Origin of the sequence: Mammaliicoccus sp. A-M4, assembly GCF_022386955.1 — a bacterium.
In the GTDB taxonomy this organism is placed as follows: Bacteria; Bacillota; Bacilli; order Staphylococcales; family Staphylococcaceae; genus Mammaliicoccus; species Mammaliicoccus lentus.
On record NZ_JAJNHH010000004.1, the window covers coordinates 1 to 181,389 of the forward strand.

Annotated in this window: 172 protein-coding genes and 1 riboswitch; of the genes, 46 read left to right on the forward strand and 126 right to left on the reverse strand. The window is 31.4% G+C overall.

Annotated elements, in window-relative coordinates; all coding sequences use genetic code 11:
• The 5 genes from LQ682_RS04860 to LQ682_RS04880 form a co-directional block, all read right to left on the reverse strand.
• On the reverse strand, positions 1 to 218 hold a 218-nt coding region (locus LQ682_RS04860), incomplete at its 3' end, for an IS3 family transposase (RefSeq protein ID WP_239723951.1).
• A 113-nt stretch (positions 219 to 331) separates the two neighbouring features.
• The gene (locus tag LQ682_RS04865) at positions 332 to 1,063 is read right to left on the reverse strand and encodes a helix-turn-helix domain-containing protein (RefSeq protein WP_239723954.1); all 732 of its coding nucleotides are present in this window, start codon (positions 1,061 to 1,063) and stop codon (positions 332 to 334) included.
• Positions 1,064 to 1,148: 85 nt separating this feature from the next.
• Complete coding sequence (locus LQ682_RS04870; protein ID WP_064205147.1) at positions 1,149 to 2,351, reverse strand: toxic anion resistance protein; 1,203 nt, start codon at positions 2,349 to 2,351, stop codon at positions 1,149 to 1,151.
• Positions 2,338 to 3,057, reverse strand: a complete 720-nt coding sequence (locus LQ682_RS04875; RefSeq protein WP_103269466.1) for a 5-bromo-4-chloroindolyl phosphate hydrolysis family protein — start codon at positions 3,055 to 3,057, stop codon at positions 2,338 to 2,340. The genes LQ682_RS04870 and LQ682_RS04875 overlap by 14 nt, the downstream gene beginning before the upstream one ends.
• Before the next feature lie 15 nt (positions 3,058 to 3,072).
• The gene (locus LQ682_RS04880; protein WP_016999782.1) at positions 3,073 to 3,342 is read right to left on the reverse strand and encodes an acylphosphatase; all 270 of its coding nucleotides are present in this window, start codon (positions 3,340 to 3,342) and stop codon (positions 3,073 to 3,075) included.
• Between the two features lie 146 nt (positions 3,343 to 3,488).
• Between LQ682_RS04880 and LQ682_RS04885 the strand changes: the two genes are divergently transcribed.
• Together LQ682_RS04885 and cspA are read left to right on the forward strand one after the other, a co-directional pair.
• Positions 3,489 to 3,791 (forward strand): DUF1033 family protein, encoded by a 303-nt coding sequence (locus LQ682_RS04885; RefSeq protein ID WP_064205146.1) that lies wholly within the window; start codon positions 3,489 to 3,491, stop codon positions 3,789 to 3,791.
• 166 nt (positions 3,792 to 3,957) lie between these two features.
• On the forward strand, positions 3,958 to 4,158 hold the full coding sequence (cspA, locus tag LQ682_RS04890) for a cold shock protein CspA (RefSeq protein ID WP_016912585.1): 201 nt from the start codon (positions 3,958 to 3,960) through the stop codon (positions 4,156 to 4,158).
• 190 nt (positions 4,159 to 4,348) lie between these two features.
• Here the strand turns inward: cspA and lysA are convergent, their stop codons facing one another.
• The 9 genes from lysA to LQ682_RS04935 all read right to left on the reverse strand — a co-directional run bounded on the left by lysA (position 4,349) and on the right by LQ682_RS04935 (position 14,913).
• Complete coding sequence (gene lysA, locus LQ682_RS04895; protein ID WP_016999780.1) at positions 4,349 to 5,614, reverse strand: diaminopimelate decarboxylase; 1,266 nt, start codon at positions 5,612 to 5,614, stop codon at positions 4,349 to 4,351.
• Positions 5,611 to 6,684, reverse strand: a complete 1,074-nt coding sequence (locus LQ682_RS04900; RefSeq protein ID WP_239723956.1) for an alanine racemase — start codon at positions 6,682 to 6,684, stop codon at positions 5,611 to 5,613. Before LQ682_RS04900 ends, lysA begins: the two co-directional genes overlap by 4 nt.
• Positions 6,684 to 7,832: a M20 metallopeptidase family protein gene (locus LQ682_RS04905; protein WP_103269468.1), complete on the reverse strand. Its 1,149-nt coding sequence runs from the start codon at positions 7,830 to 7,832 to the stop codon at positions 6,684 to 6,686. Before LQ682_RS04905 ends, LQ682_RS04900 begins: the two co-directional genes overlap by 1 nt.
• A 209-nt stretch (positions 7,833 to 8,041) precedes the next feature.
• A complete protein-coding gene (dapD, locus tag LQ682_RS04910) occupies positions 8,042 to 8,761 on the reverse strand; it encodes a 2,3,4,5-tetrahydropyridine-2,6-dicarboxylate N-acetyltransferase (RefSeq protein ID WP_064205142.1) in 720 nt (239 codons plus the stop codon).
• A gap of 1 nt (position 8,762) precedes the next feature.
• Positions 8,763 to 9,500, reverse strand: coding sequence for a 4-hydroxy-tetrahydrodipicolinate reductase (gene dapB / locus LQ682_RS04915; protein WP_016999776.1), 738 nt, complete (start codon positions 9,498 to 9,500; stop codon positions 8,763 to 8,765).
• The gene (dapA, locus tag LQ682_RS04920) at positions 9,497 to 10,387 is read right to left on the reverse strand and encodes a 4-hydroxy-tetrahydrodipicolinate synthase (protein WP_103269469.1); all 891 of its coding nucleotides are present in this window, start codon (positions 10,385 to 10,387) and stop codon (positions 9,497 to 9,499) included. Before dapA ends, dapB begins: the two co-directional genes overlap by 4 nt.
• Positions 10,388 to 10,408: 21 nt before the next feature.
• Positions 10,409 to 11,392 carry an aspartate-semialdehyde dehydrogenase gene (locus LQ682_RS04925; protein WP_016999774.1) on the reverse strand — a complete coding sequence of 328 codons (984 nt, stop codon included), beginning with the start codon at positions 11,390 to 11,392 and terminating at the stop codon, positions 10,409 to 10,411.
• A gap of 20 nt (positions 11,393 to 11,412) precedes the next feature.
• Positions 11,413 to 12,615, reverse strand: coding sequence for an aspartate kinase (locus LQ682_RS04930; RefSeq protein WP_239723958.1), 1,203 nt, complete (start codon positions 12,613 to 12,615; stop codon positions 11,413 to 11,415).
• An 89-nt stretch (positions 12,616 to 12,704) separates the two neighbouring features.
• A riboswitch (Lysine riboswitch) is annotated at positions 12,705 to 12,881 on the reverse strand.
• Positions 12,882 to 13,311: 430 nt separating this feature from the next.
• Positions 13,312 to 14,913: an ABC-F family ATP-binding cassette domain-containing protein gene (locus tag LQ682_RS04935; protein ID WP_103269470.1), complete on the reverse strand. Its 1,602-nt coding sequence runs from the start codon at positions 14,911 to 14,913 to the stop codon at positions 13,312 to 13,314.
• A 143-nt stretch (positions 14,914 to 15,056) separates the two neighbouring features.
• Between LQ682_RS04935 and LQ682_RS04940 the strand changes: the two genes are divergently transcribed.
• Positions 15,057 to 15,962 (forward strand): CvfB family protein, encoded by a 906-nt coding sequence (locus LQ682_RS04940; RefSeq protein ID WP_064205259.1) that lies wholly within the window; start codon positions 15,057 to 15,059, stop codon positions 15,960 to 15,962.
• A 316-nt stretch (positions 15,963 to 16,278) separates the two neighbouring features.
• Here LQ682_RS04940 and pepF read toward each other — a convergent pair whose 3' ends face one another.
• Complete coding sequence (gene pepF / locus LQ682_RS04945) at positions 16,279 to 18,075, reverse strand: oligoendopeptidase F (RefSeq protein ID WP_239723960.1); 1,797 nt, start codon at positions 18,073 to 18,075, stop codon at positions 16,279 to 16,281.
• Between the two features lie 203 nt (positions 18,076 to 18,278).
• Between pepF and LQ682_RS04950 the strand changes: the two genes are divergently transcribed.
• A complete protein-coding gene (locus LQ682_RS04950; RefSeq protein ID WP_017000590.1) occupies positions 18,279 to 18,620 on the forward strand; it encodes a hypothetical protein in 342 nt (113 codons plus the stop codon).
• A gap of 68 nt (positions 18,621 to 18,688) precedes the next feature.
• Here LQ682_RS04950 and LQ682_RS04955 read toward each other — a convergent pair whose 3' ends face one another.
• Positions 18,689 to 19,267: a GNAT family N-acetyltransferase gene (locus tag LQ682_RS04955; protein ID WP_017000591.1), complete on the reverse strand. Its 579-nt coding sequence runs from the start codon at positions 19,265 to 19,267 to the stop codon at positions 18,689 to 18,691.
• A 153-nt stretch (positions 19,268 to 19,420) separates the two neighbouring features.
• On the opposite strand from LQ682_RS04955, the gene LQ682_RS04960 reads away from it, so the two are divergent.
• Together LQ682_RS04960 and LQ682_RS04965 are read left to right on the forward strand one after the other, a co-directional pair.
• Entirely contained in the window at positions 19,421 to 20,176 is a 756-nt protein-coding gene (locus tag LQ682_RS04960) for a MerR family transcriptional regulator (protein WP_103269472.1), read from the forward strand.
• A gap of 107 nt (positions 20,177 to 20,283) precedes the next feature.
• Positions 20,284 to 20,814, forward strand: a complete 531-nt coding sequence (locus LQ682_RS04965) for a histidine phosphatase family protein (RefSeq protein ID WP_017000593.1) — start codon at positions 20,284 to 20,286, stop codon at positions 20,812 to 20,814.
• 304 nt (positions 20,815 to 21,118) lie between these two features.
• On the opposite strand, the gene LQ682_RS04970 is transcribed toward LQ682_RS04965, so the two are convergent.
• The gene (locus LQ682_RS04970) at positions 21,119 to 21,313 is read right to left on the reverse strand and encodes a hypothetical protein (RefSeq protein ID WP_017000594.1); all 195 of its coding nucleotides are present in this window, start codon (positions 21,311 to 21,313) and stop codon (positions 21,119 to 21,121) included.
• Positions 21,314 to 21,440: 127 nt separating this feature from the next.
• On the opposite strand from LQ682_RS04970, the gene LQ682_RS04975 reads away from it, so the two are divergent.
• The 3 genes from LQ682_RS04975 to LQ682_RS04985 are packed head-to-tail and all read left to right on the forward strand — an operon-like array spanning position 21,441 to position 24,384.
• Positions 21,441 to 22,535: a permuted SH3 domain-containing protein gene (locus LQ682_RS04975; protein WP_017000595.1), complete on the forward strand. Its 1,095-nt coding sequence runs from the start codon at positions 21,441 to 21,443 to the stop codon at positions 22,533 to 22,535.
• On the forward strand, positions 22,532 to 23,212 hold the full coding sequence (locus LQ682_RS04980) for an ABC transporter ATP-binding protein (protein WP_017000596.1): 681 nt from the start codon (positions 22,532 to 22,534) through the stop codon (positions 23,210 to 23,212). The genes LQ682_RS04975 and LQ682_RS04980 overlap by 4 nt, the downstream gene beginning before the upstream one ends.
• Entirely contained in the window at positions 23,209 to 24,384 is a 1,176-nt protein-coding gene (locus LQ682_RS04985; protein ID WP_239723962.1) for an ABC transporter permease, read from the forward strand. Before LQ682_RS04980 ends, LQ682_RS04985 begins: the two co-directional genes overlap by 4 nt.
• Before the next feature lie 306 nt (positions 24,385 to 24,690).
• Here the strand turns inward: LQ682_RS04985 and LQ682_RS04990 are convergent, their stop codons facing one another.
• The 11 genes from LQ682_RS04990 to LQ682_RS05040 form a co-directional block, all read right to left on the reverse strand.
• Entirely contained in the window at positions 24,691 to 25,950 is a 1,260-nt protein-coding gene (locus LQ682_RS04990) for an aminoacyltransferase (RefSeq protein ID WP_016999559.1), read from the reverse strand.
• Positions 25,951 to 25,982: 32 nt separating this feature from the next.
• Entirely contained in the window at positions 25,983 to 27,236 is a 1,254-nt protein-coding gene (locus LQ682_RS04995) for an aminoacyltransferase (RefSeq protein WP_070045220.1), read from the reverse strand.
• A gap of 255 nt (positions 27,237 to 27,491) precedes the next feature.
• Complete coding sequence (locus tag LQ682_RS05000) at positions 27,492 to 28,154, reverse strand: type 1 glutamine amidotransferase domain-containing protein (RefSeq protein ID WP_182093930.1); 663 nt, start codon at positions 28,152 to 28,154, stop codon at positions 27,492 to 27,494.
• A gap of 80 nt (positions 28,155 to 28,234) precedes the next feature.
• The gene (gene trpA, locus LQ682_RS05005) at positions 28,235 to 28,966 is read right to left on the reverse strand and encodes a tryptophan synthase subunit alpha (protein ID WP_064205251.1); all 732 of its coding nucleotides are present in this window, start codon (positions 28,964 to 28,966) and stop codon (positions 28,235 to 28,237) included.
• Entirely contained in the window at positions 28,959 to 30,179 is a 1,221-nt protein-coding gene (gene trpB, locus LQ682_RS05010; protein ID WP_016999556.1) for a tryptophan synthase subunit beta, read from the reverse strand. Before trpB ends, trpA begins: the two co-directional genes overlap by 8 nt.
• Before the next feature lie 5 nt (positions 30,180 to 30,184).
• Complete coding sequence (locus tag LQ682_RS05015) at positions 30,185 to 30,802, reverse strand: phosphoribosylanthranilate isomerase (protein ID WP_016999555.1); 618 nt, start codon at positions 30,800 to 30,802, stop codon at positions 30,185 to 30,187.
• Complete coding sequence (trpC, locus tag LQ682_RS05020) at positions 30,792 to 31,586, reverse strand: indole-3-glycerol phosphate synthase TrpC (protein ID WP_016999554.1); 795 nt, start codon at positions 31,584 to 31,586, stop codon at positions 30,792 to 30,794. Before trpC ends, LQ682_RS05015 begins: the two co-directional genes overlap by 11 nt.
• Positions 31,570 to 32,586 (reverse strand): anthranilate phosphoribosyltransferase, encoded by a 1,017-nt coding sequence (gene trpD / locus LQ682_RS05025; RefSeq protein WP_016999553.1) that lies wholly within the window; start codon positions 32,584 to 32,586, stop codon positions 31,570 to 31,572. The genes trpC and trpD overlap by 17 nt, the downstream gene beginning before the upstream one ends.
• The gene (locus tag LQ682_RS05030; RefSeq protein WP_016999552.1) at positions 32,552 to 33,148 is read right to left on the reverse strand and encodes an anthranilate synthase component II; all 597 of its coding nucleotides are present in this window, start codon (positions 33,146 to 33,148) and stop codon (positions 32,552 to 32,554) included. Before LQ682_RS05030 ends, trpD begins: the two co-directional genes overlap by 35 nt.
• Positions 33,145 to 34,548, reverse strand: a complete 1,404-nt coding sequence (locus LQ682_RS05035) for an anthranilate synthase component I (protein WP_016999551.1) — start codon at positions 34,546 to 34,548, stop codon at positions 33,145 to 33,147. Before LQ682_RS05035 ends, LQ682_RS05030 begins: the two co-directional genes overlap by 4 nt.
• Positions 34,549 to 35,060: 512 nt before the next feature.
• On the reverse strand, positions 35,061 to 36,107 hold the full coding sequence (locus LQ682_RS05040) for a M42 family metallopeptidase (RefSeq protein ID WP_016999550.1): 1,047 nt from the start codon (positions 36,105 to 36,107) through the stop codon (positions 35,061 to 35,063).
• Positions 36,108 to 36,228: 121 nt separating this feature from the next.
• On the opposite strand from LQ682_RS05040, the gene LQ682_RS05045 reads away from it, so the two are divergent.
• Both LQ682_RS05045 and LQ682_RS05050 read left to right on the forward strand, forming a co-directional pair.
• Complete coding sequence (locus LQ682_RS05045; RefSeq protein WP_239723964.1) at positions 36,229 to 37,320, forward strand: prephenate dehydrogenase; 1,092 nt, start codon at positions 36,229 to 36,231, stop codon at positions 37,318 to 37,320.
• A 53-nt stretch (positions 37,321 to 37,373) separates the two neighbouring features.
• Positions 37,374 to 38,105, forward strand: a complete 732-nt coding sequence (locus LQ682_RS05050) for an MBL fold metallo-hydrolase (protein WP_237714341.1) — start codon at positions 37,374 to 37,376, stop codon at positions 38,103 to 38,105.
• Between the two features lie 299 nt (positions 38,106 to 38,404).
• Here LQ682_RS05050 and LQ682_RS05055 read toward each other — a convergent pair whose 3' ends face one another.
• The 4 genes from LQ682_RS05055 to LQ682_RS05070 form a co-directional block, all read right to left on the reverse strand.
• Positions 38,405 to 39,130: a DUF3169 family protein gene (locus LQ682_RS05055; protein ID WP_016999560.1), complete on the reverse strand. Its 726-nt coding sequence runs from the start codon at positions 39,128 to 39,130 to the stop codon at positions 38,405 to 38,407.
• A complete protein-coding gene (locus LQ682_RS05060) occupies positions 39,127 to 39,330 on the reverse strand; it encodes a helix-turn-helix transcriptional regulator (protein ID WP_016999561.1) in 204 nt (67 codons plus the stop codon). Before LQ682_RS05060 ends, LQ682_RS05055 begins: the two co-directional genes overlap by 4 nt.
• Positions 39,331 to 39,574: 244 nt before the next feature.
• Positions 39,575 to 40,711, reverse strand: a complete 1,137-nt coding sequence (locus LQ682_RS05065) for a glycerate kinase family protein (protein ID WP_016999562.1) — start codon at positions 40,709 to 40,711, stop codon at positions 39,575 to 39,577.
• A 67-nt stretch (positions 40,712 to 40,778) separates the two neighbouring features.
• Positions 40,779 to 42,050: an SLC13 family permease gene (locus LQ682_RS05070; RefSeq protein WP_016999563.1), complete on the reverse strand. Its 1,272-nt coding sequence runs from the start codon at positions 42,048 to 42,050 to the stop codon at positions 40,779 to 40,781.
• 173 nt (positions 42,051 to 42,223) lie between these two features.
• Here LQ682_RS05070 and LQ682_RS05075 point away from each other — a divergent pair, with 173 nt between their 5' ends.
• Both LQ682_RS05075 and LQ682_RS05080 read left to right on the forward strand, forming a co-directional pair.
• Entirely contained in the window at positions 42,224 to 43,318 is a 1,095-nt protein-coding gene (locus LQ682_RS05075) for a tartrate dehydrogenase (protein ID WP_016999564.1), read from the forward strand.
• A 115-nt stretch (positions 43,319 to 43,433) separates the two neighbouring features.
• Positions 43,434 to 44,141: a GntR family transcriptional regulator gene (locus LQ682_RS05080; protein WP_135020192.1), complete on the forward strand. Its 708-nt coding sequence runs from the start codon at positions 43,434 to 43,436 to the stop codon at positions 44,139 to 44,141.
• 46 nt (positions 44,142 to 44,187) lie between these two features.
• Here the strand turns inward: LQ682_RS05080 and LQ682_RS05085 are convergent, their stop codons facing one another.
• The 4 genes from LQ682_RS05085 to mqo all read right to left on the reverse strand — a co-directional run bounded on the left by LQ682_RS05085 (position 44,188) and on the right by mqo (position 48,436).
• Complete coding sequence (locus tag LQ682_RS05085; RefSeq protein WP_016999566.1) at positions 44,188 to 44,598, reverse strand: VOC family protein; 411 nt, start codon at positions 44,596 to 44,598, stop codon at positions 44,188 to 44,190.
• Positions 44,599 to 44,717: 119 nt separating this feature from the next.
• Positions 44,718 to 45,980, reverse strand: a complete 1,263-nt coding sequence (locus LQ682_RS05090) for a Y-family DNA polymerase (protein WP_016999567.1) — start codon at positions 45,978 to 45,980, stop codon at positions 44,718 to 44,720.
• A gap of 293 nt (positions 45,981 to 46,273) precedes the next feature.
• A complete protein-coding gene (locus LQ682_RS05095; protein ID WP_016999568.1) occupies positions 46,274 to 46,678 on the reverse strand; it encodes a sporulation protein in 405 nt (134 codons plus the stop codon).
• Between the two features lie 273 nt (positions 46,679 to 46,951).
• Entirely contained in the window at positions 46,952 to 48,436 is a 1,485-nt protein-coding gene (mqo, locus tag LQ682_RS05100; protein WP_218729309.1) for a malate dehydrogenase (quinone), read from the reverse strand.
• A gap of 398 nt (positions 48,437 to 48,834) precedes the next feature.
• On the opposite strand from mqo, the gene LQ682_RS05105 reads away from it, so the two are divergent.
• Both LQ682_RS05105 and LQ682_RS05110 read left to right on the forward strand, forming a co-directional pair.
• Positions 48,835 to 49,848: a cation diffusion facilitator family transporter gene (locus tag LQ682_RS05105; RefSeq protein ID WP_218729308.1), complete on the forward strand. Its 1,014-nt coding sequence runs from the start codon at positions 48,835 to 48,837 to the stop codon at positions 49,846 to 49,848.
• Entirely contained in the window at positions 49,848 to 50,033 is a 186-nt protein-coding gene (locus tag LQ682_RS05110; protein WP_016999571.1) for a 2-hydroxymuconate tautomerase, read from the forward strand. The genes LQ682_RS05105 and LQ682_RS05110 overlap by 1 nt, the downstream gene beginning before the upstream one ends.
• Before the next feature lie 108 nt (positions 50,034 to 50,141).
• Here LQ682_RS05110 and LQ682_RS05115 read toward each other — a convergent pair whose 3' ends face one another.
• Positions 50,142 to 51,119, reverse strand: coding sequence for an LCP family protein (locus tag LQ682_RS05115; protein ID WP_016999572.1), 978 nt, complete (start codon positions 51,117 to 51,119; stop codon positions 50,142 to 50,144).
• 154 nt (positions 51,120 to 51,273) lie between these two features.
• On the opposite strand from LQ682_RS05115, the gene msrA reads away from it, so the two are divergent.
• On the forward strand, positions 51,274 to 51,777 hold the full coding sequence (msrA, locus tag LQ682_RS05120; protein ID WP_026023649.1) for a peptide-methionine (S)-S-oxide reductase MsrA: 504 nt from the start codon (positions 51,274 to 51,276) through the stop codon (positions 51,775 to 51,777).
• A gap of 113 nt (positions 51,778 to 51,890) precedes the next feature.
• Positions 51,891 to 52,508, forward strand: coding sequence for a DedA family protein (locus tag LQ682_RS05125; protein WP_239723966.1), 618 nt, complete (start codon positions 51,891 to 51,893; stop codon positions 52,506 to 52,508).
• Between the two features lie 20 nt (positions 52,509 to 52,528).
• On the opposite strand, the gene mprF is transcribed toward LQ682_RS05125, so the two are convergent.
• The 5 genes from mprF to glcT all read right to left on the reverse strand — a co-directional run bounded on the left by mprF (position 52,529) and on the right by glcT (position 61,933).
• Positions 52,529 to 55,078, reverse strand: coding sequence for a bifunctional lysylphosphatidylglycerol flippase/synthetase MprF (gene mprF, locus LQ682_RS05130; RefSeq protein ID WP_070045232.1), 2,550 nt, complete (start codon positions 55,076 to 55,078; stop codon positions 52,529 to 52,531).
• 175 nt (positions 55,079 to 55,253) lie between these two features.
• The gene (locus tag LQ682_RS05135) at positions 55,254 to 56,405 is read right to left on the reverse strand and encodes an AI-2E family transporter (RefSeq protein ID WP_082892512.1); all 1,152 of its coding nucleotides are present in this window, start codon (positions 56,403 to 56,405) and stop codon (positions 55,254 to 55,256) included.
• A gap of 209 nt (positions 56,406 to 56,614) precedes the next feature.
• On the reverse strand, positions 56,615 to 58,642 hold the full coding sequence (ptsG, locus tag LQ682_RS05140) for a glucose-specific PTS transporter subunit IIBC (RefSeq protein ID WP_016999576.1): 2,028 nt from the start codon (positions 58,640 to 58,642) through the stop codon (positions 56,615 to 56,617).
• A 269-nt stretch (positions 58,643 to 58,911) separates the two neighbouring features.
• A complete protein-coding gene (ptsG, locus tag LQ682_RS05145) occupies positions 58,912 to 60,978 on the reverse strand; it encodes a glucose-specific PTS transporter subunit IIBC (protein ID WP_218729306.1) in 2,067 nt (688 codons plus the stop codon).
• 118 nt (positions 60,979 to 61,096) lie between these two features.
• Positions 61,097 to 61,933, reverse strand: coding sequence for a glucose PTS transporter transcription antiterminator GlcT (glcT, locus tag LQ682_RS05150; RefSeq protein WP_239723967.1), 837 nt, complete (start codon positions 61,931 to 61,933; stop codon positions 61,097 to 61,099).
• A 98-nt stretch (positions 61,934 to 62,031) separates the two neighbouring features.
• On the opposite strand from glcT, the gene LQ682_RS05155 reads away from it, so the two are divergent.
• A complete protein-coding gene (locus LQ682_RS05155) occupies positions 62,032 to 63,015 on the forward strand; it encodes a DUF1002 domain-containing protein (RefSeq protein WP_070045235.1) in 984 nt (327 codons plus the stop codon).
• A 140-nt stretch (positions 63,016 to 63,155) separates the two neighbouring features.
• Here the strand turns inward: LQ682_RS05155 and alsT are convergent, their stop codons facing one another.
• The 3 genes from alsT to parE form a co-directional block, all read right to left on the reverse strand.
• Positions 63,156 to 64,715 carry a glutamine transporter AlsT gene (alsT, locus tag LQ682_RS05160; protein ID WP_239723969.1) on the reverse strand — a complete coding sequence of 520 codons (1,560 nt, stop codon included), beginning with the start codon at positions 64,713 to 64,715 and terminating at the stop codon, positions 63,156 to 63,158.
• An 85-nt stretch (positions 64,716 to 64,800) separates the two neighbouring features.
• Complete coding sequence (gene parC, locus LQ682_RS05165; RefSeq protein ID WP_239723971.1) at positions 64,801 to 67,215, reverse strand: DNA topoisomerase IV subunit A; 2,415 nt, start codon at positions 67,213 to 67,215, stop codon at positions 64,801 to 64,803.
• Positions 67,215 to 69,215 carry a DNA topoisomerase IV subunit B gene (parE, locus tag LQ682_RS05170; protein WP_064204987.1) on the reverse strand — a complete coding sequence of 667 codons (2,001 nt, stop codon included), beginning with the start codon at positions 69,213 to 69,215 and terminating at the stop codon, positions 67,215 to 67,217. The genes parC and parE overlap by 1 nt, the downstream gene beginning before the upstream one ends.
• Before the next feature lie 200 nt (positions 69,216 to 69,415).
• Between parE and plsY the strand changes: the two genes are divergently transcribed.
• Both plsY and LQ682_RS05180 read left to right on the forward strand, forming a co-directional pair.
• Positions 69,416 to 69,994, forward strand: coding sequence for a glycerol-3-phosphate 1-O-acyltransferase PlsY (gene plsY, locus LQ682_RS05175; protein WP_016999584.1), 579 nt, complete (start codon positions 69,416 to 69,418; stop codon positions 69,992 to 69,994).
• Positions 69,995 to 70,007: 13 nt separating this feature from the next.
• Complete coding sequence (locus LQ682_RS05180; protein WP_016999585.1) at positions 70,008 to 70,307, forward strand: HesB/YadR/YfhF family protein; 300 nt, start codon at positions 70,008 to 70,010, stop codon at positions 70,305 to 70,307.
• Between the two features lie 55 nt (positions 70,308 to 70,362).
• Here LQ682_RS05180 and menI read toward each other — a convergent pair whose 3' ends face one another.
• From menI to LQ682_RS05195, 3 genes are all read right to left on the reverse strand, one after another.
• Positions 70,363 to 70,809, reverse strand: coding sequence for a 1,4-dihydroxy-2-naphthoyl-CoA hydrolase MenI (menI, locus tag LQ682_RS05185; protein ID WP_016999586.1), 447 nt, complete (start codon positions 70,807 to 70,809; stop codon positions 70,363 to 70,365).
• Positions 70,810 to 70,909: 100 nt separating this feature from the next.
• A complete protein-coding gene (acnA, locus tag LQ682_RS05190) occupies positions 70,910 to 73,615 on the reverse strand; it encodes an aconitate hydratase AcnA (protein ID WP_070045238.1) in 2,706 nt (901 codons plus the stop codon).
• 294 nt (positions 73,616 to 73,909) lie between these two features.
• Positions 73,910 to 75,535, reverse strand: coding sequence for a BCCT family transporter (locus LQ682_RS05195; protein WP_070045240.1), 1,626 nt, complete (start codon positions 75,533 to 75,535; stop codon positions 73,910 to 73,912).
• A gap of 195 nt (positions 75,536 to 75,730) precedes the next feature.
• On the opposite strand from LQ682_RS05195, the gene mscL reads away from it, so the two are divergent.
• Positions 75,731 to 76,090, forward strand: coding sequence for a large conductance mechanosensitive channel protein MscL (mscL, locus tag LQ682_RS05200; RefSeq protein WP_016999589.1), 360 nt, complete (start codon positions 75,731 to 75,733; stop codon positions 76,088 to 76,090).
• Positions 76,091 to 76,346: 256 nt separating this feature from the next.
• Here mscL and LQ682_RS05205 read toward each other — a convergent pair whose 3' ends face one another.
• The 3 genes from LQ682_RS05205 to sbcD all read right to left on the reverse strand — a co-directional run bounded on the left by LQ682_RS05205 (position 76,347) and on the right by sbcD (position 81,215).
• Positions 76,347 to 76,967, reverse strand: coding sequence for an SCO family protein (locus LQ682_RS05205; RefSeq protein WP_016999590.1), 621 nt, complete (start codon positions 76,965 to 76,967; stop codon positions 76,347 to 76,349).
• 97 nt (positions 76,968 to 77,064) lie between these two features.
• A complete protein-coding gene (gene sbcC / locus LQ682_RS05210) occupies positions 77,065 to 80,088 on the reverse strand; it encodes an exonuclease subunit SbcC (RefSeq protein ID WP_218729304.1) in 3,024 nt (1,007 codons plus the stop codon).
• On the reverse strand, positions 80,088 to 81,215 hold the full coding sequence (sbcD, locus tag LQ682_RS05215) for an exonuclease subunit SbcD (RefSeq protein ID WP_070045245.1): 1,128 nt from the start codon (positions 81,213 to 81,215) through the stop codon (positions 80,088 to 80,090). The genes sbcC and sbcD overlap by 1 nt, the downstream gene beginning before the upstream one ends.
• 69 nt (positions 81,216 to 81,284) lie before the next feature.
• Here sbcD and LQ682_RS05220 point away from each other — a divergent pair, with 69 nt between their 5' ends.
• Entirely contained in the window at positions 81,285 to 81,797 is a 513-nt protein-coding gene (locus tag LQ682_RS05220; RefSeq protein WP_276325830.1) for a DUF2621 domain-containing protein, read from the forward strand.
• Between the two features lie 18 nt (positions 81,798 to 81,815).
• Here the strand turns inward: LQ682_RS05220 and LQ682_RS05225 are convergent, their stop codons facing one another.
• The 6 genes from LQ682_RS05225 to sosA form a co-directional block, all read right to left on the reverse strand.
• Positions 81,816 to 82,289: a CcdC family protein gene (locus tag LQ682_RS05225; protein ID WP_026023651.1), complete on the reverse strand. Its 474-nt coding sequence runs from the start codon at positions 82,287 to 82,289 to the stop codon at positions 81,816 to 81,818.
• A gap of 34 nt (positions 82,290 to 82,323) precedes the next feature.
• Positions 82,324 to 83,010 carry a cytochrome c biogenesis CcdA family protein gene (locus LQ682_RS05230; RefSeq protein WP_016999595.1) on the reverse strand — a complete coding sequence of 229 codons (687 nt, stop codon included), beginning with the start codon at positions 83,008 to 83,010 and terminating at the stop codon, positions 82,324 to 82,326.
• A gap of 182 nt (positions 83,011 to 83,192) precedes the next feature.
• A complete protein-coding gene (locus tag LQ682_RS05235; RefSeq protein ID WP_016999596.1) occupies positions 83,193 to 83,423 on the reverse strand; it encodes a YneF family protein in 231 nt (76 codons plus the stop codon).
• A gap of 204 nt (positions 83,424 to 83,627) precedes the next feature.
• A complete protein-coding gene (gene tkt, locus LQ682_RS05240; protein ID WP_239723972.1) occupies positions 83,628 to 85,616 on the reverse strand; it encodes a transketolase in 1,989 nt (662 codons plus the stop codon).
• Between the two features lie 83 nt (positions 85,617 to 85,699).
• The gene (locus LQ682_RS05245) at positions 85,700 to 85,936 is read right to left on the reverse strand and encodes a DUF896 domain-containing protein (protein ID WP_016999598.1); all 237 of its coding nucleotides are present in this window, start codon (positions 85,934 to 85,936) and stop codon (positions 85,700 to 85,702) included.
• A gap of 79 nt (positions 85,937 to 86,015) precedes the next feature.
• Positions 86,016 to 86,246: a DNA damage-induced cell division inhibitor SosA gene (gene sosA, locus LQ682_RS05250; RefSeq protein ID WP_016999599.1), complete on the reverse strand. Its 231-nt coding sequence runs from the start codon at positions 86,244 to 86,246 to the stop codon at positions 86,016 to 86,018.
• A gap of 143 nt (positions 86,247 to 86,389) precedes the next feature.
• Here sosA and lexA point away from each other — a divergent pair, with 143 nt between their 5' ends.
• A complete protein-coding gene (gene lexA, locus LQ682_RS05255; protein WP_016999600.1) occupies positions 86,390 to 87,010 on the forward strand; it encodes a transcriptional repressor LexA in 621 nt (206 codons plus the stop codon).
• A 320-nt stretch (positions 87,011 to 87,330) separates the two neighbouring features.
• Here lexA and LQ682_RS05260 read toward each other — a convergent pair whose 3' ends face one another.
• From LQ682_RS05260 to LQ682_RS05270, 3 genes are all read right to left on the reverse strand, one after another.
• Positions 87,331 to 88,356, reverse strand: coding sequence for a CAP domain-containing protein (locus tag LQ682_RS05260; RefSeq protein WP_239723973.1), 1,026 nt, complete (start codon positions 88,354 to 88,356; stop codon positions 87,331 to 87,333).
• 11 nt (positions 88,357 to 88,367) lie between these two features.
• Positions 88,368 to 89,345: a GMP reductase gene (gene guaC / locus LQ682_RS05265; protein WP_064204995.1), complete on the reverse strand. Its 978-nt coding sequence runs from the start codon at positions 89,343 to 89,345 to the stop codon at positions 88,368 to 88,370.
• Between the two features lie 91 nt (positions 89,346 to 89,436).
• The gene (locus LQ682_RS05270; protein WP_239723974.1) at positions 89,437 to 90,387 is read right to left on the reverse strand and encodes a metal ABC transporter solute-binding protein, Zn/Mn family; all 951 of its coding nucleotides are present in this window, start codon (positions 90,385 to 90,387) and stop codon (positions 89,437 to 89,439) included.
• A 137-nt stretch (positions 90,388 to 90,524) separates the two neighbouring features.
• On the opposite strand from LQ682_RS05270, the gene rpmG reads away from it, so the two are divergent.
• The 4 genes from rpmG (at position 90,525) to LQ682_RS05290 (ending at position 94,178) form a co-directional block, all read left to right on the forward strand.
• Positions 90,525 to 90,674, forward strand: coding sequence for a 50S ribosomal protein L33 (rpmG, locus tag LQ682_RS05275; RefSeq protein WP_026023653.1), 150 nt, complete (start codon positions 90,525 to 90,527; stop codon positions 90,672 to 90,674).
• Between the two features lie 196 nt (positions 90,675 to 90,870).
• The gene (locus LQ682_RS05280) at positions 90,871 to 92,313 is read left to right on the forward strand and encodes an amino acid permease (RefSeq protein ID WP_016999603.1); all 1,443 of its coding nucleotides are present in this window, start codon (positions 90,871 to 90,873) and stop codon (positions 92,311 to 92,313) included.
• A gap of 137 nt (positions 92,314 to 92,450) precedes the next feature.
• Positions 92,451 to 92,765 carry a hypothetical protein gene (locus LQ682_RS05285; protein WP_016999604.1) on the forward strand — a complete coding sequence of 105 codons (315 nt, stop codon included), beginning with the start codon at positions 92,451 to 92,453 and terminating at the stop codon, positions 92,763 to 92,765.
• A 12-nt stretch (positions 92,766 to 92,777) separates the two neighbouring features.
• Positions 92,778 to 94,178 (forward strand): phosphoribosyltransferase domain-containing protein, encoded by a 1,401-nt coding sequence (locus LQ682_RS05290; protein WP_064204998.1) that lies wholly within the window; start codon positions 92,778 to 92,780, stop codon positions 94,176 to 94,178.
• A 58-nt stretch (positions 94,179 to 94,236) separates the two neighbouring features.
• On the opposite strand, the gene LQ682_RS05295 is transcribed toward LQ682_RS05290, so the two are convergent.
• The 4 genes from LQ682_RS05295 to LQ682_RS05310 all read right to left on the reverse strand — a co-directional run bounded on the left by LQ682_RS05295 (position 94,237) and on the right by LQ682_RS05310 (position 98,362).
• Entirely contained in the window at positions 94,237 to 95,043 is an 807-nt protein-coding gene (locus tag LQ682_RS05295; protein ID WP_103269161.1) for a Cof-type HAD-IIB family hydrolase, read from the reverse strand.
• Between the two features lie 67 nt (positions 95,044 to 95,110).
• The gene (gene thrB, locus LQ682_RS05300; protein ID WP_016999608.1) at positions 95,111 to 96,022 is read right to left on the reverse strand and encodes a homoserine kinase; all 912 of its coding nucleotides are present in this window, start codon (positions 96,020 to 96,022) and stop codon (positions 95,111 to 95,113) included.
• A complete protein-coding gene (thrC, locus tag LQ682_RS05305) occupies positions 96,019 to 97,083 on the reverse strand; it encodes a threonine synthase (RefSeq protein WP_016999609.1) in 1,065 nt (354 codons plus the stop codon). Before thrC ends, thrB begins: the two co-directional genes overlap by 4 nt.
• Before the next feature lies 1 nt (position 97,084).
• Positions 97,085 to 98,362 carry a homoserine dehydrogenase gene (locus LQ682_RS05310; RefSeq protein WP_026023654.1) on the reverse strand — a complete coding sequence of 426 codons (1,278 nt, stop codon included), beginning with the start codon at positions 98,360 to 98,362 and terminating at the stop codon, positions 97,085 to 97,087.
• A gap of 196 nt (positions 98,363 to 98,558) precedes the next feature.
• Here LQ682_RS05310 and LQ682_RS05315 point away from each other — a divergent pair, with 196 nt between their 5' ends.
• Positions 98,559 to 99,932, forward strand: coding sequence for an aspartate kinase (locus LQ682_RS05315; RefSeq protein WP_016999611.1), 1,374 nt, complete (start codon positions 98,559 to 98,561; stop codon positions 99,930 to 99,932).
• Between the two features lie 461 nt (positions 99,933 to 100,393).
• On the opposite strand, the gene LQ682_RS05320 is transcribed toward LQ682_RS05315, so the two are convergent.
• From LQ682_RS05320 to LQ682_RS05330, 3 genes are all read right to left on the reverse strand, one after another.
• Complete coding sequence (locus tag LQ682_RS05320) at positions 100,394 to 100,987, reverse strand: hypothetical protein (RefSeq protein WP_064205385.1); 594 nt, start codon at positions 100,985 to 100,987, stop codon at positions 100,394 to 100,396.
• A gap of 80 nt (positions 100,988 to 101,067) precedes the next feature.
• Positions 101,068 to 101,397 carry a nucleoside triphosphate pyrophosphohydrolase family protein gene (locus tag LQ682_RS05325; protein WP_218729299.1) on the reverse strand — a complete coding sequence of 110 codons (330 nt, stop codon included), beginning with the start codon at positions 101,395 to 101,397 and terminating at the stop codon, positions 101,068 to 101,070.
• Positions 101,398 to 101,402: 5 nt separating this feature from the next.
• A complete protein-coding gene (locus tag LQ682_RS05330) occupies positions 101,403 to 102,287 on the reverse strand; it encodes an NAD(P)-dependent oxidoreductase (protein WP_239723975.1) in 885 nt (294 codons plus the stop codon).
• Between the two features lie 256 nt (positions 102,288 to 102,543).
• Between LQ682_RS05330 and LQ682_RS05335 the strand changes: the two genes are divergently transcribed.
• Positions 102,544 to 103,287: a hypothetical protein gene (locus LQ682_RS05335; protein ID WP_070045258.1), complete on the forward strand. Its 744-nt coding sequence runs from the start codon at positions 102,544 to 102,546 to the stop codon at positions 103,285 to 103,287.
• A gap of 62 nt (positions 103,288 to 103,349) precedes the next feature.
• Here the strand turns inward: LQ682_RS05335 and LQ682_RS05340 are convergent, their stop codons facing one another.
• Complete coding sequence (locus tag LQ682_RS05340; protein WP_239723977.1) at positions 103,350 to 103,889, reverse strand: peptidoglycan recognition protein family protein; 540 nt, start codon at positions 103,887 to 103,889, stop codon at positions 103,350 to 103,352.
• 123 nt (positions 103,890 to 104,012) lie between these two features.
• On the opposite strand from LQ682_RS05340, the gene LQ682_RS05345 reads away from it, so the two are divergent.
• Positions 104,013 to 104,933 (forward strand): diacylglycerol/lipid kinase family protein, encoded by a 921-nt coding sequence (locus LQ682_RS05345; protein WP_016999616.1) that lies wholly within the window; start codon positions 104,013 to 104,015, stop codon positions 104,931 to 104,933.
• 88 nt (positions 104,934 to 105,021) lie between these two features.
• On the opposite strand, the gene LQ682_RS05350 is transcribed toward LQ682_RS05345, so the two are convergent.
• From LQ682_RS05350 to LQ682_RS05360, 3 genes are all read right to left on the reverse strand, one after another.
• Positions 105,022 to 105,225: a TM2 domain-containing protein gene (locus LQ682_RS05350; RefSeq protein WP_017001237.1), complete on the reverse strand. Its 204-nt coding sequence runs from the start codon at positions 105,223 to 105,225 to the stop codon at positions 105,022 to 105,024.
• Between the two features lie 324 nt (positions 105,226 to 105,549).
• Positions 105,550 to 105,759 (reverse strand): hypothetical protein, encoded by a 210-nt coding sequence (locus LQ682_RS05355; RefSeq protein WP_017000444.1) that lies wholly within the window; start codon positions 105,757 to 105,759, stop codon positions 105,550 to 105,552.
• A gap of 178 nt (positions 105,760 to 105,937) precedes the next feature.
• Complete coding sequence (locus LQ682_RS05360) at positions 105,938 to 106,099, reverse strand: hypothetical protein (protein WP_017000445.1); 162 nt, start codon at positions 106,097 to 106,099, stop codon at positions 105,938 to 105,940.
• Positions 106,100 to 106,226: 127 nt separating this feature from the next.
• Between LQ682_RS05360 and LQ682_RS05365 the strand changes: the two genes are divergently transcribed.
• Entirely contained in the window at positions 106,227 to 106,418 is a 192-nt protein-coding gene (locus LQ682_RS05365) for a hypothetical protein (RefSeq protein WP_017000446.1), read from the forward strand.
• 148 nt (positions 106,419 to 106,566) lie between these two features.
• Positions 106,567 to 106,896 (forward strand): hypothetical protein, encoded by a 330-nt coding sequence (locus LQ682_RS05370; protein ID WP_017000447.1) that lies wholly within the window; start codon positions 106,567 to 106,569, stop codon positions 106,894 to 106,896.
• Between the two features lie 5 nt (positions 106,897 to 106,901).
• Here the strand turns inward: LQ682_RS05370 and LQ682_RS05375 are convergent, their stop codons facing one another.
• Together LQ682_RS05375 and LQ682_RS05380 are read right to left on the reverse strand one after the other, a co-directional pair.
• Positions 106,902 to 107,642, reverse strand: coding sequence for a sulfite exporter TauE/SafE family protein (locus tag LQ682_RS05375; protein WP_017000448.1), 741 nt, complete (start codon positions 107,640 to 107,642; stop codon positions 106,902 to 106,904).
• 142 nt (positions 107,643 to 107,784) lie between these two features.
• Positions 107,785 to 108,273 carry a GNAT family N-acetyltransferase gene (locus tag LQ682_RS05380; RefSeq protein ID WP_017000449.1) on the reverse strand — a complete coding sequence of 163 codons (489 nt, stop codon included), beginning with the start codon at positions 108,271 to 108,273 and terminating at the stop codon, positions 107,785 to 107,787.
• Between the two features lie 232 nt (positions 108,274 to 108,505).
• Between LQ682_RS05380 and LQ682_RS05385 the strand changes: the two genes are divergently transcribed.
• Both LQ682_RS05385 and LQ682_RS05390 read left to right on the forward strand, forming a co-directional pair.
• Positions 108,506 to 108,940, forward strand: a complete 435-nt coding sequence (locus tag LQ682_RS05385) for a hypothetical protein (RefSeq protein WP_103269164.1) — start codon at positions 108,506 to 108,508, stop codon at positions 108,938 to 108,940.
• A 363-nt stretch (positions 108,941 to 109,303) separates the two neighbouring features.
• Complete coding sequence (locus LQ682_RS05390) at positions 109,304 to 109,879, forward strand: Ltp family lipoprotein (RefSeq protein WP_017000451.1); 576 nt, start codon at positions 109,304 to 109,306, stop codon at positions 109,877 to 109,879.
• A 66-nt stretch (positions 109,880 to 109,945) separates the two neighbouring features.
• On the opposite strand, the gene LQ682_RS05395 is transcribed toward LQ682_RS05390, so the two are convergent.
• Positions 109,946 to 110,269, reverse strand: coding sequence for a nuclear transport factor 2 family protein (locus LQ682_RS05395; protein ID WP_017000452.1), 324 nt, complete (start codon positions 110,267 to 110,269; stop codon positions 109,946 to 109,948).
• 158 nt (positions 110,270 to 110,427) lie between these two features.
• Here LQ682_RS05395 and LQ682_RS05400 point away from each other — a divergent pair, with 158 nt between their 5' ends.
• Positions 110,428 to 110,697: a YrhK family protein gene (locus tag LQ682_RS05400; protein WP_017000453.1), complete on the forward strand. Its 270-nt coding sequence runs from the start codon at positions 110,428 to 110,430 to the stop codon at positions 110,695 to 110,697.
• A gap of 610 nt (positions 110,698 to 111,307) precedes the next feature.
• On the opposite strand, the gene glnA is transcribed toward LQ682_RS05400, so the two are convergent.
• From glnA to hflX, 4 genes are all read right to left on the reverse strand, one after another.
• Positions 111,308 to 112,648: a type I glutamate--ammonia ligase gene (gene glnA / locus LQ682_RS05405; RefSeq protein WP_017000454.1), complete on the reverse strand. Its 1,341-nt coding sequence runs from the start codon at positions 112,646 to 112,648 to the stop codon at positions 111,308 to 111,310.
• A 19-nt stretch (positions 112,649 to 112,667) separates the two neighbouring features.
• A complete protein-coding gene (locus LQ682_RS05410; protein WP_017000455.1) occupies positions 112,668 to 113,024 on the reverse strand; it encodes a MerR family transcriptional regulator in 357 nt (118 codons plus the stop codon).
• 87 nt (positions 113,025 to 113,111) lie between these two features.
• Positions 113,112 to 114,359 carry a methionine gamma-lyase family protein gene (locus LQ682_RS05415; RefSeq protein ID WP_103269393.1) on the reverse strand — a complete coding sequence of 416 codons (1,248 nt, stop codon included), beginning with the start codon at positions 114,357 to 114,359 and terminating at the stop codon, positions 113,112 to 113,114.
• Positions 114,360 to 114,370: 11 nt separating this feature from the next.
• Positions 114,371 to 115,609: a GTPase HflX gene (gene hflX / locus LQ682_RS05420; RefSeq protein ID WP_017000457.1), complete on the reverse strand. Its 1,239-nt coding sequence runs from the start codon at positions 115,607 to 115,609 to the stop codon at positions 114,371 to 114,373.
• A gap of 108 nt (positions 115,610 to 115,717) precedes the next feature.
• Between hflX and LQ682_RS05425 the strand changes: the two genes are divergently transcribed.
• On the forward strand, positions 115,718 to 116,191 hold the full coding sequence (locus tag LQ682_RS05425) for a glutathione peroxidase (protein WP_017000458.1): 474 nt from the start codon (positions 115,718 to 115,720) through the stop codon (positions 116,189 to 116,191).
• A 350-nt stretch (positions 116,192 to 116,541) separates the two neighbouring features.
• Here LQ682_RS05425 and hfq read toward each other — a convergent pair whose 3' ends face one another.
• From hfq to LQ682_RS05515, 18 genes are all read right to left on the reverse strand, one after another.
• Complete coding sequence (gene hfq / locus LQ682_RS05430; RefSeq protein ID WP_017000459.1) at positions 116,542 to 116,769, reverse strand: RNA chaperone Hfq; 228 nt, start codon at positions 116,767 to 116,769, stop codon at positions 116,542 to 116,544.
• 13 nt (positions 116,770 to 116,782) lie between these two features.
• Entirely contained in the window at positions 116,783 to 117,712 is a 930-nt protein-coding gene (gene miaA / locus LQ682_RS05435; protein ID WP_218729297.1) for a tRNA (adenosine(37)-N6)-dimethylallyltransferase MiaA, read from the reverse strand.
• A 1-nt stretch (position 117,713) separates the two neighbouring features.
• Complete coding sequence (locus LQ682_RS05440; RefSeq protein WP_239723979.1) at positions 117,714 to 118,724, reverse strand: alpha/beta fold hydrolase; 1,011 nt, start codon at positions 118,722 to 118,724, stop codon at positions 117,714 to 117,716.
• 63 nt (positions 118,725 to 118,787) lie between these two features.
• Positions 118,788 to 120,464: a glycerol-3-phosphate dehydrogenase/oxidase gene (locus tag LQ682_RS05445; RefSeq protein ID WP_017000461.1), complete on the reverse strand. Its 1,677-nt coding sequence runs from the start codon at positions 120,462 to 120,464 to the stop codon at positions 118,788 to 118,790.
• 117 nt (positions 120,465 to 120,581) lie between these two features.
• A complete protein-coding gene (gene glpK, locus LQ682_RS05450) occupies positions 120,582 to 122,075 on the reverse strand; it encodes a glycerol kinase GlpK (RefSeq protein ID WP_017000462.1) in 1,494 nt (497 codons plus the stop codon).
• Positions 122,076 to 122,101: 26 nt separating this feature from the next.
• On the reverse strand, positions 122,102 to 122,920 hold the full coding sequence (locus LQ682_RS05455) for an MIP/aquaporin family protein (RefSeq protein ID WP_017000463.1): 819 nt from the start codon (positions 122,918 to 122,920) through the stop codon (positions 122,102 to 122,104).
• A gap of 162 nt (positions 122,921 to 123,082) precedes the next feature.
• Entirely contained in the window at positions 123,083 to 123,616 is a 534-nt protein-coding gene (locus tag LQ682_RS05460) for a glycerol-3-phosphate responsive antiterminator (protein ID WP_017000464.1), read from the reverse strand.
• Between the two features lie 9 nt (positions 123,617 to 123,625).
• Positions 123,626 to 125,614: a DNA mismatch repair endonuclease MutL gene (mutL, locus tag LQ682_RS05465; protein WP_239723980.1), complete on the reverse strand. Its 1,989-nt coding sequence runs from the start codon at positions 125,612 to 125,614 to the stop codon at positions 123,626 to 123,628.
• Positions 125,615 to 125,628: 14 nt separating this feature from the next.
• Positions 125,629 to 128,154, reverse strand: coding sequence for a DNA mismatch repair protein MutS (gene mutS / locus LQ682_RS05470; RefSeq protein WP_218729295.1), 2,526 nt, complete (start codon positions 128,152 to 128,154; stop codon positions 125,629 to 125,631).
• A gap of 654 nt (positions 128,155 to 128,808) precedes the next feature.
• A complete protein-coding gene (locus LQ682_RS05475) occupies positions 128,809 to 129,240 on the reverse strand; it encodes a YlbF/YmcA family competence regulator (RefSeq protein WP_017000467.1) in 432 nt (143 codons plus the stop codon).
• Entirely contained in the window at positions 129,241 to 130,776 is a 1,536-nt protein-coding gene (gene miaB / locus LQ682_RS05480; RefSeq protein ID WP_017000468.1) for a tRNA (N6-isopentenyl adenosine(37)-C2)-methylthiotransferase MiaB, read from the reverse strand.
• A gap of 106 nt (positions 130,777 to 130,882) precedes the next feature.
• Complete coding sequence (locus tag LQ682_RS05485) at positions 130,883 to 131,392, reverse strand: GNAT family N-acetyltransferase (RefSeq protein WP_017000469.1); 510 nt, start codon at positions 131,390 to 131,392, stop codon at positions 130,883 to 130,885.
• Between the two features lie 12 nt (positions 131,393 to 131,404).
• The gene (locus LQ682_RS05490; RefSeq protein WP_017000470.1) at positions 131,405 to 133,249 is read right to left on the reverse strand and encodes an ABC transporter ATP-binding protein; all 1,845 of its coding nucleotides are present in this window, start codon (positions 133,247 to 133,249) and stop codon (positions 131,405 to 131,407) included.
• Positions 133,249 to 134,970: an ABC transporter ATP-binding protein gene (locus LQ682_RS05495; RefSeq protein WP_064210911.1), complete on the reverse strand. Its 1,722-nt coding sequence runs from the start codon at positions 134,968 to 134,970 to the stop codon at positions 133,249 to 133,251. The genes LQ682_RS05490 and LQ682_RS05495 overlap by 1 nt, the downstream gene beginning before the upstream one ends.
• 95 nt (positions 134,971 to 135,065) lie before the next feature.
• Positions 135,066 to 135,356, reverse strand: coding sequence for a thiamine-binding protein (locus tag LQ682_RS05500; protein ID WP_017000472.1), 291 nt, complete (start codon positions 135,354 to 135,356; stop codon positions 135,066 to 135,068).
• A gap of 71 nt (positions 135,357 to 135,427) precedes the next feature.
• Positions 135,428 to 136,294, reverse strand: coding sequence for a 2-oxoacid:ferredoxin oxidoreductase subunit beta (locus LQ682_RS05505; RefSeq protein WP_017000473.1), 867 nt, complete (start codon positions 136,292 to 136,294; stop codon positions 135,428 to 135,430).
• Complete coding sequence (locus tag LQ682_RS05510) at positions 136,295 to 138,052, reverse strand: 2-oxoacid:acceptor oxidoreductase subunit alpha (RefSeq protein WP_218729291.1); 1,758 nt, start codon at positions 138,050 to 138,052, stop codon at positions 136,295 to 136,297.
• A 106-nt stretch (positions 138,053 to 138,158) separates the two neighbouring features.
• Positions 138,159 to 138,950, reverse strand: a complete 792-nt coding sequence (locus LQ682_RS05515) for a TIGR00282 family metallophosphoesterase (protein ID WP_026023702.1) — start codon at positions 138,948 to 138,950, stop codon at positions 138,159 to 138,161.
• Positions 138,951 to 139,102: 152 nt separating this feature from the next.
• Here LQ682_RS05515 and LQ682_RS05520 point away from each other — a divergent pair, with 152 nt between their 5' ends.
• On the forward strand, positions 139,103 to 139,321 hold the full coding sequence (locus LQ682_RS05520; RefSeq protein ID WP_017000476.1) for a hypothetical protein: 219 nt from the start codon (positions 139,103 to 139,105) through the stop codon (positions 139,319 to 139,321).
• A 125-nt stretch (positions 139,322 to 139,446) separates the two neighbouring features.
• Here the strand turns inward: LQ682_RS05520 and LQ682_RS05525 are convergent, their stop codons facing one another.
• Entirely contained in the window at positions 139,447 to 140,952 is a 1,506-nt protein-coding gene (locus LQ682_RS05525) for a glycosyltransferase (protein ID WP_017000477.1), read from the reverse strand.
• 503 nt (positions 140,953 to 141,455) lie between these two features.
• Here LQ682_RS05525 and LQ682_RS14140 point away from each other — a divergent pair.
• On the forward strand, positions 141,456 to 142,346 hold the full coding sequence (locus LQ682_RS14140; protein WP_275583982.1) for a staphylokinase domain-containing protein: 891 nt from the start codon (positions 141,456 to 141,458) through the stop codon (positions 142,344 to 142,346).
• Positions 142,347 to 142,407: 61 nt separating this feature from the next.
• Here LQ682_RS14140 and LQ682_RS05535 read toward each other — a convergent pair whose 3' ends face one another.
• On the reverse strand, positions 142,408 to 143,013 hold the full coding sequence (locus tag LQ682_RS05535; protein WP_239723982.1) for an FMN-binding negative transcriptional regulator: 606 nt from the start codon (positions 143,011 to 143,013) through the stop codon (positions 142,408 to 142,410).
• A 167-nt stretch (positions 143,014 to 143,180) separates the two neighbouring features.
• Between LQ682_RS05535 and LQ682_RS05540 the strand changes: the two genes are divergently transcribed.
• Positions 143,181 to 143,687: a P-loop nucleotide/nucleoside kinase family protein gene (locus LQ682_RS05540; protein WP_064204827.1), complete on the forward strand. Its 507-nt coding sequence runs from the start codon at positions 143,181 to 143,183 to the stop codon at positions 143,685 to 143,687.
• Positions 143,688 to 143,811: 124 nt separating this feature from the next.
• On the opposite strand, the gene LQ682_RS05545 is transcribed toward LQ682_RS05540, so the two are convergent.
• Positions 143,812 to 144,126 carry a hypothetical protein gene (locus LQ682_RS05545; protein ID WP_239723983.1) on the reverse strand — a complete coding sequence of 105 codons (315 nt, stop codon included), beginning with the start codon at positions 144,124 to 144,126 and terminating at the stop codon, positions 143,812 to 143,814.
• A gap of 243 nt (positions 144,127 to 144,369) precedes the next feature.
• Between LQ682_RS05545 and LQ682_RS05550 the strand changes: the two genes are divergently transcribed.
• The 4 genes from LQ682_RS05550 to LQ682_RS05565 all read left to right on the forward strand — a co-directional run bounded on the left by LQ682_RS05550 (position 144,370) and on the right by LQ682_RS05565 (position 147,552).
• On the forward strand, positions 144,370 to 144,609 hold the full coding sequence (locus LQ682_RS05550) for a hypothetical protein (RefSeq protein ID WP_147640647.1): 240 nt from the start codon (positions 144,370 to 144,372) through the stop codon (positions 144,607 to 144,609).
• 62 nt (positions 144,610 to 144,671) lie between these two features.
• Entirely contained in the window at positions 144,672 to 144,890 is a 219-nt protein-coding gene (locus tag LQ682_RS05555) for a hypothetical protein (RefSeq protein ID WP_239723985.1), read from the forward strand.
• A 667-nt stretch (positions 144,891 to 145,557) separates the two neighbouring features.
• Positions 145,558 to 146,571, forward strand: a complete 1,014-nt coding sequence (locus tag LQ682_RS05560; RefSeq protein WP_135032271.1) for an ornithine cyclodeaminase family protein — start codon at positions 145,558 to 145,560, stop codon at positions 146,569 to 146,571.
• A gap of 18 nt (positions 146,572 to 146,589) precedes the next feature.
• Complete coding sequence (locus tag LQ682_RS05565) at positions 146,590 to 147,552, forward strand: threonine/serine dehydratase family protein (protein WP_239723987.1); 963 nt, start codon at positions 146,590 to 146,592, stop codon at positions 147,550 to 147,552.
• 86 nt (positions 147,553 to 147,638) lie between these two features.
• On the opposite strand, the gene rny is transcribed toward LQ682_RS05565, so the two are convergent.
• The 27 genes from rny to LQ682_RS05700 all read right to left on the reverse strand — a co-directional run bounded on the left by rny (position 147,639) and on the right by LQ682_RS05700 (position 178,565).
• A complete protein-coding gene (rny, locus tag LQ682_RS05570) occupies positions 147,639 to 149,198 on the reverse strand; it encodes a ribonuclease Y (protein WP_016998658.1) in 1,560 nt (519 codons plus the stop codon).
• A gap of 203 nt (positions 149,199 to 149,401) precedes the next feature.
• The gene (gene recA / locus LQ682_RS05575; protein WP_239723989.1) at positions 149,402 to 150,472 is read right to left on the reverse strand and encodes a recombinase RecA; all 1,071 of its coding nucleotides are present in this window, start codon (positions 150,470 to 150,472) and stop codon (positions 149,402 to 149,404) included.
• A 161-nt stretch (positions 150,473 to 150,633) separates the two neighbouring features.
• Positions 150,634 to 151,791 (reverse strand): CinA family nicotinamide mononucleotide deamidase-related protein, encoded by a 1,158-nt coding sequence (locus tag LQ682_RS05580; RefSeq protein WP_239706451.1) that lies wholly within the window; start codon positions 151,789 to 151,791, stop codon positions 150,634 to 150,636.
• A 191-nt stretch (positions 151,792 to 151,982) separates the two neighbouring features.
• Positions 151,983 to 152,564, reverse strand: a complete 582-nt coding sequence (gene pgsA, locus LQ682_RS05585; protein WP_064204821.1) for a CDP-diacylglycerol--glycerol-3-phosphate 3-phosphatidyltransferase — start codon at positions 152,562 to 152,564, stop codon at positions 151,983 to 151,985.
• A 64-nt stretch (positions 152,565 to 152,628) separates the two neighbouring features.
• Positions 152,629 to 153,024 carry a helix-turn-helix domain-containing protein gene (locus LQ682_RS05590; protein ID WP_016998654.1) on the reverse strand — a complete coding sequence of 132 codons (396 nt, stop codon included), beginning with the start codon at positions 153,022 to 153,024 and terminating at the stop codon, positions 152,629 to 152,631.
• 21 nt (positions 153,025 to 153,045) lie between these two features.
• Positions 153,046 to 153,861 carry a YmfK family protein gene (locus LQ682_RS05595; RefSeq protein WP_016998653.1) on the reverse strand — a complete coding sequence of 272 codons (816 nt, stop codon included), beginning with the start codon at positions 153,859 to 153,861 and terminating at the stop codon, positions 153,046 to 153,048.
• Positions 153,862 to 153,877: 16 nt separating this feature from the next.
• Positions 153,878 to 154,582 carry an elongation factor P 5-aminopentanone reductase gene (gene ymfI, locus LQ682_RS05600; protein ID WP_147640643.1) on the reverse strand — a complete coding sequence of 235 codons (705 nt, stop codon included), beginning with the start codon at positions 154,580 to 154,582 and terminating at the stop codon, positions 153,878 to 153,880.
• Positions 154,575 to 155,864, reverse strand: a complete 1,290-nt coding sequence (yfmH, locus tag LQ682_RS05605; RefSeq protein WP_064204819.1) for an EF-P 5-aminopentanol modification-associated protein YfmH — start codon at positions 155,862 to 155,864, stop codon at positions 154,575 to 154,577. Before yfmH ends, ymfI begins: the two co-directional genes overlap by 8 nt.
• Positions 155,854 to 157,131, reverse strand: a complete 1,278-nt coding sequence (yfmF, locus tag LQ682_RS05610; protein WP_239723991.1) for an EF-P 5-aminopentanol modification-associated protein YfmF — start codon at positions 157,129 to 157,131, stop codon at positions 155,854 to 155,856. The genes yfmH and yfmF overlap by 11 nt, the downstream gene beginning before the upstream one ends.
• A gap of 81 nt (positions 157,132 to 157,212) precedes the next feature.
• Complete coding sequence (locus tag LQ682_RS05615; protein WP_210618340.1) at positions 157,213 to 157,926, reverse strand: GntR family transcriptional regulator; 714 nt, start codon at positions 157,924 to 157,926, stop codon at positions 157,213 to 157,215.
• A gap of 9 nt (positions 157,927 to 157,935) precedes the next feature.
• On the reverse strand, positions 157,936 to 160,236 hold the full coding sequence (locus tag LQ682_RS05620) for a DNA translocase FtsK (RefSeq protein WP_016998648.1): 2,301 nt from the start codon (positions 160,234 to 160,236) through the stop codon (positions 157,936 to 157,938).
• An 83-nt stretch (positions 160,237 to 160,319) separates the two neighbouring features.
• Positions 160,320 to 161,993, reverse strand: coding sequence for a ribonuclease J2 (gene rnjB, locus LQ682_RS05625; RefSeq protein ID WP_016998647.1), 1,674 nt, complete (start codon positions 161,991 to 161,993; stop codon positions 160,320 to 160,322).
• Between the two features lie 156 nt (positions 161,994 to 162,149).
• Complete coding sequence (locus LQ682_RS05630; protein WP_135020964.1) at positions 162,150 to 163,367, reverse strand: M16 family metallopeptidase; 1,218 nt, start codon at positions 163,365 to 163,367, stop codon at positions 162,150 to 162,152.
• A gap of 60 nt (positions 163,368 to 163,427) precedes the next feature.
• On the reverse strand, positions 163,428 to 165,542 hold the full coding sequence (gene pnp, locus LQ682_RS05635) for a polyribonucleotide nucleotidyltransferase (protein WP_135031917.1): 2,115 nt from the start codon (positions 165,540 to 165,542) through the stop codon (positions 163,428 to 163,430).
• Between the two features lie 122 nt (positions 165,543 to 165,664).
• Complete coding sequence (gene rpsO, locus LQ682_RS05640) at positions 165,665 to 165,934, reverse strand: 30S ribosomal protein S15 (RefSeq protein ID WP_016998644.1); 270 nt, start codon at positions 165,932 to 165,934, stop codon at positions 165,665 to 165,667.
• Positions 165,935 to 166,036: 102 nt separating this feature from the next.
• The gene (locus LQ682_RS05645; protein ID WP_239723993.1) at positions 166,037 to 166,993 is read right to left on the reverse strand and encodes a bifunctional riboflavin kinase/FAD synthetase; all 957 of its coding nucleotides are present in this window, start codon (positions 166,991 to 166,993) and stop codon (positions 166,037 to 166,039) included.
• A 12-nt stretch (positions 166,994 to 167,005) separates the two neighbouring features.
• Entirely contained in the window at positions 167,006 to 167,914 is a 909-nt protein-coding gene (truB, locus tag LQ682_RS05650; RefSeq protein ID WP_082892509.1) for a tRNA pseudouridine(55) synthase TruB, read from the reverse strand.
• Positions 167,915 to 167,999: 85 nt separating this feature from the next.
• Entirely contained in the window at positions 168,000 to 168,641 is a 642-nt protein-coding gene (locus LQ682_RS05655) for a hypothetical protein (protein ID WP_070045102.1), read from the reverse strand.
• 4 nt (positions 168,642 to 168,645) lie between these two features.
• A complete protein-coding gene (locus LQ682_RS05660) occupies positions 168,646 to 169,998 on the reverse strand; it encodes a HAMP domain-containing sensor histidine kinase (protein WP_239723995.1) in 1,353 nt (450 codons plus the stop codon).
• Positions 169,999 to 170,002: 4 nt separating this feature from the next.
• On the reverse strand, positions 170,003 to 170,680 hold the full coding sequence (locus LQ682_RS05665; protein ID WP_135031924.1) for a response regulator transcription factor: 678 nt from the start codon (positions 170,678 to 170,680) through the stop codon (positions 170,003 to 170,005).
• 11 nt (positions 170,681 to 170,691) lie between these two features.
• Positions 170,692 to 172,071, reverse strand: coding sequence for an SLC13 family permease (locus tag LQ682_RS05670; RefSeq protein ID WP_016998637.1), 1,380 nt, complete (start codon positions 172,069 to 172,071; stop codon positions 170,692 to 170,694).
• Positions 172,068 to 173,252 (reverse strand): glycerate kinase family protein, encoded by a 1,185-nt coding sequence (locus LQ682_RS05675; RefSeq protein WP_239723997.1) that lies wholly within the window; start codon positions 173,250 to 173,252, stop codon positions 172,068 to 172,070. Before LQ682_RS05675 ends, LQ682_RS05670 begins: the two co-directional genes overlap by 4 nt.
• A 175-nt stretch (positions 173,253 to 173,427) precedes the next feature.
• Complete coding sequence (gene rbfA, locus LQ682_RS05680; RefSeq protein ID WP_016998635.1) at positions 173,428 to 173,772, reverse strand: 30S ribosome-binding factor RbfA; 345 nt, start codon at positions 173,770 to 173,772, stop codon at positions 173,428 to 173,430.
• A 106-nt stretch (positions 173,773 to 173,878) separates the two neighbouring features.
• Positions 173,879 to 174,853, reverse strand: coding sequence for an alpha/beta hydrolase fold domain-containing protein (locus LQ682_RS05685; RefSeq protein WP_064210929.1), 975 nt, complete (start codon positions 174,851 to 174,853; stop codon positions 173,879 to 173,881).
• 82 nt (positions 174,854 to 174,935) lie between these two features.
• The gene (locus tag LQ682_RS05690) at positions 174,936 to 175,589 is read right to left on the reverse strand and encodes a LysE/ArgO family amino acid transporter (protein WP_239723999.1); all 654 of its coding nucleotides are present in this window, start codon (positions 175,587 to 175,589) and stop codon (positions 174,936 to 174,938) included.
• Between the two features lie 19 nt (positions 175,590 to 175,608).
• Entirely contained in the window at positions 175,609 to 178,140 is a 2,532-nt protein-coding gene (locus LQ682_RS05695) for a glycosyltransferase (RefSeq protein WP_239724000.1), read from the reverse strand.
• 26 nt (positions 178,141 to 178,166) lie between these two features.
• Entirely contained in the window at positions 178,167 to 178,565 is a 399-nt protein-coding gene (locus LQ682_RS05700; protein ID WP_218705303.1) for a hypothetical protein, read from the reverse strand.
• Positions 178,566 to 178,887: 322 nt separating this feature from the next.
• Between LQ682_RS05700 and LQ682_RS05705 the strand changes: the two genes are divergently transcribed.
• The 3 genes from LQ682_RS05705 (at position 178,888) to arsB (ending at position 180,833) form a co-directional block, all read left to right on the forward strand.
• A complete protein-coding gene (locus LQ682_RS05705) occupies positions 178,888 to 179,031 on the forward strand; it encodes a putative metal homeostasis protein (protein WP_016998626.1) in 144 nt (47 codons plus the stop codon).
• 195 nt (positions 179,032 to 179,226) lie between these two features.
• Positions 179,227 to 179,547 carry an ArsR/SmtB family transcription factor gene (locus LQ682_RS05710; protein WP_064204024.1) on the forward strand — a complete coding sequence of 107 codons (321 nt, stop codon included), beginning with the start codon at positions 179,227 to 179,229 and terminating at the stop codon, positions 179,545 to 179,547.
• Positions 179,544 to 180,833, forward strand: coding sequence for an arsenite efflux transporter membrane subunit ArsB (gene arsB, locus LQ682_RS05715; protein WP_135020952.1), 1,290 nt, complete (start codon positions 179,544 to 179,546; stop codon positions 180,831 to 180,833). The genes LQ682_RS05710 and arsB overlap by 4 nt, the downstream gene beginning before the upstream one ends.
• Positions 180,834 to 181,389: the final 556 nt, after the last annotated feature.

Sequence of the window (181,389 nt, forward strand, 5' to 3'; positions counted from 1 at the left end):
GATCTATTTAAAATGTTTTGTGCAGTAACTTCAGGAGTAAAAGGCTTATAACGTTTGGTTTTACGACGTATAATTGCTTTTAATTTTAATTGTTTCATTAATCTATAAACACGCTTATGATTTACACGTTTATTTAATTTAAGACGGATATAGATATAAATACGTCTATAACCATAAATACCTTGATATTGGTGATAGATATCGTTGATATCTTCCATTAATGTATTATTTTCAATCTCTCTCTTAGAGGGTTTTCTATTTGTCCATTTATAATAACTTGATCTATTTATTCCTAAAACACTACATAACCATTTAATTGGATATTTATTTTTTAGCGCTTTAATCGTTTTGTATGACGCGATTTGTTTACTTTTTGATTCATCATCTCTCTTTCGAATTCTCTCCGCTTTTTTAAAACCTCATTCTCCATTTCTAAATATTTATTTCGTTCTTTTAATGCTTTAATTTCTGCATCTTTCATTTCATCTTCTGTCATTATAGATTGAGGTTTCCCTTTGCCTCGTCCATCTTCTAAACCAGCATTACCATGATTTTTATATTTTTTCACCCAATTATAAACTTGACCATAAGTCACTGAATATTTATCAGCGATTGTTTTATAATCACTATTACTTTCTATGTAATCTTTAACTATTTCAATGCGTTCTTCTAAATTTGTTTTTCTTGCTTTCATCGTATACACCTCGGGTTTTGGAGAATATGTTTTGTTCTCTTTACCCATAGTATAACGTTTTATCCAGTTTCGAACAGTGCGATCTGATGGGATATTGTATTTAATAGCCAACTGTACAGGTGATATTCCCTTTTCAAAATACTCATTAATAATTTGTAATTTAAAAGATGACGGATACGAGTTATTTTTTGTTTTAGGTAACAATCCATTAACTCCATATAATTTATACCTCTGGTATTTTTCACTTAATAATCTACGATTTGTATTCAATGACAACATTTTTATAACGTTTAAGAAGCTATAGCCTTGTTCATATAAATCAAAAGCTTCTAATAAAGTATTGATATCTATTTTAATATTTCTAGTCATAATAAAACTCCCTGCTAAGTTTTCACTATTTAAGTGTTTACTTAACAGGGAGCATATCATTAAAATAGGGGATAGTGCTTTTTATTTATGATTTAAATGTATTTCTAAGTTGTTGTTGTTCATCTTTAAGTTGTAATAGTTTAGTTTTTAAATCTTGTTCTAAAGATTGTAGTTCTTGTTCAGCTTGTTGACGTTTACGTGTACCGTCTTCTTGTATTCTTAATGTTTCTTGAATTGTATCCACGATATTTGTTTGTGTCGTCTTAAGTGTCTCAATATCAACAATACCACGTTCATTTTCTTCTGCTGTTCTTATCGCATTTTGTTTCAACATTTCTGAGTTTTTAAGCAACAGTTCATTTGTCGTATCTGTAACTTTCTTCTGTGCTTCTGAAGCACCTTGTTGCCTCAATAAAGTTAACGCGATAGCCATTTGGTTCTTCCATAATGGAATACTCGTTAAAATCGAGCTTTGAATCTTTTCAGCCAATGTTTGGTTAATATTTTGTATCATTCTAATTTGTGGTGCTGATTGTAAAGTAATTTGGCGAGATAATTGTAAATCATAGATTCGCTTTTCTAATCTGTTTATATATTGTTGTAAATCAGCCAAATCTTGTACATCCATTTGGTTATTAGATGCTTTAACTTTTTTCTCAAGCTCCACTAAATCATTTTGTTTAAGTTCATCACGCTTTTGTTCAGCTGCTGCGATATAAATATTTAAAGCATCAAAATACGCTTTATTTTCTTCATACAATTGATCTAATAGACCAACATCTTTCATCAGCATATTTTGTGATTTTTGCAGCTCTACAGATATGCGGTCGACTTGCGCACCAACTGATTGGTATTTGCTAAACATTTCATTAACTGAGCGCTCAGCACGCTTAAAAATACGTTTTAAACGCGATTGATTTTGTTTTTGTAATTCATCAGGATTTACTTCTTTTAATTTGTTCATCAAGTTTCTAAGTGAAGAACCGATTGGCCCGACATCTTTAGATTGAACTTGGTTGAGCATTTGATGAGAAAACTGTGATAATTTGTTTTGAGCTTGTTGACCATACAGTAACAGACCATCATTATCTAATGGTTTAATCTGTTTAGCTATTTCGTTTATTTTTTGTTGATCTTCATCTGAGAAATTCTTTTCATAAGTTGAAGTTACATCTGATTGACCAGATTGCTCATTTTCTTGAGCTTCCTGTGGTGCAATTTCATTCGATGAATCCTTAAACGGATCATCAATTAAGTCATCAAATAAATTTTTATTAGTTTCTGTCATAATTACGCTCCGTTTCATATTCGTATTTTTCTTGATTAGTCTTCAAATTTACTTTTTCTTTAGTTGTTTCAGGTATTTCTTTAGTAAAATCTTTTCTGTTTTTAGCCATGTCAGCTAATTCCATCTCAATATCCAATTGATTATAATTCGATACATTCAACTGCTTTAAATCAGCAACTAAAGTCCTTTTATTCTCATCAATCGTAAGTTTAGTTTGTTTCAATTTAGCTTTTTCTTCTTTAGTTTTATTCGGCATGCGTTGTAATAGAGTGTAGTTATCAATTAAATTAACTGTATTATCTAAATGCGAATAGAAAAAGCTTTCGACTGTATAAAACTTTTCTGGAGATTGTTTAACAGTGTTGTAAATTGTTCTTGTTAATTTAGCAACTTCATTTAAATTTTTAAATTCATTATATGAACGTACACGCATATAATTTTTATATAACCGTTTAAGTTTTGGGCTCGCATCATTTAATTGTTTTCTAATGAAATGATATTCTCTACGAGTTAATCCCATTTCCTTTAAAAAACGTCTAGAGCTATACCATTGAATAGGAATAAAACTCAATATATATGATCCGATAAACATACCAGTATCTAACATGAAATGTAAATCCAATTGAAATACACTAAATAAAAAAACAACAGACGATATTGGTACAGCTAATAGTGCACCTAATATATACGATAAATTATATTTCATTTTCATCTTCCTAAATTATAACGTTTTGAAATGCTTTGTATTTTCATCTAATGTTACATCTTCTATGTTGTAATCATCTACTTGAGAAGCAGGTGCAACGCCTTCAATTACTCCTTTAGTAAAACTTTCTAAGTCATCTGTTTTCCCGCTAGCATAAACTTCAACATAATCGTTAACATTTTCAACTGAGCCAACTATATTATATTTCTTAGCCAGTTGTGCTGTGAAAAATCTAAAACCAACGCCTTGTACGCGTCCATAAACTTTAATGTGTTTTCCGTTCATATTAATCACCTCATATATCCATTATAAAGGGTTTCTTACAAAAAAACTAATAATTAGAAACATAAATACTAAGCGCTTTTCTTGATTTCATCTTCAAATAGATTTAAATTTGTTTTAAGGTAATATTCTGAATAGGGGCGTTATAAATGTGGAAAGTTGTTACTATGCGGGCAGATTATGAGGGCTGGTGGCTATTCGATGATTGGACAGATCATATTATTCATGAAATCATTTGCAATGATTTTGATGAGATGCTAATAACTTATAATGACTTACTGAAATCGTACCAAGAAAAATATGCAAATGAGATAGTTGGTAAATATAATATTCATGCTTTTTATAATAATTGCGATATTGCTTTTTGTGAAGATTGTGAAGAAGATTTACAAATTTTTTATAGTATTCTTATATTAAATGACAATTCTATTTATACACCTTTACCAAATTAATAAATTCTGAAAATATCTGAATTGGTATTGCATTTGAATATTTAGTGACGTATAATAAGTAATAGCAATATCGTTATTCCATATTGCAAATGACATTATATATTTGGTGTTTTTTGTAATATGCGAATATCGCATATTGAATTTTAGTCTTGGAGGTTTCTCAATTATGAAACAAGGTACAGTAAAATGGTTTAATGCAGAAAAAGGATTTGGTTTTATCGAAATCGAAGGAGAAAATGACGTATTCGTACATTTCTCAGCAATTAACCAAGAAGGTTACAAATCTTTAGAAGAAGGTCAAGCAGTAGAATTCGAAGTAGTTGAAGGCGACCGCGGCCCACAAGCTGCAAACGTTGTAAAACTATAAAATATATGAATTTGAAAGACTAGAAAGAAACCCTAACAATGTTAGGGTTTCTTTCTGCAAAACTATAATACTATTAAATAATAATAAAGTTTAAGTTTATATAACGATATCTTTAATTATTTAAAAGCGCTACCCGCAGATTTCTATCTGATTGGGTAGCGCTTTTTTATTCAAAAAAATAAATAATTATTTATTTCACATCGTTCAAAATGAGTTGTTTTAATGTTTGCCTCTTAATAACTTCTCTTGCTTTTCCATCTCTGACAAATAACACTGCCGGTTTTGGCATTTGGTTATAGTTAGAACTCATAGAGTAGTGATACGCTCCTGTCGATAATACAGCTATATAATCACCAATTTTTGTTGATTTAGGTAATTTCATATCTTTACCGATTAAATCACCTGATTCACATAATTTACCTGCTATTGTTACTTCTTGTAAATCATCTTCTTGTCTATCTACTAATAGTGCCTCATATTTCGCATTATATAAAGCTGTTCTAATATGATCACTCATACCACCATCAATTGAAACGTAAGTATTAACATTAGGTATTTCTTTAATAGTGCCAACTCTATATAAAGTTACACCCGCTTCTCCTACGATAGAGCGTCCTGGCTCTATAGATATCTCAGGTATATCCATGCTATATTTTTCACTATTTTCTTTAATAGCATCAGTAATGCGCTTAATACTTTCTTCAATTGGATAGCTCTTATCTTCGTTTGTATATTTAATACTGAAACCGCCACCCAAATTGAGAATTTCAATATCGATATTATTTTCTTTTAACCATTCAAATACAATTTGTATCGTATTAATCGTACCATCCGCTTCAAAAATTTGTGACCCAATATGGAAGTGGATACCTTTAAAGTCTATTTTGTCTGATGCTTGTAGTGCTCGTACACCTTCTAAAGCAGTACCATGTTTTATCGATAATCCAAACTTACTATCTTCTTGTCCTGTTTGTATAAATTCATGTGTATGTGCTTCAACACCTGGATTAACTCTTAAAACTGCTTTGATTGGTTTAGATGCAATTCGGTTAATACGTGTAATTTCATCTAATGAATCAATAACGAAATACTCAACGCCACTTTCAATTGCATATTCTATTTCATCATTCGTCTTGTTGTTACCGTGAAAGTGTATTTTACTCGGATCAAAATCACTCGCTAAAGCTGTAAATAGTTCTCCTTCAGATACTACGTCTAAGCCCATATTTTCCTCTGCCATTAGTTTAAATAATTGAATGCTACTAAAGGCTTTAGATGCGTATGAAATATTATATTTTAGACCACTGTTACTAAATGCTTCATGAAATCTTCTACACTGTGATCTGATTTGTTCTTCATCATAAACAATAGTAGGGGTACCATAACTAGCTGCAATTGTCTTTAATGAGATATTCCCCATCGTTAATACGCCTTGATCATTATATTTAACAGTCATGATTTAATCTCCTTTATTAATGAATGATGGTTTAGTGCACTAATTTGTTCTGAATTAGCACCTACACCTTTAAATGTAAATTCGTCTATTCTTATGTCATTGCTATACATTGTTACCATATCTCCACGTTTTACTGATTCATCCACTTCTACAAACATATGACTCATCATTAATCCACGTATAGGATACCTTTTACCATTGATTAGCGCATCATGTTTAGCACGTGTTTTAAGTATACCGTCTCCATAACCGATATCAACTACTGCAAGGTTACAATCTTTATCTGCTGTATATTGGAAACTATAACCACAAGTTTCGCCTTGTTTAATAGGGCGTACTTGAATCACATTCGCAGTAACAGTAAAATTTTGATGAGTAGTTGAAGTAGCGAGACTACTATAAGGTCTTGAACCATATAGAATAATACCTAATCGCGCATGTGTATGTTGATCAAGCAAGCCATCTTCTCTTACAAAACTCGCACTATTCTGAGCATGAATAAATTTAAACGTATAACCTAAACTTAAGATTTCGTCTAAACAACTTAACCAAGCTGCTCGTTCTATTTCATACTCATCTCCACCAAATTCATCTGCGTATCCGAAATGCGTCCATATTCCTTCTATTTTAGCTTGTTCATCATGGGGTAGGTTAGTATTGAATTTTAATACTTCTTGCATTTCTTGAGCATTTTTCAATCCTGAACGGTGTAGCAAGTTTTCTAATTCTAAATGTAACTTAATACCACTTAAATCGTCTTTAAATTCATAATAAAATTCTAAAGAGGGTAAAGTCATTGCGATATTATATTGTTTTAAAGTTTCAAACTCTGTAGATGGATTCATTAAAAAGATATTTACATCACTGTTTAAATTTCTAATTCTCACAGCTTCATGTAAAGATGTCGTACTAAATGTCTGTATAGCAGCAGCGATAAATGATTGCACTGCAAATTCTAAACCAAAATGATAAGCATCATTTTTCACAACAGCCATAACTTCTTGTCCATCTGTAAACTGTTTAGCGTTATTTATAAAGTCTTGTTCATATATTGTGATACGTGCAACCATTATTTATCCCTTCCTTGATTTAACAATGCCATATAATAATCAGCTATTAAAATAAGCACTTCTTCATCAAAATTTAATTTGTTTGTATGTAGACCATACACAAAGTCTTTTTCAATATTTTTAGTTCCGAAAAATACAAAATAACTTGGCGCCAATTGTCCATAGAAACTAAAATCTTCGCCGAATAAATATGGTTTTTCTAGTTCATGTAATTCGACACCAGTTGTATTTAATGCTGACTTTACATTTTCGTATAGTGTCGAATCATTTGTAGTAGGTGGGTATCCCTCAGCAAAATCAACACGACATTCAACATCAAATAACAATTCAACACTTTGAGCAATTTTTATCATTTGTTGTTTCACGGTTTCTAAATCTTGTACATCATAAGTTCGAATTGTACCTTCTAAATAGCCATTTTGTGGGACCGTGTTAATTGCTTCTCCAACATTAAATTGACCTATGTGTACAATGTTTCTATTAAGACCATTTAAATGAAATTGTTGAATTTGACTCACTTGGCTTAATACATGCATTAATGCTTCTGATGCAGCTTTTCCTTCTTCTTTACTCGCTACATGACTAGATAAGCCATTTAAATAGAAACGATACTCTGTAGCACTTGCAGTTATTTCATCATTTTTAAATGCTACTGTACCTAAATCTTCAAAAGGCATGATATGTACGCCATAAATTTCTTCTATTTGAAATTGATCAAATACTTTAGATTTTATAAGTTGATTTGCGCCCGCTTCCGTTTCTTCTGAAGGTTGAAAAATGAATACAACGTTATGTGGTAATTCGCCTTTGTCGTATAATGCTTTACACCTTTTTGTAAATAACATTAGCGCTGTCGTATGACCATCGTGTCCACAAGCATGCATCACATTGTCATTTTTACTTTTATAAGGTACTTCATTTTCTTCATGAATAGGTAAGGCATCAATATCTGCTCTATAAGCAATTGTCCTATTTGAATTGCCTTCTAAATAACCAATAATCCCTGTAGTAATAGGGCGTTCATATGGTATTTCCAATGATTTAAGAAAATTTTCAATATATGTTGTTGTTTCAAATTCTTGCATGCTTAATTCTGGATGTTGATGCAAATATCTTCTTGTTTCTTTAACAAAATTTAATTCAGACATTTAAAAATCAGTCCCTTTATAGTATGTATAGAAAGAGAGTGGGACATCATTCCAATTTTTTTAATAAGATTTCATTGTCCCACCCAAGCAAATATAAATAGCATTGAAAATTTTAATATAATCTATTTCAAACTAGATATATATTGCCAATCTAATAATTTAGGCTGAGGCATTTATTTATGTCTCAGCCTAATCTTTTATATGATGAGTTATTGGTTTAAGTTACGTAAAGCAGATACGATTTCTTTTTTACCATCTTGTACATCTGCTGATTGTTTAATAACTTTAGCAGGGGTACCAGCAACAACTGCTCCTTCTGGAACATCTTTCGTTACAATTGCACCAGCAGCAACGATAGCACCTTTACCAATGCGAACACCTTCAAGTATTACTGCATTAGCTCCGATTAGTACATCGTCTTCAACAACTACTGGAGAAGCACTAGGTGGCTCAATAACGCCCGCTAATACTGCACCTGCGCCAACGTGCACATTTTTACCTGTAGTAGCACGACCTCCAAGTGAAGCGTTCATATCAACCATTGTACCTTCGCCAACTACAGCGCCAATGTTAATTGTAGCGCCCATCATTACAACAGCGCCATCTTCAATAACTGCATGTTCTCTAATGAAAGCACCAGGCTCAATACGAGCGTTTGTATTTGTTAAATCTTTTAATGGTATCGCTGAATTGCGACGATCCATTTCTATTTCGACATCTGTAAATTGATCTGCATATTTTTCATTAAATGCTTTCCAATCTTTAGCATCACAGAAAATTGTTTTAGATGTTTCTGAACCAAAAACTTTAAATGACTCAGGGAACTCAACATTTTCAAATTGACCATTAACGTAGACTTTTAAAGGTGTTACCTTCTCAGCCTCACTAATATATTGTATAATCTCTTCTGCAGTAAAATCTTTAACCATGTTAAATTCTCTCCTCATTTAAATTATTGTATGTGTAATATCCGTTTTCTTTATTTACTAATATATTTGCCACACTTAGAGCACCGTTGGCAAATATATCCTTAGACTGTGCACGATGCGTAATTTCAATCGTTTCATCATGTCCTGCAAACAATACTTGGTGCTCTCCAACTATTGTACCACCACGTTGAGAACTAATTCCAATTTCAGAAGGTTCACGCTTCGTGTTAGTTTCATGTCTATTGTAAACCGGAACAGTTTCTTCACGCTTTTCTTTAATAGCATCATATAGTTGTACTAACGTACCACTTGGTGCATCTACTTTTTTATTATGATGTTTTTCCAACATCTCAATATCAAAGTCTTCAAGTAATGGTACAGCATATTGAATAATTTCTTTTAGAATATGCACGCCATAACTCATGTTTGCACTGAAGAATACCGGCATATCTTTAGATTTTTCTTTTAACTTTTCAATGATTATTTCTTTTTCACCTGTAGTCGCAATAACTAATGGTAGTTTAAAGTCTTCTTCTAATAGCGGAATTAATAATTCTGGGTTAGAAAAATCGATTGCTACATCCGCTTCAGGTGCCGATGAAATTGTATCAAAGGCAGGGTAGGGATATTGTTTAGAAGGATCTTTAACAACCACGCCTACAATTTCATTATTATTTTCTTCTGCTAGTCTTGCTACACGTTCGTTCATTGCGCCATAACCAATTAATAAAATTTTCATTGTTTTACACCATCTTTAAAGTTAGCAAATGCTTTGCTTAATGTTTGTTGTTCTTGTTCATTTAATGTTACTAAAGGTAACCTTACTTCATACTGACCAAAACCTAGTTCACTTGTTAATAACTTAATAGGAATAGGGTTAACATCTACACCTAAATCATTAAGTAAACTTAGAATTTGATCTCTTAAGTTTTCAGCAGTTTTCGTATCATCTTTTTGAACAAGGTCGAATAATTTTTGAGTTTCTTGTGGTATTGCATTTGCCACAACTGAAATTAATCCTTCTCCACCAAGCTTGTAATAGTCATACATATTATCGTCATTACCACTGTATAAAGCAAAATCAGAAGGTAATTTCTCTTTTAATGTTTGTGCATATTCTAAATCTCCAGTAGCATCTTTTAATGCTACAATATACGGATTTTCACTTAATTTAATCATTGTTTCTACGTCAATTGTCATATTTGTTCTAGAAGGTACATTATATAGAACTACTGGTAATTCAACTGTGTTTGCAATTTTAGTAAAGTGGGCGATTAAACCACGTTGGCTTGTTTTATTATAATATGGTGTGATAAGCATAATTGCATCTGCACCTAATTCTTTTGCTTTCAATGATGCTTCAATAGAAGCTTGTGTGTTGTTAGTACCTGTACCTGCTATAACTGGAACACGACCATTTACTTTTTTTATACCTATTTCTAATAATTGATTTTTTTCATCGTTTGTTAAAGTTGGATTTTCTGCAGTAGTACCGTTAATCACGATACTTTGTACACCGTTTTCAATTAAAAATTCTATATGGTTTTCAAATGCTTCGTAGTCTACATTCTCATCTGTGAATGGTGTCGTTAACGCAACACCTACACCTGTAAATATATGTGACATACTTAACACTCCTCAATTTTTTTATTTATTTAAATTCATAACTTGTTCTAAAACTTGTACTGCATTTAAACTTGCGCCTTTTAATAAATTATCAGAAGTACACCAAATATGGAATGTGTTATCTAATGATTCATCCTTTCTAATTCTTCCTACGAATACTTCATCTTTACCCGTAGAATGAATTGCTAATGGATATTCATTATTTTCTACATTATCAACGAGTACAACTCTGTCATCTTCATCGAATAATTTTTTAATATCTTCAACTGTAGCTTCTTTATCTAATGTTACGTTCATATGAACGCTGTGGCTGTCTTGTACAGGAACACGAACACAAGTTGCTGTAACATTTAAAGTGTTATCGTTTAAGATTTTACGTGTTTCGTCGATCATTTTTTGTTCTTCTTTTGTATAACCATCTTCTAAAAATGAATCGATATGTGGTAAGACGTTATTATAGATTGGGTGAGGGTAGTTAGTTGGTTCTTCACCTTGTTCTCCTTTTAATAAGTCTTCTTTACCAGCTAAACCTGAACCTGATACAGCTTGATAAGTAGTATAAGCTACACGCTTAAGGCCGAACTTATCTTGTAAAGGTTTCAAAGGAACTACAGATTGAATTGTAGAACAGTTTGGATTTGCAATAATTTTTCGATTTAATTTTGGTTCGTTTACTTCAGGAACGATTAAATCGATACCTTCGTGCATTCTCCAGTGACTAGAATTATCTATAACAATTGCGCCATTCTCTTCAAAAAGTGGAGCGAAATGTTCACTCGTGCTGCCACCAGCACTCATGATGACATAATCAAATTGTCCATCTGTTTTATCGTCTGTTAAAGCTTCAACAGTGTATGTTTTACCTTGGAATTCTACTTCTTTACCTGCTGAACGTGGTGATGAAAATAATACTAATTCATCAAATTGGATATTCTTTCTGTCTAATACTTCTAATACTTTTTCTCCTACTAAACCTGTTGCACCTACAACTGCTAATTTTGTCATTTTGTTCACTCCATCATTCATTATATATTAAATGTTTCACACAAAATACGTACTGCTTCTTCACCTAAATCTCGATCAACGACATAAGAAATACTAATTTCTGATGTTGTTGTTTGATAAAAAGGTATGTCATTACTAATTAAAGTTCTGAATGCTTTAGAAGCAATACCAGACATGTCTCTCATGCCAGTTCCAATTACGGATAGCTTTGCATAATTTTCTTTCATTATGTAGCGAAGGTGAGGGTAATCTAGCATTAAATCTTCTATAATTCTTTCAATTTGTTGTACTTCAGAATCTTTTATTGTAAATGACAATTGTAGACCTCTCTGATTTTCAATTTGTGAAATCATATCTACATTCATTGACTCGTGTTCTAAAGAATCAAACATTTTTTGCAGTAATTTAAAGTTTTGCATTGGATACGTTAATGTTACATGAATCATATGCGTATCTAACGCGACTCCAGTGACTGCTTTTTTCTCTAAAATTTCTGTTTGTGGCATAATCCATGTTCCTTTCACGTTTGATAATGTTCTACCTAAATAAAGAGGTATGTTGTAATTTCTAGCTATTTCAACACTCCTTGATTCTAATACACCAGCTCCTAAAGCACTCATTTCCATCATTTCTTCATAAGAAACTTCAGAAAGTAATTTTCCATCTTTATAAATTCTAGGATCTGTTCCATAAACACCATCAACATCAGTGTATATTTCACAAGTGGAATTTATACTTGATGCTATTGCTACAGCGCTTGTATCTGAACCACCGCGTCCTAAAGTAGTGATTTCCATTTCATCATTAACACCTTGGAAGCCAGCTACTACTAGAATATCGTTTGTTTTAAAAGCTTCTTCAAACCTAGGAGCATCAATTTCAGCTATTTTACTCTTTAAATGATGACCAATTGTTTTAATACCAGCTTGATACCCCGTCATCGCCTTCGTTTGAACACCTATATCATTCAACACCATTGAAAGGTAAGATATTGTTTGTTGTTCACCTGTAGTTAGCAACATTGCTAAATGTTCATCTTTAGGTTGCGATGTTAACGTATCAATATTTTGCATTAAAGTATCAGTCGTTTTGCCCATAGCACTTACAACAACTACTAGTTGTTCGCCATTATCAACGCGAGATTTTAACATATAGGCTATATTTTTAATTTTGTTAAAATCACTTACGGATGTTCCGCCAAATTTCAATACACTTTGTGTCAAGATTATTCCTCCAATTAAAATCGGGAGGTCAACGCCGTAATATAAATAAAAAAACAAGTTCGGCATCCGAACTTGTTTTAATTTATATATACAAGTGATGCACTCCATTTATCATTAAGATAATGACAGACAATAAGCTGTTAACCTATACGTCCAACATAATAGTTCTGCAAAAATATTATGTTTCGGCATCGCACCCTTTCACTCCTTGAAGATTGCAGTCCTATAGGGGAGTTACTAATGATTGATGCGCCTCATCAAAAACATATTCAATTGATATGCATTCATTATACATAGAAAGAATATTTATGTAAAGAGAGAAAACAGATTATTTCAAAAAGTCACAACAATTCAACAAATTTAAAATGAATAAAATGGGTAAATTAATGCAGAAACAAAGAATGGGTTGGGAGATAAATTATAACTCAAAATAAATAATCTACGATTTTGTTCGTGCATGCTTGACTAGGGTATGGTTCGAGCCTGTAGTCTCTCACTCATAATATTCCCTCAGGCTTCAGCACTTTACAAAATCGTAGGGAACATCGCGCTAACGAGCTTGTTTGAAATTTCTTGCTCGTTAGGGGACACGTCCTCTTCTTGTTCATTATAAACAATTAACTACTCTCGCTTATATAATAAAAACAGGCTGGGACATATAAATGTCTCAGCCTGCTCATATAAGTTCAGCATAAATTAGCTATATACACCTTGATCTCTTAGGTATTCTTCATAGCTAATTTCTTTAGAAATTACGCCATCTTCTTTAATATCAATAACTCTATTAGCAATAGTGTTTATAAATTCAAAGTCGTATGAAGTAAAGATTAATGAACCTTTGAAGTTCTTCAGACCATCGTTCACAGCTGTGATACTTTCTAAGTCTAAGTGGTTAGTAGGTTCGTCTAATAATAGTACGTTAGAATTTGATAACATCATCTTACTCAACATACATCTTACTTTTTCTCCACCTGAAAGTACGTCTGCTTTTTTCTTAACTTCTTCACCACTGAATAGCATACGTCCTAAGAAACCTCTTAAGAATGTTTCAGTTTGTTCTTCTGGTGGTGCATATTGTCTTAACCAATCAACTAAGTTCATATTTACACCATCGAAGAATTCTGAGTTATCTTTAGGTAAATAAGAACGAGAAGTTGTAACTCCCCATTTAACTGTACCTTCATCTGGTTCAATTTCACCAGCTAAAATACGAAGTAGGGTAGTTTTAGCGATTTCACTTTCTCCTATTAATACAGCTTTATCATTAGGATTCATAGTGAATGAAACATTATTTAAAACTTTATTACCATCAATTGTTTTTGAAACACCTTGAACTTGTAATAAGTCGTTACCGATTTCACGACCAATATTAAAGTTAACAAATGGGTAACGTCTTGAAGAAGGTTGAATATCATCTAACTCGATTTTATCTAACATCTTCTTACGACTTGTTGCTTGTTTAGATTTAGATGCGTTCGCACTAAATCGAGCAATAAAGTCTTGTAATTCTTTAATGCGTTCTTCTTTTTTCTTGTTTTGATCTTGAGCCATTTGTGCAGCTAGTTGACTTGATTGATACCAGAAATCATAGTTACCAACAAATAATTTAATTTTTCCGTAATCTAAATCAGCGATGTGTGTACATACGTTGTTTAAGAAGTGTCTATCATGAGACACAACGATTACTGTATTTTCAAAGTTTATTAAGAATTCTTCTAACCAAGCGATTGCTTGAATATCTAAACCGTTTGTAGGCTCGTCCAGTAATAGAACATCTGGCTCACCAAATAAACTTTGAGCTAATAATACTTTAACTTTTTGGTTATTTTCTAATTCAGACATTTGTTTATCATGTAGGTCGTCTTTAATACCTAAACCTGAAAGTAATACAGAAGCATCCGCTTCAGCGTTCCAACCGTTCATCTCAGCAAATTCGCCTTCAAGTTCAGCAGCACGCATACCATCTTCATCAGAGAAGTCTGGCTTCATGTAAATGTCGTTTTTTTCTTTCATAACTTTCCATAATTTTTCGTGACCTTTTAATACCACGTCAATTACTTTTTCATCTTCATGAGAAAAGTGATCTTGCTTTAATACAGCTAAACGTTCATCTTTACCTAATGAAACGTTACCTGATTGTGAGTCTAATTCTCCAGATAATACTTTTAAAAATGTTGATTTTCCAGCGCCATTAGCCCCAATAAGTCCGTAACAGTTGCCTGGTGTGAACTTAATATTTACATCTTCGAATAGTTTACGATCACCAAATCGCAAACTTACATTAGTGACTTGTAACATTAAATGACTCCTTTTCATTAATACTTCTATCGATGAATTATACCATATATCTAACAAAAAAGGACAAGAGAATGAACTGTCGTTACATGAAACAAAATGCATGTTATAATGTAGAAACTAATAAGATAAGAATGGAGAATGATATGGCACAAGAAAAAGATACACTTGTAGGTCGAATAGACTTTTTAAAAGTGGATAGATTGGAAGGTTCAACGTACCATTTACTTGGACCTAACAGCGAACATATTAAAATGAATGCATCTGAAGTAGATAATGAAGACGATTTAGAAATAGGCGAAGATTATAGTTTCTTTGTATATCCAAGCCGTTCTGGCGAATTATTTGCCACACAAAATATGCCAACAATTACAAAAGACCGTTACGATTGGGTAAAAGTTTTAAGAGTAGATAGAGATGGCGCAGCAGTTGATGTTGGTCTACCTAGAGAAGTATTAATCCCTTGGGAAGACCTTCCAAAAGTTAAAGAACTTTGGCCACAAAATGGCGACATGATTTTTTGTACGCTAAGAATAGATAGCAATAGTCAAATGTTCGCAAGATTAGCGACTGAAACAATTGTTGATACTATGTATAAAGCTGCGGAAGAAACAGTTTTACATCAACATGTTACAGCTAGACCATACCGCCTGTTAAGAGTAGGAACATTTTTACTGTCAGAAGATGGATACAAAATATTCGTACATGAATCTGAACGTAGACATGAACCTAGGTTAGGCGAAGAAATGGACGTTAGAATTATTGGCGTTAAAGAAAATGGCGAGTTAAATGGTTCATTCTTACCATTAGCACATGAACGTCTTGATGAAGACGGACAAATTATTTTTGATTTACTAGTTGAATATGATGGAGAACTACCTTTCTGGGATAAATCTGACCCAGAAGCAATCAAAGAAGTATTTAATATGAGTAAAGCAAGTTTCAAACGCGCAATAGGTAGATTGTATAAACAAAAACTTATCGTTATTGAAACAGGTAAAATTGCGATTACTACAAAAGGCTGGGCTCAAGTTAAACAAGACGAAGCATAAATTCTTATATTGTTATAAATGAGTTGAGCATATACAAGCTGTGACCTAACGCAAAAGTTGGGACACGGCTTTTATTTTTTGAAGAAAATTATTTGTATTAGCGAACGTTGTTGACACGTTTGATGAGAATAGTCAACAAGGGTAGCGTTATTGACACGTTTGGTAAGAATAGTCAACAAGGATAACGTTATTGACACGATTGCTAAGAATAGTCAATAAGACCAGCGTTATTGACACGTTTAATAAGAATAGTCATTAAGAGCACTAACAATAAAGGTTCTTTTCGCCATTCATGACGAAAAGAACCTTTATTTAATTATTCAATTTCATCTGTTAATGTTTCTAATTCGTCAATCAAACTACCGATATAAGCTATTGTTTCTTTTAACGGCTCGTCTGTAGTAACATCAATTCCAGCTAACTCTGCTAATTCAACTGGAGATTTTGAACCACCTGATTTCAATACATTTAACCAATCATCAACAGCAGGTTGTCCTTCATTTTCTATTCTTTGACTCATTACTGTACCAATTGTTAATCCAGCAGAGTAAGTATATGGGTATAATCCCATATAATAATGAGGTTGGCGCATCCAAGTTAATTCAGCACCGTCAGTTATTTCGACTTCGTCACCCCAAAAATCTGAAATAGCTTTCTTTTTAATTTCATTAAGCAGTGGGGCAGTTAAAGCTTCACCTTCGTCTACTTTTCTATAAACTTCTCTTTGGTACTTAGCTTCTAATAAGTGCGTAACCATATTATGATAATAAGTTCTTGAAATAATTGAACTTATCACCCAACGTTTGAATTTTGGATCATTTGATTTTTTTAATAAGCTATTTGCCATTAACATTTCATTCATTGTAGATGGTGCTTCCACAAAATACATAGAACAATCAGCTTGGTATACATTTTGATATTTATTCGCTAAATTAAAATGACCAGCATGACCTAATTCGTGGGCTAATACAAATACTTCAGTCATTTTACTTGTCCATGAAATGAATATAAATGGATTTACGCCATATGGGCTCGCACAATAAGCACCTGTTTGTTTACCTTTATTTTGAGGAAAATCAATCCAGCGTTTGTCATAACTATCATTTACCATTTGCATATAATCATCGCCAAGCACACTTAATGCGTCTTTAATATATTCTTTTGATCCTTCAATCGATACATCAGGTTCATAAGTTGGATCTAGCGGAATTCTTAAATCTTCAAAACGTATTTCATCTAAATTATTTGTTCGCTTTAGCAATTTAGCATAACGTCTCATATGTGGTGCTAATTCTTCAGAAATCACATCTATTTGTCTATCGTACATTTCTCTCGTAACATCTTGAGGTTCAAGTAAGAAATCTATAACAGAATCATATCCACGAAGTTCGGATTCTATTTTTTCTTTTTGAACATGAGCGTTGTATGTTGCAGCAGTCGTATTTTCATAGCGACGCAATGCTTCGCTGAATTTCTTAAACGCATTTCTTCTCACTTCAGTATTTGAGTGAACTTCAAAATCTCCTTCGAATGATACATAATCTAATGCAATTTCTTCGTTATTTGCTTCAAACGTACCAAACTCAATATCTAACATTTTCGTAATTCCATACAATTCAAACGGTGCACTAAAAGTAGGTGAGAACGTCGCTAAAGTTTTTTCAACTTCAGGATGTAACGTATGTGGTTTTTGTCGTTTTAGTAATGATAAATATTTAGGGTATTCTGATTGTTTAATTAAAGCATTAAATGTTTCCTCTTCTAATTGTAAGATTTCCGATTCTAAAAATGATAATAAACCTGCAATCTTCCCGTATGTAGTAGAAAATTGTGCTGCTACTTTTTGATTATCAGCGTCAGTCGTATCAGTAGAATACAATAGTTCTGCATATGTACTTAAATGTATTACATCAATAATAAGATCAGCTTGTTCATGTAAAGCTGATTCAATAGTCGATACATCCTTTAATTGATTGAGATACTTTTCATTAAAATCAGTCACTCTTTGAACTAAGTCAGTTAACGTTGAATAAAAAGCGTTGTTATTTTCGTATAAACTCGATAAGTCCCATGTTTCGTTAATAGGTATTTCACTACGTAATTTTTGTCCCATTGTCTCATCCCTTTTTAAAATATTTGCAATGTTCACATAATTGCTCATTTTCATTATAATATTAATCATTTTAGAGTACAAATTTGCTAGGTTATAAAACATTTGTTAAATTCAATTATTTTTATAAAAATACTGCAAAACTTAATTAATATATTAATAATCGGGTATAATATTAGATATAGTTGTAAAGGAGGCGTAATAGTTTGAATATATTTGATTTCCCAAATTACTTATGGATATCATTTGTGATTGTCGTCGTTTTCTCAATATTGTCTTCATTAATATTAAAAAAATATGTTATTAGCGCAATATTAACATTTATAATATTAGGCATTATTGCTTTTATCTTACCTAATTTTTATGATATTACATACGAACCATTATTAGGTTACGCTGCCTTTATGGCCATTATTAGTTTATGCTTCAGTCTTTTAACATGGTATTTAGTCAAAAAGAATAGACAAAGAAGACTAGAAAAGTTAAGCGAAAAAGAAGGTATAGATAGCGGGCATCAATTTGAAAAATTAAAAAGACGAGAAAAATAATGATAAACAACATAATATAGAATAAAACATCGACCTGAATTTACATTTCAAGTCGATGTTTTATTTTATTATTTAAAATAAACTGGTGTAGCTACAGCATATAATACTTCATTTATTAGCTTACTACCATCTGAACTTAAATCTGAATTCTTTAATGTTCCTTCTAATTCATATCCACAACGCTCGATAGTTTCTATACTTTTAGTGTTTTGAACATCTATATAAGCTTCAATTCTAACAAAGCCATGTTCTTCAACTAAATATTTTGTAACATATTTTATAGCTTCGGTAGCAAATCCTTTTCCTAAACCAGAATTAACCATCCAATAGCCAATTTCACATGAGGGTAATCTTAAATTAATATCTTGTAAAACGATTGATCCAACGAAAGTTTCAGTTTCTTTATCGAAAATAAAATATCTTAAAAATTGTTTATTTAAGTTTATATCAGTAGTTTTATTAATAAAATCTGTAACTTTAAAATCGTCAAAATTATGATTAAAAAAGGAAACCCATTCTTTTAAGCGATCAACTGAATTAAGCATGCCTTGTTTAATAGTATCTTTATATGTATAAACACGTTCTCCAGCTAGTAAAAATAAACGATCAGTTTCTAGCTTTAAATCAAATTTTATGTTGTGACTCATAATAATGCTCCTATCTGATTCAATTTTTCTTATTTCTATAGTATATCAACTATAACATTATCTATATGACCAAAAATAATATTTTTTAATATTTGTTGTTGACCCTTACGTTACGTTAGACTTTATAGTAATAAGTAGGAGGAGGTCAGAGAAATGGAAATGACTGTAAAAGAAGTTGCAGATTTAGTAGGAATAAGCGTGCGCACGCTCCATCATTACGACTCAATAAACTTATTAAAACCAGATAATACAACTGAAGCTGGGTACAGGTTATATAACGATAAAAGTCTCGAAAAATTACAGCAAATTCTATTTTTTAAAGAACTAGATTTTCCTCTCAAAAAAATAAAAGAAATTCTCAATGATCCATCATTCGATACAAAAGAAGCATTAAGGTTACACAAAGAAATGCTTTTAGAAAAAAGATTGCGTATAGACAAAATGATAGAAACCATTGATAAAACAAATCTACATTTAAAAGGAGAGATTAATATGACAAAAGAAGAAAGATTCGAAGGTTTTGATTTTAGTCAAAATCCTTATGAACAAGAAGCTAAAGAAAAGTGGGGCGAAAAGACAGTTGATAAAGCTAATGAACAATTAGCAAATATGCCTAAGCAAGAAAGATTCGAAAAAGAAGATGAAATGAACACTATATTTAGAGAACTAGCTTCAGTTAATGATAAAGAAAAATCACCAGCATCAAAAGAAGCACAACAACTTATTCAAAATTGGTATGATTTCTTAAATGATAACATCAATTATGAGTATTCATTAGAAATATTTAAAGGTTTAGGTGAAATGTATGTAGCTGACGAACGTTTTACTAAAAATATAAACCGATTTGGTGATGGATTAGCACAATTTATGCATGAAGCTATTAATATATATGTAGAAAATCATAAATAAGAGAAACACCAATGATTTAATCGGAATAATTACGATTTAAACTCATTGGTGTTTTATATTATGTTTATGTTATTGTAGCTTAATATTAAATTTTAAGGAGAATCATAATGATATACATACTTAGACATTGCAAAGCTATCGGTCAAGATAAACATGCAAATTTAACTGAAGATGGCCAATTATGTGCAGAACAATTAGTACAAGTATTAGCAAACCTTAATATTGATCAAATATACATTAGTAATATGAAGCGTACATATGAAACAATCAAACCATATATAAGTAAATATCAAGTAAATGTTATTACAGATTCAAGGCTCAATGAACGTCAATTAAGCGACATATCATTAGATAATTGGTTAAATGAGCTTAAATACACATTTAAAGACTTTGATTATCGTATACATAATGGCGAATCAAGTTCAGAAGCTCAAAAAAGAATTTTAAGCGTATATGAATCCATTAATCAATCATATAACAGCTTAATCGTTACACACGGTAATATAATGACATTGCTATTAAATCATTTTAATCACGAGATTGGATTTGAAGAATGGAAAGCATTAAAAAATCCAGATTTATATAGCATAGATAAATATAACAACGTTAAACATATAAGTATGTCGTTAAACGAATAGAAAAGGGTCCCCTAATCAAAATACACACAACTTCCTATAATATATATTATGTAAACTAATATGTAGAAAATATATAGTTAACACGTATATCTGTGTTTATTGCGTTTTTATATAGTTTTAACTCGATACTTAATATTATCAATTCTCATTCATTTAACTCATGCAATTATTAAACTTATGATTATAGAAATTACAACCATTACGACACTCCAAATTATTGATGCTTTTCCTGATAATCTGCTTGTTTCATATAATAAGATTGCTATTAAATATCCAACTATCAATATTCCGAAATCAAACACGCCTAGATAAATGTTGTCGCTGCAAACAAACTTGATGCTTTTACATCAGATATTATGCTTAATTTTGATGATGTCAACGTAAATATCCATACTATGATTAATTCTAATACAATACTTAAAATCATGTTTACTAGCCACTTTGGTTTTTCTCTAAATTTATAAAAAGTTTCAGCTAAGACGAAATTGGATTTTTTCATATTAGTCCCCCTATTTAAATAAATTTATATTTATATAATATCACCATTTGCCTCGAATTCCATATATTTTTTTACAATATATGTTATTATTTTGAGGTAGACATTTTTAATATAGGAGTGAAAAATTTTGAAGAAGAAACTCATTTGGATAATCGGTATCATCGTTATTCTCTTATTAGTCTTGACTGCATATATTGTAAAACAGACTAGTAATGATAATGACAAGAAAAGTGACGGTTATGATACATATCAAGTTAAGGAAGAATCGCCTTTAAACATTTCTGGGAAAGCTTCCCCATCTAAAATAAAAACATATAATAACAATGATCAGTTAGGTGATTTAGTGAGTACTTTGGTTGAAGACGGAGAAAAAGTAAAGCAAGGCGATAATTTAATCAACTACAATATCAACGATCAAAAAAGACAGGACTTATCAAGTAAGGTTAACGACGCGCAAAATGTAGTTAATCAAGACTATCAAAATATTAATCAGCAACCGAACAACAACGATTTACAAAAGAAGTTAAATCAAGATTTAAACGCATTGAATGAAGCGCAAAAAGAACTATCTCAGTATACTAAACAAATTAATGATAGTACTTATGCATCATTTGACGGTGTAATTGAAATGGACAATGATACAGATGCTGCAAGCGGAGAATCTATATTAAAATTGATAGCAAATGAAACTCAAATTAAATCTTCTGTTTCTGAATTCGATGTGAACAAAATAAAAGTCGGAGATTCAGTTAACATCAAGGTTAATAGTACTGGCGAAAAAGGTCATGGTAAAATCACGAAAATATCTGAACTACCTAGTAACTATGAAGAAAAAGGTGCTACTGGTGCTAGTATGAGTCAAAGCGATAGCGAAGAAGGAAGTTCCCAGGCTTCAAATCCTGTGTCCAATAACCCTACTTTAAATAAGGACAACTCAAAATACCAAGTCACAATAGGAAAAATCGACTTACCTATTCGCAGTGGTTTTTCTACAGAAGCAGAAATCCCTATAGATGCTATTAAACTACCTAAGAGTGTATTAACTAGAAATAATGATGTTTTCGTATTAAACAAAGATAATAAAGTTGAAAAACGTCATCTTAATATCGAACGTCAAAATGGTGAAATATTTGTTAAAAAAGGTCTTAAAAAAGGAGAAAAACTGATTGTTTCACCTAAAAAATCATTAAATAATGGTGATAAAGTTGAGGTATCCTCATGATTAATTTAGTAAATGTTAATCGACACTTTAAGAATGGCGAAGAAACAAACCATATTTTGAAAGATATTAATATTTCGATTGATACTGGTGAGTTTATTGCAATAATGGGACCTTCTGGTTCAGGAAAAAGTACATTGATTAATATTTTAGGCTTTATAGATCGAGGCTATACTGGTGAATATTTATTTAATCAAGAAAACTACCAAAATGTTTCGGATAATAAGCTTGCTGCTGTAAGAAATAAAACAGTCGGATTTGTCTTTCAAAACTTTAAATTAATACAAAATAATACGATATTAGAAAATGTGAGCATCCCCCTACTTTATTCAGGTATGTCCACAAAAGAAAGAAAGCGTCATGTAGAATCCGTTTTAAGAGAAGTTGGCATTGAAGATAAAAAGAATTTAGTACCTAGTAAATTATCAGGTGGACAACAACAACGTGTTGCTATAGCACGTTCGATTGTAAACCAACCGAAATTTATTATTGCCGATGAACCTACCGGCGCACTAGATTCTCAAACATCTAAAGATATTATGGATTTATTCGTACGGTTAAATCGTGATAAAAACACAACTATGATTATCGTCACACATGACCGCAAAGTTGCAGAACAAGCAGATCGGATCATACACATTTTAGATGGTCGTGTTCAACGAGAAGAGGTGGTTGAATGAAAAACTTACCTAACATTATATCAATATCTCTTAAACCGATTATGAAAAATAAACGTCGGAATATCTTCACGATGATTGGTATCATTATTGGTATCGCTGCAGTAATAACAATCATGTCATTAGGTAATGGCTTTAAAAAGACAGCTTCAGAAGAATTCGAAGATACTGGTGCAAGTAAAGGTCAAGCAGTGATAAGCTATATGCCCAGTAATCCAGATAACGCCACTAAAAATCCTTTTGATAAAGAAGATATGGATATGGTAAGACAAATTAAAGGCGTTAAAAGCGTGAAAATTAAAGAAGACAAAAATCAAAGTTATTCAGCGAAATTAACAAATGCTCAAAAACAACAAAACGTTAACATTATTAAAAAAGAACAGTTTTCAAATACAACAGAAGGTCATGGATTTTCGAAAACAGATAATGAATTAAATGAAAAAGTTGTCACGGTAGATAAAACAATAGCGAAAGAAGTATTTAATAATGACGCTATAGGACAAACATTATTTATTGATGATCAAGGCTTTAAAATAGTCGGCATTGCTAATGATGAAATGAATGATTCAGCAGTGCATATGCCTAGCCAAACATTTAGTAAATACATGGGTAACTTAAATCAAAAGTTTCCAGAACTTGAGATTAAAGTAAACGATGATAGCGAAAAGAAAGAAATAGCCAATAAAGCTGCTAAACAATTAAATAAAAGCGGTTCTGGTAGTAGCGATGGCAATTACGAATATACAGACTTAGAAGAAGTTATGAAAAGCATTACACAAGTATTCGATGCCATTACGTACTTCGTAGCTGCAGTAGCTGGTATCTCCCTATTCATTGCAGGTATCGGTGTAATGAATGTGATGTATATTTCAGTAGCAGAACGAACAGAAGAAATCGCAATTAGAAGAGCATTTGGTGCCAAAGGAAGAGATATAGAAGTACAATTCTTAGTTGAAAGTATTGTATTATGTCTCATAGGCGGAATTATAGGATTGATACTCGGTATATTAATATCAAAACTAGTAGAAGCAGTAACACCTGATATGGTACAAAGTGTTATCAGTCTAGGATCTGTAATTTTAGCAGTTGGCGTATCAACATTAATCGGAATAGTATTCGGTTGGATACCAGCACGCTCAGCATCGAAAAAAGAATTAATAGACATTATTAAATAGAATTGAAACAGGTTGAGACATAAATAAATGTCTCAACCTGTTTTTTATATAATTGAGGCTATGAATGTCGCACGTGCACCTCGTCTTGCAACATTCAGACAAATTACAAGTTGTGACAATATAGCTATCCTTGTTGACACGTTTTACTAGTTATGACAATATAACTATCCTTATTGACACGTTTTACAAGTTGTGACAATATAGCTATCCTTATTGACACGTTTTACAAGTTGTGACAATAAGGACATTACACCTATAATGAAAGAAGCTGAGACATGTATCTATGTCCCAGCTTCTATATATTTTCTATCTTTTAATTTTTGAGCGTACTTTTTGTAATGTATTGTATAAGAAATACTTTTTCTTATTGATTGGTTTGTAGAAATCACCTATAAGTTCTTCGATTTGTACATTAAATCCTCGTTTGAATCGATATACACCGTAGTCTTCACTGTTTTCAGTAAAGTCTCCTGATAAACCGTAGAAGTTATATCTATCGAAGCCATTATCGAAACAATAGTTAATCATATACCAATGCATCATATATGGGCCCATGAAGTGATTGTATTTTTCGCTTGAACCACCTGAGAAATAGTTGATTTCATATGCGTTTTCAAAGAATACACCTGCAGAGAGATTTAATACTTCTCCATCTGTCTTCATTAACTCACTTGTTTCTAGTAATTCTTTTTGAGCATGGTCAATCTGTCTATCAGTTTCAGCGATTTTCTTAAGTTGCTTTTCTGATTTATTTTCTTTAGCCATCATTTGATCGCGTTTCGTTTCTAATTCAGTTAAGTTTTCTTGAGTAGATTGTATATATTCATTTAAATCTATATACGCTAATGGTACTAATGCTTTAGAACCGTATGTATTGATAAAGTTCATAAAGTATTCGTCTGTTTTAGATATAAAGCCTGCTCTCTCTTCAGTCTCTCTATATAATTTGAAGAATATATCTAATTCGTCTTCTTCTAGAAATCGAACTTTCACACCGTAGTTATGAGCTTTATTAACGTTACGTTTTCTCTGGCTATCGAACCCTTTTTTAACTTCTGCTAAAGTCTTGTCTTTTAAGTTTAGTACACCCATCCATCTTACTTGGCTTGATGGATCATATTGTGTAGTAAAACCATGGTGTTGATATCCTAATGATTTTATTAAGTCGACAATTTGGTCGTTCGGGCCATCTTCTTTTATTGGATTAAGGTCTTTATCATAGATGTTATAAATCCAGTAAGGGTCTACTTTAACATATAAACATTGATGTTGTTTTAAATATTTTTCAAGCGATTTAAAATAGTATTCTACTAATTGTAAATCACTGTAATCCATCACTGGACCACGGTTTGAATAATAAACATAACTGCCTAATGTTGGTATTTTAGAGAACAAACTTGCTGCAACAACTTGGTTGCTCTCATCTTTAACACCTAATAATACGACTTGGAAGCCATCATTTTCTCTTGTTTTGATATTTTCTTTCACTTGGAAATAATGACTTTCATATTGACTATCAGATACAAAATCGTCGTATTCAGTAACGGTTAATTCTGTAAATTTCATATTATCTAAATTCCTCTCTTACTGAAAATCGTTTATTTTTTTAATACTTTTTTTAACACTTTATAAGCGGTATATGCTGGTTTATTAATTGGTTTCACAAAGTCACCAATGTATTCATAAACATCTGCATTATAACCCTTTTTAAATTTAATAACGCCAGCATCTGGTGCATCTTCAGAGAAATCTCCACTAATTCCATAGAAGTTGTAGCGATTAATATTGTGTTCTAATGCGTATTTAATCATTTCCCATTGTATTGCATAACTTCCTGCAAAATGACGATATTCATTTGATGAACCGCCTGCATAGTAAACAACTTCGAATGGATTAATGATGAAGAATCCTGCTGCGATTGGTAAAGTATCACCGTGCTCTGCCTGTAATTGTTTAGCTTCGTCTAATTTAGCTTCGTTAGCTTCTCTTTGCTGTTTCAAGTTATTAATTTTATTGATTGCTTTTTGGTTGTCTGGTTTCTTTTCTAATTCTTTTTCAGCTTTTTCAATTTCTTTATTATGTTCCTCAAAGTCTTTTTCTAATTGAGGTATATACGTTTCGAAATCTATATATGCTAACGGTATTTTAACATTGTCAAAGTATTTTAATCTGTTGTAGTAGAAGTCGTCACCGCGGTCGTCGAAATCTTTCTTCTCTGTTGTATCTTCCATAAATCTTCTAAATATAGGCATTTCATCTTTAGTTAAAAAGCGAACTTTAACACCATTTTTTTGAACTTTTTTAGTGTTACGTTTTCTCAAGTTATCCATGTTTTTAATTAATGACTTTTCGTCCATACCTTCTAAGTCCAGTACAGAATGCCATCTAATTTGATGTATTGGGTGGAAACCAGTTGTAAAACCTTGATGTTCATATCCTAAAGATTCAAATTGCTGAATTAAATTATCACGTTCAAAGCTCTTTAGAACGTTACCGTCATGATCTCTTAATTGATATGGTAAATAAGGATCAATTCTAAAGAATAATGCTTTGTTCTTTTTTAAATACGGTACGATTTTTTTAAAAAAGAAGTCAACAAGTTCTTTATTATCAAAGTCCATTACTGGCCCTCGATTCGAATAAAAATAATTAAACTTTTTCATTACTGGCACACTTGTAAGCAAACATGCAGCCAACACCTCATCTTGGTCATTCTTTACACCAACTAAATGTGTTGAAGTGCCCTCTGATGTCTTTAGTTCATAGTTACCCACTGTCTGAGTAAAATGAGCATATGGCATGTTATTAGTAAATGTTTCAAATTCACCAGTCGTTAAATTTGTAAATTTCATTTATACAATACTCCCAATCTAATATTTATGTATTTAATACAATTATACATTATTTTACCTTTATTCTAAAACAATACTCATTACTATACCATTATTTTACTTCGCACTATAGAGTTTTATGACACAAATGTATAACTAATTGGTTATGAATAAAAAGGAATAGAACTTAACTTTATACATTTACACGTTAGAGATCTTCTAAAACAAACAGAGCTGAGACATTTATGTATGTCCCAGCCTGCTTTTTCCATCACTTTATTTTTTTAAAACATTTACAATTTTTTCTGCTACTTCTTCACTTGAATTAGGATTTTGTCCGGTTACAAAATTACGATCTACTACTGTATGTGAGTCGAAATCACTACCTTTGACGAATCTTGCACCTTGTTTTTCTAATTCAGTTTGTAATAAGAATGGAACGTCTTTTTCTAATCCCATTGATTGTTCTTCACTATCTGTGAACGATGTTAATTTAACGTCGTTAACTAAATAATCGCCACTAGGTAGTTTGGCACCAATAAATGCGCTTGGTCCATGACAAACTGAACCAATCACCTTATTTTTCTCTTTATAATAAGCTAACATATTCTCTAAATCAGGATTGTTAGGGAAATCAAATACTGTCCCGTGACCACCTGGTAAGAATATGCCATCATAATTTTCAAATACGATATCTTTAATTCCGTAAGTTTGTTGAAGTTTTTCTAAAACATCATGATATTCTTTCGTTTCATCATTTTGAGTTGAATTTGGATCGATTGGCACACTACCACCACTAACTGATGCGATGTCCACTTCTATTCCATTTTTGATGAAAACTTTGTAAGGAATTGCTGCTTCTTCTAGCCATAATCCAGTTGGTTTACCATCTTTAAATTGAGATGTATTTGTTACAACCATAAGTAATTTTTTGCTCATTAGAAACACTCCTTTTCTTTTGTTACATCCGATTATACATGATGTTAACTTCTATTTCTTGTTTGAAGGGTTTGTAAACTTTATTTTTCGTCTAAAGCATTTCTAATAGACTTTATATATTCGATTGTATCCGTAGTTGGATCTTGTTCTAACCTTTTTACGATTTCACTACCTATAACAACCCCATCGCTAAACGATTTAATTTCTTTAACATGTTCCTCTGTTTTAATACCAAATCCACAAACAACAGGTACTTGAGAATGTTGTTGTATAAATTTTATTTTATCTTTAAGTGATTCATGGAATCCTCTACCATCACCTGTAGTTGCGTTCATCGTAACTGTGTAAATAAAACCTTCTGCATGTTCTGCAATTTGTTTAATTCGTTCATCACTTGATGTCATCGCAATTAAAGGTATTAATTTCACATTTGTTTTTGCTAATTTTTCTTTGAATCGTTGACCCAATTCAAATGGTAAGTCTGGAATAATTAATCCATATACATTAGCTTCATCTATACGCTCGATGAAACGTTCTACACCATAAGCATCAATTAAATTATAATAAGTCATAAATAGATATGGTGTATGTATGTCGTTTTTATGTTCGATTAATTCATCGATGATTTTATTTACATTCATACCTTGTTTAATTGCCTCTTGGCCAGCTTTCATAATTGTTGGTCCATCTGCTACAGGATCAGAAAATGGCAATCCTATTTCAATGTAGTTAGCACCATACTTATCCATTAGTTTCACATTTTCAATAAAATCTTTGTTAGCCATTATATATGGTATAAATAATTTACTCATTTTGTTCACCCTCTTGATTTTGCATATATTTTCTAATCGTTTCCATATCTTTATCACCACGTCCTGAAACTGTGACAACAATAATTTCATCTTTATCCATAGTTGGAGCTAGTTTTTCCACGTAACTTAACGCGTGAGCACTTTCGATTGCTGGAATAATGCCTTCAAGTTGAGTGAATTTAATCAATGAATCCATCGCTTCTTTATCACTTGCATTCGGATATTCTACTCGACCAATATTGTTATAATAACTATGCTCTGGTCCTACACCAGGGTAATCAAGCCCTGCTGAAATAGAGTGCGCTAATTCTATTTGTCCATTTTCATCTTGTACGAGATACATTCTTGAGCCATGTAGTACACCAGGCTTACCTTTGTTGATTGCAAGTGCGTGTTTCTTAGTATCGACACCTTTACCTGCAGCTTCTACACCATACAATTTAACTTCTTCGTCATTAACGAACGGATAGAATGTTCCAATTGCATTTGAACCTCCCCCTATACAAGCTACAACTGCATCAGGTAAACGAGATTCTTTCTCTAAAATTTGCGTTTTAATCTCTTTACCAATAACGCTTTGTAAGTCTCTTACTATAGTAGGAAATGGATGTGGTCCTAATGCTGAGCCAAGTAAATAATGTGTATCCTCAACGTTTGAAACCCAATATTGTAAAGCTTTGTTAACAGCATCTGATAAAGTACCTTGACCATCAGTAACAGGTACCACTTTAGCGCCTAGTAGTTCCATTCTAAATACGTTTAACGCTTGGCGTTCAATATCTTCTTCACCCATAAATACTATAAGTTCCATGTCAAACAAAGCAGCGATTGTGGCGCTTGCCACACCGTGTTGTCCTGCACCTGTTTCTGCAACTAATTTTCTTTTGCCCATTTTTTGAGCGATTAAAGCTTGTCCTAATGCGTTATTAATTTTATGAGCACCAGTATGGTTTAAATCTTCTCTTTTTAAATAAATTTTTGCGCCACCTAATGCTTCTGTATATCTTTTTGCATAAGTTAAAGGTGTTTCTCGACCTACATAATCTTTTAAATAAGCATTCAATGTTTTATGAAATTCTGGATCATTTTTTAATTTTTGATAAGTTTCATTTAATTCTTGAATTGCTGGCATTAGTGTTTCTGGTACATATTGCCCACCAAATTCACCAAAAAATCCTAAATCGTCAGCTTCTAATTGTATTTCATCAGCCATTTTTATCATCCCTTCAATTGTGTTAATAATGTTTTAATTTTTGAGTTGTCTTTTTTACCTTCTGTTTCAATGCCGCTAGATATGTCATACCCTATATTAGATAATTCACGTTTTTCAATTTGTTGTATCTTTTCTAAATCTAAACCACCAGCTATTAAATATGGCACATCTTCTATATGCTCCAATATAGACCAATCATAAGATTTTCCTGTCCCACCATAATCTTTCGAAGGTGTATCAATTAAAAATAAATCAACTTGTCCTTTAAATAATTGAATATTGTCTTCTAAAGAATCATTGGCTGGCAATGCTTTAAAAATTTTTATATTTGGATATTTTATTTTCACTTTTTCAATGAAATCAACTGTTTCATCACCATGAAATTGTATTGTGTTTATGGAAGTACTTTCTACTAATGCTTCTATATCTTTAATTATTGGATTCACAACAATTGCGACTTTATCGACTTTATCATCGATATCTTTACTTAAAGTGCTAATTTCTTCCACCGTTACATAGCGTTTACTTTTAGGAAAAGTGATAAAACCTATTGCATCAGCTTGATATTTAACAGCTGTTTCGATGTCCGATTTCTCTTTAAAGCCACAACATTTAATGTACATCCTGTTCACCCCTTTTTAACACTCGAATACTTGGTAGAAATGTTTCTAAATCTGGATGTTTCATTAAAGTTTCGCCGATAAGTGCGCCGTCTACACCACTTTTTGTAATTTCTACTATATCTTCTTCAGTGCGTATACCACTTTCAGAGATATACGTTACACCTTGTTTCTTCGTAGTTAATATTTCATTTGTATGTTTAACATCCGTTACAAAACGTTTTAAATCTCTATTGTTCACACCGATTAACTCGGCATTTGTTTTATGAGCAATTGCTAATTCTTCTTTATCATGTACTTCTACTAATACTTCTAAACCTTTTTGTGTCGCATATTCATATAAATCTTTCAATTGTGTTTCCGTTAATATATTAACGATTAGTAAGATAATAGAAGCACCTACTTGATGAGCTAAGTCTATTTGTCTTTTATCGATTATAAAATCTTTACACAATACTGGTAATGTTGTTTTAGTTGTTAAGCTTTGTAAACGTTCATAACTGCCATCAAAATACTTTTCATCTGTCAAAATAGAAATTGCTGAGGCACCATATTGTTCATACAATTTAATTTGTGTAGCCATATCTCTTTTAGGTATGTCTGAAACTGTTGGACTTTTTGCTTTTAATTCTGCAATGATATTCAATCTATCGTCTGTTTTTACACGATTTAAAAATGTTGTTTTATGTTGTACGTCTACTTTTTCTAATTCTTCCATCTTTGTTTCATAATAATTTGTAGCTAGTAATGATTTTTTATATTCAACGATTTCATCCAATATTGTCATATACTTGTCCTCCTACTTGATCTAGTATAGCTAGCGCTTCTTTGTTATCGATAATACTTTGAGATTTTTCTATACCTTCTTCAATCGTTTCAACTACTCCACCAATATATAATGCAAGTGCAGCGTTTAATACGACTACATCTCTTTTAGGACCATTGTCTTGACCTGATAAGATATTTAACGTGATATGTTTATTTTCTTCAGCTGTTCCACCTTTTAAAGCATCGTTTGATGCAGCTTGTAAACCAAAGTCTTCTGCGTTTATCGTATAATTTTTGATGCCTTCTTCTTGTGAAATTTCATAAATAATATTATCTCCAGATAAAGTTGCTTCATCCATTCCACCAGCACCATGTAGTACAATTGCACGTTTGCGACCTAATTTATATAGTGCTTCTGCAATAGTAGATAATTTTGATTCATCATATACACCCATCACTTGATAATCTAATTTGTAAGGATGAATCATTGGACCAATTAAATTAAAAGTAGTTGGTGTTGTGATTGTTTTTCTTACTGGTTGCACAGTTTTCATAATCGGATATGTTTCAGTAGCACTTAAAAAAGCTAAGTTTGTATCATTAACTCTTTTAGTTGCTTCATTAATTGGTGTCGTTTGAATATTTAACGCAGATAATATATCAATGCTACCCGTTTTAGATGTGATACTTTTATTACCGTGCTTCAATACTTTCAATCCAGCTGCAGCTACAACAAATGAAGCGGTAGTCGATATATTGAAACTACCTGAATGATCGCCACCTGTGCCACAAACACAAATGCTGTCTTCTATATATGGTCTATTTTGATAAGTTGTAGCTATAAGGTTTTCTGTTAAATAAGATAATTCATCAGATGTTTCACCTTTCATGCTAAGCGCAACTAAGTGAGCAACTTTCAATGAAACATCTTCTGTTTCATTCATCATTAATTGCACAAAAGATTTCATTTCTTGTTGATCTAAATTACGATATTGGATGAGTTGTTTTAATGTGTTCATTTTGTGCACCTTCCTTTGTTATATTTACAAATGTATTAATTATTTTATCTCCATTATCAGATGCAAATGATTCTGGATGATATTGTATTCCGAAATGCGGGTTAATTTGATGTTCAAACGACTGTATTGCATCGGGTGTTCTTCCTGTTATTTTTAAGCAATTAGGAAAAGATTTTTCATCACTTATGAGCGAATGATATCTCATAATATTAAAACCAGTTTCACATCCTTGATACAGTTTGGATGATTCTACAAAATCAATTTGGTCTACTTTGCCATGTTTTACTTTTTCTCCTACAATTACTTCCCCACCGTAGTAACAAGTTAATGCTTGTGCGCCTAAACAAATACCTAGTATTGGTACGTCATGATATGCTTTAATAATTTTATTTAAATGATTTGTATCTAACGGATGACCAGGACCCGGTGATATTACTAAACCGTCTATTTCCAGATCTAATGGTGCTTCATCCGGATGATGAATGATAACTTCATCATATTGCTTTATTAAATTGACTAAGTTATAAGTAAATGAATCATAATTATCTATTACTAATATCATGGCGATACCTCCAATAAACTTTTAGCTTTTATCTTCGTTTCTTGTAATTCTTTTTGTGGTACAGAATCATAAACTACACCGCATCCTGCTTCTACATTGATATACTCTGAATCAACAACCATCGTTCGAATTGTTAAAGCAAAGTCTAAATCATGATTACAATTTATATAACCAACGCCACCAGCGTATATACCTCTTTTTTGTTTTCTCGTTTCGTATATACGCGTTATAGCTCGCGTCTTCGGTGCACCTGAAACTGTGCCAGCTGGGAGTAAAGCTGTAATCATTTGAAGCGGCGTTACTTCCGCCTTAATTTCTCCTTCAACTATTGTCACAATGTGCATGACATGCTCAAATCTTTCAACTGTCATAAGTTTCGGCATATGGACTGAACCAGTTTTTGCTATTATGTTTAAATCATTTCTACCTAAATCAACAAGCATACGGTGTTCTGATAATTCTTTTTCATCGTTGATTAAAGCTTGTTCATTTGCTAAATCTTCTTCTTCTGTCTTTCCTCTTTTGTTAGTGCCTGCAATAGGATTTGTTGTAATAATTTTTCCTTCTTTTTTTATGAAACTTTCTGGTGAAGAACCTATAATCGTTCTTTCTTCATCATCGATGTAATACATATAAGGACTTGGATTTTGTCGTTTTAAATTTTTATACATCTGTAATTTCAAAGTGTCTTTATTTTCATTTTCAAAAAAGTGTTTATATTTATAAATACGAGAAGGAACAACTTGGAACATATCGCCTTTACTAATTAACGTTTTATAATATGAAACTTCTTCCATAAAAGCTTCTTCAGAAATATTCGTTTCTAAATCACCTTTTTTATGATGATTAATTTTGTTTTCAAAAAGTTTAATATTTTGAAGCTCTTCTATCATGTTGTCTAATTCTTGATTCAATGCTTGTTCGTTTCTATTACTGAAAAGGTTACTCGTTATAACAAATAAATCTTCTTTAAAATGATCAAATACATATACTGATTCAACTAGGTTAAATGAAGCGTCTGGATATTCAGATGAAACTTCTATACTTTTTAAAATTTTATTTTGATATCTAATTAAGTCGAAGCTACAATAACCAATCATTCCTGAAACAAATGGTAAATGTTTAAGTGGTTCTGGAATATTATCTGCTTTCATTTCATTAATAAATTGTTCTAATGCTTCATAAGGTCCATCATGTGTAACCGATTCTTGTCCGTTTATATTTATTTGAAAATACTCATCAAAAAGGTTCACTTTACCGATTGCATCAAAAGCTACAATTGAAAATCTACCTTTCATTTGATTCGTACTCGCACTTTCTAATATCATTTTCTTCTTATCAATTTGTCCTAATGTTTCTGGTGTAACATCAGCATTTAATCTTTTATATTTTATGTTCATCCTCTTTACCTCCTAAATAAAAAAACCGCGCAACAACATCCTATACAACAGGACGCTTTTGCGCGGTACCACCTTCATTAATAAGTTAACACTTATTCACTCATTCTATATTTAGCTTTAACTACATGATCCCCAATTCTAAATTTAAGTGTGTTAGTTTCCATCAACCACTAACTTTCTTTAACTACATTCTTAAATTTATACTTATGACCACTGATATTTTTCTATACAAAAAAGACACCACAGTAACGCATTCTGTAAGGACGCGTTACCGTGGTGCCACCTTAGTTAACATTCATTTTCATGTTCACTTTAAAAATCACATTAAATTTTATAATTTGAAAGCCCAATTCTCTCACTGTGTGCAGTGCTAATTTACATCAACCATTAGCTTTCTGATTACTACTAACATCACGAGATACTTATCTTTCAAATTCCGACAATTGCTTATCGGATTAATTTAAATACACTATACGAGATATTTTTTTTAAAGTCAACCCTTAATATTTAAATTAACTGTTAATTTCGGATAAGCAATAAGCTCTTAATAACTTTTCACTTTCTAAAATAGAATCTTCGTGTGTACGTTCTAAAGCGTGAGAAGACTCTATTCCAGGGCCAAATAACCCGTGACGAATATCTGCTCCAGCACGTAAAGCTGCTGATGCATCTGATGCATAATATGGATAAATATCTAATTTATATTTAATATCATTTTCTTTGCATAAATCAACAAAATGATTTCTTAATCCAACATGATATGGCCCAGAACCATCTTTTACACAAATGGATACTGTATATTCATCTGAAGCTTGTCCATCTCCTAGAGCACCCATATCAAATGCTATTAATTCAACGACTTTATCAGTAATATTTGAGTTTGCACCATAGCCTATTTCTTCGTTATTTGAAATATAAAATTGAGTCGTATGTGGTAATTCGACATTTTCTTCTTTTAAATATTTTAAAAATTGAATAATCATCGCGACGCTTGCTTTGTCATCAAGGTGTCTAGATTTAACAAATCCTGAAGCAGTATGTTCAAAGCGAGGTTCAAAGCTAACAGAATCACCAATCTCAATCCCTAAATTTCTAGTGTCATCTGCTGAAAATACTTTTTCATCTATTCTTACTTCCATATGCTCAGCATCTCGAGGGATTTCAGTATTATTTTTATAAACGTGAACGCTTGTTTCATGTAAACATATTGTGCCTGATATTTCTAATCCACTTTGTGTCGTAATTGTACAATATTCCCCTTCGATAGCATTCCAACTAAATCCACCTATTAAATCTAATTTTAATCGGCCGTCTTCTTTTATATCTTTTACAATCGCACCGAGTGTATCAACATGTGCAGTAATAACACGTTGTTTATCATCATTTTTACCAGGTACATTAATTAATAATCCACCTTTATGTGTTAAACTTGTTTCATAATTAAGTGCTTCAGCGAATTTTTGGCAATATTCAATTGCTGGATCTGCAAAACCTGATGGACTATTAATATTAACAAGTTCTTTAATTGTTACGATTGTATCATTTACATTGATTGTCATTTTCTCCACTCCCTACTTATTTCATATTAATTAATATTTTAAACTTTTATAGAAATAAATCAATAACACTTGCTTTCATACACTAACTTGCTTTAAACTATTAAAGTATTGGAGGGATTTTATGCAACGTATATTTATAGTAGGACTAGGTTTAATTGGAGGAAGTTTAATACAAAATATTAAATTTCATCATCCACACATACATATAACAGGTTTTGACTGTTTTGATAAATTTTCAGAGATTGCCTACTCTATGGGCATCATTAACGAAGTTGCACATGATTTTGATTCAGCTGCAAGTGAAGCTGACTTAATTATTTTGGCAACACCCGTTCAACAATCAATAGAGTACAGTAAAAGATTATTAAACATTGATACGAAACCTGGCCTTATCGTCACAGATACAGGCAGTACAAAACTTGGTTTAAGTACACTTGAATCAAAATTATTAAATAAAGATGTTCATTTAATTGGCGGACATCCTATGGCAGGTAGTCATAAATCTGGTGTTGTAAACGCTAAGAAACACCTATTTGAAAATGCTTATTATGTCTTGATATATGACCAAGTTGAGAATGAAGCGGCTCATAGTGAAGTTAAACATTTATTAGAACCAACTAAAGCAAAATTTATTAAGATGTCTGCAAAAGAGCATGATTATGTTACCGGCGTAGTTAGTCATTTCCCTCATATTATCGCTTCTAGCCTTATTCATATGAATGAAGAAAATACACAAGTTTCAGAATATGTAAAAACGCTAGCTGCCGGAGGTTTTCGTGATATTACTCGCATAGCGAGTAGCAATGCGGATATGTGGAGAGATATTACTTTAGAAAATAAAGACCATCTTGTAACGTTAATGAATAATTGGATTGAACAAATGGAACAGACGAAAGAAGTTATCGAAGAAGGAAATCCAAGTTTAATTCGTGACTTTTTCCAATCTGCAAAAGAATATCGTGACAACTTGCCTGTTAAAGAACAAGGTGCCTTGACTTCTACTTTTGATTTATACGTAGATATCCCAGATAAACCAGGTATGATCAGTGAAGTTACGAGAATTTTAGGTCAACAGCATATTTCCATTACGAACATTAGAATTTTAGAAATTAGAGAAGATATCATGGGTGCATTGCGACTTAGTTTTAAATCAAATAATGATCGTGATAGAGCTATAGAAGCATTGAATACTTTCGATACATATACTTTGTAATGGGCGATATTAAATTTTGATGATATAATATCACTATTGTATTGAAAGGGAAGATGACTGTGAAACTTAAACAAATCAGTAAGAATGTATATATATTACCTTTTGATAGTCATAGAGATAGACCTAATTTAGGATATATACATGGAGAAAAATATAGCATGTTAATAGATACAGGTAATTCGCCTGCACATTTGACAGAAATGCTAAATGAAATAGAAAAACTTAATTTACCTCAACCGAAAGTAGCGTTAATTACGCATTGGCATTGGGACCATACTTTTGCTATGCATGCATTTAATGGTATAACAATTGCAGAAAAAGAAACAGATTTAACATTAACTAAATTAAAACAATGGCAATGGACACCCGAAGCAATGGCAAAACGCTTAAACTCTGGTGAAGAATGTAAATTCTGTGATACACATATTAAAATCGAGTATGATGATATTTCAAAAATTAAAGTAGTTAATGCAGATATGACATTCGAAGATCATTGTTCATTTGATTTAGGTAATGTAACGCTAGAAGTACAACGCATTGTAAATCCCCATTCAGAAGACGGTGTAGTTGCTTATGTTCAAGAAGACAAAATATTGTTCGCTGGAGATGCCGATACCGGTGATTTCTACTTATTAGACGGTGGATACGACAAAGAAAAATACTATCATTATATTAAAACAGTAGAACAATATGACTATCAAACATATATTCATGGTCACTTAGAACCACTTAGTAAAGAAGGCATTAAAGAAGAACGATTAAATATAGAAGAAGAGTACTTATGAATAAAAACACAAATCTTAACTCAAAATAAATAAGCATATCACTTAACTGATTATTTCAGTTTGAAAGTGATATGCTTATTTTTTTATACAATCTACGATTTTGTTCGTGCATGCTTGCCTAGGGTATGGTTCGAGCCTATAGTCTCTCACTCATACTATTCCCTCAGGCGTCAGCACTTTACAAAATCGTAGAAAATATCGCGCTAACAGGCTTGTTTACTACCACTAGCTCGTTAGACAATGTAACGGGCTTGTTTAAAATTTCTTGCTCGTTAGAGTATCTGTCCTCTTCTTATTCACTACAAAGTTTGTGAAACTTGTTTAGTGTAATACATTGTATTAACAAGATACAGCAGAATCATAAGTGTTACTGAGAAAAATTGATTATCATGTGAAGCCAATGAATATATAGATGCTAAAGCGATAATCGCAATGATGATTTGTTGATTCAGTGAATATGTTTTTTGTAATGCTAGCAATGTAATATACTGTTCACCACTATCCATCATATTTATAAGTTTTTCGTTTAACTTTTTATCGCCTGGCTTTGGATAATTACGTTCTGGATATAATTTTCTCATGGCAGACATGTGCATATATGTTAATGGTGCTGTTACAAATAGTGTTACTACTACCATTAACGTAGATAAAATACTTACTTCTTCTGCCATATTTATCGTTATATTTAAAATAGATAAAGCAATTGCAGTATTAATACCTAAAATGACTGGAGCTAAAATTAACGTTCGCTCAATCTGAATTTCTATTTCATCTTCATTATCAATATTTGTTTCTGTCTCTCTTAATCTTTGTGCTTTTTTATATACATTAAGTAGAGCGATTACTAGAATAATATATATAATAGCCAACACTACACTTGTTATATCTGTTTGCATTTTTGATAATTTAAATTCAAACAGTTCATAATTATTGCTTAGTACAACCGATGTTAATCCACCTATAATACCGCCTATTATTAAATATAATAACAAGTTACCAAATAACATGATTTTACTCTTTTTCATAGTTCTTCCTCCTCGAATATGAAAACTTCTTCAACGTTTTCTTTCAGTATTCTAGCTATTCTTACAGCAGTCAGTATTGATGGCATAAAATTATTACGTTCTATTAATGAAACAGTTTGTCTAGAAATACCTGCTTTTTTAGCAAGCTCCGTCTGGTTATAACCCTCACGTGCTCTTAATTCTTTTACTCTATTCTTCATTAAACCACCTACCTACGACATCTAATATACATTATTATAGTCATTTTGACAAGTATATTAGTCAAAATGACCACTTTTATATACAAAAAGAGGATGAGACATAAAGATGTCTCACCCTTTCAACTCTTATTGGATTTTCTATGACATTAATCCAACTAACCACACTTTTATTGGATTTTCTATGACATTAATCCAACTACAATAAAAAACTATTACTATCCTTATATTTAACATTTTCATTTTATTACTTACGATAAATCAGTCGGAATATTTGTTCTGACTGTTGTTCTATTAAACTTTGTGCATTTTTAATAGCATATTCTAAACTAACTGGTTTTGTAGTAATACTGAATGCTGCTGTTAACCCTTGATTATGTAATTCTGATAAATCACTTTCTACAGAACCTCCTATTGCAATAACTGGAATATTATAATCAGAGGCTACTTTACAAATTCCTGAAATAACTTTTCCTCCTGCTGTTTGACCGTCAATTTTACCTTCTCCTGTAAATATATAGTCAAAGTTTTGCGTTCTTATAAGGTCGTGAAAATTCACAAAATCTATTACAAGTTCGATACCTCTTTCAATATTTGTATTCAAGAAAGCCATTAATCCACCAGCTGTTCCTCCAGCTGCACCAGCACCTTCTATTTCTTTAATAAAAATATTTTTATCTTTTTCAATGACATGAGCAAAATGATTCAAAGCATGATCTAATTCCATTACTTGTTCGTATGTAGCACCTTTTTGCGGTCCAAAAATATGGCTTGCACCTTGTTTGCCGACAAAAACATTCGTTACATCACAAGCAATATCAAAATGTGCATTTTTTAAATTTGTTAATACTTGAGACTCATCTATCGATTCAATATCTTTTAAATGTATGCCTCCAAATTTAATTTCTTGTTTGTTTTTATCTAAAAATCGATAACCTAATGCTTGTAATATCCCCACACCTGCATCATTCGTAGCACTTCCACCTAAACATATGATAAAGTGCTTTATTCCTTTTTCAAGAGCATCTTTAATGAGTAATCCTGTACCGTAAGTCGTTGTCACATAAGGATTTAATTCATCAGCCGACAGCAAATCAATACCAGAACTTGTCGCTAATTCAATTATCGCCGTTTGCCCATCACCTGTAATACCATAATCAGCTTTCATTTCTCTATTCAAGGGATCTCTACTATTAATAGTCTTTATTGTGCCATTTGTTGCTTGCACAAGGTTTATCATAGTACCTTCTCCACCATCAGCCATAGGTAGTAATTCAGTTTCTACTGTAGAATCAACTTTATGAATACCCGACTCAATTGCTTTAGCAGCATTTAAAGCATCAATACTTCCCTTAAAAGAATCGGGTGAAATTAAAACTTTCATTTTCGCACCTCATTTATATTCACTTTATATCTTATGATACATAAAATAATTAAAATTGTAACTTTGTTTAATAAAACGGGAAGAAAATTGGCAGTAATATCATTGAAATAATAATAGATAATATGATTAAAGGAATACCTGCGATAGCATAATCTTTAAATTTAAATCCACCGAGACCATACACCATTGTATTTGCTGGCATACCAATTGGTGTTGCAAATGCTAAAGATCCACCAATAACTGTTGCCATTACTACAGCACTTGGATCTGCTCCCATACCATTTGCTATAGATAAACTAATTGGTACTAACAAAGCTGTTGTAGCAGTATTCGACATAAAGTTTGTCATCACTGCAGATAATACTAAAATTACAAATAACAATACATAGGGGGAAGGATTTTTACCAAGTGTATTTATTAATACATTAGCTATTTCTTTACCTGCTCCTGATACATCTATTCCTTTTGCTAAAGCAAGTGATCCAACAAATAGAAGTATTGTATTCATATCTATAGTTTTCATTGCTTTTTTCTCTGTTATAACTCTCGTTGCTACAAGTATTAATGCTCCAATCCATGCTGATATATATAATGGTATACCAATTTGTTTTTCAAATATCATTGCAATAACAGTTAAAATTAATACACCTAATGCTACAATTTGCTTCCATTTAGGTACATTTGAATAGTCAACTTGTTGTGCATATATAGAATCTTCATCTAGATCTGTCTCTTCTCTTTTTGGAAGTAACTTACGACCAATTATTGCGAAATATAAAATACCAATTATTAATATTGGTAATCCTACTTTTGCATATTCAAAAAAGCCAAAGCCTTCCCCTATTTTTTTTAATGACGACTGAGCAATCATATTACCTGGAGCACCAATCAAACTTAAATTTCCTCCCATCGCTGCTGCGAATACTAGAGGTAGTAATAAGGTAGAACGCGAAAATCCAGCTTTAGCTGCAATTCCAATAACAACAGGAATCAACACTGCTGCTGTTCCAGTATTAGATAATACCCCTGACATTAAACCTGTTATTAACATTACTGCTACAATTAATTGCTTTTCTGTTTTGGCGAATTTTGTAACGATGCCTCCTATTTGCTGAGCCATCCCAGTTTCAAAAAATGCTCCCCCTACTATAAACATCGCCATAAATAAAAGTACATTACTATCTACAAATCCTGCAAACGCCTCTTCTGCTGTTAGAACATCTGTTAAAACTAAACCTACTGCAACAATCATAGCAGTAATAGACAAGGGTATTTTCTCCCCAGCAAACATGATAATTGCAAATACTAAAAATATTAGCGTGATTATTGATGCATCCATAAATAAAATCCCCCTTCAAATTTATGTTAGCGTTTTCATTTTTTCTAATCTTACATTAACGTATACATTAAGTCAATTAATTTATTTAATATACGATTAAATTCATCATAAATTGACTTTAATGTATACGTTGTTTGATAATGAGTTTATAACAAAGGAAAAGGAGAGATAATATGAATACGAAAAATACATTTAAGATTGCAGTAATACCTGGCGATGGAATTGGTAAAGAAGTTATTAATGAAGGCATTCGTGTTTTAAATCACTTATCAGAACAATCAAACGGTAAATTTTCATTTGAGTATGATTATTTTCCTTGGGGATGTGAATATTATTTAGAACATGAGAAAATGATGGCCGAAGATGGTTTAGAACAAATAAAAAATCATGATGCAATTTATTTTGGAGCAGTGGGTTTTCCTAATGTTCCGGATCATATTAGTTTGTGGGGGCTTCGCATAGCCATTTGTCAAGGCTTTGACCAATGGGCAAACATTCGACCAGTTGAATTTTTACCTGGAGTAAAAAGTAAACTTAATCATCCCGATGTTGAATCATTAAACTGGGTATTAATACGCGAAAATTCGGAAGGAGAATATTCAGGTATTGGTGGAAGAAACTTTACTGGTAGAGGTCCCGGTAATGAAGTAGCAGTACAATCTTCATTATTTACTGAAAAAGGCTGTGAACGTATTATCAGATTTGCTTTTGAAACTGCTAAAAAGAGAAAGCGTAAGAAAGTAACAAGCGTAACTAAAAGTAATGCTCAACAATATGGTATGGTGCTATGGGATGAAGTCTTTGAACGTGTAAGTAAAGAATACCCTGAGGTTGAAACTGATCAATGGTTAGTAGATGCTATGGCAGCAAACTTTGTGCTTCACCCCGAAGATTTAGAAGTGGTTGTAGCATCAAACTTATTAGCAGATATTTTATCTGATTTAGGTAGTGCTTTAGCTGGTAGTTTAGGTATTGCAGCTAGTGCTAACTTAAATCCTGACGGAAGATATCCTAGTATGTTTGAATCAGTTCATGGCTCTGCGCCAGATATTGCTGGACAGGGAATTGCAAACCCTATTGGTGCTATTGGAAGTGCGGCATTAATGTTAGATAATTTCGGTCTCAAAGATGAAGCAATGCAATTAAATAACGCTATAAAAAAAGCAACTGATTCTGGCGCACTTACTCAAGATATAGGAGGAGACACTACAACTGAAGAAATGACTAATGCTATCATACAAAATTTAAATTCCAAAATTGTAAAATAATAGATTAGATAAATAACTTCTATTCATATTTGATAAAACGTCTTTCTGGTATAATATACTTAGCTAATATACGAGATAGACGTTTTTTTTATTGTTTAATTTTGGAGGAGATTTTATGTCAAACGACGAACTAATTGAATATCAAAAATTGAAAGTCACATTAAATCAAATAGCTGAGCAGATTGATGAACAACGCTTACCTATTCGTGCTTATCATATTATTCGGATTGCTATAAAACAATTGAAATTAAAACCTGGTCAAACATTATTAGAACGAGAAATTGCTGAAGTTCTAGAGATGAGTCGTACTCCTGTTAGAGAGGCATTAGTTAGATTACAGACTGAGGGTTTACTCACACTCGTTCCTAGAAAAGGATTTATTATCAACCCGATAAAAAAGCAAGATTTAAAAGAGATTTATGAAATTACTGAAAGTTTAGATGGATTAGCAGTAGAATTAGCTACCTCAAAAATAACTCAAGAAAACATTAATCATTTAAAACATCTTGTATCTCTCCAACAAGAAAGTCTTGATCGAAATGATTTATATAATTGGTCTATTCTAGATGACCAATTTCATGCTGATTTAATTAGTTTTGCACAAAATACTAGACTAAGCAGTGTAATTAATATACATGCTGATCAATTATACAGAGCTAGATTATATACAATCAATAACCGCCCTATACCTTACCAATCTATTGTGGAACATCGTGCTATTATAGCTTGTATGGAAGCTAAAGATAAAAATGCGGCTAGATTTGCTATGCAATCACATAGAAATAGAGCTTGGGAAGAGATAGCTGAGACTTTAGAGGAATAACTAAAAAGCACACCGACTTTATAGTCGATGTGCTTTTTTATATTATTTATTCTTGATGGGTATATGAAAAATCCCAACCTATTCCAAATTTATCAATAACTTTAGCATAGGTTTGACCCCAAAACATTTTATCAAGTTCTACTTGTACTTGACCTTCTTTTTTAAATATTTCATAAACTTCTTTAATTTGCTCTTCTTGTTCAAAATCTAAAACAACATATATATTATGGTTCTTATTGAGAGACTCGTCATTATTAGGAACATCTGAAAACATTAATATATGACCATTTACCTCTAATTGTGCATGCAAAATTCTCTTAGGATCTTCTGCTGTTATGCCAGCATCTCCATATGTTTGTGATTCTCTTACACTTCCGTCTAGCGCTTCACTATAAAATGCCAATGCTTCTTCGCAAGTTCCGTTAAAGTAAAGATAAGGTGTAACTTGTTTAATCACATGCACCACTCCCCATATTTGATTATCGGTCAAAATTAAGTATATAAATGTGTGTGTAGTTTGTCAAATATTATATTTTTACACACATTTATATTATGTTTATAGATTTATTATATAAATTACTTTTTATGTCCTGCTATGAGTCCTGCTCTTTCTCTTGCTGTAGCTGCTGGTGTATATGACACAGCTCTAGATACAACATTAGGACCGTATTTTCTTTTAAGTTTATCGATTGTCTTCTCAAGTGCTTCATCTCGTTGTCTTTCAAATTCATCAATAAATAAATTAAGTTGTCTTGCTCTTTCTGGCACAAAGTTATTTAAAGTGACGCTTAATGTTCGATATTTTGCTTGTTTATCGCACAATTGTTCTGCAAAGCTCCAAATCACTCTAAATATATCCATAGTTAAATTCGTGCCATCTTTTAAAGTATATTGTTTATTAACGCCGCCTTCTCCACTATATCCCATTGAAAAAGATATGGTCTTAACTAATAAATCTCTTGATCTTAAACGCATCGCAACTTCTTCTACTAATTCTAATAATACAACTTTCGTTTCATGATAGTAGTAATCTCTCATCAGTATTTGGCTCTTACATATCGTCGGATTCATAATACGATGTTTTTCTTTAATTTTGCTTAAATCTATACCATTTGCATGCAAATGTAAATCCGTGCCAATTACACCATACTCTCTCTTTAAATATTGCTGTGGATAGTGCGCTAAATCTCCAATTGTGAAAATACCTTTAGCATTTAATTTCTTCTCAGTTCTATGATTAATCCCCCAAAATTTACTAAGCGGATTTATGGGCCATAACTTTGTCGGTACATCTTGATATCTCCACTCAGCAATGAAATCTTCATTTGTCTTTGACTCCATATCCAATGAAACTTTACTCAATAACATATTAGAGCCTATGCCAATTGCGCACTGAATTTGGGTTTCTTCTTTGATTTCTCTCATTAAACGTTGAGCAAATGCTCTTGGTGTAGAACTAAACTGTTTGTAACTATCCGTAATATCTATAAAAAATTCATCAATACTATATTGATGAAAATCTTCAGGTGCGACGTAACGTAATGCTATCTTAGTAATTGCTACAGAATATTCTAAATATCGTTTCATACTTGGATTAATAATGTAAATGTCATTTCTATGAGGTATTTCAAACAATCTTGATCCAGTTTTTACACCTAACTTTTTCAAAGGCTCCGTAGCTGCTAACACGATAGAACCTTGTCGTTTAGTATCTGCTATTACTGCTAATTTTGTTGTTAACGGATCCAGCCCTTTCATAATACAAGACACACTCGCAAAGAAGCTTTTCTGATCTATACATAAGATATCTCGGTCCTCACATAAATGATAATCATACATAATGTCACCTTCCCTCAATCGACTGAATATATTTTTATTATATACGAACACATGTTCTATTTCAACGTTAATACGTTTATTTTTGTATAAATAATGTTTTTAATCAATTGAAACGTTATATGTGTTGATGTTCAAAAGAAGGTTTCCCTTATTAATCCCTGTTATTCCAAAATAAAAATAAAACACACCACAAAAGCTAAGGATTACCCTACTTTTGTGGTGTGTTTTTAAGAATTTAAGCATGAACGTTACAATACTAAAATAACAATATTTTTATAAACTAATAGTGAACACTATCTTACTATAATTAATCGTTCTTCGTCATCTGCACCGACAGATTGATCAATATGAACATGTGTTTTTAAGAAGATTTCTTCAGGTTCACCTTTAAAATCAATCTGTTCTAATTTGAATTCAAATTCATATTCTTGTTGTGCACCTTTTTTAATAACGAAAGATTTATTAACTTTGTATTTATGCAATACATTATCAAATTCAGCAAAATCACTATCTTCATCTTTGTTGTTAACTCTTTCAATTAAAGATAACATAATATATTCTACTTTAATGTCACATGAACCACCATAAAAAATCACTTTACCTTTAATTGGTTCTTCTTCATTAAAAGTTAATTTTTCTAGTCTCGTATCAATTTTTAAATTACCGATACCAATAGAAGTTAGTAATTTTTCAAACATAGAGTGAACCCCCCTTAATCTTCATTAAGAATAGTTTAACGCGATTGGGTTAAAAGTTAAAGAGAATAAAATCAATTTTTATTTTAGAGTTAAAGAAATTTGTAAATTTGTTACATACGATTAAATATACAGATTATAAATACATGGAAATTATACGCTAATGTGCATGTATTTCGATACTTTCACATTATATTACCAAAAAAAGCTCCCTTCAAAGATTTCACTTTTTTAGAGTTTGCTTTGAAAGAAGCCTATCAAAATTTTATAGTTCTATTATTTATATAATCCTAATGCTTTTGAAGTTGATGTATTAATTTCATCAAATACTTCAGGATTTTCAGACAATTGTACTTCATATGAAGGTATCATTTGTTTAATTCTTTGTTTCCATTCTGGGAATTGTTCTGGGAAACTTTTTTCTAATAACTGCAACATAACATGTACTGCTGTAGAAGCACCTGGAGAAGCACCTAGTAAAGCTGATATTGAACCGTCTTCACTTGTGACAAGCTCAGTACCAAATTGAAGTGTCCCTTTCCCGCCTTCATCTGTGTCTTTAATTACTTGCACACGTTGGCCAGCAATTACAATGTCCCAATCTTCTAATTTTGCAGTTGGAATAAATTCTTTTAACTCTTCTAATCGTTTTTCATCAGATAAAAGTACTTGCTCCACTAAATATTTCGTTAATCCCATTTCTTTTAATCCAGCAGAAAGCATTGTTAAAACATTATTAGGTTTAACAGATTCAATTAAATCTAAATTTGAACCTGTTTTCAAGAACTTAGGTGAAAATCCAGCAAAAGGTCCAAATAATAATGTTCGTTTACCTTCAATGTATCTTGTATCTAAATGTGGTACTGACATTGGTGGCGCGCCGACTTTAGCTTTACCATAAACTTTGGCTTCATGTTTAGCAATAACGTCTTCATTATTACATACCATGAATAAACCACTAACTGGGAAGCCACCTATATTTGTAGATTCTTTAATACCTGTCTTCTGTAACAGCGGTAAACTGCCGCCACCAGCACCAATGAATACAAATTTAGTGTTATGATATTCAGTTTTCTTCGTTTCACTATTATAAATTTTTAATTGCCATGTGTTATCTTGATTTCTTCGAATATTCTGAACAGAATGATTGTAATATAACTCTACACCTTCATCTTTTAAATTACTTAAAAGTAAACGTGTTAAATTACCGAAGTTTACATCTGTACCAGATTCTATTTTAGTTGCTGCAATTTCTTCAGTAGTCGGACGTCCCTCCATCATTAATGGCATCCAATGTTTTAATGTTTCAAAATCATCAGTAAATGTCATACCTGTGAATAAAGGATTATTCGATAAAGCATCACAACGTTTTCTCAAAAATTCTATGTTTTTCTTTCCATAAACAAAACTCATATGTGGAACAGGACGAATAAATGATTTTGGATCAGCTAACTTACCTTGATTTACAAGATAAGTCCAAAATTGTTTTGATAACTGAAACTGTTCATTGATTTGGATTGCTTTATCAATATTAACGGAACCATCCGCCTCTTCTTTAGTGTAATTCAATTCACATAAAGCAGAATGTCCTGTACCTGCGTTGTTCCATTCATTAGAACTCTCTTCAGCTGGTTTAGATAATTTTTCGAATAATTTAATTTCTAAGTTTGGTGATAATTCTTTAAGCATTGTGCCTAAAGTCGCACTCATTATGCCACCACCAATTAATATTACATCTGTTTTCTTATGTATTGAATTCATAATTAACTACAGAGCCCCTTTCAATATTAATTTACTCATCTATATATGCCCATAACAAATATACAGAATTTCAGTTATTAAATTTGTTTACATAATTTTATGTATTAACTCTATTATAAACCTAATATCTATATTAAAAAAGTGTCAACTCATAGATAAGGTGTAATAAGACATTTAATGTATTAAGCTACATTAATATAGTAATCAAATAGTATGACATATTTAAATGTTATACATTTATAGTATAACACATTCCCTAGCTAATGGTCTTAAGAAATTTCAAACAACACTTATAGTTTACATAATAAAATTATAAGTATCTAAAATGATTAGCAATATTAAATTATGGGAATTAAGATGTTATCATTATAAAAATTTAATATGCAAAGGAGCTTGTTATGAGCAGATTTTTCAATTTACTTAAAAAAGGTAGCATGTCTTCTTTATCTGCTGCTATCGTTAACTTCATTCTTGGTTTTTTAAAGCTCTTCGCTTTTATTTTCACAGGCAACATCGCTATGTTTGCTGAAATGATGCATTCCTTTGGGGATGCAGCTAATCAATTATTCGTGTTTCTCGGTTCTGCTTTTTCAAGATGTAGTCCTAATGAGAAGTTCCCACTTGGATATGGTCGACTTATTAATCTGGTATGTTTAATAGCAGTTATAATTGTTGGGATTCTATCATACGAAACAGTAAAAGAAGGTTTTCACCATATTATTCATCCTAATGATACTGATGGCCCACTTTTATTTTTCTGGATTAATATCGGCGTACTCGTTATCGGTATTGTTTTAGAAGGTACAGTGTTAAGAAAAGCTGGCAAAGAAATTTTAGAAGAAGCTGGAGAATCTAGCAAAGGTTTATTAACACCTTTCACTAAAAGTTATTTAAATATCAGCAAAGCAAAGCCCGCTACAAAACTTGTATTTATGGAAGATACAGTAGCAGCTGGTGGCGGTATAATCGCTGTATTATCCATTATCATTGCTCGATTAACTGGCTTAGGTATGCTTGAAGGTATTGCTTCAGTCATAATCGGTATCATGATGTTTATTATTGTCGGTATTATATTTGTTGAAAATGCCCAAGGTGTTCTTGGTATCGCTGATCACGAATCAGAAATACATGCTTCACGTATCATTCTAGATGAAAAAGCTGTATCCGATATTAAACGATTAGCTGTCATTAAAGAAGGAGAAGCATTGCATATTGAAGCATTATTAGAGTTAAACAAGAACTTTACGTTAAAAGAGTTGTCAGATATCAGAAAACGGATTATATTAAAGTTGTTAGACTTATCACATGTTGAGGATGTTAATATCGAATTCATTGAAGATGATGGCCAGCAAGACTGGCGCAGTGATACAGGTCCTTCAGCAAATATACAATATAATGAGGAGAGAAAATAATGCCAATCGTAAATGTTAAATTAATTGAAGGTAGATCAGATGAACAGTTAAGAGGTCTAGTTAATGATGTTACCGAAGCAGTACATAAGAATGCTAAAGCTCCAAAAGAAAATATACACGTTATCATTGAAGAAATGAAACCTGAACACTATGGTGTAGCAGGCGTTCGTAAATCAGATTCTTAATTTTTAAATATATTAAAAAAAGGGAGCGAGACTATGAAATCTTTAAAAATAAGATTTCTGTCTCGCTCCCTCTCACTTTGAATACGGATAATATGCCATACTCATCTACTATTCATCAAGAAATTCTTTTATTGCTTTTTTATTCTGTTCTTTATCAATACTTAAAACAGCACCATTTTCAATATCATTTTCATTTGTATAAGAGCCTTTTACTGGCACTGTTAAAGTCTTAATATCTTTATCGCCTCTAGCTATAAAGCTAGCTCCCGTTTTATAAATTGTTTGATCATCTAAATTTGTATTAACATAACCTCTTGCAATACCTGCAATTTTAGGTGCTTTCAGAACTGAATTTACACTTAATAGTTCTGATTTCAGTCCTGTCATAACTTGTTGTTGTCTTCTTACTCGTCCAAAGTCGCCTTCTTCGTCATTTCTATAACGCGCATAACCTAATAATTCTTTCCCGTTTAAGTTATGTTGACCTTTTTTCAGAGAAACACCAATTTTTTCAGACATGTCCTTTTCAACATTGATTGGAACACCGTCTGGTGCAATTTCATCAACCATTTGCTCGAATCCATCAAAGTCTATGATGGCATAGTACTCTGGATCAAGACCAAGGTTTTTCTTCAATGTTTTACGCAATAATTCTGGTCCACCAAGTGAGTATGCAGTATTGATTTTGTAATTTCGATAACCACCAGGTATTTCAGAATAAATATCTCTCATGACCGAAACGATTTTTAAATCTTTCTTTAAGTAATCATATTGAACAACCATAATTGAATCGGTTCTAGGCTGTGAGTTATCAACTTTACGATCTTCCCCTAACACAAGCACATTAACCTTACCATCATTTCTGGTAGAACTATGGAACTTATGTAATTGATGGTCCTTACCATTCTCAGTTGAAACTTTCAAGCCAGACTTATATGAAGCAGTTATATAGAATACTAACCCGATTAATAGCAAAATGATACCTAAAAGAATAAAAGGCCCTTTTTTAATTCTACGCTTTTTCGTTCTTCGTGGTATATCTGTTTGACGATTGTCATCTGTTTCTGATTGATTTTGCGAAGTCATTGTTACCAACCTTTTATCTTCAAAATTGATATTAATTATATTATAATTAATATCATACACTAAGTTAACCAATTTATGGTTTAAAAATCAAGAAAAAATTGTGAAACAATCGGAAAATAAGACTTGAGACTGAATAAAGGATGGTAAAATTATAATGAATATGAATAAAGCGTATTTCGCAGGTGGATGCTTTTGGTGCATGGTTAAACCATTCGATGAGTATGAAGGTATTGATAAAGTCACTTCAGGTTACATGGGTGGAACAACAGAAAATCCAACTTATGAAGAAGTAAAGACAGGAGAAACAGGGCATCTCGAAGTTGTTGAAATCCAATACGATGTTGCATTATTCTCATACAATAGATTATTAGAAATATTTTTTGCAATTATAGATCCTACTGATGCTCATGGGCAATTTCAAGATCGTGGCTCCCAATATCAAACAGCTATCTTTTATACAAATGATGACCAAAAGAAATTAGCTGAAGAATATATCGCACAGTTAAACGATAAATTACCTGAAAATCAAACAGTTGTAACAAAATTATTACCATATCAAACATTTTATGAAGCAGAAGATCATCACCAAGATTTTTATAAGAAAAATCCTGAAAGATATAAAGAAGAGCAATTAGAAAGAAGTCGTTTTAAAAAATAAATATACCTTTAGTTAAATAGCAGTAAAGTATGTACAATAGTATACTGTACTGTTATTTTTCTGTTTAAAGTTAATTATATTTTTGACATGAATCATTACATAAGGAGTTAATTATGGAACAATGGATTACTGATTTTATGACCCAATATGGATACGTAGGTATCTTTATACTCGTGTTTTTAGAATATATTATACATCCCTTCCCTTCTGAAATTATATTAACATTTGCAGGATTTATGACAACACAATCTAATTTAAGTATTGTCGTCGTATGTATATTAGCAGTTGTTGGAGCGGTGCTTGGCGCGTTAGTATTATATGGCATCGGTGCTTGGATTGGCGAAGAACGTATATATCGTTTAATACATAAGCATGGTAAGTATATAGGAATTAAAACTAAAGATTTAGATAAAACAATTACTTGGCTAAATAAGTACGGAAATTGGGCTATATTTATCGGAAGATTTATTCCTATAGTAAGAACTTTGATATCTTTACCTGCAGGAATCACAAAAATGAATATACCTTTATTCATTGTATTAACAGCAATCGGTACCGGTATGTGGAATATACTACTGATTGTATTAGGCATGACATTAGGAAGTCATTGGCATAAAATAATTGAATTCGCAGGTATATATTCTAAATTATTTATCTTCATTATTGCGATTATTGTATTATATGTTCTATATCGTTGGTTTAAACGTATAAAAGAAACACGTGCAGATTAAAAAATAACGATAACACCTCGCTATTTGGTGTTATCGTTATTTTTTATTTTATAATTTATCGTTAAACTCACTCTTATTAAATTCCATAATAATGAACTATACTTTTTATAGACTAGAAATCTTGGTTCCCAATCTGGGTGGTATTTTTGTTTGTAATTTCTTAAACCTTGGAAGCTATATATACCGTTCATATTTTCAAAAACTTTAGCAGCAAATTTCTCTCTTAAGTATGCATATTTGTTATAACCTACGTTTGATAATGTAGCCATACCCATATTAAATTGTTTATAGCCTTGTTCTTTAGCCCAAAGCAACATGTGAATATATAGTGCATCCATCACTGCTATATCAATATCTTTATTCCATCTAATTAAATCAATCGATATCGACTGATTATAATTTGTATACATTAATGAACAAAATCCTACGATACCATATGCTTCATGACGTATAACAGCAATTGGAGCTTTATTTAAATAATTTAAATTAAAAGCGCCTACTGAAAAGTTCATTTCTTTTTTACCATTTAACCAATTATCACTTATAGTTTTCATCATTTGAATATCTTCTTCACTATATGGCGCCTCTAAAATTTCAAAGCGATAACCTTCAGTTTCAAGTTTATTATATGTTGCGCGCATACCTCTTTTCTTTTTTCCAGATAAGGTAAATGTATCTAGGTTAATGAGTGCTTCTTCACCAAGTTTAAAGAATACATTTCCATATTCATGGTATAAAGAAAGTAATTTAGTTTGTACTTGATAAAAAATGATATCTCTACCTAAAAAATACATTTGATCATAAAATTTAGTTAACACTTCAGAAAATTTATCTTCATTTCCGATAGGATCACCTAATACAATGACGGCATTCATTGTTTGACGATACATAATAAATACATCTTCATCTTCGTTTACAAAAAATTGTTTATCGCCTGTAAATGCTAGATGACTCACGTAAGAGCCTTCATATTTTTGAATGATATTTTCAATCGTTTTAAAATTAAAACCTTTAGTTAAATTTCTTTGATTATTTTTAGAAAGTATAAATGTTATGACTGTTCCTAGAAGTAATAATAATACGAGTACAACTATAAACAGACTAAATACGGCATATTTATCAAATTTTGTAACTTCATGTGGATATAAATTTAAATAATTCACTGTGATTATTCTGTTGAAAATAAACATGACAAGAATGAGTAAGCCACTTAGCAAAATTTTTATAGGTGTAACGATTTTTTTAACGACATTTGCATTCTTATAACCTATAAATAACAATATTAATAATATTGCTAACCATAAAAATGCAATAATTGTACCGTTCGTTAAAATCGACACGAACATTAATACTAGCGTTGATATAATACTCATTAATGTGGATCGCATTGTCCCGGACATTACACCTTTAGAACAAATAAGTAAAAGCAGTGTCGCAGCGGTATGTAAAGCTAGTAAAATAGAATAAAACGTATAATGATGAGAATAAATAGCATCATATAAAATAAATACATGATTAAAATATAAAACAAACCCAGTTATTCCGACTAATAATCCTAATGCGATAGAAGGAATTTTCGTCAATAAATCTCTTTGAATAGCTTTAATAAATGAAGTTGTATCCATCGCAGGCGTATAGAATTTGCTTTCTTCGATATACTTTCTAATAATACTCCCAAACTCGAATGTAGACAGTCCAAGAGCAATAATAAATGGAAAGAAATAATAAACAATTCTATACAGTAATAAAGCCAATAGAACTTGTTCTTCTGGTACGCCTAACGATTTAATGCCTAATAATATTACTAAATCAAAAGCACCAAATCCACCTGGAATCATACTCATTAGTCCTGATAAAGCTGCAATAACGAATATACCTACTAAATGTGAATAATCTACATGAACATTTAGAGCCAGTAAAATAACATATAGTAAAAAGCTCGCCGCTAACCATTCGAAAGCTGAAACTATTGTGAACTTAACACCTAATAATCTATCTTGCTCAGTGGAAGGCTTTAAAATTGAAAAAATTATAAATATCGGTAAAAAAGCACTGCCGATGTATAAAACAATTTTAGCCCATGAAATATTATCTAATAATGCATCGACTTTAAATAAATGCAGAACAATTAATAAACATAATAAACTCAGCCCACTTAACATAGAAAGTAATAATAAAGACACACTCTTGATGAGCACCTTTCTATCTTGGACTTCATTTCTATATGAATAAATTCTAATTCCAGCACCTATTAATCCGCCAAATCCTAAAATGCTATTAAAAGTATTAATGATGAAACTGATTGATAAAATTTTATGTAGCGGTAGTTTAATTTTTAATGATTGCTTTAACATAACGTCATATAAAGATAATATTAGGACAGATAGTACACCTAAAATAACAATACCGACAAATATAAATGTATCCATTTCTCTAAATAACACAAATGTCTTTTTAAAGTTAATTTTAGATATTTCATTATGTAGAATATAAATGACGACTATAAACACTAGACATATAAATGGAATTTTTAAAAACGAAATAATGCTCTTACTATTTAATAATTTCATATTTCGACCTCTTAATCATTTCTTCTACCAAATAATACCATAAAATTCAATAAATTTGTATTCATATATAGATTCAAAGCTATTACATATAAAAAAGCAGTGAAGAATTCCATTGTATTAGAATTCTTCACTGCTAGTCTTACTTTTTCTTAATTAGATTTATGATAGAAGATCATTAATTTTCTTTTATTACCTTATTATCTTCTATTTCATATGGTCCTGAATCATCTTTATAATATTTATTATATCTACGTTTAAATAAAGTAAATACGTGTGTTACAGCTACTTTAATAATAGCATATGCTGGAATTCCTAGAATAACACCTATTATGCCAGCTAAATTACCTGCACATAACAATACAAATATAATTGTAAGTGGATGAATTTTCATCGTTTTACCCATAATATTTGGCGAAATAAAATGCCCTTCTAAAAATTGTACTGCTGCCCAAACGATTGCAAGTTTAAGTAGCATAAATGGTGAATCAATCGCTGCCAATACTATTGCTGGTGAAATAGCTATCATAGGCCCTAAATAAGGCACTACACTTGTCACAGCAGCAATACTTGCTAATGTTAATGCGTAATCAAGTCCAATGATTGAATAGCCAATAAATAGTAATACACCAATACAGAATGCTACAATCATTTGTCCTTGAATATATGAACCAACTTGAAGGTTCATTTTATCAATTAAATCATGTGTATCTCTTCTAAATTTAGGAGGCATTAAACTAATGAAATAGTTTCTAAATTTTTCTCCATCTTTCAATAAGAAAAATAACACAAATGGGAATGTCGCTATAATAACAACAACATGCGTAATAGTAGAAACAAATGATTGGAATTTGTCTCCGAAACTACCTACTGAATTTGATATTTTTTTAGGAATATCACTAAAGTTTTGTTGTAACCAATTTTGAGCTTGAGTGTAATAATCCGCTATAAACGAATTTTTGGATAACTGTTTAATTTTATCGCTAAACTCATCTATATATGTAGGTAAGTTTTTTGAAAAGCTTTCTATTTGATGCTGTACGACTGGAATCAATAAAGTAACTATAAACGTAATACCTGCAATGATAATAAGTAGTAAAATAAGGATTCCCCATAATCGTGAAATATTCATCCTTTCCATAAAGTTTACTATTGGATTAAATAAATAAAATGCTATAAACGCAACGATAATTGGGCCAATTAAAGTTGTCGTTACTGTGATTAATGGTTCGAAAATAAATGAAACTTTTTGGAATATAAATACCGTTAAACCAATGAGTATAAGCAGACCTAAAATAAAATAAATATCTCGGCCTCCAAAAAATCTCATAAATCTTGTTTCTTTACCGTTCGAACCTCGACTTCGTGATTCTTTTTCCAAGAATAGCCCTCCTTGTATTAATTTATAGTCTATTATACCCTAATCGACGAAGTTTAACAGTAAAATTTTACATCAATAGTTTACATAATAATTTTATGATTTATCATAAAAAATAAAAAAGAGAAGAATCTATTTGAAGATTCTTCTCTTTATATATTCTATTTAACAATAAAAATTTTATCGCCTTGTTCTACTTTTCCTTTAACTAATGTTTCTAACTTAGAATCATTAAGGTTTGTTACAACAATCGGTGTTACTGTGCTATCTGCATGCTCTTTAATATAGTCTAAATCTACTTTCATTAAAGGTTGTCCTTTAATAATATCAGTTTCTGCTTCTGCTAATATTTCAAATCCTTGACCTTCTAATTTAACAGTTTCTAAACCGAAATGAATTAGTAATTCCACACCTTCAGTTGATTCTAAACCAATAGCGTGCTTTGTAGGGAATGTCATTTTTAGTTTACCGTCAAATGGTGCTACAACTTCGCCTGTTTCTGGAATGATAGCTATGCCGTCACCCATCATTTTTTCAGAGAAAACTTTATCTGGTACTTCACTAATATCAATGATTTCACCTTTAATAGGAGAATAAATTGTTGCATCTCCTTCAGCTAGAATTTCAGCATTTTCTTGATTGCCTTCTTCTGTAACTGTTGTTTCGCTTGGTTTCGTAATTTCACCTGAAATAATACGTGCCATGTCATGTTTAATTTGATCTGATTTAGGTCCAAATATCGCTTGAATATTATTACCTACTTCAAGTACACCTGAAGCACCTAAACTTTTCAGTTCAGATTTATCAACTTGGTCTTTATCTTGAACTTCTACACGTAACCTGGTAATACAAGCATCTAAATGTTTAATGTTATCTTGACCACCCATTGCTTCTAAAACTGAGAACGGTAATTCACTATTAGATACAGTTGTTGTTTTTTGTTCTGCATCATCTCGACCAGGTGTTTTGTAATTGAATTTTGAAATAAAGAATCTAAACACAAAGTAGTAAATAACTGCGTATACTAAACCAACTGGGATTACTAGCCACCATGCTGTTTTACCTTGTAAGATTCCAAATGTGAAGAAATCAATGAATCCACCTGAGAATGTATAACCTAGATGTAAATCTAATAAATATAAAATTAAGAATGATAATCCGTCTAATATTGCGTGAATAAAGAATAATAATGGTGCTACAAATAAGAATGAGAATTCTAATGGTTCCGTAATACCTGTTAAGAATGATGTAAGTGCTGCTGAACCCATTAAACCAGCAACTACTTTCTTGTTTTCAGGTTTAGCTGTATGGTAAATTGCTAATGCTGCTGCAGGTAACCCGAACATCATAACTGGGAATTCACCTTGCATAAATTTACCAGCAGTTAAACTTACATTATCAGCAATTTGCGCTTGGAAAATTGATAAATCTCCGTGTACAACTTTCCCTGCTGCTGTAGTATATGATCCAAACTCAAACCAGAATGGCGCATGGAAAATATGATGTAAACCGAATGGAATTAACAGACGTTTAATAAATCCGAATAAGAATACTGCTAATCCAGTATTTGCATCGATTAAACTAGATGAGAATTCGTTTAATCCATATTGAACGTGTGGCCAAATCCAAGCCATTAAAAACGCTAATAGGAATGATGATGCAGCCATTACGATTGGTACGAAACGCTTACCAGCAAAGAAACCTAAGTATGATGGTAACGTAATGTTATAGAACTTGTTATAACACCATGCTGCTAAAGCACCAATGATGATACCGCCGAATACCCCTGTTTGTAACGTTGGGATACCAAGTACTAAAGCATTACCAGGGTTCTCAGCATTAATATCATCAGCTGTGATACCTAAATATTGACCCATAGTCATATTTAAAACTAAGTAACCTACGAATGCTGCTATAGCTGCAACACCGTCTCCACCTGCTAAACCAATTGCTACACCCATAGCGAATAGCATAGGTAAATTATCAAATATAATACTACCAGCACTCTGCATTAAATCAGAAATCATAACAACCGTATCATTTGTTAAGAACGGCATTATTTCAACTAAGTTAGGCGTTTGCATAGCTGACCCAAAAGCTAACAACAGCCCTGCTGCTGGTAAAATCGCAACTGGTAACATTAATGCTTTACCAATACGTTGCAACTGACCAAAGAACTTCTTGAACATTATAAAACCCTCCTGTATTTTGAACTTTATAAATTATGGCACTAAAAAAGGCATGAGCAAATAAACATACCCTTGGGTACATTTTATTTGCTCATGCCTAATCGTATTAGTAACACGCAATTTATAAGTTATTATTTAAGTGTTGAATATTTTTCTACACTTTATCTACCGACTTATTATAGCACGATAAGATTACGCTTTCAATAATATTTTTTATGAAAACACGTGTAACAAAGTATGGGCTCCTGAGACAAATTTCTTTATCCTTTTTATTTCACTAAAAATATTTTATCTCCTTGGTCAATGTGTCCATTAGTTAATATCTCCAACGTTGAACCTTCTAAATTTGTCACGACAATTGGTGTGACTGTGCTATCTGCATGTTTTTTAATATAATCTAAATCAACTTTCATTAGAGGTTGGCCTTTAATAATATCAGTATCAGCTTCTGCTAATATTTCAAATCCTTGACCTTCTAACTGAACAGTTTCTAGACCAAAATGAATTAACAGCTCAATACCTTCTTTTGATTCTAGTCCAATAGCGTGTTTAGTAGGGAATGTCATTTTTAGTTTACCATCAAATGGTGCTACAACTTCACCTGTTTCTGGAATAATTGCTATGCCATTACCCATCATTTTCTCGGAAAACACTTTATCTGGCACTTCACTAATATCTATGATTTCACCTTTAATAGGAGAATAAATCGTTGCACCGCCTTCAGCTAAAATAGCTAAACTTTCTTTATCTCCTTCTTCCGTAACTGTCGTTTCACTAGGTTTCGTAATTTCACCTGAAATAATACGTCCCATATCATGTTTTATTTGATCGGACTTAGGCCCAAATATCGCTTGAATATTATTACCTACTTCAAGTACACCTGAAGCACCTAAACTTCTAAGTTCTGATTTATCAACTTTCGTTTTATCTAAAACTTCTACACGTAATCTTGTAATACAAGCATCTAAATGTTTGATGTTATTTTGACCACCCATTGCTTCTAACACATCAAATGGTAATTCTGATACTGAACTATTACGTGATTCTGTTTCTTTATCTTCTCTTCCGGGTGTTTTCAAATTGAATTTCTTAATTGCGAACGTAAATAAGAAATAATAAATTAATGCATAAATGATACCTACTGGAATAACTAATATTGCGTTGGTGCGATCCCAGTTTAATAATCCATATAATACGTAATCAATAAATCCACCAGAGAACGTCATACCTATTTGAATATGTAATAAATGCATCACTAAAAATGAAGTACCTGCTAATATAACATGTATTCCATATAAAACTGGTGCAACGAATAGGAATGAGAATTCTAATGGCTCTGTAATACCCGTTAAGAATGAAGTAAGCCCCGCAGACAACATTAATCCACCGACAACTTTTTTGCGTTCTGGACGAGCTTGACGATATATAGCATATGCAGCCGCTGGTAAACCAAACATCATAAATGGATATTTACCAGTAGTAAATGCCCCAGCTGTAAATGGTACTTTATCTTTAACTTGTGCCATAAATATACTTTGATCTCCACGAACTAATTCTCCAGCTTTATTTACATAACTTCCGAATTCAAACCAAAACGGCGAATAAAAAATATGATGTAGTCCAAATGGAATTAAAGATCTCTCAATAATTCCAAATATAAATGTCGTTAAAGCTAAATTTTTACCTAATAAAAATGTAGATAAGTTATTTAAAGCTTCTTGTATCGGTGGCCAAGCAAATGACAAAACAATACCTGTAACGATGGCTACTACAGATGTAATAATTGGAACAAATCGTTTACCTGCGAAAAACCCTAAAAATGGTGGTAAATTTATGTTGAAATATTTGTTATAGCACCAGGCTGCTAAAGCCCCCATTATAATACCACCAAATACCCCTGTTTGTAGTGTTGGTATACCTAGAACTAATGCATGTGATGGCTCTCTAGCAGCTTGGCTAAGTGTTTCAGCCCCTTTACTATAAGAGTATATGTTATCTATTGTAATGCTTTTTATAACACCCATTGTAGTATTCATAATAAGATAACCTACTAACGCTGCTAAACCTGCTACGCCATCTCCTCCAGCTAAACCTAAAGCAGTACCAATAGCAAAGAGTAAAGGTAAATTATCAAATATAATTTGACCTGAAGACTCCATAACAGATGCAATCATTACAATAATATCTGTTTTTAACCAAGGTGCAATTTCAATAAATTGAGCGTTTTTCATTGCGTTACCAAACGCAAGTAAAATTCCCGCTGCAGGTAATATTGCAACTGGTAACATTAAAGCTTTCCCAATACGTTGTAATTGACCAAAAAATTTCTTAAACATTGTAAAACCCTCCCATTGTTTAACTCAATAAATTACAGCACAAAAAAAGGCATGAGCAAGAAACCTACCATAAGGTAATGTTTATTTGCTCATGCCTGACGAAACAGTAACACGCAATTTATAAGTTATTATTAAAGCGTTGGATGTGCATTGTTAAATATGCTAATTCAGATTCATAAACTGGCCTCTTTAACTGTGTTTGCATCATCTTCACTATCTTTACAGCAATATTATAGCACAGTGGATATTGCGCTTTCAATAACAATTCAATATCAGTTGCATCCGGAATTCTTTCATCTGCTAAGACTCTTTGAATCGCAAAATGTAAGTGTCTTACAAAACGACTATAATTAATACTATTCTTATCTATATTAACTTCAAGGCCCTCTTCTATCATAATAATTGACTTCTGTATAATTTGTTTTATATTATTTATGTCGTTAAGTGAATGATTTTCTTCAGCTGAATGGATATGTAATGCTATAAATCCAGCTTCTGACTCAATAAACTGTAAATCTAACTTTTGATTTAAAGCTTTAACAGCGTTTTCAGCAATTTGATATTCCCTTGGATAAAGCACTTCTGTCTCTTTTAAAAATGGATTATGAACATGAATGCCTTCTTCTATTCGCTTTATTGCAAATACAATATGATCAGTTAATGAAATGAGCGTTTTTTCACTTACACTACCGCCCAACTGTTTATCAATTCCATTTACTACTTCTAATATTGTATTAAATACGTGTTCACTCGTTCCGTTTAATAACTGTGTATATCTATCTTTATCTCTCTCAGATTCTAATAAGTAAACTTTCTCTATTAAATCTGTATCAATTTCTTCACCTTGTTTTTTACCAAAACTAATCCCCTTGCCTATTAAAATTACTTCTTTTTGATAATAGTTAGCAACTAACACATTATTATTGAGTGTTTTTTCGATAATATATTTTCCCATATAAAAACCTCATTCTGAAGACCTATTACATATTATACAATTGATGCTAATATAATGATAGATATAATATATCAATAAATTTATAGGACGTGAGTCATGTGAGAAACTTAAAAACATACATTATTTCTATACTATCCGTTTTAGTTATTGCTACTATTTTTTATCCGAAGCAACAAGCTCAAGCAGTAACTGAAGAAGCTTGGGATAACGCAGTTACTGTTTATGGAGCAGCTTTAGAGAATAATCCTTCATCTAAAGAAACAACTTCAAATCTTTTAGGTACAAAAAACAGTGATAAAACAACATATGTTAATGCTGAAGATTTAAATAAATACTTGAATATGCAGTCATCAAACGATGTACTCAAATCTAGCATTCGTATAACGAAAACTTCTAAAGGTAGTGGCTTGAATTTAACAATCAACCAAGATCAAGGTCAAATCACTAAAGTTACAGAAGATACTTACAAAAATGCTCTAATGACAGCTGGTATTAAAGATGCTGACGTTACAATCGCGTCAAGTGAAGATGTTACAGGAGAAAGTGCACTTGCAGGGGTTTATAAAGCCTTCGAAGCACAAGGTGAATCTATAGATTCAAACAGAACACAAGTAGCACAAGAAGAGCTATCTACAATAAACGAGATATCTGAAGAGAATAAAGGTCAAGAAGGATTCTCTCAATCACAACTTAACAAGACAGTGGCAGAATCTAAACAAGCAGTTGCAGAAAAATCTGGAAACGTTTCAGTAACTGAAATTACAAATATCGTAAATCAAAAAATTGAAGATAATGGATTAACAAACATCATTAATGAAAATCAAGTTAACAAAATTGTTAATGTAATCGATAGTGCTCAAAAAGACGGTATTTTCGATGGAGAAAATGCTAAAGACTTTATTAAGAACTCTAAAGATTATGTTAATGACATAGTTAAGTCAGATGATTTCAAAAATGCTAAGAAAAAAGCAGAAGACTTAGGAAATAACATTAAAGATAAATTACAAGACGAAGGACTATGGGATAAAATCGTCAACGCAATTAAAGATATCTTTAATTCAATCGCTAATTTATTTAAATAATTTTAGTGAATATACAGAATAATGAGGCTGGGACATAAATACATGTCTCAGCCTCATTTTTACATTCAAAACATAAAAAAGACTGCCGATTTTCTCGGCAGTCCTAAGTAACATTTTCATTCATTTTTTATAAATGATAATTATTGATCTTTCTTATCATCATTTAAAGTTTCGTCTTTATTTTCTGAAACATTTTCTTCTTCTGAATCTACAGTTGGCTTATTTTTCTTTTTCACTGCTGTATCTTCATTTCTACTATATGGGTTATTGCCCCAAGCTTCAATATTACTGAAGTTTGCTTTTAAGTTTTCTATTTTAAATACTGGATTTAATTTACGTTTTCTTTGGTCTCGATAGTCTTTCGCTACTTCAAACACGACTGTAGCTAGACCGAATAATGCTACGATATTAATAACCGCCATTAATCCCATAAATAAATCTGCAGTATCCCAAACAGTTTGTACTTGTATAACTGAACCAACGAATACCATTCCAACAACTAATAATCTAAAAATAAACATTATAAATTTATTTTTCGTTAAATATTCAATATTAGCTTGTCCATAGTAATAGTTACCAATAATAGACGAGAATGCAAACATAAATACTGCAATAGTTAAGAATATACCACCAAACTCACCTACATGTGTTGTTAAAGCTTGTTGTGTAACTGCTACACCTTGTTCTGCATCTGCTCCAAATTGTAAGTCAGTATATAGCAATAACATAATTGCAGTAGCTGAACAAATAATTAATGTATCAAAGAATACACCTAATGATTGAATTAAACCTTGTTTTACTGGGTGACTTACGGCTGCAGTTGCTGCGGCGTTTGCTGCAGAACCCATACCAGCTTCGTTTGAGAATAACCCACGTTTAATACCTTGCATTAATGCAAAACCAATTGCACCACCAAATGCTGGGTGTAATCCAAAAGCACTTTTTACGATGTTTTGTAACATTGGAATAATTTGATCAACATTCATCGCTAAGATGTAGCCTACTAATATAATGTAACCGACTGCCATAATTGGAACGATGAAAGAAGATACTGTTGCAATACTTCTAACACCACCAAAAATAACAATCCCAGTTATAATAGCTAAAATAACACCTGTTATAATATTCGAAAATTCATATTGCTCATTTAAAGATGCAGCAATTGTATTAGATTGCACAGTATTAAATACAAATGCAAAAGTAACTGTAATTAATACTGCAAAGATAACACCTAGCCATTTTTGACCAAGTCCACGTTCTATGTAGTATGCTGGGCCGCCTCTAAAACCGCCCTCTTCATCTTTTACTTTATATACTTGAGCTAAAGTAGCTTCAAAGAATGCGCTGGCTGCACCGATAAATGCAATAACCCACATCCAGAATACAGCACCAGGTCCACCAAGAACGATAGCTGTAGCTACACCGGCAATATTACCAGTACCTACGCGTGAAGCCGCACTAATTGCAAATGCTTGGAAAGATGATATACCTTTTTTCCCATCTTCAAGTGTTTCTGGCTTTTCAAAAATAATTCTAAACATTTCTGGCAGCCATCTAAGTTGTACAACTCTAGAACTAATTGTGAAGAATACTCCTGCCAGTAAAAGTAAGAAAATTAAGTTTTGCGTCCAAATTAAATCATTACCCCATTGAACAAAGTCATGAAACCAACTTGGGATATAACTATCAAAGTCTTTCAAACAAATCCCTCAATTCTAAATAAAATTAGTCTAATAAATCATTATCATGATTTTACCATGACAATTAGTATATGACTATATTTTTTTATTCAAGTGCTTTTTCATCGAAGTATGCATCTATGACTTGACCAAACTCACTTTCATCAACAATAAATCTACCATTTGTATATCTTTCGCTGTAATTAAAGTCTTTAGTGTCTACTTTAATGACGTCTTTTTCAGATAAAATTATACAAGTTTCATTTTCAGAAAGAGTTAAAGCTTTTATAATTTTATGTGATTTTGATTTTAATTCTTTTAATATCATTAAACCACGTTGAGATCTTTTCGCGGGAACAAATTGGTCTGCTTTCATATGTTTTACTGAACCACGATCTGTGACAATAAATACTGATTTGTTACTTGGTAAAGTTTCTGTCATGACCACATTATCATTATCTTTTAAGTTAATAGATTTAACACCAGCAGCTTTTAATCCTATATCTGATAGTTCATCTGTATCATACGTTAAGCTCATGCCTTTTTCAGTTATCACTGTTAAAAGTTCATCTTCTGTTATTTTCAATACTGAAATAACTTCATCATCATCTTTTAGTTTCATTGCAACTAACGGTCTTGTAATTCTAGATGCTTTAAATTTATCATTTGTTGATTTCTTAATCATACCGTTTTTCGTAGCAATTATATAATTAGATTCTGGTTTAAAATCAGTTTCAAAGAATATATCTATAATTCTTTCGTCGTCACCGATAGGAATCATCTGTGAAACATGTTTACCTAATTCTTTCCACTTTAAATCGGCTATTTCATGTACAGGAATGAATAAATAATGACCTTTCGAAGTAAAAGCAATTAGCGTATCTTGTGTGTTTACTTTTTGATGTTTTAACAAATAATCTCCATCTTTTAAGCCAACTTCTTCAACACCACTTGCTTGATAGCTTCTATTTGAAGTTCTTTTAACATATCCATCGCGTGTCATAGAAACAATCGTTTCTTCACTAGGTACAAGAATTTCTTTTTCAATTTTAATTTCAGAGATTTTTTCTTCTATGTCTGTTTTTCTTTCATCACTAAATTCTTTTTTCACAGATCTTAATTCTGATTTAATCACTTTTAACAATGAACTTTCATTATTTAAAATATCTTTCAGACGCTCTATTGTTTTCTTTAATTCATCGAATTCTTCTTCTAGAGATACAATATCTGTATTTGTTAAACGATATAATTGTAGCATTACGATTGCTTCTGCTTGTTCTTCAGTAAATTTATATTTTGCAATTAAGTTTTCTTTAGCATCACGTTTATTGTTAGAAGCTCTAATTGTTTCTATTACCTCATCAAGTATAGATAAAGCTTTTATCAAACCTTCAACGATATGCATACGCTTTTCAGCTTGAGAGAGTTCATATTGAGAACGTTTAGTAACAACTTCTTTTTGATGTTCAATATAGCTCTCTAAAATCTCTTTAAGTCCTAATAACTCTGGTCTTCTCTTGTTAATTGCAACCATATTGAAATGATATAAAACTTGTAGATCAGTATTTTTATATAAATAATTTAGAACGCCTTCACTATTTATATCTTTTTTAAGCTCAATTGCTATTCTTAAACCTTCTCTATCAGTTTCATCACGAACTTCAACGATGCCTTCTATTTTTTTGTCAGCTCGTAGTTCATCAATTTTTTTAACTAAACTACCTTTGTTCACTTCAAAAGGAACTTCTGAAACGATAATTTGTTCTCTTCCGCCACGTATTTGTTCTATTTCTACTTTACTTCTTACAACTATTTTACCTTTACCAGTTTTGTAAGCCTTTTTAATACCATCTAAACCTTGAATAATACCACCGGTAGGGAAATCAGGTCCTTTAATAAACTTAATAAGTTCATCTATTGTTGTAGTAGGTTTATCTATTAATTTTAGTGTCGCATCAATAACTTCACCTAAATTATGTGGTGGAATATCAGTCGCATAACCCGCAGAAATACCAGTAGAACCATTTACTAATAAATTCGGATATCTCGCTGGTAAAACCATAGGCTCCATTGCCGTATCATCAAAGTTTTGAACATGTTCTACTGTTTCTTTATCTATATCTTGAAGCAGTATTTCTGCTAATTTACTAAGTTTAGCTTCTGTATAACGCATTGCTGCTGGAGGATCATTATCGATACTACCATTGTTACCATGCATTTCAATCAATACATGTCTTAGTTTCCAATCTTGGCTCATACGAACCATTGCATCATATACCGGTAAGTCACCATGAGGGTGGTAATTACCGATTACGTTACCTACTGTTTTCGCACTTTTTCTAAAGTTTCGCTCATAAGTGTTACCATCTTTGTACATTGCAAATAAAATTCTTCGTTGTACTGGCTTCAAACCATCACGTACATCAGGAAGTGCTCGGTCTTGGATAATATATTTACTATACCGACCGAATCTATCCCCTATAACATCTTCTAAAGGAAGGTTTTGTATTTGTTCAACCATTAATTAACTTCCCCCTCTGTTTCTATTTCATCATCAAGCAGCTGAATATCATCACTTTCAAGTATGCTTTGATCTTCTTGCATACCAAATTGGACGTGTCTTTCAATCCATTCTCTACGCGGCTCAACTTTGTCACCCATTAATGTTGTCACACGTCTTTGTGAACGTACTTCGTCATCTATGCTTACTCTAATTAATGTTCTTGTTTCTGGATCCATAGTTGTTTCCCATAGTTGGTCAGCATTCATTTCACCTAAACCTTTATACCTTTGCAGTGTGAAACCTTTACCGAGCTTTTTCATTAATACTTCTAAATCTTCATCTGTCCATGCATATTCAACTTGTTTCTTTTTACCTTTACCTTTTTCTACTTTATATAAAGGTGGTAATGCAATATACACGCGACCTGCTTCTAATAAAGGTCTCATATATTTAAAGAAGAATGTTAAAAGTAATACTTGAATATGAGCACCATCTGTATCGGCATCTGTCATGATGATAACTTTTTTGTAATTACTGTCTTCTAAACTAAAGTCAGCACCTACGCCGGCACCAATAGTATGAATAATCGTATTGATTTCTTCATTTTTAAATATATCTTCAAGTTTAGCTTTTTCAGTATTAATAACTTTACCTCTTAAAGGTAGGATCGCTTGGAATTTACGATCTCTTCCTAATTTAGCTGAACCACCTGCAGAGTCACCCTCTACTAAGTATAGTTCATTTTTCTCAGTATTTTTACTTTGAGCAGGCGTTAGCTTACCTGAGAGCAATGTTTCTTTTCTTTTATTCTTCTTACCATTTCTCGCTTCTTCTCTAGCTTTACGTGCAGCTTCACGCGCTTGAGAGGCTTTTACAGCTTTCTTTAATAATGACTTAGATAATTGTCCTTTCTCTTCTAAATAGAAAGGTAATTGATCAGATATTACTGAATCTACGGCAGCTCTTGCTTCAGTCGTACCTAATTTAGATTTAGTTTGTCCTTCAAATTGTAGTAAATCCTCTGGAATACGCACTGAAATAATAGCTGTTAAACCTTCACGAATATCGCTACCATCTAAGTTTTTATCTTTTGCTTTTAATTCTCCAATTTTTCGAGCATATTCATTAAATACTCTTGTAAAAGAAGCTTTTAGTGCCGTTTCATGTGTTCCACCATCTTTAGTACGAACATTATTCACAAAACTTAAAATAGTTTCTGAATACTGATCGTTAAACTGAAAACTAATATCCACTTCAATTTGATTAGAAGTGCCAGTAAACATTGCAACATCATGTAGCACATCTTTGCCTTCATTCAAATATTTAACAAACTCTTTAATACCATCTTCATAATGATAAAAAACTTCATTAGGCTCTTCGCCTCTTAAGTCTTTTATTTTAATTTTGAGCGCTTTTAATAGAAACGCAGATTCTTGTAGTCTTTCACACAATGTTTCAAAATTATAATGAGTAGAATTTTTAAATATTGTTGGATCTGGTTTGAAATGTACAGTTGTTCCAGTTTTTCTCGTCTTCCCCTTTTTCTCTAATGTTGTAACTGGTCTACCGCCTTTTTCAAATCTTTGTTTATACGTATGGCCTTCTCTGTGAATCGTTACTTCTAACCATTCACTAAGTGCGTTCACTACAGATGCACCTACACCATGTAATCCACCTGATGTCTTATAGCCTCCTTGGCCAAATTTACCACCAGCGTGTAAAACTGTGAAAATAACTTCAGGTGTTGGTTTGCCGGTTTTGTGCAATCCTGTTGGCATACCTCTACCGTTATCAGAAACAGAAATACTATTATCTTTATGTATTGTTACTTCTATTTCAGTACCATACCCATTTAAAATTTCGTCAACAGAGTTATCTACAATTTCATAAACTAAATGGTGAAGTCCGCGAACATCTGTTGAACCGATGTACATACCAGGTCTTTTTCTAACAGCTTCAAGACCTTCGAGTACTTGAATTGAATCTTCACCATATTGAACTTTTGCTTGTTTATTCAATATTTCTCCTCCTACAAACGTACGTTCGTTTTTTTACTATACATTAGTTATTTTGTTATAAATCTCCGGAAAATGCAAGTCCTATCACTAATAGTAGTACAATTTCACTTTATATCTTATGGTAAAATCATATTTTAAATAGTAACCTATTTCTAGTTATGGTAAACTATTAGTACCTGCTAACAAAGGAGTGTTTTATAATGACATTTGTTGTTATTATACTTAGCTACTTGATTGGATGTTTCCCAAGTGGCCTCGTGTTAGGTAAATTATTTTATAAAAAAGATATCAGAAATTTTGGAAGTGGCAATTTAGGTGCTACTAATACTTTTAGAGTATTAGGTAAAAAAGCTGGATTTATCGTAATGTTTTTAGATATTTTCAAGGGATTCATTGTAGTTTTCTTCCCAATATGGTTTAATTTAGATATTCCTAGTATTTTCATAGGAATGTGTGCCGTTGTCGGTCACGTATTCCCAGTGTTCTTGAAATTCCGTGGTGGTAAAGCAGTAGCAACAAGTGCTGGTGCAGTATTGGGTGTTCACCCGATATTACTCATCGTACTTGCAATTATATTCTTTGCTATATTATTCCTAACTAAATATGTATCATTATCTAGTATGGTTGCAGCGACGTTTTGTGTTATAGGTGCAATTATAATAGGCGATATACCATTTTTAGTTATTTCAATCGCGATATTCATCATATTATTTGTAAGACATCGATCAAATATCGTGCGCATATTTAAAGGGAATGAACCAAAAATCAAATGGATGTAAAGGAGAATGCACTATGAATTTAGAAATTACAGATAAAGCAGTTGAATGGTTTAAAAATGAATTAGAATTCAATGAAGACCAAGCGTTAAGAATATTCGTGCGTTATGGCGGTGAATTTCAACTCAAGCAAGGTTTTTCACCTGCATTCACTGTAGAACCTTTAAATTCATCTGAAGTTGGGTTTAAAGACGAAAAAGATAACCTTCCATTCTTTATTGACGAAAAAGATTTATGGTACTTTGAAGATAATGATTTACTTATCGATTTAAATGATAACGAAGAAATTAAATACGAAGCTAAAACTTCAAAATAAACTATAAAACAAGCAGATAAACGTCGCTTTAAGGCGATTTATCTGCTTTTATTTTTTATAATTTTCGATCAATACCTTGTTCTGTTTCTTCTTTAATTTTTAAGTAAGCTTCATGCCATTCTGGGAAGCTTTTATCTAATCTAATTGGTCTATTTGTACCTTTTTTCAAACAAACATGCGTTGTTGAACCTGTACTCACAATTTCCCCATCTTCATTCAATATTTCGTATGAATAAATTGACCTAATTGGTGAATAATGCGATATCCACGTTTTAATGATAACTCTCTCAGGATATGTAATAGATTTTTTATATTTAATATTTAAATCGACTACTGGTGAGATGATACCTGCCTCTTCCATATCTGCATAGCTGAAGCCAGCTTTGTAAATATAATCTGTACGTGCAACTTCTAACCAAATTGCGTAATTTGCATGATATACGACGCCCATTTTGTCTGTTTCTGCATAACGTACATCTATTGGTGTTTCACTATAAATCATTTTGTATAATCCCTCTTTCTAAATCGCTATCCCTAATATCATAACATAAATAAAACGAGTCTGAGACATAAATGAATGTCTCAGACTCGTTTTTCTGAGTTTAAGCTAATTTATTTCTTAATACCATTTGTAGAATACCACCGTGTCTATAGTAGTCAATTTCTACTTCTGAGTCGAAACGAGCTAACGCTTCAAATTCAGTTACTTTACCGTCTTCATCAGTAGCTGTTACTTTCAGGATATCACGAGGTTTTACACCTTCGTGTAAGTCTACTGAAATAGATTCTCTACCAGTTAAACCTAAGCTATCAGCTGATTCGCCTTCTTTAAATTGTAATGGTAATACACCCATCATAACTAAGTTTGAACGGTGAATACGTTCATAACTTTGAGCGATAACTGTTTTAACACCTAGTAAGTTAGTACCTTTAGCAGCCCAGTCACGTGATGAACCCATACCGTAGTCGTTTCCTGCTAACACACATAAGCCGATACCATTCTCTTGATATTTCATTGAAGCATCATATATAGGCATGATTTCTTCTGTTGGCCAATATGTTGTAAAGCCACCTTCAGTACCTGGAGCTAATTGGTTCTTGATACGAATGTTAGCAAATGTACCTCTCATCATTACTTCGTGGTTACCACGACGAGAACCGTATGAGTTGAAGTCTCTAATTGCTACACCATGATCTTGAAGGTATTTACCTGCTGGTGTATCTTTACCGATTGCACCTGCTGGAGAAATATGGTCAGTTGTTACTGAATCACCAAATTTAGCCATAACTCTTAAATCTTTTAGAGGTTTAATATCAGCTGGTACAGTTGATAAACCTTCGAAGAATGTTGGGTTTTGGATATATGTTGATTCTGGATCGAAATCATACAATGGTTGATCTGTTGTTTCAATTTGATTCCATACTTCGTTTGATTCAAATACTGTTTTATATTCTTCACGGAATAATTCAGGTGTTACAACTGAAAGTACAGTATCTCTTACTTCTTCAATTGATGGCCAGATTTCTTCTAAGTAAACATCTTTACCATCTTTATCTTTACCGATTGGATCATGTTGTAAATCGATATTCACAGTACCTGCTAAAGCATAAGCTACTACTAATTGCGGTGATGCTAAGTAGTTTGCTTTAACTAACGGATGAATACGTCCTTCGAAGTTACGGTTACCAGATAATACTGAAGTAACAAGTAAATCTTCGTCTGCAATTGCTTTTTCAATTTCAGGTAATAAAGGACCAGAGTTACCGATACAAGTCGTACAACCGTAACCAACTAGGTTAAATCCTAATTCGTTCAGATAATCTTGTAAACCAGCATCTCTTAAGTATCCAGTAACTACTTTTGAACCTGGAGCTAGAGATGTCTTAACGTATGGAGGAACTTTTAATCCTTTTTCGATTGCTTTTTTAGCAACAAGTCCAGCACCTAACATTACGTATGGGTTTGAAGTGTTTGTACAAGAAGTGATAGCAGCAATAGCTAAATCACCAGTTGTCATAGTAGTCTTCGTACCATCATCTAATTCAATATCTACAGTTTTATCAAATTCAGATTCATCAAAGCCGTGACCTTGGTTACCTGCTGGAGCAGTTACTGAATCTACGAATGATTTTTTCATATCGCTTAATTTAATTAAGTCTTGAGGACGTTTAGGTCCTGATAATGAAGCTTCAACTGTAGCTAAATCTAAATCAACAACATCAGTATATGTTGGATCAACTTTTTCAGCTTTGAAGAACATATTATTTTCTTTTAAGTATTTTTCTACTACTTGAACTTGTTCTTCTGTACGACCAGTCAAACGTAAATAGCTTAGAGATTCTTCATCTACTGGGAAGAAACCACAAGTCGCACCATATTCAGGCGCCATGTTTGCGATAGTAGCTCTATCTGCTAGTGGTAATTTTTCTACACCAGGACCAAAGAATTCAACGAATTTACCTACAACGCCTTTTTTACGTAACTCTTCAGTAACACGTAATGCTAAGTCAGTTGCAGTTGTTCCTTGTGGAAGTTCGTTCGTTAATTTAACACCTATAACGTCAGGTACCGGGAAGTAAGATGGTTGACCAAGCATACCAGCTTCAGCTTCAATACCACCAACACCCCAACCTAGAACACCTATACCATTGATCATAGTTGTATGAGAGTCAGTACCAACTAAAGTATCTGGGTAAGTCACTAATTCATTTTCTTCTTCTCTAATGTGCACGACGCTTGCTAAGTACTCCAAGTTTACTTGGTGAACAATACCTGTTGCAGGTGGTACAGCACGATAGTTATCGAACGATTTAGTAGCCCAATGTAAGAATTGGTAACGTTCAATGTTACGTTCAAATTCTAATTTCATGTTCATTTCTAAAGAAGATGGTAAAGCGTAACTATCAACTTGAACTGAGTGGTCAATAACTAAATCAACAGGAACTTCTGGGTTAATTTTAGATACATCTCCACCTACATCATCCATTGCTTTACGTAAAGAAGCTAAATCTACAACTGCTGGAACACCAGTGAAATCTTGAAGAATTACACGTGATGGTTTGAATGGTACTTCAGCATCTGCATCATTTGATTTACCCCATTTAGCTAAATTCATAATGTGTTCTTCTTTAATAACATGTCCGTCATACTGTCTTAAAACTGATTCTAATAATACGCGGATAGAATATGGTAAATTATCAACATTAGTAAGACCTAATTCATCTAATGTATTTAAGCTGTAGAACGTATAATTTTTACCGTTCAATTCAAAAGACTTTTTAGCTTGTTCTTTTAAACTTGAGCTCATTTTTTGTTCCCCCTTTAATTTGTACATCAAAATGCTTCATATACAATTGTATAATCAAAACTTAGGTAAAACAACACTTTCACCCTAAAAATCATTATATTTACCATTCAAGTTTTTGATACGCAACCATAAGTTTTACTTATGCATAATAGTTTATACATAAAAATTAGTTATTAAATGAGAATGATTATCAACTCTTTACGAAATTTATTTTAGAAATAATATAATTTTTATAATAAAAAAACACCTATCAAATAATCACTAATGTGAAATTTGATAGGTGTTTTTAATTGATTAGTCTTCTAATTCTCTTTCTAATCTTCTTTGTTCTTTTAATTCTTGTTCGTATTCACGTTTTGATTTTTCAACGTATTCTTTCATACGATGTTTATTTGGTGTAATAGATAAACCAAGGTATTTACGTTCTTGGTTAGCATCTTTGTAAAACGCTATAATCATCATAATTATGATGAAACTAAATGGAAACGCGGATATTATGGCGGCTGATTGCAATGCGCCTAACCCAGTGTCACCACCAGAGAATAGCAACACAAATGCGATTAATGATTGTGCTATACCCCAAACAATTTTAATTCTACCAGCTGGCTCTAATGAACCATAAGTTGTTTGCATACCTAAAACGAATGTAGCTGAATCGGCTGAAGTAATAAAGAATATACAAATTAATGCCAAGGAAACAAGCGATAAAAGCATGCCCATAGGCAATTCATTAAATACTCCAAACAATTGTGTTTCAGTTGTCATTTTAAATATTTCAGGTGTTTTCTTACCAACTTCAATACCTGTAACTCCAAATACACTGAACCAAATGAAGCTGACGATTGTTGGTACTAACATAACGCCTAAAATAAATTCACGAATTGAACGTCCACGAGATACACGTGCTATGAATATACCTACGAATGGACTCCAACTCATCCACCAGCCCCAATAATAAAGTGTCCAATCATTTAACCACGCACTCTTTTGCTCATTTAATGGTGCAATATCGAAACCATTAAATAAGAAACTATCAAATAGAGCTCCAGTTGATGATGTAAACATATTTAAAATTAAAATAGTAGGGCCGATAATTAAAGTAACAATAAGTAATATACTTGCTAAAATAAGGTTCAAATTACTTAAATATTGAATACCTTTACTTAGTCCACTCCATGCACTTGCAAGGAATAAGACAGTTACAATAACAATGATAACACCTTGTACTACGATATTGTTCGGAACACCGAATAAGTATTCTAAACCACCATTGATTTGTAGAGCACCCATACCTAGTGAAACAGCAACCCCTACTACTGTAGCGAATACTGATAACACATCGATAAATGTTCCAATTGGCCCATCTACTTTGTCACCTAATAAAGGTCTAAGCGTTTTAGATAATAGACCTGGCTCACCTTTTCTAAACTGAGCATAAGCTAACGCTAATGCTACTACTCCGTAAATTGCCCACGCATGAAAGCCCCAATGTAAAAATGTAGATCTCATTGATTCTGTCATTGCAGCTTTACTTTCCGGACTAGCTGTTGGTGGTGAGATAAAGTGTGACATAGGTTCAGCAGCACCATAGAATACTAAACCGATACCCATACCAGCACTAAATAACATAGCAAACCATGAAATTGTATTAAATTCAGGTTTATCTTGTGGTTTACCTAATTTCAGTTTACCTATTGGGCTAAAAATAATAAATACACAGAAAAATACCATCAATATAGTAATAATCATATAATACCAACCAAAGTATTTAGATATCCAAGCACTGATATCAGCAGTTATACCGCCAAATTGAGTTGGAAAAATAGCACCGAGTGCTACGATGATACCTACTACTATTGCACTAAATGTAAACACATTTGATATTTTTCTACCATTTGGATATTTATGTACGTTCGACATCGCACTACTCCTTTCAAATACAAACTCATAATTGTTTATTCCCGTTTAAATTATTTTTAACCTAATAAATTTAAAAAATAATTTTAACAAAACAGCAACTTCAATACTTTACCAAATATCAAGTTTTAAATCAAATTCACTATTTCAATTTTTGCGTGTTTAAGGTATTATTATGACGACGAGGAGGTGTTTAATATGTCATTATTAAAAGAATTTAAAGATTTTGCTTTACAAGGTAATGTTTTAGATTTAGCAATCGCCGTTGTTATTGGTGCAGCCTTTAACAAAATTGTTACATCTTTAGTAGAGAACGTAATCATGCCATTAATTGGTCTTATTTTTGGTGAAGTAGACTTCGCTGAAAAATGGTCATTAATGGGTATTAAGTACGGTTTATTTATTCAATCGATTATTGATTTTATAATCGTGGCATTCGCTTTATTCATCTTTATTAAAATTGCAAATACTGTTATGAGAAAAGGTGAAGAAGAGGAAGAAATCGACGAACAAACTGTATTACTTACAGAAATTCGCGACGCTTTACGTGAAAAGTAAGTTTTACATATACCATTTGAGGCTGAGACCATTTTTATTGTGTCTCAGCCTCTTCTTTATTTCCTTTTCTTACAAAACGTGTCAATAACACTACTCTTGTTGTCATTTCTCTCAAAACGTGTCAATAACACTACTCTTGTTGTCACTTCTCTCAAAACGTGTCAATAACGTTATCCTTCAATTTATAGATTCCAAAAATAAAAACCCCTAAATCTTAATAATACTAACGATTTAGGGGTTTATTTAAATATGAATTTTAATCTTCAATTGGGCCTTCTTCAACTAATGTCTTAACATCAGCTACGATTTCTGATTTAGGGAATTTCTTATCCCCAGCATCTTGACCACTATATGTTTTAATAATTTTTCCATTCTGATCAACTAAATAGAAACTTGTACCGTGTGTTACTTGGTTACTACCTTTTGGTGGCGGCGCTACAATTGATTTAAAATTATCTTCTGCATATTGCTTAATAAATTTAAAGTCATAATTCGTTACTAGCGTCCATTTTCCATCAGGTACATTATATTGTTTAATATAATCTTTTAATTTTTTAGGTGTATCGTTATCAGGATCTACACTAAAACTGATTACGCCATAATCTTTCACACCATCTTTTTCTAATTGGTCAATTACTGTACTCATATTATATGTCATTGGTGGACAAACTGTTTCACAATCAGTAAATATAAAATCGGCTATGTATACTTTACCTTTCATATCTTTTTGTGAAAATTTATCGCCATTTTGATCAGTGACGTTAAAAGATTGCAATTTGTTGCCATACTGACTCTCGGGTTCTATTGCATTGTTACTACAAGCACTAACTATCAAAATTATGGTAGCGAGTAAGCCAATAAATATTCCCTTTTTCATCTAAACACTCCCAAAATTTGCTATTAATTAAAATATATCAAATTAAATTTACAACTTAAACACATATTTTCATTAATTTATGTCTTTGCTGTGTCTTTTAGTTAACCGTAAAAGAGGTTGTGCTTAAAAATCCATTTTTATTTACATTTAAAATGGTTGGGATTCTAGTTTTTAATTCTGAAACGTGGGAAATGATACCGACTAACCTTCCAGACATTTGTATATTTACGAGTGTATCCAGCGCTGTTTCTAATGTTTCTGCATCTAACGTTCCAAATCCTTCATCTATAAACATTGATTCTAAGTGCACAGCACCCGCTTCTTGCTGCACTATATTAGATAATCCTATCGCTAAAGATAGTGACGCTTGGAACGTTTCTCCACCTGATAACGACGTTATATGTCTCGTTCTATTAGAAAATCTATCGAACACTTTTATTTCTAATCCGCTTAACCCCATAGACTTTTCTTTTTTACGTACAAGTTGATAACGATTGTTGGTCATTTTAACAAATTGTTGATTTGCGCTATCTAATATATTGTTTAAATAGTAAATGAGTACGTAGTTTTCTAATGACAATTTCTCACTATTCTTACCGTTCATCACTCTAGATAGTTCAATCATTTCTTCTTGTTCTTGTAAATCTCTTTCTATTTTGGCTATTATCTTTTGAATAGCGTCTCGTTTGTCTTTATTTTGATCAACTTTTAATTGTAATTGTGTGTTTAATTTCGTCATTTCTGCTTCTAATTCTTTAGCAGTATTTAATTGAGAAATGATGTCTTCTAAATTTGGCACATCACAATCTTTAACTTTTTCAGTTAATTCTTTTACATCCGCTTCTAACTTAATATATTTCTTATCAAATTCTGTTACTTCAACTTGATACTCATCAATTTTATTCACACTTAATATAAGTTTATCTAATTGTTCGTATGACTCTATTTGTTGCTTATCCATTTCACTTTCTAAATATGACTTAATAGATGCTACTTGTTCTTCAAGCATTTGCCTTCTTTCGCTAATAGAACTTAGTTTGTTCTCTATTTGGTACAACTTCTCTTTATATTCATTTACTCGAGACTGTAATGTTTCTAATTCTTGATCATAACTTTTAATTTCATTTTCAAACGATTTAAATTGTTTACTAAAGTCTTCTATAGATTCAAATTGAGTTTCTTTATTAAAATAATCCATGTTATGTTCATAATTCTTGATTTCATTTTGAATACTATTACTATTTATTTCATCTTGAGATAAGCCTTTTTCTAAATCGTGCATTTCTTGTTTCATTTTTTGGCTACGTTGTCTACTATCTCTCAAGTCCGCAATTTCTTTTTGTATTTTTTCTAAATCATCGTTTACAGATTGTATTTTATCCGAAACTGATTCAATATCATTTAATTTCTTAAGCTGTGATTCTGTATTGTTTTGTCTTTCCTTATATACGACAATATCATCAGAAATTTTTTGATGCATTAGTTTAATTTCATGCTGTTCTTCTTTTTCTTTTCTTAATGAATCAAAATCTATATCACCGTTTAAGTTCTCTATGTTGGAACCACATATAGGACAAGCATCACCTTCATGCACATGCTTTTGAATTTTCAGTATTTCATCTTCTACTGTTAATACTTCAAATGGATCTGACTCTTTCATGCTTTGTTCAATATTCTTTTGTTGTTGTTCTAACTCACCTAGTTTTGATTTAATCTCTTTCTGAGTTGCAATAAGTGTTTCCTTTTCTTGAAATTGATTTTGTGTATTTTCTAATTGCTGTAATTCAAGTTTTAAAGATTCTTGCTGTTTTAATTTATTTTGTTCTGCTTCATCATCTGCATCTATATTTTTTAAAGATTCTTGCAATGTTGTAATCGAATTTGTCTTCTGAGTTATCTCTTCTTTTAACTTCTCTAGTTGTTTTTTCGCTTCAGGTAAATGTTCTTTACTATCATAATACTGTTCTATGCTTGTATAGATATGATTTGTCTTATTAATAAATGCTCTTTTCTTATTAATGTCCTCTTGGCTTTCGAGCTTTTCACTTAACTTGTTGTTATAAAATTCAAATTGACTGTGAACTTCTTGCTTTTCTGTTTTTAATTCTTCGTGTTGCTTCTCAGTTTCTTTCTTGTTAATTTGTTTCTCTTTTAATTGATTATACTGATGCGTAATATTTTGTACTGTTTTTAAATACCTTAATTGTTCTCTTAAGTTATTAATATGTTCAACTTGTTCGTTAAGCATATTTAACTCATGTTGTTTTTCTTGTAATGTATCAAAGTTTTGTTTAATGATCTTCTTATCTTCATATTTCTTTTCTAAATTTTTAACGATTATTTCTTGTTCTTTTAATTCTTTCAACTGATAGTCTAATTTTTCTTTACCTATTTCTTCATACTGTACTAATGCATTTTCCACTTTCTTATAGCGATGGCCTTCTATATCTTTTAGTTCTTTTAATGTTTCGTGATCGAAGTCATGTAAATCTGATAAGCATTGAGAAATTTGCTGATAATGACTTTCTATTAAAGCAATTTCTTTCTTCATCTCTTCGCCTAATTGTTCTTGCAATGCTTCGAAACGATCACTATCAAATAATGTTCTTAAGATACTTCTCTTCTCTGTACTATTTGAAATTAAAAATTGCTTAAACTCCCCTTGAGGTAATATTAAAATTTGTCTAAATTGTTTAACGTTCATATGCAATATATCATTCAAATATTGATTACTTTCATTTATCGTACTCGTCTGTAAAGACCATTCGCCGTCTACTTCTTTATACACTTCCACAGTAGAATTTGTTGGATTCTTATTTCCTTCTTTTATATATTTAATTGTTCTAACCACTAAATATGATTCATTTTTAATTTTAAATTCAAATTGCACTTTACTCGGTAATTTAGGATCTGCAAAGTGACTTCTTAAATCCACTTTATCTCTTGATTGGGTAGATGTCTCTCCATACAAAGCATATACCATAGCATCAAATATCATCGTTTTCCCAGAACCTGTTTTACCACTTATTAAAAAGAGTTGAGATTTTGATAAATGGTTAAAATCTATCGTTTCATTAATAAACGGTCCAAAGTATTGCATGTTTAAAGTAAGGGGTCTCATTATTCATCAACTCCTTTATTGATTGCTTTTTCAAGTAATTGAACAACCTTTTCTTCTTTAATACCAGATAATTCCTCATCTGTTACATGACTATAAAATGACTTTATGATTTCTATATCACTTAAAGCATGAACATCTAATTGAATTTCATCTTCTTTCACTTCATAATCTTGTCTAGATATTTGTAATGTATTTGGATATATAGCACGTATCTTCATAAGTGGATCCGTTACATGATCCATATTCGTCAATTTAAAATGAAAATAGTCTTCCTGATTTTGAATTGTAATATTTTCATGTATAACATCTTCATAAGACGCTTGAACAATATGAAAAGAACGTTTAGGTGTTAGTGGTATAAAGTTTTGCTCAAAACTACTCTCGCTATATTCAAACAACCTATAGCCTTTAGCTTGGTTCTGTTCAGAGAATGAATATTGCATTAACGAGCCTGAATAAAATATATAATCTGATTGAATCGCAAATGGATGATGCAAATGTCCTAGCATAACAGTATCAAAAGACTTAAAAGTTTGAGCGCTAACTGTTTCAATCGTCCCTATTGATAGTGGTCTTTCAGAATCACTTGATTCTCCTCCAGCTACGAATAAATGTCCTACGAGTATATTCGTTTTACTGTCATCCATCACTTCTTCCATATGTTTAACGATATAATCAGTAGCTTCTTGGTGTGTATGTATGTCTTTATTGCCAAATGCTTGCCTTATATCAGCAGGCGTGAAATACGGCATAACGTATATATGGATATCATTCATTTCTACTGGTTTAAACATGTCATGATAATCTGTCATAATCTTTAATCCTGACTTAGCAAACCATTTTTCACCGTAATTCAATCTTTCTTTCCCATCATGGTTACCACTTATAGCGATTATTGGCGTATTTAATTCTAAATTAATCTTAGATAACGCATCTTCCAACACGACCATTGCATCTTTACTTGGATAATGTAAATCATATAAATCCCCACTTATGATTACAACATCCGGTTTATGTTCTTTTACTGCTTCGTATAATTGTTCTAATACATATTTTTGGTCTTCTAATAATGACTGGCCGTTTATAGTTTTTCCTATATGCCAATCAGCTGTATGTAAAATTTTCATATTCTATCACCTTTCAAAATATTTGTTAGACAGGTTTATTTGCTTCATTTATACTAGTCATAAGGAGTGATTTCATTGAGTAACGTATTTATATTCTTTATTGTCTTATGGTGCATAGTTTTTATTTCGTTACTTGCTATTGGCGGATTCTTTATGTTTCGAAAATTCTTAAAGCGCATGCCTAAAGATGATGGCATGAGTGAACTCGATTGGCAAGATTACTATATCCACAAAGCCTTGCCTTTATGGAATGATGAAGCAAGATCATTATTAAACGAATTAGTGTCTCCAGTACCAGATCTTTTTAGAGACGTTGCTAAAGAGAAAATCGGTGGACGTGTATCTAAAATCGCGCTAGAAGAACATGCTACTTCGATTGAACTCGATCATATCATGAGGGGATATATCGTTGCTACACCTAAACGAGATCACAAATTTATGAAGAAAAAGCTAACAGAACTTAATATCGATTATACACCATATTTGCCATTGTTCGAATTAGCAGACGATGAAAAAAACAAGTTTTCCATATTTGATCATGCAGAAGAAATTTCAAATGCAAAAACAACGCACACTCAATAAATGAGTAGTGCGTTGTTTTTATTTTACAACACTTATTTGATTACGTAATTTCTTATATTTAAAGTACATAGATATTCTCCAAGGAACAATCATACTAAATGCCAATAAGAAAAACATACCAGCTAATTGGCCCGGATCGATTGAATCACTCAATACAAACTTGCCTACAGTTCTTATAATCAATAAAGAAATAAGAATTACTGGAAATAATTTTGAACGTTTCATATATATTTCAGAACGTTTAATTTCAAAGTTGGATGTGAATATGAGAAATAATGAAAAGAAAAGACCTACAATGATCGATTCAATTATTTCAGCACCTGTTAGTCTGAAATAAGGCACTACGTACATAAGTGCTCCAGTAGCCATAAAAAATGGTGGTAATATAATCTTTCTAGTATTTGTTGGATAATTTTGTGCTTTCATTCTTACAACTATAACGGCTAAGCTCATTAAAGCTGCTATAAATACTGAAAAAAGCAAATACATGATTAAAACCCCTTTAAGTTCTAAATATCATTTGTGTTTATTCCAAACCCAAAGATTGGAAAAATATTGTTATGTCAGTTAATAAATCAAAGAACAATAAAATTCCCATAATTATCATAATTATACCACCAAACTTCATGATAGCAACATTGTACTTCCTAATTATTTGTAATTTTGTTATAAAGAAAGTTAATACGAAAAATGGAATGCTAAATCCAAGTACATACAGTAGCATATATAACATCGCTTGGGATGAATTTGTTGCTGCTAACGTTCCAATCGCAGCTATAATCGGCCCGTTACACGGCGTCCACCCAGCTGCAAAAGCCATACCAATTAAAAACGTACCAATAAAACCTGAAGGCTTTGCTTTAAAATTAATTTTTCTATCTTTCATTAAAAATTGTGGTTGGAATACACCTAAAATGATTAATCCAAACACAATAATGATGATTGCTCCTACTTGTCTTATTAATGTTTGATAATTTATAAACAAGCCAGATATGTATCCTATGCCCATACCTAAAATCATATAGATTAAACTAAACCCTAACAAAAAGATAATAGTATGTAATATTGCATTACGACTTAGCCCTTTATTTTTTAAATCATCGTAACTCATACCTGTAATGTATGACACAAAAGCAGGATATATAGGTAGAACGCAAGGAGAAACAAAACTTAATATACCTGCACCAAAAGCAACAAAAACTGTTAATTCCATTATATCCCCCCTCACTATTATTTCCATTTTATCAAATTTATGCGTCATTAAAACGATTTATTTTGAACAATAAGTGAAAAGTTATTAAAACTAAGGTTTAATTATACTAAGTTTAACAAATAAAAAGGGACCACATCACTTTCAAGAAGTGTCGCAATCCCTTTAACATCAATGTATATAAACTACTTGATTTTTTGATCCATGTTTTTGTTCATCATTGTCATCATTTGGTTTATTTTCTTTTGAGATGGTTTTTGACCCATTTGCATCATCATCATTCGTAACATTTCTTCATTGATAGGTGGATTCTTTTTCAAGTAATCCATCATATATTTACGCGCAAGGAAGAATCCTAGAGCAATCCCACCGATTAATGCCACGATGATTAATAGTATTGCTAACCATGTTGCCATTATTTCACCCACTTTCTGTATCCTCTAAAAGTTTACTAAATTAAAAAGATTTTATCAAGATGAAACTTAATGTTTCAAAATTAAAAAGGGAGCGGGACAGAAATCTCATTTTGCTAAAAAGATTTCACAGCCCACCCCGGCAAAGATGACTAGGAATAAAACAGTCCAAGACATTTATATATGTCTCGGACTGTTCAGTTTAAATTAGAAACTTAATACTGTGTTTAATACGTTTTCTTTAGTGAAACCGTATTTTTCAACTACTAAGTCTCCAGGCGCACTAGCACCGAATCTATCAATACTAATTACTTTACCTTCTATGCCAACATATTTGTGCCAACCTAATGATGATGCCATTTCGATTGCAACACGTTTTCTTAATGTTGGAGGTAAAACAGTAGCTTTATATTCAGGGTCTTGTTGATCAAATGCATGCCAGTTTGGTAATGATACAACTTGAACGCCTTTACCTTGAGCTTCAATATCTTTAGCTGCATCTACTGCTAGAGATACTTCAGAACCAGAAGCTAATAATAGATATTCAGGTTCTATTTCAGAACGGTAAACAATATATCCACCTTTACGAACGCCTTCTTCTACTTCAGCTTCTTTAACATCTAAAGCTGTTAAGTTTTGACGCGTTAATACTAATGCTGTAGGTGTTGATTTAGATTCTAAAGCAATTTTCCAAGCAACTCTTGTTTCATTTCCATCTGCTGGACGAATAACATTTAAGTTTGGAATAGCTCTTAAACCTGATAATTGTTCAACTGGTTCATGTGTAGGACCATCTTCCCCAACAGCAATTGAATCATGCGTAAATACAAATGTTGAAGGAACACCCATGATAGCTGATAGACGAAGTGCTGGTTTTAAGTAGTCACTGAATACGAAGAATGTCGCACCATAAGGTTTAACACCGCCATGCGCTGCCATACCATTTACTGCTGCTGCCATACCGAATTCACGAACACCAAACCAAATGTTACGTCCTTCTGGTGTTTCATCATTAAAGTCTGGCTCATCCTTAACGTTTGATTTGTTAGATGACGCTAAATCTGCTGAACCACCAAAGAATGCTGGTACAGATTTACTTAATGCTTGAATGATATCACCTGAATCAGCACGTGTAGCACTACTGTTTCCAGCTTCATATACAGGTAAATCTTTAGCATAGTCTTCTGGAAGTTCATTAGAAATTGCTTGTTTGAATGCTTCGCCTAATTCTGGGTTAGCTTTAGCATACTCTTCAACTAATTCATTCCATTTTGTTTCATGCTCATTTGCACGAGTTAACATTGTATTGCTGAAAATATCATATACTTCTTGAGGTACGTTGAAACGTTTAGATGGATCTAAACCGTATGCTTTCAATGCCAATTCACGTTCTTCTTCACCAAGTGGCGCACCGTGAGCACCGTTTGTACCTGCTTTGTTAGGAGCTCCGTAACCGATTACAGTTTTTACTTCAATTAACGTAGGACCTTCTAATGATTTAGCCTCAGTTATAGCTTTATCAATAGCTTCTAAGTCATTACCGTCTTCAACTAAGATGTAACTCCAACCGTAAGATTCGAATCTATTTTTAACATTTTCTGAGAAAGCTTTATCTAAATCACCATCTAATGAAATATCGTTAGAGTCGTATAAAGTGATTAATTTATCAAGGTTTAAATGACCTGCTAATGAAGCTGCCTCGTGAGAGATACCCTCCATTAAGTCACCATCACTAGCTAAAACATATGTGTAGTGATCAATAACTTCATAATTATCTTGGTTGAATTTGCCTGCTAAGTGTTTTTCAGCCATAGCCATACCAACACTCATTGCAAATCCTTGTCCAAGAGGTCCAGTTGTAACTTCTACACCATCTGTATGATTAAACTCTGGGTGTCCAGGTGTTTTTGAATCCCATTGTCTAAAGTTTTTTACTTCTTCAAGTTCTAAGCTACCAGAAAGATGTAATAAACTATATAGTAACGCTGAACCGTGACCTGCAGATAATACAAAGCGGTCTCTATTAAAATAGTTTTTTGATTGTGGATTAAAGTTTAAATGCTTTGTCCATAAAGTATATGCCATTGGTGCAGCACCCATTGGTAATCCAGGATGTCCTGAGTTAGCTGCTTCGATAGCATCGATACTTAATGCACGGATTGAATCTACTGCTAGTTGATCTTTTTCATTAAACATATATTATAGTCTCCTTTATTCTGTTATCCATTATCATTATACATCATAATATTCGGAATATTAATTATTATTACTCATTTTAACTAATTTCTTATATTATTTTTCTTTTGGATTTCTTTTAATTTTTCAGGTGTTACATCTTTACCTTCTGGATCGATAACTTTTGTGCTTTCAATCGTATCTTTAAAGTTACCTCTAAAAGCTTGTAAATATTCTGCACGAAGTTTTGTTTGTTCTTTTGCTTCTTGTTCAGAAAGTCCACTTGTCTTCTTTTTATTTGCTAGCTCATTAATTCTTTCAATCTTTTCTTTACTTAACATTTTATCACCACTTTCCATTTAATTAAAAGATAACAAAAAAAAAGAGCAAATCCAAATGGATTTGCTCATATTTTAACGATTAATCTATCGAACCTACCATAGCTTTAGATTTACTTATATGATTTGGTTCTGCATCTATATTATTTGGTTGTTGGTTATCTTGTTGTTTGATTTTGTGATCAGTCATTTCGTACGTCTGTTCTGTTGAATAAACAGCATTAGACTGAGCTAAGTATAAATATCCTATTAATAGAGTCATCAAGAACACTGCTAAATATACTAAAACTGTCTTCTTAATTGTTACTGTCATAACTACTTCCTCCTAGAACGTTTGTTTGTATTTTTATAATAACAGAACAACTGTTCTTAGTCAATGAAAATACGAACAAATGTTTGTTCGAAGGAAACGTATGTGCTATAATAAATTTAAATCAATATTAGGAGCGTGCGACTATGAAAGAATTAACTAAACGTCAATCTGAAATATATCAATTCATTAAACATATAGTACAAACAAAAGGTTATCCGCCTAGTGTTCGTGAAATTGGTTTAGCTGTCGGACTTGCTTCAAGTTCCACTGTACATGGCCATTTATCTAGATTAGAAGAAAAGGGATATATTAAACGTGACCCTACTAAACCTCGTGCAATCGAGATTACCGAGACTGTAGGAGAGAACATTAACCAAGAGAACACCATTCATGTTCCCGTCATAGGTAAAGTAACTGCTGGTATACCTATTACAGCAGTTGAGAACGTTGAAGAATATTTCCCGCTACCTGCTCACTTTACATCAACACATAATAGCAATATCTTTATATTAGATGTTATTGGAGACAGTATGATAGAAGCAGGTATTCTTGATGGAGATAAAGTAATCGTGCGAAGCCAAACAATTGCTGAGAATGGGGATATCATCGTCGCGATGACTGAAGATGATGAAGCTACCGTTAAACGCTTCTACAAAGAAGAATCACGTTATAGACTTCAACCTGAGAACAGTACAATGGAACCAATTTACTTAGACAATGTAAGTGTCTTAGGTAAAGTAGTAGGATTGTTTAGAGAAATGTAAAAAAGCTGTGATGCACTTGCATCACAGCTTTTTTTTTATATCATATTCCCTTTATTTGATTATTTGAGCTTTTATTTTTATTATAAAAATCTTTTTATGAAACATCTTTTTTATTTAATAATTCTTTGACACGATCTAAAACGTCAATATCTTTATTATTTATTTCTTTATTTTCCATGTTAAACTTCCCCTTTATATGTTATTCCACCAATCAAATTATTAGAAACAACATGTGTAAAACATTTAAGGAAATATGAAATAATTTTTATATCGTTATTATATCAAAGTTGTTTAGACAATGCACTTTGCTTATCTATTTTCTACTGTTGAGTAATATAGTTTTCAGTCCAATAAGGCTGTAAATCTTCGCCAATATCGACACCTACTCCTAACTCTTTATAATCTTTATTTAAAATGTTCTTTCTGTGTCCCAATGAGTTCATTAGTCCATGATGGGCATAAACACTGCTTATTTGACCATATGCTAAGTTTTCACCTGCAGTTACATAATCAAAACCATCATTGTCTAATCTATCAAATGGAGATAAACCTTGTTTATTCGTATGATCAAAATAATCGTTATCCACCATATCTGTACTATGCTTACGAGCAGTATGACTTACATTTTCATTATAAGATAATGTCGGTAAATCAAATTGAACGCGCTCTGCATTGACTATATCAAAATTTTGAAGTTCTAATGCACGCTTATATTCATCTGAAGCAGTATGGTACTGATTTGTACGCTTATCTTCAGTTGACGAAGCTACTTGCATAATTCCTTTAATTTGATTGTCTTGATGCTTATCATAAAATATGGTCGTATAAATGTTATCAAATTTGAAAACATCATAATCAGGATCATTTTGAACTAACTTAACTTTATCTTTTTGAATCTCATCTAAAGATTCACCGAGAATTGAACGAACTTTATTCTTTTTCATTTTACTCGTTATACCTTTTTGAGATGTTATTAAGTCTTGGTTTGTATATAATCCTGTTACTTTGTCATCATCATAACTGACCATTACAAATCCATTGTATTGGTCATGATATGCATGCCATTTCTCATTATATTCATTAACGGTTACCCGTTTTGGTTTGCCAAGTTTCTTTTCAACTTCGCTTTTCGTTTGATTGATTTGAATATTATTAATCGCAAATTCTTGTTCTTTCGGCGTCTTTAGTTCAACTTTCTTAGTAGTTTGTTCATCTTCAAGTCCTTGTTGAACATTCATCACTTTTTGTTGAATTTGTTTAGATAAATCTGATTCAGGGACTGGCTTGATTAAGGTTATAATCAATAACAATATGAATAAGTAAAATACTTTTTTCAAGTAGTCCACCTCGCCTATTTTTAGTCGCGGTCACCGTTGAATATTGAATTTCGTACAATCACATAGTCTACTTTAGTGATAGATTGTAAGTCTTTGCCACCTGCATACGAGATAGAACTTTGTAAATCTTGTTCGATTTCAATTAAAGTATCTTTTAATGATCCTTTATGCTCGACAAACATTTTTTTACCTTCTACGTTTTTACGCTCACCTTTTTGGAATTCTGAAGCACTTCCAAAGTATTCTTTGTATAATTTGCCTTCAAGTTCAACAGTTTCACCTGGAGATTCTTCGTGTGCAGCAAATAGTGAACCTACCATAACCATACTAGCACCAAATCTAATTGATTTTGCAATATCACCATTTGTTCTGATTCCACCATCAGCAATAATTGGTTTTCTTGCAGCTTTACTACAATGGTTAATAGCAGCTAATTGCCAGCCACCAGTTCCAAATCCAGTTTTAATTTTTGTTATACAGACTCTACCAGGCCCGATACCAACTTTAGTTGCATCTGCTCCAGCATTTTCTAGTTCACGAACACCTTCTGGCGTTCCAACATTACCAGCAATTACAAATGTTTCTGGAATATGTTGTTTAATGTGCTTAATCATTCTAATAACTTGCTCAGAGTGACCGTGTGCAATATCTATTGTCATATATTCAGGAATTAAATTTTCATTTGCTAATTCTTCTATAAAATCATACTCATCTTTTTTAACACCTACTGAGATAGATGCAAATAAGTTTTTACTTTGCATTTTTTTAATAAATGGAATACGTGCTTTTTCATCAAAGCGATGCATGATATAAAAATAATCATTACTAGCAAACCATTCAGCTAGTTCTTCATTCATCACTGTTTGCATATTAGCAGGTACAACTGGTAATTTAAATGTTTTCGGCCCAAATTTAACAGTAGTATCACATTCAGAGCGACTTTCTACTATACATTTGTTTGGTATTAATTGTACGTCTTCATAATCAAAAATTTTCATATCAATGACCTCTTTCAAAACTATTAATAATAATCCATTAGTTACTATACATGGTTAACATGAAAAAGTAAACGAAATAAGATTATATTTATTAATTATTAAGAGCTTTATCTAAATTCTTGATATTTTCTTCCATTAAAGATTGATATGTGATGTTTTTATCTTTTGCTTCTTCTTTAGTTAATACTTCTAAATTATGAAACTTAAGTGGTTTACTATCAGTATCTTTCTTTATAATATCTGTTACTTTAGAACTTACATTTTGTTCATATAATATATATGGAGATTTTGATTTATTAATCTCTTTTATGATATTTAGAAGTTCTTTTTGACTAGGTTCTTCATTATTCATTCCAGTTACACCTGTTTGTTTAAAATGATAACGATTTGCTAAATATCCAAGAGTGTCATGAGAAATAAATACAGTATCTCGCTTCGTATCTTTTGTGATTTCTTTCATTTCTTTATCGATTTTATCGATATCTGTTATTAGCTTCTTGTAATTCTTTTCATAAGTTTCTTTGTGCGATGCATCTATTTTAACTAATTTATCTTTAATAGATTTAGCCGCTTCTTTATTGGCAATTGGATCAAGCCATATATGCGGGTCATGTTCATTTTCTTCATTATGTGTTGCATCATGTTCATGCTCATGTTCTTCTCCATCTTCATGATGGTGTTCTAATATTTCACTTTCCTCTAAATTAGGAATAGTTTGTAATTTGTGGTCGCCTTGTTTTATAGTAGAACTAATTTTTTTAGCTACTGGATCCAACTCATCTGAAGAATATACAAATAAATCACTTTTTGCGATATTTAACATTTCTTTTTGAGTGGGTTCGTAATTATGTAAATCAGTACCACTTGGATAGATAGACTCAACATCTACATATTCTCCACCTATTTGTTTAGTAAAACTCTCGTAAGGAAAGTTAGTCGCATAAATTTTTAATTTATCATTACTGTTTGATTTAGATCCACAAGCTGCTAGAAATAAGACAGTAACACATAATACTATAGCTATTTTCGATTTATTTTTCATAAAAATCTCCTTATTTATATTTATTTTATTATAACAATCTGATGTCCCTATTTCATAGAGTAATTCTATTGCTAAGCATTATATTTTATGATATTATTATAAAACGTAATGATTACTATACAGAAAGGCTGATGAACATGCGTGTAAATATCACGTTAGCATGTACTGAAACAGGCGACAGAAACTATATTTCTACTAAAAATAAACGTACAAATCCAGAACGTATTGAATTAAAAAAATATAGTCCAAGATTAGGTCGTCATACTTTACATCGCGAAACAAAATAATTTCTTATTTATAATAAGATATACGACATTAAAAGTCACTTCATTAATTTGGAGTGACTTTTTTATTATTTCTTTAATTTAATGCTTTAAAGCATTTATGTAATAAAATTTTCATTGCTTATTTTCTGAATAGATAATAAAATATTACTTATATTTAAAATAAGTTAATAGTGAAGTAGAAAGTATGGTGATTTATATGGAAGAAATGAAACGTGGTTTAAAGACTAGACACATTTCAATGATAGCTATCGGTGGTTCTATCGGTACAGGTCTATTTATGGCTAGTGGTGCTGTCATTACACAAGCTGGTCCTGCCGGTGCGTTAATAGCATATGCAATTATAGGTGTGATGCTATATTTCTTAATGACTGCTATTGGAGAGCTTGCTACATTTTATCCAGTTTCAGGATCGTTTAGTGCTTATTCTAGTAGATTCATAGACCCTTCTGCAGGTTTTACAGTTGGTTGGTTATATTGGATTATTTGGGCACTAGTGTCTAGTGTGGATATATTAACAGCTGCTAAAATTATTACATATTGGAATATATTTGACAGTATTGATCCATTTGTATGGAGTATGATTTTTATAGTTATATTGTTCTTATTAAATATATTTACTGTTAAAGCATTTGGTGAAGCTGAATATTGGTTAAGTTTTATCAAAGTTGCAACAATAATCATCTTCTTAATTGTCGGTGTGCTAATCATCTTTGGTATTTTAGGTGGTAATGAGCCTTTAGGTTTAACGAACTACACATACAAAGAAGCACCTTTTGTTAATGGTATATCTGGTTTCTTAGGCGTATTACTTGTTGCTGGATTCAGCTTTGGTGGTACTGAAGTTGTTGCAGTTACTGCTGGTGAGTCTGAAAATCCTAAAGAATCAATGCCTAAAGCTATTAGACAAGTGTTCTGGAGAATATTATTATTCTATATTCTAGCAATTGCAGTAATAGCAGCAATAATACCTTATACAGATCCATTGTTATTAAACAAAGATAATACAGTAACACAAAGTCCTTTTACAATTGTATTTGATAGAGTTGGTATCGCATTTGCCGCTTCTATTATTAATGCTGTCATACTAACTGCTTTAATATCAGCTGGTAATTCAGGATTATATGCTACAAGTCGTTTGCTTTATTCTTTATCAAAACATAAACAAGCACCAAAAGTATTTAGTAAATTAAATAAACATAACATGCCATTTGTGTCACTATGTGTCACAATCGTTTTAATATTCTTATCAATCGTATATGCAACGTTAAATGCTGACGGTTACTATAGATTATTAAATATGCTTGGTGCACTTGTTACATTAGTTTGGTTAATGAGCATCATCAGTCACGTTCGTTTAAGAATGGCTATACGAAAACAAGGTAAATCAGAAACTGAAACTTTAGAATATAAAGCACCTTTATATCCTTTAGGCCCTATTATTGTTATTTCAGTTATTGCATTCTTACTAATTGGACAATCATTTGATAGTATCATCAATTTAAATATACCAATTTTAATTGAATCATTCTTACCTATCATACTTGGCGTTGTTGTTTATTTCATCCATAAATTCATAACAAAAACTAAAGTTATTAAATTAGAAGATATCGATTTATCAAAACACAACTATGATAAATAATGAGTTAATACTACCAACAGTACAAATACATTGTTGGTAGTATTTTTTTATACAAAAACAATTGTAACTTTTTCTTATTCCATTATATATAGTATAATAAACATAAATAATTAATAACTCATTAAGAAGGTGAAACAATGACTGGACAAACTAATTTATTTGATGATGTACTTAAACAAGATGAACGCTTTGTTATTGTGGTGCAAAGTGCATTTGATTCTGATTCTCAACTCATAAAAAAGACTTTAAGAGAATATACGAGTTTGACAAGAGAACAAATGCAGTCCTTATTCGATCATTTAAAAGATTTATACTTAAATGAACCTTTTGAAGAAAATCAAGTTTTCTATGATATTACAGTTTATACAAATCAAGATTATGCTGCCGATCAAGTTTATGCACATATAAAAAGAAAAAAATTTAGTCGTGAATGGACGCATACGAGCAAATAAAGGAGTTATTTCATGTCTCAACAGAGTAAAGTTTTCCCTCTAGATAACGAAAAGCAAGTAGAGGTTAAAGTAATAGATAATCGATTTCAGTTCGAAATAGATGAAATGCTAGCCATGACCCAAGAAGAACATTCAGAGTTTCCTTATATCCCTGTATCTCCCTGTTTAGGATATTCAAGAGCATTGTATCCAGAACATCCATTATTAGTCGGTTTATTATTAGGATTTTTATATCATGAAGCCTTAACCGGTGAAACTGATGAAAGGATGGAGACTGTTGCAAGTGCTATTAATAGTCAAAACAGAGGTAAGATGATTCAAGCATTAAATTTAGTAGAAACGAACAAACTTGGACATTACCCACCTACTCGATTTTTAGGGTTGAGTGAGCGTGCAGTTAATCTCGGACATTCTATATTTAGTTTATTTGAAGATGATGTTATGTTCTTGGCTTCTACAAGAGATAAAGTGATCTCTCACCCACCTTTACTTGATCATAGTGATATTGTTGATACACAAGAAAGACTGTTTTTCTATACTAAAGATAAAGACTTTTTTGATAATGATGAGAGGATTGCCATTATAGATAATCATTTGTTAAATGGTCATTCAGTAATTAATCTAATTATGAAAATTCATAAAAAATATCCATCTAGACAAATGTTTACGGTATTAACACCTATCGATTTAAGATCACAAAGTGTTAAAGAATCATTTTCTAGTTTGGAAAAATCTTTAAATATCAAGATTAATATCATTTCATTAATGTCTTTCGATGTAGAAGTCCAAGATATACAAAATGTTACGCATCAACTTACTCATAATGAACTATTAAAAAATAACCACCATGAAACAAAAGTACAATATTATTCGTTAAGACATATTATAAATGATTACTTTATCGTTAAAGCTCAAAATATGTTACGTAATGGAACAATCCATGATAATCCATACTTTATTTCAACAGGTAGATTTACTTTAAACGGTAGAGAACAACAAATTTCTGAAGAATTATTCCAACGTATGGGCGAGTTACTCGGTGATTTATTAGATGATTCATCTAAAATGATTATCGGCATTGGAGAATTTCTATATGTACCTCTGCAAATTGCTAGATATTTACCTGGGAAGGAAGTAAAAGTTCAAGGTACAACACGTTTTAATTTTGATTCAAGTACACTGAACCATTCAAACAAAAAAATTAGCTTCATGTCTCCTTTAGAGAGATCAATCACTCATTATTTATATAACTTAGAAATAGATCAATATGATCAAATCATTGTATTAGTTGAGAGATTGAGACACAAAACAGAAATAGATGATTTAGTTCAACAGTTGAAAATACTAGGTGCAAAATCAATTTTAGTTATTGAAATGACTTCTATTGCTTTTAACGAGGATAGACTTTATTAGACATAAAAAAGCCGTGAAGTGTGGATATTCCATCCTATTTCACGGCTTTTAATTATGCTTATGACTTAAGTAATTTTTCTAAAGCTGTCACGATACCATTATTATCATGGTCATCAGTTACAACGTCTGCAAGTTCTTTAATTGTATAATTAGCATTACCCATAGCAACACCAATAGCTGCTTTCTCTAACATATCTGAGTCATTTAAACTATCTCCGAATGCAATAACTTCTGAAAAATCCGCTTCTATTTTATCAAAAAGCTTTTGAAGTGATTTTCCTTTAGATACTTCATTATTCATAAACTCTAAGAAATAAGGTTTACTTGTAGTTGAAGAAATATGATCGTTAAATTGTCCATTTAGAGACTGATTAGCTTTTGAGATATTTTCTTCGTAATCTATTCCCATAACTTTAGGTACATCTTCAGTAATGACTTCTTTTAAATCTGATACCGATACCATCGGCAAGCCTGTTAATTCACTTTCAATATTCATATATTCATGTGTAGAATCATAAACGATTTCATCATTGATATATGTTAAACTGAAGAAATTATTTTCTCTACAAAAATCTATAATTTTATGTGCATTTTCTTTATCTATCGTCTGTTTAAAGACAACTTCATTTGTTGCTGCATCTGTAATAATTGCACCATTATAACTTACAATATATCCACCATTTTGTTTCAAATTTAAAGATTCTGCATGCTTTGTCATACCTGCTGTTGGTCTACCAGAAGCAAGTATAATTTTCATGCCTTCTTGTTGTTTTTTTAATAAATATGCATGTGTTTCTTCACTAATTTTATTTTCTGAAGTTAACAATGTATCATCCATATCCATAACTATGTATTTATATGTCATAACTATCTCCTTAAATGCAATGATGCTTACATTCTACCATAAGAAGAATGTAAGCATCATCTTTATTTTATAAATTAATTGTTGTTTGTTTTACGCCAAATCTATTGATTGTTACAAGCTCTGACTCACAATCTTTAAATTTTTCTTGTAATGTACGCACTAATTTACCACTGAGTTCTTTTTTAATAAGTGTTAATACTGTTGGGCCCGCACCACTAATAACTGTGGCATAAGCTCCGTGTTCTAATGCTATTGTCTTAATATCTTCAAAGTCCGGAATTAAATATTGTCTATAAGGCTCATGAAAACCATCTTTCATCATCATTTTTCCAGCTAGTTCATAATTATGTTGAATTAAAGCACTAATCATTGTATTACTAATTGCACTATATTTTACTGCATCTTTTAATGCTAAATTCTCTGGTAATACTTTTCTAGCTTTTTCGGTAGATAATTCATAAGACGGTATCGTCGCTATGACATCCACTTTTGGAATATCAATATAAGATACATCGGTTTGGTTTTCTTCTGGATCATAAACACCTAAGACTAAGCCACCATATATAGTCGGTGCAACATTATCAGGATGTCCTTCGATTTCTGTTGCCAATTGAAGCAATTCATATTTAGATAGTTTTAAGTTTGCAAAATGGTTCGCCAAAAAGAGACCTGTTACTAATGCTGAAGCGGAACTCCCTAAACCTCTTGCTAATGGTATATCACTATACATTTTCAATCGAAGTGGAGGTACTTTTTGATTGAATTTATTTGCTGCTTGTTGTGCAATTTGAGTAATATAATGTGTTTCATCTTCAGGTAAACCTGTTAAATGAGGTCCAATGTGCTCAAAGTGCCATTGCTGATCTACTGATACGCTTGCTTCAACTTCTAAGTATTTATCTAAAGCCATCCCTATAGAATCAAACCCAACTCCTAAATTTGCTGTTGATGCTGGTACTTTGAGTTGTAATTTCTTCATCGTAAAGCACTCTCGATATAATCAATAATAGATTGTTCGTCATTCTCTAGTGGTGTGATTGGTGAATCCAATAAATCAATCGCTGTATCTGGATCTTTCAATCCATTACCAGTTAATATGGCAACTACAGTTTGATTTGGTTTTAATTTTCCTTGTTCATGTAATTTCAATAAACCTGCAATTGATGCGTTACTTGCTGGTTCGCTAAACACGCCTTCTTTACTAGTCATTAATTTATAAGCTTTTAAAATTTCTTCATCTGTAACACTATCAATCAAACCATTTGACTCATCTCTCGCCTCTTCTGCCATTTTCCAACTTGCAGGATTTCCAATTCTGATAGCAGTAGCGACAGTTTCAGGATTTTTAACAACTTTACCTTGAACTATCGGTGATGCACCCTCTGCTTGGAAACCACACATTACCGGTAATCCAGATTGATTCAAATTATCAAATTCTTTGAAACCTTTCCAATATGCAGTGATATTTCCCGCGTTTCCAACTGGAATAGCAAAAGTATCTGGCGCTTTACCATCTAACTGTTCTACGATTTCAAACGCACTTGTTTTTTGACCTTCAATTCTATATGGATTAACCGAGTTAACTAAAGCAATTTCGCCTTTTTCCGCAACCTTTTTTACGATATTTAAAGCTTCGTCAAAGTTTCCTTTAATTGAAACGATTTCTGCACCATACATAACTGCTTGTGCTAGCTTACCTAAAGCTATTTTGCCTTCAGGTATTACAACAATCGCTTTCATACCAGCTCTTGCTGCATACGCAGCAGCTGAAGCAGAAGTATTTCCAGTAGAAGCACAAATAACAATTTTCTTACCTTCTTCTTTAGCCTTAGCAACTGCCATAACCATACCTCTGTCTTTAAACGAGCCAGTTGGATTCAAGCCTTCGAATTTAGCATATAGATTAATGTTTAATTGCTCTGATAAATAAGGTAAATGAATTAATGGTGTATTACCTTCATTTAATGTTAATTCTGGTGTATTTTCATTTACTGGTAAATATTCTTTATATTTATGAATAAGTCCTTGCCATCTTCCCATACTATTGGTCTCCTTCGATTGGATAATATTTTAAAATATTTAACCCATTTTCTTTAAGTTTTTCAGTTGGTAATTCATCTATACCTCTAATAACAATGCCATAAGTATTTTCAGTTCTTTGTTCTACTTTAACACTTCTATGGAAATCTATTATTGATTTAATATCTTCTCTTAATTGATCTTCATCTTTATTACTTTCTACAATGATAAAGTGACTATTTTTCAGAGGGAATTTCACGACATCATCTTCTACAATCTCTTTAGTTGCCTCAGTTTTTAGTTCAAAGTGTGGTGGCAATGTGTGTAAGTCTGATTCAAACTGTAGCGAAACATTCAATAAGTCAGATACAACTGCACTTCCAGTTGCTAAACTGCCTGCACCTTTACCATAGAACATAGTATCTCCTACTGCATCACCAATAACGTAAATAGCATTATACTCGTCTTCTACATGAGACATTTGATGGCTGTTCGGTAATAAAGTCGGTTTTACGCTTGCTACAACTTGACCATCTTCGAATTTACCTTGGCCTATAAGTTTAATTTTATAACCTAATTTTTCAGCTACTTTTATGTCTTCAATTTCGACATTCGAAATGCCTATTCTTTCTACATCTTCTAATGAAATAACTCTATTAAATGATAAATAGCTCGTAATAACTACTTTACGAGCTGCGTCTACGCCTTCAACATCATCAGTAGGATCTGCTTCTGCATAACCTAAATCTGTTGCAAGTTGTAGTGCTTCTTCATAAGATTTACCTTCTCGTGTCATTTGGCTAAGGATAAAGTTTGATGTTCCGTTAAAAATACCCATAAATTGATTAATATTGTTCGCGTTTAAACCATTATTAATTGCGTTAACAATTGGGATACCACCGGCAACACTTGCTTCATATTTTAACGCTACTTTATTTTTTTCTGCTAAATCTTCTAATACTCTTAAGTGAACAGCCAATAAATCTTTATTTGCTGTAATAACATGAATACCTTTAGATAAGAATGATTTAAGCCATTCTACAGTTGGTTCAATGCCACCCATAACTTCAACAACTATATCTAATTCATCATCATTTAAAATATCATCAATATTTTCAGTTAAATGATATCTTGAAGTATTAATCGCTCTTTTCTTTCCTATAGAGCTAACAAGTATATGTTTAATATGTATAGACTTTCCGATTGTGTCTTCTATTTGCTCTTTATTTTCTTCAATAATCTTCACAACTCCTGTACCTACCGTACCGAGTCCTAATACTGCTACATTTAATACTTTCATTTCCTCACTCACCTTAATATATTGTTCTTGTAAAAAATACAAATGTCTACTTGAAATAGACTCAACTTTATTATAGTATAAATTCATTAAAGATTTTTGTAAAGTTTGAATTATTTGAATTAATAGTAATATTAACACTATTCCAAGCTTTGTAAAGTAGTACAATAACAATACCCCCAGTAAAAGGACTGATAAAATGAAAGTTTCAAAATTCGGCGGAAGTTCCGTTGCTAATAGCACACAAATCAAAAAAGTATTAGACATTATTAATAGTGACGATGAAAGGAAAATTGTCGTAGTATCAGCACCCGGTAAACGTTTTAAAGAAGATGTAAAAACAACTGACTTACTTATACGTTTGTATGAAAAAATTATAAATAAGCTAGACTACACACATAAATTCCAACAAATCATTGAACGTTATCAAGAAATCGTAGTAGAACTAGAAATGGATGAAATCATTTTAGAACAATTAAAAAATGACTTAAATTGCTTAATTGATACTTACGAAGATAAACCTAAACGATTATTAGACGCATTAAAAAGTTGTGGTGAAGACTTTAACGCTCAAATCATCGCACAATACAATAATGATTTAGGTTTCCCTACTCGATATTTATCTCCAAAAGACGCTGGAATTATCGTTACTGATGAACCCGGTAACGCTATGATATTAGAATCTTCATACGAAAAAATTCATAAATTACGTGAATATGAAGAAACACTTATCGTCCCAGGTTTCTTTGGCTATTCAGAAAATGGGGATATTGTAACTTTCCCTAGAGGCGGTTCAGATATTACTGGAGCAATTTTAGCGAGAGGCATTGAAGCTAGCTTATATGAAAACTTTACAGATGTGTCCGGTATATTTAGAGCTAATCCTACTGTTGTATCTCAACCTGAAATCATACCTGAAATCACATATCGAGAAATGCGGGAACTATCATATGCTGGATTCGGAGTTTTCCATGATGAAGCTCTAGAACCATTATATAAAGATAGAATTCCTGTTGTGATTAAAAATACTAACAAACCTCATGACAAAGGAACATTTATCGTAAGTGAACGTGACATATCTAGTCTGTCACAAATCGTCTCAGGCGTAAGTTGTGACAAAGGATTTACGATTATCAATATAAAAAAATACTTAATGAACAGAGAAGTTGGATTCACAAGACGTGTGTTAAGCATATTAGAAGAAGAAAATATCTCTATCGAACATATTCCTTCAGGTATAGATAACTTAAGTATCATCATGAGAACAACACAAATAAGTGGTAAAGAACAAAATGTACTTAATAAAATAAGAAATCAAATTCAAGTTGATGAACTGACAATCGACTATGATTTAGCGATATTGATGATAGTTGGAGAAGGTATGAATCGAGCAATCGGAACAGCTGCAAGTGCAACAAATGCATTGAGCAAAAACAAAATAAACTTAAACATGATTAACCAAGGTTCTTCAGAAATATCTATGATGTTTGGTATCGATGAACATTATTCTGATATAGCCGTTCAAGCTATTTATGATGAGTACTTTACGAAACAACCAACTGAAGTTATTTAAAAATCAAGCTAAGCCAAATGAAATTGGCTCAGCTTGATTTTTTATATTCAGTGAAAGAAATATAAAAGCTCTAACGTGCTAGATATTTATCACTTGCACGTTACATTTTCTAACGAGCTAGACTTTTCTAACAAGCACGTTAGAGCTATATTTTCTATGATTTATATGTCATTTTACTTTAAATACATGTAATAAAGACTTCTAACGTGCTAGATATTTATCATTTGCATGTTACATTTTCTAACGAGCTGGACTTTTCTAACAAGCACGTTAGAACGAATGCACCTACCATTTTATAATGTGCTGACTTCCACTATAGGCTCGAGTCATACCTCCGACTTTCAAAATCGCAAAAGAGTCCGAGTATAAATGAATACTCCTAATCCATTGTTATTTAGAATTAATGGATTAGGAGTATTTTTTTGAATAAGGGATTTATGTCCCAGAATCATTATTATTTACTATGTTTCGGCTAATATAATGTGATTGAGCTTATCTGCACCAATAACTTTTCTGAGCATAAAAAATTGATAATAACTTAAATGCTGTATTAGCTTTTGATATTTGTAGATATCATCTTGTCTTAATTCATGATACAACTTATACATCATTTGTATTTCTGGCCTTAAATATTTCACGTCATATTCTAAGCTATGAAAGTATATTTTGTAATCATCAATTTCAATATTATGATCATGACTAAATTGCCACTTTTCATCTTTTGTTTCGTAAATGTATACTTTAATTATCCTCGCATTTGTTACCGGATCATAAATAAAGTATTTACTGTAATCTGACAGTTCATTTTCTGAGATATGCTCATATTCATTTAATGGTGTCTTCACAACAAATTGATAATTACGCTTTCTAAAGTAAGCATTTAATTCATCCATTTCTTCTCGACTTATTGTGATACCAATTATTTCTTTTATATGTGTACACTCATTCAAAAATAAATCTACAGCAAGTTCTCCACAAACAATATATTGCAAAGGATAGTCAGACATAATATTTTTCAATTCTTCTAATGTTAAATATTGTTCGTTAGATTCCATTTTCAACCTCCAAAGAAAGCGTTTTCAATTACTTTCATTTTAACAGATTTGGAATCTTTATCCAATAGGTAAGAAATAATTTATTCTTTACGATTTCGTGAATTTTCTTCACTAAATCCATTTGGATATCTTTTTTGTAATTTTTCGATATTACTCTGCCCTACTTCATCCATTTCAATATTGAGTGCTGTAGCACAACACGATATGTACCACATAACATCGCCTAATTCTTTTTTCAGCGCTGTCTTATCTAATTCATGACCATGGAATACATGTTTTTTGATTACATCTGCTACTTCGCCCGCTTCACCTGTTAATCCTAATGCACCATTAATTAAACTTTGAGTCGGGTCCTTATGAATATTTGACATTGTTCTTTTTGATAATTTTTGGTATTCATTTAGTTCCATTTCAATTACCTCTTTTTAATATGATTTTTCAATAGTTGTATTACTGCCTGTGTCCCGTTATCATCGTATCCTGCTTCGCTTAAAGCATCATAAACTTCTTTTGCTTTTAGCAAACCTGGCATATATAATCCCATCTTCTCACTTTCTTCAATTGCTAATTTCATATCTTTAATAAAGTGCTTTACGTAAAAGCCTGGTGCATAATCTTCTTTTACCATTCTAGGCCCAAGGTTAGATAAAGACCAACTTCCTGCTGCTCCATGTTCAATGGAATTAAATACTTTATTAATATCTAATCCTGCTTCTTCAGCATAAATAATTGCTTCTGCTACTCCTAACATACCTGAAGCAATAGCTATTTGATTTGATAATTTCGTATGTTGACCATTTCCGCTTTTACCTTGATATACTACATTTTTACCTAGCAAATTAAATATATCTTCCACTTGATTATAGGCTTCTTGATCTCCACCTACCATAATCGTCAACGCAGCATTTTTTGCGCCTACATCTCCACCAGAAACTGGTGCATCTAAACTTTTAATATTTCGTTCTTTTGCTTTTTCATAAATGTCGTGAGCTAAAGCAGGACTTGATGTCGTCATATCAATCACAATACTATTTGCTTTGGCATGATTTAAAATACCACCTTGACTTAAATAAATTGACTCAACATCTTTTGGATATCCCACTATAGATATTATAATGTCACTTTTTTCAGAAAGCGTAGCTATCGTGTCACACCAAGTTGCACCTTTTTCAACTAAATCATCTGCTTTAGACTTAGTTCTGTTATATACATTCACTTCATAACCTTTATCAATTAAATGGCCAGCCATTGATTTTCCCATGACGCCTGTACCTACGAACCCAATTGTTTTACTACTCATAAATCTTCCTCCTTAATAACTTCTTCATATTTGTATTATACCGATTTGTTAGAAAAATCAAAATTTTTAAAATTAAATAGGTCGATATTTCGTTGTATTGATTATTTGTAAATATTGTTTAACTAATATTAATAACGATATTGAAAAATTTAAAATAATTTAAAATTAATTGGGTTTTATTCAAAATTATTGTGGTATTTAAAGAATATTGATACATAAGTGTCAATCTCATTATCAAAATAAAGGAGTGTATTTTATGAAGAAATTTTTAATATTACTTTTATCTTCTTTTCTATTTTTAGCTGCATGCGGTAATGGCAGCGATAGTAAAGAAGATTCATCATCTGAAAAAGAGTCTTCAAGTTCAAAATCTGATGATAGCTCTAAATCAAGTGACAAAAAAGATTCTGAGAAAGACTCTAGTAAAGATTCAGCAAGTGGCTCTGAAGATAAGAGCTCTGATAGTAAGGCTAACAGTAGCGATAAAGATTCCTCTGATGATAGCTCTTCTACATCTTCTGATTCTAATTCAGATGACTCTAATACAGAAGATTCTAATTCATCATCTAATAGCGCTGAAAACTCAGATTCAAACACATCTGGAGATAGTTCATCATCTAATGAATCAAATAATAGTGATAACTCAGCTTCTAACAGTGAAGCAAATCAGAACGCTACAAATGAAAATAGTTCAGCACAATCGAACGATAATCAACAGCAAGCTGATGAAAGTAATTCTATGAATAACAACAACTTAAATAATAACGAAACTGTATCAGCTTTAGGTGCAGAACAAGCTCAGCAAATATATAATGAGTCTGGTGTAAACCCATACCTTAATTCTATCAATGCTGAATGGAGACAAGAATATAACGGCGGTCTAACTAATCCTGAAAAAGCTTCATTAAATGCTTTAGAAAAAGGTACTTATAATGGACCTGAGCAACCTGAATTATTCTATAATGCATTAGTAGAAATTCAACAACAATATGCACAATAAGGATTTAAAAAAAGCGTTAAGTCATCTAAATGACTTAACGCTTTTTTAGTAAAATTTATAATTTAATTCAACATGTACTGCTTAATTTGTTCTATAAAATAGTCTTTCATTTCATTAATAATCCAATCATCAGGTATGCCATCTACTGTTGTACGCCAGTTAGTATGCATTTCTAATGAACGATGAGGGCACTCAGTTTCACTAAATTCTAAATGTAATCTCACTGTATCTCTATTGGGCATTAAATTATAATCAGTCATATCTGCTGCTATGACTCTGAATGTTTCTTGCTCATTTAATAAAAATTCTTCATCTGAGCTCGAAAGTGATTCCAGTACCTCGTAACCTATATATTGTTCGTTACCTACTTCGTTTGCTGTATGCCAAGCAATATTTTCTCTATCAATTGCTTGCCATTGGTAATTACGATCAATGTAATAATGAGCAATACCTTGAATATATCTATCTTCCGGTGCGTCTTTTAATACTTCTCGCCATTCATTAGCATTTAATTCACTCGCATCATTATGAACAACAACACCTAATAATGGTTTTTCTCTTTTATCCATAGAATAATTGATATAATCATTTTGTGAGGCCATTTATATTCTCCCCTTTTTATTTCTTTTTATCATTTTAACATATAAAAGTATAAAACTTGAAACTGTATATCTTATCTCATACATGGTATGGTAATAAAAAATATTTCAGGAGGCATTACTCATATGACACAACATTTTCATAAGGGAATATTGTTTTATCATAAAGCTTCTGGCCAAGGCGATGTATACCAAGAGCTTGGTCAAATAACAGAAAACTTAACAAAATTCTGTGATGATTTAACAATTAAATTAAGTAAAGAAGAAGGAGACATTAAATCATTTTGCAAAGAAATAAGTAACAATAATTATGCTACACCTTATGATGTGTTATTTATTTTAGGCGGAGATGGTACTTTAAATGAACTTGTAAATGGTGTAGTTGAAAATAACATTCAACTACCTATAGGTGTACTTCCTGGCGGTACATTTAATGATTTCACTAAGACATTAAACTTATCACAAAAACCTATGCAAGCTTCTGAAGACTTATTGAACAGTCAAATTAAATCCTTTGATGTTCTAAGTGTAAACGGCGTGTATGCTCTAAACTTTACAGGTATTGGACTTATGGTTCAAAATGCTGAAAATGTACAATCTAACCAAAAAGAACTATTAGGTAAATTTAGCTATGTATTTTCAACATTAAAAACTGTTTCTAATCCGCAAATATATGATTATCATCTAATAGCTGATGAAAAAGAATACAGCGGTGAAACATCTATGATATTAATTGCTAACGGCCAACACGTAGGCGGCAATAGAATTCCATTAGAAGATTTATCTCCAAATGATGGCAATATGAACATATTCGTTTTTGAAAATCATAATTTTAGTATTATAAATGATTTCTTCAAAGTAAAAGATAGTATGAATTGGAATGAAATTAGCGACAGTATTACACACATTTCGTGTAAAGACGTGTATCTCAAAACAGATCCAGATGCTAGGTTAGATATCGATGGAGAAATTCAATATAATACACCTATTGAAGTCAAAGTATTAAAAGAACGTGTTAAATTGCTTTATTTGGATATGGAAGAATAAACAACATATAAATAAAAACAGCAAAATTCTTATATAAGAATTTTGCTGTTTTTTATTTTACAGGGCTATTAAGCCCTATTCTATTTTATTATGCGTATATATTACCATGTTCATCAGACGGTCTCAATAATGCGAGAACTGCGCTTATAAACGCGATGATATGAGGAATTCCCGTCCAACAGAATGCTAAGTGTAATAATCCTACAACTGGTTTTTGCGCGTAAAATTTATGAACGCCAAAGTTTCCTAATAAGATTGCTAAAGCAATATAAATCCATTTATTAACTAACATTGTACCCCTCCTTTAACTACACTTATTATTATAAAGTATTCTATTTATTAATACCCAATTTATACCTAACAAAATCTCTTATCATGTGACAATTTTGTTAGATTAAATAAGAAGGAGTGGTACAGAAATCTCATTTTAATAAATAGATTTCGTAGTCCCACCCCGGCAAGGATGACTAGGGTTGGAAAAAGCTTGATATAAGCGCATTTTCAATCCAGTCAGCTACTGCCATTATAATTAAAGAGGCTGAGACATGTATTTATGTCCCAGCCTCTACAAAATCACCAAGAGTGTTATCTTCTCTATTGGTAATGAATATTAAATTTAGTTACCTAAATATTGATTAAATTCACGAATAAATTGAGATCTACTATCATTAGATTGATATTTCAATCCGCCTAACATAATAGACTGACTACTAACTGTGATAAAATCATAATCAATTGAATGTTTTAAAAATATATTTTGAGCTTCTTCTTCATTGTATTTGTTCTCTAAATCTTCAAATACTAATATTTTTTTATCGAAAAACATAATTGCCTCCAAAAAAACTTAATATATAAATACTACAAAATATCTAAGCCCTATACTAGAGGCAAATCATGTAAATTATCACTTTTAAATACAAATCGTTATTTTTTAGTAGAATGAAATATCAAATTTTGATGTTTTTGAATGTTTTTGATTTATTTTGATTGTTATTAAATAAATATTATTTTTTTATAAATTCATCTTCTAAATGTGCCATCATTTTTCTAGCTTTTTCTAAACCTGGAGACTCTTTTTCCACTTCTGTTTGTTTAAGTTCGACAATATTTAAATCAATTTCATCTTTAAGTTTCGTCCATATTTTTTGGTATACTTGATCATCCATGAAAATTACCTCCTATAAATATCTTTCATATATTACTTTACCCTTTTGGTACCAACTCAATCATAGTATATTAGCAATATTTATTTTATGATACAATAATCGTTAATTAGAAAAGGAGTGAACTTTGATGGAATTTAGCACGGCAATAAAAAAAGGTTTAAAAGCCAATAAAAATGTATATATTATGACTGTTCATAATAATTTATTTAAAGTTGAAGAATTACTTAAAGATGGGTTTCAACATATTTTACTCGAAACACCAGATCATGTTATTAATGTAGCTAAAGAACATATTATATATGTACAGACTGATAAATAAATTAACACGAGTTTAATAATATATCATTTTATGCTGGGACATTTTTAAAGTTCTAGCATATTTTTATATAAAATCGATATTTCACTTTACAAAACAGAACATATGTTCGTATAATGTAAGTATTAACTATTCCAAGGAGTGTTCTGAAATGGATAAATACTTACATTTAATCGTTAATCGTTTTGAATCTTATATAACGTTTTTAGACCATTTTGAATCAACTAATGAAGCGGCTACCTTTATAAATGAATCTTTCATATATAATGAAATGAACAGAGTAGATCATTTATTAAAACATAACAAGAATTTAATAAACAACAAACGACGCGATTATGAATTATATTTTGTTGAATTATTCCATATTTATCACAATACAAAGTCATCACAACATCAATTCGAGACAATGTTATTTAGTTTAAAAAACGCCATTAAAGCTTTAAAAGAAACTTCTCATCATCATTTACAAAATCAATTATAGTTATCTTACTTAAAGATCATTAATATACCAAATACGATTAATAATATATATACGTATTTAATAAAAGATTTTGGATCTATTCTTTTGCTAATCATATTACCAAATAGCAACGTTAGTACAAGTAGAGGAATAACAATAATGAGCAAATACCATAATGATGGTGACCAAAATCCAGAAACACCATGACTCGTAACAATAAAGCATCCAGTTATAAAAAAGTGTACTTGAGAAATCTTTTTAAGATCAAATATATCCCACTTTTTCAAAGTACCATAAATAACGATTGGCACACCATGACTATTATAAGCGCTACCTAAAAGACCCGCTATAGTACCAGCAATATAATCAAATTGATTTGGTATTTTTTTATTCATTTGATAAACCTTTACAAATTGATTAATGAGATTAACTAGACCATATACTAATATAAAGATACCTAAGCACTTTACTATGACAGCTTCATCAGTCCATTTAACAATAAAAATTCCAATCGGTGCACCTATAATAGAACCAATTAGCAACCTTTTAATAATCGACCAATCAATGTCTTTTCGACTTTTAATAAATACAGGAAAAGCAACAAGAATACCAATTATTGCGACTATAGATACAGATAACTTAAAATCAATATTCAATAATGAAAGTAATGGCATCGTCACTAGCGCTTCACCAAAACCAAATATATTTCTTACTAGAGCACCTAACAAAATAGCAATTACTACTAGAATTAATAATGAAATATTCATAAGTTCCCCTTTAAATGTAACTTCAAAATACAAAAATGAGAGAGTCTGAGACAATTAATTATGTCCCAGACTCTTTAAAATAGTTATATCTATTATACCATTTCTAACACTTATATATAATTCATTATAATTAACATTCGAGTTATTTTAACATCAGTTGATAAAACACTAATGTTAACCAATTATCAAATTTAAACCCAACATTACTTAACGTACCAACGTGATTGAACCCTTTCTTCTTATGTAACGCTACACTACCTTCATTACTATCATCGATACCAGCTACCATCGTTTTATACCCTGCTTCAGTAGCAAGCGAAATAACTTCATCTAATAAAGCTGATGCAATACCTAACCTCTTATAACGTGGGTCAACATAAATAGAATGTTCAACAGTATATTGATATGCAGGCCAATTACGAAAAGGACCATAAGTAGCAAAACCAACAACACGGTTATCCCTTTCAAAAACAATTATCGGCAAACTATCGTTTCTTTTATTCTCGAACCAAACTTTACGTTCATCCAAATCCGTTTCATCATATGTATAAACAGTTGTAGTATTTACAATAGCGTCATTATAAATATCTAAAATATAAACTAAATCATTTTCAGTAGCATATCTAATCATAACCCGACCTCCTCTAAAACTTATTAAATTATACCAATTAAAAAGCATAAGTAAAATTTCTGTTAAAAAATATAACATGAATAGTAATGAGATATATAATAGAATTAGTGAGTTAGATTTGTATGTTTAAATTAATAAAATATATTTATAATTTAATTGTTTTTAATAATAATACGTTATTTTATTAATAATGATATAATGTTTATGTAATGACATTTAAGAGGTGAAGTTTATGAGTAAACAGAAGAGATTATCACGGAATAAACTTTTTAAAAAATTTTTATTTAACGCTCTCTTAGCTTTTTATCTTATCGCAGCTTTCTTAATAATAATTATTGCATTCTATAAAGATACTGAAATAATTACTGTAGGTTTTGCCGTAATATTATATACTCTTATGAACTTATATATTAAAAATAGTAATTACGATGACGACCAAAAAACTATAGATGAGAATATGACTGATGCCGGGTTAATTAGTTTAATGTCAGCTTATATATTATATAAATTATTTTTCATGGAAACAAATTTATTTACAACTAAAGCTGGAGAATCAACGTTTCAAGGAATATTATTCTTAATAATAACAATCGTATCGTTCGGATTAATAAATATAATATTAATTTCAAAACACAATCAAAAAAAGCATGATAAAAACTCAAAATAGCATTAATGCATACAAAGAATTTTAATATTATTTGAATGTTGAATTAAAATCAACCACTTAAAAATTAGACAACTATCTTTAAATTTTTATTGCCTTTTTTTGTCAATATGGTTATTATAATTATATAATTTAAATGAGCTTATATAGTTAGGAATAAGCAAGCTTAAAGAAAATTCATCCTCAATACTTATAGAAAACAGTAAAATTATATAAATAAAACAGTAAAAAGAGAGAAGAACTTGTTATTAAAATACAGTCTTCTCTCTTTTTTATTTTGATATTTTTTATTGAATAACTATATTTTAATTTAATTAATCACTTTAAGAAGTGTTTAATAAAAAATTATAAAGGAGAAGAAGTACGATGGGAAAAAATAAAAAAGATGAAGTTTTATATAATGAGAAAGGAGAACGTGTCATTATTAAAGAAAAAAAGAAAAATCCTTTACTAGTTGGTTGTTTAGGTCTAATCATAATAATTATCATAATAAGTGCTTGTGCTGCAGCTTTAGGTGGTGGAAACAATAATAAATCATCAAATGATAAGGCTGAACAACAAGAGAAAAAATCAAGTAAGAATAATGATGAGAAAAATAAAAATGAATCTACTAATCAAGAAGAAAAAGATAGCCCTAAAACAACAAGAGAACAAAAAGCTGCTTTGAAAAAAGCAGAAACTTATTCTAAAACAATGCATATGTCTAAAAACGGTATCTATAATCAACTTACGTCATCAGTGGAAGGATTTAAACCCGAAGACGCTCAATATGCGGTAGATCATTTAAAAGCAGACTATAATAAGAATGCTTTAGAAAAAGCTAAAGAATATGCTAAAACTATGAATATGTCTAATGATGCGATTCATCAACAATTAACTTCGACTATAGAAGGTTTTACAGCTGAAGAAGCACAATATGCAATAGATCATTTAAAAAATTAAAATCTTTATACAAAACAATGGGGTGTTATTAAAACTACCCTATTGTTTTTTATTTATTATATCATTTCAAATACTCACCTTTGTTCCTTGATGAAAGATCAACTTCCATTCATCTTTATATAAAACCCATATCGAACTTCTATTACTAGCCATGCCAGAGCTTTTGTTTACTAAAATATATTTACACAAATAACTATTATTTGATAATTGTACTTCGTTAAAATTCAATATTTCATACTCATTAGAATCTAAATCAACCTCAATAAAATCTTCTTTTTTAAATACCTTTCCAGATTGGCCAAATTCTTCAAATTCAGGATGAAGGATATCTAAATACTTTCCATTTTTTCTATTATCCGAATTCAAGTGAAAATATTCGTATTCGATCATAAAATACACCCTTTTCTATCGTATATATTTTATAGTGATTAATTATCTTAATCATACACCTAAAAATATTATTTTTGTTTTCTATAACAATAATTTATATATAATCATTAACTTGAATATTCATTGTATATTGATATCATTAATTTGAGGTGGTAAAAATGAGATTTGAAGATAAAAAAGAACTAGAATTCACCGTTTTAGGCTTCGATATTAAGATTGATACTTTCTACAAATTACTTTATCAAATTAACGATATAATCTTAGCAATGTTCTTTATCGTTGGTAGTTTTTTATTTTTTAAAGAGTCTACAACATTTGCTGGTACTGTTTTATTTGTAATTGGTAGTATTCAAATGCTTATAAGACCATTAATCGCTATTACACGAGACATTCATATTAGTAAGGTAAAAAAAGATATTACAAAATAGATAAAAATAGGAGTGGGACAGAAATCTTATTTTAATAAATAGATTTCGTAGTCTCACCCCGGCAAGGATAACTAGGGTTGGAAAAAGCTTGATATAAGCGCATTTTTAATCCAGTCAGCTACTGCCATTTTAATAAATGAGGCTGAGACATGTATTTATGTCCCAGCCTCATTTTGTTATTTCTTAATTCTAGCATTTTTTCTTATGTTTACAGTTATTATATCAACTCTTAAATGATATTTCACTTTAGACTTTTCTCGTGAAGATATACGAAAGTACTTTTAAAAGTGTAACTACTTGGATTATTGTCTTAGTTAATCCAATAAGAAGTACTCTACTTGGATTATTGTCTTAGTTAATCCAACAAAAGGTGCTCTACCTGGATTTTCGGCTTAGTTAATCCAACAAAAGGTGCTCTACTTGGATTTTCGGCTTAATTAATCCAACAAAAGGTGCTCTATTTGGATTTTCGGCCTAGTTAATCCAACAAAAGGTGCTCTACTTGGATTTTCGGCCTAATTAATCCAATAATAAAATCAACTCTTGCATTTTTGATTAATCCCATCCAAAAAAGAGCTAAGGATTTATATCCCTAGCTCCTCTATCGATATTAATATTGCTTAATATATTGTTCTCTTTCCCATTCTGATACTTGGGTTCTGTAGTAATCCCATTCTAATGATTTAGATTGGATAAATTGTCTGTAAATGTGATTACCTAATGCTGATCTTACTACATCGTTTTCTTTCATTGCTTTAACAGCTGTGTAAAGTGTTGATGGTAAGTCTTGTACGCCCACCGCTTCTCTTTCTTCTCTGTTCATTTCATAGATGTTTTGGTCTACTGATTCTGGTGGTGTTAATTTGTGTTTAATACCGTCTAATCCTGCTTCTAAGATTGTAGCTAATGCTAAGTATGGATTAGCTGCTGGGTCTACTGAACGGATTTCGACACGTGTTGACACGCCTCTTGATACTGGTATTCTTACTAGTGGTGAACGGTTCTGTCCACTCCATGCGATATAACATGGTGCTTCGTAACCTGGTACTAGTCGTTTGTATGAGTTAACTAATGGATTACATACTGCTGTGAATCCTCTTGCATTTTTCAAGATACCTGCAATAAAGTGGAATGCATTATCTGTAAGTTGCATGTCGCCATCTGGATCGAAGAACGCATTTTCTTTACCATTGAATAATGATACGTTAAAGTGCATTCCGCTTCCGTTTACACCGAATAATGGTTTTGGCATAAATGTTGCGTGTAAATTATGTTTACGTGCGATAGTTTTAACAACGAGTTTGAATGTTTGAATGTTATCACATGCTGTAATTGCGTCAGCATATTTAAAGTCTATTTCATGTTGGCCAGGTGCCACTTCATGGTGACTTGCTTCGATATCAAAGCCCATATCTTCTAATTCTAGTACGATATCACGACGACAGTTCTCACCTAAGTCTGTTGGTGCTAAGTCGAAGTATCCACCATTATCATTTAATTCTAATGTTGGTTCACCTTTTTCGTCTAGTTTAAATAAGAAGAATTCTGGTTCTGGTCCTAAGTTGAAATCTGTAAATCCTAATTCTTGCATTTCTTTTAAGACACGTTTCAAGTTAGTACGTGGGTCACCTGGGAATGGATTACCGTCTGGACTATAAATGTCACAGATTAATCGTGCTACTTTACCTTTACCTGCAGTCCATGGGAAAATCACCCAAGTGTTCAGGTCAGGACATAGATACATATCCGATTCTTCAATTCGCACGAATCCTTCAATTGAAGAACCGTCAAACATCATTTCATTGTTTAAAACTTTTTCTAATTGTGCAATTGGTACCTCTACATTTTTAATTGTTCCTAAAATGTCTGTAAATTGTAACCTTAAATAACGTACGTTTTCTTCGTCTGCAAAGCGAAAAATATCTTCTTTCGTAAATGTTTGCTTAGCCATGTGTTGATCCTCCAGTATTTTATTTAAAAAATCTTGATAAATCTCCACGGTTGAGTGGACCTTCTGTCTTCGAGGTACCTCTAATTACCCGCTCTCTCATACGTAGTTCTTCATCTGAAAGGTCATTTTTTTCTTCTAGAAGAATTTGTTTAATCCCTTTCATATTGAATCCCTTTTCGATGAGATTTTTAATTTCAAGTAATCTCTCTAAGTCATTTAATGAAAACAACCTCTGATTACCGTCAGTTCTTGTCGGTGTAACCAGCTCATTACTTTCATAATATCTGATTTGTCTTGCTGTAAGTTCTGTTAATTTGATGACTACACCTATTGGAAACACGGCCATGTTTCTTCTAATTAAATCTCTTGACAGCACGACCGCCTCCTTCTACTAAGAACTTAAAATAAATTTAGCACATAAATTTTCAGAAAACAATTATGTGTGAGGAAACCTCACACATAATTATAACATAACTAATTCTTTTTTCATTAATGTTTCCACTGCTCTAATTATCGCGATTTTAACGTGTTCATATGTTAATCCACCTTGAATATAAGCTTCATACGGTGCTCTAATTGGGCCATCAGCTGTTAATTCAATTGAAGAACCTTGTACAAAAGTTCCTGCTGCCATAATGACATCATCTTCATAGCCCGGCATATAACTAGGCATCGGGCTGAAATGTGCATTGATTGGCGATGCATGTTGTATAGACTGACAAAATGCAATCATTTGTTCAGCTGTATCAAATGTTACAGATTGTATTAAATCAGTTCTTTCATCTGTGTAATGTGGTGTTGTCTTCATATTTAATTTCTCCAATAGTAAGGACGTAAACAATGCGCCTTTTAAGCTTTGACTAACTACGTGTGGCGCTAAAAAGAACCCTTGATACATTTCAGGTAAACTACCTAATGAAGCCCCCGCTTCTTTACCGATACCAGGAGCTGTTAATCTATATGCACAACGCTCTATTAAATTTTGTTTACCTGAAATATATCCACCTATTTTAGATAATCCACCGCCTGGGTTTTTGATTAAAGAACCAGCAATTAAATCTGCGCCTACTTCTATAGGCTCTTTATCCTCTACGAATTCACCATAACAGTTATCTACGAAAATAATAATTTCTGGATAAACTTCTTTTATTCTAGTAATGGCATATCCTATTTGCTTTATTGTTAATGAAGGTCTAGAACTATAGCCTTTAGATCGTTGTATTGCGATTACTTTTGTTTTATCATTTATTTTGTTTAATACAGCATCAATATCAATATCATTATCTTTTAAAGGAACTTCATTGTATTGAATACCTTGTTCAATAAAACTCCCGATACCATTTCCATTAACACCGATTACTTCTAATAAAGTGTCATAAGGTGTACCTGTTATATACAGTAATTCTTCACCGTGTTTTAATTGACTATTTAATGCTATTGTAATCGCATGTGTTCCTGAAATAATTTGTGGTCTAACTAAACTATCTTCAGCTCGAAAGACTTCTGTATATACTTCTTCTAAATGATCTCGTCCCATATCATCATAACCATATCCTGTAGTACCGACTAAATCTGCTTCTGATATTTTCACTTTATGGAAAGCATCCAATACGCGTTCTTGAGCAATTAATGCATTATGCTCAATTCCATCAAAATATGGTCTTAATGTTGTTTCTACTTCTTTTACTAATGATTGTAATTTTTCTTCCATTTCTTTACCTCTTATTTTTGTTTATATCCTGTTATTTTATACATTTCATTTGTTTCATCAAACTCTAACGTTTCTACTAGTGTATGTGTTTTTTGCCAATACAATTGGTCAGCATCAGACGCATCTAATTCCATCTCATAATATTCCATTGTATTTTTAATCATTTCTACTAGCTTGTCTTTGAATACAACTTGATCTTGTTTATCTCTTGCTGACACAAATATAGAATTCTCGGAGACAGGTTGATTGATGTTATCTACTTTATCTTTTTTATTGAACACAACTAACATTGGAATGTGATTCATATCTAATTGTTTCACAAGTTTCATAACAGTTTCATACTGTTCCATATAATGTGGGTGACTAGCATCTACAACATGTATTAATAGTTGTGCATATTTTGCTTCTTCTAATGTTGATTTAAATGCTGCTATAAGTGTCGTAGGCAATTTTTGAATAAATCCAACCGTATCAGATAATATAATATTAAATCCTTCGTTTATTGAAACAGCTCTTGATTTAGGGTCTAACGTTGCGAATAATAAATCTTGTTCAAATGTTTCATCTTGTGATAACTGATTAAACCATGAAGATTTACCAGCGTTAGTATAACCTATTAACGCGACTTGATAAGCTTGGTTATGTTGTCTTCTTTCCCTATATCTTGAACGGTGAGATACAATCGTTTCTAGTTGATGTTTAATTTCGTTCATGCGCGTTCTAATGTGTCTTCTATCAGTTTCCAGTTTAGTTTCACCAGGACCTCTTGTACCAATTCCGCCACCTAAACGTGATAGACTTTTACCATGGCCAGACAGTCTAGGCAGTAAATAATCTAATTGTGCAAGTTCGACTTGTAACTGCCCTTCTCTACTAGAAGCACGTTGCGCAAATATTTCTAAAATTAATTGTGTTCTATCTATAATTTTAGTATCAAACAACTCATCTAATTGTTTCGACTGTGCAGTTGTTAACTCATCGTTAGCGATAATAGCATTTACTTTTACATCGTTTAAATCGATATATTCAATCACTTCTTCTATTTTACCTTTACCAAAGTAATATTGTTGATCTGGTCTATCTCTTTTTTGAGTAAATACTTCAATCACTTCTAATTGGCTTGTTTTAGCTAAAGATTTTAGTTCTTCAACTGTTGATTGAAACGTATCCTCATCTACTTGTTTATCATGGAAAGCTAATAATATTACTTTCTCCGTTTCATGATCTGTTGTTATTAAATCATTTTTCATTTTTATCACGCTCTCTTTACTTCATTTTAACATATAATTAGACATGCATATTAATATGACTTTGAATAAATCTTTACTATAATAGAGTTAAGAAAAGGAGTGATTAGAATGTCTATATATGACTTCGAGGTTGCTAAAACAAATGGAGATACTTATTCGTTATCTGAATATAAAGGTAAAGCACTATTAATTGTCAATACAGCAAGTGAATGTGGTTTCACTCCACAGTTTGAAGGATTGGAACAACTTTATCAAGATTATAAAGATAAAGACTTTGTAGTACTTGGTTTCCCTTGTAACCAATTTGGTAATCAAGAACCAGGTGATTCATATGAAGCTTATCAAAATTGTAAATTAAATTATGGTGTTACATTCCCAATGCACGAAAAGATCAAAGTAAAAGGTTCTGATCAACATCCACTTTATGACTATTTAACAAGTGCTAAAAAAGGCATTTTAAACGGCTCCATAAAATGGAACTTCACTAAGTTTTTAGTGAATAAAGATGGAGAAGTTGTTAATCGCTTCTCACCACAAAAAAGTCCAGAACAGTTAAGAAATGCTATAGAAGAAGTATTATAAAAAGAAAGAGTTCGAGACATTAATCATTGTTTCGGGCTCTTTCTATGTATTTGCAGTAGTGGACTCGATGTCTATGTTGCACGTGGATTTTGTAGTTCAAAACTTGGCTATAGCATTATCCTTATTGTCTTTTCTCACTAAACGTGTCAACAACGGTAGCCTTATTGTCTTTTCTTGCCAAACGTGTCAATAACGGTAGCCTTATTGTCTTTTCTCAGTAGTCTTGTCAATAAAGAGACTGTTATGTTTCACGTGAGCATCGTCTTGCAATATAACAGGACTTTATTTATTAAAATAAAAAAGCTAAGACAAATAAATTGTCTTAGCTTTTTTAGCCACGAGCACAAAAATTACGCATTTTCTTTATTTTCTTCTTCTTGTGCTACGACAAAAGTAGAAATAGCATGTTTGTAGATAAGATTTTCAGTGCCTAGAATATCTAGTAATACAACATTCTCGTCAAAGCCTACAATTTTGCCTTTCATTTGGAAACCGTTTAATAAGAAGACTGTTAATTCAGTACCTTCAGATTTGAACTTCTCCAATAATACTTCTTGAATATTTTCTTTCTCTGCCATATGACTTTCCCCTTCACTTGGATAATTGGATTACGTTGTCTGCGATTTCTGATAAAGACTGTTCATCCCGTTGAAACCAAGTTACATTCATTTTATTTTTAAACCATGTCAATTGACGTTTGGCGTATCTTCTTGAATTCTGCTTGATTTGTTCTATTGCAATATCTATGTCTTTTTCTCCTTTTACAACGGGTATTAACTCTTTGTATCCAATTGCTTGCATACTTTGTGAATGTTCATACCCCATATCAACGAGATTAGACACTTCTCTTAATAATCCTCGCTCCAACATCATGTCAACACGCATATTAATTCTTTCATATAAAGTTTCGCGCGACATGTCTATCCCAATTAATAATGTACCATATTTTCCAGAAAATGTCTGGCTTTTCTTTCTTTCACTTAATGTTTTTTTAGTCTTCAAGTAGTACTCTATGGCTCTTTCTACTCTTTGACGATTGTTTGGATGCACTGATGACGCAGTTTCTGGATCAAATTTTTTTAAATAATTGTGCAATTCAATATTTGTATAATTCGATAATTCATCAAATTTATTATTAATTTTTTCCAATTCCTCACTTGTGATTTCTTCTTTTTCTAAATGATAATCATACAGTACTGACTGAACATATAAACCAGACCCACCTACTAATATAGGAAGTTTTCCTCTATTATGAATATCATCGATTATATTGGAAACATCTTCTTTAAACTTGTACACAGAATAAGGCTCATCTGGATTGTATGCATCCACTAAATGATGTTTTATGCCTTCTTTTTCATCTTCTGTTACTTTTGCTGTACCTATATCTAATCCTTTATAAATTTGAAATGCATCACCATTGATAACTTCACCATTTAAAGCTTGAGCTAATCGTATACTAAGTTCAGTTTTACCAACTGCTGTTGGACCTACTATTGCGATTAACGGTTTTTTCGACATATTATTGTTCCTCTTTTTCTAATTGTTTAATTTGCGTCATCAACCAATTAAAGATGTGTTCATATACTACAAATTGGTTCGTTTCAAATAATACTTCATGTCTTTTATTTTTATATAATTGTACAGTGACATGTTTAACGCCATTTCTTTTATATAACGTGGCAAGCTTTTTAATACCTGTTCCAAAACCTCCAAAGTGATCTTCTTTACCAGAAAGCAGTAATATGGGCATATTGAGGTTTTGTTTTTTGATATAGCTTGATTTTTTGGATTGTTCAGCCGCTTTCACTGTTTCTAAAAAGACTCTGTGAGATACTGAATACCCAGTATAAGGATCTTCTTCGTAAATCTTTTTATTTTCTTCACTTTCGCTAATCCAATTGTTATCTTTATTTAATTCTTTATGTTTTCTATTAGGCGTCTTAAAGGCTAAGTTATTAATAAGTTTAGATTTAGTACGATTACCTAAAAATAGATTTACAAATTTTAATCCATATAAATTTAATTTACCTTGAATATTTGAATAGACAACAGTGCCGGATAAAATTAATATATTAACATCATCCGGATAATCATGAACATATTTTCTTGCTACTAAAGATCCCATAGAGTGACCTAACAGAATATAGGGCAAGTCATTGTTCAATTCAGGTTTGAAAGTATCTCTAATTTCTTTTAAATCTTCTACTAATTCTTTTAAACTATTAAAATGACCTCTAGTAGATTCTTCAATTTTTTTACCGTGGCCACGATGATTATGCCTAATAACATGAAAACCTCTTTTACAAAAATACTCTACTATGCCATCATATCTATCTTTATGTTCTGAAACACCATGTAAAATATGTAAGATACCTATTGGTTTTTCATCAGTTTTATCAATCGTCATTTCTAATGTTTGGCCAGATGATAATGTTATCATGTGATTAAATCTTCTCAAGATACGTACGCCTCCCTCAACCGTTATTATAGCAAATTCTATACTGCTTAAAAATACATTGCTTTCATACATAAAAATGCACCCAAAAATCAAGAGAAAATCTCACTTTTTGGGTGCGTTATTTGTAATCTTTAATTATTTAGCAATTGCAGGTTGATCATTTGGGTTAATCGCTTCTTTAACTGCTTTTTCTAATTCTTGTTTGTATACGCGTTTAGTATCTGCATCGTAGTTAAGAACTTTAGCCATAACTTCTAAGATACCATCTTTATATTCTAATACGTAATTGATATCAAAGTATAATCTACCTGAACGACGTACTAAGAAGTCAGTTGGTTTATGCACCATTTCTTTTTGAATACTATAGATAACTTCTGCATAAACTTCAACAGGTAAATCTAAGTCAGCAACTTGCGTAGCATGTGCAATTTCAAATACTTCATCTACGTTTGAACCATATTTTCTAGCTAAGTAACGTGCCACATCTTCAGAAAGATTGTAGTTTTTAGCTTCTTCTACTTTACTTTCAACAAATGCATCGTAGTTATTGCTTCCTCCTACGTTACCACCAGAAATATAAGTATGCTTAGTCTCACAAGGTTTGAATTTCAATTTGTATTCCTCTTTTAATCGTTTACTTAATAAATCTACAATATCTTGAGCCATGTGACGGTAACCTGTTAACTTACCACCAGCTATTGTTAATAGACCTGAGTCGCCTTCCCATATTTCATCTTTACGAGAAATTTCAGAAGGGTCTTTTCCTTTTTCAAAGATAAGAGGTCTTACACCAGCCCAAGTTGACTCGATATCACTATCTTCAACTTTAACTGTAGGGAACATATAACGAATTGCATCTAGTAAATATTGACGATCTTCTTCAGTAACTTTAGGTGAAGATTTATCGTTATCATATACAGTGTCAGTTGTACCAACGTATGCTTTACCTTCTCTAGGAATAGCGAAAATCATTCTGCCATCACTTTCAGTATCAAAGTATACTGCTTGTCCTAATGGGAAGACACTTTGATCAATAACAATGTGTACACCTTTAGTTAGTCTTAATTGTTTATTATTAGTAGAATAGTCTTTACTTCTCACGTCATCTACCCAAGGTCCTGCAGCGTTAATAACTCTTTTACCTTTAATTTCAAACATTTCATTGTGAAGTAAATCTGTCACTTCTACACCTGAAACTTTATTTTTCTTATTATATAAGAATTGATTTGCTTTAGCATAGTTGATGATATCTGCTCCAAATTCACGTGCGCGTTTCATTACTTCAATTGTTAAACGTGCATCATCAGTACGATATTCAACATAGTAACCGCCACCTTTAAGGCCATCTTGTTTAACAAGTGGTTCTTTTTCGATAGTTTCGTCTCTATTTAACATTGAACGGCGTTCTGATTTTTTAACACCTGCAAGAAAGTCATATACTTTTAATCCAATAGAAGTTGAAAATGGTCCCATACTTCCACCTTTATGCATCGGTAATAACATCCATTCAGGTGTTGTTACGTGAGGTCCATTTTCATATACAATTGCTCTTTCTTTACCAGTTTCAGCTACTACTCCAACTTGAAGTTGTTTTAAGTAACGTAAACCACCATGTACTAATTTAGTACTTCTAGAACTTGTACCTTGAGCAAAGTCTTGCATTTCTACTAAAGCGACTTTCATACCACGTTGTGAAGCATCAAGTGCGATTCCTGCACCTGTAATACCTCCACCTATAATAACGACATCATATTCTTTACTTTTAAGTTGATCTTTAACTTGATTACGATTTAATGCTGATAATTGTTGCATAACCATTTCCTCCTATAAATGTAAAAAAATGAGAGACTTATCCCTACAAATTAAATTGTATGAACAAAGCCTCTCACATCTCTACGGAATATTAACTTACCTTAATGATAACACAACTTAATCTAATTTAAAAGCTTGAGTGGCTTTAACTGCTGTTTTCCAACCTTTATAAAGAGATTCTCTCTCTTCTTCTTCAAGTTCTGGTTTGAATTCAGTTTCTAATTTCCATCTTTCTTGTATTTCATCTTTTGATTTCCAGAAGCCAACTGCTAAACCTGCAAGGTATGCAGCACCTAATGCTGTTGTTTCACTTACTTCTGGTCTTTCAACAGGTGTATTTACAATATCAGCTTGGAATTGCATTAAGAAATCATTCTTAACAGCTCCACCATCTACTCTTAAAGTTTCTACAGTAATACCTGAATCTTTTTCCATTGCTTCTAATACGTCACGAGTTTGATAACATAATGATTCTAAAGTAGCTCTAATGAAATGTTCTTTTTCAGTACCTCGAGTTAAACCAAATATTGCACCGCGTGCGTCAGCATCCCAATATGGTGTACCTAAACCAACGAATGCTGGTACTACATAAACACCTTCTGTTGATTTAACACGTTTAGCATAATCTTCAGAAGCTGGTGCTGATTTAATCATTCTTAAACCGTCTCTTAACCATTGGATAGCTGAACCAGATACGAATATACTACCTTCAAGTGCATAATTAACTTTACCATCTAAACCGTATGCTAATGTTGTTAATAAACCGCTTTCTGATTTAACTGCTTTTTCACCAGTGTTCATTAACATGAAACCACCAGTACCGTATGTGTTTTTAACTTCACCTTTTTCGAAACATGCTTGCCCAAATAAAGCAGCTTGTTGGTCACCTGCTACACCTGCAATTGGAATTTTTTCACCGAAGAAATGATGTTCTTGTGTATAGCCGTAAACTTCACTTGAAGGTTTTACTTCAGGTAACATTGATGAAGGTACAGTTAAATATTCTAATAGCTCTTCATCCCATTTTAAATCATAAATATTGTACATTAAAGTACGACTAGCATTTGAATAGTCTGTAATGTGCGTGCCACCAGTGAATTTCCAAATTAGCCATGTATCAATTGTACCGAATAATAAATCGCCATTTTCAGCTTTTTCTCTAGCACCTTCAACATTATCTAAAATCCATTTTACTTTCGTACCTGAGAAATATGGATCTAATAGTAAACCAGTTTTATCTTTGAAAATTGGCTCTAAATCTTTAGATTTTAACTCAGCACAAATGTCTTGTGTTTGTCTTGATTGCCATACAATTGCGTGATATACAGGACGTCCAGTATTTTTATCCCACACAACTGCAGTTTCCCTTTGGTTTGTAATTCCGATACCTTCAATTTGTTCAGGGGAAATATTATTCTCGTTTAATACACTTGCAATAACGGATAAAACTGATGTCCAAATTTCATTTGCATCATGTTCTACCCAACCACCTTTTGGAAAGTATTGCTTAAACTCACGTTGGCTTACAAATTGAATTGTCCCGTCTTTATCAAATAAAATCGCTCTTGAACTTGTCGTTCCTTGGTCAATTGATAAAATATATTTTTCCATATTAAACACTCCTAATATTTTGTATATTACAGAATCTCTGAAGTTTCATCTTTAAGAATTGCTTTATTCAATACTATACCGAATAACACTACAACGACAGTAAAGATGATTGAGAAAATGATAAATCCATTAACGATCCCGTTAAATAAAATGTTATATAAAGCTGCACCAAACATACCACCAGCGATTGGACCTAAAATAGGTACCGGTGAGTATTTCCAGTTAGAATCACCTTTACCTGGAATAGGTAATAACATATGCATAATACGAGGACCGATATCACGTGCTGGATTAATAGCATAACCTGTAGCTCCCCCTAAACTTAAACCAATCGCTACGATTAATAAACCAACTATTACTGGATTTAAACCATCTGTAAATTTATTAGCTCCTATAAATAATAATCCCATAACTAAGATCATAGTTCCAATAATCTCACTTAAGAAGTTTGCGATATAGTTTGGATATGAAGGTCCCGTAGAGAATACTCCAAGCTTCGCACCTTGATCTTCAGTTTTTTTCCAGTGAGGTAAGTAAGAAGCCCAAACGAAACCTGCACCGATCATTGCACCAATCATTTGTGCAATAATAAACGGTATAACTTTAGACCAAGGGAATGATCCATCAATTGCAAATCCTAACGTTACTGCAGGGTTTAAATGCGCTCCCGACACATTACCTACTGCATAAACACCTAACATTACGGCTAAACCCCAACCTAATGAAATAACTATCCAATCAGCACCTTTACCTAAAGTCCCTTTTAGGTTGACGTTAGCACAAACACCGCCACCAAATAAAGTTAATATGGCAGTTCCTACTAATTCTGCCAAAAATTCACTCATATTAAACAACCTCCTATAGATTCTTGCTAATACATAAAAAGACCCCTACACAAACCTATACAAATTCATTGCATAGATATCCACGTAGAGGTCTCATTTACTCATCTCATATATTAACTTACTTAAGAGTATAATACTTAATGAAAACGTTGTCAAATCGACTTACCAAATTTCTGTATCACTTGTCGTTATATACTTTGCACCGCTTTCAATAGCTAATTGTATTTCTTCTTCAGTGTTAATTAAACCACCAGCTATAATACTTTTCCCAGTCTTTTCACTAATTTCTTTTATTACTTTCGCAGCAACTCCAGGTAATACTTCAACGAAATCCGGATCAGCTTGTTTAATCAATTCTATACTTCTACTTAAAGCAGTACTATCCAATATAAATACTCTTAAAGTTGTAAGTGTATTTAACTTTTTAGCTCTTCTAATAACTTTTGTCTTAGTAGAAATAACACCATGCGGTCTAAATTGCTGAATAATATATTCAACAGCCGCTTCATCATTTGATAATCCTTTAATTAAATCTATATGCAACATAACTTCTTTATCGTTTTTCTTCATTTGATTTAAGATACCTTGTAAATGACCAATATGAGTATCTAATAAAACACATCTTTTATAATCTAACTTAAAAAACTTTTCCATATCTTTCATAGAGCGAATTGCGGGTAATAAATGCTCGTTCATATTATCCTCCTACATTACACGTTTAAATAACTTTTCTAGTTCATAAGTCGTTAATTCTATAATAATTGGTCTACCATGCGGACAAGTGAATGGATCAGTTGTTTCTCTTAACTCGTCTATTAAATGAGCCATTTCATGATTTCTTAAATAATGATTCGCTTTTATAGATTTTTTACAACTCATCATGATTGCCGCATCTTCTCTAAGTTTCTTAATATCTACACGCTCATGTTTTAATACATAATCAATCATATCTTTAATGACTTCTTCTGCTTCAACTTGAGGTAACCATACAGGATATTCACTAACCATATAATCATGATGACCAATAGGTTCTAAAAATATTCCTGCTTCTTTCAATGGTTGGAAGTATTTTTCTATAATCATATGTTCATCTCTAGAAAAATTAAAAGTTAAAGGTAATAATAAACTTTGAGTCTCGTTTGTTACCTCACCAATTTTCTCTTTGAAATACTCATATTTAATACGTTCTTGAGCTGCGTGTTGATCTATCATAAACATACCTGTATCATTTTGCGCAATGATATATGTGCCGTGAACTTGCCCTACTACTTCCATATAAGGAACTCTAGGTTTATCTTGCGTTTCATGTTGTTCAGGTGGCAATTCGTATGTGTCTTGATCGTATTGTGTTTGTTCTGTTTCTTCTCGCAAAATTGGTTCTTCTTTTTCAATATTAAACTCATTTTCCGGATTTTTATTTTCTTGTTCTTCATCTTCTACGTGATGAGCGCCTTGTTCTTCTTGTATATAAGAATTATTCTCTTTCGGTTTAAAATGCCATTGTGATGATGGTTCACTTTTTTCTGTTTCAGAAATAATAGGTTTAGGATCATTTATTGAGTTTGTAAAATTTGGTGTTGTAGGAGAATGATTCTCAGATGATGTTTCTGTTCGATTTTTTGCTTCAAAATCTATACGTTGTTGTTCAAATATTTCTTTCTGAGATTTCTTTTGTTGATGCTTCTCTAACGAAGTACCAGGTATTAAAGATAATCCTCTAAATGCTTCTTTAATTTTATGATTAATTAAATCGAACAACGACTGTTCTTTTGAAAGTCTAACTTCTAATTTAGTTGGATGCACATTCACATCAACTAAAATTGGATCCATTTCAATATTTAAGTAAGCGATAGGATATCGACCAATTGGTAAAAGTGTGTGATAACCTTCAATAATCGCCTTATTTAATACAAAATTCTTAATATAACGCCCATTTATGAATATAGAAATATAATGCCTATTGCTTCTTGTATGTTCTGGTTTACAAACGAATCCGTGCATAACATAGTCTTCAGTTTCACCTTTAATTTCAACTAAATCTTTCGCGATTTTCATACCATATATTTCAGCCATTACTTCATTTGTACGGCCAGAGCCATTTGTCGATATTACTGTTTTTTCATTAGAAACTAAGTTAAACGCTATGTGCGGATGACTCATCGCCATTCGGTTAACAATATCTGTAATTTTCCCTAATTCAGTATATAAACTTTTTACATATTTTAATCTTGCAGGTGTGTTATAGAACAATTCACTAACAAGAATATCAGTTCCTTTTTTAGCTTTAGCTGGCTGTTGTTTAATTATTTCTCCATTTTCAACATGGACTTCATGACCTAATAGACCATCTGTACAAGTTTTCATAGTTACTTTACTGACTGAGGATATACTCGCTAAAGCCTCACCTCTAAATCCTAAAGTTCTAATATGGAATAAATCATAATCGTTATCAATTTTACTTGTAGCGTGCCTACCAAAAGCTTTACCGATATCCTCTTCATCTATGCCTGTGCCATTATCTACAACTCTTATTGATTGTATACCTGATTCTTTAATTGTAATGTCAATTTGTGTTGCTTGTGCATCTATAGCATTTTCCAACAACTCTTTAACAACTGAAGCTGGTCTTTCAACCACTTCTCCAGCTGCTATTTTATTGGCTAAGGATAATTCAAGTTCTTTAATTTTTCCCAATGCATTCACACTTTCTATTTAATTTGATTTTGAATTTCTTGAAGTTTAGTTAAAGCTTCAATTGGCGTCATATTCATTAAATCCATAGATTTTATTTGTTTTTCAACTTTTGAAGGTGTTTGTTCTTCGAATAATTGGAAAGATGGCTGTTCAAACGTTTGTTCATTGCGCTCAACACGCGTATTGGATTCTAGTTCTTCTAGAATAACATTTGCTCTTTCGATAATTTCATCTGGTAAATCAGTTAGTTTTGCTACATGAATACCATAACTTTGATCTACTGCACCTTCTTTAACTTTATGCAGAAAGATTAATTCACCTTGGTACTCTTGTGCAGCTACATGTATATTTTTAAGTCCAGATAAAGTTTCGTCCAAATGTGTTAACTCATGATAATGCGTAGAGAATAATGTTTTAGCTTTAGTATTATGATGCACATATTCAATCATGGATTGTGCTAAAGCTAACCCGTCAAATGTAGATGTTCCTCGACCAATTTCATCAAAAATAATTAAACTGTCTTCAGTTGCTCCTACCATTGCTTTTTCAGCTTCTAACATTTCAACCATAAATGTACTCTTACCAGAAACTAAATCATCCGCTGCTCCGATTCTCGTAAATATTTGATCAAATATTGGCAATAGCGCATAATCTGCTGGAACATAAGCTCCCATTTGAGCCATAATGCTAATTATAGCTATTTGCCTCATATACGTACTTTTACCAGACATATTTGGTCCTGTAATTAAATATATAAAACCATCTTGGTTCAAATAACAATCATTTGGCACATAATCATTATGATCCATGACTCTCTCTACAACTGGATGACGAGATGATTTAAGCGATAAAGTTTTATCTTCGCTAAATAACGGTCTTGTATAATGGTATTTTTGAGCTATTTCAGCAAAACTTTGTAAACAATCTATTTCTGATAATAATTTCGCTTGTGCTTGTAACTTTTCAGTATAAGCTTTAACACGTTGCCTTAATTCTAAGAATAATTGATATTCTAATTCTATTGCTTTATCTTCTGCACCTAATATGATAGATTCTTTTTCTTTTAATTCTTCAGTTACAAAGCGCTCAGCATTAGATAATGTTTGTTTACGTTGGTAACCTAATGCATCAGTATCTACACTATTTAAGTTAGCTTTTGTAATTTCAATATAATATCCGAATACTTTATTAAAACTTACTTTTAATGACTTAACACCGGTACGTTCTCTTTCTTTCAACTGTAATTCAGCAATCCATTGCTTACCATTCGTTGAAGCTTCTTTGAATTTATCAAGTTCAGCATTATACCCAGTTTTAAATAAGCCACCTTCTTTAACGGACAATGGCGGATCTTCGACTAAGCTCTCTTCTAAAAGTTCTTCTAAGTCTTCGAGAGGTTCTAAAGCTTTAAATCGATTAACAGATGTTGAATCTAGTCGTTCAATAATTTCTTTAATATATGGAATTTGTTTTATAGAATAATTTAATTGTACGAGGTCTTTCGCATTAACATTTCCATAACTTACTCGACCTACTAGTCTTTCTATATCATACACCATATTTAAATAACTTCTTAATTCATCTCTTTCTATGAAACCATTAACAAATTGTTCTACTGCATTTAACCTTTGTTCTATATCATGTTGTTTGATTAAAGGTCTATCAATCCATTGTTTTAACCTTCTAGCACCCATTGGTGTCTTAGTGTCATCCATTAACCATAATAAAGTACCTTTTTTAGATTTTAATCGGATGCTTTCAGTAAGTTCTAAGTTTCTTTTTGCATAAAAATCCATCTTCATATAGTCTAGTGCACGATATACGACAACGTCTTCTAAGTGAGGCATTTCTCGCTTACCATTATCATGTATATAATTCAATAAATATATTAACGAAGTCGCTTGAGGTTTAGACGTTCCTTTTATAACGTCATATTCTCTTTCTTCATAACTTTCAACTACAGTAATCGTTTCAGTAATTAGTTGGATTTGTTTATATAAAGAATCTTGTAAAACTTTATTCACGATAATTTCATTCGGATGTATTGTCGTAATTTCATTGATTAAAGTTGTTTCATCTTCAAAAGATGTTACCTTTAATTCTCCTGTAGTCACGTCACAATAACTTAAATGAAATTCACCATCTTCTTTAATAAAACTGAGAATATAATTATTCGTTTTCTCATCCATACCTTTTTGTTCCATCACGGTTCCAGGTGTGATGACTTGTACTACTTCCCGTCTTACCATACCTTTTGTTTGAGTTGGATCTTCCATTTGCTCACAGATGGCAACTTTATAACCTTTAGAAATAAGTTTTTCTATGTATCCTGAAGCTGAATGATATGGAACACCACACATAGGTATTGGGTCTTTTTTAGCATCACGTCTCGTCAAAGTAATTTCCAGTACTCTAGATGCTTCAATAGCGTCATCGTAAAACATTTCATAGAAGTCACCTAATCTGAAAAATAATAAAGTATCTTGATATTGAGATTTTATTTTTAAATATTGAGCCATCATTGGCGTTGGTTTAGACATCTTTCTTCACGTTCCTTTATTTAACTTTGGATTCGTCTATTTTATCAAAATTTTCAACAATACACGAGTATGGTTAATTATAATATAAAGAATTAAGCTAGCACATAACAACTGTCTCGAATTTTGTTACATAGGTGAGCATTGCTTTTTATTTACAATGAATAAGAAGAGAGTGACCTCTCTAACGGGCAAGTTTTTTCTAACAGGCAAGTGATTGTAAACAAGCACGTTAGCGGCATATATATCATGATTTAAATGTAATTTTACACATATTACTTACAGTATACTCCTCTAACGGGCAAGTTTTTTCTAACTAGCTCGTTAGACTTAAAATTCACTTCATATTTCATACAAACACACACTTTCAAAATAACATTATTATAGAAGAGGCTGGGACATTTATATCGGACTCATTCATTATTTAGACATTAGCTGACTAGATTGAAAATACGCTTATACCAAACTTTTTTCAATTCTGATCTCTCTTACCGAGACGGAATTGAAAAATCTTTTTATATAATTTCTGTCCTACTCCTATATAAATAAATTCTCCTAATCTGTTAATTAAAAGTCCAACAGATTAGGAGAATTATTTTGAGCTAAGGATTTATACCAAAGCTTGTAAATATATAATTTAGTTATTAAATTATTGTTTTAGTGTGAACAGCTACTAGCATTAGGTGCATTTTTCATAGCTGCACCAGTTTCACCAGTTAATTGGTTACCACCAGTTGATTCAATAATTTCATTTGTAACAGTATGGCTAATTGAATGTGAAACCATTTGCAGAAGTTCATTCACTTCTCCTTGAGCTTCTTTAAATTCACTTACAATCGGCATGTCATCTAATTCTTTTTCGATATTAGCTATTTTTTCTTCTACCATTGCTAAAGCTTTATCTTTACCATAGTTTTGGAAATTAACAGCTTGTTTTTGCAGTGATTTTAAACTTGCCATTTTTTCACGAACAGTTTGGTTTTCGTGAATTTGTGCTTCCGCACGCTTAAAAAATTCAACCTCTTCTGTTTCTGACATCATTTTTCCAAGTTTACGTGCTTGGTCTAGTATATCATCTTTTGTATACATTTAATGTACCACCTTTTCTTTAGATACAACTTCAACAAATTCACCATTTAATGAATATTGTTTAGCTTCTGTAATTTTAACCTTTACTATTTTACCAATCACATCTTGAGGTGCTTTAAAGTTTACTAATTTATTCTTCTCAGTGTAACCAGCTAATACTGTTTCATCTCTCTTACTTGATCCTTCACAAAGTACATATACTTCTTGACCTTCATAAGGTTTTAATGATTGAGCAGCATATTCACCGACTACTTTATTTAAACGTTGTAATCTTTGTTTTTTCTCTTTTTCTGGAACGTTATCTTTCATTTTAGCTGCTGGTGTTCCTTCTCTTGGAGAATATACATAAGTATATGCATGTTCAAATCCAACTTCGTGGTATAAATCTATTGTTTCTAAAAATTGTTCTTCTGTTTCATTAGGATATCCAACTATTATATCAGTTGTCAATGCTATATCTGGTATTGCTTCTTTTATTTTATTTACAAGCTCTAAATAACTTTCACGCGTATATTTACGCCCCATTATTTTCAAGACTTTATTATTACCAGATTGAACAGGTAAATGAATATGCGGAACAATGTTTCCACCTTCTGCTATCACTTCAATCAATCGATCATCGAAATCCCATGGATGACTCGTTGTAAAACGAACTCGAGGTATATCAATTTTAGTCATATCGTTTAGTAAATCGCCTAAACCATAATTTAAACCTTCTATGTCTTTACCGTAAGCATTTACGTTTTGTCCTAATAAACAAATTTCCTGATAACCTTGTCTAGCCAAGTCTCTCACTTCGGCGATAATTTCTTCCGGCATACGACTACGTTCCTTACCTCTTGTAAATGGAACGATACAATATGTACAGAATTTATCGCACCCGTACATGATATTTACCCATGCTTTAATTCTACCGTTACGTACTTTAGGTAAGTTTTCTATAACGTCGCCTTCTTTAGACCAAACTTCAACAACCATCGCTTTAGACATATAAGCTTCTTCTAAAATTTCAGGTAATCTGTGAATATTATGCGTACCAAAGATCATATCAACATTTTGGTATGATTTTAGTATTTTATTCACTACAGATTCTTCTTGAGACATACAACCACAAACACCTATTAAACAATCTGGTCTTTCTTGTTTTAAATGTTTTAAGTTGCCGATTTCACTAAACACTCTATTTTCTGCATTTTCTCTAATTGCACAAGTATTTAGTAAGATAACGTCAGCATCGTCTACTGAATTAGTCGGTGCAAAACCTAATGCTTGAAAAATACCAGCCATTACTTCTGTATCATGCTCATTCATTTGGCAACCATACGTTCTAATATAGAATTTACGACCTTTCCCCATTCCTCTATGTCGTTCATCTATTTTGAAATCATCATGATATTGAACTTCTGATTTACCTCTTTGCTTAGCGTCCTTTAAGTTAGGAGGTTGATAAACATGCTCGAAATATTTACTATAATCTTTTTCTAAATTAGGTTTCGTCTTCGCATTCGCTCCTTGTTTTCTTTGCTCTTCATTCAATGTCAAAACCCTTTCTGCCCATATTGATTTATCTTTATATTATATTAGAGTTCAACATAAAGTGCAAAAAAGTTAAAGCGCTTTATTTAATTTTAAATGACAATTTTTATAACTTAATCCAATATCTTTTTGTTACATTTTGACTCTCTGAAATATACGGTTTATCTTCTTTACCACCGTTACGTTCAATAACTTTAGCACTGCCAAAGTTATCTTCATCACATGTAATCAACGCATATTCAACAAAATCATTTCTCAATTCCTCTAAAGCGTATTTTAATATAGTCGTTGCATAACCTTTACCTCTTTCGCTACGCCTTACACCATAACCAACATGACCACCAACTTGCTGTAACCAATCGTTCAATTGATATCGAATATTCGCAGCTCCAACAATGATACCCCTATCTATTAATACAAATGTTTTGGCTCTAACAAAATCACTATTTTTTGGCGGGGTTATGGCTTCTTTTTGCATTTCCAACATGCTATTAAATCCTCCATGATGGCGGACGTCCGTACTCCAAGGAACTATTTTATCATTATTATCGTACCACTCAGATATATATTCATTAAATAGAGGTTTTATATCTTCTTTAATTTCACGAAACTCCATACACATCTTCCTTTACTGTAATTCTTGAATTTGTTCTTCATCGCCAGCATTTAACATGTGATAGTAAACACCTTGTTTATCAATAAGTTCTTCTTGTGTTCCTGATTCAAGAATTTCACCATGTGATAATACAAATACTAAATCTGCTTTCTTAACTGTATTTAATCTATGTGCAATGATAATGCTTGTTCTACCTACCATTAAAGTTTCCAATGCTTCTTGTATTTTAATTTCTGTTACGGTATCAATGCTACTTGTTGCCTCATCTAGCAATAATATTTTTGGATCTTGTAATAAACATCTAGCAATTGAGATAAGCTGTCTTTCACCTTGAGAAAGTGAACCTGATTCACCTTTTAGTACTGTGCTATATCCATTTTCTAAATTAATGATGAAATCATGTGCATTTGCTTTTTTGGCCGCTTCTATAGCTTCTTCTTTTGTCGCATTAGGTGTTCCATACATGATGTTATCTAATATCGTTCCATCAAATAAGTAAGGGTCTTGTAATACAACGCCTATTTCTTTTCTTAAAGAAGCTCGTGTAATCTCAGTAATAGATTTTCCATCGATTAAAATTTCACCAGATTCTATGTCATAATAATGTAAAATCAATTGAACGATTGTTGTTTTACCGGCACCAGTAGCTCCTACAAGTGCGGCTGATTCTCCACTTTTTATTTCAAGGGATAAATCTTTAATTGTTGGTGTTTTTTGTTCTTCATCATATCTGAAGTTAACATTGTTAAATTTAATATTTCCTTCAATATTGTTTAAGTCTATAGCATCTTTTGAATCTTGTTCTACAGGTTCATTCATAATGTCGAATACACGTTCCGCACCGGCTATAGCAGACAGTACCGTATTAAATTGGTTCGCTAAGTCCGATAGCGGTCTTGTAAACTGCCTTGCATACTCTGCAAAAATAACAATAACACCAACTGTTACACCGGCAGATTCATTTAAAGCTAATATACCACCTATCCCAGCTACGATAGCAAAACTTAAATTATTTAAATAATTCATTACTTTAGGTATTAATCCACCAAATGTTACTGCCCAAAAGCTATATTCTTTAACATTATCTGCTTTCTCATTAAATGTTTCCATCACATAATGCTCTTGAGAAAAAGCTTTTACAACAGTTTGACCATTCACGATTTCTTCGATATAACCGTTCATAATACCCAATTGTTTTTGCCTCATCGAATACAACACGCTTGTTCTAGCTGTAATCCAACGTAAACTTATGAACATGATAGGTATAATGATTACTGTTAATAAAGTTAATAATGGACTTAAATACAACATGATAGATAATGTTCCTATTAACGTTACAACGCTTGAAGTAAATTGAATGAATGAGGAGTTTAATACTTGTGACACATTTTCAATATCATTTTGCATTCTACTCATTAATTCACCATGTTGTTTTTTATCAAAGTATGAAACAGGTAACTTTTGAAAATGACTAAATAAATTGTCCCTTAATAAATAAACTGTTCGTTGTGCGATATTTACCATCATATACGAACCTATATAAGAAGTGATGGATAATAAAGTATATACAGATATCAATATAATGATATATTTTAATAATCCATTTAAGTCTTTAGGGATAATTTTTGTATCAATTATTCTACCAATTAAAAATGGCCCTACTAAACTCAATGAAGATGAACATATAATCATGAGTATGACAATGATGAGTTGAACACGTTTTTCATCAATTAAATGCCAAATATTTAATAAAGTCCCTTTAGTATCTCGTGCTCTCTTTTTCTTCTTAGTATTATTTTTAGACATATCATCCGGCGTTATAACCGTTTCATGTCCGTACGGATTTTTAATGCCCATCATGTATTCACCGCACTTTCTTGGCTGTTAGCAATCTCATTATAAAGTTTAGATGATTTTAATAATTCTTCATGATGACCTATTGCTTCTATATGACCATCTACCAATAACATAATTCGATCTGCTGTTTTAGCTGTAGAAATTTTTTGAGTAACAATCAGTTTAGTAGTATCTTCATGTTCAAGTGCATCCCATAAAGCTGATTCCGTCTTCACATCTAATGCAGAAGTAGAATCATCAAGTATTAACACACCAGGTTTCCTTACAAGCGCTCGAGCAATAGAAAGTCTTTGTTTCTGACCACCAGATAAAGTAACACCTTGTTGTCCAATCATCGTTTCATACTGATGATCAAATGCTTCGATAGAATTGTGTATCTGTGCTTTTTGAGTAGAAGTTTCTAACGTTTCTAATTCAGCATTCGGGTCTCCGAATTGCAAGTTTTCATATATTGTTCCTGAGAATAATAATGCAGTTTGTGGTACATATCCGATAGCGTCTCGTAAATCTTCAATTTCCCAGTCTTCTACATTCTTCCCATCTAAAAGAATTTCTCCTTGTTTAGTTCTATAAATTTTCGGAATTAAACTCAGTAAAGTAGATTTTCCTGAACCTGTAGAACCCATAATAGCGAAGGTTTCTCTCGGTTCAACTTCGAAGGAAATATTGTGAAGTACCGGTTTATTAGCGTTTGGATAAGTAAATGAAACATTATTGAATTTAATACTATAAGCATGATTTTCCACTTTGTGACCGTTCTTTTCTAATACCCATTCATCTGATGGAGTAGTAAGCACTTCTTCTATTCGATCACTGGAAGCCTTCATTCTACTTAATGTCATGATAAGAAATGCCAACATACCAAATCCACCTTGCATTCTCATACCATAATTGATGATTGCGACCAGTTTACCAACTTCTAGAGTTGAACTATTAACCATATCGGACCCAAACCAAATGACAGCTAATATACTCGCATTAATAATAAATAGTAAAGATGGATTAATCAATTCCATTAGTCTTAAAGCGTATGTATAATTATGTCTAATGTCCTTTATTTTTTCTTTAAATTGATTAATTTCTTGGTGTGATGTCTGACTCGCTTTGATCAATCTAACAGCTTCAAGATTTTGTTGGAAAAATCTATTCATTTCATCAAATTTTCTTTGTATCTTTGTAAATAATTTAGAACCCGTGCGCGCAATAAAGAATATTATTATAAATATAAATGGCGTTCCAATCACCAAATAAAGCGCTAGTCTAGGTTCAACTATAAAGCTCATTACGATACTTCCAATAATCATCAAGGGGGCTCTTAACATGATTCTTATAGACATATATACTGCTGTATCACAGTTATTAACATCGCTTGTGAGCCTCGTAATTAAACTAGAAGTTTTAAACTTCTCTAATGTTGCCAATGAAAAAGTTTGAATTTTACTAAATTGTGCAGTTCTTAAATCATATGCAAAAGTTTGACTAACATGGCCAGCTACAAAACTATTCCATATCCCAGACACTAAAGCTACAAGACCTGTAACAAGCATAATGCCTAAATAAAGATAGACGTGGTTTAAATCATTCTTTAAAATACCATTGTCTATTATTTCAGATATAAAAATAGGCTGGATTAATTCTACTGCTAATTCTATTAACATTAATATTAAACCTAATATAAACAGACCCGTATACGGTTTAATATATTTTAATACAGTTCTCATATCTTTCGTCCCCTTTACTCCTTAAACCGATATAATATAATACATTTCTCCTTTATATTTATAATAAATAACGTTCATTCATTAAACTATCTTAATTAAGATCTATATTTATCCGTTAACGTATCCATCATGATGCCTTCAGGAACGTGATAAAACTTCACTTGAGATATAATGCTTTTACATTCCAACTCAACCATGCGCTCATTAATTTGTTCTATTAAAATTAGGCAAGCATTCATATCCCCTTCAATAGTAGTTTCTAAAGGATTCACTTGATACTTTAAACCAGAATCATCTATTATTCTTATTGCTTCATCAACTAAAGGTATTACCCCTGTATCTTCGTGCTCTGGAATAATTTGAATGCTCATTAATGTATTTGTCATTTGAAAATCCCCCTTTTTATTAAAAAAAGCTCATAGACAAACTATGAGCTTAAAGTGTATTCATTATATAATTATTTAAATTGAGAAACAAGCTCTTCAAATTGGTTTTCTTCAAGCTTCAATGATTTTTTAACTAGTGGTGTTTCATCAAGTTGTTCTAATTGTTGTTCATATGATGGAGTTTCTTTATCTTGATATATAATACCTGTAATCATAGATTCTTTATCCATCACTGTTTGTATTGCTTGATTTTTATTTGAAAAATCATAATCCTCAATATCAGCTAATTTAGTTAAATTCTCTTTAAACCAATCATAAGTATTTATTTTGTTGTATGTTACACATGGTGAAAATACGTTTACAAATGAAAATCCTTTGTGATTGATTGCTTCTTCAATTATATGTGTTAATTCTTTGATGTCGCTTGAAAAGCTTTGTGCTACAAAAGTAGCACCTGATGATAATGCTAATTCTAAAGGTGCAACGTTTTGTTCAATGTTACCTTTAGGTGTTGTTTTTGTAACAAAACCTTTAGCAGAACTTGGGGAAGTTTGCCCTTTAGTTAATCCATAAATTTGGTTATCCATGATGATATAAGTCATATCCATATTTCTTCTTAAAGCATGAATAGTGTGACCCATACCTATAGCAAATCCGTCTCCGTCGCCGCCTGAAGCAATTACTGTTAAATCTTTATTAGCCATTTTAACACCTTGTGCTAAAGGTAATGAACGTCCGTGAATTGAGTGTAGACCATATGAGTTTACATAACCACTCAAACGACCCGAACAACCTATACCTGTAATAATGGCAACTTCTTCTGGTTCCAATCCTACATTTGCTGCTGCTTTTTGAATCGCTGCTTGCACAGAGAAGTCACCACAGCCTGGACACCAGTTTGGTTTAACATTATTTCTAAAATCTTTAAATGTTGCCAATTATATCAACTCCTTCATATTACTTGCGATTTCTAAAGCTTTATCTTCTATTTCATGCGGTAAGAATGGTGTACCGTCATATTTTGTTTGGTTAATAATTTTACCTTGATGATTTACATTCATTTTGATAATGCTAGATAGTTGTCCTTGGTAATTATGCTCAGCTACAACTACTTTTTTAGCTTTATTAAAGGCTTCTTGTACAGCATCAGTAGGGAATGGATGTAATTGTCTAATTTGAATATGATTAACTTTTACATTTTGCTTATCTAATCTTGTAATTGCTTCTTCGATTGCTCCTATAGTAGAAATGAATCCTACATATAGAATATCCGCTTCATCATATTTTTCATTAGATTTAACTGGTTCATCAATTAATAATTGAGCTGTTTTACGCATACGTTTATCCATTTGTAATTGTCTGTTTTCAGCACCTTCAGAAGGTTTTCCTTCTTCGTTATGTTCAACACCTGTAACATGGTGAATACCACCTTTTGTACCAGGAAGAACACGTGGAGAAATTCCAGAATCAGTCAATGCATAACGTTTAAAGTACGCCTTATCTTCAGGTGTTTCCATGTCTTCTTCTACTAGAGCGCCTCTACGAATTTCAATTTTGTCATAGTCTAATGATTCAACGGTTTGTTTACCTAAAGATAATTGTAAATCTGAAAGTAATATAACTGGACATTGATATTCTTCAGCTAAGTTAAATGCTTCTATCGTTAAATAAAACGCATCGCTTGCGCTTGTTGGTGCTAATACAATTTTCGGAATATCGCCATGAGTACCGTATATCATTTGCATTAAGTCAGACTGTTCTTGTTTAGTTGGTAAACCAGTTGATGGCCCACCGCGTTGAGTATTAACGATTACTAAAGGTGTTTCAGTCATTCCTGATAAACCTATTGATTCCATCATCAATGATAAGCCTGGACCAGCAGATGATGTAAATGAACGTACACCAGCATAGTTAGAACCAATTGCCATTGTACATGCAGCAATTTCATCTTCCGTCTGTATAACGGCGCCACCTAATTCTGGTAAACGATCAATCATGTACTCCATAATTTCTGAAGCTGGCGTGATAGGATAAGCTGCCATAAATCTAACTCCAGCTGCTACTGCCCCTAAACCAATCGCGTCATTACCTATCATAAATAAATGGCCATCAGAGTCATTCTTCTCTAAAGTATGTTCACTTTCTAATGAATCCATTTCTTCTTTCATTAATCTATAACCTTCATTTAACGCTTGAATGTTTAAATTAACGACACTTTCGCCTTTACGACTGAATAAATCACTGATTAACGATTCAAATACGTCTGTATCTAAATCCATGACTGCACAAGTAGAACCTACAGCTACCATGTTCTTCATTAACGCTGTTCCTAATTCTTTAGCTACGCCTGTAAACGGTAAGCTCACTAATTGTGCTTTACTATCTTCTGGATTTTCAGGTTTTGCTTTTGCATCGGCAATGATAATACTGCCTTTTTGCATTTCGTGATAGTTCACATCTATTGTTTCTTGGTCAAATGCTATTAATATATCTAAATCATCACTAATCGCTCTTACTGGCGTGGATGATACTCTTATTTTATTGTTTGTGTGTCCGCCTTTGATTCTACTAGAAAAATGACGGTATCCGTATAAATAATATCCTTGACGGTTCATAGCAGTTGCGAATATTTCACCTGTTGACTCAATTCCTTCGCCTTGCTGTCCGCCAACTTTCCATGAAATTTGTGATTTCATCTTATGGCCTCCCCCATATAATATCTCAATTCACATCATACCAAAAAAATCCCTTTAATCCTATGAAATTAAAGGGTTTTAACAAAAATCATCCTAATGGACGATACTATTCAAATGGATGATCATCGTTTATTAATATTCTTTGAATTTTTTTAGCTTTTCCATCTTGAGTTAAATCAACAACCACACCTGAAAGTACTTTTCGACCTTCATTTGGCAAGTTATGACGTTGAGGTAAACTCGTAATAAATCTTTCAATAACCTCATCTTTATTAATGCCAAGAATACCGTCGTAATATCCAGTCATTCCAACATCTGTAATATATGCTGTACCTTCATTTAAAACACGTTCATCAGAAGTTTGTATATGAGTATGCGTACCAACAACTGCACTAACGCGTCCATTTAAATACCAAGCCATCGCATTTTTCTCAGAAGTTGTTTCTGCATGAAAATCAACAAAGATAAACGGCGTTATTTTAGATGCTTCTTCTATTAATTCATCAGCTTTTTTAAAAGGACAATCGATAGCAGCCATAAATGATCGACCTTGCAAATTGATAATAGCAACATCTTTATCGTTGACTTTAATGATTCTCATACCAATTCCCGGTGCCTCATCAGGAAAATTCGCAGGTCTTACCATTCTATTCGCTTGACCTATAAATTCGTAAATTTCCTTCTGACCGTATGTATGATTACCCATCGTCATAAAGTCTGCGCCCATACGTAAAATTTCTTTATATATTTTTTCAGTTATTCCTTTACCATGTGCAGCATTTTCACCATTAACAATCGTTAGTGTTGGTTTGTATGTTGCTTTAATTTTAGGTAAATATGTTTCTAATTGTTCTCTACCTAATTTGCCTACAATATCACCTATAAATAAAATTCTCACTACAGTCATCCTCTCTATTACTCTTTATATTCTAATGGAAAACAAAATATTTTAAAAGTAATGATTATTAATTTATAATATAGGGTATACGTTACAAGAGCGTTATTTATATAGTAACGTATCAAAAAATTAATAGGAGTGTTTATTTAAACATGGGAATTGATATTGAACCCGAAAAGTTTGCAGAACTAGTGGTTAAAGCAAATCCATCCGTACACGAAGAGGCAGAAGATATTGCCAAGGATAGTTTGGAGTTATACGTAACAGCTTTTAAATTAGCTGAAAAATACGGTAATTGCGCGATAAACTCGCACGAAACTTCAAATGTATTAAAAGAAGCATTAGATTTAGAGTTGAACTTAACGAATTAAAAATAAACATGAAAAATGAAAACGAGACTAGGTATAGATTATCCTAGCTTAAATAAAACAGAGACGATTTTCTTATTCATTTAAGAATCGCCTCTGTTTTTTAATTTGTATAAATTATAAAATCGTTATAATGACTTAAATAACTCTTCCCAATATTGTTTAACTTTATCTCTACTAAATCTATCTTTTATACTTTTAGCCGCATTTATACGCATTTCATTTATTAATTCAGGATTACTAAATAAATAATTCATATTTTCAGCTAATTGTTTTATATTATTTTTTTCAATAATTAAACCATCTTTACCGTTAGTAATAATATCTTCAGGACCATAGTTAAAATTATAACTCAATACTGGAACACCATTTGCCATACTTTCTAATATAGATAATGAAAAGCCTTCTGTTTTCGAAGTTACAATCGAAAAAGCCGCTTCTTTATAAACATTTTCAATATTATCGGTATAACCTTTTAATATAACGTTCTCAGTTAAACCTTTAGATTTAATTAAATCTTTAAGCTTTTTCTCTTGATCACCAGAGCCATATATTTCTATCAAAAAGTTTGGATTGTATTCTACGAGTAAACTTGCAGCTTCTACTACATGATGAATTTGTTTTAATGAAACTAATCTAGAAATAACAACAGCTTTATCTTTTTTAAAATTATTATGGGCATCGCTATTTTTCACTTCTATGCCATGCGGTAGCGCAAGTAGTTTTTCATCATTATTTTTTCTAGTTACTATATCTTCTTTCTGCCTCTCTGTCAGCGCGACTAAATAATCTATTTTATCTAAATTATTTAATGCAAATTTTACAGTACTTACAATTTCTGATTTTTCAACATCAAATGGCTCTTTCACATGATTACTATGCAATCTAATAAGTTTTTTAGCTTTTTCATCATCGACTAGTGTCATCACATCATCAGTATTACGAGCATCTGAAATTAAAATTGGATATTCATCGTTTTCAACAACTTTTTCTATAAAATAAGCTTTTAAAGCTTCATCACTTTTAAATGTCTTTTTAATTTCATTACCATTAAATAATAAAACTTTATGAGCATTGCCAGTTTCGGGATTAACCCATTTAGATAAATAACAATTGCCTTTACTGTCTTTAAAAACCATCTGTCTCGGCTTATTTAATTCAAAATCCATATAAGAAACCTTGCCCAAATATCCTTTAGGCGTGTATGCTTCACTCCTAATTCTATATCTAAAATCATTAAAACAATCTACACCTTTCACAGTCTCATCGTCACGATGAGTCATATAATACCTATATAAACCATTTTCATATATTCTATATCCATTTTTATTTTTTACTTTTTCATAAGCAAAATCAGAAGAAATACAATCATTAACTTTCATTAAATCTACTTCAACATTTTTCTCATCTCTATAAAAATCATACATATTTCTTATTTCAACATCTCTATTAATACTATAGTATTGAAATAATTTTTCAGTTATAATGTCATAATCACTATTATAATTAAAAGTTAATATTGTTGTTTTATAACCCAATTCAGCACTCATGTTTGCTTGCTGAATACAAGCTTTAGTTAAACCGCCTCTACCAACATCAAGTGAGTTTATCAAAAAATAAATTTCTTTTCCCATAATAATAAACCTCCTAATTGAGGTTCATTATATAGTCGCTTAAACATCATTTCAAACGATAAGTTATTTCAAAGGAGATAATATGTTTATAACAAAAAACGTTTAATCATTAATTTCGTCTTTATTTTTTTAATAGGGTCCATTACATCTTACTTTGGCTATAACCTAAAAACAGATCATTCATTCTTAATATTATCGATTGCCGGGTTAACAATAGGTTACTCAATACTTATTCCTATTAAACTATTAGCTGAATATTTAAGTGATAAAGAATAAAATATATACCAGTATAATAATAAGAGCGTTGCATCTTAGGATACAACGTTCTTATTTTTTCTTTTTATTTAATTACTTATTCTTATTATCAGCTCAAATACCTTTTCTAATAGTAATAATTTATTAATAAAATTTTTGTTACAAAACTGTAAATTATTTGTAATATACAAATAATAACAATATTTGGTAAATGTGTTATTATATTAAAAAAACAAAGAGGTGTTTATATGAAAAGTTTCAAAAAAGTAATGATTTCTCTAGTTGTTGGCAATATCGTTATAACTCCCTTTATTACTTCTAATGTAGATGCTATGGAGCCACCTTCATTTAAAGTTGGCGGTAGAAAAGATTATCAAGAAATTCAAGGTACTCATTTAATGGTGAATGTTACTGGGGTGGATAAGAAAGGTAACGAAATTCTTGTTCCTGGCTTTATAGAATTCCCTTTAACACCTGGTGAAGTATTAACAAAAAAAGATATTTTAAATTATGTTCAAATTGCAATAGATGCAAAGGCTGCAGATGAATATCGAGTGGTAAATTTAGCGCCTAATTCGAAAATTGAGGTATCATATAATAATAACAAGTCTGATATATTTCCTATAACAGATAAAGGATTTGTTATTCCTGATTTAACTAAGCATATAGAAAATCCTAGTTTCAAATTGATTACTAACGTAGTTTTAGAAGAAAAATCTTCAACTGATAATAATCAAGTATTTAGTAAATCCACAGAAGTTTCGATAGAGCATTTTGTAAAATTTTTAAAACGCGATAATGAATCAAATATATTATTACCTATCAATACAGGAAGAATCACAAATTTAAAAGAAAAACATCATGTTGGAGATAAAATTACTGAAAATGACTTATTAAAAGCTGCTGAACTAGAGTTTAAAAAGACTAAAGAATATAAAGAAGGTTATCGAATAGTTAAAAGATTAAATGCTAATGTTATAGAAAATGGTGTCAGTTCTAGAATTCTATATGATTTTCAAGATAATAAACCATTTAATTATACAATATCAGGTAAAAGACAACCTGCTAAATTACATACAGATGGTTTGTCAGATACTTATTACATTTCTAAAAATGGAGACGATTATCCATTAAATTAATAGATTTAAGAAAGTGGGACTACGAAACCTTATAGAAAATTACGGTTTCTACCCCACTTCTTTAATACTTTTCTATTTCTTCTGCTAAATTTTTATCTAGATCACTTTCAGTATTATTAAGATGTATGACAATGTTCTCTTTATCCGTTTCACTACGATTTTGACTTAACTTATATGCAGCTTCTAATTTATCTACTTTTACTTTGAAACCCACTATACCTTTTATTTGTTTTTTTGTCTGATCAGATAAATTTTCCCATGTTGCCCCACCTCTATGTTCACTTTCATACTTATCCAACAAAACTTTTAAATCTTCTTTTAACTGGTGTTCATTTAACAAGACACTTTTCCCATAAACATGTATGCTTTGGTAATCCCATGTCGGTACATCCTCAGTTTCATACCATGTTGATGATATGTATCCATGTGGCCCGTGGAATATAATGAGTACATCCGCGTTATTGTCCATTGTTCTCCATTGCTTATTGCCTCTAGCAAAATGCCCAGATATAAATAAAGCATCATCATGCTCATTAATAATTACTGGTAAATGTGTTGCAATAGGTTTTAATTCATCAACAGTAACTACAGTCGCAAAATTATATTTAGTCATAAAATTTTTAATTTCTTGATAATCTTTCATTTGATAATGTTTTGGTATGTACATCTGAATGCTCCCCTTTACAGCTCAATTAAATACATATTTTACACTTAATTTTAAATACCCTATTCAACTATTGTCAAAGCTTTTAATACAAATAAATAATCTATGCTACACTTTAGAGTATAAATTTAAAATATTGATAATATCAAATGATGAAAAGGGGTATGTAGATGAATAAATTAGGAACTTTGTATTTTTTTACAGGTAAAATGGGAGCTGGAAAATCAACTACAGCAAAAAAATTAGAAATTAATAAAAACGCTATTTTATTATCTGAAGATGATTGGTTATCTCAACTTTATCCAAATGAAATAACAACATTTGATGACTACTTAAAATATTCAAAATTAATAAAGCCTTTATTAAAAGAACACATACAACGTATTTTAAAAGTTGGCAGCAATGTAGTATTAGACTTTCCAGGAAACACAAAAGCACAAAGAAGCTGGTTACTCAGTATAGCGACTGAAATAAAGGCAAATCATGAATTAATATTTCTTAATATAGATGACGAGAAATGTTTAGAAAGAATAAAAAAGAGAAGTATTGAAGAACCTTCAAGAAAGAATTTTGATACAAAAGAAACGTTTGAATACGTAACTAGCTTTTTCGAAGAACCACTTCTCTCAGAAGGATTAAATATAAACGAAATAAAAGGGAGCGGGACAGAAATCTAGTTGTATTTAATAAGATTTCTTAGCCCTACCGCGAAGAGCGACTAGTATTGAAAAAAGCTTGATATAAGCGTATTTTTAGTCTGTTCAACTACTGCCATAACAAAATAGAGTCTGGAACAATTGTTTATGTTCCAGACTGTTCAACTTCTAAAGATAAAATCTTTTTCTTGTTTTCACTCAAAATATCAAACTTATCTTTTGAATTTTTATCCGAAGTAAAAACATCAAAAGAATCATTATAAATGCCCTTAGCAGTATCAGTATTCTCTTTTGAAGTACTTGAATAAATTGTACCAATTTCCTCTAATAAATCAGCACTTTTTTTATAATAAACTAAATCTTCTTTATTAGCTTCAATTTCAATAAGCGCATCTCTAATACCGTATCGTAGCGCACAGTATAAAGCTATAGCTGATACAAATATGTATACAAAAACCACTTGATACCCTCCCCTTTTAAGCCTGCAAAATAACCTTGCATTATCAAAGTTTTAGATCAAACTAAATTGCTAATATAGTAACACTTATAATGTTATCACAGATATCTAGTACATATTAATAAGTTAAACTTTATGTTTAATTTTTATCTATAACGATTACTTTAGTAAATTAATATCGTTTTATAGTATAATATACTTAAATGTAAAAATATGGATATATAAACTATGAAAGGAGAAAGTACTATGAGCGATTACATTACTAAAGAAACTTTTGAACAAATGGAAAAAAGAATAGATGATAAATTTGAGCATTTATCCGATAAAATAGATGATTTATCTAAGATTATGGAAAATAATATGAAGCTCATGGAAAGTAATGTGAAATATCAAATCTCTGAAATGAAAAATATACAATTCAAATGGTTCATTGGGACAATGATAGCTATTGCTGGTGTAGCTGGAAAAGTTTTTGGATTGTATTGATTATGTGTTTTTTATGAGAGTTATAAAATTAATAAATTATAATGACGAAAGGAGAAATCAGTATGAGCGATTACATTACTAAAGAAACTTTTGAACAAATGGAAAAAAGTATAGATGATAAATTTGGGCATTTATCCGATAAAATAGATGATTTACCAAAAATCATGGAAAATAATATGAAATATCAAATTTCTGAAATAAAAAATATACAATTCAAATGGTTCATTGGCACAATGATAGCTATTGCTGGTGTAGCTGGAAAAGTTTTTGGGTTGTATTGATCGTTTATTTCTTTTTTAATTCCTTCTAAAGAATAGCTATTATTCCAGTTAATCAATAATTAACAAAAAGTTATTTATCTAACATCTAGGAAGAGATAAAGCAGTATTGTTGATGCTATAATTTTAATTGAGTAAAAGAGCCTTACATTTTTGTGACACCTCTCGAGCCTTGAATTGTTATGGAAATGAGGTGGTAGCATGGATATTAATATTAACATCAACTTTGATTTTACTGTCGTAATAACGTGGTCAGTTAGTATAGCATTTACTATTGTATATGCCCTATATCGTGCTATTAAAGGAAAGCAAAAAATAAGCTAAAAAGGTTCGTTTGGTAATCACAACCATACTTGTGAGCCTTTACTCAATGGATAGTCGTCAAGTTACGTGGGCTTGATGGTAATTTTTATCACACCCTCCAAAATAATACTGTGACTCTTTGAAGTGTGAATTTCTTAAATTTAATAAAATAACAAATTCATAGCAATTTACAAAATTATTATAATCAATTATACTATTAATAATTAAATAGATGTGCTGCTATTATCCCCGGGTAAAAGCATTTAAAGCACCGAAAATTTATTCCATTAGGGCCTGTTTTACAGGAGGAATAAATTTTCGGTGCTTTTTATTTACTTCTATTTAAAACTTTAAGGAGTGGTTTCTATTGGTAAAAATAAAATCTTTAGATAGTGAATCTTTAAAACTGTTACTATCTATTAATGACATTATTCAAATTGTCGAAAATGTATACAAAAGTAAAGCGTGCAATTCAACTATGACATGGCCAACTATATTTTATGAATTTCAAAAAGGAAAAGCAGATATGGATATTAAATCTGGATATATTCAAAATGAAAATATTTTTGGTCACAAAACAGCAAGTTGGTTTCAAGAAAATGAGGTTAATGGATTACCAACTCTAAATGGTTTAATAACTATTTATAATGCAAAAAATGGTATACCAATTGGGATTACTGGCGCTGAATATATAACTGGTATAAGAACAGGTGCTTCAAGTGCTGTTACTATAAAGCATTTAGCAAATAAAACTTCTGAGGATTTACTAATTATTGGTTCAGGTAATCAAGCATTATTTCAAATAGCATCAGCTGTTACAGTATTACCTAATTTAAAAAACATAAGAGTATACAGTAGAAATATTGAAAAAACAAAACTTTTAACATCAAATTTAAAAAAGAATTTAAAAGAAAACTTTAATATTTTTATCGATGATATTGAAATAATCAATGTAATTAATTTAAGAGAAAACGTAGAAAGTAGTGATGTAATAATTACAATCACACCATCTAAAGAACCATTAATCAAAAAAGAGTGGATTAAAAAAGGTACTCATATTAGTTGCGTGGGTGCTGATATGCCAGATAAACAAGAGATTGATCCACAGATACTAAAAATCGCTAAGGTATATGTAGATGACTTAGAACATTGCATAAAATCCGGTGAAATAGAAAAAGCTATAAAAAAAGGTACAATAACTGCCAAAAATATTTATGGTACTGTCGGAGAAGTAATTATAGATAATATACGAGGGAGAACAAGTCAAGATGATATAACTGTTGTTGATCTAACAGGAATGGCTTTACTAGATATCGGAACTGCTTATCACGCACTTAAATTAGCCAATCAAAATAACATTGGGACAACAATAAATATTTAATAAAGGAGAGAAACATTTATGACATTTAATTTTCAAGACACAAAAGATGCCTATAATCGTATTAAAAGCTATACAGTAAAAACACCTTTAGAAGAGTCTTTTTACTTAGGAGATGATAATAAAAAATATTTTTTTAAATTAGAAAGTTTTCAAAAAGTAAAGAGTTTTAAAATTAGAGGAGCGCTCAATAAGATGCTTACTTTAAATAATGAAGAAAAAAAGTCTGGTGTAGCAACAATTTCTTCTGGTAACCATGGAAGCTCAGTAAGTTATGCAGCAAAATTATTAGGAATAAGAAACGTGAAAATTATTGTTCCGGAATCTACACCACAAAGCAAAATTGATAAAATTGAATACTTTGGTGGAGAAGCCATTCTATTGGGCAAAAATTATGATGAAGCAAATTCATTAGGGATGAATTATATACTAGAAAATAATTTAACTTATATAGACGCTTACTATGATGACCCATATATATATGGTGGTCAAGGTACTATAGGTATTGAAATTTTGGAACAAAACCCTGATATAGATACAATTGTTGTACCTATTGGTGGTGGTGGTTTAATTACAGGTATAGCTGTAGCTGCAAAACATATTAAACCAGATATTAAGAATATTGGTGTACAAACCGAAGCATGTCCTGCAATGATTAAGTCCTACCAACACAATACATTTTATGAAGAATACCCTAATACAGATACTCTTTGTGATTCTCTCATAGGTGGAATAGGAAAACTTAGTTATAAATTAGCAAAAGATTATGTTGATGAATTTTTAATAGTATCTGAAAATGGCATTGCTAAAGCGGTAAGTTTTATGGCTAAACAAGAAAAGTTTATTGCTGAAGCTGGTAGTTGTACTACAATCGCTGCAGTTAACGAATACCCAGAAAAAATTTCAGGAAAAAATATTGCATTAGTTATATCTGGCGGTAATATTGATGGTGAAATTTTAACAAATATTTTACGTAATCACTAATTTTAAAACGACTACCCTTTTTTTCATTACAAACCACAAAAAATCCTACAACCATTTTGGCTGTAGGATTTTTAATTTAATAATTATTATTTTGCGTATTCAGTTGCTCTCATCTCCCGGACAACTGTCACTTTAATATGCCCTGGATATTGTAATTCACTTTCTATTTGGTCTTTAATACCTTTTGCTATTCTATGTGCTTTTAAGTCATCAATATCTTCAGGTGATACTATTACTCTAATTTCTCTACCTGCTTGAATCGCATATGCTTTTTCAACACCGTCATAGTCTTCAGATATTTCTTCTAATCTCTCTAGTCGTTTAACATAGTTTTCTAATGTCTCACGTCTAGCTCCTGGTCTAGCAGCGCTTAATGCGTCTGCAGCAGCTACGAGTATAGAGATGACTGATGTCGGTTCTACATCCCCATGATGTGAGTGTATTGCATTTATGACTGTATCATGTTCATGATATTTCTTAGCAAGTTCTACCCCTATTTCAACATGGCTGCCTTCAACTTCATGATCGATAGCTTTACCAATATCATGTAATAAACCTGCACGTTTCGCTAATGTTTCATCTTCACCTAATTCAGCTGCTAACATTCCTGAAAGTTGTGCAACTTCTATAGAGTGTTTCAGAACACTTTGACCGTAGCTTGTACGATATTTCATTCTTCCTAATATCTTAACTAATTCTGGATGTAAGTTATGAATACCTAATTCAAAGGTAGCTTGTTCTCCTGATTCTCTCATCAAGTCATCTACTTCTCTTCTTGCTTTTTCAACCATATCTTCAATTCGACCTGGATGTATACGTCCATCAGATACTAAATTAGTTAAGGCTGTCTTAGCAATTTCTCTTCGAATTGGGTCAAAACCAGATAATATTACTGCTTCTGGTGTATCGTCTATAATCAAATCTACTCCTGTTAATGTTTCTAAAGTACGTATATTTCGACCTTCACGACCGATGATACGTCCTTTCATTTCATCGTTTGGTAAATTCACGACTGATACTGTTGATTCTGAAGTATGATCTGCCGCTAATCTTTGTACTGTAGTAGCTAACAGTTCTTTTGCTTTCTTATCAACATTTGATTTAAGTTCACGTTCTTTTTCCTTTACAAGTACGGCAATATCATGTGACAGTTCTTCTTCGACTTTTGAAAATTGCTCTTTACGAGCTTCTTCGCGTGTCAATCCGGAGATGCGTTCTAGTTCTTGTTCATGTTTCGTTATTATGTCTTGAACATTACTCTCTTTTGCATCTACCTGTTGTTGTCGCTCTTCAATTTTAGCTTCTTTGTTTTCTAGAATTTCATCTTTTTTGTCTAAAAGATCAGATTTGCGCTCTAAATTTTCTTCTTTTTGAAGTAATCTTGATTCTTGTTTTTGTAGGTCACTTCTTCTCTCTCGAATTTCACTATCAAGATGATCTCTAATTTGTTGATTTTCTTCTTTTGCTTCTAGCAATTTCTCTTTCTTTAGGCTCTCAGCTTCTTTGTTCGCTTCACTTAAAATATAGTGAGCTGACTGACGAGCTTGATCTTGCTTTTTCGTTAAGCTATTTTGTGCGAAAAAGTATCCTACAACAACACCTAGAATAACTCCTAGCAAAATGAGTAAGAGGGTTAATAAGTCCACATAAACACCTCCTTCTATCTAGGTTTTTACGTCTTATATATACAAAAATATGATTAAATGAAACTATGGAATCATACAACTCAATTGTACGTTTAAATTTGTACAAGTGTCAAGGACATCACCTTTATTTTTCATATGATTTCAATAAAAAAGCGTTCTATAAATCATCTCATTACAAGTGATTTATAGAACGCTAATAAAAGTTATTGATCTAGCAATGTTTCTTGCTCAGGATTTTCTTCTTTTTTATCTTTCTTATCTTTTTTAGCTTCTTCTTTAGGTTTACCATTAAAACCTAATTCATTTCTAAGAATAGAATCAATTTCTTCAATGATAGCTGGGTTTTCTTTCAAGTATGTTTTAACATTTTCTTTACCTTGTCCCATTCTTTCACCATTATAAGAATACCAAGCACCTGATTTATCGACGATTTCATATTCAACAGCTAAATCGATTAATTCGCCTTCACGTGAAATACCTTCACCGTACATAATATCAACTTCTGCTACTCTAAATGGTGGTGCCACTTTGTTCTTAACAACTTTAATCTTAGTACGGTTACCTACAACTTCTTGACCTTGTTTCAATTGTTCGGCTCTACGCACTTCTAAACGAACAGAACTATAGAATTTAAGTGCACGACCACCAGGTGTAACTTCAGGGTTACCGAACATAACGCCTACTTTTTCACGGATTTGGTTGATAAATATTGCAGTTGTATTTGATTTAGATATTGCAGCTGATAATTTACGTAAAGCTTGGCTCATTAGACGAGCTTGTAAACCAACGTGTGTATCGCCCATTTCGCCTTCAATTTCAGCCTTAGGTGTAAGAGCAGCTACAGAGTCAACGATAATAATATCAACAGCACCACTTCTTACGAATGCTTCAGCAATCTCTAGTCCTTGTTCCCCGTGGTCAGGTTGTGATAAATAAAGGTTATCTATATCTACGCCTAAATTCTTAGCATAAACTGGGTCTAAAGCATGCTCAGCATCGATAAACGCAGCTACGCCTCCTTGACGTTGAGCTTCTGCAATAGCATGAAGCGCAACAGTTGTCTTACCAGAACTTTCTGGTCCATATATTTCAATAATACGTCCTTTAGGATATCCACCTACTCCTAAAGCTTTATCTAATGTAATAGATCCACTGGACACAGCTGAAACTTCTCTACTTGTGTTATCCCCAAGTTTCATAACTGCCCCTTTACCAAAGGATTTTTCCATATTCTTAATTACTGTATCGAGTGCTTTCTGACGTTGTTCGTTCACGCGATAACCTCCTATATATATAAAATGAGTTTACTTGTTTAATTAGCTATCATTTACTATAAATCTTTTTCTCTTAAAATGCAAGTATAAAGCGAATATTTGTTCGTGTTTTTATGTGTGTTTTCTTAATAAATGCGAACATAAGTGCCACTTTTATGAATTTATGCTTGTTCTCTTAAAAAATTCAAAAATTCAATAAGCGCTATATTACTGATTCTATCACGTTTCCCAGCATAAGATTGACTCAGTCTAGAATTAAATTTTTTGTGTTTTTGCACATCTGAAATATAGACCATCGATTCTTCATCTTGTTCCAATAATATTAAGACAGTATCTACATTAAATCTTTCTTTTAATTTAAAAGCAATGTTCTCAACATTATCTTGCTTAGAAATATTTAATAGTTGATCAATACTTTCTTCTTGTATGACATAACCTTTTAAGTATTTTTCACTTTTATCATTTAATTTCAACCTTGATAACAGTATACCATCTGTAATACCATCGTATACTAAAAAGGGCTTATCTGTATGTGAAAAAACAGCTTCTTCCATCGTAGTATCATCACTACCGTAATAATATGAACCTATTCGATTTAAAATTTCTTCTTTTACTGGATTTATTAATTCCAAAGCTTCCTGTTTAGTATTTGAATTTGCTGTGATTCTTAGGGAAACTTCATGTGAACCAGCTAGTGGTGCAATTGTCGGATTAGTTTGGTTGTCAATTAAGTCCATACACTCTGTTTCAAGTCTTGATTCTCCGATACCAGCAAATTTTAATGATTCAGAATGAATAACACGTTCCTCATTTAAAAAATAAGGTACAAGATATTGTGTTACCATTGGCTTTAATTCTCTAGGTGGTCCAGGTAATAACACGATTTTTTTATCTTCATGTTCAACATACATACCTGGAGCCATACCAACATCATTTTTTAACACTTTGCTTCCTTCAATAACTAGCGCTTGCTGTTTATTATTTGGTGTCATCGGTCTATTTTCATTCTTAAAATATTGCTCAATAAATTCCATCGCTTCTTTATTTGTTTCTAAACCTCTTCCTAACACATTAGCTACTGTTTGTTTCGTTAAGTCATCTTTAGTAGGACCTAAACCACCTGTTAAAATGACCACGTCATGTGCCGCCAATTCTTCTTGTATTGCACGCTCAAGCCTAGAAGGGTTATCTCCTACTGCTACGTGTCTCATTATACTAGCACCAAGTTCATTAAACGTTTTTGATATAAACTGAGCATTAGTATTTGCAATCTGACCTAATAAAATTTCTGTTCCTACACTAAGTATACTTACTTTCATTTTATTCCTCCTAAAGAAAGTGAAAAGGACATCAATCTCTTGTTCTCATAAGATTTCGTTGCCCCATCATAGCAAAGATAACAAGAATTAAATGAGTTTAGCATAAACAATCTTCAATTCAGTTAACTACTGCCAATATAACAAAAGAGCCTGAGACATTGAATATGTCCCGGACTCTTTACAAGATATAACTATTTTGAGCCTTTAAACACATCTCTACCATGGTAAAAGTATTCAATACCAGATAAGATTGTAAAGAATGTTCCTATGTACAATAACCATTGACCTAAATTAATTTGCCATAACATAGAAAATGGTTCTTGTAATAAAATAAATACGAGTGCCACCATCGTAACGGCAGTTTTGATTTTACCTAATTGCCCAGCTGCACTTACAAATCCTTGTTCTATTTGTAAAAGTCTTAAACCAGTAACGGCAAATTCTCTTGCTATAATAATAATAGCTATAACTGAAGAAACTTTGTCTAATTCCACTAGCGCTATTAATGCACTTGCAACTAATAATTTGTCAGCTAATGGATCTAAAAATTTCCCCATATTAGTAACGAGTTGCCACTTTCTTGCCAAGTAACCATCAAACCAATCAGTAGCAGATGCTATTATAAAAATAATAGCGGCGATAAATTGTTCAATTCTCATTTCTTGTCCAAATAAGAAATCCATCTTACCCATATTAAAATCTACAAGTAAGAAAAGTACAAAAACAGGTATTAATATAACACGTAATACCGTCAATTGGTTAGGAATATTCATATGCTTTCTCCTTCTTTACTATCAATCCCATAATAATACTATTATAAATCAATCATACTGAGAATTAAACGATTATTATCAACAATATCCATAAGATAAGTAATAGGCCAAAAAATGTAACCATTTGAATGATTAATTTAGAAACCATATTATTTTCTGATATTTCTGACTGGCTTCTTTTTTCTTGTGTAAGCTGGCGAAATGCTTCTTTTGCAGATGGTGCTGATTTAGGTAATTCACTTTGATGTTTATCTATTAATTCTTTAGGACTCATATTAATAGATGAAGCATATTTTGTAATAAAGCCTCTCGTATAATCTGGATTTGGTAAATTTTCAAAATCATTTTTTTCTATCATGACTAGAAATTGACGTTGAATTTTGGTCTTTTCTTCTAATTCAACTAACGTCATACCAAGTTGCTCTCTTTTATTTCGTAAAATCTCGCCAATATTTTTCAAACTTTTTCCACCTCTACAAGATTATTCAAAGAATCCAAATCCATCACCAAATCCCATACTATCATTTGAAAATAAATCATTTTTATTTAATTGTTCATATGTAATTTCTTGATCTTCAGTTTCTCTCAACTCAATAATATAGTCAAAGTCTTCTAAACTATATTCAGAACGCTGTACAAATAGATCAGGGTGTTCTACGACTTTAATTGTCGGTAGACTCATCACTTCTCTCACGAGTTGTTTATGTTTTTCGTCGGTTTGTTTTGAAGTGACAGCACCATCAATAATATAAACGTTTTTATCGCTATATTCACCTTTAAGCAATGAACTTCTTACAGTTTGTTTGATTAAAGTAGAACTGATAAACAACCATTTTTTATGTGCACACACACTTGCTGCAACAACTGATTCTGTTTTACCAACACGTGGCATACCTCTTACACCAATTAATTTATGTCTATCTTCTTTAAATAACTCAGCCATAAAATCAACTAGCAAACCTAAATCTTTTCTTTCAAAACGAAATGTTTTTTTATCATCTATATCACGTTTAATATATCGCCCATGCCTTACTGCTAATCTATCTCTTAAACCAGGAGTTCGTAATTTTTTTATTGTAATGTCATCAATTTCTTTTACGATGTTCTCAAAGCGTTTTACTTTATCCATATCATCTGTCTTTATAAGTAATCCACGCCTACCTTGATCTACACCATTAATAGTAATAATGTTAATGCCTAATATACCTAGTAAACTAGAAATATCACCTAACAACCCTGCTCTGTTTACTTGAATATCATATTCTAAATACCATTCTTTTTTAATGACTTCTCCCATAATATCCACCCCAATATTAAGTATACCATCCACCGTTAATACGAAGTACTTGTCCTGTCACACTTTGAGATAACGGGTCCAATAAATAAGCTACACATGAACTAATCTCTTTAGTAGTGATAAATCGATTTTGTGGTATATCTTCTTTTAATTGTATTTGTGTCATTTCATCTAGTTCATTTGTCATTTTACCATGAACGACACCTGGAGTTATAGCGTTAACTGTAATGGATGTTAAAGCTAATTCTTTTGCAAGAGATTTTATAAATCCAAGTTGCGCAGCTTTCATGGTAGAATAAATCGTTTCATAGCTAGCACCTGTTTCTCCCCAGATTGATGAGATGACTATGATGCGTCCATTATCACTTTGCCTTAAACGATCCACTAATGCTTGTACAACTTTTATTAAATTATAAACATTTATCAAATATTGTCCATCAATATCCTCGTCAGACATATCTTGAATGGCGCCAAATAATGATTGACCAGCAACATAAATTAAATGGTCAATATGATTAATTTCATCCAGTTCACGAAATGTTATTTTTTCTGTAAGATCTAATTTCAAAAATGAAACTGGTTGATGTTTATAGCGCGATTTTAATGTTTCTATATCTGCATTATTATAATGTAATATAACTTCATCGCCTCGTGCTAGGCATTCATCAACTATTGAAAGACCTATATCACCGCTTCCTCCAATAATTAATGATTTAGCCATTATCTTTCACCAAACGACTTTCTACGACATTATCAAAATTAATAAGCGATTTTAATGTATGGTGTACGCTATCAACTGTGATTGACTCTAAAATATCTATTAATCTGAAAAGTTCTACCCCTTCAAAATAAAATTTTGTATACTGATTAGCAATATATTCAGGTGAATTTAAACTCGATACAATTTCACCTAATGTTTGTTTTCTTAATCTATTTAATTCTGATACATCGAAACCATTTTCTATATAACTTTGTAATTCTTCAAATATTGCTGACTTAAATTGCTCATGTTTGTCTGTAGAAACAGCTAATATCAAGTAACTATAAGTAGCTTCATTAGCAAATTGGTAACCGAAAGTATCATCAATCACATCTTGCTCAAGTAGTTTTTGATAAAAGTCTGTTTGTTCACCGAACATTAAATCTAAAGCGAGCATCATTTCAATATCATTTTTAACTCTTATTTCATCAGAAATACTGTTAGGTTTGAATTTAAATGCAACCATTGATTTTTCATGAACAATCTCCATTTTTGTTTCTACATACTCTTGGTGTACTGATTCTGGTTCGTTAAATGGTTGACGTTCTATAGGAGGCATTTCACTTAATTCTCTTGTTGCTTCATGTTCCCTTACTAATTCAATTGTTTCTTCAGGGTCTACATCACCCACAACAATTAATACCATATTAGCAGGATGGTAAAATGTTTCATAAGATAAATATAAATCATCTGCTGTTATTTTATATATACTTTCAACTGATCCAGCAATATCAATTTGAACCGGATGTTTATGGTACAAAGCGCCTAATGTTTGAAACATCAACTTATAATTTGGTTGTTCTTGGTACATTTTGATTTCTTCAGCAATAATACCTTTTTCTTTTTCTACAGTTTGTTCTGTAAAATATGGGCTTTCAATCATTTTTAGTAATCTAATAATATTGTCGTGAACATGGTCAGTAGCGCTAAATAAATAGCTTGTTCGATCAAATGTTGTAAATGCATTTACTTGTGCGTCGTTTTCAGCAAAACTTGTAAATACATCTCCTTCTTCTTTTTCAAATAATTTATGTTCTAGAAAATGGGCAACACCATCAGGAACCGTTGCATATTCTGTTTCTCCATGTGGTTTAAAAGTATGGTCTAACGAACCAAATTTAGTTGTATATGTAACAAAAGTTTTATAAAAACCTTTTTTAGGAATAACGACTACTTTTAATCCATTTTCTAAAGTTTCTTCAAATACTGTCTCATCTATTTGTTCATAGTATTTATTCGTCATCTTTTTCACCTTCAGTCAGTATATATATCGTATCTAATTGTCCTTGTTGTGAAATGTTCATAATATCTTTTTTAGTTATAGAATTTATTTCTTTAATCCATTCTTCATAATCATATACGGATTGATATCTTGCATGCATATGCAATAAATCAACCATTTGTCTTTGTTTATCGAACATTTCTTGTGCATTTGATATAAGAACTTTCTTGGCTAGTTCTAACTTGTTGTCTTCAAAGTGGCCCTCTTGTAAATCTTTATAAATATTTAATATCGTTTCTTTAGCCACTTGTACTTTATCTTTAGATATGCCACCAACTATATATAAGAAACCATTTCTCGCATCAATTTGTGAATGTATAGAATATGCTAAACTTTGTTTTTCTCTTACTTCACTAAACAATATAGAAGACGCATCGCCACCCAATAACATGTTTAATACTAAGAAAGAATAGTATTCTTTAGAATGGAATGTAATAGGGAAACGGTACCCCATGTTTAACTTCGCTTGATCAATTTCAGTATAATCAGTAATTTCTTTAACTTGATCAATATGTTTTATTGCAGATGTTTCAATTTCCATTTTATTATTATGTTCAAAAGTAAAATATTTTTTGCATAAAGATTTAACTTCTTCTAAGTCAACGTTCCCAATAACATAAGTTGAAATTGCGTTTTCTTCAAGCAAGTCTTGATATGTTTGTACTAAATTTTGTGCATTAATACTGTCTATATCTTCTAAATGGCCCGTTGCTAAAAATCTATATGGTTCATTTTCAAACATATGATTTAAAAATTGCAGGAATGCACGTTGAGATTTATTTTCTTCAATCGCAGTTAATTTTTTCTTTAGTAAAAATTTTTCTTGTTCTGTATATTTTTCATTAAATTGATTGCTTTCTATGTATGGATTAAATATAACTTCATGTAATAATTGTACAGCTTTTTCTAATAATGAAAACTCACTATTCAAATACTTTTCATTTACGATTTCTATACCTATCGTCATGATATGATTGTGCGCTTGTTTATTCACATAACTAAATAAATGTGCACCGTATAAATCTGCTAACAAGTTATTCATTTCTTTATCAGTTTGATATTTCTTCGTTACTCTAGTTAATAATTTACTTAATATAGACCTCGAAGTGATTGTTTCGCTATCTAGTGGCGCAACAAATTTAAAGACAATTGTTGTTGTTTTAAATTTCTTTGTTGGTATCACATAAACGTCGTTAGATGCTAATTGTATATGTTCAGTTGTTATCATTTTTGATACCTCTCTTTTTTTATGTATAGATATACAGAAACAAAGCAACAATTGTTACTTTGTTTCTGTGTAATATAATGATTATATCCTATTTCGTTTGATTCGAAACTTAACAAGACTACTTTTGAAGTAATTTAATGAATAAAGAACAGGTCTTTCTTGTTCATCGTAATGAATTTGAGTAAGTAACATCATAGCATCATCAGGATGAGAATTTAATATTTCACTAATGTAAGGCTCATAGCTAATAGATTCTATCGATGTATCAGCACGAGTGATTTTATATTCTATTTTATTCTCTATTGCGGATAATAGAGATAAATTAGAATGATAGTCACTACATGGAAATAGATCTGCAGAAATTTTATCTAAGCAATATACAACTGGTTCTCCATCAGCTGTCCTCAATCTTTCTATGACAGAAATGATAGCATCATCTTCTAAATTCAATACTTCTTTTTCAGTTATAGTCGTTACTTCTTCATCAAGACTAATGAATTCTGTACCAGCTTTCTGGCCGTTTTTCTCTATCATATTGGTAATACTTACAAGTTCATCTAAAGGATAATAAAATGGTTGTCTTGGTTTCACTATCGTACCTTCTCCAGATTTTTGGGACAATATTTGCTCTGTTACAAGTTCATGAATAGCCTTTTCTATTTCTTCATATTCAATATCTAATGTTCTTTTTAACTCGAATTCCGTTGGTATAACTTCTCCCGGTTCTAGTTCACCTTTTTGAATTTTATCTAATAGCCAGTTTTTCACAAAATTAGTCGTTTCACTTGTAGACATAATATCCCCCTATTCATCTTGATAAATATCGACCAAAACTTGTCTAGGTTTACTACCTGATTGTGGCCCTATTACGCCATTTCCTTCTAAATCATCCATTAATCTAGATGCCCTATTGTAACCTATTCTAAATCGTCTTTGTAATAAACTAGCACTTGCTTTTTGTTCTTCAACAACAAATAAATAAGCTTCTTTATACAATTCATCTTCGCTTTCCATTTCCCCTGATTCACTAGGTTCGTCCGGTTCCATCTCTTTAACGTAGTTAGCTGTTTGCTCACCAATTACATGTTGAACAACATTTTCAACTTCTCCATCCGAGAGGAAAGCACCTTGAATTCTTGTCGGTTTAGAAGAATCTCTTGATAAGAATAGCATATCACCTTTACCAAGTAATTTTTCAGCACCACCACCATCTAAAATCGTTCTAGAATCTGTCGCTGAACTTACAGCAAATGCAATTCTAGATGGTATATTCGCCTTAATACTACCTGTTATTACATCAACAGAAGGTCTTTGTGTTGCAATAATTAAATGTATGCCTGCTGCCCTAGCAAGTTGTGCTAATCTCATGATTGATGACTCAACATCTTTACCTGCCACCATCATTAAGTCAGCTAATTCATCTACAATCACTACTATATAAGGTAGTTGTGCTTGTTTCTCTTCTAACTCCATGTTACTTCTTTCAATGTACTCGTTATAACCCTCTATATTTCTTGCTCCAACATGTTGGAATAAGTCATATCGTTTTTCCATTTCAGATACTACTTTTTGCAGAGCTTGGTTTGCCTTTTGAGGGTTGGTTACTACTGGCGTTAATAAATGAGGAGCACCATTATATACATTTAACTCAACCATCTTCGGATCAATTAGCATAAGTTTAACTTCATGTGGTTTAGCATTCATAAGAATACTCGTTATAATTCCGTTAATGCATACCGATTTACCACTACCTGTAGCACCTGCCACAAGTAAATGTGGAAGTTTATTAAGTTCAGCTGTAATAGGTTCACCAGAAATATCCCTACCCAATGCTACTTCTAATTTATTAGTTGTGGACTTCATCTCATTTAATACTTCTTTCAATGTAACCATAGAAATATGTTCATTTGGCACTTCTATTCCCACTGCTGATTTACCTGGAATAGGTGCTTCAATTCTAATATCTTTAGCTGCAAGATTAAGGGCAATATCATTGCTCAAGTTCACAATTTTATTTACTTTAACGCCTTGAGCAGGCTGCACTTCATATTGGGTAACAGCTGGACCAATTCTTATTTGTGTAACTTTAGCATCGACATTAAAGTTTCTTAATGTCGCTTCAAGTAATTTCCCTTTCTCTTGAACAGTTTTCTTAGACACTGTTTGAGATTTAGGTGGATCATTTAAAATACTAAGCGGAGGTAATTTATAATTTAAATTCTCTGTTTCGTCTATAGTAGATTCATTTGTTTCCTCTGCTGGTTCTTCTTGTTTAATTTCTGATTTAGGAACTGATTTTTTCTTAAGTTGCTGTTTTTCAGTTGATTCAAAAATTGGAATATCATCATAGGATGTTTCTTGATTTTTTGTTTCTTCTTTTGTTGTTTCTGGTGGATTATCCATTTTAATTTCTTTCATATCTGAAACATCTTTGATTTTTTCTTGTTTACGTTTTTCTTTTTCTTGTTTTTTAATTTGAGATTTTTCTTCTCTTTTACGTTCTAAGTTAACCATTTTTGATTTTGTTTTACTTTGTACATTTTCAAATAATGATTTTGTTATATCTCTATGTTTTTTGTTAAATATAAGAATCATACTTGATACTAAAATTAACAATGTAATTAAACCATAACCAAATACTGAAACGAGTTTACTTACCACATTAAATACGTGATAACCTATGAAACCACCACCATTAAAGTACATGGCATTACTTTCTAAAGCTGAGTATGTTTCACTTAATGACGTTTTAAATGAATCAAATGACTTATCTTTGAAATATAAAATCATTTGGAATAACAACAATAGTCCAATTTGAAATATGAATAAGCCAGTTAAACGTCTTGTAAACTTCACTTTATCATTTAATGTAATCAATAGTGAAACAATCACGATTAATATATATGTAAAATATTTGGAATAGCCGAATAAAAAGTGGAAGAAACTATCAACCATCAACCCGATAAAACCTAATTGAAAAGCGCCTAACACTATTAAAAACAGCACAAGTACTTCTATGACATACTTTAACGTGTTATCTTTTTGCTTCTTTTTACCTCGCGTTGTTTTTCTTTTACGCGTTGTTGGCTTTTTCTTTTGTACCATTATACGAATAGCCTCCTTATCAATAATGCAAAAAATAAGCCCAATATTGGGCTTATTTGACTGTAAAATTCTTCAACAAAATATTAGATTTCAGAAATAATTGGAATAATCATCGGACGACGTTTCGTTTGTTCGTATAAATATTTGCCAAGTTTATCTCGCATATTTTGTTTCATTTCTGACCATTCAATTTTCTTTTGTTGTAAGCCTTCTTCTACAATTTCACGTACTTTATCTGAAGCCTCATTTAATAATTCTTCACTTTCTCTAACATAAACAAACCCTCTTGATTGGATTTCAGGTCCACCAACAATTTTTCTGTTTTTAGGGTCTAATGTTACAACAGCAATGAAAATACCATCTTCGGCTAATAAATGTCTGTCGCGTAAGACGATGTTACCTACATCACCTACACCAATACCATCAATTAATACGTTTCCAGCTGTTACTTTTTCATTAGCAATCATTTGCTTGCCATCAAAATTAACAACATCGCCTTTTTCTAGTAAGAAAATCTTCTCAGGATCCACACCAGTTTCAGCTGCTAATTTAGCGTGAGCAATTTGCATTTTAAATTCACCTTGAACTGGGACGAAATATTCTGGTTTCATCAAGTTCAGCATTAACTTTAATTCTTCCATGCAACCATGACTTGATGCATGTGTCTTTTTGTTATTTGGCATAATGTTAGCGCCAGCTTTAACAAGTTCATTCATAGTTTGACCTATAATAACTTCCATATTAGCTGAAGCAGTTGTAGAGATATACACATTATCCCCTTCAAGTATGTTTAAAATAGGGTGTCTTTGTAAAGCCATTTGTCCTAATGCTTCGATTGGTTCACCTTGCATACCTGTTGCAATAATTATCATTTCATTTTTAGGATATTTACTTACATCATGAACTGGTACTAATAAGTTTTCTGGGATATTGAAATATCCTAATTTACGTGCAACATTAAAAGAACTTTCTAAAGAACGTCCTAAGAATGAAACTTTACGATTTAATTTGCTTGCTGCATTTAATACTTGTTGAATACGTATAAAGTTTGATGCATAACAAGACACAACAATTCTACCATTAGCTTTAGCAAATTCATCTACCATATGACTTTCGATTACATTTTCAGGAACATTATAACCGGGTTTTTCAGCTTCAGTTGAATCACTAATTAAAGCGAAAACACCGTTTTGACCAATTTCAGTCATTTTAGCGATATCAGGAGCGTAAGCACCTTGTAAACTTTGGTCGAATTTAAATTCACCTGTATAAACGATTGCACCATAAGAAGTATGTATACATACTCCTAGACTATCTGGAATAGAGTGCGTCGTATTAAAGAACGTAACGTTTACGTTTTTAAATCTCATGACTGAATCTCTATTTACTGTATAATAGCGTACTTTTTTGTTAATTCTTCTTGCTTTCATATGGTCTTTAACTAAAGCTATAGTCAATCTTGACCCATATACTGGCGCATCTAATTTTTCTAGGATATAGCTTACCGCACCAATTGAATCTTCATGGCCATGTGATAAGAAGATACCTTTTAATTTGTCTTTATTCTCTAATACATATTGTATATCGGGAATTACGACATCTACACCTAACATTTCATCTTCTGGAAACATTAAGCCAGCGTCTAACATAAACATTTCTTCGTCTACTTCAACGATATACATATTTTTTGCTATTTCTCCAACACCACCAAGTGGTATGATACGAATTTTATCATTTTTCTTTTTTATTAAACTCAAAATTGTTCCTCCTAAATGTAGTCCCGTCCATAATATATTTCTTTAATCATACCATTTATATTATCGTTTATACAAGCACCTATAATCGAGTTATAGATAAATAAAATATTGATTAAACGAATTCACAAACGATTGAGGAATCAATTTATAAATATGTTATTTCTCAGTTAAAATAAATTCTGAATAAGGTGACGCTAATAATGATTTAGTTGCCTCTTTTATATCTTCTATTTCAATCATATTAATGTTCTCTTCAAACTTTTCATTTGTTATCAATTCATTGTGGAACATTAACGATCTAGCATTTCTAGTCATTTTATTTTGATTGGATTCTGAAGCCATTAAAAAGCTCGTAATAATATGACTTTTAGCATCTTCTAATTCTTCTTGTGTAATGCTATCATCTAGCAGTTTTTTCAAAACATCAGTTATTAAATCGCTTGAAGCTTTCACATTTTCTTTATCTGTACCTGCATAAATCGTCAATATACCATTATCATGATAACTTTGGAAATCTGAGTAAACATTGTAACAGAGCCCATGCTCTTCTCTTAACACTTGGAACAACTTCGAACTCATTGTTTCTCCTAAAATAGTATTAAGAATGTTTGTCGCATAATAATACTTATTATTATAACTAGGGGCTTCATAACATCTCATGAAATGTGTTTGCTCTAACTCATTTTTATAGTATGTTTTCTTCTTTTCATAAAATTGAGTGTTTCTTTTTCCGTCTTTTATTTCTATTTGCTTATCATCTTTCAATGTATCAATTACAAGTTGTTTTAATTCTTCACTGAACGCTCCTGCAATAGATACAATTAATCGATTACTTTGATAATATTTCTTATGAAAATCTTCTAAAATAGATTTGTTTATAGACTTAACACTATCAGGTTTACCTAAAATCATTCTTCCTAAAGATTGATTCTCAAAAACTTCTGATTCTAACGTGTCCATTAACCATTCTTCAGGAGTATCTTCTACCATTTTAATTTCTTCTAAAATAACTTTTTTCTCGCGCTCAATTTCCTCTTCAATAAATAAAGGATTTTTAACCATATCTAATAAAAGGTCTGTCGCTTTCCGTTCAAAACGTTTTAACGTTTTACAAAAATAACAGGTATACATTTTCGTAGTATAAGCGTTATTATATCCACCAATTTTATCAAATTCAGTCGATAGTTGTTGTCTTGTGTAATGTTTACTTCCCTTAAATAGCATATGTTCTACAAAGTGTGCGATACCTTCGGGATAATCTCCTTCATCTGCAGTCCCTGTCTTTATATATGCCCCAATACTCACAGTTTCACTGTTCGGTACCTCTTCAAAAATAATAACTGTTCCGTTATCTAAAGTTATTTGTTCTGTCATTTTTTCACCTCATAACAAAAACAGGGACAACGCATTGTCCCCATTCAATTACTTTGTATTTTATTTTTGCTCTTTATCTTCGTTCAATAATACTTTACGTGAAGCATTGACACGTCCTTGGCGGTCGATTTCAGTTACTTTTACTAAGAACTGATCTCCAATTTTAGCTACATCTTCAACTTTATTCACTCGCTCATTTGAAAATTGAGAGATATGAACAAGCGCGTCTTTACCAGGGAATATTTCAACAAATGCGCCGAATTTTTCAATTCTCTTAACAGTTGCCATGTATATTGCGCCAACTTCTGCTTCTCTAGTAATATCTTCGATAATCTTGCGTGCTCTATCGATCATTTCTTGATCTTTAGAACCTATAAATACCGTTCCATCTTGCTCGATATCTAATTTAACACCCGTTTCATCGATGATTTCATTAATTTTCTTACCACCAGGTCCAATAACATCTCTTATTTTATCTGGTTTAATATGCATTATTTCAATCTTAGGTGCATACTCGCTTAAATCTTCACGAGGTTGACCTAATGTTTCTAACATATGATTTAAGATGTGTAATCTACCAATTCTAGCTTGTTCTAAAGCTTCTTTTAAGATTTGTTCACTTAATCCATCAATTTTAATGTCCATTTGTATCGCTGTAATACCTTTTTCAGTTCCAGCAACTTTAAAGTCCATATCGCCTAAAGCATCTTCCATACCTTGTATGTCAGAAAGAATTGTATAGTTATCATCTTTAGTGATTAATCCCATCGCTATACCAGCAACTGGCGCTTTAATTGGTACACCAGCATCCATAAGTGCAAGTGTAGAGCCACAAATTGATGCTTGTGATGATGAACCATTAGATTCTAATACTTCAGATACAACTCTAATTGTATATGGGAATTCTTTTTCATCAGGAATCACTTGTAATAAAGCACGTTCACCTAGTGCACCGTGACCAATTTCACGACGACCTGGCGCTCTTACTGGACCAGTTTCACCTACAGAGAAATTAGGGAAATTATAATGATGCATATAACGTTTTTGATCTTCAGTACCTAATCCATCTATGATTTGATGTTCACCTAATGCACCTAATGTTGCTACAGAGAATGCTTGAGTTTGGCCACGTGTAAATAAACCTGAACCATGTGCTCTAGGTAATAAGCCAACTTCAGATGCTAACGGTCTAATCTCTTCAGGTTTACGTCCGTCTGGTCTTACTTTATCTTCAGTGATTAAACGACGTACTTCGTCTTTCACTAATGTATCAAGTATTTTACTAACATCTTTAAGAACTTCTTCGTTATCAGGATCTTCTTCGTTAGTAAAGTGTGCCAATACTTCATCTTTAACAGCAGTTATATTGATATCACGTTGTTGTTTTTCTTCTGTTCTAATTGCGCCGTTTAAATCTAATGCCTCGGCTTTTTGGATTACAGCTTCTTCAAGAGATTGCTCAACTTCAACAGGTTCAAATGGAGATTTCTCAGGTTGAATTTCATCAATTATAGCTTCTTGGAATTCTACTAATCTTTGAATTTCTTTATGACCAAATAAAATGCCTTCTAACATCGTTTCTTCAGATACTTCTTTTGCACCAGCTTCTACCATGTTAATAGCATCTTTATGACCTGCTACTTGTAAATCTAATAATGAAACTTCTTTAGCTTCTACGTCAGGGTTAATGACATATTCACCATCTACTAAACCAACATTAACACCTGCAATTGGTCTTTCAAATGGTATATCTGAAACAGATAATGCCATTGATGATCCAATCATTGCCGCCATTTCAGGTGAACAATTTGGGTCAACACTCATCACGATAGAAATAACTTGAACGTCATGTCTATAACCTTTTGGAAATAGTGGTCTAATTGGTCTATCAATTAAACGACTCGTTAAAGTTGCATCTTCCCCTGGTCTTCCTTCACGTTTGTTAAAACCGCCTGGTATTTTCCCAGCTGCATACATTTTTTCTTCATAATTTACCATTAATGGGAAGAAATCTACGTTTCTAGGCTCTCTAGAAGCTGTAGCAGTTGATAATACAACCGTATCCCCATATCTTACTAACACTGCACCGTTAGCTTGTTTCGCTAACTGACCTGTTTCTATTATTAATGGACTTCCTGCCCATTCTGTCTTAAAGACTTTTTTCTCTTGAGACATTTATGAATCTCCTCTCATTACAATTAATCAATTATATCATACCATTAATATGTACTCATTTTATAATTTTTTATAAAAAAATCGAAAGAAATCTGATCGATTCCCTTCGATTGGTGTTGCGATTAGCGACGTAATCCAAGTGATTTAATTAGATCACGGTAACGTTGAACGTCATTATCACGTAAGTATGTTAATAAGTGTTTACGACGACCAACCATTTTTAATAATCCACGACGTGAATGGTGATCCTTCGTGTGAGTACGTAAATGTTCGTTTAAAGCAGTGATTTCTGCTGTTAAAACTGCGATTTGTACTTCTGGAGAACCAGTATCAGTTTCATGTACGCGGTATTGTTCGATTAGTTCGTTTTTTCTTTCTTGTGAAATTGCCATTGTCAATTTCCCTCCTATTTTTGTATTCACCTTATACCTGAGCGAATCGTCGGAGTGTCGATCAGCCAAGGAATAGGCACTTTAACTATTATACATAAACCACTATTGTTTATCAAGTTCAAGTAATGATTTTGCTTTTTCTTTATCTTTAGATATTTGTTCTACAAGTGCATCAATGCCGTTAAACTTTTGTTCTGGTCTAATGAAATGATGCCAAAATACTTCCACTCTCTCCCCATAAATACTTTCTTCAAAATCGAAAATATTTACTTCGATGCTAACTTGTGAAACTGATGGGTCATGAAAAGTTGGTTTAACCCCTACATTACAGACACCTTCATATACTTTGTTTCTAGACTTAATGAGTAATGTAACGGCATATACACCATTTCTTGGTAATACATATTCGTCACTTGGTTCGACATTAGCGGTTGGAAAGCCTATTGTTCTACCTCTTTTTTCTCCCTGAACAACCATGCCTTTTATAACATATGGACGACCTAAAGCTAAAGTACACGCTTCTACTTCACCTAATTCAAGTGAAGTTCTAATATTTGTAGTTGATATTTTAATATCTTCTTCTAAAGTTTGTTTAGAAACGACGTGTACACTAAAAGGATAATCATTCTCTTGTAAAGAAGCCATATTGCCTTTTCCGTATTTACCAAAGCTAAAATCATATCCCGCAATGACAGCTTTAACATGATTATGAATAAAATATTGTTCTACAAATTCATCTGCAGAAACATCTGCAAAGCTAGAAGAAAAGTTTACGACAAAACAATAATCCACTCCGAGCTTTTCTATTGCTTCGACTTTATCCGTTATCGGTGTTAAATATGTAGTTCTTTTCTTTTCTGGATTAAGTACTACAGAAGGATGAGGGTCAAAAGTCATAACAGCCTTTTTCAAATCGTTATGTTCTGCTACTTCAAGCATTTTTTTCAATACTTTTTGGTGGCCAATATGTATACCATCAAAAAAACCTATTGCTAATGCAATATTCTCATTTACAAATTGTGATGAATTAATTGGGTGTGAAATTTCTATAACTTCCATCAGAATACTCCTTTAAAGAAAAACTTTTTTTGGTTTATATAAATCATTATTTTTTTCATAAGGCTCCATAATCGCTATTGCATGTTCTTTATACCATAGGACAAATTCACCGTCTATATTAGTATTTAAATCGGTTTTCATAATCTTCTGTCCATTTTGTATCCTTTTAACAAGACCAGAATCTTCTACGATTATTTTTTGTAAGCCATTCAATCCATATTCTAATGGAAGAAGCACTTCCTGTAACCTATCTTGCTCAACTATTTCACGTAAGTTATCTAATGTAATAGACTGATTTAACGAAAATCCACCACTTTTCAATCTAACTAAATGAGACATATGTGCAGGATAACCAAGTAATTCTCCTATCTGAGTTGCTAATGTTCTTATATATGTCCCTTTTCCACACTCGACTTCTATTTCAAATTTACAAGTTTGGTTGTCATATGAAATGTCTGAAGTTAGCTCAATACTGTTAATGAAGACTTTACGAACAGGTCTTTCAACTTCAATATTTTGACGAGCGTATTCATATAATTTTTTTCCGTTTACTTTAACAGCTGAATACATCGGCGGAATTTGCTCAATTTCACCCACTAATTTATTTAAAGTTGAACGTATGTCATCAGTACACCAAATATTTTCAGTTACAGCTTTTTCTTCTACTATTTCTCCAGTTTGATCTTCAGTAGTCGTGCTCTTACCAATTGTTACTTCAGCAATATATGTCTTACCACTTTCCATAACATAATCACTGACACGAGTAGCTTTACCTACGCATATTGGTAAAACACCACTTACTTCTGGATCTAAAGTGCCAGTATGACCAACTTTTTTAGTTTTTAATATTTTTCGAAGTTTAAACACGACATCGTGACTCGTCATGCCTACTTCTTTATGAATTGCTAATATGCCATCCAAATTTACGACCTCCAAAACATGCTTCTATTCATTACAAGTTTACATTAAAACTCAAGTAAAAAGAAGAAATAACTAACAATCCATGTTAATCGTCATCGTATTCATCATCGTCGTAGTCATCGTCATCTTCATAGTAATATTGTTCTTTATTTTCATTACCCGCATTATAACTAGGTTGAGGTTGTTCAATATTAAACCATGATACTGAATTAACTTTTCCATTTAACGAATTAACTGAAACGACAGCACCTTCGTTATCATCAACATGTTGAGTAACAGTATATGTCATAGGCTTAGAGTCTTCATTTTTCTTAATATCTACAAAAGTACCTCCCACTTCATTCATAACTATTTGTTTTGCTCTTTTTTCAGTTATAAGCGTTTTTTTCTTGTCATCTTTTTTTGGTTTTTCTTTTGTCTTTGGTTTTTCTTTTTTAGTTTGTTTTTTAGGTGTTGTTTGTGACGTAACGTTTTTAATCGTTTCTTTTCTTCGATCAATTTCTAAACTGTATTTTTTATCTTTATCTTTGATTTTCACATAAAAAGTTCGATTATCTTTAGATTGAGTTAATTTAGTAATATCACCTTTATATCTTTCTGATATTAATGTTTTAGCTAAGTCTTTATCCATCAATTGTTCTGTTGACCTGATGTAAATAATGGAAATTAAAGCAATTAGAAGAATTGCCATAACCACTATAAGCAAAGGTTTAATCGCTTTTTTCATTTTTTCACACCTTTCTCACTTTCAATATAAATTCTGATCCAACACCTTCTTCACTTTTAACTTGTATGTCGATTTGATTTTTCGATGCAAGTTCTTTCGCAATTGATAAACCTAACCCAGATCCTCCAGACTGTCGAGATCTTGCTTTATCAACTCTATAAAACCTCGTAAATATTTTTTCAATATCCTCTTCAACAATTCCAGGTCCATAATCTTTAATTATGATTTCTATATATTGAACTTTATCTGTAAGCTCTAAATCAATTTCTGATTGACTATATTTATATGCATTATCAAGAAAAATAGTCATCAACTGATTAAAGCTATCTTTATTAATTTTTCCGACTAATGAACTTTCGGTTGTATATATATTGATTTTCCTTTGATAAACTTGTGAAAGTTTTTTAGTTAAACTCGAAACTTGTTCAATAATATCAACTTTTGACAATTCAATGTCATGAAAAGTACGTTCTATTTTAGCTAAGTCTAGCATTTGTTCAGTTAAATATTTTAATCTTTTAGCTTCTTCATTAATTGTATCAATACCTTCATCTAATAAATCAGGACGTGTTTTACCAAATCTTTTTAACATTTCACTGTATGAATTCATAACTGTTATCGGTGTTTTTAATTCATGTGATGCGTTGAGTATAAATGCTTGTTGTTTTTCATCATGATCTTTTAAATTGAGCATCATTTCATTAAATGTATTCGAAAGTTCTTTCAACTCTTTCGTATCGTTATCATTTATATCGATTTTACTGTAATGCTTTGTTTCTCTCGTTTTATTCATTTGTTCAATGAGCTCATTAATTGGCTTCAAAATAATTTGCGTAATGATTCTATTCAAAAGAAATATAACGATTAGAATAATGATAGTCGAAACAATTAATATCCATTTTAAAATAGAAAAAGTTTCATATTTAAAATCGATATTTTCAAATATTTGTAGATTGCTGACTTCACCATTTTTCCAAATAATCGGTAAGGATACCATAGCAAAATGATTGCCACTTTTTTCGACGACTTTTTTATATTGTTCATTTTTATATGATTCTGCTAAGTTTTTATACTTAACATCTGTTGAAATTTGAACGACACTTTTATTTTTTTGGTTAACTACTGTAATATATCCATCAGAAAGTAAATAAGATTGCAAAACAGCTTCGGTATTAACATCAGTATCTGAAGTATTTTGCAACTCTTTCATAATATTAATGCCTCGACTTTCTAGCTGAGTTACTTCCGAGTCGAGTGAAACTTTTTGATAAACAAAATAAACAAATAAATTTATACAAATAACAACAATGACAATCATTACCGTTGTATAGAGTTGAATTTTCGTCCCTAGTTTCATAGATTCAATCCTTTATCATATATCCAATACCTCTAACGCTAGATATCAAGGATATGTCATTTTGATCTAGTTTTTTTCTTAAATATCTGACATAAACATCAATAACATTCGTGTCGCCATAATATTCGTATCCCCACACCGCTTCAATAATTTGTTCTCTTGTTAAAGCTTGGTTTTTATTCTGAATAAAGTACAACAATAAATCATATTCTTTTTGAGTTAAATTAACGAGTGATTCATTTATATATACTTCTCGGCTTAATGGATGAATATTTAAATGTTTAAATTGAATTTCATTACGATTCTCTTCATTTGTTTCATTGTTTTGTTTTAAATGAACTCTAATTCTAGCGAGAAGTTCTTCTATTTCAAATGGTTTAGTCATATAATCATTTGCACCAGAATCTAAACCACTCACTTTATCCATCACTGCATCTCTAGCAGTTAACATAATAATTTTAATGTTACTATCCTCTTCCCTAATCCTTCTCAAAACCTCTAAACCATTTAATTCAGGAATCATGACATCCAATAAAACTAAATCAAAATGATTCGATTCAAACAGTTCTAAAGCCTGTCTTCCGGTATTCGCTATACTAATTTCATAATTTGCATACTCTAATTCCAATTGTATGACTCTAGCAATTTTCACTTCATCTTCAACAATTAAGATTTTTTCCATGTCTCTTCTCCTTACCTAAGTGATAATCCAGTATATTGCCACCAGAAATAATAACACGCAATCATTATTAACATGTAAATAGGCATCAATATACCACTTACTTTCGCTAAATCTATATTTTTAAATGGTTTTCGATCTTGTTCATAAAATAGCAGTAGCGCTTTTGAACTCACTGGAAAGGTAACGCAGTAATTTGTCCCTATCAAAGTCATGAAAACAACTGAAATGGGATTTAAATTGAACATATCACTAAATAATAAAAATAACGGAACAAAAACGACGGCTCGTGTAGTGTGACTTGTTACATATAAATGTGATGTTACCGTTATTATAACAATTATGAGTAATACAACTAGTTCATTGATATTTTCGAATTGAGATAAATAACCGTATAAATTTTTTTGTATATATTCTATAACCTTATATGATACAAGTAATTCACCAAGAGCGGTCGCACCTGCAACAAAAAATATTAAACTCCAAGAGATGCTTTTCAAACCTTGTTTCCATGAGATGACACCGATATTAGGTGCCATCATAACAACACTCATAGCAATCGTTATAAATGCAATATCAAACCCATGTAGAGATTCAGTTATCCATAAACTAATCGTTATAAATAAATATAACAATGTCTTTTTTTCTTTTGTACTTAATGGTTTATGTTTACTTTTCACTTCTTTAAAAGATGATTCTGAACCTGTATCGTTTTTAATAAAAAACAATTTCTTTATAATAAATAAACTGATAACACCCATTATGATACCAAATGGAAATCCCCATATAATAAAGTCTACATAAGAAATCGTTTCATTCGTCTGACCTTTTAACAAACCAATACCCACGATATGACTTCCAGCACCGATTAAAGTAAGATTTGCCCCCATTAAAATAAGCACTGGTATCAATAATGCAAAATATTTTTGATTTGATTGAAATCTAGAAGCAAAAGCTTTATAAATTGGAATCATTGAAGCAGCTCTCCCTGATGTGGAAGGTACTAATATAGAAATTATTTGAACGATTATAAATAAAAATATATTCATCTTATTTTCTGTATGACATTTATTATCTATCCAATGAATTAATCTATCTAGTAAACCACTTATTTCAACAGCTGCCCCTATAATAAACGCACCAATCATGAGCCAAACAACATGCTCATCCATTGATTCAAATAATATTTTTTCAGGAATACCTAACAGTATACCTATTGTTAATGCTATAAATGCAGATAAACCTGCAGGCATATTCGTTAATAAAAATAGACCTAATGATAATACAAAGATGATCAAACTAAGTTGACCTAAATAAGGTAAATCAATATATAAGAATACAACGATAGAAAATATAAAATATAAACACAGATAAACTATTTGCTTATTAGTCATTTAACAACTTCTTTTGCAGCAACCATTTGATTGCCTAAATTAATGCCTATTGTAATATGTCTCAAGGCATTTTCAGAACAATTTTCTAGCCATTTATCTGCGTCTAAAATTGAATTTTCTAACGTCGTAGGTTCTGGAATGATGCTACTAAATGCATCAATACCACTTTGATAATTAATCTTTGCATTATGACCTATTGTACCAGCAAAAGCAATAACTGGTTTTTTATGCATTTTTGCAATCCTTGCAACTTCAGATGGAATTTTTCCATTTGGTGTTTGAAAATCTATACATCCTTCTGCAGTTATAACTAGATCTGCATTTTGAATTGCATCTGAAATCTCTATATACTTCATAATGATTTCAAATCTTGGATGTAGACGGGCATTAAGGAATCCATATAAACCTGCACCTAAACCACCTGATGCACCTCCACCATTCATTAAAGAAACATCCTCTTTTTTCAAACTTTTTATGAGTTTTGCAAGATGTTCTAGATTGTTAGACAATAGTTCGACATTTTCAGGAGATGCACCCTTTTGCGGTCCATATACTCTTGCTACCCCTTTTTGTCCACACAATAAATTTGTCCAATTAACTGCTACATCTATGTCTACTAAATGTACTCTAGCATCCATATAACTCATATCAACCCCATAAATCCGATTTATTTCGCCTCCACCGTTTATAAATACAGCTTCACCATTTTCATTTAAGAATTTTATGCCTAACGCCTGAGCCATGCCTACTCCACCATCTGATGTACCTGAATCACCACACCCAATCAGAATACGTTCTGCACCATTATCCAATGCTTTAATAATCGTTTCACCTACCCCAAAAGTTGTCGTGTTTAATGGATTTCTCATATTTTGTGGTACATGTCTCAACCCTGCAATTGCCGCCATTTCTATTACAGCTGTCTTTATACCATTTTCCTCAAAAACACCAAAGAAAGATTTTATAGGCTTACCAACTGGACCCATCACTTGTGTTTTTACTTTTCTGCCTTCTTTTAGTTTTGTAATCGTATCTACAAAACCTTCTCCACCATCTACCATAGGAATAGCAGTGACATCATGATAAGGATTCACTTTGTTTATTCCTCTCGAAATAGAATTTCCAACTTCTTCGGCACTTAAGCTTTCTTTAAACCCTGAAGGTACAACTACAATTTTCATTTTAATTTCCTCCTCTATTTGTACTTCGCTATCTTTAACTTATCTACAATGTACATTTACATAGTTCACAAACAATTAGAGGAAAATTAAAAATTGATTAAAAAGAAAAAACACCCAATAAATTCACGTTAAATGTGAAAATATCGGGTGTTTTTCTTTTAAATATTATAATGTTTTATTCGTTACGATTTAAATCTTGAATCATGCGTTCGATTTTATTACCGTAGTCAATTGATTCATCGTATTTAAAGTGTAACTCTGGTAAGATACGTAATTTCATACGGCTTCCAAGTTCGGATTTAATAAATCCTTTTGCTTTTTCTAAGCCTTCGAATGTTTCTTCTTTTTCTTTATCTGACCCCAATACTGTTAAATAAACAGTAGCATGTGATAAATCACCTGGTAGTTCAACATCAGTAATTGTTAAGAAACCAACTCTAGGGTCTTTAAGCTTGTTATTTATTATATCCATAAGTTCTTTTTTCATTTGTTCTCCAACACGTTCAGAACGAATACTCATTAAAATTCACCTCTTTATTAGTCATTACGACTATCTATACAATTATTTATTATAACACATGCCATAATGCTTAAAAAGATAATCGTTTGCACGTTTAAAAAGTTTATTAAAAATTATTAATTTTATTATAAATGATACTTCTAGCTTCTTTCCCTTCTTCAATTGGAAAGATTGGGAATACATGATTTTGGTTCACATATTCATGATAAGCAACGTCGTTTGAAAATTTTTGAAGTTTTTCTTTAAACAATCTAATATCCGGCAACAATATTTCTCTTGTGCCTACAAAAATAGTCATAGGAGGCAGTGATTGCAAATCTCCATATATAGGTGATAATAAATGATGATTTTTATTCGTATGGCCACACCATAAATCACCACAAAATTGTAAACTTTCAATATCAAGCATTGGATCGCTTTGTTGCAGTTCTTCTGTAATATCTTTGTTATCCATATTCATATCTATCCAAGGTGAAAGTAAAAATGCATGAAGCGGTTGCTTAATGTGTTGTTCTTTTAATAATTGCATAAGTCCTACAGCTAATCCGCCACCTGCAGAATCACCAATAATAACAACTTGCTCGTGTTCTTCAATCATGCGTCTATATAAATCAATGATTAACTCATATGATCTAATAAATATTTGATTCGGCGCTTTCGGATATATAGGTACTTCCACTTTTAAATTTACAGTTTTAGCAAGTTCATCTATAAATTTATGATGATAAATGGTTGGTTGGTGTATATAAGCGCCACCATGCAAGTATAAAATACCTACTTTTGAGTTTAAGTTAGAGTTATATGTTAATACTTGCATTTCGTCAATTTGATATTCATTTATTTTTGTTTTAGGTTTAAATAATTTTGGTAAGGTATATCGTTTTTCATTTTCCTCATATAATTCATTTACAAACTCAGATTTAGATTCATAACTTTCATATTTAGGAAATGTATTTTGCGCTGCGATCATCCATTCAACGATTTGACTTTTCATACTTCTTTTAGATAATTTTTTAACAACATACTGACTAGCTACTAAGCTAGCACCAATAGTAATTACACCTTTTGCCCAGGTTTTCATGTACATCTACTCCATATTAATTGATATTAAATTTATTCCCTTAAATATACTTAAATATTCATAAAATAACAAATATTACCTATTAAAAAATAAGAGTAAGAATGTTTTTTAGTATAATTAAGGCAACGATGAAGATAACAATACTTGAAATTTTATTCAAATATATAATCCATTGACCTGTTTTATCAACTGTTCCAACGGTTTTACCTAAAATCGCTAATAAAATAAACCAAAGCCATGAAATCAAAATAGTGGATGCTGTGAAGATAAATTTATCTAATCCTTCATAAACTGAAGCACTTGTACCAATTACACCAATTGTATCCATGATAGCGTGTGGATTTAATAATGATACTGATATCGCAAACCCAACTTGTTTTTTAGCAGACATAGAAGGCTGATATTCCAAACTTTGAGGTTTTTCCTTCCATAATACAATCCCCATATAAATTAAAAATATAAATCCTATTATATATACAACAAGTTGTAATACCGGCAATGATAATAGAACAAGCGATACGCCTAATACTGCTAATAAAATTAAAAGCGTGTCACATAGACCTGCAGTAATAATTACAGGTATTGTTTTTCTAATTTGTTTATGATTAGCGCCTTGATTAAAAATAAACACATTTTGTGCACCTAAAGGTAAAATTAGACCAAGCGCTAATAATAAACCGTGTAAGAAAGCAGCCACTATTTTTCCTCCTAAAATAAGAATCGTCTTTAAAAACATATGATTCTTATTTTACTATTCAGAAAACTTCTATGCTACTATAATTTTGATTTTGTATTGTTTTTATGATTACTGTTCCTGCTTTTTTAAAGGAATCTTTATCATAATCTTTATTATATTTTAACTCAAAAGTAATAGTTTCATTAGGTCGTATTTCAATTGTTTCTTCTTCATTAAAGCTATTAATACTTATCTCATTATATTTTTTAACATTGCTAATAATATTCAATAGCGATTGTGGGTCTTTATATAATGTTTTTATTTTAAAATATTTAACTGAATTTGTAGTGTTTTCAAGTTTTAAGCTAAAGTTCTTGTGAGACGTTATTGGTAATTTCGGTTTAAATATATATTGTGATTTTTTTCTTGATACTTCTAAATCAAGTGAATAAATTAAATTTAATTCACCTACTTCTATAGTTATATTTTGATTTAATTTGTCTATTGTTTCTATTTTTTTATTTAGATTTTTTGTTATAGATTGGAATACATTGTTTAACTTTTCATCATATATATCTGAATGATTTATTTTGTATAAATTATTGTGATTTTGCTGAGATAATATACTATTTTCTTCTACCATTGCCAAAATAGCTTTATTAGCACCTAAATAATCACTTAACTTCGATGGTAAATATGGGTGAGTGTTTTTATATTCTTTTGTTTTTGCATCTAATATCATTAATATATCCATTTTAGTTGTTAAGTTAAGACAATCTAAATACGACACAGTATCATTTAAATAAACATTTGAATAGTCATTGATACGTTCTAATTCGTCATGGCTAAGGTGCTTAATGTTCGTAAATATATGAAATTGAATTATTAAGTCAGTTTGGCTTAATAATTCATCTACCATGTCTAAAAATAAATTCAAACTTCTCGTCTCGTAAAAATTCCCAAAATAACCTATTTGTACAGCTTTTTCATTCATCGGATAATAGTAATCGGTTTTATAATATAAATCATTATTAGGTATAGGATACCTGTCTATTTTACTTTTGCTTTTAATAAAATTTTGAAGGTTATTAGAAAAGCGGCTCGTCATATATTCAAGTTGATATTCGTTTGTAAATAATAATTCGTCTGCAAAAGCAAAACCAATAAGCTCTGCTAAATTAAATAAACTCTCGTCGACATATGGCAAAAATGGTTGGAAATCTTCTTCTAACTTTAAAGATTCTAAAAGCATATTATATACTTCTATAGAACTATATCTTTCTTTTGATTTAATATCATATAATAAAGGATCTGAAAATTCAGCAACCCATTTAATATTAGGATTATTCAATTTAATAAATAACGATGAAAAATATGAAGATGGAAATAACACGCTACTGTACAGAGTTTCATATTTTTCTTTATTATTTAAATAAAAACTAAAAGCTTCATCTATAAATTGTGAGATCAGTTCAAAATCAGAAAAACTAACTGAGCTTTTTGAAACTTTATGTTGGTCTATTTTATCAATACATATACTTTTTAGCTTAAAATCTTTTTCTCTTTTTGATGTCATATCATTGCTGAATATATCTACAATTTTATCGTTGTTAGAAATCCTTTTTGCCATTAAAATACCACTATTATCAATGAATGGTGGGAAACAATATGCTATCACTAATTCTTTTGCCATACCTATATTTACAAAATATTCATTCAAATGATTATAATTTTTCATATTCAATAAGTTTACAACTTCGTTCTTATATTCAGGATATACTTTTAAAAATTTAGAAATAAACCCTGTTTGTGCATTATATTTTGTTGAAATAAATTTCTTAACTCTAGAATGTAAATTACTTTCTAATAATTTATCCAAAGTATCTAATACATCTAACCTTTGAGCAATATTAAAATCATAAGAAAATTTGCCTCTTGAAACTGAATTTTCATTCAGTAGACGGTAATATACGACTTCTTTATCCAGATTGATAACTTCTATTTTCGGATTGAATTTTGCATATAAATAACAATAGAAAACAGTGTCTTCACCACTTAACAAAGTAGGATTAAAATTTACTGCCTCTAAGTAATGACTAGGTATAAACTTACAAGTTGTAATGCCTAAAATAGCGTGTATATTGAATATACTATAACCTGTTTCTTTGTACTTTATTAAAGGTAAGTTCACTGGATTATTTTTAACAATCGATCCATCATTTAACATATCATGAATTTGAGTTACTAAAATTGTATCTTCTTTAAGTAATTGAAAACTTTCTTCTATATAATTCGAAGAAATAAAGTCATCAACGTCGAGAAAAGTTGTATGTGAATATTTTACGTATTGCATCCCTAAATTTCTTGCTTTAGAAGCTCCCGTTTCATCACTGATTAAAATTAAATGTTTAAAATTCATATGACCAACATTATGAATTAAATATTGATAAGTTTCTTCAAATACACCATTTAATACAAAAATCACTTCGAATTTTGCTTCTTTTACAATTAAATTATTTAAGTTTTTTATTAACCCCTCTATATAAGTCGTGCCTTCGTGAATCGGAATAATAATAGAAATACCTTTATCAAATTTTATTGTTTCATTCATCACTTAACCAACTTTCTATTTAAAATTTAACGAAATTTAGTTTTTCTACTTATCATGTGAGGTATTCTTTCTAAAATTCGTTGATTAGTGGATTTTTGTACATTTAATAGTTCGGTAGAATACAAATTAAATATTAGGTAACGACCTTCAATTTGTATATTTTTAATTAAAAATCCATCAACTGAAAGTTCATTTATATGTATGTTTTCATAAACATTTATAAGAATTTTTATTTTAAAATGTTTATTACTGTATCGTGAGAGTATATCAATTATACTTTGTAAATTAACGTCATAACAAAGTACTGTACAGTCAATCATGTCAATTTCTTCATGAATATTCCTCAAACTATTCAAATCTTCTAAAGTATTAATTGTTATCTTTTCTATTTTGTAATCTATTAAAGATAATTCTAAATTAGTCATTGTGTAATCCCCTCTTTTTATTTTGATTAACTCATATCCAATATCTTCTAATCAACTCTAATATATCTAAGTTTATTTGTGATATATTCAAATTAATTTCCATAATAAATCCCCTTTATATCATCAAATCTATTTATAACCATTTATCAAAGATTATCATAACTTTATTAAGTATATGTTAATAATGTAAATTCAATTTATACTTTTCCAAAAATAGTAATATAGTCATTATCAATATAATTAGAAATAAGTATTGCAAAATAAAAGAAAAAGATATAAAATTAAATCGTAATAATTACGTTTTAATAAAGGAGGATTCGATATGGCAGAAAAAACAGACATACAAACAGCTCGTCGTAATTTGAGAAGTCCAAACATCAAGACGCGTAAAAGAGCGTTGAAAATAATAAAAAACTTCAAACGCGCTGCTAGAATCAAAAACATTCAAAATAATGCCGCTTCATAATTTACGTATAAATTTAATCACGATCTAATTTCAATGAATTAAGTCATAAATGTCCTAAAGCCAAAAACCAAAATAACAAAAGCCAATCATTATGTATTTAATGGTTGGCTTTTATTATTTTTAAATTTTCTTCCACTTAATATATACATGTATCTATATAGATGATATTCTATATAATGTTAAGGAGGATTTAATATGTCTTATAAAGAAATAGCAACATTATTAAAAGTTTTAGCTGATCCTAGTAGATTAGAAATTATCGATTTATTATCTTGTGGTGAGCTTTGTGCTTGTGACATTCTGGAACATTTTGAATTTTCTCAGCCTACGCTTAGTCATCATATGAAATCTTTAGTGGATCAGAATCTAGTTTTTACTAGAAAAGATGGTAATAAGCGGTTTTATAAATTAAATGATGAATTGTTAACAGAAATTAACTCTAATATTGAGCTTATTCATACATCTAATCATCAATGTATTTGTAAGGATATGAAGAAAGGTGAATGTAACTCATGACTATACTTGCAATCGCCATTTTTCTTATTACTTTAATTTTTGTAATTTGGCAACCTAAAGGACTAGATATTGGTATTACTGCTTTAGTTGGCGCTATTGTAGCTATCATTACTGGTGTTGTCAGTTTTTCTGATGTCTTTGAAGTTACGGGTATTGTTTGGAATGCTACTTTAACATTTGTAGCAGTTATTTTAATTTCTCTTATTCTAGATGAAATTGGTTTCTTTGAATGGTCTGCAATACATATGGTTAAAGCATCAAAAGGCAATGGTATTAAAATGTTTGTATACATTATGTTACTCGGTTCAATTGTAGCTGCGTTTTTCGCTAACGATGGAGCTGCGTTAATTTTAACACCTATAGTCTTAGCGATGGTTCGTCATTTAGGTTTCGACAAGAAAGTTATATTTCCATTTATTATAGCGAGTGGATTTATAGCAGATACAACTTCTTTACCTTTAATCGTAAGTAACTTAGTGAACATCGTATCTGCTGACTACTTCAATATAAGTTTCTTAGAATATTTAGGTCGAATGATTATCCCTAATATCTTTTCTTTAATCGCTAGTATAGTTGTATTGTGGTTATATTTTAGAACGTCTATACCTAAAACATTTGATGCTACTCATATAAAAGCACCACATGAAGCGATTAAAGATAAAAAATTATTTAATATTTCTTGGATTGTATTAATTGTACTTTTAGCTGGATATTTAGTGAGTGAATTTATCAATATACCTGTTTCAATTATAGCGGGTATAATAGCTATCATCTTCTTGATTCTTGCAAGAAGATCCCCTGCTGTTAATACTAAATCAGTTATTAAAGGTGCACCATGGAACATTGTTATTTTTTCTATTGGTATGTACTTAGTAGTCTTTGGATTAAAAAATGTAGGGATTACTACAATACTGGCTGATATATTAAACTATATTGCCGGTTATGGCTTATTTAGTAGTATTATGGGAATGGGCTTTATCGCAGCATTTCTTTCTTCTGTCATGAATAATATGCCAACAGTTTTGATAGATGCTATAGCAATTGATCAATCAAATACAATAGGCTTAATTAAAGAAAGCATGGTATACGCAAACGTTATAGGTTCCGACTTAGGACCAAAAATAACACCAATTGGTTCATTAGCAACATTATTGTGGTTACACGTTTTAACACAAAAAGGTGTCAAAATAAAATGGGGAACATACTTTAAAACAGGTATTATCATTACCATCCCTGTGCTATTCATTACTTTATTAGGACTGTATATTACAATGCTTATTTTTTAAAGTTTATAATTTAGAGGGTTCTGAGATATAAATCTCCTAAAAATCCAAAGACAGTAGAAATTCATTATTAAAATTGAATTTCTACTGTTTTTCTTATATTTATTGCCATTAAGACAATTCCTAATTCGCGTTTTACTTTGCATTTTCCTCGAGAAGATTTACGAAACTCCTTTATTGTTGGTTCAACTTTTGGATTGCACTTTATAAAGGTGCATTTACTTGGATTAATGTGGTCGTAAATCCAATAAAAGTGTGCATAGTTGGATTATTGTCGGAGTAAATCCAATAAAAGTGTGCGTACTTGGATTATTGAAGTAGAAAATACAATAAGATTGTGGTTACTTGGATTATTGAGGTAAAAAATCCAATAAAGGAGTGTCTACTTGGATTATTGTCGGAGTAAATCCAATAAAAGTGTGCGTACTTGGATTATTGTTATAAAAAATCCAATAAAAGTGTGCGTAGTTGGATTATTGTTATAGAAAATCCAATAAAAGTGTGTCTACTTGGATTATTGAAGTAGAAAATACAATAAGAGCATGTTTAGTTGGATTAT

What these genes read in the sequence shown, in the direction of transcription:
- LQ682_RS04865 (WP_239723954.1), bottom strand. Translation starts at nt 1,063, where the DNA reads ATGACTAGAAATATTAAAATAGATATCAATACTTTATTAGAAGCTTTT.
- LQ682_RS04870 (WP_064205147.1), bottom strand. Translation starts at nt 2,351, where the DNA reads ATGACAGAAACTAATAAAAATTTATTTGATGACTTAATTGATGATCCG.
- LQ682_RS04875 (WP_103269466.1), bottom strand. Translation starts at nt 3,057, where the DNA reads ATGAAATATAATTTATCGTATATATTAGGTGCACTATTAGCTGTACCA.
- LQ682_RS04880 (WP_016999782.1), bottom strand. Translation starts at nt 3,342, where the DNA reads ATGAACGGAAAACACATTAAAGTTTATGGACGCGTACAAGGCGTTGGT.
- LQ682_RS04885 (WP_064205146.1), top strand. Translation starts at nt 3,489, where the DNA reads ATGTGGAAAGTTGTTACTATGCGGGCAGATTATGAGGGCTGGTGGCTA.
- cspA (WP_016912585.1), top strand. Translation starts at nt 3,958, where the DNA reads ATGAAACAAGGTACAGTAAAATGGTTTAATGCAGAAAAAGGATTTGGT.
- lysA (WP_016999780.1), bottom strand. Translation starts at nt 5,614, where the DNA reads ATGACTGTTAAATATAATGATCAAGGCGTATTAACGATGGGGAATATC.
- LQ682_RS04900 (WP_239723956.1), bottom strand. Translation starts at nt 6,684, where the DNA reads ATGGTTGCACGTATCACAATATATGAACAAGACTTTATAAATAACGCT.
- LQ682_RS04905 (WP_103269468.1), bottom strand. Translation starts at nt 7,832, where the DNA reads ATGTCTGAATTAAATTTTGTTAAAGAAACAAGAAGATATTTGCATCAA.
- dapD (WP_064205142.1), bottom strand. Translation starts at nt 8,761, where the DNA reads ATGGTTAAAGATTTTACTGCAGAAGAGATTATACAATATATTAGTGAG.
- dapB (WP_016999776.1), bottom strand. Translation starts at nt 9,500, where the DNA reads ATGAAAATTTTATTAATTGGTTATGGCGCAATGAACGAACGTGTAGCA.
- dapA (WP_103269469.1), bottom strand. Translation starts at nt 10,387, where the DNA reads ATGTCACATATATTTACAGGTGTAGGTGTTGCGTTAACGACACCATTC.
- LQ682_RS04925 (WP_016999774.1), bottom strand. Translation starts at nt 11,392, where the DNA reads ATGACAAAATTAGCAGTTGTAGGTGCAACAGGTTTAGTAGGAGAAAAA.
- LQ682_RS04935 (WP_103269470.1), bottom strand. Translation starts at nt 14,913, where the DNA reads ATGTTACAAGTCACTAATGTAAGTTTGCGATTTGGTGATCGTAAACTA.
- LQ682_RS04940 (WP_064205259.1), top strand. Translation starts at nt 15,057, where the DNA reads ATGGCACAAGAAAAAGATACACTTGTAGGTCGAATAGACTTTTTAAAA.
- pepF (WP_239723960.1), bottom strand. Translation starts at nt 18,075, where the DNA reads ATGGGACAAAAATTACGTAGTGAAATACCTATTAACGAAACATGGGAC.
- LQ682_RS04955 (WP_017000591.1), bottom strand. Translation starts at nt 19,267, where the DNA reads ATGAGTCACAACATAAAATTTGATTTAAAGCTAGAAACTGATCGTTTA.
- LQ682_RS04960 (WP_103269472.1), top strand. Translation starts at nt 19,421, where the DNA reads ATGGAAATGACTGTAAAAGAAGTTGCAGATTTAGTAGGAATAAGCGTG.
- LQ682_RS04965 (WP_017000593.1), top strand. Translation starts at nt 20,284, where the DNA reads ATGATATACATACTTAGACATTGCAAAGCTATCGGTCAAGATAAACAT.
- LQ682_RS04970 (WP_017000594.1), bottom strand. Translation starts at nt 21,313, where the DNA reads ATGAAAAAATCCAATTTCGTCTTAGCTGAAACTTTTTATAAATTTAGA.
- LQ682_RS04980 (WP_017000596.1), top strand. Translation starts at nt 22,532, where the DNA reads ATGATTAATTTAGTAAATGTTAATCGACACTTTAAGAATGGCGAAGAA.
- LQ682_RS04985 (WP_239723962.1), top strand. Translation starts at nt 23,209, where the DNA reads ATGAAAAACTTACCTAACATTATATCAATATCTCTTAAACCGATTATG.
- LQ682_RS04990 (WP_016999559.1), bottom strand. Translation starts at nt 25,950, where the DNA reads ATGAAATTTACAGAATTAACCGTTACTGAATACGACGATTTTGTATCT.
- LQ682_RS04995 (WP_070045220.1), bottom strand. Translation starts at nt 27,236, where the DNA reads ATGAAATTTACAAATTTAACGACTGGTGAATTTGAAACATTTACTAAT.
- LQ682_RS05000 (WP_182093930.1), bottom strand. Translation starts at nt 28,154, where the DNA reads ATGAGCAAAAAATTACTTATGGTTGTAACAAATACATCTCAATTTAAA.
- trpA (WP_064205251.1), bottom strand. Translation starts at nt 28,966, where the DNA reads ATGAGTAAATTATTTATACCATATATAATGGCTAACAAAGATTTTATT.
- trpB (WP_016999556.1), bottom strand. Translation starts at nt 30,179, where the DNA reads ATGGCTGATGAAATACAATTAGAAGCTGACGATTTAGGATTTTTTGGT.
- LQ682_RS05015 (WP_016999555.1), bottom strand. Translation starts at nt 30,802, where the DNA reads ATGTACATTAAATGTTGTGGCTTTAAAGAGAAATCGGACATCGAAACA.
- trpC (WP_016999554.1), bottom strand. Translation starts at nt 31,586, where the DNA reads ATGACAATATTGGATGAAATCGTTGAATATAAAAAATCATTACTAGCT.
- trpD (WP_016999553.1), bottom strand. Translation starts at nt 32,586, where the DNA reads ATGAACACATTAAAACAACTCATCCAATATCGTAATTTAGATCAACAA.
- LQ682_RS05030 (WP_016999552.1), bottom strand. Translation starts at nt 33,148, where the DNA reads ATGATATTAGTAATAGATAATTATGATTCATTTACTTATAACTTAGTC.
- LQ682_RS05035 (WP_016999551.1), bottom strand. Translation starts at nt 34,548, where the DNA reads ATGAACATAAAATATAAAAGATTAAATGCTGATGTTACACCAGAAACA.
- LQ682_RS05040 (WP_016999550.1), bottom strand. Translation starts at nt 36,107, where the DNA reads ATGACAATCAATGTAAATGATACAATCGTAACAATTAAAGAACTTGTT.
- LQ682_RS05045 (WP_239723964.1), top strand. Translation starts at nt 36,229, where the DNA reads ATGCAACGTATATTTATAGTAGGACTAGGTTTAATTGGAGGAAGTTTA.
- LQ682_RS05050 (WP_237714341.1), top strand. Translation starts at nt 37,374, where the DNA reads ATGACTGTGAAACTTAAACAAATCAGTAAGAATGTATATATATTACCT.
- LQ682_RS05055 (WP_016999560.1), bottom strand. Translation starts at nt 39,130, where the DNA reads ATGAAAAAGAGTAAAATCATGTTATTTGGTAACTTGTTATTATATTTA.
- LQ682_RS05060 (WP_016999561.1), bottom strand. Translation starts at nt 39,330, where the DNA reads ATGAAGAATAGAGTAAAAGAATTAAGAGCACGTGAGGGTTATAACCAG.
- LQ682_RS05065 (WP_016999562.1), bottom strand. Translation starts at nt 40,711, where the DNA reads ATGAAAGTTTTAATTTCACCCGATTCTTTTAAGGGAAGTATTGATGCT.
- LQ682_RS05070 (WP_016999563.1), bottom strand. Translation starts at nt 42,050, where the DNA reads ATGGATGCATCAATAATCACGCTAATATTTTTAGTATTTGCAATTATC.
- LQ682_RS05075 (WP_016999564.1), top strand. Translation starts at nt 42,224, where the DNA reads ATGAATACGAAAAATACATTTAAGATTGCAGTAATACCTGGCGATGGA.
- LQ682_RS05080 (WP_135020192.1), top strand. Translation starts at nt 43,434, where the DNA reads ATGTCAAACGACGAACTAATTGAATATCAAAAATTGAAAGTCACATTA.
- LQ682_RS05090 (WP_016999567.1), bottom strand. Translation starts at nt 45,980, where the DNA reads ATGTATGATTATCATTTATGTGAGGACCGAGATATCTTATGTATAGAT.
- LQ682_RS05095 (WP_016999568.1), bottom strand. Translation starts at nt 46,678, where the DNA reads ATGTTTGAAAAATTACTAACTTCTATTGGTATCGGTAATTTAAAAATT.
- mqo (WP_218729309.1), bottom strand. Translation starts at nt 48,436, where the DNA reads ATGAATTCAATACATAAGAAAACAGATGTAATATTAATTGGTGGTGGC.
- LQ682_RS05105 (WP_218729308.1), top strand. Translation starts at nt 48,835, where the DNA reads ATGAGCAGATTTTTCAATTTACTTAAAAAAGGTAGCATGTCTTCTTTA.
- LQ682_RS05110 (WP_016999571.1), top strand. Translation starts at nt 49,848, where the DNA reads ATGCCAATCGTAAATGTTAAATTAATTGAAGGTAGATCAGATGAACAG.
- LQ682_RS05115 (WP_016999572.1), bottom strand. Translation starts at nt 51,119, where the DNA reads ATGACTTCGCAAAATCAATCAGAAACAGATGACAATCGTCAAACAGAT.
- msrA (WP_026023649.1), top strand. Translation starts at nt 51,274, where the DNA reads ATGAATATGAATAAAGCGTATTTCGCAGGTGGATGCTTTTGGTGCATG.
- LQ682_RS05125 (WP_239723966.1), top strand. Translation starts at nt 51,891, where the DNA reads ATGGAACAATGGATTACTGATTTTATGACCCAATATGGATACGTAGGT.
- mprF (WP_070045232.1), bottom strand. Translation starts at nt 55,078, where the DNA reads ATGAAATTATTAAATAGTAAGAGCATTATTTCGTTTTTAAAAATTCCA.
- LQ682_RS05135 (WP_082892512.1), bottom strand. Translation starts at nt 56,405, where the DNA reads ATGAGATTTTTTGGAGGCCGAGATATTTATTTTATTTTAGGTCTGCTT.
- ptsG (WP_016999576.1), bottom strand. Translation starts at nt 58,642, where the DNA reads ATGTTCAAGAAGTTCTTTGGTCAGTTGCAACGTATTGGTAAAGCATTA.
- ptsG (WP_218729306.1), bottom strand. Translation starts at nt 60,978, where the DNA reads ATGTTTAAGAAATTTTTTGGTCAATTACAACGTATTGGGAAAGCTTTA.
- glcT (WP_239723967.1), bottom strand. Translation starts at nt 61,933, where the DNA reads ATGGGAAAATATATTATCGAAAAAACACTCAATAATAATGTGTTAGTT.
- parC (WP_239723971.1), bottom strand. Translation starts at nt 67,215, where the DNA reads ATGGTTGAACAAATACAAAACCTTCCTTTAGAAGATGTTATAGGGGAT.
- plsY (WP_016999584.1), top strand. Translation starts at nt 69,416, where the DNA reads ATGACATTTGTTGTTATTATACTTAGCTACTTGATTGGATGTTTCCCA.
- LQ682_RS05180 (WP_016999585.1), top strand. Translation starts at nt 70,008, where the DNA reads ATGAATTTAGAAATTACAGATAAAGCAGTTGAATGGTTTAAAAATGAA.
- menI (WP_016999586.1), bottom strand. Translation starts at nt 70,809, where the DNA reads ATGATTTATAGTGAAACACCAATAGATGTACGTTATGCAGAAACAGAC.
- acnA (WP_070045238.1), bottom strand. Translation starts at nt 73,615, where the DNA reads ATGAGCTCAAGTTTAAAAGAACAAGCTAAAAAGTCTTTTGAATTGAAC.
- LQ682_RS05195 (WP_070045240.1), bottom strand. Translation starts at nt 75,535, where the DNA reads ATGTCGAACGTACATAAATATCCAAATGGTAGAAAAATATCAAATGTG.
- mscL (WP_016999589.1), top strand. Translation starts at nt 75,731, where the DNA reads ATGTCATTATTAAAAGAATTTAAAGATTTTGCTTTACAAGGTAATGTT.
- LQ682_RS05205 (WP_016999590.1), bottom strand. Translation starts at nt 76,967, where the DNA reads ATGAAAAAGGGAATATTTATTGGCTTACTCGCTACCATAATTTTGATA.
- sbcC (WP_218729304.1), bottom strand. Translation starts at nt 80,088, where the DNA reads ATGAGACCCCTTACTTTAAACATGCAATACTTTGGACCGTTTATTAAT.
- sbcD (WP_070045245.1), bottom strand. Translation starts at nt 81,215, where the DNA reads ATGAAAATTTTACATACAGCTGATTGGCATATAGGAAAAACTATAAAC.
- LQ682_RS05230 (WP_016999595.1), bottom strand. Translation starts at nt 83,010, where the DNA reads ATGGAATTAACAGTTTTTGTTGCTTTTGGTGCAGGTATATTAAGTTTT.
- LQ682_RS05235 (WP_016999596.1), bottom strand. Translation starts at nt 83,423, where the DNA reads ATGGCAACATGGTTAGCAATACTATTAATCATCGTGGCATTAATCGGT.
- tkt (WP_239723972.1), bottom strand. Translation starts at nt 85,616, where the DNA reads ATGTTTAATGAAAAAGATCAACTAGCAGTAGATTCAATCCGTGCATTA.
- LQ682_RS05245 (WP_016999598.1), bottom strand. Translation starts at nt 85,936, where the DNA reads ATGTTAAGTAAAGAAAAGATTGAAAGAATTAATGAGCTAGCAAATAAA.
- sosA (WP_016999599.1), bottom strand. Translation starts at nt 86,246, where the DNA reads ATGACAGTAACAATTAAGAAGACAGTTTTAGTATATTTAGCAGTGTTC.
- lexA (WP_016999600.1), top strand. Translation starts at nt 86,390, where the DNA reads ATGAAAGAATTAACTAAACGTCAATCTGAAATATATCAATTCATTAAA.
- guaC (WP_064204995.1), bottom strand. Translation starts at nt 89,345, where the DNA reads ATGAAAATTTTTGATTATGAAGACGTACAATTAATACCAAACAAATGT.
- LQ682_RS05270 (WP_239723974.1), bottom strand. Translation starts at nt 90,387, where the DNA reads ATGAAAAATAAATCGAAAATAGCTATAGTATTATGTGTTACTGTCTTA.
- rpmG (WP_026023653.1), top strand. Translation starts at nt 90,525, where the DNA reads ATGCGTGTAAATATCACGTTAGCATGTACTGAAACAGGCGACAGAAAC.
- LQ682_RS05280 (WP_016999603.1), top strand. Translation starts at nt 90,871, where the DNA reads ATGGAAGAAATGAAACGTGGTTTAAAGACTAGACACATTTCAATGATA.
- LQ682_RS05285 (WP_016999604.1), top strand. Translation starts at nt 92,451, where the DNA reads ATGACTGGACAAACTAATTTATTTGATGATGTACTTAAACAAGATGAA.
- LQ682_RS05290 (WP_064204998.1), top strand. Translation starts at nt 92,778, where the DNA reads ATGTCTCAACAGAGTAAAGTTTTCCCTCTAGATAACGAAAAGCAAGTA.
- LQ682_RS05295 (WP_103269161.1), bottom strand. Translation starts at nt 95,043, where the DNA reads ATGACATATAAATACATAGTTATGGATATGGATGATACATTGTTAACT.
- thrB (WP_016999608.1), bottom strand. Translation starts at nt 96,022, where the DNA reads ATGAAGAAATTACAACTCAAAGTACCAGCATCAACAGCAAATTTAGGA.
- thrC (WP_016999609.1), bottom strand. Translation starts at nt 97,083, where the DNA reads ATGGGAAGATGGCAAGGACTTATTCATAAATATAAAGAATATTTACCA.
- LQ682_RS05310 (WP_026023654.1), bottom strand. Translation starts at nt 98,362, where the DNA reads ATGAAAGTATTAAATGTAGCAGTATTAGGACTCGGTACGGTAGGTACA.
- LQ682_RS05315 (WP_016999611.1), top strand. Translation starts at nt 98,559, where the DNA reads ATGAAAGTTTCAAAATTCGGCGGAAGTTCCGTTGCTAATAGCACACAA.
- LQ682_RS05320 (WP_064205385.1), bottom strand. Translation starts at nt 100,987, where the DNA reads ATGGAATCTAACGAACAATATTTAACATTAGAAGAATTGAAAAATATT.
- LQ682_RS05325 (WP_218729299.1), bottom strand. Translation starts at nt 101,397, where the DNA reads ATGGAACTAAATGAATACCAAAAATTATCAAAAAGAACAATGTCAAAT.
- LQ682_RS05330 (WP_239723975.1), bottom strand. Translation starts at nt 102,287, where the DNA reads ATGAGTAGTAAAACAATTGGGTTCGTAGGTACAGGCGTCATGGGAAAA.
- LQ682_RS05335 (WP_070045258.1), top strand. Translation starts at nt 102,544, where the DNA reads ATGAAGAAATTTTTAATATTACTTTTATCTTCTTTTCTATTTTTAGCT.
- LQ682_RS05340 (WP_239723977.1), bottom strand. Translation starts at nt 103,889, where the DNA reads ATGGCCTCACAAAATGATTATATCAATTATTCTATGGATAAAAGAGAA.
- LQ682_RS05345 (WP_016999616.1), top strand. Translation starts at nt 104,013, where the DNA reads ATGACACAACATTTTCATAAGGGAATATTGTTTTATCATAAAGCTTCT.
- LQ682_RS05350 (WP_017001237.1), bottom strand. Translation starts at nt 105,225, where the DNA reads ATGTTAGTTAATAAATGGATTTATATTGCTTTAGCAATCTTATTAGGA.
- LQ682_RS05355 (WP_017000444.1), bottom strand. Translation starts at nt 105,759, where the DNA reads ATGTTTTTCGATAAAAAAATATTAGTATTTGAAGATTTAGAGAACAAA.
- LQ682_RS05360 (WP_017000445.1), bottom strand. Translation starts at nt 106,099, where the DNA reads ATGGATGATCAAGTATACCAAAAAATATGGACGAAACTTAAAGATGAA.
- LQ682_RS05365 (WP_017000446.1), top strand. Translation starts at nt 106,227, where the DNA reads ATGGAATTTAGCACGGCAATAAAAAAAGGTTTAAAAGCCAATAAAAAT.
- LQ682_RS05370 (WP_017000447.1), top strand. Translation starts at nt 106,567, where the DNA reads ATGGATAAATACTTACATTTAATCGTTAATCGTTTTGAATCTTATATA.
- LQ682_RS05375 (WP_017000448.1), bottom strand. Translation starts at nt 107,642, where the DNA reads ATGAATATTTCATTATTAATTCTAGTAGTAATTGCTATTTTGTTAGGT.
- LQ682_RS05380 (WP_017000449.1), bottom strand. Translation starts at nt 108,273, where the DNA reads ATGATTAGATATGCTACTGAAAATGATTTAGTTTATATTTTAGATATT.
- LQ682_RS05385 (WP_103269164.1), top strand. Translation starts at nt 108,506, where the DNA reads ATGAGTAAACAGAAGAGATTATCACGGAATAAACTTTTTAAAAAATTT.
- LQ682_RS05390 (WP_017000451.1), top strand. Translation starts at nt 109,304, where the DNA reads ATGGGAAAAAATAAAAAAGATGAAGTTTTATATAATGAGAAAGGAGAA.
- LQ682_RS05395 (WP_017000452.1), bottom strand. Translation starts at nt 110,269, where the DNA reads ATGATCGAATACGAATATTTTCACTTGAATTCGGATAATAGAAAAAAT.
- LQ682_RS05400 (WP_017000453.1), top strand. Translation starts at nt 110,428, where the DNA reads ATGAGATTTGAAGATAAAAAAGAACTAGAATTCACCGTTTTAGGCTTC.
- glnA (WP_017000454.1), bottom strand. Translation starts at nt 112,648, where the DNA reads ATGGCTAAGCAAACATTTACGAAAGAAGATATTTTTCGCTTTGCAGAC.
- LQ682_RS05415 (WP_103269393.1), bottom strand. Translation starts at nt 114,359, where the DNA reads ATGGAAGAAAAATTACAATCATTAGTAAAAGAAGTAGAAACAACATTA.
- hflX (WP_017000457.1), bottom strand. Translation starts at nt 115,609, where the DNA reads ATGAAAAATGATTTAATAACAACAGATCATGAAACGGAGAAAGTAATA.
- LQ682_RS05425 (WP_017000458.1), top strand. Translation starts at nt 115,718, where the DNA reads ATGTCTATATATGACTTCGAGGTTGCTAAAACAAATGGAGATACTTAT.
- hfq (WP_017000459.1), bottom strand. Translation starts at nt 116,769, where the DNA reads ATGGCAGAGAAAGAAAATATTCAAGAAGTATTATTGGAGAAGTTCAAA.
- miaA (WP_218729297.1), bottom strand. Translation starts at nt 117,712, where the DNA reads ATGTCGAAAAAACCGTTAATCGCAATAGTAGGTCCAACAGCAGTTGGT.
- LQ682_RS05440 (WP_239723979.1), bottom strand. Translation starts at nt 118,724, where the DNA reads ATGTATGAAAGCAATGTATTTTTAAGCAGTATAGAATTTGCTATAATA.
- LQ682_RS05445 (WP_017000461.1), bottom strand. Translation starts at nt 120,464, where the DNA reads ATGCAACAATTATCAGCATTAAATCGTAATCAAGTTAAAGATCAACTT.
- glpK (WP_017000462.1), bottom strand. Translation starts at nt 122,075, where the DNA reads ATGGAAAAATATATTTTATCAATTGACCAAGGAACGACAAGTTCAAGA.
- LQ682_RS05455 (WP_017000463.1), bottom strand. Translation starts at nt 122,920, where the DNA reads ATGAGTGAATTTTTGGCAGAATTAGTAGGAACTGCCATATTAACTTTA.
- LQ682_RS05460 (WP_017000464.1), bottom strand. Translation starts at nt 123,616, where the DNA reads ATGAACGAGCATTTATTACCCGCAATTCGCTCTATGAAAGATATGGAA.
- mutS (WP_218729295.1), bottom strand. Translation starts at nt 128,154, where the DNA reads ATGTCTAAACCAACGCCAATGATGGCTCAATATTTAAAAATAAAATCT.
- LQ682_RS05475 (WP_017000467.1), bottom strand. Translation starts at nt 129,240, where the DNA reads ATGTATACAAAAGATGATATACTAGACCAAGCACGTAAACTTGGAAAA.
- LQ682_RS05485 (WP_017000469.1), bottom strand. Translation starts at nt 131,392, where the DNA reads ATGGAGTTTCGTGAAATTAAAGAAGATATAAAACCTCTATTTAATGAA.
- LQ682_RS05490 (WP_017000470.1), bottom strand. Translation starts at nt 133,249, where the DNA reads ATGGGCATTAAAAATCCGTACGGACATGAAACGGTTATAACGCCGGAT.
- LQ682_RS05495 (WP_064210911.1), bottom strand. Translation starts at nt 134,970, where the DNA reads ATGAGAACTGTATTAAAATATATTAAACCGTATACGGGTCTGTTTATA.
- LQ682_RS05500 (WP_017000472.1), bottom strand. Translation starts at nt 135,356, where the DNA reads ATGACAAATACATTAATGAGCATTCAAATTATTCCAGAGCACGAAGAT.
- LQ682_RS05510 (WP_218729291.1), bottom strand. Translation starts at nt 138,052, where the DNA reads ATGAAATCACAAATTTCATGGAAAGTTGGCGGACAGCAAGGCGAAGGA.
- LQ682_RS05520 (WP_017000476.1), top strand. Translation starts at nt 139,103, where the DNA reads ATGGGAATTGATATTGAACCCGAAAAGTTTGCAGAACTAGTGGTTAAA.
- LQ682_RS05525 (WP_017000477.1), bottom strand. Translation starts at nt 140,952, where the DNA reads ATGGGAAAAGAAATTTATTTTTTGATAAACTCACTTGATGTTGGTAGA.
- LQ682_RS14140 (WP_275583982.1), top strand. Translation starts at nt 141,456, where the DNA reads ATGAAAAGTTTCAAAAAAGTAATGATTTCTCTAGTTGTTGGCAATATC.
- LQ682_RS05535 (WP_239723982.1), bottom strand. Translation starts at nt 143,013, where the DNA reads ATGTACATACCAAAACATTATCAAATGAAAGATTATCAAGAAATTAAA.
- LQ682_RS05540 (WP_064204827.1), top strand. Translation starts at nt 143,181, where the DNA reads ATGAATAAATTAGGAACTTTGTATTTTTTTACAGGTAAAATGGGAGCT.
- LQ682_RS05550 (WP_147640647.1), top strand. Translation starts at nt 144,370, where the DNA reads ATGAGCGATTACATTACTAAAGAAACTTTTGAACAAATGGAAAAAAGA.
- LQ682_RS05555 (WP_239723985.1), top strand. Translation starts at nt 144,672, where the DNA reads ATGAGCGATTACATTACTAAAGAAACTTTTGAACAAATGGAAAAAAGT.
- LQ682_RS05565 (WP_239723987.1), top strand. Translation starts at nt 146,590, where the DNA reads ATGACATTTAATTTTCAAGACACAAAAGATGCCTATAATCGTATTAAA.
- LQ682_RS05580 (WP_239706451.1), bottom strand. Translation starts at nt 151,791, where the DNA reads ATGAAAGTAAGTATACTTAGTGTAGGAACAGAAATTTTATTAGGTCAG.
- pgsA (WP_064204821.1), bottom strand. Translation starts at nt 152,564, where the DNA reads ATGAATATTCCTAACCAATTGACGGTATTACGTGTTATATTAATACCT.
- LQ682_RS05595 (WP_016998653.1), bottom strand. Translation starts at nt 153,861, where the DNA reads ATGGGAGAAGTCATTAAAAAAGAATGGTATTTAGAATATGATATTCAA.
- ymfI (WP_147640643.1), bottom strand. Translation starts at nt 154,582, where the DNA reads ATGGCTAAATCATTAATTATTGGAGGAAGCGGTGATATAGGTCTTTCA.
- yfmH (WP_064204819.1), bottom strand. Translation starts at nt 155,864, where the DNA reads ATGACGAATAAATACTATGAACAAATAGATGAGACAGTATTTGAAGAA.
- yfmF (WP_239723991.1), bottom strand. Translation starts at nt 157,131, where the DNA reads ATGATAACAACTGAACATATACAATTAGCATCTAACGACGTTTATGTG.
- LQ682_RS05615 (WP_210618340.1), bottom strand. Translation starts at nt 157,926, where the DNA reads ATGTCTACAAGTGAAACGACTAATTTTGTGAAAAACTGGCTATTAGAT.
- LQ682_RS05620 (WP_016998648.1), bottom strand. Translation starts at nt 160,236, where the DNA reads ATGGTACAAAAGAAAAAGCCAACAACGCGTAAAAGAAAAACAACGCGA.
- LQ682_RS05630 (WP_135020964.1), bottom strand. Translation starts at nt 163,367, where the DNA reads ATGACAGAACAAATAACTTTAGATAACGGAACAGTTATTATTTTTGAA.
- pnp (WP_135031917.1), bottom strand. Translation starts at nt 165,542, where the DNA reads ATGTCTCAAGAGAAAAAAGTCTTTAAGACAGAATGGGCAGGAAGTCCA.
- rpsO (WP_016998644.1), bottom strand. Translation starts at nt 165,934, where the DNA reads ATGGCAATTTCACAAGAAAGAAAAAACGAACTAATCGAACAATACCGC.
- LQ682_RS05645 (WP_239723993.1), bottom strand. Translation starts at nt 166,993, where the DNA reads ATGGAAGTTATAGAAATTTCACACCCAATTAATTCATCACAATTTGTA.
- LQ682_RS05655 (WP_070045102.1), bottom strand. Translation starts at nt 168,641, where the DNA reads ATGAAAAAAGCGATTAAACCTTTGCTTATAGTGGTTATGGCAATTCTT.
- LQ682_RS05660 (WP_239723995.1), bottom strand. Translation starts at nt 169,998, where the DNA reads ATGAAACTAGGGACGAAAATTCAACTCTATACAACGGTAATGATTGTC.
- LQ682_RS05665 (WP_135031924.1), bottom strand. Translation starts at nt 170,680, where the DNA reads ATGGAAAAAATCTTAATTGTTGAAGATGAAGTGAAAATTGCTAGAGTC.
- LQ682_RS05670 (WP_016998637.1), bottom strand. Translation starts at nt 172,071, where the DNA reads ATGACTAATAAGCAAATAGTTTATCTGTGTTTATATTTTATATTTTCT.
- LQ682_RS05675 (WP_239723997.1), bottom strand. Translation starts at nt 173,252, where the DNA reads ATGAAAATTGTAGTTGTACCTTCAGGGTTTAAAGAAAGCTTAAGTGCC.
- rbfA (WP_016998635.1), bottom strand. Translation starts at nt 173,772, where the DNA reads ATGAGTATTCGTTCTGAACGTGTTGGAGAACAAATGAAAAAAGAACTT.
- LQ682_RS05685 (WP_064210929.1), bottom strand. Translation starts at nt 174,853, where the DNA reads ATGAAAACCTGGGCAAAAGGTGTAATTACTATTGGTGCTAGCTTAGTA.
- LQ682_RS05690 (WP_239723999.1), bottom strand. Translation starts at nt 175,589, where the DNA reads ATGTTTTTAAAGACGATTCTTATTTTAGGAGGAAAAATAGTGGCTGCT.
- LQ682_RS05695 (WP_239724000.1), bottom strand. Translation starts at nt 178,140, where the DNA reads ATGAATGAAACAATAAAATTTGATAAAGGTATTTCTATTATTATTCCG.
- LQ682_RS05700 (WP_218705303.1), bottom strand. Translation starts at nt 178,565, where the DNA reads ATGACTAATTTAGAATTATCTTTAATAGATTACAAAATAGAAAAGATA.
- LQ682_RS05705 (WP_016998626.1), top strand. Translation starts at nt 178,888, where the DNA reads ATGGCAGAAAAAACAGACATACAAACAGCTCGTCGTAATTTGAGAAGT.
- LQ682_RS05710 (WP_064204024.1), top strand. Translation starts at nt 179,227, where the DNA reads ATGTCTTATAAAGAAATAGCAACATTATTAAAAGTTTTAGCTGATCCT.
- arsB (WP_135020952.1), top strand. Translation starts at nt 179,544, where the DNA reads ATGACTATACTTGCAATCGCCATTTTTCTTATTACTTTAATTTTTGTA.